Here is a 223,527-nt window from a genome sequence, read left to right as displayed (position 1 = left end):
CATCCTGCGATGCCGCCCACGATAAGTGCGATAATCCAACCCATTAGCGTCCTCCTGCTATTATGCGTTTCCGCCTGATAACGGCCTTGGAACAGGCTCGTTCCCGGCAATCACATCGGCGGATGGAGAAAGGCTAAAACAAAAAGCGCGCAAGAGCGAATTTGCCCTCGCGCGCTACCTGTAAGATTGAAAGATTGCGGCTCAGTACTTGAGCTGGCGCTCGTAGAGATCGCGGTAGTGCTGGATGCGCGTGACGCGCAGACCCTGCATGCCCGAACGGTCGACCGCGCGCTGCCACGAAGCAAACTCTTCAAGAGTGAGGCCGTAGCGCTCGAGCACTTCGTCAATGGTCAGGAGCCCGCCGTTTACGGCAGCGACCACTTCCGCCTTGCGACGCACGACCCAGCGCTTCGTCTTGGGCGAAGGCAAGTCGTCAAGCGTCAGCGGCTCGCCGAGCGGGCCGATAACCTGTGCAGGACGGATGTCTTGGTTTTCGATCATCTAAAACTCTCGGTCGCCTTTAGCAGCTTCACTCTCTTCGCCGCCGGTGGTGCACTCGGCTGGTTTGCCATGCTCTAAAGCATCAGAGTTAACAGGAGGTTTGCCATCGTCCTCCGCACAGAAGTAACCTGCGGCAGCGTCGGTGAAGCTTGCCATCATGCAGGCGCTGTCACGGCGCAGGACGCTCCGCAAGTCGCGTGCGGCATTGATTCGTGCCGTGAGCTCGGGCCAGGCTATCGCCTTGAGCGCCGTGCCCTCGTTCGCCGGAATCGCAGCTGCAGTGATGGCTTTGTTTTCGAACATGACCTCCCTTTAAACCCAAGTCGGTCAAGATTGCGTAAAGCCGTAATTTACCGAAGATTAGGGAAAAAACGGGGCTGTCACGCGTGGCTGGATTCATGGCGCAAGGGCGTGTATGAGGCGCGCCATCCATGTCAGATGCGACAACCTCCTACGCCGGGATTGATCCCGAGGCGCTGTTCGACCTGCCCAAACCGGCGGGCGAGAGCCGCATCGTGGTCGCCATGTCGGGCGGAGTCGATTCGTCGGTCGTGGCAGCGCTGGCACACGCCAGCGGAGCCGAAGTCATCGGGATCACGCTCCAGCTGTATGATTATGGCGCAGCCACAGGCCGCAAGGGCGCGTGCTGCGCGGGTGACGACATCGCCGATGCCCGTGCCGTGGCAGACCGGCTCGGCATCGCACATTACGTCTTCGATCACGAAAGCGCCTTCCGTGAAGACGTGGTCGAGCAGTTCGCCGATGAATATCTGGCCGGACGCACGCCGGTGCCCTGCATCCGCTGCAATATGGGGCCCAAGTTCACGGACTTGTTCAAGATGGCGCGCGAGCTGGGTGCCGATTGCCTTGCGACCGGGCATTATGTCCGCCGCGTGATGGGATCGGCCGGGCCGGAGCTGCATCGAGCGCTCGACCCGGCGCGCGACCAGTCCTATTTCCTGTACGCGACCACCGAAGACCAGCTGGATTATCTGCGCTTTCCGCTGGGCGGCCTGCCCAAGAGCGACGTACGGCGGCTGGCGGAGGAGGCGGGCCTGCGCAATGCAGACAAGCCCGACAGCCAGGACATCTGCTTCGTGCCCGACGGCGACTATGCCAGGATCGTCAAGAAGATGCGGCCCGAGGGCGGCATTCCGGGCGCGATTGTCCATGCCGAGAGCGGCGAAACGCTGGGCGAACACAAGGGCATCGTCCATTACACGGTGGGCCAGCGCCGCGGCCTGGAGATCGGCGGCCAGCCCGAACCGCTCTATGTCGTCGGTCTCGATGCCGAGGCAGGCGAAGTGCGCGTGGGGCCCAAGCGGATGCTGGCGGTCTCCAGCGCCCGGATAATCGAAACGAACCGGATCGGCCCCATTCCCGATGTCGAACTGACTGCAAAGGTGCGCAGTCTGGCGAAACCGGTTCCGGTTACCCTTGAGGGACCGCTCGGCGATGGAGCCGCTACGACAATCCGCTTCGAGACGCCCGAGTATGGTGTGTCGCCCGGGCAGGCGGCTGTGATCTACGCTGGCGAGCGCGTCGTCGGCGGTGGCTGGATCGATTCGACCGAAAGCGCCGCCTGAACTGCCTCAGGGGCGCTAGCTGTCCCACTTCTCCAGCACGCAGCCATAGCCCTCGCGATAGCGAGCCGTGTCGCTGGCGATCAGCGGAAAGCGTGCCGTCACGCTTTTGGCTCCCACATCGTCGCTCAACGTGACCAGTTCCATTCCTGCGAGCTTGTCCTTCTTGCAGTCATCGAGGCTGCGTCCCGCAACGAAACGGCATGAACAGGCAACGCGCGCCGAATAGGCAGCTGCGGTCTGCGCATATCCCTGCGCCGGGATGCGGAAATACCAGGCAGCGGCGGCCAGCACCGCTGCGATGACGAGCAGAATCCACAAGGCGCGAGAGCCCTTCTTCCCTGCATTACGTGATCTAGCATTTGCCATTGCCAATCGGATTTCCTTGCGCGAGTGAGGGGCCAATGATGAAACGGTCGCTCGCCCCTATAGCGCTCCTCGCCGCGCTTCCAAGCCTCACATCCTGCGGCGAAGCCGAGATCGGCGAACCGCCGCTTACAGAAGCTGCTCTGGCGGCCGTGACCGAAGAGGCCGGGGCCCCGCGCGAGGATCTGGCCCGCGCCGTCGATGAGCTTTTCACCAAGGAAGGCTTGGGCGAAACCCGTGCACTGGTGGTGATGGCCAATGGTGAAATCGCGGCCGAGCGTTATGGCGAAGGCTATGATGCCGACACCCGCTTCGTCAGCTGGTCGATGGCGAAGACCGTGACTGCCGTGATGATCGGCATGCTTGTGGCCGACGGTCGGCTGAGCATCGACGAGAGCGCGCCGGTCGAATTGTGGCAGCGCCCCGGCGATCCGCGCGGCGAGATTACCCTGCGGCAATTGCTGCAGATGCGGTCCGGCCTGCGCCATACCGAAGCGGGCGACCCGCCATACGAAAGCTCCGAAGTGCGCATGCTTTTTCTCGACGGGCGCGACGACATGGCGCGCTGGGCGAAGGAGCAACCGCTCGAGGCGGAACCGGGCGCGCAGTTCGAATATTCCTCCAACACCACTGTCATTCTCGCCGACATCGCAGCGCGTGCCCTGACCGATAGCGACGATCCCGAGATTCGCCGTCGTGCCGTGGCGGACTTCCTCGAGGCGCGGTTGTTCGGGCCTCTGGGCATGGATTCCATGGTGCCCGAGTTCGACGCATCGGGCACGCTGATCGGCGGGTCGCTGATCCACGGCACCGCGCGCGACTGGGCCAAGCTCGGCGAGTTCCTGCGCCGCAAGGGCCGCGCCCCGGGGGGCGAGCAGCTTGTCCCACGCCGCTGGGTCGAGCTGATGGTATCGCCTAGCCCGCGCAGCCCGCAATACGGCCTGCAGACCTGGCTCAACCGCGAATACCGCGAGGCTGGTGACGAGAGCGAGCATCCGCTCTTCCCCGACCGCGCACCGGGCAGCGTGTTTTCGCTGATCGGCCACATGGGCCAGTATGTCATCGTCTCGCCAGAGCAGCGCGTGACGCTTGTCAGGCTGGGCCATTCCGACCGCCCGCAGCGCATCGCGATGCTGCAGGAGCTGGCCGATATTCTCGAGCTTTATCCCGAGAGGTGATTCTATTTTTTCGCACCCCATCCGGGGCGCGATTTCCTCGCTCATGCGACCTGAAGGCCGCCTCGCTGCGGGCGGCCAGTCGGCCTTGCGGTCGCTGTGCGACCGTTTCCCCCGCGAACCTGCTAGAGGTAGAAGCTTCCCTCGACGACTGTCACGCAAGGTCCGCCAAGCCACACCCTGTGCCCGTCCAGCCGGCAGGTGAGGTCGCCGCCGCGCGCGGAGGCCTGATGCGCCGTAAAGCTCTCCCTCCCCAGACGCGCCGACCAGAAGGGCGTAAGCACCGCATGGGCCGAGCCGGTCACGCTGTCTTCATCGACCCCGCCACCCGGCACGAAAACCCGGCTGACCACATCGGTGGTGTCACCCGGAGCGGTGCAGATGAACTGGTCGTTCCCGAGCGCGCCCAGACCGCGAATGTCGGGCTCGAGCGCGCGCACCTGCGCTTCGCTTTCGAACAGGTAGATGCCGTAGCCATCGGGATTCAGCCACACCTCTTGCGGCTCGGTTCCAAGCAGCGCAACGGCCTCGGCCCATTCGCCTTGATCGGTCGATATTGCCGGCAGAGCGAGTTCATATCCGGCCTCGCTCCGGCGCACTTCGAGCACCCCCGATTTGCGCGTGCGGAAGGTGACGCTATCGCCCCCGCCCAGCCCATGGTCGAGCACCACGTGGCCGCTGGCGAGCGTCGCATGGCCGCAAAGCGCGATTTCATAGGTCGGAGTGCACCAGCGCAGCTCCCAATCGGCTTCGCCGCTCGCGTCTTTCACCAGGAAAGCCGTCTCGGCGAAGTTGTTCTCCTCGCCGATGGCAACCAGCACATCGTCTTCCGGCCATTCGTCGAACACCATGACCGCCGCCTGATTTCCGCCGAACGGCCGGTCCGAGAAGGCATCGACATGCCAATAGGGTATCTGTGTCATGCGTCCTCCGCGCGATCGGGGAGCAGCTCCTCGGCTGCCACCCCTTCTTCGTCCACCAATCCTTCAGGGTCCGGATGGATCAACACCTCGACCCCGGGAAACTCGTTCGCCAGCCGGGCCTCGACCTCGTCCATCAGGTCATGCGCTTCGACCACGGTGAGCTTGGGATCGACGGCCATGTGGAACTGGACGAAATCATGCATCCCGCTCGTCCGCGTACGCAGATCGTGCACCCCGCGAATGTCGGGATGGCGCCCAAGAACCTCGAGAAAAGCATCGCGCCGTTCCTCGGGCCATTCCTTGTCCATCAGGTGGTCGACCGCTTCGCTCGCGCCGCGCCATGCGCCCCATGCGAGCCAGGCGGCAATCGCCAGCCCGAACAGCGGATCTGCCTCGCTGAAGCCGAGATATTGGTCGATTACCAGCGCCGCGATCACCGCCATGTTGAGCAGCAGGTCCGACTGATAGTGCACATTGTCGGTCTTGATTGCGACACTGTTGGTCCGCGCAATGACGATGCGTTGCCAGGTGATGAGCGCGAGCGTCACCGCGATGGCGATAAGCGAGACTGCGATACCCTCTTCGGCAGCCTGCGTCTGCGCGCCGTTCATCAGCCGGTCGATCGCGCGATAGGCGATGCCCGTGGCCGACAGCGCGATCAGCATGACCTGGAAGATAGCTGCGAGCGCCTCCGCCTTGCCGTGGCCGAAGCGGTGGTCCTCGTCAGCCGGCATCGCCGCAATCCACACGCCGATCAGCGTGGCGAGGCTAGCGACGAGGTCGAGCGCCGAATCGGCGAGGCTGCCGAGCATCGCGGTCGAGCCGGTTCGCCACGTCGCCCAGGTCTTCAGCGCGACGAGGAATATCGCCGTCGCGATCGAGGCGAGCGCCGCCCCGCGGTTGAGCGCGCTACGATCTTCGTGATGGATGGCGCTCATGGATAGAGCAGCGTGTTGGTCCAGCCGAGCGCATCGCCCGCCCCCGACAGCGTGAAGAGACGCCGGTCGTGCAACCTGTTCTCGCGGTCGCGCCAGAACTCGATCCGCTGCGGCCTGAGAGTGAAACCGGTCCAGTGCGAAGGGCGCGGAACTTCGCCTGCTTCCTTGCAGGCATCCTCCAGCGCTTCGACCCGGTCGATGTAGGTCTGCCGGTTGTCGAGCGGGCGCGACTGGTCGCTTGCCGCAGAGCCGACCTGGCTGACGAAGGGGCGAGAGTGGAAGTAGGCGTCCGCCGCATCCTCGCTCACTTCTTCGAGCGGCCCTTCGATGCGGATCTGGCGGCGCAGGCTCTTCCAGTGGAACAGCAGCGCAGCCTGCATGTTGGCGCGAATCTCCTCGCCCTTGCGGCTTTGAGCATTGGTGAAGAAGGTGAAACCTTCTGGGCCATGTCCCTTGAGCAGCACCATACGCACCGAAGGCGCGCCCTCCGGCGTCGCGGTAGCGAGCGCCATCGCGTTCGAATCGTTCGGCTCGCTCGCGCGCGCTTCGGCGAACCACTCTTCGAACAAGGCAATCGGATCGGCGTCTGCGGGGATTGCGCTATCGGCGAGCTGTTCTGCATCGAGGCTGGAGTTTTCGCTCATATTCCGTTCGATCTCCAAGAGGTCCAAATCATACGCGATGGAACACATGGAACACGGTCCATGCGTCCGAATTTTCTCACCCCTAACAGCCCCGCAAGGATTGACCACCGACTTCATCTGTCACGCGGTGGTGCCCGGGAACAGTAGAGGCGCATTCTCAGGTAGGAAACCAGACCGCTTGCGCCAAGCTGCTGTAGCACCTAGCTAACACGGCGATGAATGATCCGTATTCCACCCTTGGCGTTGCCCGCACTGCCTCCGAGAAGGAGATCAAGAGCGCATACCGCAAGCTCGCCAAGGAACTGCACCCCGATCGCAACAAGGATAAACCCAACGCAGCGGAAAAATTCTCCGATGTTACAAAGGCTTACGACCTGCTGTCCGACAAGGAGAAGCGTGCGCAGTTCGATCGCGGCGAAATCGATGCAGAAGGCAATCCGGCCAATCCCTTCGCCGGAATGGGCGGCGGCTTTGGCGGCGGGCGCTCGGGTGGATTCGGCGGCGGCGGCCAGCGCGGCTTCCGGCCCGAGGATTTCCAGGGCGTCGGCGGCGACGATATGGACCTTTCCGACCTCTTCGACGGGCTGTTCGGTGGCGGCTCGCGTCGCCGTAGCGCCGGCGGGCCCGGCGGCATGGGCGGCGGGTTCGGCTCTCAGCGCAGGCCACCACCGCCGCCTCGCAAGGGCGCCGACATCCATTACCGGCTCGCCGTGCCCTTCGTCGACGCGGCAACGCGCAAGGACCAGCGCATCACACTAGCCGACGGCAAGACGATCGACCTCAAGCTGCCGGCAGGCACCGAAGACGGCACGCAGATGCGGCTCAAGGGCAAGGGGCAGGAAGGTGCCGGCGGCCCGGGCGATGGCCTGGTCATGGTCGAAGTCGCCAGCCACCCCTTCTACAAGCGCGACGGCGACCACATCCGCATGGACCTGCCGATCACGCTAGACGAGGCGCTGCACGGCGCGAAGGTCAAATGCCCGACGGTCGATGGCCCCGTGATGCTGACGATCAAGCCGGGCACCAACGGCGGCACGGTCATGCGGCTGAAGGGCAAGGGCTGGAGCAAGAAAACGGGTGCCCGCGGCGATCAGCTCGTCTCGCTCGAGATCCAGATGCCGGAGGACACCACCGAGCTCGCCAAACGCCTCGAGGGCTGGAAAGATGAAGGAAATCCGCGCAAGGGCCTCGGGGTTTAGCGCTTGAGCAAAACCGAGCTTCCGAATGCTCGAGACCGCGAAGTTCAATCGCTGTCCCCCGAAGCGCGTCGGCGCGAGGCGCAAACGCTGCGAACCAGGGTCATCACGCATGTCGGCCCGGGCACACGCGCCTTCAACGTGGCCAAGCGTACGGTTGTCGGCACCTATAACGACGGTTTCATCCATGCCGGTAATCTCGCCTATCTCGCGATGCTGGCGATTTTCCCCTTCTTCATTATCGGCGCGGCTCTCTTCGCCGTAATCGGAAGCAGCGGTGACGAAGCGGCGATCATCGACGTCATCGTTACCGCCATGCCGCCTACGGTGGCCAAGACGATCTCTCCGGTCGCACGCGATGTGATGGAGGCGCGCAGCGGCTGGCTGCTCTGGGCAGGTGCATTGGTCGCGCTATGGACCGTCACGAGCCTGATCGAGACGATCCGCGACATTTTGCGGCGTGCCTATGGCACCGAGCCGACCCGGGCATTCTGGATGAACCGGCTGATCTCCGCCGGCTTCACCCTTGCCGCAGTCATCCTGCTGGTCCTCTCGCTTTTCTCGCAAGTGTTGATCGTGGCAGCGCAAGAGGTGATCCAGGCCTATTTCCCTCAGCTGGTCGATCGCATAGCAGCGCTGCACCTCTCGCGGGTCGTGCCGACGGTCGGCCTGTTCGGCTCGCTCTACCTGCTGTTCTACCTCCTGACGCCATCTGCATACCGCGCGCGCCGCTATCCGAAATGGCCGGGTGTCGTGTTCATCACGCTCTGGTGGGTTCTGGTGACCAGCTTGTTGCCGCCGATCCTCGGCACGTTCTTCGCTTACAACCTCACCTACGGCAGCCTGGCCGGGATCATGATTGCCCTGTTCTTTTTCTGGCTGGTTGGTTTAGGGGTGGTCGTCGGAGCTGAACTTAACGCCGCGCTGGCCATCACCCCCGAGGAGGAAGAGGCGGAAGCGCTTGGCGAGGAAGAAAGGGAAGACAGCGAATGGGCGGTCTGATGCAAGGTAAGCGCGGTCTCATCATGGGGCTCGCCAATGACAAGTCGATTGCCTGGGGCATTGCCAAGAAGCTGGCGGCAGAAGGCGCGGAGCTTGCGTTTTCCTATCAGGGTGAAGCACTTGCGAAGCGGGTCAGGCCGCTGGCCGAACAGCTTGGCAGCGATTTCCTGATCGAATGCGATGTCTCGAAAATGGAGGCGCTCGACGCCGCCTTCGATGCGTTGAAAAGCCGCTGGGACCAGCTCGATTTCGTGGTCCATGCGATCGGTTTTTCCGACAAGAGCGAGCTGCGCGGAAAATATGTCGACACCAGCCTCGACAATTTCCTGATGACGATGAACATCTCGGCCTATTCGCTCGTCGCGGTGGCGAAGCGCGCGTCGGAGATGATGCCGGAAACCGGCGGATCGATCCTGACTCTGACCTATTACGGCGCGGAAAAGGTCATTCCACACTATAACGTCATGGGCGTGGCCAAGGCGGCGCTGGAGACGAGCGTGCAATACCTCGCGAACGACCTCGGGCCGCGCAACATCCGCGTCAACGCGATCAGCGCGGGTCCGATCAAGACGCTGGCGGCGAGCGGGATCGGGGATTTCCGCTACATTCTCAAATGGAACGAGCTCAACTCTCCGCTGCGGCGCAATGTCACAATCGACGACGTCGGCGGCTCCGGTCTCTACTTCCTGTCCGACCTGTCATCTGGCGTGACGGGCGAAGTGCACCATGTCGACGGCGGATACCACGTCGTCGGCATGAAACAGGAAGACGCCCCCGATATCGCGCTAGGGTGAGTGATGTGATGGCCAACAATTACTCCTGCTTGCGGCGCCGTTAATCACCTATTAGTGCTCTGGGAAGAGCTGCATTCGTCAGCGCAAGGGTCGACAATTGTTTACAGATATTCTCATTGATGTCCTTGAAAGGCTGTCACGACTTGCTCGCTGGCAGAAGCAGGCGCTGGTTTTTTCCGGCGACATGCTGCTTTTGCTCCTTTCAGTCTGGGTCGGCTATTCGCTCAGGGTAGGGACTTGGATTCTTTGGTCCGAGCCGATCCAGCAAATGCTGATTGGTTGCGCGACCATGTTCATCCCGGTGTTTTACTTCGCCGGGGTTTACCGGGCGATCTTCCGCTATGCCGGCCTCGGCATGATGAAGACTTTGCTAAAAGCCTTCACGGTCTATACCGCGATGACCTTCCTCGTCTTCATGCTGATAGGTATGTCGCCGGTGCCAAGGACTATGGGACTGTTGCAGCCTGCCGTCCTGTTTCTCTTCATAACTGCCGCCAGGCTCGGTTATCGCTTTCTCTTTCTCGACATACTCAAGCGGAATTCCTACTCTGGAAAAATCCGCCGCCTTCTCATTTACGGAGCGGGCGACGCCGGACAGCAATTGGCAAGCTCGGTCAGCAAAGACCCGCAACTTGCGCTCGTTGGATACCTCGACGACGATGCCAAGCTTATCGGCCATCGTCTCGACGGCCTGCCGGTCTATGATCCTGATCCCTTCGAAGAAGTTCTGAAACAAACCAGTGCGACCGACGTCCTTCTTGCCATGCCGGGATCACCGCGTCAGCGCAGGCGGGAAATCATCGCCAAGCTTTCGACCTTTGATCTTGCTGTGAAGACTCTTCCTCCCATGCGAGAATTCGTGTCCGGCGAGGTATCACTGCAAGATATCCGGCCGGTACAAATCGAAGATCTTCTCGGACGCGAGCCGGTGCAGCCCAATGAGCTGCTGCTTGGCAGAACGATCGTCGGCAAGACAGTGCTCGTAACCGGAGCCGGCGGGTCGATCGGGTCGGAGCTTTGCCGCCAGATCATAGGCATTGGCGCGACCAGCTTGGTCCTTTTCGAGCAGAATGAGTACGCCCTGTTCTCGATCGAGAACGAACTCAGGGCGACCTTGAAAGAGCAAGAAATCCCATGCTCTCTTCACGCATTCCTTGGGTCGGTTTGTGACGGACGAAGGCTGGATACGGTTTTCTCGAGATTCCAGGTCGACACCGTATTTCATGCAGCAGCCTACAAGCATGTTCCGCTGATTGAGGACAATCCGGTCGAAGGAGCTCGCAACAACGTACTGGGCACTCAGGCGATGGTCCAGGCAAGCCACAAGGCCGGAGTGAACGATTTTGTTCTGGTGAGCACGGACAAGGCGGTAAGGCCGACCAATGTGATGGGTGCCACGAAACGAGCTGCAGAACAAGTCGTTCAGGGGTTTGCCGCACTCCAGTGCGAAATGCGATGCTCGATGGTCCGCTTCGGCAACGTGCTGGGTTCCAGCGGATCGGTCGTCCCGCACTTCCGCAAGCAGATAGAGAATGGCGGTCCGATCACGCTCACCCATAGGGATGTCGTGCGTTATTTCATGACTATTCCCGAAGCGGCGAACCTAGTCATACAGGCGGCGGGTCTTGCCCGTGGCGGCGAAGTCTTCGTGCTCGATATGGGGGAGCCGATCCGCATTCACGATCTGGCCGTAACAATGATCAGGCTGTCAGGCCTCAAGGTCCTCGACGCAAACAACCCAGACGGGGACATCGAAATCGTGGAGATTGGCTTGCGCCCGGGAGAAAAACTCTATGAAGAGTTGCTGATCGGCGAGAATGCCAGCCCTACCAAACACCAGCGCATCATGATGGCTCAGGAAGGTTTCATGCCACATGACGAACTGTCGAAGAGCATCTCCCGGCTAGCTGAGACCAATGCAAGTTCAGAAATTGTGTCTTTGCTGCAAACAATCGTGCCGGAGTTTCAACATCGCAGAGACGATCTTGTCGAGGCGGAATGCGCTTCGGAGATCCAAGGCTCAAAACTTCGGTTTGCCTCAGGTCGAATTCAGGCTAAGGGCGACACCCTGCAAGCGAAGTAGTGTAGGGGCCGTAAACCCTTGTCGCCCGATTGAAATTCCCTGCAAGTCGGAACAATGATGAAATACCTCCTTCAATGGTGGACCGCGAACCGTAAGCTCGGCCTTTTGCTTGGATTGTTGATGGTGCTTGCCATCGGCGGTGGTGGCGCACGCGCAGACATTGACTCGCTCCTGTTTGTCAGGCCTGTGTCTGCAATACTGCTGGTTATTGGCGCTGCCACACTCACGCGAAGCGACATTCAGGCACACCGCTGGCTGTTCGTCCTACTGCTGGCATTGGTCGCCCTCGCTATTATCCATCTCCTCCCGCTGCCGCCCGCGATATGGGAGGCGGCGCCGGGGAGGGAATTGATCGTCGCGGCAGGCGCGTTCTTCGGCGACTCCCAACCCTGGCGTCCGCTTGCCATGGTGCCCTGGATGGCGTGGAACAGCCTGTTCGCCATGATTATCCCCCTCGCGGCTCTCGTGCTGGCAGTCCAGCTTTCCAATCGCCAACTCGCCCAGCTGCTCCCGTTCCTGATCGTTGTGGGCGTTACATCGGCATTTCTCGGGCTTCTTCAAAGCATCGGCCCGGCAAACAGCGTTCTCTACTTCTATGACATCACGAACAAGGGCGCGCCGGTCGGCCTGTTTGCCAATCGCAATCATGCATCGGTCTTTCTCGCCATGCTCATCCCCATCGTGGTCGCCTATCTCTCGATGCCAGCGAAAACGGTCGAGCGGCTGCGCCAGCGACTGTTCTTCGCCGGGATTGCGCTCGCTATTGCGATACCGGTCATAGCAGTTTCGCGCTCGCGCTCAGGCATCGTCGTTGCACTGGTCGGATTGATCGGCAGCGCCCTCCTCTATCGCCGCCCGCAGGCCGAACGGGTCGAGCGTCGCAAACGGCAGAGCATCAATCCCCGCTGGGTGATTGCTGGCGGAGTTTTCTTTGCGCTCGTCGTCTCCTCGTTCCTGGCGGGCCGCTCAACCAGTCTGGAAAAGCTCTTCGAGGCTGACGGGCTGGACGACATGCGCTCGACTGTGTGGTCGGCTACCTGGGGATCATTGTTCGATTTTCTCCCGTGGGGATCGGGATTCGGATCATTTGTAGAGGTATACAAGATCTTCGAGCCGGAAGGCTCCTTGCAGTTGAACTACGTAAATCACGCCCACAACGACTACCTTGAGCTGCTGCTTGCGGCCGGTATACCGGGTGCCCTCATCCTGGTGGGTGCCCTCATCATTCTGACTCGCTGTGCGCGGAAAGCGTGGTCGAAAGCCGGATCAAAGGATACGGAGATCATCGTGCTCGGCAGGCTGGGGACGCTTCTGCTCGCGCAACTGGCAGTCGCCAGCGCGGTCGACTATCCTGTCCGCGTGCCGTTGATCGCGGCTGTGGCGACGATTGCTGCAGTCATGTCGTACAGAGCCGGGGAATTCAAAATACGCTCTGCGCCCTCGGTAGAGTCTTGAGTTTCAACTTTCACCGTGGCGCGATATGGCCACACGAGACCAATGGATCGAGAACAGATGACATTTAGCCTAGCCGGGAGGGGACTTTTCCTTGCGCTTCTGCCATTGATTGCGGGATGCTCCACCGCTCGCCCTCTCGAGGGCCCGACAGCCATCGAAGTCGTTCAGGCCGATGCGCTGCCTCCCCCTGCGGTCAACGACCTTGGGGTAGTTGGCAGGTCGTTCGTGATTGGCCCCTACGACAAGCTGAAAGTCAGCGTCTTCGGCATTCAAGAGCTTCAGGATTTCGAAGCCGTTGTCGACGGGGGCGGCAATATCTCATTCCCGCTCGCCGGTTCTCTTGAGGCCGGCGGAAAGACTTCGTCCGAGCTCGCTGAAGAGATCGCGAAAAGGCTTGGCGCGCGTTACATTCGCGACCCACAGGTCTCCGTCAATCTCGAAGAGAATAACAGCAAGGTGTATGCCGTCACGGGCCAGGTCGGGGAGCCGGGCCTTTATCCAGTGCGCGGCCAGCTCACGCTGATCGGGGCAGTCGCCCAGGCGAAGGGCCTGACCGAATTCGCGAAAGCTGAATATGTCGTCGTGTTCCGCAAGGTAGAGGGCAAGCAAATGGCGGCGCTTTACAATCTTGAGGCGATCCAGCGTGGGGCCTACGAAGACCCGCAGGTATTCGCCAATGATCGCATCGTCGTGAGCACCAACAGGGCACGCCGCGTCTTCCGCGATATTCTCTCGGGTGCACCGCTGCTCACCACTCCGATTATCGCCGTGCTAACGAGCAACAACAACTGATGAATTATTCCACGAACTCGCATACCGACGACGTATCGGTGCTCATACCTCAGGGCCAACGCCCGGGTGGTCACGAGGATGCTGGCCAACCGCCGCTTCTTCTACATTACTGGCAGCTGCTCAAGCGCCGCAAGTGGCTCCTGGCAGGAATCGTGGCGGCAGCCATCGCTGCAGGCCTGGTCTTGACTCTTCTTACGAGCCCGCTCTACACTGCGACAGCGCGTATCGAAATCAGTCGGCAATCTGCCAATGTGACCAATGTCGAAGGGCTGGAATCGACCGAAGCTGGCGCCGACCTGGAGTTCTATCAGACGCAGTACGCCTTGCTGCGGGCCCGTTCGCTGGCGGAGCGGGTGGCGCGCGACCTGCGTCTCGTGAACGATGCTGGTTTTTTTGCCAGCCACGGTGAGGAAATCGATATCGCCCAGGGCTCCGGTTCGCTGGGCGATTCCGGAATCGGTGCAAGCGCGCTGGAAGAGCGACAGGTAAGGGCGGTCGAACTCCTGCTCGAGAATATTTCGATTTCCCCGATACGCGGTTCAAGCCTGGTCGACATCAGCTACACGAGCCGCTCACCCGCATTGTCAGCCCGCGTGGCCAACAGCTGGAGCCAGCAGTTCATCAGCAGCGCCATGGATCGCAGGTTCGCTTCTACGGCTGAGGCACGAGACTTCCTCGAGGGAAGGCTGGGCGAACTGCGCCAGAAGCTCGAGGAATCTGAACGTAATCTGGTAACCTATGCGACGAACAAGGACATCGTGACGCTCAGCACCAGCGAGGGCGCCAATGGGCGTACGCTGGCGGAGCGGACACTTGTTGCGCAGGATCTTGAGGGCCTGAACAACGCGCTAACCGAAGCGATCGCAGATCGCGTTGCGGCAGAGAGCCGGCGAAATGCTGCCCGCACGAGCATCAGCGACGGCTCCCTCGCCAACACAACCATTGCAGAGCTGCGGCAACGCCTCGCAGGATTGCAGGCCGAGTATTCTCGCCTGATGGTCCAGTTCGAGCCCGAGTATCCGCGTGCCCAGGCGCTTCAGCAGCAAATCGCGACCCTCGAGGCCTCGATCGCGTCAGAAGAGGCGCGGGTGCGAAGCAACGTCGACAACAATTTCCAGGAAGCCTTGCGGAGGGAGCAGGACTTGCGCTCCCGCGTTCTTGCGCTGAAGGGCGACCTCCAAGTCCAGGACCGTGACCGTATCCAGTACAATATCTTCCTGCGGGAAGTGGATACGAACCGTCAGCTTTATGACAGCCTCCTGCAACGCTTCAAGGAGATCGGTGTCGCCGGTATTGCGGCGAACAACATAGCGGTGGTTGACTCGGCGAAACCTCCAGAGATCCCTTCCTCGCCCAAGCTGCTGATCAACCTGCTGCTCGCCACATTGGTCGGCTTTGTCGCAGGAGGCGGCCTGTTGCTTGTGCTTGATCAGGTGGACGAAGGCATAAGGGATCCGCAATCGGTCGAAAGGCTGCTTGGGGTTCCCCTGCTCGGCTCAATCCCGGAGATTGGCGAAGGGGACGAACTGGAGCTGCTCGAGGATCGCAAGTCCATGCTATCCGAAGCGTATTTCACGGTTCGCACGAACCTGTCGTTCTCCACGCCGCACGGCGTTCCAAAGAGCATGATGGTTACAAGCACGCGGGAGAAGGAGGGCAAATCCACTTCTTCGATCGCCCTTGCTACCGTGCTTGCTCGCTCGGCGGGCCGCACGATCCTGGTCGATGCAGATATGCGCTCGCCCTCCATCGCAGCGGCATTCGACCTTCCCAATGAGTTCGGCCTCAGCAATCTGCTGTCGGGAGAGGCGAATTACGACGCCGCCATCCAGCAACTCGGCGACAGCAACCTGTATTGCCTCGGAACCGGCCCGATGCCGCCCAGCGCGGCTGAACTGCTCAGCGATGAACGGTTCGGCCAGCTACTGGCGCACCTGAAGACGCAGTTCGACTATGTCGTGGTAGATGCTCCGCCCCTGCTTGGCCTGTCGGACGCACCTTTGATCGCCCGCCATGTCGAAGGCGCCGTGTTCGTGGTCGAGGCCGAAAGAATTCCGGTCCGGGGTGCCCGCGCTGCGATCCAGCGGATCGCCGCATCGGATGCAAGGATTCTTGGTGCAGTGCTGACCAAGTTCGACGCTGAAGGGGAAGGCTACGGCTACGGCTACGGTTACGGATATGGTTACGGGCAGGATGACAGCTAGTTTAACGAGGGAGAAGGGGTTGGCCTCGGGCTCGGGCGGCAAGCTATTGCTCGTTGCGATTGCCCTGGCCCTTGCCATAGCAGCCTTTCTCCAGGTCTTTGTGGCCCTACAACAGAAAACCGCTCCGCAACTGGTCCTGGGAATCTCCGGAGGCAATGCGGCGGCCAATGCCCGCATGGGCGACTTGCTTTTTGCCTCGATTGATCCTGCCGAGGATCCCGCCATGCTGGTCGATCAGATTGAACCTTACTCGCGTCGGTCGTTCCAAGCGCAAGGGCTCAACGTTCCGGCCCTGCGACAGATGGGCCTGCTCGCAGCACTGCGCAACGACCTCGATCGGGCGGAGGAAATTTTTGCGACCGTCAGGCGCATGAGCAAGCGCGACTTCCTCACCAGCATGTATCAGCATGAACTGGCCTATGCCTCCGGCAATCTGCCACAGGCGGCAAGCTATCTTGATGACGCTGCGCGAACTTCTCGCCTGGCCCGCGAAACACTCATGCCGCGTGCCGTGGCATTCCTTGAGGACCCCGACTGGCGGGGCGCGATCGCACAGGAGCTGTCCCAGGGTCCTGATTGGGACGATGCCTTCTGGCAAGCAGCGCTCGCGCGCCAGGAGATGAGCGCGCCCACAGCGGAGCTGCGGACGATGCTCCCAGGTGATGCCGGCCTCGTGTCAGAAAATGTGACCCGTCTCGTAATGCACAATGCCATCAGGGATGGACATGTCGATGAGGCCGTTGCCGTGTTCCGTCACGTTGCCGGCACGGAAGCTGCCAATAGGCAAATGCGCTCCAATATATCGTTTGCCAAAGGCGACTGGCCGCCCTTCCATTGGGAAACCTTCCTTGGCTCCGACACATTGGCAACTCCAGTCGATAACGGTCGCGCGCTTGAGTTCAGCATCCTCCCCTCCGCCCAGGCCGGATTGTTGGCACGCCGCCTGATACGGCTGAGGCCGGGTGTGTACACTGTCGACCTTCAGGCAGAGTTGTCCGCCCGAGTACCAGAGAACATGGCATCGCTCGCAGTGACTTGCGGCTACGACAATCGCGTTCTCGCACGCGTCGATCTGGCCGGCTCCGGCAGCAAGACCTGGCGAGAGTCCTTCTCGGTCACCGAAGACTGCCCGATGCATTGGTTGCGGGTGGAATCGGGCTCCAATCCGACGCAGCGTAATCTGGGCGGCCGCATCGACCGCCTGGAAGTTCATCAGGTCGGGTGATTGGTTTTAGCATGAAGGTCTGGTTGCTTCAGCGGGCGGAACCGACTCCGCACGACAATGACGGGGCGCAACGAAAGTTGCGCACCGGTCTGATGGCCGAGTTCTTTCAGGCGGCAGGGCATGAGGTCATCTGGTTCACCTCGACCTTCGATCACTACAATCGCCGGCAAAGATTTGACGAGACGACAAGGACAGAAGTGATGCCGGGCTTCGACATCGTCTATCTCAAGGGCCCCGGCTACCGCCGCAACATCTCCTTTCAAAGATTGCAGGACGAACGCGTGCTGGCAGAGGAGTTCGCGCGCTATGCACGGACCTTGCCAAAGCCCGATGTGATTCTCAGTTCGCTGCCCTCGGTAACGATTGCGCGCGAAGCATCCAAATATGCCGGGAAACGCGGAATCCCGCACGTCTGCGACGTCAGGGACCTTTGGCCTGATGTTTTTCTGGACGTTCTTCCATCGGCGCTAAGGCCGATCGCCGCGCCTGTCCTTCATCCGTTGCGTCGCTCGCTCGGAAAGGTGGTGGACGCCAGCACTGCCGTCACCGGATTGACCGATCAGTACATCCAATGGGCGCTGGACCAGGGAACCCGTGCAAAGACTGCCGAAGACCGTCCCTTGTTGATGGCATATATGCCGCAGGAATCGATCGAACTTTCATCCTTCGAGAAAGAGGCAATGAAGAAAAAGTTCGAGATCGTCGACGGCGAACTGAACGTGGTTTTTGTCGGCACGATCGGACCGATGATGTCGCTCGACCCGGTGCTGGATGCAGCGCGCAAGCTATCTGAGAAGAACGACCCGGTGAAAATCCGGCTTTGCGGCCATGGTTCGGATTTCGAGCGCGTCCGAACGCAGGCCGCGACGATCAAGACGATTGACTGTCCCGGCTGGATCAACGCGAGAGAGATCCGATACCTGCTTGAGGAATCCGATGTCGGATTGCTGCCGTATAAAGAAATAGACACTTTCCGCTGGAGCATCCCCAACAAGTTCGGCGAGTACCTTGCCGGATCTCTGGTTTTGGTTGGAAATCTCGCAGAAAGCGCTATGGGACAGATGATTACCGACACCCGATCCGGCTTCATCTATTCCGACGACAGTGAACGGCTGGCGGACACTCTGGAATGGCTTGAACAAGATCGGGGCGAACTTGCCCGGGTGCGGTCAAATGCCCGCCAGCTTTATGAAGAGCGGTTCCACGGTCCTCGGGTTTTTACCGATTTCGTGGCCAGAATTGAAAACGTTGTCGCCAACGCGGCTGCGTAGGAGCTTAGTGACGAAAATGAACGAAGTTGTAGCTTACAAGCCCTCAATCGCCGGCCGGGTCGCGCGGACCGTTCTCCCCGGCCTTCGCCGCATATTGCCGACTGGCGTCTACGGGTTCGTCTACGAACTCGCCTATGGCAGCTACAAGAAACTTCTCTACGTCGGTCATGGCGTGAAGGTGGCTGCGCGGCGTCCGTTCGTGAGCGGAAATCGCAAGCTTCGGGACAAGCTCACCTTCCGCCTCCTCCCCCATACGATGGGCGGCCGAAAGGCGCTTGAGAACGCCTTCGATGTTATCGAGAAGGTGGAAAACGCCAAGGTTGATGGTGCGATCGTGGAATGCGGCGTTGCCGAAGGGGGCACCGCGGCAATGATGGCGATGGCCAGCCGGGCGCTGGGCGAGAAAGAGCGGGAGAAGTGGTTCTTCGATTCCTACGAAGGCCTGCCCGAACCTACTGCGGAAGATTACAGTGACGGCCGGGTCGGCGAATTCATCCGGCCGCTGCCGAAGGGTTCTTGCCTCGGTACGATCGAACAGGTCGAAGAACTCCTTTTCGACGACCTCGGTCTCGACCGCGCTCGCACGCATCTGGTGAAGGGCTGGTTTCAGGATACGGTCCCCCCGCACAAGGCTATCATTGGCGACATTGCCGTCCTGCGTCTCGACGGGGACTGGTATGAATCGACCAAGATTCCCCTCGACAACTTTTACGACAAGATGCCGGCTGGCGGCTACGTCATCATCGACGACTACGCGACCTGCTTCGGTTCGCGCAAGGCGACCGACGAGTTCCGCGAAGAGCGCAAGATTGGCACCCCTCTTCTGGAAGACGGCCGGGGTGGCGTGTATTTCGAGAAGCCTGCAGCCTCCTGACCCAATGTCGATTGCGGCCAATACCGGAAACGGGGCGCCCTTTTACGGCACCATCAAGCGAGCTGCCGACATGTTTGTGTCCGGCATCCTGCTGGTCGTCCTTTCTCCGCTCATGATCGGATTAAGCCTGGCCGTCCTCGCGTCATCGCCCGGTCCGGTTTTCTTTCGCGGCGTTCGAACCGGCCTCAACGGCGTGCCCTTCGAGATTCTGAAATACCGCTCCATGAAGGTTGGGTCCGAACACGGCGCAGGCACAACAAGCCGCAACGACCATAGGGTTACGGCCTTTGGGCGAATTCTTAGGCGTTACAAGCTGGACGAACTGCCACAGCTGTTCAACGTCCTGGTGGGCGATATGAGCTTTGTCGGTCCGCGCCCTGAGCTTCCCAAGTATACGGACGATTATAGGGGCGAAGAGCTGATCATTCTTTCAGTGAGGCCCGGCATTACCGATCTGGCCTCGATCAGGTTCAGCGACTTGGGTTCTCTGATCGATGACAATGATCCCGACGGCAGTTTCGAGCGAAATGTCCTGCCGCAAAAGAACCGCCTTCGCGTCGAGTATGCCAAGAATAGAGGATTGCTGTTGGACTTGAAGATCTTGCTGAAAACCGTGGCGCTCGTTTTGGCGCGGCCGTTCGGGCTTACGAACAAATGACCGACCCTGCAAGGATTGTCATTGGCTGCGAACAACTCGGCGGGACCGATTGGGGCGAGCTCGACCCGGTCGAAGTGAGCGCGGCTATTTCGCACGCTTTCGACGCAGGCCTTACAATTTTCGACACGGCAGATGTTTATGGACTGGGTGAGAGCGAGCGGCGCCTCGCAAAGGCTTTGGGCCCACGCCGTCATGCCGCGACGATCATCACCAAGGCGGGGGTCCGCTGGGAACAGACCGGTGGGAGGGCCAAGACCTACAAGGACAACAGTCCGGGCTATTTGGCCGCCGCGCTTGATGCCAGCCTTGCGCGCTTGCGGGTCGAAGCGATCGACCTCTATTTCATTCACTGGCCCGACGAGAGCGCGTCAATCGAAGAAACTCTGGAGTTCTGCAATGGCGCCGTGCAATCGGGCAAGATCAAGGCCTTCGGGTTCTCCAATTTCGCCGATGCCGCAGTGCGCCATGGCGCGGAGCGCGGGATGAGCGCCATCCAGGCCAGCTTCAACCTCTTGTCGAGCGCCGAAGAGCGAGCCTCCTTCGAGAAATGGAAGGAACTTGGTCTCCATCGATTCGGCTATGGCGCTCTTGCGCAGGGCCTTCTGACCGGAAAATATGACCTGGCAAGCACATTCAACGGCGACGACAGGCGCCATCGACTTCCTCATTTTCGAGCGGAGAACTGGCCAAGGACCGTCGAGGCCCTGAAGGCCATCGAAAACCTCGCCGCAGATGCCGGATTGTCGGTGGGTCAATCGGCGATACAGGCCGCGCGACAATCTGGTTTCGTCGACCACGTGATCGTTGGCGTCAAGAATGTCCGGCAAGTAGACGAGCTCGTCCAATTGGATAGTCACCGCCTGAATATGTCGGATCTGGCACCATTGTATGAAGGTATTGGTTGGCAGAAGGCATAATGTCGGCCGAAGCGCATTGATTCCAAAAACCTGCGTGTTAGAAGCCGCGCCTCATTCCACCGTGAAGTTCCCAATGAAACCCAATTCCACGAGCGATCAACTCGCGAAGTTCATTCGAACATCGGTCGTCAAGATGACCTCGTTCGGGGGGTCGTCCCATGTGGGGTCGTGCCTCTCGATCGCTGACATTCTCGGCGTGCTCTATTCCGATGTTCTCAATGTCGACCCGAAGGATCCGCAGATGGCGGACCGCGACATGTTCGTCCTTTCCAAGGGGCATGCAGGTGCTGCTGTTTACGCGGCACTGGCCGGGCGCGGCTTCATCGAGCCTGAAATGCTCGAAAATCACTACGAGAACGGTTCGATCATGTCGGGCCACGTGTCGCACAAGGGCATTTCCGGTGTCGAAGTATCGACCGGTTCGCTTGGCCAGGGCCTGTCCCTGGGGGCCGGGATGGCGCTCGCCTCCAAGCTTGATGCGCATGGCCGGCGAGTGGTCGTGTTGATGAGCGACGGCGAATGCGACGAAGGTTCGGTCTGGGAGGCGGCAATGTTTGCCGCCCACTTCCGCCTCAGGAAACTGATGGCGGTGATCGACTACAACAAGCTGCAATCAATCGACACAACCGAGGCCACGATGGCGCTGGAGCCATTCGAGGACAAATGGCGGTCATTTGGCTGGGAGGTCCGCCGGACCCCGGGTCACGATCACGACCTGCTTCGACAGGCCATGGCCGAACCCGCGACAAAAGACCGGCCGGTCGTGGTGATCTGCGACACAACCAAAGGTAAAGGCGTGTCTTTCATGGAGAATTCGGTGCTGTGGCACTACCGCTCGCCCGACGATGACGAGCGGCAGGCCGCTCTGGAGGAGCTGAGCTCGAAATGAGGGACAGCTTCGTCAACCAGATGACCGAAACGCTCGGCAGCATTGACCATTCGGTGCTCCTGACAGGGGACCTCGGGTTCGGAATATTCAATGAAATCTCGGAACGCTTTCCCGAGCGCTTTATCAACGTAGGGGTTGCCGAGCAGAATATGATCGGCGTCGCATCGGGCATGGCCAAGCTGGGCAAGGCTGCGTTCTGCTATTCGATCGCCAACTTCGTCTTCATGCGAGGCCTTGAGCAGTTCCGCAACGGTCCGGTCTATCATGATTTCAACGTGACGCTGGTGTGTTCAGGCGGGGGCTTCACCTACGGACAGCTGGGTTTCACGCACTTCGCGATCGAGGATTACGGGATCATCTCGGCGCTCGGCGGTGTCGAGATATTGACGCCATCCACGAGCGCGCAGGTCAAGCGACACGTGACCGAATGTGCGACTATGCCGGGGCCGAAATATCTGCGGCTCGAGAAGACTGAACTCGATTTTCCCGAACTTGAAGCTTTCGGCGAAAGGTTGGGACTTGTCTGTCATCGCAGGGGCGGCAGGAAAGCCATCCTGGCCGTCGGCGGTCTGCTTTCGGTCGCTATGGAGGCAGCGGAGCAATCCGATGATGACATTGCCGTCTATAGCTTGCCCCGCTTTCGCTCACTGTCGGAAGCTGCCGTGCGAGAACAGTTGGCCAAGCATGAGCTGATTGTCTCGCTCGAAGAGCACGTTCTGCCTAACAGTGCAGGCCTGAACATGAAGGCTGCAGGGCTGAACGTCATTCAACTTGCCATAAGCGACAACGGGCCGTCCGTGGTTGGCGACCAGAATTACCTGCGCCAGCACTATGGCCTGACGGTCGAAAATGTCCTGGCGCAGCTGCGCCCATAATGAGAAACAAGATGATCACACTTATCGGCGCCGGTGCATGGGGCCGCAACCTCTTCAGAAATCTCAATGAACTGGGAGTCCTCCACTCGGTGGTCGATCCCAGCGATGCGGCACGCAAGCTGGCCGAAGATGCAGGCGTGCAACATTTTGCCGAGCCGCATAATGCTCTCGCCGATCCAGCCGTCAAAGGCGTCGTGATCGCAACCCCTGCTCCGACACATCGCGACGTAGCCTTGCAGGCAATCGAAGTGGGCAAGGACGTTTACGTCGAGAAGCCGATTGCCCTGACCCTGTCCGACGCAAGAGAGATGGCGCAGGCTGCCTCCGAGGCGGGTGTCCTGATGATGGTCGGGCACCTGCTCCAATACCATCCCTGCTATGTGGCTCTTCGCAAGATCGTTCAGGGAGGTGAGATCGGAGATCCCCGCTACATCGTTTCCACCCGCTTCAGCCTGGGCCGGATCCGCAGCAACGAAAATGTCGTGTGGAGCTTCTCTCCCCATGACATCTCGATGGTTCTCGGCCTCGTCGATTCCGAAGTGAAGGACGTCAGCTCAAACGGTTCGGACATTCTGCAGGATGGAATTGCAGACATCGGCCATGTCGATATTCTCTTTGGCAACGGCGTGCGAGCCGAAGTGCGTTCTTCATGGCTGCATCCGTTCAAGGAACAGCGTCTCATCGTGGTTGGCAGCAAAGGCATGGCTGTGTTCGACGATCAACTTCCGTGGGAACACAAGGTAGCAGTCTACGATCACGAAATTGCGCACACGAGCGATGGTTATACCGCGAAGAAGGCGGATCCGCGTTATATCGACGTTCCCAACGGCGAACCGCTCAAGGCGGAGATGCAGCACTTCATCGATCGTATCGCCGATCGTGAGCGTCCGCTGACCGATGCCGAGGAAGCGATTGCCGTCCTCGACGTATTGCAACGTTCAAACGAAGTCATGGAGACTCGCTAATCATGTCGGAAGGCAAAACGGACATCTTCGTGCACGACACCGCGATCGTAGACGGTAATGTGGAAATCGGCGAAGGCAGTGCGATCTGGCACTTCGTCCACCTGCTTTCCGGCACGCGCGTTGGGCGCAATTGTACGCTCGGCCAGAATGTGATGGCCGGGCCCGACGTCAAAATCGGCGACGGGTCGAAAATTCAGAACAACGTATCGATCTACTACGGGGTGGAACTGGAGGAGGACGTCTTCATCGGCCCGTCTGCGGTCTTCACCAATGTCATTACGCCGCGCGCCCACGTAGACCGCAAGCGCGAGTTTGCGCGAACGCTCGTCAAACGGGGGGCGACCCTCGGCGCCAACTGCACCATCGTTTGCGGCAATTCGATCGGCAGATACGCGATGGTCGGTGCCGGATCCGTTGTTACCCGCGATGTGCCCGACCATGCGCTAGTGCTCGGCAATCCGGCGCGGCAGGTCGGCTGGGTAAGCAGCGCCGGCGAACGCCTGACGGAAGATCTGGTGTGCCCGCGCACCGGTGAACGCTTCGAGCTTGACGGCTCGCATATCAAGGTCGTGAGCGAGTAGATTGGCCGGGCGGTTCGGGATACTGAACATGCATATTGTCCAGATGACTTCAGCGCATCCGCGAACGGATGTCCGGGTTTTTCACAAGCAATGCCGCTCCCTGGCCAAGGCTGGTGCTCAGGTGACCCTGGTTGTCGCAGACGACAAGGGTGATGACACTGTCGACGGTGTGACGATCGTAGATGTCGGTCGCTCGGAAGGCAGGCTGAAGCGCATGGCGGCCTCCGCCTACCGTGTGTATCGCAAGGCAAGGACTCTCAAGGCGGACGCCTATCATTGCCATGACCCGGAATTGATTCCCTGGGCCCTTAGGCTCAAGGAACAGGGCGCGCCGGTGATATTCGACGCGCACGAGGACCTCCCGGCCCAGATTGCAACCAAGCATTACATTCCCCGGTACGCGAGGCGGGGCCTTGCCGCTGTCGTTGCCATGGGAGAGCGCTGGGCATTCCCGAAGTTCGACGGGCTGGTCGGGGCCACCTCGCAGATCGCTTCTCAGTTGGCCGAGCTTAATGGCAACGTCGAACTCGTCGCGAACTATCCTTTGAAAGACGAGTTCGAACCGCCAGTCGATCGGACCCCGCGCCATGCTCTGTTCGTGGGGAGCATCAGCCGAATTCGCGGCGTCGGTGAAGTCGTGGATGCTATGAGCATGGTCAAGGAAGGGCGCCGCTTCCGTCTAGTCGGTCCTATGGCCAATGACGGAATCGAGCAGCGCGTGGAAGAATCCCCCGGCCGTAGCCGGACCGATGTTGTGGGAAGTGTCGACAGGCAGGCGGTCGCTGAAGAAATGGCATCCGCAGTTTGCGGGATCGTCACATTTCTCGAAGCGCCCAATCACGTTTGCGCGCAGCCCAATAAGCTATTCGAGTATATGAGCGCCGGGATCCCGATTGTCGCCTCGAACTTCACCTTGTGGAGAGAGATCGTTGAGGGGACCGGTTGCGGGCTTTGCGTCGACCCTTCGCGGCCCGAGGAGGTCGCCAGCGCGATTGACCGGCTGTTCGATGATCCGATAGAAGCGGCGAAAATGGGTGCTAGGGGGCGTGAGGCCGTCGCCAATCGTCTGAATTGGGAAGCCCAGGCAGACAACTTGCTCGGTTTTTACCGCAAACTCGGGATATTAGCGTGAAAGTTGCGACAATCGTCGGTGCGCGGCCGCAATTCATCAAGGCTGCAGCTGTTTCGCGCGCTTTCCTTGATCAAAGCGATATCGAGGAGCTCGTCGTCCACACCGGCCAGCACTTCGATGCCGGCATGTCTGACATTTTCTTCCGAGAGCTCGGCATTCCCAAGCCCGCTGCCTATCTCGATATCAATGGTGGCAGTCATGGCGACATGACCGGGCGGATGCTCATCGCGCTGGAAGAATACTTCTATAAGACCGCGCCCGATTGCGTGCTCGTCTACGGTGACACGAATTCGACCTTGGCGGGTGCTCTTGCGGCCGCGAAGATGCATATCCCCATTGCGCACGTCGAAGCGGGTTTGCGCAGCTTCAACATGCGGATGCCGGAGGAGGTCAATCGCCTCCTGACCGACCAGATTAGCAGCATCCTATTCTGCCCGACGCAGCAGGCCCTTTTGAACCTTGAGAAGGAAGGTTTTACAGCGGATGGCAGGGCAAAGGTCGTTTATTCGGGTGATGTGATGCTGGACGCCATACAGACTTTCAGCAGCCTCGCGCTCAAACCCTCGGTGGAGTTGCCGCAAGACTTTCTCCTGGCGACGGTTCATCGTGCCGAGAATACCGACGACCTGGTCAAACTCAGAAATCTGGTTGAAGGGCTCAACCTTATTCATTCCGAATTGGCGCCCGTCGTGCTGCCTTTGCACCCACGCACCCGTAATGCCATAAAGGACGCGAACCTTTCGCTTGAAGTCGAAACGATCGATCCTGTGGGATACCTCGAAATGATCTGGCTGCTGCAGAATAGCGGGGCCGTCCTGACAGATAGCGGCGGACTACAGAAGGAAGCCTACTTTTGCGGCAAACCCTGCATAACCGTCAGGGATGAGACAGAATGGGTCGAACTTGTCCAGGTGCGGGCGAACCGCCTTTGCCCGGTGGAGGCAGAAACCATGCTCAGCTATTGCACTGATGTCTTCGGTCAGAAGGTGAACCCCAGGCTCGACATGTTCGGCGATGGCAGATGCAGTGCGAAAGTCGTCCATGCGATTTCGCAGCTTCAATGAGACTGCAACAAGATCCTGCCGGAAGTCGCCCAGGCTCTGATGGCTTTGTCCGGCTCCTGGCCCGAATAGGGTGCGCGATCATCATTTTCACCGCACTCTCGACGCTCTATGTCGATTACGTCTCGGTCTATTACGCCTACTATGGCTTTCCCTATCTGTTCATTCCCGAAAGGCTCGGGATAGGACTCGTCGCGCTTTCCATCCTTACCTCCTTTGTAAGGCCAAACCTCGATGACGTAACCTCTCTCCTGGCGACGTTGTGTCATTTCTTCTTTTTCATCCCGACCGTGGTGATGTTCGTCTACGCGGGCTTGTTTCCGGCAATCTTCATCTGGACGATTATAATCCAGGCCTTGCTCATTCTCTTCTCACGAGTTCGTTTCGATCTCGCATTTCGAGGAGAGGTGCCGCTCAATGTGCTTCAAGTGACGCTCGTCATTCTCTCGTTGGCGGGCCTTGCCATCGCGATAAACGCGGCAGGTATCTTCTCGCTCAATTTCAATATTTTCGAAGTGTACGATCGCCGGGCAGAAGCCAACGAAGCAGATCTGGGCATTCTTGGCTATATCATGCAACTCGGGATCCAGGCTGCGCTCCTGTTGATCACGGTCGCATTCTTCAACCGCGAGCGATTCTACACTCTTGTCGGTTTCGGATTTGCAGTCCTGTATTTTGGGTACACTGGACACAAGAGCATTCTGTTCTGGGCCATCTTCCTCGTTGGCCTGCTTTACCTCGCGCGGTTCAAGAACAAGTTCATCTACTTCCTGATGGTATCGACCGTGTTTATCGGGGTGATCGCGCTCGCGATGGATACCGAACTCGGCGGGAGTATCGCCAATTTCCTCATCCGTCGCACTCTCTTCACTCCGGTCTTGCTCAACCAGTATTACGTGATGTTTGCCGAACAGTTCGGCTACCTCAACTGGAGCTACTCGAAGATCGGGCTCGGAATTTTCGAATACACTGACACTGTTTCTCCGACACAGGCGGTGGGGCACTACCTTACAGGGAGCGATTCCAACTCAGCCAACACCGGGATGATTGGCTTTGGGTACATCAATGCCGGACACTTCGGGGTGGCCTTCTACGTCGCGGTCTTCTTTGCGATCCTCGTAGGAGGCGCAGCTTTGGCGAAAGGCAAGGGAGTCGAAATGCTGGGCGCGGCCCTGATGATTAGGGCGAGCTATTTCGCGGTAACAACGGCCGATTTGCCGGCGACCTTTCTGTCCGGAGGGCTGGGATACGCCCTGATCCTGCTGCTCATCTACCCCTCTCGCAAAGCTGTCGCTCAGCCTTTAAGCAACCGCACAGGGATCACCCGGTTTGAGGGCCGTGCGCCAAACTCAGCCCTCGATCCAGCCAATTGATGATGAGGGTCTTTTGAGATGTGCGGACTGCTCGCTCGCTTCTCGCGAAAACAGAACTACTCCTTTCCTCTCGCCAAACTCGCCGGGCTTATCGAACACAGGGGTCCCGATGCGAGCGGGGCTGTCGGGTGGAATGACAGTTCCGACATCCGCGATCTTGCTGGCTTGGAAAGCACGGACATGGACCATGTTCTGTGCCACAAACGCTTGTCCATCATCGATCTGCACGACGCGTCGGACCAGCCGTTTCAGTCAGAGGACGGCCGCTTTCACCTGGTCTACAACGGCGAGATCTACAATTACGTTGAGTTACGCGACGCCCTTCAGGGCAAAGGGGTGCAATTCAGGACGTCGGGTGACACGGAGGTGCTGCTCAACTGCTGGCGCGAATGGGGGCCTGCCTGTCTCGCCCGTCTTGAAGGTATGTTCGCCTTCGTCATATACGACCGTGAAAAGGACTGCATCTTCGCTGCCCGTGATCCCTTCGGGATCAAGCCCCTGCTGGTCTACCGCTCGGACGACGAAATCATTTTCAGTTCCGAACTGGCTCCTATCGTTGAGTGGATCAAGCCGGATCGATTTGACCCGCTCAGCGCAGCCTACTCGCTGCGTTGGGGGATGAATGATGGCGATCGGAAGACGATTATCCCTGGCGTAGAACGCCTGCCGCCCGGAAGTTTCGTATCGCTCGAGCTCGAGACTTTGTCGCTGAGCGAGACCGAGAGCTACTTTGATCTCGACCGCATAGAGAAACGCGACTGGCAGTATGGCGAAGCTGTTGAAGCATTGCGTACATGCTTCCTCGAATCTGTCGAAAGGCACATGCGTTCCGACGCGCCAATCGGCTTCGCATTGTCGGGCGGGATCGACTCAAGCGCCATAGTCTGTGCCGCCCACTATCTGGGTCATCGCGACATAAAGACATTTTCCTATCTACCGCAGGATGAACGCATATCCGAGAAGCGGTGGATCGATATTGTCGCCCGGCATGTCGGTGCTGAAACGCATTTTATCCGCCCGGCAACCGGTGCTGTGCTTGAGAATCTAGAACATGTGGTAAGGCATCAGGGCGAACCCTTCGCAAGTCTAAGCATCTATGCACAATACGAAGTCTACGGTGAAGTCGCCCGCCAAGGCGTCAAGGTCCTCCTGAGTGGGCAAGGCGCCGATGAACTCCTGGCTGGGTATATCTCCTACTATCAACTAGCGATGGCCAACGCTTTGAAGCGCGGCGACGTTTCCATCTTCATGCGCTATGTGCGCCATTTCAGTGCGCGCTTTGGCATCTCGAATGGTGCAATCCTGCGCAATCTGGCGCGATCGTTATTGCCCTACGGGATTCGCCAATCGATGGGGAAGAGGCAGTTCTCCCAGATGGCGCCGTGGATCGAAGCCGATGCGATGCAAGCGTTCGGGATGGATGCCTGGGCAGATCTTGCTCTCCACGATCCTACCAGTTCAAGTATAACTGCGCTCCTCGTCCAATCGATCCGTCGCTCTCTGGTCGCGCTGCTTCGATACGACGATCGCAACTCGATGGCGCACTCGGTCGAAAGCAGGGTGCCGTTCCTCACCCCACAAATGGCCGAACTTTGCCTTTCATTCCCGGACGAATTCCTGATCGACGAGGCCGGCGTGACCAAGAAGGTCTTCCGCGATGCGATGCGAGGCATCGTACCTGATGACGTTCTCGCTCGCGCCGACAAGATCGGCTTTGCGCCCGACAATCGCGCCTGGGCGCCCGCACTGAGAACCCTGCCTCTCGGATCTGGTGACACGCGTCTGGAGGGGCTGATAATGGGCGAACCTCTGGAATCCGCGCTTGACCACGCCGAAAGCAAGGAGGGAACCCAGCTCGCGTTTCTATGGCGATCAATCAACCTCCTGGCTCTTCGCCAGAACATGATCGGCGCTACCCTATGAGTTTTGCCCGCACGTTCGTTCGACTTGGTTCGGCGAATGTCGTGATGTTGGCAGTGCACCTTGTAACCATCGGCTTGCTCGGAGCGATTTCACCGTCGCAGCAATTCGGCCTGTTCCTCCTGGCGCTCTCAATCTCGCTGCCTTTTTCTGCCTTTGCGGGTCTGCGCTTCGAGAGTGCTATGCCCTCCGTGGAATCCGCCAGACGTCTCGGCGTGCTGCTGGTGCTTGCCACGAGCAGTATTGCCCTCGTCTGTCTTCTCCAGATCGCAATAATCTTGGCCCTTTCGCAACTCGATCTCTTCGAGGTTCGAAGCCTTGGGCCGTTCGAAATCGCGATGCTCCTGGGTCTCACCATCGCCCAGACACTCGTTCAGATCGGCAGGCTTTGGGCCATTCGGCAAGGGAACGTCGCGCGAATAATGCGTGCCACCTATGTGCGCGCTGGCGCAATGTCGCTTGCTCGCGGGTGTGTCGCAGCAATACTCCTGCTCGATCGGGACATGATTGCATCGGAGGTGGGCTTTTGGCTGATCGCAGGTGAATTGCTCGTCACGATAATGATGGCAGGCCAGCTTTACCCGTTCGCGGCCCTGAGGCTCCATTGGGGCAAGGCCGGTTCGGTGATCTACCGTCGCACCATGATCAAATACTGGAAGTTTCCCATCATCGAAACGCCATCGACGATGCTCGATCACCTTGCCGCCAACGCGCCCATCCTGCTCGTCACGCAATTCTATGGCCTGGCTTCCACCGCGCTCTTCGGATTGGCTTATCGGGGATTGGCCGTTCCAGCAGCTCAGCTATCGAAAACACTGACCGAGGTCATGCAGACACGCTACTCGGTCTTCCAGAGAGCGCGGGATTGGGCCGCTCTGGAGGGCTTCTTTTGGCGTTCGACCCTGTTGGTGACCGGGGCCTCTCTCGCCGGCCTCCTGGTTTTCGCCGCGCTGATCTGGGCTCTTTACGATCACCTGCCCGAAAGTGGGAAGGAGTTCAGCCTGATCGTACTGCTGATGTCGCCCTGGATTGCGGCGAGTACCATCGTAAACATCAATTCGAGACTGCTGCTGATGCTCCAGCGCCAGGAGCTAAAGCTCATCTACGACTTCCTGGCCGTTTTTGCGATGGCCGCGCTGTGGCTTTCGCACTCGGCCTTCGGTTGGGATTTGCTGACCTTCGTCGGCTGGATCGCCCTGGTAAAGGTTGGAGTTTACGCGATCTATTGGATGCTCATCCTGATCGCCGTCAGAAGTCTACGGGACAGGAAGGCCGGATAACGACCTTCCTGTCGGCGCATCTTCATCAGGCTTGAACGATGTTGTTTTTGGAGTGATCGAACACGTTGCGCGTGTCGACAATCAGGTCCGCTCGCTCTGCGATGGCCTCGTAGTCGACGTTATCGTGATCGGTGCAGAGCAGAATTGCGTCATATTCGGAGAAATTTTCCGGGTCGAAATCTTCGCTCTTACGCCCGACCATTTCGGGGTGCTCGCGGAGATTCGGGATCACAGGCACGTAGGGATCGTAGAAGTCGACCTTCGCACCGCGACGCTCAAGCTCCTCGATCAGGACAAAGCCAGGGCTTTCCCGCGTGTCTTCAACGTTCTTCTTGTAGGCGACGCCCAACAAGAGAATGCGAGAACCGGCAACCGATTTGTGCTTGCGGTCGCTCAGGGCCTTGGCGACTTCTTCAATCACGAAATAGGGTGCCTGAAGGTTCACTTCGCCGGCGAGCTCGATGAAACGGGTCGGGACCTGGAACTCCCGAGCGCGCCAGGTCAGGTAGAACGGATCGATGGGGATGCAGTGCCCGCCGAGCCCGGGACCGGGATAGAAGGGCATGAAGCCGAATGGTTTCGTCGCTGCCGCATCGATGACATCCCAGACGTTTATGCCGAGGCGCGCGTAGATGATCTTCAGCTCGTTCACCAAAGCGATATTGACCGAACGGAAGATGTTCTCGGTCAGCTTGACGGCCTCTGCCACTTCGCAGCTCGAAACGGGGACGGCCTTCTCGACCACGGCGCCGTAGAACGCCGTCGCTGCCTGAAGGGCGTGGTCGCCGTCACCGCCCACGACCTTGGGAATGGTGCGAGTTTCGAAGTCCGGATTGCCCGGATCCTCGCGCTCTGGCGAATAAGCGATGAAGAAATCGGCTCCGGACTCTAACCCGGTAGACTCCAGAATCGGCTTGATGAGATCGCGACTGGTGCCGGGGTACGTTGTCGATTCAAGCGACACCAGCTGGCCCTTACGCAGGTTGGGCTTGATCGCCTCGACGGTCTGCACGACGTAGGAGAGATCAGGCTCGCGATGCTTGCCCAGCGGGGTGGGCACGCAAATGATCAGGAGATCGCATTCGCTCGTCCGCGAAAAATCGCTGGTGACCTCGAACAGGCCTTCTTCGCGCATTGTCGCAAGCCTGGAGTTGGCGACGCGTTCGATCGGTGACTGCGCCGCATTGAGCGAGGCGATCTTGGTTTCATCGACATCGAACCCCAGAACGGGGAAGCCGGCATCGAAAGCAGCCACCGAGAGCGGCAGCCCCACATAACCCATGCCGAGGATTCCTACCTTGGCATCGCGCGATTCGATCCTCTCGAGAAGGCGGTTGAAATTCTCACTCATGATCAGTCTTCAGATCTCGTTGTGTTGCTGGCGTCAGGCCAGAAAGGATTTAACGGCTGCAATGACCATGTCGGCCTCTTGCGTCGCCCAATAGGGATTCATGGGGAGGCTAAGCACCTCGCGAGACGCGTTCTCGCTCTGCATCAGACTACCTTCGCCGTCGCCGAATTGCGCATAGGCTTTTTGCAGATGCATCGGCAGCGGATAGTAGATCGCGGTAGGAATTCCCTCGTTATTGAGGTGCTGCTGAAGCGCATCCCTTTCGCTAGAGCGGATGGTGTATTGCGCCCATGCAGAAGTAACGCCAGCAGGCTTCTGCGGCACTTCACACACGTCGCCGAGCGCAGCCGAATAGTAGTCAGCCAGCTCGTTGCGGCGACGGATCTCTTCGCCGAAGACTTCGATCTTGCTGAGCAAGACCGCCGCTTGCAGGGTATCCAGCCGGCTGTTCATACCGACGCGCACGGTTTCGTACTTCTGCTGTCCCGATCCGTGCACCCTGATGGAGCGCATGACCGCGGCCAGATCTTCATCCTGCGAGAAGATCGCGCCGCCATCCCCGTAGCAGCCCAGCGGCTTTGCCGGGAAAAAGCTGGTCGTCGTAATCTGGGCAAGTGTGCCAACGCTGCGTCCATCCGCGAGCGCGGCCCCAAAGCTCTGGGCAGAATCCGCAATGCTGGCGAGCCCATGTTCCGCGCAGATCGCGTTGATGGCTTCCCAATCAGCAGGCAGGCCAAACAGATCGACACCGATAACGCAGAGCGCACGGTGGCCAGATGCTTTGACCTGCGAAATCTTCTCGACGAGATCGTCGGCGTCGATATTGAACGTTACAGGATCAACATCGACGAAAACGGGAACCCCGCCGAGTACCAGGATCACTTCGGCGGTTGCCGTGTAGGTAAAAGAGGGCACAAACACGCGATCGCCCGCCTCGATACCAAGTGCCATCAAGGCAATCTGCAGTGCATCGGTTCCATTGGCGACGCCGATCGAGTGCTGCGCTCCGCAAAACTTCGACAATTCGGCTTCGAATTCGCCGACTTCCGGCCCCATGATGAATTTACCATGGTCCAGAACCTTCGAAATTCTCGCGTCAATCTGGTGGCGGAGGCGATCTTTCTGCACCTCTAGGCCGGTAAACGGTACTTTCACTGGTCTTTCCTTTGATTTCAGATCCTAGCGCTGACGGGGCGCGGGCTCATCCATTGCCGACCCACGTCAGTCTTTGATCGCGTAGAGCTCTTTGTATTCTTCGAAAGCGGCGGGCAATTTCGCCTGATCTTCCGGCTTCATCCGCATTCTTGCCTTGCCGACGGTGCACTCCGCCGGCTTGAAGTTTCCTGCCCGATACTGACCAACGTGATGCTCGAAATCGAGCATCATGTCGATCTCGATCTCGTAGTGACGGGCTGCGAACTTCTCCATCGTGTCCGACGCGAACAGAGGGGTCGGAAACTGCGCGACCATGTCGCCCGCATCGGTTTCCGCGTCAATGAAATGAAGGCTGTTCTCGACCGGCTGCTTCTCCAGAATAGCCCACTTCAGGGCATCGAGACCACGCACGAGCGGGATCTTTCCCGGATGAGAATTGAGGACGCGCCCCAGCGTCTTGTTCACAAATGCAGGAGGCAGGATTCCCGCCCCGCCAATGAGATAGATTTCGATGCCCTCGATCGGGATTTCTTCGGCGCTCGCGACCTCGAGATAATCGGCCCCGATGGCCTTGGCGACGCTTCGCGAATGGCCGCCAACCATCATGTCGGGACGATGCGCAAACAAGACTTCACGAGCGGGCCGCGGCTTGAACGGAAGAGCGAAGAGCGAAATATTTTCGTAGTTGCGCTGCTTTAAACCAATAGCAATCTGCTCTGTCTTCAAGTGATTGGTGGCATATGTGATGATGCCGATACGCATCTCTTACTCCAGAACGTAAAGCTTGCTGAACGGGGGGATGCCCAGATTGAAATAGGCGCGGGTTCGCCCGATACCGTCTTATGGATGTGATGCAAGGCAAAACCTTGAATCTACCCCAACTAATGGCCGCTAGTTCGTGTGTGCGGCTTGTCGCCAGTGATGCCCGAAATCACTATCGATCCATTCCAAGAGTTCGACTGATGGTTGCGTAACGAGACCAAAGTGCCAACAGCATCCATTTCGACATGAAGTCCTCGCACGGTAAGGTCGACTGGAACCGCTGACCCGCGATTTCTCAGTTCGATCACACGGCTCGATGTGCTTTGACCGGTTGCTTCAACTTCAAGTCCTGCAATCAAGATCGAAAGCGGTGCAACGGTGTGCCTGCCGATAGCGATGCTGTTGCCGCCGAAATCGATGATCCCGCGGTAGCCCTGCGAAGCATCGGCAGAGCTGCGCAAGATGCAATCCACTATCTTGAGCGATCCTCCGAGCACCTCTGTCCCCACGACGCACACACCGTTTCGCATCGAGGAGATTGAGCATCCTGAAATGGAATTGTCTTTCCCCGCTATGGAAACCCCGCCGGTTACCACGCAGTTTGCGAAGGAAGTTCGCTCGCAATTTCCGTGCATATCTGCGGCATGCACCAAAGCGTCACGTTCATTACCTATGGCGCAAGCTTTGATCTCGACCGACCGGTTGGGAATGGCATCGCTCGCACCTCCCCCACCAACGCTAATCCCATGCCGCCTAGCCCACAGGTCGCAATCAAGGACTCGACCTTTCTCGCTGTTCCCGATTGCAAGGCCATAGTCGCTTCCCGAGCGCGAACCAGCATTTCGGATGTTGGTCCCGGTAATGACGAAATCAAGACTTCGCTCGACATAAATCCCATGTGGCGCACTTGCTTCAACCGCGATGTCGTGCAGACCGAGATACTTGGTATTCGTAAAACGCGCAGCCGACAGGCTGCCCGACTGCAGCGAAAGATTGCGCAGGGTTGGAGAGGTTGGTTCGATGTGCAGCGCTCTCCCGGCTCTACGGTCAAGCGAACAAGGTACCGGTTCGACCAAAACGATTTTGTTGTCGAAGGTCTCGCTCACAACCGCGTTGAAGCCTTGACGATACTCGCTCCTGACGGCCGAATATGACGAGGGGCGTGGATCGAAAATCCTGATCCAGTCGCCCGGCCTGAGGCCGTGTGCGGCCACAAACCGCAATGAACGGGATCCTTGACAGACGTTTTCTGCCAGTCTTGGCAGCGGACGCGATGAGCCGTTGCTCGCCAACAGGTAATGACCGGGCCCTCCAGCCGATCCGATCACCGCCCTTCCCTGCGGAGCTTCAATAATAAGGCTGCCAACCTCGGTTTCGGGCCTGATGACATAGCGCCTTGGCCCAAGGACAAGAGCCTGGCCCCCCCCAGCTTGGACGAGCGAGTTGACCAGATCAGTCAGGTCATTGCTGCCCTGCAGAGCCGCGTCCGCATCAATCGCAGCGAACGCCTTACGCGGTCCCAGAACGGCCAGCCCACCTGCCGCCAGAGCCCCTTGGAAGAATGCCCTGCGCCCGGGACGGCTGAAGGAAAAACCCATGAGGCTCAGTCAAACTCGACGCATAAACTCATTTTCAGATGAGACAGCAAGATACCTGAATGCGTAATGAAAAAGTGGGCAAGGAAATCGCGAGCATCCGAACGCTCACCTCTTGCCGAATGACAGGTCCTCCCTAAAGCTTACGAACATGAAGATTCTGGTCACAGGTGCTGCGGGCTTTATCGGTTCCGCCGTAGCGGCCCGCCTGGTCGAGGCAGGCAATGAGGTCTTGGGCATCGACAATCTCAACGCATATTATCCCGTTGAGTTGAAAAGGGATCGGCTAAGATGGGTTGAAAACACGGATGGCGGGTCGCAGTTTCGTTTTCAGGAGCTGGATTTTGCCCGCAATGATTTGCTCGTCGAGGGTCTTAGGTCGAAAGACTTCGATCGCATTGTCCATCTCGGCGCGCAGCCGGGGGTAAGATACTCGCTCGAAAACCCGCATGCCTACATCGAGAGCAACATCCTCGGCCACCTCAACATTCTTGAGCTGGCCCGGGAGAGGCAGATCGACCATTTGGTCTATGCCAGTTCCAGTTCGGTTTACGGCGGCAATGCGAAGATCCCTTTCGCGGTGGATGACCGGGTCGATCACCCTTATTCGCTTTACGCCGCGACGAAGAAGTCGGACGAGCTGATGAGCGAGACCTATGCTCACCTTTATCGCATTCCTCAGACAGGGCTACGGTTCTTCACTGTGTACGGGCCGTGGGGGAGACCCGACATGATGCCTTGGATATTCACCAGCAAAATCTTGAATGGCGAGCAGATTCCTGTCTTCAATCACGGCCGCATGCAGCGCGACTTCACTTACATTGACGACATTGTTTCCGGCATTCTCGCCTGCCTCGACTCCCCACCCGAAGACGATGGCTCCACTAAGCCCGGTGGCAGCGTGGCTCCCCATTCGATCTACAATATCGGCAACAATCGTCCCGAAGAACTTCTCAAAGTGATCGAGATCATCGAGGAAGCCTGCGGGCGAAAGGCGCGGCTTGAACTCCTCCCCATGCAACAAGGGGACGTTCCGCGTACATTTGCGGATATCGACGCGATCTTCCGTGATCTCGGCTACGCCCCTTCAACCCCCGTCGAGCAGGGACTTCCCCGCTTCGTCGAGTGGTTCAGGCGCTACCATCGCGTTTCAGACGCGTAGCGCCAGGCCTATCCCGCGAGACGCAGCCGTTCCGGTACCCGCTCGTCGGAAACTCCCGGCCAGACGCCGCGTGTGTCGTATACGAGCGCCCCGCGAAGCTCTTCCGCCGGGACGACCTTGAAGAGGTCATGATCGACCAGCAGGATGATGATGCCGCATTCTTCCAGCGCTTCATCGAGATCGATCAATTCCGCGCCCGTATCGCTGAACTCGATCGGCAATTCCGACGCATAGGGTTCTACGATCGACACGCGCGAGCCGAACTTCCGCACCAGCCGCGAGGCGACGAAGCGCGCCGGGCTCTCACGGAAATCGTCGATATTCGCCTTGAATGCGAGACCGAGACAGGCGACGCGCAGATCGGGATTGTCCTCGATCAGTGCCTCCGCCCGCGCAATGACGTGATGCATCTTGGCATCATTCACTTCGCGGCCTGTGCGGATCAGCGGCGTATGATCGGGCGCACCGTGGACGATGAACCATGGGTCGACCGCAATGCAGTGTCCGCCGACACCCGGACCCGGTGAGAGGATGTTCACGCGCGGGTGACGATTGGCGAGCCGGATGATCTCCCACACATCGAGACCGGTTTGATCTGCGATGATCGACAGTTCGTTGGCGAAGGCGATGTTGACGTCGCGGAAGGCGTTCTCCGCAAGCTTGGTCATCTCCGCGCTCTTCGCATCGGTGGTGACGCAGGTTCCCCGGACGAACTGCTTGTAAAACGCCAGCGCCTTGCGCGCACAGCGCGGCGTGATCCCGCCGATCGAGCGATCGTTATTGGTAAGCTCTTCGACGATCCGGCCCGGCAAAACACGCTCGGGGCAATAGGAAATCGAGACATCGGGCGTGTTCTCGGTCAGACCCGGCATCGCCAGATCGGGACGAAGCGCAGCGATGTGGTCGCGCAGCTTGTGCGTCGTGCCGACCGGGCAGGTCGATTCGAGAATGATGCAGTCGCCGGCCTTCAGCACGCCTGCGATTTCGGTCGCGGCCGCCATGACATAGGAGGTGTCGGGCGTATGATGCCCGTCTTTCTCGAATGGCGTTGGAACGGCGATGACGAAGACGTCGGCAGGAACGATCTGGGTCGACGCCCTGAGCAGTCCGCGATCAACCACGCCGCGAACCAGTCCGTCGAGATCGACTTCCTCGATATGGATTTCGCCCTTGTTGATCGTTTCGACGACCTTTGGCGAGACGTCGATGCCGGTAACAGGGCAATTGGCGCGGGCAATGACTGCAGCCGTCGGCAGGCCGATATAGCCCAGCCCCACTACACATACTTCCGGTTTCCGATCGCCGCGCATACCTTACCTATCGCCGTGAAAATCACGCGCGGGACTAGGACAAGAAGGTAAACTTATCGGTAACGCTGCCACCTCAGCTGGCGAGCAAATCGGCAATCCTCTGGGCCGATGCGCCGTCTCCGAAGGGATTGTGGGCGCGGGCCATGGCGCGATAGGCATCCTCGTCATCGAGAAGACGTGTGACTTCGATAACGATAGTATTCGGATCGGTCCCGACGAGCCTGGCTGTACCCGCCTCGATTCCCTCCGGTCGTTCGGTCGTCTCGCGCATGACCAGCACCGGCTTGCCGAGTGCCGGAGCTTCTTCCTGGACGCCGCCGCTATCGCTCAGCATCAGATAGGAAATATCGAGCAATCGCGCAAAATGCGGATAGTCGAGCGGTTCGATCAGCGCGACATTATCGAACCCTGCAAGCTCTGCGTTCATCACCTCGCGGACATTGGGGTTGAGATGCACGGGAAAAATGATCGCCACGTCATCGCGTGCGGCAATGCGCTTCACAGCTTCGGCAATGCCGCGCATCCCCTCGCCGAAATTCTCGCGCCGATGGCTCGTCATCCCGATGATCCGCTTACCGGCGAAGCGCTCCTCGAGCTCGGACAATCCGGCGGCAAGTTCCGGTTCGGCCTCGATCCGCTTTGTCACCCAGTGCAGCGCATCGATCACAGTATTGCCGGTGACGTGGACGGTTGCAGCGTCGGTATTCTCGGAGAGCAAGGCATCGGCCGCTGTCTGCGTCGGCGCGCAGTGGAGGGCAGCGAACGTGCCCACGACGCGGCGATTGACCTCTTCGGGCCATGGATGATGGATATCGCCGCTGCGCAGTCCCGCCTCGACATGGCAAACCGGTATCTTGCGGTAATAGGCCGCAATAGCGCCCGCCATCACCGTGGTGGTGTCACCCTGGACGACGACCCAGTCGGGCTTCTCGCTGTCGAGCACGGCTCCGATATCGACCAGAGCGCGCGCCGTCAGCGCGTCGAGCGTCTGACCCGGCGTCATGAGGTCGAGATCGTGGTCCGGCTCGATCCCCGCGATCGACAGGACCTGATCGAGCATGTCACGGTGCTGTGCGGATACACAAACCCGCGAGACGAAGCGTGGGTCGCTCTCCAGCGTGTGGACAAGCGGGAACAGCTTGATCGCTTCTGGCCGAGTGCCGAAAACGGTCATTACCTTGATGGGTTCGGTCATGGCGAAGCACTAGCATCGCCGTTTCCCGATGCAATAAGCGAGCTTTCGCCTACCGCCTTATCCGTTGTTGCTCAGGCGCCCGGCTCTTCGGCAGGCGGTGCCGCGTCGATTGGTACCTGCACTTCATCGTCATCCTCGAAGGGCACATCCTTGGACGGTTCGGCCGGAGGCTGGCGATCTTCGCTATCGATAATCGGCGGCGGCGCATCGGCGACGACTTCACCCGGCACCTCGGCTTCGCGCTCGCGCTCCAGCCGCTCCATATACTCGCGTTCGATCTGCTCGACGCGCTCCTGTTCGGCGGCGGCATCGGCATCGATGGTGGAAAGACGCTCGGCACGCGCAGCCGCGATGAGCTGGCTGAAGCGTACGTCGGAGCCATCCTCCCTGTCAGCATAGGCGGCATCGATCATTTGCTGGGTGCAACCGAGGAAACCGCCGGCACCAGCCGGATCGCAGGAAAGCGTTCCGAAATCGCCGACCATTTCGAAGCGTTCGACCCGCTCGGCCCAGGCAACGTTCTGCGGACTGTCGCTGGTGCGCAGGTTTTCCGGAATGCGGAAGCGCTCATTCTCGTCCTTGCGCGCACAAACCGTGATCTCGCCTTCCGCAGGCGGCGGACAGGCATCGTCACCATAGACGATCACCATGTTGACCTTGTCGCCTGCCTCGTCCTGAGCGGCGGCAGGCGCGGCGAAGGCGGCGCTGGCGAGAATGGCGGCGGTAAGAATACGTTTCATCGGTTTTTCCCGGTTGAAGCTGTGCCCGAAGTATAGGCGCTTATAGCACTGAACACGATATGAAGCGCGCTGTTCCGCGCCTTGAGGCCGGTCAAATACGCTCGGCGAGCTTGATTGCGGCGCGGCAGCCGAGCCGGATCGCGCCAGAAAGCAGCGGATAGGCGGGCGCGCGCTCTGCCCCTGCGGCGAGTGCTGCATCGCGATGCTCTCGCTCTTCTTCGCGAAACTCGTGAACCATCGCTGCAAGCTCGGGATCCTCGCCGCTCTCTTCGAGGCGGTCGAGTTGTTCGGAATAATGCTTGTCGATTTCCTCTTCGACCGCAGCGGTACAGGCCATCGCGGCTTCGGGGCCGAGCAGAGCGGTCCCTGCGCCCAGTGCATAGCCGGCGATCGACCAGAACGGCTGCAAAGCGGTCGGTCGCACGCCGCGTTCGGCCATCAGGGCATCGAAGCGGGCGCGGTGTCCCTCTTCCTGCTCGGCCATATGCGCGATTTCCTGCCCATGCGGACCGCGGTCGCCCATGACCGCGAGCTGGCCCTTGTAAATGCGTGTCGCGCCAAACTCGCCAGCCTGGTCGACCCGGATCATGCGGTGAATTTCGTCCTTGGTCATAGGCACCGATCTAGTACGTCTTCGCGCGCTTTAACAGGGTGAGGACTGCGAGGCCGCCGAAAGTCGAAAAGAGGAAGTTCCATCCGGCGAGCGAGATTCCGAACAGATCCCAGGGAGCGACGTCACAACGGACCAGCGGGGCGTTCATGACCGCATCCATCGGGTCGATGTTCGGATCGAGCGCGGTCGAGCATCCCGTGATGCCTTCCCACCAGCCATATTCGACACCCGCATGGAAACCGCCGATCAGGCCCGAGATGAGGATCGCGATGCCCGCCAGCGCGATCCAGAGGCGGCGTGGCGCGACGACATAGGACAGCGCGGCAAAGCCGATCGCCGCAAAGTGAGGATAGCGCTGCCACCAGCACATCTCGCACGGGAAGAGGCCAAAGCCATATTGCGAGATGTAAGCCCCGCCGAGCAGTACTGCCGGCAGGCCGATCGCCAGGGCTTGCGCCAATCGGGCCTCGGGGCCTTTCACCATGATGGCGACTCGTCCGTCAGTCGCGTAGCGCTACGGAACTGGGCGTGGTGCGCCGCAGCGTTTCAAGCGCATAATGCAGCTGGAAGTCCTCGACCCCCTGTTCCTCAAGCTCCTCCGCGGTCAGCTTGAAGCGCGGATCGGTCTGCTTGTCCGCCTCGAGCGCTTCGTCCTCAAGGCCAAGCTCGTTGACAAGGTGGCCTCGCAGGTCGCTTTCGCGCATCTGGTATTTGCTGCGCTTGGCAAGGTCAGGGTCGGATAGCTGCGGGACGGCGATATCTGGCTTGATCCCGCCCTCCTGCACCGAATGACCCGCCGGCGTGTAATAGCGCGCGGTGGTCAGCTTCAGCGCTGAATCGCGGCCGAGCGGCAGGAGCGACTGGACGCTGCCCTTGCCGAAGCTGCGTTCGCCCATGATCAGCGCGCGGCGATGATCCTGCAGCGCACCGGCGACAATTTCGGACGCCGAAGCGGAACCTGCATCGATCAGCACGATGACCGGCGTACCCTTGGCCATGTCGCCGCGGAAAACGGTCTCGGCGTCGTAGAGCAGGGTTTCGCCGCGAGCGCGTCCGCGCTGCGAGACGATCCGTCCCTTGTCGAGGAAGAGATCCGACAGCGCGACAGCCTCATCGAGCGAACCGCCCGGGTTCGAACGAAGATCGAGAACGAGGCCCGTCATCCGGCCCGCTGCCTCACGCTGGAGTTCGTTCCACGAGGAAAGCACATCGCGGCCGACATCGGCCGAGAACTCGTTGACCGTAATCACACCGACATTGCCCGCTTCAAGCTTGTGCGTGACCGGTTCGAGTTCGATCACGCCGCGCGTCACGTCGACTTCGAGCGGTTCGTCGCGGCCGGGGCGGAAGATCGTCAGCTGGATCGAAGTGCCCGCAGGACCGCGCATCTGGGCGACCGCTTCGTCGAGATCTCCGCCGTAAATCAGCTTGCCGTCGAGATGGGTGATATAGTCGCCGGCCTTGACGCCGGCCTGTTCAGCCGGGCTGCCGCGGAAGGGGGAGATCACCTTGACCGCGCCGTCATCCATGACGACCGAGAGGCCGAGACCCGAATAGTTGCCGTCGATCAAAGTGTTGAGCCGCTCGAGCGACTGTCCATCGACATAGGCGGAATGCGGATCGAGCGAGCTGAGCATCCCGTCGATGGCGCCGCGAATGAGCTGCTCGTCCTCCACCGGCTCGACATAGCTCGCCTTGATCCGCTGATAGGCGGCGAACAGCTTGGCGAATTGCGGACCGGCGCGACCATCGACCTGCGCCATCGTGGCGGTCGTGGCCGGAATGAGCGCAACCGCGGTAACGAGCGCGGCTGTGCGGAAAAATGCGGCGGGTTTCATCGGCTAAACAGCTCCTGTTTTGCGCGAGTGTATAGCGGGAGGGTGCTGAACGCCAGATGATTGCGTGAGCCGCGTCCCGCAATGGCGCGAGTCCCGCGATGATGATGCACATCGCTCGATACTCTCTTGGCAAACACGCCGGGCCAATGCCCGCGATATTCCACGAACTGCCGATATCAGCCCATGTATTCCAGCGGGTTCACCGGTTCTCCCTCTCGGCGTAGCTCGAAGGTTATCGGCGAAGCGTCTTCCGCGGCTGTCCCGAGCGGGCTTCCGCCAACCAGATCCTCACCTATCGTCACATTCGATTTTGCCAATCCGGTGATAAGACTGGTCCAGCCATTGGCATGTTCGACAATGACGATCTGCCCAAATCCGCGATAGGGTCCGGCAAATGCAACCTGGCCGCGGCCGGGTGAAACGATCTGAGCGCCACCGCGAGGCGCCAGCGTAAGTCCGCTGCTGACCGCGCCGGCGTCGCCTGCGGCACCAAAGCCGGTCAGGATCCGGCCATCGACCGGCAACTGGAAGTCGCTCGGAGGGCTGGTTGCGCTGGGCGAAGGCGACGGGCGCACGTTTTGCGCAACTTGGGATTGACCCGGCCGGGCCGGGCGAATGATGGGACCTGGCAGCGCAGCAAGCTCCTGTCGCAGACTCGCGGCTGCACCGAGTTCGTCGACGAGGTCGTCCAGATCGCGGGCCTGTTCGGACAAGGCCAAAGCGCGCTCGCTTTCACGCACGGCAATGCCGCTCGCTTCGCGCGAGGCGCGGCGCTGGCGCTGCTCCATCGCGGCAAGCGACCGGCGCCGCTGTTCAAGCGTGTCCTGCTGGGCCCGAAGATCGGCGAGAGTGCCGGCTGCGCTTTCTTCCAGCGCCCGGCTCTGCGCAAGTTCAGCGCGAAGCGATGCGGTGCGGCCGCGTATCTCGGGAACCGTCGTCTCCAGCACCGCGCGAACATAGACCGTGTCCTTGAGCGAACCGGGCCGCAGGGCCGAGAGCGCCAATGGGCGGCGCGCCATGTTCTGGAGCGCTCCTGTCAGCCGCACTATCGGCTGCTGCCGCTCGGCCAGCCGCGCGTCGAGCACGCGGCGCTGGTCGGTAATGAGTGCCAATCGCGCTTCGCTTGCCGCGATATTCGCTTCGGCCTGCTGGATGCGCGCTGCAAGCGCGGCCGCTTCTCGCGCCGAGCGATCGGCGGTCCGCTCTGCGCGATTGGCCTGCTCGGCCAATCTCTCCGCCCGCGCCGCCGCTTCGCGGGCCTGCTGCTGTGCGCGGTTCAGTTCGGCGCGAGCCTCGGCAGGTGAGGCGAAACTGCTCGCCCCTTGTGCATCGGCGCTTCCGGTCAGTGCATGCATGGCGGCCACGCACAGTCCGCTGGCGGCAATCAGGGAAAGGAAGGCTGCACGGATCGTCATGCGATCAACCTGCCCGATGATAGGGGTGTCCGGCAAGGATCGTCGTCACCCGGTAGAGCTGTTCCATCAGCATCGCGCGCGCCATCAGATGCGGCCAGGTCGCCTTGCCGAAGGCGAGCAGCAGATCGGCCTCGGCGCGTTCCTGCTCCGAATGTCCGTCCGCCGCGCCCAGCACGAAACGCGCCTCGCGCATGCCGTCATCGCGCCAGCGCCCGACAATGTCCGCGAGTTGTTCGGAGGAAAGGTTCTTGCCCTTCTCGTCGAGCAGAACCGTCTTGAGTGGTGATTGCGGCTCGGGGATGCGCCCGCCGGTCTCGGGCAATTCGGTCAGCTTGACCGGCCAGCTCAGCCGCTTTTCGTAACGTTCGACAAGCTCGGCCTCCGGAGACCGGCCGATCTTCCCGCGCGCGATGACATGAAGAAAGATAGCGCAACCCTCAGAATAAAAGCCAACCGATCCGCTCAGCGGATCGCTAGGGCGACCGCCCGTCCGATATGATGGTTCCCGCGCTCAAGTAGGCCAAAGGCCGGTAGCGCAGAAAATTACGCCGTGCCGACCGCCGCTTCGCCGCCTTCGAAGCCCCACATCCGCTCGAGATTGTAGAAGCTGCGTACTTCGGGGCGGAAGAGGTGCACCACGACGTCACCGGCATCGATCAGAACCCAGTCGGCGGCCGGGAGGCCTTCGACGCGGACCGGTCCGAAACCGGACTGCTTGATCTTCTCGGCGAGTTTTTGCGCGATCGAGGCGACCTGACGGGTCGATCGACCCGAGGCGATGACCATGTGGTCGGCGATCGAGCTCTTTCCCTCGAGCGGGATCGACACAATCTCCTGCGCCTGATCGTCATCGAGCTGCGTCATCACGAGATCGTGCAATTCGCTGGATTGATCAGATGCAGTCATGGCAGGTGCCGGGCTGGTTTTGGCGTCGGCAGCAGCCGACAGGTTTTGCGCCTGTTGCATAGGCGAAATCACGTCTCCGAATTGTGGGGATGAGGTCCATGGGATGATCAACGCACGAAATGCGCCTCATATCCCCTCCTCAGGATTTACCAGATGATGCGTGAGTGGATCCCTGACCGGTTTTCCTGCGAACTGCGCCGCCCAATCGGGTTCGGCGCGGCGAATGGCCGTTGCCGAACGTGGATCGGGATCGAAACGCAATAACACCAGTGCCGGTGCGCTCCATCTGCCCCGGGTTGCAAAGCTGGCAGCAGGCACTCGATAGCGTCTGAGCCAGGCCATGGCGGGGCTCGCCAAAGCATGCGCATCATAGCCGGGCCTTGCGATAACCGCAATCGCCATCATTCGCGCAATGCCGCGCCAGTCGCGCCAGCGGTGAAATTGCGCCAGATTGTCCGAGCCCATGAGCCATACGAACTCGTGCTTCGCGTAGCGGTTTTGCAGCGCCGCCAGCGTGTCGACCGTGTAACGCGTGCCCAACTCGCGCTCGATCGCGGTGGGCACGATCGGGGCGCGACGCGCCTGCGCCATCGCCGAGGCAAGCCGCGCTTCGAGCGGGGCCATGCCTTTCTTCGGCTTCAATGGATTACCGGGTGAAACCAGCCACCAGACCTCGTCGAGGCCGAGCGCTTTCCTTGCGAAGAGCGAAATCCGGCGATGCCCGCCGTGGGCAGGGTTGAAACTACCCCCGAGCAGACCGACGCGTTTGCCCATCTATGACGTCAGGGCCTCGCCTGTCCGGCTCCGCGCGCCTGCCACTTGTAGGTGGTCAGCCCTTCGAGCGCGACCGGACCGCGCGCATGCAAACGTCCGGTCGCGATGCCGATCTCGGCGCCAAGGCCGAACTCCGCGCCATCGGCGAACTGGGTCGAGGCATTGTGCATCACGATCGCGCTGTCGACTTCCGCGAGGAAACGCTCGGCCACCGCGTCATCCGACGTCACGATGGCATCGGTGTGGCCCGAAGAATGGGCGGCGATATGCGCCAGCGCTTCGTCGAGGCCATCGACCATGGCGACAGAAAGGATCGAATCGAGATATTCGGTGTCCCAATCTTCGGAAGATGCTGCCTGGATACGCGAATCGAGCGCCAGGATGCGCTCGTCTCCGCGGATTTCGCAGCCTTGCTCCAGCAGGGCGTCGACAACGCCCTTCGCTTCGGAAAAGTTCGAATCGATCAGCAGCGTTTCCATCGCACCGCAGATTCCGGTCCGGCGCAGCTTGGCATTGAGTGCGAGCTCCTTCGCCATCGCCGGATCGGCAGCTTCGTGAATATAGGTGTGGCAGATGCCGTCGAGGTGGGCGAGCACCGGCACGCGCGCATCCTTCTGCACGCGCTCGACCAGGCTCTTGCCGCCGCGCGGCACGATCATGTCGATGAGGCCGGCCGCTGCCAACATGGCACCGACTGCGGCGCGATCCTGCGTCGGGAGCAATTGCACCGCACCTTCGGGTACGCCTTCGCTGGCGAGGCCGCGCGCCATGGCGGCCTCGATCGCGCGATTCGAATGCACCGCCTCGCTACCGCCGCGCAGCAGCACGGCATTGCCTGCGCGCACACACAGTGCCGCGGCATCGGCGGTCACGTTCGGGCGGCTTTCGTAGATGATGCCGATCAGGCCTATCGGGATGCGAACCCGCGAAAGCTGCAGGCCATTGGGCGGGGTGGAACGATCGATGACTTCCCCGACCGGGTCGGGCAGCGATGCAACCGCCTCGACGCCCGAGGCCATCGCGTCGATCCGCTGCGAATCAAGCCGCAGGCGGTCGAGCATCGCGCCGGAGAGGCCGTTAGCCTCGCCTGCCGCCACGTCCTTCGCATTGGCCTCCAGAATGGCTGCCTCGTCTTCACGCAAGGCCGCGGCCGCGGCGCGGAGGGCGGCGGCTTTTTCGGCATCACCCATGAGGGCGAGACGGCGTTGCGCCTCGCGCCCCTCGCGGGCAAGCGATTCGATGATTTCGGTGGGGTTTTCGGTTTGTGTTTTTGCAAGTGTAGCCATGGAGAGGCGCCCTAGCATTAGCTGGAGGAACTGTCAGGCGGCGATTCTATCGCCGCTGCCCCCCCGGGTGAGGGGCGATGGGTCGTAAAGGGGGTCGTCGCGCAAACGCATGAAAAGCGGTGTTGTTCCTTAATTTCCCGGTAGGAATTTGCCGATTTAAACAACTCATCGCGAGAGTCCTTCGACTCGCCCGTTACACAGGGTCGCAGATTCGACGCATCATGGTCGCAATGGTAACGGCATCGCCGGGTCAAATAAGCAAAAACCGAAGGGGTCGTTTTGCAAAATCAAGTTTCCGCCGGCGGCTGGGGAGCCCGCTTGCGTAACTGCTTTCCGGATCGCGAGTTTTTCATGCGATCGCAGGGCCAGGTTCGCTTCATAAAAATCTCATCGCGCGTGCAGATCGCAGCTGCAGCCATCACGCTCGGCCTGCTCATGGGCTGGGCAATTTCGATGGGCGCCATGGCCTGGACGCAATATCGCGCGCAGGCTGACCGGATGTCGCTGCTCGAGCGCGAGGCAAAGGTCGCCACTGCCACCGAGCGCGTCGATGCCTATCGTGACGATATCGATGCTGTCGCTCAGGACCTGATCAAGCGTCAGGAGTTTCTCGAGCAGATGACCGAGGCGCTGCCGGCCGACGTCAAGGCAACTGGCACGGTTACCGATTCGACTTCGGAAACCACGGCTACGATCGAGCAGGTCAGCGCGTCGATCCCCGAGGCATCGGCTCTCGCCCGGATCGAAGCCCGCCAGCTCGCCTATGTCGAGCGGCTTACGCGCTACGCCGACGTTCGCTCCAAGCGCGCCGAATCGGCCATCCGCAAACTGGGCCTCGATCCCCGCACCATGCTGCGCAATGCAGAACGCGCCGCGATGGGTGGTCCGCTGGAGATCCTGGCGACGTCTTCCAATGGCGAGATTGACCCGCGCTTCGAGCGTCTCGGTCTCAGCCTGGCGCGCATGTCAGCGCTTGAGCGCGGCCTTGAAGGTATTCCGCAGGTCAGCCCCACTTCGGCGCCGATGGTTTCATCGAGCTACGGCTATCGCCGTGATCCCTTCACCGGGCGCGGTGCGATGCACAGCGGCCTCGATTTCCGCGGTCCGACCGGCTCGCCGATCTATGCCGCGGCGCAGGGCACCGTCACCTTCGTGGGTCGCAAGGCCGGTTACGGCAAGGTCGTCGAAGTCAGCCACGGCAATGGCCTGATGACCCGCTACGCCCATATGTCCAAGTTCCACTCGCGCGTGGGGCAGAAGGTCGCTTCGGGCGACCGGATCGGCGCGATTGGCAGCACCGGTCGTTCGACCGGACCGCACCTCCACTTCGAAGTGCGTATCAATGACCGCGCGGTCAATCCGCGCCCGTTCCTGGAGACCGCCCCCGATGTTCTCAAAGAAGTCCGACGAGTCCCCGAGCTCGCGCAACGCTAGACCGGAGACCCCGACCATGGCAGCCCGCAACAACGGCAATTCCACCTTCTCGGTGATCGGATCAGACGTTTCGATCAAGGGCGATATCAGCGCCTCGGCCGACCTTCACGTCGATGGCGCGATCGAAGGCGACATCAAGTGCGCCTCGCTCGTCCAGGGCGAAACCAGCGTCGTCACCGGCGGCATCGAAGCCGAGACCGCTCGCCTTGCAGGCAAGGTCGTTGGCTCGATCCGCGCACGCGAACTGGTCGTCTTGCGCAGTGCTCGCATCGAAGGCGATGTGCAGTATGACGCGCTGACCATCGAACAGGGCGCGCATGTCGAAGGCCGCTTCGCCCATGCCATGCCTAACCGCCGTACGGACGATGCGGAGGGAAACGCGCAAGCGCCGGCAGCGCCCGGCGGCGAGAAGCCCAAATCACCCGATGAGCCCAAGCTCAGCCTCGCCGGCTGACACGGCACATTCTGCCAGATTATCGAGAAGGCCGGCCTCAATCGCCGGCCTTTTTCGTTGGAGCTGGTTCGGTTGGCGCTAGGCTTTGTCCAGCACCTCGGCCTTGAGCGCCTTGCGGTCGAGCTTGCCAATCATGGTCTTGGGCAGTTCCTCGCGGATCGACAACGACGCCACCCGCTCATGCTTGCCAAGGCGCTCGTTCGCCCAGGTGCGCAGCTCGTCTGTGCTGACATCGCCCTCGCCGTTGAGCGTGACATAGGCGTTGACGCTCTCGCCCGCGTAATCGTCCGGCAGGCCAAGCACGAGGACTTCCTTGATCGCAGGATGCTTGAGAATGACTTTCTCGACCTCGCTCGGAAAAACCTTGAAACCGCCGACTGCGATCATGTCCTTGATGCGGTCGACGATCTTGATGAAACCGTCCTCGTCGATCACCGCGACGTCTCCGGTGCGTAGCCAACGCTCGCCTTCAAATTCGACGAAGGAAGTGGCGGCGGTATCGGGCCGGTTCCAGTAGCCCTGCATCACCTGCGGTCCCGCGATCACCAGTTCGCCCGGCTCCCCCGCTGCGGCAGGCTTGTTCGGGTCTTCCTTGTCCACCAGTCGCACGCGCGTCTGCGGAACAACCTGGCCGATAGTGCCGGGTTTGCGCATTCCTTCATAGGGATTCACCGAGACCACGCCGGAGCTTTCGGTCAAGCCGTAGCCCTCGACCAGCCGGGCGCCGGTGCGCTCCTCCCATTTCTCGCGCACGGGCGCGGGCAGCGGCGCGCCCCCAGAGATGCACACCTTGATCGTCGAAAGATCGGTTGCGTCGAGATCGGGATGGTCGAGCAGCGCCTGGAACATCGTGGGCACGCCGGGAAAACCTGTGGCACCGCGCTTCCCAATGGTCTCGAGCACCTGCTTCGCCTCGAAGCGCGGTACGATTGCGATGGCGCCGCCGCTCACCACCGCGTGATTGAGCAGCGCGGTGTTGGCGAAGACATGGAACATGGGGAGCGCGCCCATGAATATCTCGTCTTCCGGGTTGTCGAAGGGATTGAGCGCGGCAACCTGCTGCGCGTTGATCGAGAGATTCGAGTGCGACAGCATCGCGCCCTTGGGCCTGCCGGTGGTGCCTCCGGTATATTGCAACAGCGCGAGATCGCCGGGCGTGACTTGCGGAAAACTTGCGGAGTCCGTGTCTGCCCAATCGCCCCAGCGCAGCGTATCCGCGCCGCAATCGACCTTGGCGATCTTGCTGCGCGCAAAGACTTTCATCGCCGCGCCCTTGAGCCAGGGCAGCATCGCGGCAAGCTCGCCCACGACCAGCGTTTCGAGCGAGGATTTCTGCAACACCTCGCAGGCCGTGCCGTAAAGTTCGGGCACATCGACGGTGACGAGCAGCTTCGTGCCCGAATCCTCCACCTGCGCGGACAGCTCATCAACCGTGTAGAGCGGTGAGAAGTTCACGACCACCGCGCCCGCCATCATCGCCCCGTAATAGGCGGACACGTAAATAGGGATATTGGGGAGAAAGAGGCCGACGCGGTCGCCCTTGCCGATGCCGCTCTCGATCAGATGCGAAGCAAAACGCTGCGCATCGGTGTAGAGCTCGGTATAGGAATAGCGTCGCCCTAGGAAATAGAGCAGCGTCGCATCGCCCCGCCATTCAGTCGATCGCCCGAACATATCGGGCAGGGTCAGCGGTTCGAACGACGTGTCCCAGGGAACCGGGTGGTGATAGTGCGACCTATTTACATCCATGTCAGCAGCTTGGCCGAGCGCCCGCTGCGAGACAAGGATAAACCGCTAGGCAACCCGGCTTATTCGCCCGAGCTATCCCCGGCAGCAGCTTCCTCGGCGCGCTTGTTTTCGAGCCATGCCTCGGCCTCGGCTTCCTGCGCGGCTTCGGCAGCCGCCTTTGCATTGGCCTCGCGCTCGGCTCGCAATTCTTCGATCAGCTTTTCCTTGTCGCTGCGATTGTCTTCCGCAGGCGCGGCTTCATCGGTGATGCCGGCGCGCTTGGCTGCCTTGGCAACCACCGCGTCGAGCTCGCGCTGCGAGCACAGGCCCAGCGTTACCGGGTCCTTCGGCTGGATGTTCTGGATGTTCCAGTGCGTCCGTTCGCGAATCGCGGTGATCGTGTTGCGCGTGGTGCCGATCAGCTTGGAGATCTGCGCATCCGACATTTCCGGGTGACTACGCAGGATCCAGGCGATGCCGTCGGGCTTGTCCTGACGCTTCGAAACCGGCGTGTAGCGCGGACCCTTGGTGCGCGTGACCTCAACAGGGGCCTGCTGCATCTGCAGTGCGTAATTGGGGTCGGCCTGACCCTTCTCTATCTCTTCCTGCGTCAGTTCGCCCGAATGAAGCGGATCGCGACCAGTATACTTGCTGCCGGCCAGATCATCGGCCATCGCCTGCACTTCGAGCAGGTGGAGACCGCAGAAGGCTGCGATCTGTTCGAAGCTCAGCGAAGTGTTGTCGATCAGCCATGTTGCCGTGGCGTGAGGCATCAGCGGAGTGGACTGGGCCATGAAGTGTTCCAATTCTAAAAATAGAAGGGCCGCCCCTTGCGGAGCGGCCGTTGCACCTAGCTAGATAGGCCAGTTGAGCGGATTCGGCAAGCGTCACGCCATGGGTATGAATCCCGGCAACGCACGTATCCGGCCGAGCCACGCTTCAATTGCCGGATAATCACCGAGGCCGAAGCCGCCTTCCTCTGCCACATGGGTGTAGGCGAACAGCGCAATGTCGGCGAGCGTCGCCCCCTTGCCCACCATCCAGTTGCGGCGCGAAAGGTGATCGTCCATTATTTTCAGTGCATCGCAGCCCGCAATCCGTTTCGCCATCATCTGTGCGCGCTGCTGATCGGAAAGGTTGGCCTCTCCGACGAAGTGCAGCCAGAAACGCAAGGTCGCGATATTGGGCTCGTGGTTGTACTGTTCGAAGAACATCCAGCGCAGCATGTCGGCCTGCGCGAAGCTATCCTGCGGGATCAGCGCGTTTTCACCATTCGCCGCAGAAGCCAGATACCAGCACGCCGCATTGCTTTCGGGCAGGAAGCGTGTGGGCTGATCGCTTTCGATCTCAAGCACCGGAATACGGCCATTGGCATTCACATTGGCAAGGAAGTCCGGCGTGCGGGTTTCGCCCTGGAGGATGTCGTACTGCTTTGTCGCAAGCGGCAGGCCGAGCAGCGCTGCGGTCAGCTTGATCTTGTAGCAGTTGCCGCTGCGCGGATCCTCGTGGAGCGTGTAGGCTTCAGTCACCTGCTACCTGTAGCACGATCTTGCCGATATGATCACCTGCTTCCATGCGCGCATGCGCGGCGGCTGCCTCGGCCAGCGGGAAGGTCTGGTCCATCACCGGCTTCAATTCGCGAGACGTGAACAGCTGCCATGCGGTCTGCGCAATCTCGTCGCACAGCGCGGCCTTGAAGGCATCGCTGCGCGGCCGCAGGGTCGAGCCGGTCAGAGTGAGGCGCTTCATCATTACGAAGGCCATGTTGAGTTCCGCCTTCGGCCCGCCAAGTACCGCGATCGTCACATGACGCCCGTCTTCGGCGAGACACTGGAGGTTGCGCGCAACATAGTCGCCCGAAACCATGTCGAGCACGACATTGACGCCCTTCCCGCCGGTATGCTCCTTCACCGCCTCGACGAAATCGGTCTCGCGGTAATTGATAGCGAGATCGGCACCGAGTTCGCGCGCCGCGTCGCATTTGGCATCGTCGCCGCAGGTCACGATCACCTCGGCATCGAAGGCCTTGGCGAGCATGATCGCCATCGTCCCGATCCCGCTCGTTCCGCCATGCACCAGCAGACGCTCGCCGTCACCGAGCATTCCGCGCTCGAACACATTGTGCCACACGGTGAACAGCGTCTCGGGGAGCGCGGCGGCCTCGTCCAATGGCATGTCGTCGGGCACGGAAAGGCAATGCTGCCAGGGAGCGGTGCAATACTCCGCATAGCCGCCACCGGGCGTCAGCGCCGCGACGCGCGCGCCGAGCATTTCGCCGGGCACTTCGTCGCCCACGGCGACGACTTCGCCTGCAACTTCGAGACCGAGAATCGGCGAGGCTCCGGGCGGAGCGGGGTAATTCCCGGCGCGCTGGATACAGTCGGGTCGGTTCACCCCTGCGAAGGCGACGCGAATCAAGACATCGCCCGGCCCGCACTGCGGCACGGAGACGGTTTCGGGCCGAAGCACATCTGGCCCGCCCGGCTCGTCAAAGCCCACTGACTGCATCATTTCGGGCAAACTTGCGCTCATACCGTCCCCACGGTTGTTAAATTACCCCCACGCGGCGCAAGGCGTTGGAAAACTTGCGTCGCAGCGCGCAACTAGCCGCACGCTGCATTGACAGCAACCCGCTCTGCTTGCGATGTTTGTAACAAATGGAAGACGACGACCGCCCACGCCCTAGAGGCGATGCCGCGAGCAAGCTCGCCGCCGAGGATCTTTCGCCATACTCGCAGGATGAGCTGGAAGAGCGCGTGCGGCTGCTCGAGGTCGAAATTGCCCGCGTCGAAAGCCACCGGCTCAAGGCTGCAGCGCACCGCGACGCCGCCGATGCGCTGTTCAAGAAGTCCGATTCATGACGCGAAGAAGGCCTATCGCATCCAAAACACGTGAGGATTCGTATTTTTCACGAGGCTTCCCATATGCTTCTTAACCAAGCACCTTCATGCTCTCTCTCAAGAGCCAGGTCGCCGCTTCGGGTTATATAACCCAGACTATCGATAAAGAGACCCACGCATGCCTAGCTTCGCCCAGAACCTCGAAAGAACGCTCCACAACGCACTCGCCAATGCGTCGGAGCGCCGCCACGAATACGCAACGCTCGAACACCTGCTGCTCGCGCTGATCGATGACGAGGATGGCGCGCAGGTCATGGCCGCTTGCGGGGTCGACCTTGCCGAGCTGGGCGAGGTAGTGAAGCAGTATCTCGACCAGGAATACCAGTCGCTCAAAACGGAGGAAGGCACCGAACCGCAGCCGACCGCCGGTTTCCAGCGGGTGATCCAGCGCGCGATCCTCCATGTCCAGTCTTCGGGCAAGGATACGGTGACGGGCGCGAACGTGCTGGTCGCGCTGTTTTCGGAGCGCGACAGCTACGCGGTCTATTTCCTGCAGCAGCAGGACATGAGCCGCCTCGATGCGGTGAGCTTCATCAGCCACGGCATCGGCAAGGGCGGTCGCCAGCTCGAATCGAAATCGCCGCAAGGTGCCGACGAGGCGCAGGGCGGCGAAGGCGAGCAGGCGAAAGACGGTAACAAGAAGGAAACCGCGCTCGACCAGTTCACGGTCAACCTCAATGCCAAGGCTGAGGCGGGCAAGGTCGATCCGCTTATCGGCCGCGGACCGGAAGTCGATCGCACGATCCAGATTCTCTGCCGCCGCAGCAAGAACAACCCGCTTTACGTCGGTGACCCGGGCGTCGGTAAGACCGCGATTGCCGAAGGCCTCGCTCGCAAGATCGTCGAAGGCGAAGTGCCCGAAGTCCTCAAGGACGCGGTGATCTACTCGCTCGACATGGGCGCGCTGCTCGCCGGTACGCGTTATCGCGGCGATTTCGAGGAGCGGCTGAAGCAGGTCGTCTCCGAACTCGAGGGGATGCCCGATGCGATCCTCTTCATCGACGAGATTCACACCGTGATCGGCGCCGGCGCGACCAGCGGCGGAGCGATGGACGCGTCAAACCTCTTGAAGCCCGCGCTGTCGAGCGGTGCGATCCGCTGCGTCGGTTCGACGACTTACAAGGAGTTCCGCAACCATTTCGAGAAGGACCGCGCGCTGCTGCGTCGCTTCCAGAAGATCGATGTGAACGAGCCGACCGTGGATGAAACCATCAAGATCCTGAAAGGGCTCAAGACTGCTTTCGAGGATCATCACCAGGTTAAGTATACGCCTGATGCGATCAAGACCGCGGTGGAGCTATCGGCGCGCTACATCAACGACCGCAAGCTTCCCGACAAGGCGATCGACGTGATCGACGAGGTCGGCGCGATGCAGATGCTGGTCCCGCCGAGCCGCCGCAAGAAGAAGATCACTGCGCGCGAGATCGAAGCGGTGATCGCTACGATGGCGCGCATTCCGCCGAAATCGGTCAGCAAGGACGACAAGAAGGCGCTCGAGAACCTCGAACGCGATCTCAAGCATGTCGTCTTCGGCCAGGACGAGGCGATCCATCGCCTCTCGACCGCGATGAAGCTGAGCCGTGCAGGGCTGCGCGATCCGGACAAGCCGATCGGCTCGTTCCTGTTCTCCGGTCCGACAGGCGTCGGCAAGACCGAGGTCGCGCGCCAGCTCGCCTCGATCATGGGGATCGAACTCAAGCGCTTCGACATGTCCGAATACATGGAGCGGCACTCGGTCAGCCGGTTGATCGGCGCGCCTCCGGGCTATGTTGGTTACGATCAGGGCGGTCTTTTAACCGATGCGGTTGATCAGAACCCGCATTGCGTCCTGTTGCTCGACGAAATCGAGAAGGCTCACCCCGACTTGTTCAACATCCTGCTGCAGGTGATGGATAACGGCCGCCTCACCGATCACCACGGCAAGACGGTCGACTTCCGCAATGTCGTGCTGATCATGACGACCAATGCCGGCGCCGCGCAGATGGCGACGCAGGGTATCGGTTTCGGCGACGTGTCGAAGGAAGACGCGGGCGAAGAAGCGGTGAAGAAGATGTTCACCCCCGAGTTCCGCAACCGCCTCGATGCGATCGTGCCGTTCGCCTATCTCGGCAAGAACACCGTTGCCCGCGTGGTCGACAAGTTCATCCTGCAACTCGAACTGCAGCTGGCCGAACAGAACGTCCACATCCAGTTCGACAAGGAAGCGCGCGACTGGATGGCCGACAAGGGTTATGACAAGCTCTACGGTGCACGTCCGATGGGCCGCCTGATCCAGGAAAAGATCAAGCAGCCGCTGGCCGAGGAACTGCTGTTCGGCAAGCTCTCCGACGGAGGCGAGGTCCATGTGACGGTCAAGGATGGCAAGCCGAGCTTCGAGCTCACGCCTTCTCCGCCCAAGGCCAAGCCGAAGCGCAAGAGCACGGCCAAGAAGAAGACTGCAGCGAAGAAGACGCCTGCGAAGAAAGCCGACCCAAAGCCCGACGCGGATGCCAGCGACGGCGGCAAGGGCGAAGGCTAGCATTAGCCTCGTGAATGTGCTTGATCGGTCCCTCGCAATAAGAGGGGCCGATCATGAAATTTCTTTTCGCCGCCGGGGCATTCCTGACATTCGCTGCTCCGGCCTTTGCCCAGGATAGCGAAAACGCCGCTTCGAAAGATGCCACCTCGGAAGAAGAAGGCGCCCCCAGCCCCTATTTCAGCGGTGACGATCTATTCGGGCTAAGTGTCGCGGCCGATCCGCAAATCAGTCCGGACGGTCGGCAGATAGCCTATGTCCGGCGCACCAACGACATCATGACCGACGCGGCCGTCTCTTCGATCTGGCTGATCGACGTGTCGAGCGGGTCGCAGACCCCGCTCGTGACGGGCGAGGGATCGCACGGTAGCCCGCGCTGGTCGCCTGACGGAACGCGGCTCGCCTATGTCTCGACCGAGAGCGGCGGCGGCCCCGAATTGCATGTCCGCTGGATGGAAAGCGGCGTCAGCGCCAATATCACCGCCCTGCCAGAAGCGCCGAGCGCGATCGCCTGGTCGCCCGACGGGACGCGTATCGCCTACTCCGCGCGGGTCCCGGGCGAAGGCCTCACGCTGGGCAAGCCGCCCGCGAAGCCCGAAGGTGCCGAATGGGGAGCGCCGCTCCAGATTTTCGACCGCGTTACCTATCGCAATGACGGTGGCGGATATGTGAAACCGGGCACGATGCAGCTGTTCGTGGTCGACGCGACCGGCGGAGCGCCGCGCCAACTCACTCATGGCGAGTACAGCAATGCAGGCTCGGTCGAATGGAGCCCTGACGGGCGAACGATCCTCTATTCGGGCAATCGGCGCGAGGATTGGGAGCTGGAACCGCTTGAAGCGGAAATCTACGCACTCGATGTCGCGAGCGGGGCAATTCGCCAGCTGACCAGCCGCAAGGGACCGGACTTCGGCGCGCAATATTCGCCGGATGGCAGGCGTATCGCCTATCTCGGCTTCGACGATGTAGGCAACGCTTTCGACCAGACCAATCTCTATGTCATGGACGCGGACGGCAGCAATTCGCGCCAGCTCGATGCCGCGCTCGACCGCGGGATCGACGACCTCGAATGGACCGATGCCGGGCTTTTCGCCAGTTACGAGGATGACGGCGAACATCGCGTCGCCAAAGTCGATCTCGGTGGCGACATCCGGCCGCTCAGCCCGCGCCTCGGGAGCACCTATTATGCGCTGCCCTATACCGGCGGGGAATGGTCGGTGAGCGATGGCGGGACGATCGCCTTTGCCGATGCGAGCAGTGTCCGCCCGCCGGACATCGCGGTCACCACACGCGGAGGCACACGGCGGCTGACCTCGCTCAACGATCTCAAACTGTCGGCCAAGCGGCTCGGCCAGACTCGCGAGCTTTCGGTAACCGCGCCAGATGGAACGACGATCCCCGCCTGGATCATGTTGCCGCCCGACTATGTCCCCGGAACGCAAGTGCCGACGGTGCTCGAAATGCACGGCGGGCCCTATGCCGCCTATGGCCCCGAGTTTTCCGCAGATTACCAGCTGTATGGTGCCGCAGGATACGCCGTCGTCTTTGCCAATCCGGGCGGTTCGACCGGGTATGGCGAAGCCTTCGCCGACCGGATCGAGGACAATTATCCGATCAGCAATTTCGAAGAGCTCATGGCGGTCGTCGATGCGGCGATCGCGGGCGGTTACGCCGACCCGGACAACCTCTTCGTCACGGGCGGATCGGGCGGAGGCGCGCTCACCGCCTGGCTGGTCGGCAAGACCGACCGGTTCAAGGCCGCCGCGACGCACAAGCCGGTGATCAACTGGACCAGCCAGGCGCTGATGGCCGACGGGACCGCCTTCTTCGGGCGCTACTGGCTCGGCGCCCTGCCCTGGGAGAACCCCGAGCATTACTGGGAGCGTTCGCCCCTCAGCCTCGTCGGAAACGTGAAAACGCCCACGCTGGTTCTCGTCGGGGCAGACGATTACCGTACCCCGCGCAGCGAGGCGGAGCAGTATTATGGCGCCCTGAAACTTGCGGGTGTCGATACGGCGCTCGTCGTCACGCCCGATTCGAGCCATAACAATCTGAGCCAGACCCCCAGCCAGCAGGCTGCGCGCACTGCATCCGTGATCGCGTGGTTCGACAAATATCGCGAGGGGGCGAACGCCGAGTAACGGGAAAGGTTTTCACCTGCGTTCGTTGGTTGGCCGATGAGCGCGCCATTTTCCTGGATCAAGCCCGAGCCCTGGGGCATCCATATCGAGCCAGCCGATGTCTGGGTCGATCCCGGGCGTGCGGTCGACAGGGCGCTCGTCACCCATGGTCACGCCGATCACGCACGCGGCGGCCATGGCGAAACCGTGGCCACGCCCGAGACGCTCGCGATCATGAAGTTGCGCTACGCAACTTCCGATGGTGCAAAGCCGGTCGAGTATGGCGAGACGATCCGGCTCGGCGGCGGTGTCGATGCGACCTATATTCCGGCCGGGCATGTCCTGGGCAGCGCGCAGATCCTACTCGAGCATGCGGGCGAGCGGGTGATCGTCACCGGCGATTACAAGCGCCGCTCCGACCCGACTTGCCCGCCCTTTCAGGTCACGCCCTGCGATATCTTCATTACCGAGGCGACCTTTGGCCTGCCGGTCTTCACTCACCCGCCGATCGAGGAAGAAATGGCGAAACTGCTGAAGGCGCTCGCCGACAATCCCGATCGCTGCGTGCTGGTCGGAGCCTATGCGCTGGGCAAGGCGCAACGCGTGATCGCCGAACTCCGCCGCTCCGGCCACACAGCACCGATCTATCTGCATGGCGCGATGGAGAAGATGTGCCGTCTCTACGAGGAACACGGCATCGACCTAGGGGAACTGCGGCTTGTCGCCGATCACACCAAGGACGAGATGCGCGGCAGCATCGTGATCTGCCCGCCAAGCGCATTGAACGATCGCTGGAGCCGCCGCCTTCCCGAACCGATCACCGCGATGGCGAGTGGCTGGATGCGCGTTCGCCAGCGTGCCCGCCAGCGCAATGTTGAGCTACCTTTGGTGATTTCAGACCACGCCGACTGGGATGAGCTCACCCGTACGATCGAAGAGGTCGATGCAGAGGAGAACTGGATCACCCATGGGCGCGAGGATGCGCTGCTTCGTTGGTGCCAGCTTGGGCAACGACGCGCCCGCGCGCTGGCGCTGGTGGGTCGCGAGGACGAGGATGAGTAGCCCCGACCTCGCGCCGCAACCTGCGTTGCGAACCGATCAGCCCATTTCAGAGGGTCTTGAGATCGGCGTCGATTGCGTCGAGCGTCTCGGCTTTGATACGCCCCTGCGAATACGGCATGATGGTGCGCAGGCTGACAGCCTTCATCTGATCGTAAGAGGGGTGCTTGTCGAGGCCGGGCATGTGCTTCAGTACGACAGCCTTGGCTTGTTCATTGGCCATCAGCGACTCCAGCGGCAGTTCGGTGCTCAGCGCAGCGGGTTTTTCCGCAGCAGCAGGCGCTGCCAAGAGGGCCATGCCGGCCGCAAGCGGCGTGGCGAGGCTCGACAACGCGCCGAATATCAAACTCTTTTTCATGACCGTAATCCTTTCCCGTCTGAAGCTGCCGTATGCAACCATGCTCCGAGCCTTCCTAATCAATTGCCGTGCATTCGAAAAGCCGGTTTGGACTCCTGATGGACCAATTCGCCGCTCTTATAGATGCTTTGGTCTACACCCGTAGCCGGAATCGCAAGCTGCAGCTGATCGCGGACTATCTGCGCGACACATCGCCACAGGACCGCGGCTGGGCATTGTCGGCTCTGACTGGTGAGCTCGACTTTCCCGCAGTGAAAAGCTCGACCATCCGCAATCTGATGAAAGAGCGCGTCGATCCGGTGCTCTGGTCGCTGAGCCGCGATTTCGTCGGTGACACCGCCGAGACCGCGAGTCTGCTCTGGCCCGAAGTTGAAGGTGCTGAGCCGGACCCGCCGACCGTCAGCGAAACCGTAGAAGCGCTATCGGGCATGACCCGAGCGAGCGTGATGGCGGAACTGCCGAAACTGCTCGACCGGCTCGACGCCAATGGCCGCTATGCCCTGATCAAGCTCGCCACCGGCGGCATGCGCATCGGTGTCTCGAGCCGCCTCGCCAAGACCGCTTTCGCGCAGGCCTTCGACGTTTCGGTCGATGATGTCGAGGAATACTGGCACGGATTGCAGCCGCCTTATGACGAGCTGTTCGCCTGGGCGGCCGAAGGTGCGGACCCGCCCGATATCGAGAACATGCCGACCTTCCGCCCGTTCATGCTCGCGCACCCTCTCGAAGAGACAGTGGTCAGCCTCGAGGATTATGCCGCCGAATGGAAATGGGACGGTATCCGCGTGCAACTGGTCAATGCAGGCGGGGAGACACGCGTCTATTCGCGCAGCGGCGACGACATCAGCCACACCTTCCCTGAACTGGTCGGCGCGCTCGACATTCCCGCCGTGCTCGATGGCGAATTGCTGGTCCGCGGCGCCCATCAGGGCGGCGAAGCAGGCGGTGCAGCGAGTTTCAACGCGCTCCAGCAGAGACTTGGGCGCAAGAACGTCTCGAAGAAGATGCTGACAGAGCTGCCGGCCTTTGTGCGGCTTTACGACGCTCTGATCATCGAGGGCGAGGATCTGCGTGACAGGGTATGGGAACACCGCCGCGAGCAGTTGGAAGCCTTGCACCCGCGCCTGCCCGAAACGCATTTCGACATCTCGCAACTGGTCGAGGCGCGCGATTTCGAACATCTTGCCGAGATCCGTGAAGGCACGCGCGACGATGCGATCGAAGGGCTGATGCTGAAGCGCCGCGACAGCCCCTATGTCGCCGGGCGCAAGACCGGGCTGTGGTACAAGTGGAAGCGCGATCCGCTGCTGGTCGATTGCGTGCTGATGTATGCCCAGCGCGGCAGCGGCAAACGCTCGAGTTTCTACTCCGACTACACATTCGGCTGCTGGGACGGCGATCCGGATAAGGGCGCGGACCTGCTCCCGGTGGGCAAGGCCTATTCGGGTTTTACCGACGAGGAATTGAAGAAGCTCGATCGCCATGTCCGACAGAACACGGTCAATCGCTTCGGCCCTGTGCGCGAGACCGACAAGAGCCTCGTGTTCGAAGTCGCCTTCGACAGCGTGCACGAGAGCAAGCGCCACAAGTCCGGTCTCGCCATGCGCTTTCCGCGCATCCACCGCATTCGCTGGGACAAGCCAGTGCACGAGGCTGACCGGATCGAAAGTCTGCGCTCTCTCATCCGGGATTGAAATCCATCGCCAGCGCGTCATTGTCGCGGCGATGCATCGCTACGATATCAATCGCCAACGGCTGGCGCTGGGGCTGGCATTCCTCGCCGGTCAGACCGACGCGATCGGTTTCATCGTCGCAGGCGGGTATTTTACCTCGTTCATGTCGGGCAACACGACAAGACTGGGCGTCGACCTTGTAGAAGCCGCCTCCACCGCTCTTGTACCCCTTGGCATCATCGGATCGTTCATGGTCGGAGTTGTAGCCGGAGCAACGACGGCGAACCGCTGGGCAAACTGGCGCAAGCGCATCCTGCTGGCTGTGGTGACATTGCTCCTCGGGCTTGGCGCAATTGCGGCCCTTGGCGGAGCCAATGCCGTCTTCCTTGCGGCGGCTGCGGCGGCCATGGGTTTCGCCAACAACACGTTTATTCGCAACGGCGAAGTCACCGTGGGTGTGACTTACATGACCGGCGCGCTCGTTCGCTTCGGTCAGGGCCTGGCAGCGCGCCTTTCGGGACGCCCGGCGAGCTCCATGAGGGGATATGGCAGCTTGTGGTTGGCACTCGCCGCTGGGGCAGCTTCGGGCGCATGGCTCTACACCATCGACAGGGCACTTGCGCCCTTTGCGATCTTCGGGGTGGCGGGCCTGCTGTGTGTCTTCGCCTTCCGGATTGAAGGAAAGGACAGCTAGCGCGCCACTTGCAGCAGTTTGTCGCGAGATGTTGCACCGCGCAGCAGTTCGACACGCGACGGCGCGACCGAGAGCGCTTGCGCGACCAGCTTGATAACCGCGTCATTGGCAGCGCCATCCTGGGGCTTGGCACGCGTCTTCACATGGAGCGTGCCGTCCGAAATCGTCATGGCCTCACTGCGCGCGCCCGGCGTTACGCGGACCGCGAGCCGTCCGTCCGGTTCGATCAGTTCCTCGATAGCCTGTTGGGGAGGTAGCACCGCCCGGGGCCGGGCCATCAGCCCTTCCCGAGCGCCTCGTGAACGGCTTCCGCATGGTGCTTCGCATTCTCGGCATAGTGAGCGACGCCCATCCGCATCCCGGCGATGGCCGCATCGGTCAGCTCCTTCATCGGCTTGGCCGGGCGGCCCGCCCACAGCGTGCGCGGCTCCATCACCTTGCCCTCGGTCAGCATCGCGCCGGCCGCCAGCATGGCATCGCTACCGATCACCGCCTTGTTCATGGCGATCGCGCCGAGCCCGACAAAGCCGCGATCATGAATCACACAGCCATGAACCATGGCCATGTGGCCGATCAAAACATCATCGCCGATCACCAGAGGCGAGCCGTCTTCGTCTCCCGGACGCGGCGGATCGCAGTGAAGTACGCTGCCGTCCTGGACATTGGTACGCTCGCCGATGCGGATGGTGAAAACGTCCGCGCGCAGCACGCAATTGTACCAGATCGAGCTTCCCGCACCGATCTCGACATCGCCGATGATCGTGCAACCCGGCGCGATGAACGCGGTCTCGTGGATCTTGGGTGTCTTCCCGTGAATCGGGATGATGTTCACGCCTGAACGTGTCGTCATTGTGATTTCTCCCATTGCTCTTGTCCGAGCGAATATTGAATCGTTGGATTGTCGCGCGCTTCATAGGACGGATCGACGAAGTCCAGATCCTCGCGCCGCTCCATCCCGAGCTTTTGCATGAGCCGCCAGCTGGGCTCGTTGCGCTCGCTCGTCAGCGCGACGAGATGCGGCGCATCATGGCGGGTAAAGGCCCAGTCGATCACCGCGCGCATCGCTTCCACAGCATAGCCGCGCCGCCAGCGATCCTCGCGCACCAGCCAACCGATCTCGTAGTCGCCCTGATTGGGCGCGTTTTCATTGTCGACCCGCTTGAGTCCTGCATGGCCGACGAGCTCGCCGGTGTCCTTTTCGATCATCATCATGAAGCCGAAGCCATGCTGGGCGAACCACGCCATGCTCTTGGCATGCTTGGCCTCGATCTCGTGAAGCTCCTTCACTCCGCCAAGACATTCCATCACGGCGGGCGTGTTGAGGACCGCGAACTGGAGCGCTGCATCGCCCTCCTCGATCCTACGCAGGATCAGCCGCTCGGTCTCGATCACGATGTCAGCCAACTTGCGCGCCCCAGGCATCGCGGGTGAGCGAATAGACGATGATCACCGGGTCATCGGGATCGAAATCGGCATTGGCAAAGTCGAGGTCCTCGCGGCGCTCCATCCCGAGCCGCTCCATCAGGCCCCAGCTCGCCGTATTGCCCGCCACCGTCAGCGCGACCACTTCATCGGCGCCGAAGCGATCGAAAGCCAGATCGAGCGAGGCGGTCGCCGCTTCCTTTGCGTAGCCCTTCCCCCAGGCGTCCTCGCGCAACCTCCAGCCGACCTCCATCATGCCGAGGGGGCCGCCCGCATGGTTGCAGCGCTTCAATCCGCAGAAGCCGAGGATCGCGCCATCATCCTTCCGCTCGAGCGCCCAGAAGGTGTGGCCGTGATCGCGTGAATAGCCGAGCAGGCGCTGCTTGGCCGCGTCGCGCTTGACCTCGTCGGACACACCGCCCAGCCAGCGCATGACCGCCTTCGTATTGGTCCCCTGCCAGAAAGGCTCCCAGTCCTCTTCACGCCAATCGCGCAGGATGAGGCGCTCGGTCTCGTAGTGAAAGGCGGTGGCGGTCTCAGCCATTCAGCAGCTTGGCCGCGTGAGCTGCATGGTACGTCAACACGCCCGAGCAACCCGCGCGCTTGAACGCCAGCAGCGTTTCCAGCACCAGCGCATCGCGGTCGCCCGCGCCAGCCGCCGCAGCCGCTTCGATCATCGCGTATTCGCCGGATACCTGATAGGCGAAGACCGGCACGTCGAAGCGTTCCTTCACCCGGCGCACGATGTCGAGATAGGCGAGACCCGGCTTGACCATGATGCTGTCGGCACCCTCGGCAATGTCGAGCCCCACTTCGCGTAGCGCCTCGTCCGAATTGGCCGGATCCATCTGGTAGGTTTTCTTGTCGCCCTTGAGCAGCCCGCGGCTCCCCACCGCATCGCGGAACGGCCCGTAGAATGCGCTCGCATATTTCGCGGCGTAACTCATGATCTGGACATTGGAATGGCCGTTCATTTCGAGCGCCATGCGGATCGCATGGACGCGGCCGTCCATCATGTCCGACGGGGCGATGATATCCGCGCCCGCCTCGGCCTGGTTAAGCGCCTGGTCGACCAGGATGGCGACCGTATCGTCATTGGTGACATAACCCGCGTCATCGACGAGCCCGTCCTGCCCATGCGCGGTATAGGGGTCGAGCGCGACATCGGTCAGGATGCCGATATCGTTGCCGCAAGCATCGCGGATCGCCTTGATCGCGCGGCACATCAGATTGTCTGGGTTGAGCGCCTCTGCGCCGTCGTCGCTGCGCTTGTCGGCAGGCGTATTGGGGAAGAGCGCGATACACGGAATGCCGAGGTCCACCGCCTCCCTGGCGCGTGCCGCAATCCCGTCGGTCGACCAGCGCGAGACGCCCGGCAATGTGGAAATAGGCTCCTCGACGCCTTCGCCCTGGGTGACGAACAGCGGCCAGATCAGGTCGGCGGGCGTGAGAAGGTTTTCGCGGTGGAGCGCGCGGCTCCAGCCGGTCGCGCGGGTGCGCCGCAGGCGAAGATTTGGATAGCTCGCTGTCATGCGGCACGTGTTGCCGCAATTGCCGGTGGGAGGCAATCGCCTAACGCGGCCCCGCCCGTGTGGTTCAGCTGATCTCGCGCTTCTGGTCGAGCTTTTCGATCTCGCGCTTCGGCGCATCGATTTCGTCCGAGCGCTTCTCGAGATCGGCGAGTGCCGCGCCCGGCTCGATATCCTTCAACTGGCGCAGGCGAGCGCGGAATTCCATCAGCTCACGCCCTTCGAGCTGCGCGCGGGTAACGAACCGCACGGAGGCGGGGTTCACTGCCCGGCCACCGCGATACATTTCGTAGTGGAGGTGTGCACCAGTTGAAAGGCCGGTCGAGCCGACATAGCCGATCACCTGTCCCCGCCGCACACCCTGTCCGCGGCTGACGGCAAGGCGGCTCATATGGCAATAGCGGGTGGAAAGGCTGTTGCCGTGATCCAGCCGCACGGCGATGCCGCAGCCGCCCATGCGGCCTGCTCCGGTAACGCGCCCATCGGTCACCGCAACGATCGGCGTGCCGTACCGCGCGCGGAAATCCATGCCCGCATGCATTCGGCGATAGCCAAGAATGGGGTGGCGACGCATGCCGAAGTTCGATGAAATGCTGCCCGGAACCGGCGCGACCAGGCCGTTGCGCTGCTCGCCCACCCCGGAGGCCTCGTAAAAGCGGCCCTCTTCGCCCCAGCGCATCAGCTGGGTCTTCGGTTCACCGCCGCGATCAATACCGGCATAGAGCAGTTGGCCTGCCTGGCGCTCGCCTGTCGCCGCGCGGCGATAGGAGATGATCATGTCGAACTCGTCGGATGCGGCGATCTGCCGCTCCATGTCGATCTGTCCGTCGAGAGCCTTGATATACTCCTGCACCGCGCTGGCGGGTGCACCAGCCGCGCGGGCCGAGCGGTAGAGGCTCTGCCCGACCGTGCCGCGAATACGCAGCGGCGTATCGTCGACCCGGATCGGATTGCGTTTGAGCGCAAGCATCCCGGCATCGTCGCGGAAAAGCTCGAGCTCGAGGTCGAAACGCGCGCGGAAAGACAGTTCGTCGAGCGGGCGCGGCGCACCGGGTTGGGCGCGTCGGCCAAGGGTGATGTCCATCCGTGTGCCGGCCTCGACCTCGGCAAGGTCGATCGCACCCGAAACAAGCGCATCGACGCGTTCCGCATCGGTGCCGCTCACGCCGGCGCGCTGCAATGTGCGCATGAAACTGTCGCCGGTGGAAAGCGTGGCGACCAGCTGGATCTGCGGACGTTCGGGGGCGGCTGCCAGCGGGATGACTTGCGAACCCGGCGCGCTCTGGCGACCGGTGTCGGCGCCGAGAGCAAGCGGCGCGATCGTCTGGCTTCGGAACTCGTCGCGGACGGATTGGTCGGCCTGCATCGCGGGCATGGCCTCGAGCGCGGAGAAATCGGGCCAGAAAGCCAGCGAAAGCGCGGCGAGACCCATCATCGTGCCGAGCCCCCGGAACCACCGGCCGCTGCCGATGTCCTGGGCGAGGTCGGGCGCGAGATCGAATTGCTCAAGCCGTTCTGAAACATCCTCACGCCATGTATGGAAGCGGTCGCGCCAATCGTGGCTCCGTTCGAGCACCATGGCCGACAGGCCTGCCGATTGTTCGGAGGAAACCCATTCGTCGCGCACGGGGCCGCTTTCGAAGACGTGATCGCTCACGTCCCCGTCACTACCCGCGGCGATGTCGCGCGAATGATCCAACTCTTCCCTCCGGCGCGCCCGGCGACCCTTTCGCCGCCCGTCCATGCGCCCCCTAATGGCGGATTTTCCTGCCCAATCAAAGTAAAGACCGCGTTAACAATCGATCAACCGAGTCCTGAGAGCGACATGTTGTGCATGGCTTGCGCCGGACGATGTCGGGCGGTTGCCCGGTTCGCGTGCCGATGCCACAAGGTCAGCCGTGTTTAGCGCAAATCCCGACACCCATGTGAAGGCGGTCCTGGGGCCGACCAATACCGGCAAGACGCATCTCGCGATCGAGCGGATGTGCGGTCATTCCTCCGGCATGATGGGTTTCCCGCTCCGCCTGCTGGCTCGCGAGGTTTACGACCGGGTCCGGGCGATCAAAGACGACAATGCCGTCGCACTAATCACGGGCGAGGAAAGGATCGAGCCCAAGGACGCCCGCTATTTCTGCTGCACGGTCGAAGCGATGGACCGCCTCGGTGGAGGCAAGGCTTTCGTCGCGCTCGACGAAGCACAGATAGGTGCCGATCCGGAGCGCGGGCACATCTTCACCGACCGGTTGCTCAATGCTCGCGGTCGGGAAGAGACCATGCTGCTCGGCTCATCCACGCTTGCCCCAATGGTCGATGCGCTGGTCCCGGGCGCGGAGAAGATCGAAAGGCCGCGCTTCTCCACGCTAAGCCACGCAGGCAGTTGCAAGCTTTCGCGCCTGCCACCGCGCAGTGCCGTGGTCGCTTTCAGCACAGAGCAGGTTTACGCGATGGCCGAAATGCTGCGGCGTTTCCGCGGCGGGGCGGCGGTAGTCATGGGGGCACTTTCACCGGAAACGCGCAACAAGCAGGTCGAATTGTTCCAATCTGGCGAGGTCGACTACATCGTCGCCACCGATGCCATCGGCATGGGATTGAACCTCGACCTGCATCACGTGGCCTTTGCCGCGCTCACCAAGTTCGACGGGCGGCGCAAGCGGCGCCTCACGCCTTCGGAAATGGCACAGATCGCCGGCCGCGCCGGCAGGCACCAGCGCGACGGCACTTTCGGCACGGTATCGGGCATGCGCGGCGCAAATGGCGCTCCGCCCGAGTTCACCGAGGAAGAGATCTACGCGATCGAGGAGCACCGCTTCCAGCCGTTGACCCATCTTTACTGGCGCGAACCCGAACCGCGCTTTGATTCACTCGGAACGCTGATCGCCGATCTGGAGGCCTCACCCGACAGGCCCGAATTGCGCGCCGCGCCCGAAGCGATCGATCTCGCCGTGCTCAAACGCCTCGCCGAAGAGCCATTGGCAACGCAGATAAAGGGCGCTGGCAAGGTCCGCCGTTTCTGGGAGGCATGCTCGCTCCCAGACTTCCGCCAGATCGGCGCGGACCAGCATGCGCGTTTTGTCGCGCGGCTGTGGCAGGATCTCCAGGGCGGTTATCTCGGGGCCGATTTCGTCGCTGCGCGGATTGCCGAGCTCGACCGCGTGCAGGGCGATATCGATACGCTGCAGGGGCGCATTGCCGCAATCCGCAGCTGGGCGTATATCTGCCAGCGGCCCGACTGGGTGCTCGCCCGCGATGAAATGGCGGCGCGCGCAATAGCGGTTGAAGCAAGGCTCTCCGACGCGCTACACGCGCGCCTCACCGAAAGATTTGTGAATCGAAGGACGACGATACTGATGAAATCCCTCGGCCAGGATGCCAGCGCGCTGCCGGTCAAGCTCGAAGAGGACGGCCGGTTGACCGTCGATGACGAGCCGATCGGACGACTGGAGGGATTTCGCTTCGCCGTCGATCCCGATGCGACCGTCGCCGATCGCAAGATGCTGCTCGCGGCCGGAGAGAAGGCGCTGCCCGGCATACTCACACAGCGTGCCGACTGGCTTCTGGGCGAAGGGCTGGGTGAGCTCGAACTGGCGGACGGAACAATTCGCTGGAAAGGCAGCCGGCTTGCCACGGTCGAAATGCCCGAGGATTTCAGGGAGGGCCGGATCACGCTCGCGCGCGAACTGACCATGCTGCCCGAAGGGCCGCGGACCCGGCTCGAAGCAGGTCTCAAGACGTGGCTCGCGGCGAAACTCGAACCGCTCGAGCCACTGCGCAAACTGGCCGCCGCAGCGCGCGATCCCGAGGCCGGGTCCGAAGCGCGCGCGCTCATCCATACTCTTATCGACGGGCACGGCGTCGTCAGCCGCGAGAAGGCCGGGCTCGAGCATTTGCCCAAGGAATTGCGGCCATATCTGCGCAAGCTCGGCGTGGTGTTCGGCGCACTCGACATCTTCGCGCACGCTTTGCTCAAGCCCGCGCCGCGCCAGTTGCTGCATGCGCTCGGCATCGATCATAGGCCGCTGCAGGAAGCGATGCTGCCGGTCATTCCCGAAACGCCGCGTCTCCCCGCGGGTTATCGACCGGCAGGCAAACAGGCGATTCGCGTCGATCTCGCGGAAAAGATCCTTCGTGCCGCTTTCGAATCGCGCGCCAAGGCAGGCGGCGAACGGAATGCACGCTTCCGGCTCGACACCGCGCTCGGCATTTCGATCGGCCTGGAAGAGGAAAACCTTGTGCGCCTGGTCGGCAGTGCCGGGTTCCGGCTGCAGCGTGCGCCTGCGCTCGACGAAAAGGCCTTCGGCCCACCCGCGCCCGATCGCTGGATCTGGCAGCCCCGTCGCAAGGATACCGGCCGCAACGATGGGCATCGGGATGGGCACCGCAAGAGCGGAAAGAATCAGCCGCAGCACTCCAGGGGCAAAGGCGGGCCGCGAAGCAAATCCAGGGACAAGCAACGCGGGCCGCGCAAGCCGAAGCCGGTCGATACAGGCCCCGCCAGGAGCGGCGGCGCCTTCGATGCGCTGGCGGATCTGCTCAAGTGAGCGGCGCTGCATAATGCGCAAGACGATGCGGCTCGACCGGCTGCTCGTCTATCTCCGTTTTGCGCGAACTCGCAGCAAGGCTGCTGCGATGATCGAAGCGGGCCACATGCGCTTGAACGGCATCCACGTGTCGCGCACCAGTGCGGAAGCTGGTCCCGGCGACGTGCTGGTTTTTCCATGGGGAAGCGGTGTCCGCATCGTGGAAATTCTGGAGCTTCCCGACAGGCGCGGATCGCCTGACATTGCCCGCTCGCAATATCGTGAGCTTGACCGCGCGGGCGAAATCTCCATAGCAGCGAACAAGAACTGCGATTGAAAGGGATGATCCTCAATGACCTACGTCGTCACCGACGCCTGCATCAAATGCAAATACACCGATTGTGTCGAGGTGTGCCCGGTGGATTGCTTCTACGAAGGCGAAACGATGCTGGTCATCAACCCTTCCGAATGTATCGATTGCGGCGTGTGCGAGCCGGAATGTCCGGCCGAGGCGATCCTGCCCGATACCGAGGATGGTCTGGAAAAGTGGCTTGAGCTCAACACCAAGTATTCGGCTGAGTGGCCCAACATCACCAGCCAGAAGGATCCGCCCGCAGATGCCGACGAGCACAAGGGCGAAGAGGGGAAGTTCGAGAAGTACTTCACTCCGGAGCCCGGCGAAGGCGACTGATTTTCAGGAACCATCGGGCGATTGATTCGTCGCTCGCACCATGGGTTCCGTGATCGATAGAGCCAAGCGGGCGTGGTCCGACGCCAGCGAGGAAAACATCACACTGCTGTCTGCGGGAATCGCGTTCTACGCCTTTCTCGCCATGGTGCCCCTGCTCGCCGTCGTCGTTCTGACCTACGGTCTCGTCGCCGACGCCGAGACCGTTGCAGGTCATGCGCAGACCCTGGCGGAGACCTTGCCACCCTCTGCCGCACAATTGGTGACCGACCAGCTCGATAGCGTAATCGAGACACGGACCGGAGCCCAGGGCCTGGGATTGCTCCTCGCGCTGTCATTGGCGCTGTTCAGCGCTCGCAGCGGCGCGCTGGCGATCATCACCGGAATGAACATCGCCTTCCACGCTGATGAAAACCGCGGGATCCTCAAAGCGAATCTGATGGCGCTCGCAATCACGGCCGGCGCGGTGCTGGCGCTGGGACTGGTCGCCGGCGCAAGCGCTCTATCGGGCATGCTGCGTGCGGGATTCGCTGGTGCCGCGAGTTTCCTCGTCGTTGGCGCCGCTGGCTTTGCGGGCGCTTGCATCCTCTACAGGATCGGGCCCAACCGCCCTTCGCCGGCCTGGCACGACATCAGGCCGGGCGCAGCCCTCTTCGCCATCGGGTGGATGATCGCAAGCGCAGGGTTCGGTTTTTATGCGGCGAATCTGGGGAGTTACAATGCCACCTACGGCTCTCTGGGCGCTGTGATTGTCCTCATGACGTGGCTGTTCCTGAGCGCCTTCTTCCTTCTCTTCGGGGCGCATTTTTCGGCTGTATGTGCCCGCGCACCAGCCAAATGACGCGGGACTCGCAATTTTGTTGCGATTATGTTATATAATCAATCAAGCCCGCCGGTTTGGTCTCGGTATCGGGCGTAGAGCGAGAAGGACAAGGACCAGCAATCAACAGCTCTGAAGTCCTGTGCGGTGCCACCTCGGTTGGCCCGAATGCAGACTTCGACTGTCGTAAAAGCTGGCCGGGTCGACAAGAAAGGAAAGTGCATGGCCACCAAGGCTCCTGCTTTTACCGTCGGCGACTATGTCGTCTATCCCAAGCACGGCGTTGGCCGTGTCATCGAACTTCAGAACGAAGAGATCGCGGGCATGCAGCTCGAACTTTACGTGTTGCGTTTCGAGAAGGAGCGCATGACGCTGCGCGTTCCGACCAACAAGGTTGAATCGATCGGCATGCGTAAGCTTTCGAGCGACAAGACGCTGAAGGAAGCGATGGAAACGCTCAAGGGCAAGCCCAAGGTCAAGCGCACCATGTGGTCGCGCCGCGCCCAGGAATACGAAGCCAAGATCAACTCGGGCGAGATCGTGCTGATCGCCGAAGTAACCCGCGACCTCTTCCGTCCGGACGACCAGCCCGAGCAGAGCTATTCGGAGCGCCAGATCTTCGAAGCTGCCTCGAGCCGCCTCGCGCGCGAACTTGCTGCGATGGAGGAAACCGACGAAGCGACTGCGCTCGAGAAAATCCTCGACGTGCTGCGCGAGCACGCTCCGCAATATTACGAGAATACCGAAGACGCCTGATCGCACGATTGATCGATCAAGGTCCTTTCGGGATCGATGAAGGGCTGCCCGTCGGGCGGCCCTTTTTCGTTGGGCGCTTGCAGCTTGGGGCTTGGTGTATTATGTCGGCAATACGCCAAGGGATTGGACATAGGATTTTTGGAGGAGACCACCGCCCATGCTTCACAAGCTTATCAAGGGAATTGCCCCGATTGCGGCACTCGCGCTCGGCGCCGCCGTATCAGGGTGCGATATGGACATCAGCATCAACGGTGAGGAAGGTGTTCCGCTAGCCGAGCTCGATACATCGGGCGATGCACCAACGAAGCTGGTCCTCGCGGGCCCTGATGAGGTGGTGGTTTCCGAAGGTAGCACGCTCGACATTGCAGTCGAAGGCGACAGCAAGGCAGCGGACCTGGTTCGCTTCACGCTCAAGGACGGCACGCTCGGCGTGATGCGCGAGAAGGGCAAATGGGGCGATGTCGGTACTGCAACCGTGCGCGTTACCATGCCCGCACCCGAATCGATCACCATCGCCGGGTCGGGCAAGGTCACCGCTGCCGCCATGGAAGGCGATACGGACATCACGATTGCCGGCTCCGGTTCGCTTGACGTGGCCGATGTGCGCGCAGGCAAGGCCAGCGTTACCCTCGCCGGTTCGGGCACCATGAGCGCTGGCGGCAGGGCCGACTCGCTCGATCTGACGGTGGCAGGTTCGGGGAAGGCCGACATGCAGGGCCTCAAGGTCGATAGCGCCGATATCAATATTGCCGGTTCGGGCGATGCGGCTTTCGCTTCCGATGGCAAGGTCGATGCCAACATCATGGGCTCGGGAACGGTCCGCGTCACCGGCCGCGCAACCTGCGAGGTCAAGTCGATGGGTTCGGGCAAGGTGATCTGTGAAGCGGCATCCGAGCCGGCTGAGGCTGAAGCGACCGAGGACGTCGCCAAGGCCGAACCGAAGGCGAAGAAGAAGGCCGCGAGCAAGAAGCGCGTGGCGAAGAAGGCCTCGCCGAAGAAACCGCGCAAGGCGTGATCCAATTGCGGTAAGCGCCCGCGCCGTTCACCGCACGGGCGTTGCACAGAACAAGACCGCGTGTCAGAAGCCACTGATGCGCGGTCTTTTTCTTGCTCTTCTGCCTGCAGCCAGTCTGATGCTCTCGGGCTGCCTCGTCAAAACGGCGGCTGATGTCGTGACGGCACCGGTCAAGATTGCGAGCAAGGGCGTCGATCTCGCCACTACCAGCCAGTCCGAAGCCGACGAGAAGCGCGGGCGCGAACTACGCAAGCGCGAGGAGCGGCTTGGCGAGCTCGAGCGCGAATACTGGAAGCTCGACGAGGAATGCGAGGACGGCAATCGCCGTGCCTGTGACGAACAACGCGCGGTCTATGACGAAATCGAAGCTGTCCGCGCGACGCTTCCGGCGCGCGAACCCGAGGATTGAGCGTCAGGCGGCGGCGCGGCGCAGCCTGTCGTTAATCGCCTTACCCACCTCATCGTCTGGAATCGGCGCGACTGCGATGCGCGGCTTCTCGCTGGCTGCCCCCTGGTGGAGGCAATCGTAGAGCCGGGCCGCCGCCTCCTGCAGGTCACCCGCTTCGGACAGGCTGCAATCACCCGACATCTCGCCAAAACCGATCATGAACTCGTCGGGCTCGCTGTCCCGAGCGTTGAGCCGCACCGGCTTGCCAGGAGCATAATGTTGAGCGAGCTGGCCCGGCGCTTCGATCGATGAACTCTCGGCAGGATCGCCCAAGTCGATAGGCCCCGGGCGAAGAACATCGACGCTTCCGTCAGCACGGATCGCGGCAATAGTCGATTCTAGCCCTGCTTCGCATGGTCCGCCATCGAGCACGAGGTCGATCCGCCCGTCGAGCGAAGCGAGCACATGCCCGGCAGTGGTCGGGCTGATGTAACCGCTGCGGTTGGCCGAAGGAGCAGCAAGCGGGAAGTCTATCTGTTTGAGCAAGGCCCTCATCACAGGGTGTGCAGGCGCACGCAGAGCAACCGTGTCGAGCCCAGCCGTCACGGTAGGTGCCAATCCCGCATCCTGTCGCAAAGACAGAACCAGCGTCAGCGGACCTGGCCAGTACGCCTCCGCGAGACTTCTGGCGGCCCCGGGCAGATCCGCATAGCGCGCCGCCTGCTCCTCATCGCGCACATGCACGATCAGCGGATTGAAGCTCGGACGGCCCTTCGCTTCGTAAATCTTCGCCACCGCCTCTGCGCTGTCCGCTCTCGCTGCGAGGCCGTAGACCGTTTCTGTCGGCACGGCGACCAGCCCGCCAGCGCGCAGCACTTCGGCCGCGCGGGCGATTCCCGCGTCGTCCGCAAGCAGCAATTCCGTAGCGGGTTTGCAGGTCATGGCCGCGCGCTATAGGTGATGCTCGGAATTGCCAAGTTTTTTGCCCAAGGAAGCCTCTGAAGTGACACCCTATACCCCGCCCACCCAGGAACAGCTCCTCGCCATTCGCGTGAACGCCGGGATCGAGGAACTCGCCGAATCCGAACGTTTTGCCGCGGCAGAGCCCGATCTGGTCGAGGCCATTGTCGAAGGCGTCGGGCAATTCGCCGCCGGCGAGTTCGCCCCGCTCAACCGCGTTGGCGATCTCGAGGGGGCAAAGCTTGAAAACGGGGTGGTCCGCCTGCCTGAAGGTTTCAAGGAAGCCTATGACGCCTATGTCGAGCAGGGCTGGAACGCGATCGCGTCGCCCGAAGAGTTCGGCGGACAGGGCCTGCCCTTTACGCTCTCGTGCAACGTGCTGGAGAACCTCGGCAGTGCGAACATGGCATTCAACCTGCTGCCGATGCTGAGCGTCGGCGCGATCGAGGCGCTCGAACATCATGGCTCGGACGCGCAGAAGGCAAAATACCTGCCCGACCTCGTTAGCGGCGCATGGTCCGGGACCATGAATCTGACCGAACCGCAGGCCGGATCCGATGTCGGAGCATTGCGCGCCACCGCCACCCCGATCACCGAAGGCGAGCATGCAGGCAAATATCTGATAAAAGGTCAGAAAATCTACATCACCTGGGGTGAACACGAGCTTGCAGGCAATATCATCCACCTCGTGCTGGCACGCCTGCCCGATGCGCCCGAAGGATCGCGCGGCATCTCGCTCTTCATCGTGCCCAAGTACCACGTGAAGGACGATGGCTCGCTCGGTCCGAAGAACGACCTGCGCTGCGTCAGTATCGAGCACAAGCTCGGCATCAACGCCTCGCCCACCTGCGTCATGAGCTATGGCGACAATGACGAATGCATCGGCGAAATCGTCGGCGAGGAAAACCGCGGGTTGATGGCGATGTTCACGATGATGAACAATGCGCGCATCAACGTCGGCAACCAGGGCGTCCAGATCGGCGAACGCGCGACCCAGCAGGCGATGGCCTATGCGAAAGAGCGCATCCAGTCGGCACGCGCGGGCTCTCCCGACAAGACCCCGGTAGCGATCCTCGAACATGCCGATGTCCGCCGCATGCTGCTTCGCATGAAGGCGCTGACCGAAGGCGCCCGTGCATTGCTCTATTATTGCGCGGGTCAGGTCGATCGCGGCACGCTGGGCAATCAGGCAGCAAAGATGCGCGCCGAAGTGCTCGTGCCGCTCGTCAAGGCATGGGGTACCGACGTGGGCGTCGAAATCGCCGGGATCGGCATCCAGGTCCACGGCGGCATGGGCTTCGTCGAGGAGACCGGCGCGGCGCAACACTGGCGTGATTCGAAAATCGCCCCGATCTACGAAGGCACCAACGGCATCCAGGCCGCAGACCTCGTCACCCGCAAGCTGGGACTCGATGGAGGTGACGCCGTGATATCGCTGCTCGAAGAAATTGCGCGCGATGCGGCGGATGAACCCACCTTGTTCGCACTCGCTGGCGATTGCGCGGCGATTGCTCGGTGGATGCGCGACGAGGCGAGCCTCGATGACCGGCTTGCGGGCAGCGTTCCCTTCTGCACCATGATGGCCGTCGCCGTCGCGGGTTGGCAGCTGATGAAGCAGGCCGAGGCTGTGGCGGGCGGCGCCGCACCCTCGCTCGCCAAGAGCAAGCCGGTGACGGTGCGCTTCTTCCTCGACCGCATCGTGCCTGAGGCAAGCGGCCTGAAGGCGTCAGCAACCGCGGGTGCCGACCTGCTCTACACTCTCCCCGCCGAAGAACTGGTTGGTTGATCGGAGTTGGACGCGTGAATGACCAGGGGGATCCGCTGGCTCGGATAGCCGAGGCGCTAGAGCGGATCGCTCCGGGTGCTCCGGCGGATTTCGACTGGACAGGGCATCCGGCCTATTTCTGGCATGCCGGGCGACTGCGTTCGGTCGAACAGATCGACGCATTGCCCTTGGAGAGGCTCAAGGGCATCGATCGGCAGAAACAGGCGGTGCGCGAGAATGTCGCGCGCCATGCGTCCGGCGCAGCATCGCATGACATGCTGCTGTGGGGCGCGCGCGGTATGGGGAAGTCCGCGCTCCTGCGGGCGGCGGTGGTTGACGAGCAATGCGCCAATCCTGGCAGTCTCGCACTCATCCAGCTCGATGTCGAAAGTCTCGCGGCCTTGCCCGAGCTGTTCGAAGCGATCGGATCGGTCGACCGGCGCTTCCTTCTCTATCTCGACGATCTGGCCTTCGATTACGGCGACGATGCGGTGCTGCGCCACCTGCGCAGCGCACTCGAGGGCAGCCTCGCACCGCGTCCCGTCAATGTGCGTCTTGCCGTCACTTCGAATCACCGCGCCATCCTCGCCCGCGACGAAACTGACCAGGCAGGGCCGCTGCATGCGCGTGACCGCATGGACGACACGCTCGCGCTGGCGGACCGCTTTGGGCTGCGGCTCGGCTTTCATCCCTGCAGCCAGGATGACTATCTCGATATCGTCGCGGCACATGCTGAGCCGCTGGATCTCGCGTTTTCCGCCGAGGAAGCCTTGGAATGGTCGCGAGCACGCGGGCCGCTATCGGGACGCAGCGCCTGGCAGTTCGTGACCGAGCTCGCCGGGCGGGCTGGCAAATCGATCTAGCGGCCCGGTCCCTTCCGGAGTTGCGCGGCGCAACTATTCCGCGGGCTGGGTCCGCGCGTAATCGTCCTCACCGAATGTCGCGCGCGCATCGCCCCGCAGCTCACGCTGCGGCCTGAGCGATTCTCCCGAGAGCCGCTCGATCGCCGCGCCTGGCTCCGCGCCCGGAGCCACGACCCGCCAGATGATACCGGCCGTGTCGTCGCTCACGAGCAGCGAGCCGTCGCTGGCCCACTCGACCCAGGTCGGGCGGCCCTTGGTCGTGCCATCGCCTGTAAGGAATCCGCCGAGCACCGGGATCGGTAAGCCGGTCGGATTGCCCATGTCGTCGAACTCGACATAAACGACGTCATAGCCCGACGGCGGCTTGCGGTTCCACGAGCCGTGGCGAGCGACAAACGCGCCGCTGCCGAAGCGATCCCCCATGCGTGCACCTTCTGCGCTGAAGACGAGACCCAGCGCGGCAACATGCGGGCCCATCGCATATTCGGGCCGGCGGATATATCCCGTCATGTACCCGGGAAGCGGGGCATCGACACGCTCGTCGCGGTTGTCTTTCCAGTAATACCACGGCCAGCCGTATTGCGCGCCGACGGGCACATTGGTGAGGTAATCCGGCACGAGATCGGACCCGAGCATGTCGCGTTCGTTGACCGTGGTCCACAATTCGCCTGTCCAGGGGCTGAAGTCGAGGCCATTGGCATTACGCAGACCTGTGGCGAAGATGCGCTGGCGATCGTTCTCGAGATTGTACTCCCAGATCATCGCGCGGCCTTCCTCGGCCTCCATCCCGCGTTCGCCGATATTGGAGGCGGAGCCCACTGCGACGAACAGCCGGTCTCCATCGGGATGGACCTCGAGATTGCGCATCCAGTGGTTGCCGCCCGGGGGCAGATCCATCAGCTTGCGAGGCTCGCCTTCGACCGTGTCGCTGCCAAGCTCATAAGGAAAAGCAAGGACTTCGTCGTGATTGGCCACGAAAAGCGTGCCGTCATGCCACCCCATGCCTGACGGAGAATCGAGGCCCTCTTCAAGCAGCACCCGCTGGGTTTCGGCTACACCGTCGCCATCCGCGTCGCGCAACAGCACGATCTGGTTGGGCGAAGTGCCAGCCGATCCAGCGCGCTCGAACAGGATCCCCGCAATGAAGCCTTCGATCGCCTGCATGATACCGCCGCCGCCATCGCTCTCCACCTTCGGAGCGCGGGTCAGGGTGACCAGCACATCGCCATTGGGGAGAGCGTAAAGCACGCGCGGGTGGTCGAGCCCTTCGGCAAAGCGGCCAACCGCCAGACCTTCGGCAGGGGTAGGCGCTTCTCCGACTTCCCAGCCGATCGGCTTGGCTATCTTGACCGTCGGGAATGCCTCGGCGTTCGGCTCTTCGAGGGTCGGTTCGGTACCCGAAACCGCATCCATGCCGAGCTCTGCGGTATCCCCGCGTAACAGCCACCAGATGGCGACAGCCAGGACCAGCAGAATAAACAGGATGGCGATGAGGATTTTCTTCAGAGTGCTCATGAGATTCGGATAGGCCACGAGCGGGCGCGCGGCAATGGTGAAGCGCACGACTGGTACCGGGGCTTGCGCCAGCGCAGCCTTCGGCTAGATGCGAGCCCATGTTCGATTTTGCTCCCGATCCCGACCTTCCTCTCGACGAGCGCTATCGCCAGCTGCGCGATGCGGTTGACGCCGTGACGCAGGACGAGCCCGACGGGATTGCAAACATGGCCAATGCCGCCGCGCTGATCGCCGAGTTCTGCCCCGACCTGAACTGGGCGGGCTTCTATCGGATGGTCGACGGAGAACTTGTTCTCGGGCCGTTCATTGGCCGCCCGGCTTGCATCCGCATTCCGCTGGAGCGCGGGGTCTGCGGCGCTGCTGCGTCAACTTGCGAAACCCAGCTGGTCGAGGATGTGCATGCCTTTCCGGGCCACATCGCCTGCGACGCGGCGAGCCGCTCCGAACTCGTCGTGCCGGTGAAAAGGGATGGCGCGGTCATTGCGGTCATCGATCTCGACAGCCCGAGCCCAGGGCGGTTTTCCGAGGAAGACGCATCGGGAGTTGAAGCGCTTGCCGAATTGCTGTCGGACCGGATTTGATCGGCGTTTCATGGTAAATTCGCGAGGCTTCGCCCCGAAACGGGACATTGCCTCCGAGGCCGTGTGAGACATGGTTTCCAAATGCTAAACACCCGTCCTAAGGCGAGAATCGTCTCGCATGAAAAGTACGGGGATTTCGATGACACTTTCGCGCAAGCTAGCCTTGGCCACCAGCGCCGCGGCTCTTTTCACGGCAGGACCGGTTTTCGCGCAGGATTCGAGCTCCATCCCGGCCGATTATCAGGAAATCCCGGCAGAGTATGCGCAAACCTCGGTCGAAGCCGTTGATGATGGAGTTGAAACCATCACCCGTACCCGCTGGATCCGGCGCGGAGCGGCTCGTGACATCGAGACCGCCACCGGAGCCGAGGGGGATGTCCCTCCGCATTCACACTTCGCCCATGGCGGATATGGCAGCACACCGGTCGCCATCGATCGCGAGACCTGGCTGGCCGAATGTTACGCCCGCACCCGCGGGGTCGAGCGCCAGAAGAAGGGCGGCATCATTGGCGCCCTGCTCGGTGCAATCACCGGGGGAATCATTGGCAATCGCGTCTGGGATAGCGAGCGTCTGGCTGGTACGCTGATCGGCGGTGTCGGCGGCGGACTTGCCGGGGCGGCTATCGGCAGCGCGATCGATTCCGGGCGCGATCGCGATGAATATCTGTACGACTGCGATGCCGCGCTCGACCGCTACATGAGCGGCGCCAGCTATCCGGCCGGTCGCATGGCGAGCCGCAGCATCCCCGCCTATGGCTATGCCTACGCGCCGGTGATGGCTTACGCGCCGGTTTACGCATCAGCCTATACCTATCCTCAGCAGCAGATGACCATGATCGAAACGCGCGAGGAAATCCCGCAGCAGGTAATCGTTCGCGAGAATGTGCGCGAGGAATGGTACGAGAAAATGGGTTCCGAACGGATTATCGAGGAAGTCCCGGTGCCCGCGACCCCTTCAAAGATGGTTCCGATCAAGCGTCGTCCCGGCAAGGTTCAGTCGATCAAGGGGAATTGATCCTGCACGGATCGTATGCCCATCAAGGCGAGAGTTCATTGCCCCGGGCCGCAAGGCCAAGGGTTACCCCAAGGTCCGGAAGTTGCGCTACGCAACTTTCGGATCTTGTTTTTTCAGCAGCCGGCAGCACCACTGATGACAATCAGCTTGCAGACTTAGCTCGATAATTCAGCAGTTTAGGTCCGAGGCACCCGGCAAACAACTCAGGCCCCTAGATGTCTCCGCCCGTGAGACGCTGGCAGATCAGATCGAGCTGATCGAGTGTGCGGTAACGGATAGTTACGGCGCCCGAACGCGGGTCCGCATCGGTCTTGATCCGCACCGTGAGCCCCAAATACTCCTCGAGATGGGCCTGCACTGCCGCGATATCGGCATCCTTGGCCGGATCGCGCGAAGTCCTGGAGGGGGCCTTCGCACTTCCCTTCGGCTCAGCATCGCCGCGCGCCAGCTTCTCCACTTCGCGCACCGAAAGGTTGTCGTTCACGGCGCGCTTAGCGAGAGCGATCGCATCGTCATTGCCGATGAGCGCGCGGGCGTGACCCATGGAAAGCGAGCCGACCTCGACCAGCTTGAGCACTTGGTCGGGTAGTGCGAGCAAGCGTTGAAGGTTCGCGACATGGCTGCGCGATTTCTCCACCATCTGCGCGATTTCGGCTTGGGTCATGCCCTCTTCTTCGCTCAGCCGGTGGTAGGCACGCGCTTCCTCGACCGGATTGAGGTCTTCGCGCTGGATATTCTCGATCAGCGCAAGCGCCATCACTTCACGATCGTCGAGCTCGCGCACCAAAGCAGGAATTTCGTGCAGGCGCGCCTTTTGCGCGGCCCGCCAGCGTCGCTCGCCCGCCACGAGCTGGTAGCGACCCTGGCCACGAGCGCGAACGATTATAGGCTGGATTACACCGCGTGCAGCGATCGAAGCGGCAAGTTCGCCCAGCGCTTCATCATCGAAATGTTTGCGCGGCTGTCCCGGTAGCGGATCGATCGCTGAAACAGGCAAGGAAGCAAGGCCTTCCTTCGCATAACCGCCTGTTTCTTCGCCAGATTCTGCCGCGCCAGTGATCTCGCGCTTGACCAGAGGCTCTTCCTTGCGGCTTTCACCCAGAAGTGCGCCCAGACCCTTGCCGAGCTTTTTCTTGCGATCCGCGGCGCTACGCTGCGGAACCGAGAACTTTATAGGGTCGCTTGAATTGCTCATGCGGCTTTCCTTTCGCGCGGCAGACGGCCGATCAATTCGCGCGCCAATGCAATATAGGCCCGGCTTCCCGGGCAGTGATGATCATAGACGAGCGCCGGCATGCCGTGACTTGGCGCTTCGGAGAGTCGGACATTGCGCGGAATGACCGTTTCGAACACGAGATTGCCGAGGCATTCGCGCACGTCGTCTGCGACCTGGTCGGTCAAGCGGTTACGGCGGTCGAACATGGTCAGAGCGACACCGACGATACCCAGAGAGGGATTGAGCGCCTGCTGAACCCGTTCAACCGTCTGGAGAAGTTGGCTTAGCCCCTCGAGCGCAAAAAACTCGCACTGGAGCGGCACCAGAAGCGTGTCGGCAGCCGCAAGAGCGTTCAACGTGAGCAATCCGAGCGACGGCGGGCAATCGATAAAGCAGATGTCGTGTCCGCGATGACCCGAAAGCGCACTCGAAAGTCGCGCCGTGCGATCCTCCACCGATACCAGCTCCACCTCGGCCCCGCTGAGATCGACAGTGGCCGGGACGATATCGAGACCTGGGATCGAAGTGCCGACGATGGTTTCAGCAAGTGGGACCTCCTCGACCAGAATGTCGTAACTCGACAATCCCCGTGCCTCGCTGCCGACACCCATGCCGGTGGAAGCGTTTCCTTGCGGGTCAAGATCGATCAACAGCGTGCGCCAGCCGGTCGCAGCCATCGCCGTGGCGATGTTGATGGCGGTGGTGGTTTTTCCCACTCCGCCCTTCTGATTGGCTATCGCGATGGTGATCATGGGCGTTATTCCGCTGTTTTCGGGCACTTACCGACTGACAATGATCCCTGCATCGGATCCGGTCAATGATTGTTCCACGTGGAACATCTTTCGCTGCCGAGCCGGTAGCTCAGCAAGTTCTTGCGCTGCCGATCGCCCTTTCGGCAACAGGTAGGTAGTGCTGCTTGTGGAAAATGGTGCGGATAAACGAAGGAGTTTGGGCAGAGGAGCGAAGGCGCGTGCCGAAATGATACGGGCTTCGAACGGGGAAACCTGCTCCAATCGCTTGCCCTCGACCTGGCAGTTCTTGAGATCCATCGCCTCGATTGCTCTTTGGAGCCATTCGACGCGGCGCGCGCGCGATTCGACCAAAACCATAGGTAATTCAGGCCTGAGCGCTGCGACCACGAGCCCGGGAAAGCCCGCACCGGTTCCAAGATCGAGCCACGGACCCGATGTTTCACGTGGAACAAAGCGCAGCAGCTGCGCGCTGTCAGCCACATGCCTAAGCCAGATTTGCTCTTCGCTCGGTTTCGAAATCAGATTTTGCTCTCGGTTTTCCACCAGAAGGAGTTCGATGAGCTTATCGAGCCGCTCCATGGCCTGCGCGTCGCCCAACTCCGCGACGTATTCCCGCGCATGCGATTCGGTTTCCAGTAACTGTGTGGTCACGCCGCTTGCTGTCTCTTTCGCGCGTGAACCAGCAAGGCAGAAAGCGCTGCCGGAGTAATCCCCGGGACGCGCCCTGCTGCAGCCAGACTTTCCGGTTGGCTCGACACCAGCCGCTCGATCATCTCATTCGAGAGGCCCGGAACTTCGGCAAAGGGGAAGCCCTGCCCCAGTTCAACCGCCTCGCTGGCTCGCAAATCTCGCAATTCCGCGTCTTGGCGGGCGAGGTAAGGGGTATAGGCGGCATCTTCGGCCATCTCTGCGAGCAATGGATCGTCGGCGGACAAATTTTCGTCAAACCAGGGCGAAAGTTGCGAAAGTCCGATACCGTCATGCTGCAACCATTCGCGAATACGTTTGAGCCCACCATCGCGGCGCACCTGCATACCCGCCTCTTCAAGCTCCCGTGCATGCACTTCCCGTTCAAACGCATCGTGTAGGCTCGCCTTGCGGGTTTCACGTGTCTCAAACCATTTGGCTCTCTCAGAGCCGATGCATCCCGCTTCGATGCCGAGCGGTGTCAGCCGCGTCGAGGCGTTGTTCGCACGAAGACGCAAGCGATACTCGGCCCTTGCGGTGAGCATGCGATAGGGCTCCGAAACGCCCTGAAGGGTCAGATCGTCGACCATCACCGCGATATAAGAGTTTGCGCGGTCGAGCGCAGGCGGCGCTTTGCCGAGGACCCGCGCCGCGGCGTTCAACCCTGCCACCAGCCCTTGGGCCGCGGCCTCTTCATATCCGGTGGTCCCGTTGATCTGGCCGGCGCAATAGAGGCCCGGGATTGCACGAAGTTGCAAGTCCGCCATCAATGCTCGCGGATCGATATGGTCGTATTCCACGGCGTATCCCGGAACTTCCATCACGACCTGCTCCAGCCCCGGCATGGCGCGCAGCATCGTCAGCTGCACATCGATCGGCAGAGACGTGCTGATCCCGTTCGGATAGACCAGATGGGTGTCGAGACCTTCAGGCTCGAGAAAAACCTGGTGCCCGTTGCGATCGCCGAAGCGGTGGATCTTGTCCTCAATCGAAGGGCAATATCGCGGCCCCGTGGCGTCAATTGCGCCCGTAAACAGCGGCGAACGGTGGAGATTGGCGCGGATCGCGTCGTGCGCCACCTCGGTCGTACGAGTTATGGCGCAGAAAACCTGGGCGTTCGACCGCTTCGTGGAAAGCGCCGACATCGTCCAGCCCTCCCCGTCAGAGGGTTGTTCCTCCAACGCGCCCCAATCGATGGTGCGACCATCAAGGCGAGGCGGCGTGCCCGTCTTGAGCCGCGCCATCGGCAGATCAGCGCCCCGGAGTTGTTCAGCGAGGCGTTTCGCGGCGTTTTCACCAATACGGCCGCCCTCGAACCGCTCTTCCCCGCGAAACAGCCGCCCGCCAAGAAATGTCCCGGTGCAGAGAATGACGGCGTGCGCACCCAGACGCGTTCCATCGGCCAGATCGAGTCCTGCCACCCGGCCACCTTCTAACCACAGCGCAGCCGCCTCTCCGGCGATGGTATCGAGACCGTTTTGCTGCGCGACAGTCCGGCGAACCTCAGCACCAAACAATTTGCGGTCCGCCTGAACGCGCGGACCCCAAACCGCGCTGCCCTTCGATCGGTTGAGCATGCGGTAATGGATCGCGCCCGCGTCTGCCGCGCGTCCGATCACGCCATCGAGTGCATCGACTTCGCGGACCAGATGGCCCTTGCCCAGGCCTCCGATCGCCGGATTGCAGCTCATCGCGCCAATGGCATCGAGGTCGAAACTGACCAGACCGACACGCGCCCCCATGCGAGCGGCGCCGCAGGCCGCTTCGACGCCGGCATGTCCGCCGCCGACCACAAGGATGTCGTATTGCTGCATGGCGCGCCCAATAATGATGTCTGGAGCGGAGGTCAAAGCTGTTTCACGTGAAACAGTGATCGGAATGGCATGGCGAATGTTCCACGTGGAACACTCCGCAGCGTATCGGTTATTTCCCGATGCAAAAGCGTCCAAACAATGCGTCAAGCATGTCTTCGGTGGTCGCGCGCCCGACAAGCCGATCAAAAGCCACCCGCGCCCGCCTGAGGGACTCCCCGATAAGCAGTAGATCGCTCGTGTTCATCGCTTCCATGAGGGACTGATGCGCCTCTTCGACCCGCGCGTGCTGACGAGCATTAAGCGCAGCTTCGCCAGGTTTCGGCAATACGCCCCGCGCTCTATCGACCAGCGCCGACTTGAGGGTGGAAAGACCTTCTCCCGTCAGCGCTGAAACCCGGTAGAGCGGGTCCCGTTTGAGAACACGGTCCGCGCTATCAATCTGCGCCTCGATCTCCCAAGATCCCGCTGGACCTTCGCCTTCCGGCCCCAGCCAAAGAACCAGATCGGCACGATCCAGGGCACTGCGCGCCCGTTCGATGCCAATGCCTTCGATCGCATCGCTTCCTTCTTCACGAAGACCCGCCGTATCCGCGAAAGTGAAGGGAACTCCGCCGATGCCGATCGCGCGTTCGATCACGTCGCGCGTAGTACCTGCAATCGGAGAGGTGATCGCCGCCTCGCTTTCCACCAAAGCATTGAATAAGGTCGACTTTCCGCTGTTTGGTGGGCCAGCAAGCACGACCCGATAGCCCTCCCCCAGACGCTCGGCCCGTGGCCGTTCGAGCCAGACCGACAATTCCGCCGCGAATTCGCCAAGTTCACGTGAAAACTCGGGCGGCATTTCCTCGACATCATCCTCGTCGGAGAAATCAAGGGCCGCCTCGACCCGCGCTGAAAGCGTGAGCAAACGTGCGCGCCAACCCTCGACCTGCCCAGAGAGCGCCCCGCCCGCCATGGCCATCGCAGCGCTGCGCTGCAATTCCGTCTCGGCCGAAAGAAGGTCCGCGAGTCCTTCCGCCTCCGCCAGATCGATCCGTCCATTGGCAAAGGCGCGCCGCGTGAACTCGCCCGGCTCTGCCTTCCGCAGACCCTCAATGCGGCTCAGTTCCCTTTCGATCGCCGCGATCACGGCCCTTCCGCCGTGACAATGCAATTCGACGAGATCCTCGCCCGTTGCGGTATCCGGACCCGGAAACCAGAGCACCAGCGCTTCGTCGAGGACCGCACCCGCGGCATCACGCAGGCGCGCAAGACTTGGTCTGCGCGGCGCGAATTGCCGACCGGCAAGCTGTTCGAGCGCCTTTTCAGCCGATGAGCCGCTTATCCGGACAATTCCGATCGCCGCGGGCGGCGCACCGCTGGACAATGCGAAAATCGTGTCGGTCATGTGGCAGATTGAAGGTCTTGCCTAATCTTCGGTCTTCTTGCTCGAAGAACCGGCCTGTCCTGCCTTCATCCCGCCTTCGATGAAGCTTTGGAACATCTTCAAGCCGACCTGACCCATAGGGGCCAGTTGCTTGGCATATTCCTGCAGCTGATCGGGGTTGCTAACGCCCTTCATCGCCTTCGCCATGGTGTCGACATAGACGCTATTCGCCTTCGACACATCGGGCAGACCCATGAAGGTCCGTGCCTCTTCGGGCGTGCAATCGATTTCGATATGGACCTTCATCCTGTTTCCTCCGTTGGGGACTTGCGGGGCAGCCATATTCCCTGGCCGCATTCACATGTGCCCCTCATATTTGGGTTTGGCAAAGCCCCCCTGCAATGGATAAGCCCCCTAGGGCAAGAAACAAAGGAGCAAGAGACACGATGACCGAAACAGTGAAAGTCCCGACACTAAGCGGAGACAAGTCGTTTTCAGCCTATGTCGCGCGCCCGGAAGGCACGGCAAAAGCGGCGATCATCGTGATCCAGGAAATCTTCGGTGTGAACGCCGGTATTCGCCGCAAGTGCGACAAGCTCGCCGAGGAAGGTTATCTCGCCGTCGCTCCCGACCTGTTCTGGCAGCTGGAGCCCGGTATCGAGCTCGACCCCGACGTGGAACCCGAGTTCCAGAAGGCGCTCGACCTGATGGGCAAGTTCGACCAGGACGAGGGTATTCGCGATATCGAGGCGACTATCCACTGGATCCGTAACGAGGCAGGCGTCGCCAAGGTCGGCGCCGTGGGATATTGCCTCGGCGGTAGGCTCGCCTACATGACTGCGGCGCGCACCGATGTCGATGCGACTGTCGGCTATTACGGCGTCGGGATCGACGGCCTTCTGCGTGAGAAGCACGCCATCTCGAACCCGCTGATGCTTCACATCCCGACCGAAGACGGTTTCGTCGACAAGGATACGCAGAAGGCGATGCACGAGGGGCTGGACGACCATCCCAAGGTGACGATGCACGATTACGAGGGCCTCGACCACGGTTTCGCGACCGAGTTCGGCAAGCGCCGCGACGAAGAAGCGGCTAATCTCGCCGACAGTCGCACCGCCGACTTCTTCGCGAAGCACCTCGCTTGAGCTCCAGGGGTAAATCAGGCGCTTTTCCCGCCTGGCGATTCATCATTCCGGTGGCGGTGACGCTGGCCGCACTGGCCGGGTTACCGCTGCTGCCGGGTTTCTTCGCAAGCGCACTGTTGTTTGTTCTCGTATTGGCAACATTCACAGCATGGTGGGATTTCTTTCAGTCAGATCATACACTTAGGCGTAATTATCCGCTGATCGCACGAATCCGGTGGCTGGCCGAGGACCTGCGCCCCTTTGCCCAAAGCTATTTCGTCGAAGGCGATCTGGAGGGGCGACCCTTCAGCCACCAGGAACGTGCGCTGGTCTATGCGCGCGCAAAGGGAGATCTCGACTCCCACCCGATGGGAACCGAGCTCGACGTCTATTCGGACGAGTACGAATGGCTTAGCCACTCGATTGCGCCGCATCAGGATGTTCCCGAATACTGGCGGACGACCGTTGGCGCGGAAACCTGCGCCCAGCCCTATCAAAGCGCGCTGCTCAACATTTCCGCGATGAGTTTCGGCTCGCTTTCCGCAAAAGCCATCGAAGCGCTAAACCTTGGCGCCAAAATGGGCGGATTTGCCCACAATACCGGCGAGGGTAGCATCAGTCGCTATCACCGGGCTCATGGCGGCGACCTGATCTGGGAGCTAGGCAGCGGATATTTCGGAGCCCGCGCAGACGACGGGAGCTTCGATCCGGTAAAATTCGCCGACAACGCTGCCGATGATCAGGTCAAGATGATCGAGATCAAGCTCAGCCAAGGCGCAAAGCCGGGCCATGGCGGAGTGCTCCCCGGAGCCAAGGTAACCGAAGAAATCGCCGAGGCACGCGGTGTGCCGGTGGGTGAGACGGTCTATTCACCCGCGTCGCATTCAGCGTTCTCCACTCCCAAGGAAATGCTCGAATGGCTTTCCAGCCTGCGCGAGATGTCGGGCGGAAAACCCGTCGGCATCAAGCTGTGCGTCGGTCAACCGCATGAAATCATGGCGATTGCCAAGGCGATGCACGAAACCGGCATGCATCCCGACTTCATAACCGTCGACGGCGCGGAAGGCGGGACGGGGGCCGCCCCGCTCGAACTATCGAACGCGGTCGGCATGCCCTTGCGTGAAGGACTGATCATGGTCCGCAATGCGCTGGTCGGCACGAATATGAAAAAGAAGGTTTCGCTCGCCGCATCGGGAAAGATTCACTCGGGCGCGAAAATGGCCGTCGCCTTTGCGCTCGGCGCCGACTGGTGCAATGCCGCCCGCCCCTTCATGTTTTCGCTTGGATGCGTTCAATCGATGGAATGCCACACGGGCAATTGCCCCACAGGCGTCGCAACGCAGGTCGCCTGGCGGCAGAAGGGGTTGGTGGTCGAGGACAAGGGGCCGCGCGTGGCCCGCTACCAAAGACAGACCGTCCATTCGCTGCGCGAGATCGTTATCGCCATGGGTCTCGACAATCCCTGGGCGATCCAGCCGCAGGATATGCGCGAACGGCTTAACGGGGCCCGCTCAGATTCCATCGACAGGATCTATTCTTTCATCGAACCCGGTATCCTGCTCGAGGATCCGGAATCCACCCCGCTTGCGCGGCATTGGAATGCCGCTAGCCCAGAAACATTCAGGAGAGTTGCATGAGTGCCGAACAGGGATTGAAGAAGTGGCATGAGGTGATCGAGGGCGGCAACGATCCAGCGGCCCTCGCCGAGATCATTGCCGAGAACGCGGTTTTTCATTCGCCCGTCGTGCACACCCCGCAAGAAGGCCGCGCAATCGTCGTGGCCTATCTCTCAGCCGCGGGGCAGACACTCGCGAATGACAGTTTCACCTATGTTCGCGAGCTGGTCGACGGGAATGATGCCATGCTCGAGTTCACCACCGAAATGGAAGGTATCCACGTCAATGGAATCGATCTGATCCATTTCGATGACGATGGAATGATCAAGGATTTCAAGGTGATGGTACGGCCCTTGAAGGCGGTGAACAAGGTCTGGGAAATGATGGCTGCGCAGCTGGAGCGGCAGAAAGCCAGCTAGGCGGCAGTAGTTTCGAGAAACTCGTCGATTGCGTCCATCACGGCTTCGCCGCTTGGATTCGACGAAAGGCCCTCGCGAATTTCGTCGAGGGCCGATTGCCCGGTCGAACGCGACACGCGCTTCATCCGCCAGTTCGGAAAGCTACGTGCATCAATCTGCGTGCGCTCGAGAACCTCAAGCGAGTGGTGCCGTGGATCGCCGAGCAAATCATCGATCAGGCGGTCGAGTTCGTGGCCCGGCCCTTCGACCAGCTGCAGGAACCGGCCATCCCGAAAGATCAGGAAGCAGGTGATATCGCGCTGCGGATTGAGCCGCGAGGCTGTCTGAATGATCGTGAAGACCTCGTCGCTGCCGAGACCTTTGCGCGCGATGCTGGAATAAAGGACCTGTTCCACACTTCTCTCCTGCCCAGGCCGTCGGCCTAAGGCAGGAGCCGTGAAGAAAAACCTAACCGGCGATTCAGCCTACTGGTTCATCGTGTCGAAGAAGTCTTCGTTGGTCTTCGAATCCTTCATCTTGTCGAGCAGGAACTCCATCGCGTCGACCGTGCCCATCTGCATGAGGATACGGCGCAGGACCCACATCTTCGAAAGCTTGTCCTTCTCGACCAGCAGCTCTTCCTTGCGGGTGCCGGACTTGCCGACGTCGAGCGCCGGGAAGATACGCTTGTCGGCAACCTTGCGGTCGAGCACGATTTCGCTGTTACCAGTGCCCTTGAACTCTTCGAAAATGACCTCGTCCATGCGGCTGCCCGTGTCGATCAGCGCGGTGGCGATGATCGAGAGCGAACCGCCTTCCTCGATGTTACGCGCCGCACCGAAGAAACGCTTCGGACGCTGCAGCGCATTGGCATCGACGCCGCCGGTCAGCACCTTGCCCGAGCTCGGCACCACGGTGTTGTAGGCACGGCCAAGACGCGTGATCGAGTCGAGCAGGATGACGACATCCTTCTTGTGCTCGACCAGGCGCTTGGCCTTCTCGATCACCATTTCGGCGACCTGGACGTGACGGTTTGCAGGCTCGTCGAAGGTCGAGGAGATAACCTCGCCGTTCACGCTGCGCTGCATGTCGGTAACTTCCTCGGGACGCTCGTCGACGAGCAGAACCAGCAGGAAAACCTCGGGATGGTTGTCGGTAATCGCCTTGGCGATATTCTGCAGCAGCACGGTCTTACCGGTGCGCGGCGGCGCGACGATCAGCGCGCGCTGGCCCTTCCCCTGCGGGGCGATGATGTCGATCACCCGCGCGCTCTTGTCCTTTACCGTCGGGTCGAGCGTATCGAGCGACAGCTTGGAATCGGGATAGAGCGGCGTCAGGTTGTCGAAATTGGTCCGGTGGCGCACAGCCTCCGGATCCTCGAAATTCACGCTGGTAAGGCTTGTGAGAGCGAAATAGCGCTCGCCTTCCTTGGGGGCGCGGATCTCGCCTTCGACCGTATCACCGGTGCGCAGACCCCATTTGCGGATCTGGTTGGGGGAGACATAGATGTCGTCAGGACCGGCGAGATAGTTCGCCTCGGGCGAGCGGAGGAAGCCGAAGCCGTCCTGCAGCACCTCGATGGTGCCCACGCCCATGATCTTCTCTTCGTATTCCTCGTCTTCGGCGAGTTCGCGAAGGATGCAGAACATCAGGTCCTGCCGGCGCATGGTGGAGGCGCCTTCGACGCCCAGTTCTTCGGCCATGCTGACAAGCTCGGCCGGTGGTTTTGCTTTTAAATCTCTGAGATGCATTGCGATTGGTATTCCGTGTTGGATGGGCCGGCAGGTCAGTACCTCTGTGGACGAGGCGCCCCTTCAAACGGGGCCGGGCTTGGTGAAAGCAGACCGGGCTCGGCAGGATGCCGAAGCCTGTACCGGATAGAGTCGCGAAATAGTTTGACCGCGCAGCCGCGTCAATTGCGTTTGATGCCGCTAATCGACGAACGGCGGGATTAGAAGGGTCGGACCACCGCGAGGATCACGATCAGAACCGCGGCGAGGCCGGGCACTTCATTGAGCAGGCGCAGTTTCTTGCCTTCCATCGTCCGCTCGCCGCGCGCGAGTTTCTTGGCATAGGCGGAAAGCCAGCCGTGATAGCCTGAAAGCACGAGCACGATCAGCAGCTTGGCGTGGAACCAGCCCTGGGTGAAAGCACCAGTCGTCATCGCCAGCGCAAGTCCCAGCACCCAGACAACGACGATCGAAGGCAGCAGGATGATCTTCAGAAGGCGCCTCTCGCGATCGGTCCAAAGTGCATCGGCCTCGCTCCCCGGCTCACCATCCTCCTGGTGATAGACGAAGAAGCGCGGGAGCATGAACAACCCTGCCATCCAGAAGATGACGAACAGGATATGGCCGGCCTTGAGCCAGAGATAAGTCATCGCGATCAGATCCTGCATGCTGTCCACTTAAGAATGCCGCTCACGGATTCCACCCCCTCACAGCCTCGACGAGTTCCTCGACATGGGCAATCGGCGTGTGCTGCCCGATTCCGTGACCAAGGTTGAAGACATGCGGTCTGCCCGCAAAGGCATCGAGGATCGCGTGGATGCGCGAAATGAGACGCTCGCCGCCCGCCAATAACAGCAGCGGATCGAGATTGCCCTGCACCGGCATTCCTTCGGGAAGCGCTTCATGCGCCCAGACAGGATCCTGCGTTTCATCGAGGCCGATCGCATCGACCCCGGTCTCTCGCGCATAGGCGGGAAGCTTGGCACCTGCACCCTTCGGAAACCCGATGACCGGGATATCGGGATGCGAGGCCTTCAGGGCCGCCGTGATCCTGGCATTGGGAGCAATGACCCAGCGTTCGAACTCGTCGGGCGCAAGGCTGCCTGCCCAGCTGTCGAACAATTGCACCGCTTCTGCGCCTGCATCGATCTGGCCGCGCAGATAGATGATCGAGGTTTCGGCAATGGCGTCGATGATCGCCTGAAAGCCCGCAGGATCGCGATAGGCGAGTGCGCGAGTTTCTTGCTGGTCCTTCGACCCCTCGCCGTTCACCATGTAGGTCGCCACGGTCCAAGGACTGCCGGCAAAGCCCAACATGGTCACCGTGTCGTCGAGCTGCGCCCTGCATCTCCGCACGGTCTCGTAAACCGCTTCGAACCGCTCAGGATGTGGGCTGAAGCTTTCCAGCGAAGCATCGAGCAGCCTCGGCGAAAGCTTGGGTCCCTCGCCTGCCAGAAACTCGAGACCCTGCCCCATTGCATGCGGCACGATGAGGATATCGGAGAACAGGATCGCCCCGTCGAAGCCGAACCGCCTGAGCGGCTGGATCGTAACTTCGGCCGCAGCTTCGCTATCGTAAACGAGATCGAGAAACCCGCCTTTCTCGGCCCGCAGTTCGCGATATTCGGGTAGGTAGCGCCCTGCCTGCCGCATGAGCCACATGGGTACCCTGTCAGCGCGTTTTCCATTCAATGTGTCTAGCAAGAGGCCAGGCATGCGAGGAGTCCAATCAATAATAAAAGTATATTTATAGAAGGATTATGGAGTCTGTTGGCCCTGTGGAAATCGGGGACAAGCGTCCACTGCCCGATTTCTCCGGCGATGAACAGGGTTTTGCTGGACGCCGAATCGCCGCAACTCTTGAGTCGAGTCAAACTTTTCCCCGGTCTCCCCAGACTGTCGAAAAGCGCCCCCTTGTGTTGGCAGGTGACGGTGAGAATCGGCTGGCAGTGGGGAGCAAAACTCTTCCCGAACTTGTCGGCAGGTTTCTCCCGTGGTTTATGCCGCTAACTGTCCACAGGCCCGGCGGCGGGTCTCTGCAAGAGCAAACCATACCGCATGCACCTTCACCTTGTCTCCGATTCAACCGGCGAAACGCTCGAGATGATTGCCAAGGCGGCGCTCGCGCAGTTCGAGGATGCACAGGTGACGCGCCATTTCTGGCCGATGGTGCGCTCGCGCCAACATCTCGACCGGATCGTGCCCGACCTTGCGGATAATCCCGGCCTCGTGATGTTCACGCTGGTCAACACCGAAACGCGCGCCCGGCTGGAGGACCATTGCCGCCAGCTCGGCCTGCCGGCGGTGCCGGTGCTCGATGCGGTGACCGAGGCGCTGGAAGCGCAGCTCGGGCAGGAGGCGCATGGCCGCCCGGGCCGCCAGCACCTGATGGACGAGGCCTATTTCGACCGGGTCGAAGCGATCCAGTTCACCATCGCGCATGATGATGGGGTCGGTTGGGAGAACTGGGAGCAGGCCGATATCGTGCTCGCAGGCGTATCGCGCACCTCGAAAACGCCGACCAGCATCTATCTCGCCAACCGCGGCTACAAGACGGCGAACATCCCGATCGTGGTCGAAAGCCCGCCGCCCGATGCCCTGTTTCGCCTCCGCCGTCCGCTTGTCATCGGCCTGACCACCGCGCCGCAAAGGCTGGTTCAGATCCGTCGCAACCGGCTCCTGAGCCTGCACGAGGATACCGAAACCGCCTATGTCGATGACGATAGCGTGCAGGAAGAGGTCAAATATGCCCGCCGCATGTTCGCCGACAACGGGTGGCCGGTGATCGACGTTACGCGTCGCTCGATCGAGGAAACCGCGGCCGCCGCGATCCGCCTGCTCAACCAGCGCCGCGAAGGCGAGGATCCCTCTGCAACGGGCCTGGGGCCGGTATGAGCCTGATCCTTGCGTCCAAGTCGCAATCGCGCCGCGCGATGCTGGATGCCGCGGGGGTGCAATATGAAGCGATCCCGGCGCAAATCGACGAGCGTGCTGTCGAGGAAGGGCTCGTCGATTGCACTCCCGGCGAAGTGGCCGAAGCCTTGAGCGTCGCCAAGGCGGCAGCCGTCGCCACCGCCCATCCCGAACGGTTGGTCCTCGGCAGCGATAGCCTCGTCGTGTGCGATGGTCGCCGTTTCGACAAACCTGAAAGCCGCGAGCAGGCCGCCGAACATTTGCGCTTCTTTTCCGGCAAGGTAATGGAATTGCATAGCGCGGCGGCGCTGGTGCGCGGCAAGACTTGCGAATGGAGCGCGCCGTCCCTCGCCCGGCTCCATGTGCGCGAAATCTCTGACGATTTCATCGAGTATTACCTCGAGGCCGAGTGGCCGGAGGTTTCCTATTGCGTCGGAGTCTTCCGCATCGAGGCCATGGGCGTCCAGCTCTTCGACATGATCGAAGGCGACCAGTTCACCGTTCTCGGAATGCCGCTGTTAAGTGTTCTCGGCGCGCTACGCGAGTTGGGGGAGCTGCCCTCGTGAGCAAACCCTATGCCGAAGTGATCGGCGATCCCATCGCACAGTCGAAGTCGCCGGCGATCCATAATTTCTGGCTCGGCAAGCTGGGTATCGATGCCGAGTATCGCGCGTGCCACGTTACTCGCGACGGGCTGGCCGATTACCTTGCCGAGCGCCGCGCAGATCCCGACTGGCACGGCTCCAACGTCACCATGCCGCACAAGCAGGCGGTGATGCCGCTGCTCGAAAGGATCGAAGCACCCGCCGATGCGATCGGCGCGGTAAACACGATCTATCCTGCATCGGGCGGCGCGCTTGCCGGCACCAACACCGATGCCAATGGTTTTCTCGAGCCATTGCGCGACCAACTCAGCGGAGAGCACTATTTCCGCATGGCGCGCATCCTCGGCACTGGTGGCGCGGCGCGGGCGATCGTAACTGCCCTAGTGGGACACGGGTTCACTATTGTCCTCGCGGGCCGCAATCCAGACAAGGCGCGTGTACTTCTCGACGAACTTGCACCTGATGGCGAGCATCACGCGATCGATCTCGCGCATTTTGCCGATCCGACCGATTTCGCCTTCGACGACCGAGAAGGCTGCTGCGATCTTATCGTCAACGCATCGCCGTTGGGCATGCGCGGCCAGCCGCCGCTGCAATTCGACTGGAGCCATGCGCCCCCGGGGGCGATTGCCTATGACATCGTCACCGACCCGCTCGAAACCGAGTTTCTCAGGAATGCGCGCGATGCGGGTCACCGGACGATCGACGGGCTCTCCATGCTGATTGGGCAGGCGGCGCATGCCTTCGAATTGTTTTTCGGTGAGCGCCCACCACGCGATTGCGATGCCGAACTGCGGGAGATCATCACTCAATGAGCCATCCCCTCATTATCGGCCTCACCGGTTCGATCGGCATGGGAAAATCGACCGTGGCCGAGATGTTCGAGCGTTCAGGCGTTCCGGTCTTCGATGCCGATGCAGAGGTCCGCAAAATGCAGGGACCGGGCGGCGAACTGGTGCCCGCCATCGAGGAAGCCTTCCCCGGTTCGACTGGACCCGAAGGAGTGAAGCGCGATGAACTGGGCGCGCAAGTTTTCGGTGACAAGGATGCGCTCGCCCGGCTCGAGGCGATCGTCCATCCTGCGGTCGGGCGAAAGCGCGAGCTCTTCCTGCTCGAACATGCCGGCGCGCCGATGATCGTATTCGACATCCCGCTGCTGTTCGAAGGCGGCGGCGACAAGCGCGTCGATTCCGTCGTCGTCGTTTCGGCTCCGCCCGAGGTGCAGCGCAAGCGCGTGCTCGCCCGCGAAGGAATGACGCCCGAGAAGTTCGCGCATATCCTTTCGATTCAGGTGCCCGATGCGGAAAAGCGCGCGCGTGCGGATTACGTTATCGACACCGGCCAATCGCTTGCAGGAACAGAAGCTGACGTTATCGCGCTGATCGCGCAGCTAAAGGATCGTAATCGGGCCAAATAGCTGTGCGAAGCCTCTTGCCTCGCGGGGTTTGAAGGCCGATATGAGTTCCAATGCGCGAGATTGTTTTCGACACCGAAACCACCGGCCTTGACCCCAAGACAGGGGACCGGATGGTCGAAATCGGGTGTATCGAAATGGTCAATCGCGTCGCCACGGGCGAAAGCTTCCACGCCTATTTCAATCCCCAGCGCGATATGCCGGCCGGTGCAGAAGCCGTCCACGGCCTTTCCAGCGCCTTCCTGGCAGACAAGCCGCTGTTTGCCGACGTCGCTGCCGATTTGCTGGCTTTCATCGGCGATGCGCCGCTCGTCGCGCACAATGCGGGTTTCGATTTCGGCTTCCTCAATGCCGAACTGGAAATCGCCGCACTGGCACCGGTGTGCACCAGCCGCATGGTCGATACGGTTGCGATTGCGCGCAAGAAGCATCCGGGCGCGAAGCTGTCGCTCGACGCGCTCTGCACCCGTTACGGGGTCGATCGCAGCCACCGTGTGAAGCACGGCGCACTGCTCGACGCCGAATTGCTGGCGCAGGTCTATGTCGAACTGACCGGCGGCCGCCAGATCGGCCTCGAACTCGCTGCCGAACAGGCGGCCGAGACCGACGCACGACGTGACGGTGCCAAGGAAACCATTCTCGCCCGCGCGACCGGAAAGCGGCGGGAGCCGCGTCCGCATGCTGCGAGCGAAGCCGAACTTGCCCGGCACCAGGCTTTTATCGAGACGATCGAGAAGGCGGTCTGGGTGAGTTGATCCCACCGGTGGCGGTTTTTGGGCCACCGGCAAGATATGAAAAGGAGATAGTCCCCCATGGATATCCGCGTCTCAGGCCATCAGATGGAAACCGGCGATGCATTGCGCGAACATGTCAACGAGCGACTGGGGGGTATCGTCGACAAGTACTTCGATCGCGCGATTTCGTCGCACGTCACGTTCGGCAAGGCGCCGGCCGGAGCATTCAGTTGCGACATCGTGACCCACGTGATGCAAGGCCTGATCCTGAAGGCGCAAGGCCAGGCGCAGGATGCGCACCAGGCGCTCGATGCGGCAGCGGAGAAGATCGACAAGCAGCTGCGGCGCTACAAGCGGCGGCTCAAGGATCGGCATGAGCAGGCGCAGCACGCCATGCGTGAAGAAGAGGCTGCCTATGTGATTTTTGCGCCGACAGAGGAAAGCGAGGAGGAAAGCGAAGCGACCGATGCACCTCCGATCATCGCTGAAACCAAGACCGACATCCCCGAATATTCGGTCGCGGACGCCGTAATGATGCTTGATCTGCGCGACACGCCGGCGCTGTTTTTCAAAAATGCTGGCACTCAGCGGCATAATATGGTTTATCGCCGCGCTGATGGCTCGATCGGATGGGTCGAACCGAAATAACGCCTCGGGTCTTTGGACGGACCCGAAACGGGGGCACCACAAGGCATCGGGCTTGAAAAGCGCTGCTTTCAGCGGCTTGCCCGCCATTGCCGGTCGCACCAAGCTGGATTGAAATCGAAACAAGATAGAGATGAGCGTTAGTTTCAAATTGCTTCCCGAAGCGGTCGCGACCGCGCGTCTGGAAAACAAGCAGCAGGTTCTCGAACGGATCGCGCAGCTGTTTGCAGAGCGATACGGGCTCGACGCGAACGCCGCGCTGGACGGCCTCGAAGAGCGCGAGGCGCTTGGCTCGACTGGGTTTGGTCGCGGCGTCGCGATCCCGCATGCGCGCTCCAAGGCGGTCAATCGCCCGACCGTGGTTGTGCTGAAGCTGGATGCGCCGGTTGAATTCGATGCCGCAGACGGCATGCCGGTCGATGTCGTTTTCGGCATGTTGTCGCCCGAGAATGCCGGCGCGACGCACCTTCATGCCCTGGCCGCCTTGTCCCGGCTGGTCCGGGATGATGCTATGCACCAGGCTCTGGCCGACGCGCCGGATGGGGAGGCCCTGTTCGCCCTGCTCAGCAATCAGCTCGAACGTGATGCCGCCTGACGGCAACAATATCGCCGAGGACGCGGCGGGAGCCGAACTCCACTTCCGCGCGCTGGAGCGACTCTATGATTCCGCGCCGGTCAACAACCAGTTCGTCTCGAAACTTGCAGTACTGCGCGAGGGTCGCTCCCGCGTCACCTTCGAGGTCGACGAGAGCTGCTATCACGCCGCGGGCGCCGCGCACGGCACGATCTATTTCAAGATGCTCGACGATGCGGCCTTCTACGCCGCAAATACGCTGGTGACGGACCGTTTCCTGCTGACCACCAGCTTCAACCTCCATTTTACCAAGCCGATCAAGAGCGGCACAGTCATCGCCGAGGGGCGCTGGGTAAGCGGGCGCCGGCGCGTGTTCGTGGCGGAATCGCGGCTGGTGGATGAGGAGGGCGACGAGATCGGTCGCGGCACAGGCACCTTCATGAAATCGCGCATCCCGCTTTCAAGCCTACCGGGTTACTCGCCCGGCGAGGCGTAAGGGTGGACGATCGGCTTCCCGCGCACCTCGAAGTGGCGGGCCTAATCCGAATCGTGGACTCGCAAGGCGGCTTTGCCAGCGTCCTGCACAAGGGCGAACGCGATGCCGGGACCATTCTGATCTTAACCATCTATCGTGGTGAACCGGTTACACTTTACGAAAGAATGCCCCAGTTGGACGGGTCGCGACCGTTTATTGCTGCAAAGCGGCAAAACCCTGAAAATCCAACGGAATTATCCGAGTACGTCGCGCGACGTACGTCGCAGGACCCCGATATCTGGGTGATTGAGGCAGACATCGCGGATCCAGAACGGTTCATCGCATCTATCGCGCGTTAACTTGACCATTACGCCCGGCAGACTATTTGGCCCGCCAGCTTCCAGGTGCGCAGGCGGCACGTGCGGCAATAAGGCCCACGAGCAAGCACGCAGACGGGGGGCGGCCGGCAGGCCTTAACTTGGACCCACCTCTCAAACGCAAATAACGCGAAACAGGTCCCAGCCTGCGTCAGGGCTCGTCCACCGCACGAATGTGACGGGAATATGAGTCGTAAGACCCATAGTTTGAGTGCGGCTGCATTGATCGCAGCCACCAGTCTGACTTTTGCAAGCGCCGAGACTTCCGGCGCCTTCGCCCAGGATTCCGACGTTGAATCGATCCTGGCGGAAAATGCGGGCAATGCCGAAGCGGCAGTCTCTGAAGAGACGATGCCGGTCTTCGTCGCCGAAGAAGTCGTCCAGCAGGTGCCCGAAGAGGCCGCTGAAGAACTCCAGACCGAAATCGCCTCGGCGGCATCGCTGCACGAGCTCGTCGCAAAAACCGACAAGGGTTTTTCGCTGAGCGAGGAAATGCAGTGCCTTGCCGGAGCGGTCTATTTTGAATCACGCGGCGAACCGCTCGACGGACAGCTCGCCGTTGCGCAGGTCGTCATTAATCGCGCTGAAAGTGCGCGCTTCCCTTCGAGCTATTGCGGTGTCGTGTATCAGCGCGCGCAATTCTCGTTCGTGAAGAACGGCTCGATGCCGCGGATCCGGACCGGCTCCAACGCATGGAAGCGCGCCAAGGCCATCGCGCGCATCGCGCACGAAGGCCAGTGGGACAGCGAGGCCGGGGATTCGCTCTATTTCCATGCGAAATACGTGCGCCCGAGCTGGAGCCGCAAGAAGGTCGCCCGCGCGACCATCAACACGCACATTTTCTATAGGTGACCTCAAGCGCCGGCGCGGCCCATCCGGGCCGCTTGGCTTTCGGCCTAACCGGCCGGCGCGCGGTCGCGCTTGTGGGCGGGGGTAGAACCCCGCCCGTTTTCCGTTCAGATAAGACCTAGTCGCGTAGACGCGCCCAGACGGGTGTGTGGTCGCTCGCCTTCTCACGTCCGCGGTGTTCGCGGTCGACGCCGACGGCCTCCAGCCGGTCGGCCAGTTCCGGCGTGAGCAGGATATGATCGATGCGGAAGCCATGATCGCGCTGCCACGCGCCCGCCTGGTAATCCCAATAGGTCCAGACGCCGCCGCGCGGGTTGAGCGTGCGCACCGCATCGGTCCAGCCATCGGCGAGTAGCCGGAAATAGGCATCGCGGCTTTCGGGCTGCATCAGGGCGTCCTTCGCCATCGCCTTGGGTGACCAGACGTCGTCATCGTGCGGAATGACGTTGAAATCGCCGAGGACCGCAGCGGGTACTTCGCTCGACCAGATTTCGCCCATTCGCGCGCGCAGTTTCTCCATCCAGGCGAGCTTGTAATCGAACTTGGGCCCGGGATGCGGATTACCATTGGGAAGGTAGATGCACACGATCCGGGTCGGCCTCTCGCCCTCTTTGGCGACATCGATTTCGAGATAGCGCGCCTGCTCGCCCTCGCCATCCTTGGGACCATCAATGCCCAGCCCCCGCTGGACCTCGACCGGCGCCGAGTATCCGGCGTTCTTGTCGACAAGGATCGCGACGCCGTTGAAGGCCTTCTGACCGTGCGTCAGCACGTGGTAGCCGAGATCTTCGAGCTCGCTACCGGGAAAGCCATCATCCTGGCTCTTGATTTCCTGAAGGCAGGCGACGGTCGGGCGCGTTTCCTCGAGCCATTCCTTGAGCCGAGGGAGGCGGGCCTTGATCCCGTTGATGTTGAAAGTGGCGATTTTCATGGGTGGTGTAATGGCGGATGATTTTCTCGTCGTCCATCCGTGCCACCCGCGCCCTCCACCCTTCCGCCCGGAGCCTACCGGGATACAATCCGGGCGGAAGGGTGGAGGGTGTGGGTGGCGTGGCCGCTCAGGAACGCAGTGCCTGAGCGCCTCTCAACCCAAAGCCCTAAATCCCGAAGCTCGATCCGCAGCCGCAACCGGCAGCGGCCTGAGGGTTCTCGACGCGAAAGGCCGCTCCTCCAAGCGATTCCACGAAATCGACAACGCTGCCCGAAACGAGGTCGAAGCTGACCGGATCGACGACCAGCCGAACACCATCGGTCTCGCTCACCGCATCGTCACCATCGGGCGCTTCGGCGAGGTCGAACTTGTACTGGAAGCCCGAACACCCCCCGCCTTCGACCGAAAGCCGCAAGATAGCGGGCTTGGCCTGCTTTTCGGCAATCCATGCCACGCGCTTGGCTGCGGCGGGCGTCAGGGTCAGTGTGTCTGCCATATGAGTCAGATTTAGGAAGCGAGTGCGCCAGTCACAAGTCGGAAGTCAGCCGTGGGTGATATATTCGCGCATCGCCTCAGCCTCGTGCTGCACTTCGTCGAGCCGGCTTTTCACAAGGTCGCCGATCGAGACGAAGCCACGCATGTCCCCGTTCTCGACGACGGGGAGGTGGCGGAACCGGCGGCTGGTCATCAGGCTGAGCGCTTCGACGACGCTGGTGGAGGGAGTGACGGTGATCGCAGGGGCGGTCATGACCTGGCCGACCTGACGGCCGAGGCAAGCGTCGCCCTCCTCCCGCAAGCGATAGATGACGTCGCGTTCGGAGAAAATTCCGGCGACTCTCCCCCCTTCCATCACGGGCAGCGCGCCGATCCTCTTCTCGGCAAGAATGGCCACCGCATCGCGTACCAATGTCGAGACTTCGCAGGATATTACCTCGCTCGCGCTACGATTGGCGATGATCTGGGCAATATCCATGGGCGAGCCTCCTCCGCTATGAAGTTGGAAGAATGCCACCAAGCCGGGAAAAAAGCGAATCTATATGCCAGTCCGCAAGCATCGCGTGGGAATTTCCCATTGCCGCGGGCTGCCGCAACGCCCATCTGGGGCCCCATGACCGGCAAGTCCCCTCTCGACGATCCCGAAATGGCCGCACACGCATGGGCGCGGTATCGCCGCCTAATGCGCTTTATGTTCAGCGTGACGGTGGGCGTTGTCGTGATTGCGCTCGCCCTCCTTTACAAATTTCAGGGTGCGGTCTCGATTCACTTCTATATCGCGGTCGCGCTTGGCATCGGCTTCTCGATGTTGCTGACCAGCGCCCTGATGGGTCTCGTGTTCCTGTCGAACGGGACCGGGCATGACGCATCGGTCGATAACAACCTGCCACGCAGCGAGGAAGACCTCGACTAGGGTTCCGAAGTCTCAGGGGGCGCCGTCAGCCGGTAATCTTCGACGACCTGTCCGCCGATCACGTGTTCTTGCAGGATGCGCTCGAGCACGTCCTCATTGCAGGAATGATACCAGACGCGGTCCGGCCAGACGACCGCGATCGGACCGAACGCGCAGACCTGCAGGCAATCGGCCTTGGTGCGCTGGACGCCGCCGCTGCCGTCGCTGCGTTTCGGCCCGGCCAGCCCAAGCTGCTTCATCCGCTTCTTGAGATATTTCCACGCGGCTTCGCCTTCCTTGCGCGAGCAGCATTTCTGCTTCTCGCTTATCGCGCACAGGAAGATATGGCGCTCGATCGTCTCGCCGCCGATCTTGGCGAGCGCACGCTGCGCTTCGACGAGGCCCTTCTTCTTGCTCACTCGCTACCGGCTTCCGATGAATCTTCCTCGCCCAGCCAGCGATTGAGCCATGCGAACACGGTCTGGTGCCATTGCAGCGAGTTCTTCGCGCCCAGCACCCAGTGATTTTCTTCCGGAAAGACCAGAAGCTGCGAAGGAATGCCGCGCTCCTGCAGTGCGGTGAAGCTCTGGATGCCCTGCGTGTAGGGGACGCGGAAATCCTTCTCGCCCGTCACCACCAGCATTGGCGTCTGCCACTTGTCGACGTGGTTGACCGGGTTCCACTTTTCGTAAAGCTCGGGGTTTTCGGCATAGGATCCGCCGAAATCCCAGCGCGGGAACCACAATTCCTCCGTAGAGAAATAGAAGCTGCGCATGTCGAACAGCCCGTCATGCTGGACGAGGCATTTGAACCGATCGGGCCAGTTGCCTGCAATCCAGTTGACCATGTAGCCGCCATAGCTCGCGCCCATGGCGCAGGCGCGGTCTCCGTCGATCTGCGGATCCTTTGCGAGGGCTGCGGCGAGGCCGAGCTTCAGGTCCTCGAGCGGCTTGCCGCCCCAGTCCTGGTTGATCGCATCGGTGAACTCCTGCCCGTATCCGGTGCTCCCGTGGAAATCGACCGAGATGACCGCATAGCCCTGGCTCGCCAGTACGCGCGGGTTCCAGCGGCTGGACCAGCCATCGTTGAACGAACCCTGTGGTCCGCCGTGGATGTAGAGGATCGCGGGAATCGGCCCCTGCTGATTTTCGAGCTTGGTGATCTGGCCATAGACCGTGTCCCCGCCCGCGCCGGCAAAGCTGAAACGGGTGGTCTTGGTCGATGCCATTTCGCCCATCCGGCTCATCGCTACGTCAGTCAGCGGCTTTGCCTGTTTCCAGCCCTTCGAGAGATAAAGCTCGCTCGGCGTGCCAATCGAATCGCGAGTGAAGATCAGACGGTTTCCAGCCAAAGTGGAAATATTGCCGATATGCGCTTCATTCCCTGCCATCAGGTCGAGCTTCTCGACCGCGCCCGACTGCACGTCGATGCGGAAGGCAGGCGTGTCGAGCACGTCCTGTGCGGTCGCGACGATGAATCGCGAATCGGGCGTCCATGCGAGCGAGCCGAAGCTCCGATCGATGTCCTGCGTCAGCGCGCGGGTTTCGCCGGTGGCGAGATCGCGCAGCTGAACCACCAGCCGGTCCGCCTCGTATCCCGGGCGCGCCATCGCGACATAGGCGAGGTATTTCCCGTCGGGGGACGGGGAGGGAAGCGAATCATAGGCGGTGTTGGCCGCCGTCAGTTCGATCGGCGCGCGGCCTGAAAGGTCCGACCGGTAGATGTCGAGATCGGTCGAGGTGGGCTCGCTGGCGTCGGCGACACGCGCGGTAAAGAACACGCTCTGGCCATCGGCGGCCCATGCAATGTCCTCACCCCCGCCGAAGGGCATGGTTGGCGTATTGGCGGTGAGGCCCGTTTCCGGATCCTGACCGTCGAGCGGCACGCCGTCGCCAACCAGTTCGCCGTTTTCCATATCGAAGACGAAAACGCGGTTGGTCGTGCCGGGCGAAGTCCAGTGATCCCAGTGCCGAATGAAGCCGTCACTGCCGTCATAAAGACGGCCGTCACCCGGGCCGGGCAGGTGCTTCTTGCCATCGTCCTCGCAACCGAAGCGCGGGCAGTCGCGCGCGATAGCGGCCCAGACGGCGATCTTGTCGCCAGTCGGAGCGATATGAAAGCCGTCGATGCCCTCGCCATGGAAGTCTGCGAAGGGAAGCGCGCCGCGAATGACCCCATCGGCCGCCACTTCACCCCGCCAGACGCGAGAGTATCCTTCGACCTTTTCGATATCGTCTTCGGCAGGTGTGCGGCGGTCGGTCAGCCAGTAAATTGCGCCGTCCGGCCCGTAGGTGACCGAGCCCGCGCCTTCGCCCAGATTGAGGCGGATGGCAGGCATTTCGAGATCGTCGAGGCTGCGCAGGTAGAACGCTGGCGTGCGTTCGAGCGTCGTCGGATCGGTCTCCGTAACCTGATAGATGACATGGTGGCCGTCGGGGCTGACGCTTGGTGCACCGAGCCGCGGCATCGTCACGAGGTCACGTGCGCTCATCGGCGCATTCACCGCACCAGGGGCGTCGCGCTGTGCGCCGTGATTGTCGGCAATGGCTGGGTGTGCGTAAAGCGTGGCGCAAAACGCGGCGGCGAAGGCTAGGCCTGGGGCGAACCCGATATTTTTTATCATGGGAAGAGCGATTAGCGTGCCTCGCGTCGCTAATCCAGAGTCCGCAGACAGGGAAAGCGCAAGTTGGCGTGAATGCGAGAACGCCAGCGCGTCTAGACGCCGTTAGCTGAAATTAGGCGCTGTTAGCCCGGGTTAGCCGCGCTTGCCCGCGATCCGCGCGATTTCCGCCTGAACCATCTTTTCGACCATCCCGGGCAGGTTCTTGTCGAGCCATTCGGAGAGCATCGGGCGCAGCATGTCGCGCACCAAACCTTCGAGCGATGTTTCGCCGGAACGGACGATCTGCGGCTGCGCACCGGGTTCGGCCAGCAAGGCCAATGCAGCGAAATTCTCGCGCATCGAACTGGCGACCGCCTCGTTCGTCAGCGGGCTGTCGTCACCCTCGTCGCCATCACCGTCGTTGTCATCCTCGTCGTCTTCCGAGGAGGTTGGCGGGTCGAGATCCTCGGCAAACTCCATTTCGGCGAGATCGAGCACTTCCTCGGCCTCGCTCTCGTCCGCATCTTCGTCGGAACTCATGTGAGCAGCGGTCTGCGAACGGATCATGTCGGCGTGACGGCCATCGCTGCGACCATCCACCACACCTTCCGTTTCGCGGCGGCGGCGCAGCTCCATCGCGTCCTCGCGATTGTCGCGCGCGATCACCTTCTTGATCGATTCAAGAATCTCTTCGACCGACGCTTCGTTACCCTGGCCCATGCCAACTTGTTCCCCGTTTCGCGCCGTACCGGTTAGCCCGGTTAGTCGCCTTCCGATTGATCGACGGGTGATTCATCGATCGGGCCAATTGTCGCGTCAGGGGCGGGGATGTCAACGGTGCTGGTCGAAACCGCTTCCGGTTCGGGGTCGCGATCCCAGTCCCAGAACTTGCCGCTCACCCGATCGTAATTGATCTGCGGGTCGTAAAGCGGCCCGCCCGTATCGAGGTTGAGGTCGCGCGCTTCGGCGCGGCCCATCGCGGCAAGCAGGCTGAAACCGGCGACATAGGCATTGCGCCGCGCCGTCACGAGCTGAACACGCGCGCCCAGTAATTCCTGCTCGGCATTCAGCACATCGAGGATCGAGCGATTCCCGATCGAGTTTTCCGCGCGAACGCCTTCGAGGCTGAGCTCGGCTGCGGAAACCGCCGCCTGGCTTGATTCGATGATCGCATTGGCCGCCTGCCATGCCTCCCAGGCGGAGCGAACCTGAGCGATGACATTGCGCTCGGCAGCTACCGCCTGTTCGAGCGCCGCCGTTTCGCGCGCATAGGCCTGGCGCTGCTGCGCGGCTGGCCGTCCGCCCTGAAAGATCGGGATGGTCAGCTGCAAACCGAAGTTTGCCGTGGTCTCGTTCTGGTTGAAGTCCGCAGATACCGGTCCGCCGAGGGTGCCGAAATAATTCGTGTAGTCGAGGCCTGCGAAGGCTCCGAGCGTCGGAAGGCGGCCCGAACCCGCAACTTCGCTGTCGAAGCCGGCGGCAGCGGCGCGCTCCTTCGCAGCGATGAGGTCGGGATTGTTTTCGAGCGCGGTGACCACTGCGGTCCCGACGGTATCCGGCAGGCCGGGCAGCGGGGGCGGAGCCTGAAGATTGGTCGGCGCCTCGCCGACAAGCTGAATGTACGTCTCGCGCGCAGAAATCAGATTCGCCTGAGCGCTCCTCAGGTCGCTCTGTGCGACGGCGAGGCGCGATTGCGATTGCGCGACATCGGTACGGGTCAGATCGCCGATCTCGAAACGATCGCTTGTCGCCTGCAGGTTGACGCCCAGAACCTCAACCTGGTTTTCCGAGAGCGCGACAACGGCCTCGTTGCGAAGGACGTCCATATAGGCTGCCACGACCTGACTGAAGATCGCGCTTTCGGTGCCGCGCAGATCGGCTTGGCCCGCGGCGACTCGCTCCTTGGCCGCCTTGATCGAGTTCTTGATTGCACCCCCCGAATAGATCGGAACCTGGAGATCGGGGCCGATCTGCAGGCGGCGCTCGGGCGTCGTGAAGCTGTTGGGCGAAGTCTTGACGAACTCGATGTGATTACCCGTCACGGACACATCGGGGAGGGCGCGCGATTTCTGAATCGGCACCTCTTCGTCGGTTGCACGCTGCTGTGCGCGGGCGGCCTGCAGCGTCGGATTGGTTGTGTATGCACCGGCCAGCGCTTCGCGTAGCGTGTCAGCCTGGGCCGAAGTCGCGAGCGCCGTGCTGCCCAGCAACAGGGTGGCGGCCATCCGCCGACCAAGAATGGCCGCTTTACTCATGCGTCAGAAGCTCCAGCCCTTGGGCTTGTCGAATTGATGAAGGACAGGGATACCGATTTCAGCCTGTGGTTGCAGGGCAACCGATCCTGCGACCTTGCGACCGGTCGCGAGCCGGGTGACCCCGCGCGCGACGACGCCGGTCACGATCCGTCCGTTCTCGTCGAGCCGCTTGGCGAGGCCCGCAGGAACTTCTTCGATCGCGCCGTCGACCAGGATCAGCGAATAGGTCTTGCGCGGACTGCCCTTGCCCGCAGCCTTGTCGGCAGCAATGGTGTCGACTTCGGCGACGAGCGGACGGATCAGCTCGGCGAGATAGGAAGAGCCGTTCTCGACCACCAGCACGCGGTCATCGCTCTTCGGTGCCGCTTCGGCGAGCATCTTGCCATGAACCAGTGGCGAGCTGAGATAGCGCCCTTCGCCCAGCGGAATCGCGCGGTCCATATAGGCGACAGCTTTGGCGCTTTCGGGCACGAACTCTTCGCGCGCCACGGCGTTCATCCGGGCGAGCACGAATTCATCGTTCACGCCGCTCGTGCGCAACTGGCTGTCGATCATCGCCTTGCGGGCGGAAGTCATGTCGAATTGAGTCATCATCGTCTCGGATAAGCTGTATTACACTGACAACACAGTGCGTCAATCCTCCCTAGACAATGCACCGCCTCGCGCCAAGCGCTTTGACGCTAGGCATCACGAGTGCTTTAGGGGTTTGCGATTCGACCGACAGGAGCACAGCCTCGATGAGCGACATGACAATTATTCGCGAAGACGATCTGATCGAAACCGTCGCGGATGCGCTGCAATACATCTCCTACTATCACCCGATGGATTATATCCAGGCGCTGGGAGACGCCTATGAGGCGGAGCAGGGCCCGGCGGCGAAGGATGCGATCGCGCAGATCCTGACCAACAGCCGGATGTGCGCCGAAGGGCACCGCCCGATCTGCCAGGACACCGGCATCGTCAACGTCTTCATCAAATGGGGCCAGGATTGCCGGCTCGAATCATCGAGAAGCCTGCAGGAAGTCGTCGATGAAGGCGTGCGCCGCGCTTACAACCATCCCGACAACAAGCTGCGCGCCTCGATCCTCGCAGACCCGGCCTTCACGCGCCGTAACACCCGCGACAACACGCCGTGCGTGCTTTCGGTCGAGATGGTGCCGGGTAACACTATCGACATCGACGTGGCTGCAAAGGGCGGCGGCAGCGAGAACAAGTCCAAGTTCAAGATGATGAACCCGTCAGACAATATCGTCGAATGGGTGGTCGAACAGCTCCCCTCGATGGGCGCGGGCTGGTGTCCGCCCGGAATGCTCGGCATCGGTATCGGCGGAACTGCAGAGCATTGCATGAGCCTCGCCAAGAAAAGTCTGATGGATCCGATCGACATGGCGCAGCTGAAGGCTCGCGGGGCCGAGACGGATATCGAGCAGCTGCGGATCGACATCTTCGATGCGGTCAACGCCCAGGGTGTAGGCGCGCAGGGGCTCGGCGGTCTGTCGACTGTCCTTGACGTCAAGATTCTCGACTGGCCATGCCATGCGGCGGGCAAGCCTGTCGCCATGATCCCCAATTGCGCGGCCACCCGCCACGCTCATGTGACGATGGACGGTTCGGGCCCGGCCTATATTCCGCAGCCCGATCTCGACAAATGGCCCAAGGTTGAATGGCAGCCCGATGCCGAGGCGAAGCGGGTCGACCTCGACAATCTCACGCCCGAAGAAGTGGCCAGCTGGAAGGCGGGCGACCGCCTGCTTCTCAATGGCGCGATGCTCACCGGGCGCGACGCGGCCCACAAGCGCATCCAGGAGATGATCGATAGCGGCGAAGAGCTGCCGGTCGAGTTCAAGGGCCGTGCGATCTACTACGTCGGTCCGGTCGATCCGGTGATGGGTGAAGTCGTCGGGCCGGCCGGTCCGACCACCGCCACCCGCATGGACAAGTTCACCGAAATGATGCTCGACCTTGGCCTGCTGGCCATGATCGGCAAGGCAGAGCGTGGGCACGATGCTGTCGAAGTCATCAGCCGCTTCAAGGTCGCCTATCTGATGGCGGTAGGCGGCGCTGCGTACCTCGTCAGTCGCGCCATCAAGGAAGCCAGGGTCGTCGGATTCGAGGATCTCGGGATGGAGGCGATTTACGAGTTCACGGTCAAGGATATGCCTGTCACCGTCGCTGTCGACAGCGAAGGCACAAACGTCCATACGCTTGCCCCTGCGCAGTGGAAGGAGCGGATTTCAAAGGAGAATTTGCTCCAAAACGGCTGATGCCTCGCCCTTCGTCGGTCGATGAACTTTCGATGAACGACAATTCACGACCGACGACGGATTCGCCTTCGCTGCCGCCCGGCGCTAGATCGCAAGTCTGATGGATACAATTGCAACTAAAACGGGTCCGTCCGTCTCTTTCCGCACCGTGATCGTCTCGATCGTGGTGTTGTGGGCGGTCTATTTCATTCTCGCTTCGATCCGCTGGGAGATCATCGGGCTCGGTCATTCGGGCGAGATGATGCGCCTGCGCTCGATCGTCACGATCGGCGGGATCGCAGTCACCCTCGTCCTGTGGTCTCTGCTGAGACTTTTCGATGGCAAGGCGATCTGGGTTCAGGCGACAGCAGCCCTGTTGCTGGCAATGCCGGCAGCGCTCCTGTCGGCGCAGATCAACAACTACATCTTCTATGAAATGAACACGAAGTTCGCGACGATGTTCGAAGAGGATGCCCGCGGAGACGACGGATCGCAAATGGCCAATCCAGTTGACGGTGAGCGGGGCACCGAGCGGACCGAACGCGCATCGACCGACATGGACCTGATCGGCGAACCCGAACGAGATGGCAGGGGCGAAGGGGCAGTTGACCGCGAGTTCGGCGTGGTCGGCTTCATCGGACCGCTCGCGGAAATCGCGTTCAGCCGGTATTTCATGATGCTCGCCTGGTGTGCCATTTATTATGCGATGGTCGCGATCTCGAAAGCGCGCATTGCCGAACGGCGTGAACAGGAGTTTCGCAGCGCGGCCAAGGCGGCGGAGCTCAGGAGCCTGCGCTATCAGGTCAATCCGCATTTTCTCTTCAACACGCTCAATTCGCTCTCCGCTCTGGTGATGACCGGCAAGGCCGAGCGGGCCGAGCGCATGATCCAGACGATCTCGCGCTTCTATCGTCACAGCTTGGCGGACGATCCGACGACCGATGTGCGGCTGGACGACGAGTTCGACCTGCAAAAGCTCTACCTCGACATCGAGTCGGTGCGCTTCCCGGAACGATTGCGCTGCGAGTTCGATCTTCCCGAAGACCTCGCCGACGCGCGCGTCCCGGGCATGATCTTGCAGCCCCTGGTCGAAAACTCGGTCAAATATGCCGTCTCGCCGGTCAATCGCACGGTCACGATCACGCTTTCCGCACGTGAGGAGTTCGACCGGCTGGTCGTTACCGTCAGCGATGACGGACCGGGTGTTCCCGAAGGCTCCGCCCACGGTTTCGGCATCGGGCTCGCCAACGTCCGTGACCGGCTGGAGGCGCGCTTCGGACAGGACATCACGCTTGATTCCGGCCCTATTCCGGGTGGATACAAGACTGAAATGCGGATACCCTTGACCCGCAATGGCTGACGAACCCGACACGAACAGATCGCTTCGCACGCTGATCGTCGATGACGAGCCGCTCGCGGTCGAGCGCATTCAGGTGCTCTGCGCCGATATCGACGCGATCAGGGTCGTCGGCACGGCGAGCGACGGTGCTGCCGCACTGCGACTGGTCGAGGCTCTCAAACCCGATCTGGTGCTGCTCGATATGACCATGCCGGAAATGGACGGCTTGGCCGTGGCGGCGAAGCTCAGCAAGCTGGAGGTCAAGCCCGCCGTGATCTTCGTCACCGCGCATGAGAACTTCGCGGTGGAAGCGTTCGATCTTGAGGCGATCGACTACGTGCTGAAACCGGTCGCCGCCGACCGACTGTCTCGCGCGATCGAGCGTGCGCTTGCACGCAGCGGCGAGCCCAAGGAAGGCTCGAGCGCCTGGCTTGACGAGCTGTGGGTGCCGCATCGTAGCGAATTGCTGCGCATTGCGGTGAGTGAAGTCAGCCGGATCGATGCAGAGCGCGACTATGTCAGGCTCCATGTCGGGCTCCCCGGAGAGGGAGGGCGCTCCTATCTCTTGCTACAGACGATCGCGGGTCTCGAGGAAAAGCTCGATCCGTCCGAGTTCATTCGCATCCACCGATCGACGATCCTTCGCAAGGACCGGATCAGGGGACTTCGTCACGACGGCCTGGGTGTATGGTCGGCCGAGCTTGAGGACGGGGAAGCCATGCGTATCGGACGTACTTATCTTCCCAAAGTAAAGGCGATGGCCGGTCGCTAACCGGTGCAGTCGCCAGCCGGGGTCGGCTGCTGACAGCGTCGTGGCGCCTACGCCCCACCGGCGATCAGTGCGTTTGCATCCACGCAAAACAAAAAGCGGCCCGGACCCCGGGACTGGTATTGGGTCCGGACCGCTAACTGCACCGAAGTGCAATTGTCGTGTTGGGCTCAGCCGCCGAGCCGTTGCTCCTCGATAAGGGCTGCAACCTGTTTATGTGCAGCGGCGCGAACTTGCGCGACGCATGCCTTTGCCTTGCTCGACGGGATGCGCGTGCCGGTCTGTTCGGTGCCTGCACCGCAGAACTTGTTGGCGGCAGCGTCGATACGGCGGTCGAGAGCTTCCTGGCCTTGCGACGTTGCGAGGTTGAGGTCGCGATATTCGATCTGCAAGGTCTGATCGTCGTTCGATCCGGCCACGGCGGGGGCAGCGACCATTGCGAGGCCGAGGGCGGCCGATGCGATAGTTGTCTTCAACATATATTCCTCCATCTGCGGCGCTCTCTTCGGGGGGGGGTGAGGCGTTGTCCGCAGACAAAGAGTTAGGCGAATCAGCATATTGGCGCAGCACATGGTCGACCATCGCTAGCGCCCAGTCGATCGACGGTATGCCGTTCGGACCGGTGCCAGAAACTGCCCGACGAACGACTGTTTCCAACCGACGGGCGTTTACGCAATAATGAAACAATGATGATCGTCCTGGTTTTTATGCTCGGAGTTGCCAATTTCGCCCTGCACAAGGCGGTGCTGGAAAGCGGCCATCCGCTGCTGAGGCGCCTGCCCTGGTACGTTCACATGCTGGGTGGAAAGCTCACGCTCCTGACCGAGTTTATCGTCTTGCTAGCGGCGATGCTGCTGACTTCGACCGGTTGGGCAGGGGCTAGCTGGATCTATCTCGGCTATACCGCGCTCAACGGTGTCTCCGCCTGGCTGATATTCAGCGGCAAGGTGTGATTGCGCGCCGCCCCGCGGATGAATTAGCCCTTGCCAACCTGCGCCGATCAGGCTTGTCAGCCAACCATGACGACAACCATCTTCCATATGAGCGATCCGCATTTCGGGACCGAGAACCGCGATGCACTCGAAGCATTTGCTGCGGAGGCGAAGGATGCGCAGGCCGATCTCATATTGTGCACCGGCGATCTGACCCAACGTGCGACCCATGCCCAATATGACGCAGCGGCCGCGTATTTCGATCAGTTCGATGCACCGGTCGTGCTGTGCCCCGGCAATCATGACATGGCCTATTACAATCTGTGGGAGCGGTTCACAGACCCCTACCGCCGGTTCCGCAAGTTCTACGAGGGCATAGATAGCGACTTTGAATCGGAGGATTGCGTCCTTGTGCCGCTCAAGACGACTGTTCGCGCCCAGCCGCGCTTCCCCTGGTCGGACGGTTATGTGCGGGAGGAAGCGCTCGAGAAAACCCGCCAGCACCTGCACCGCCTGGCGGGCGACACGAGATTGAAGCTGGTCACCTGTCACCACCCCCTCCAGCCTGCGAGAGAGGGCGAAACCAATCCGACGATAGGCGGGGACGAGGCTTTTGCCGCGATCGCTGCGGGTGGCGCCGACGCGGTGATCTCGGGCCACGTCCACATTCCCTTCGATATCGAACGAGCCAGCGCGGGGACCAAAGTCCGCATGATCGGCAGCGGGACACTCTCGACACGCCTGCGCGGCGAACCGGCGAGCTACAGCATCCTGACCTGTTCGCGGGTGGATGGCATCGCGCTCGAACGACGCGTGGTCGATTTCGGATAAGATGGTTAGGATTGCCTTAACTCACTCTCCTGTATGTTCCGAAAGAATTGGGCCGCAGAAGCACAGGCAACGTGCCGCGGAGCAACGGGGAAGTAAGATGGAATTTATCAAGGCCGCCGGTCTTGGTGGCATTCTGACAGGCGTCGTGTCGCTGGTGATCGGCTCGCAAGGGTCGAGGGGCGGCCAATTGGCGATTCATCTCATGCAGGCCGGCGATTACGAGATCTACTGGTCGTGGCCGCTGTTCCTCGCCGGCACCGGTCTCGCCTGGGGCCTGATGATCATGCAGCGCTGAGCGCACCGCTGACACCGCAAGGCGATTACCAAAGAAAAAGGGCGGCCCCGAGAGGCCGCCCTTTTCGTATTGGCAGAAGAGCCGAAGATCAGCGCTTCGAGAACTGGAAGCTACGGCGTGCCTTGGCGCGGCCATACTTCTTACGCTCGACCACGCGGCTGTCGCGGGTGAGGAAGCCGGCTGCCTTGACCGTCGCGCGCAGCGCCGGCTCGTACTTGGTCAGAGCCTGGCTGATGCCGTGCTTGACCGCACCGGCCTGGCCCGAAAGACCACCGCCGCGAACGGTAGCGATCACGTCGTACTGGCCTTCACGCTCGGTGATGCCGAACGGCTGGTTGATGATCAGACGCAGGGTCGGACGCGCGAAATAGGTTTCCTGGTCCTTGCCATTGATCGTGATCACACCCTTGCCCGGCTTTACCCAGACGCGGGCGACCGCGTCCTTGCGGCGACCGGTTGCATAGGCGCGGCCGTGCTGGTCGAGCTCCTGCTCGCGCAGCGGCATGGTGCTTTCCGCGATGGTTGCCGCATCACCCTGGGGCGCGTCACCGGCGATGTCCTTCAGATCTGCGAGATCCGAAACGGTTTCGTTGTTCTGTTCGTCAGCCATTACGCGGTGACCTTGTTCTTGCGATTCATGGAAGCAACGTCGAGCACCTCGGGCTTCTGCCCTTCGTGCGGATGCTCGGTGCCGGCATAGAGGTGCAGAGCGCGCATCTGGTCACGGCCCAGCGGACCGCGCGGGATCATGCGCTCGATAGCCTTTTCGAGCACACGCTCGGGGAAGCGACCTTCGAGAACCTTCTCGGGAGTCGTTTCCTTGATGCCGCCCGGGTGGCCGGTGTGCTTGTAATATACCTTGTCGTTCATCTTCTTGCCGGTGAACTTCACCTTGCCGGCATTGATGATGATGACATGGTCGCCGCAATCGACATGCGGGGTGTAGCTCGGCTTGTGCTTGCCGCGCAGGATGTTGGCGACGATCGCGGCGAGACGGCCGACGACGAGGCCTTCCGCATCGATCAGGTGCCATTTCTTTTCGACTTCGGTCGGTTTGATCGACCGCGTCTGCTTGCTGAGCGCCTTCATTGGTCCAAAGTCCTAAATTAAACTGCCGCGACGGTAGGCCGCGGCATCGAATCGCGCCTTCGACATCATGCCGGAGCGCTGAAGCGAGGCGCATTTGTGCGGTCAGAGCCCGCAAGTCAAGCGAAACTGCGGTTCCCGGCGGAGGTAAAATAATACCGCGACATCTCGATGGGTAGAAATTGGCGCGTCAGGCGGGGGACAAGGTCCACGTTTCTCGCGAAATCCGTGTGGTATCGGCAACTGCCGTCGTCACGGTCCGATTGGCTCGCGCAAGCCATGGAGCTCCCACGCATCTTTCCGCTTCGTAACGAACCGCAATGACACCTGTCTTGCCGCCCGGAAGCGCTAGCGTACGCCTGTCGGTCCACGCGGTATCCCGGGGAAAAAACAGATCGCGCGGCATGGTGTCCAGCAATTGCGTACCCGCAGCCTCGATTGCGGCGAGATGTCGGCGATGATCGGAAACGTCCAGACCGGCGTGCGCAATCATCGACTGCGCCAACTGCACCGCCGCGGCCATTTCGTCGGAATCGTCGACATCACCGGCATCGACGATCTGACCGTCTGCCGACAATTCGATCGGAAACATTGCCGAAGTGTCGCGCTGCTCTTCGATTTGGGCAATCCGGGCGAGCGGCGCGGGCGCTTCGACCTCTACCGATATCTGGTTGCCCCGTATCAGGATGCCCGGGCCTCGACCGTTGAAATCGACGGCCCAATGGCGATCGACGATGATCGCCTCTCCATCCGAGAGACCGCGTTCGAGCCTGCGCCCAAGCTGCATTGGCCCGGCAGGATAAGCCGTGGAGCCCGCCGCCCAGGCCGGCCCCGCGGCAACAAAAATTCCGGCCAATCCGCATCGCAGCGCCATGCGACGTGAGAAATTCATGGTGTGCGCCCTTAAGCTTGCAAACCTGCAAGCCAGTTCATTGTAGCCGGTGCTGCAAAACTGCAATCCCAGCCGAGGACTGCGGGCGTATCATAAGGATGCAACTCGCCCAACCTTTTGGTTGCGCGGTCGAGTATGGTTTTGTCGGTTTTGAACAGGACGCCGACCTCGACAGCGCTGTCCAGCTCGCCTTCCCATGAAAAGAGCGACTCGACCTCGCCGAGAATATTTGCACAGGCGATCAGCTTCTCCTCGAGGAGTACGGCCGCAATTTCGCGCGCGCTGTCCCGGTCGGGGAAGGGGGCATACATCATGGCCGTCATGCAAGACGCTCTGTCGTACTTCCGGCGACATGCATCGCCCATGCCGTCGCGGCGACCAGCAGGGCGCCGACTAGCTGGTGGGCAACGGCTACCCAGAGCGATACGCCCGTCATCACCGTCGCGATGCCCAGAATGATCTGGATACCGAAGGCGGTGTGGACCGCCTTCGACGCGCGCCGGTCGAGCTGGCGAACGCGTCTGGCGAGCCAGATCAGCATGCCGACAGCGACCCATGCCCACCAGCGATGCAGGAAATGCAGCAGGAACGGATCGTGCGTCAGCGCCCAAACGGCTCCGCGGGAGGTGTCGAACTCGGGCACGAGCATGCCATTCATTAGCGGCCAATCGTATGCCGCATGACCGGCATTGAGCCCGGCGACCCAGGCACCCAGCAAGAGCTGGATGAACAGGACAAACGCGGTTGCTGTCGCCAGTCCTGTCAATCGCGCGGGCCGGGCGGCCGGATTTCGCGCCAGCGCCCTCAGGTCGAGCGCGGTCCACACAAGCCCCCCGAGCGTGAAGAGGGCGGTGAGCAAGTGGACCGATAGCCAGAAATGGCTCACATCCGTCATTTGCCCCGAAAGACCGGACCTCACCATCAGCCAACCGAACGCGCCTTGCAGTCCGCCCAGGGCCAGCAGGGCGACGAGACGCGGCTTGTAGCCTTTCGGAATAGCGCCTTTGAGCCAGAACCACGCGAGCGGCAGCGCAAATGCAAGCCCGATCAAGCGGCCTATGACGCGGTGGAACCACTCCCAGAAGAAGATGAACTTGAAGTCCGACAGCGTCATGCCGGCAGGGCCCGCTTCGTAAATGAACTCGGGTGTCTGGCGATACTCGGCAAACTCCGCCTGCCAGGCTTTTTCACTGAGTGGTGGCAGGATCCCGCTGACCGGATCCCACTGCGTGATCGAAAGCCCGCTTTCCGTCAGGCGGGTGATGCCGCCCACCATGACGATCAGCACCACCATGCCGGCGACGACCGACAACCAGTTCGCCAGCGCCGCTGGTCGGCTGGGCGATATTTCACTCGCGATGACCATGGCTGCGGCTGATGCGCACCACCTGTCCAAAGTGCAAGCCGTTTCGGCGCAAGCGGTGATGCGAAAATGTAAATCGGAACAGAGCCGGAGCGCTCCCGTTGGTAAGGGAAGGACGGGCCAATGGAGACACTAAAATGAAGAAGTTCCTCACCATAGTGGCCGCCAGCGGCACCATGCTGCTCGCCTCGGCCTGCAATACCGTTGATGGCGTGGGCGAAGATGTCGAATCCGTGGGCGACTGCGTCGATGGCGTCGAAGGCAACTGCTAGGGCGCATATTTTCGTCATTTCGACCGCGATTGGCCGCGAGCGCGCTTACATGGCGGCTTGCGGCTGATCCCGGGCCGAGCACCGATTAACGAACGCGCGGCTTGCAAGATGTTACACCGTTACATATCTAGGCATCGCGATGAGCAGCGCTTCTTCCCTGATTCGCCGTACGCTTGACCGTGCCGGCATCTGGCTTTCGAGCCTGTGCCTGCTGCATTGCCTGCTCAGCATTATCATCGTTTCAGCGCTCGGTATCGGAGGACAGTTCTTCTTCGCGCCAGAGATTCATCGTTATGGGCTCGCACTGGCGCTGATCATTGCCGCCGTGGCGATCGGCTGGGGAGCGCTGCGTCATCGCAAGGCCGCCCCTTTTGTTACTGCGATGATGGGCCTCACCTTCATGGGCGGTGCTCTGGCGGTTCCGCACGGGATCTATGAAGCCGTACTTACCATCATCGGCGTAACGCTGGTTTCGATCGGTCACTTCCTCAACCTGCGCTCGCACTTGTCTGAAGCGCATTGAGCGCTATGTCGCGCCGCATGAGCGCTTCAGTAGAAATCATCGTCAACGGCGAAAGCCGCCGGACCTCCGCCCCGACCATCGCTGCGCTGGCAGAAGAGCTAGAGCTCGATCCGGCCAAGCTTGCAGTCGAACGCAATGGCGAGATCGTGCCCCGCTCGACCCTCGGTGAGGCAAAGCTGGCTGACGGCGACAGGCTCGAAATCGTCCATTTCGTTGGCGGCGGCAGCGGAGCCGCTGATGACAGCTGGACCGTTGCGGGGCGGACCTTCGAGAGCCGCCTGATCGTCGGAACCGGTAAATACAAGGATTTCGAACAGAACGCCGCTGCCCTCGAGGCTTCGGGCGCTGAAATCGTCACCGTCGCCGTGCGCCGCGTCAACGTCAGCGATCCCAAGGCGCCGATGCTGACCGATTACATCGACCCCAAGAAAGTTACGTACCTGCCGAATACGGCGGGATGCTTCACGGCCGACGAGGCCATTCGTACGCTGCGCCTTGCGCGCGAAGCGGGCGGCTGGGACCTGGTCAAGCTGGAGGTGCTGGGCGAGGCACGCACACTCTATCCCGACATGCGCGAAACGCTGAAAGCGACCGAGGTGCTGGCCAAAGAGGGCTTCCTCCCAATGGTCTACTGCGTCGACGACCCGATCGCGGCGAAGCAGCTGGAAGAGGCGGGCGCCGTTGCGGTGATGCCGCTGGGCGCGCCGATCGGTTCGGGGCTCGGCATCCAGAACCAGGTGACGATCCGGCTGATCGTGGAGGGCGCGAGCGTTCCGGTGCTGGTCGATGCGGGCGTTGGCACGGCGAGCGATGCTGCGGTCGGCATGGAACTGGGCTGCGACGGAATCCTCATGAATACCGCCATCGCCGAGGCGAAAGACCCGATCCGTATGGCGCGTGCCATGAAGCTTGCGGTGGAGGCGGGACGCGAGGCCTACCTCGCCGGCCGGATGGGGCGGCGAAAATATGCCGATCCATCGAGCCCGCTTGCGGGATTGATCTGATATATCGCTGGAAGAGCCCCACCAGCGCCCATCACCAAGATCATGGCAACCAAGGCGTGAACGGCGCCCCCGCCGAAAATTCACATCATCGCTTACGGCCCGTTAACCAAGTTTAGCGACACTGCCCTCACAACAGGGGGCATTACCATGGCAGTTACCAACGCCGCATCGATGACCATCAGCGAAATGCGCGAGTTCGCGGGTTTCGAACCGTGTGAGCAGCGCTACATCAAGCGTAGCCTCGATATCGGGCTCGGCCGTCAGGACGCATTCAAGCTCTGGGCCCGCAACGAGGGTGAGAGCGCGGGCATCCGCAGCCAGTATGTCGCCTATCAGGAACTGAAGACCCTGCGCGCAACGATCCCTTGCGAAACATCGCTGAGCCAGGTGGAGCATTTCATTGGCAAGCTCACCCGCGTCGCGGCCTTCGACCTCGCGCAGGAACGCATCGCCTGTTTCTCGTCATTCCGCTTCCTTTACGAGCGCCTGCTCGGTGCCGAGGCGCGTCCGTGGCTGCCGAGCGCCTTTTGCGCCGCCGCCGCGCTGCCGCACATCCGGCCCGAACGCCGCAAGATGCTGCTGCAGAGCCTCTCGGAAGCCGCCGCGACCGCACCCGGCTGGTCCGACCGCGCGCCCTGCTTCTATCCTGAATATGTCGAGGCTGCGGAAGCCGCCTAAAGCTCTTCGATGATGAGGTAGGTGACTGTCGTATCGCCGACGTTCACCACCTCATGCCATTCGACCCCATCGCTCGAATAGCTTGAGCCCGTTGCGATCGTGGCGGTGCGGGTCTGCTCGCCATCGGTTAGCTGCATCATGCCGCCCGACAGCGCATATCCCCAATGCGCGGGGTGATAATGCCGTTCATGGCCCACGCCCGGCGGAAAAGTGCAACGCAACACGCGGTGGGTTTCAGCCTGGTGCTGGAGTTCGCACACACGCTTGCCATCCCAGCCTGCTTCAAGCGCCGAGGGCAGAGGATCCTCGCTCGCGGAAAGGGTGGTGCAACCGGCAGCAAACAGCAAAACCGCGCCGAAAGGCGCGAATTTCCGGGTCATATCATTGATCACGAGCGATAGAGTCCGTCGATCCGTTCCTGATAGCGGTCGCGGATCTTGTGCCGGCGGATCTTCATGCTCGGCGTCATTTCTTCGTTCTCGATCGTGAAGGCTTCGTCGGCAAAGGCGAACTGGCGGACCTTCTCGATTACCGACAGGTCCTTGTTCACCCGATCGATCGCTGCGCGCACCGCGCTCTTGAACGCGGGCAGGTCCTGCAGCGCGGTCATGTCGAACTTCTCGTCATTGGCGCGCGCCCATTCCAGCGCCCATTCGGCATCGGGCACGATCAGACCGACGATATAAGGGCGCTTGTCGCCGCTCACCATCGCCTGCGCGATCTCGGGCTGGAGCGTCAGCATTCCCTCGATCTTCTGCGGTGCGACATTGTCGCCCTTGTCGTTGACGATCATGTCCTTCTTGCGATCGGTGATGACGATCCGGCCCGCTTCGTCGAGATGGCCGATGTCTCCAGTATGGAGCCAGCCGTCCTGGATCGTGCGCTCGGTCTCGGCCTTGTTCTGCCAGTAACCATGCATGACCAGTTCGCCGCGGACCAGGATTTCACCGTCTTCGGCAATCGACACCTCTACCCCGCGCATCGGCGGGCCGACCGTATCCATCTTGAGTCCGGCGCGGGGGCGGTTGCAGCTGATCACCGGCCCCGCCTCGGTCTGGCCATAGCCTTGCAGCATGGTAAGACCCATCGCCTCGAAGAAATTGCCGACATCGGGGTTGAGTGGCGCGCCGCCCGAAACCATCGCCTTCATCCGTCCGCCGAAACGCTGGCGAATCTTCGGACGCAGCGTGCGCTCAATCACCGCATCCATCGGCGCATCGCGGCGGCGCTTCTTGCCGCCGACCGATTTCTCGCTGATCGTCAACGCGCGATCCATCAGGAAGTTGGCGAGCTTCCCCTGCTTCTCGACCTGCTTCATGATGCGCGTGCGCAGCACTTCGAACAGGCGCGGCACGACGACCATGATTGTCGGGCGGGTTTCCTCGATATTGCTGGCGAGCTTTTCCAGCCCCTCGGCATAGAAGATTTCCGCGCCAACGCTGATCGGCAGATATTGCCCGCCGGTATGTTCGTATGCGTGGCTAAGCGGGAGGAAGGAGAGAAAACGTTCGTCCTGGATCCCGAAATCCTCGATCAGGATCTCGGCCGCACCAGCGATATTGCAAAGGATCGATCCATGGTGCTGCAGCACGCCGCGCGGCGCGCCGCCCGTGCCCGAAGTGTAGATGATGCAGGCGGTCGTGTCGCGCCCGATGGCGGCCATACGTTCATCGACTGCCTTGTGCGCTGCTGCCGCATCGCCCGACGTCACCGCATCCCAGCCGTGGTAGCCGAAACTGCCTGACTGCTGCCGGTGCAGGTCTTCGATCCCGATGACGTGCTCGACGATCCCGGTCGAATGGATTGCGCCGTGAAGCGGGCCGAGCAGCTTTTCGGTCGAGACGATCACGGCACGCGCGCCCGAATTGTCGAGAATGTGGGCGTGGTCGCGTTCGGTATTGGTGATGTAGGTGGGGACCGTGATGCAGCCAGCCGCCATGATGGCGAGGTCGGAGATGCACCATTCAGGGCGGTTTTCCGATACGATCGCGACACGGTCGCCGCTTTCGAGGCCGAGGCCGCGCAGGTTTTCCGCGAGCAGGCAGACGAGGTCGGCAACCTCGCGCCAGCTCTGGGTTACCCATTGTCCATTCTCTTTACGGCCGAGGAAGGGCGCATCGCCCTTCTCGTCGGCGCGCTTGAGGAAAAGCTCGACCAGATTATTGGCGGCGTCGATATCGTCCAGCGTCAAGGCACGGCTCCTGCTCTCCCGGGGAGGGGCTTGTCTTCAATACGTAGGAAATGGCTCTAGGCTCCCCCCGCCCTTGCGGCAAGATTGGCTCTCGCAATCAGGGAACCTGTAGCCCCACTTCGATCCGCGGATCGCGCGCTGCGACCCACCTTCCATTCTCGCGCAGCACCGCATTGCCCTTGATCGGAGCTTCTCGCACCACCAACCGCGTATGGCCGAGGGTTTCAAAAGCGGATTGCGAATCCGCGAGCCAGGTGCCCTCTTCGAGGAAGACCGCCTCCCCGAAACTCATGATGAATGGCAGCGCCAGGGCTTCCTCGGCGGACAGGTCGAAGTCGATCACGCCGATGATGGCGCGCGCGGTCGTTACCGGGATGGTCGTGCCGCCCGCCGCACCGACCGCCATGAAGGGCCGTCCATCGGGATCCCAGATCACCATTGGCGCCATCGAGCTGCGCGGCCGTTTGCCGCCCTCTACCCGATTGGCGACAAGCCTGCCGTCGACTTCCGGCGAGCGGCTGAAGTCGGTCAGCTCGTTGTTGAGGTAGAAGCCGTGGGCCATGAGCCCCGAACCGAATGGTCCCTCGATGGTCGAGGTGTAGCTCACCATCGTGCCGGCATCGTCGACCACGGCGAAATGCGAGGTGCCTTTCTCTTCCGGCTCATCGCCATCGGCGATCGCGATCGGCGCACCCTCCGGGCGCCCGGGTCCGACATTGGCGGCGCGCAGATCGGGATCGATCAGCGCGCTACGCTGCGCGAGATAGCCCTTGTCGATGAGGCCCGCGACCGGGACGGAAACAAAGTCGCTGTCGGCAAGATAGAGCTCGCGGTCGGCATAGGCGAGCCGCTGCGCCTCTACGAAGAGGTGCCATGTGACGGGGCTATCCTGGCCCAGCGCGCCGAGGTCGAAGCGTTCCAGCTGGCCGAGGATTTGCAGCACCGCCACTCCGCCGGAAGTCGGCGGACCCATCCCGCAGATGCGGTATTCGCGATAGGTAGAACAGATACCGTCGCGGCTCTTTGCGGCATAGCCTTCGATATCGGCCAGCGTCATCGCGCCTTCTCGCGGTGTCGCCTGTGCCACGGTCTGAACGATTTCGCCGGCAAAATCGGGATCGTAGAAAGCATCCGCCCCCTCGCTCGCAATCCGCTCGAGACTCTGGGCCAGCTTCTCGTTTGTCACGATGGAGCCAGCCGCAAGTGGCTCTCCTCCAGGGTAATAGATCGCGCGCGATTGCGCGTTTCCGCCAGCGCGCTCCGGCAACCGCTCGAGATAGCCTGCCAACCTGTTGTTCACCGCAAAGCCTTCGCGGGCGAGCGCGATGGCAGGCTCGAACAATTTCGCCCAGGGGAGGCTGCCATGCTCGGCATGTGCTTTTTCGGCGAGGCGGAGATTACCAGGCACGCCTACACTGAGGCCGCTCAGCACAGATTCCGAGAAGGGCGGCACGCTGCCATCCTCGGCAAGAAACCATTCGGGCGTCGCGCCGGCCGGGGCCGTTTCGCGCCCGTCATAGGTTATGAGCGACCCATCGGCGGCGCCTCGCACCATGAAGCCCCCTCCCCCGATACCGGAGCTTTGCGGTTCGACCACGGTGAGCGCGAGCATGACGGCGATCGCGGCGTCGGTTGCATTGCCGCCGGCGGCCAGCATGGCGCGTCCCGCCTCTTCGGCGCGCGGATCGGCTGCGCTGACGGCGCTGCCGGTAACCGGCTTCGTAGCGGGCGCAGTATCGGCGCTTCGGACGGAGAGGGTGTCGGTCTGAGGTGTGGCGCAGGCTGTGAGCGCCAGCGCGGCGAACGAAGTAGCGAAACGAAAGTTCATGGGCGCCTCGCTATTCGCTTCCGACCGCTTCGGCAATCGAAGCGAAACCATCGCGCTGCATCAGCCGCTCGATACCGCGCGCGATCTTTGCGCCAAGTCCGGGCCCTTCGTAGACCATCGCGCTGTAGAGCTGGACGAGGCTGGCCCCGGCGCGAATGCGCTCCCACGCGTCCTCCGCACTGGCAATACCGCCAACGCCCACCAGCGGGATGGCTCCGCCTGTAGCCTTGCGAAAATCGCGTAGTCTTTCGAGCGCCAGCTGCTTGAGCGGTGCCCCCGACAGGCCGCCGGTCTCGCCCGCATGGCGCGAGGTAAGGGGCGGGCGCGAGATGGTGGTGTTCGAAACGATCAGCGCGCCGAGTTTCGTGTCGAGCGCAATCCGCGCAATCGCGTCAACGTCCGCCGGTTCCAGATCGGGGGCGACCTTGAGGAAGACGGGCGGGGGGCTATCGGGTGTTGCTTCTGCGCGCGCTTGGAGCACAGCCTCCAGCAGGCCGGTGAGCGCGCCTTCGTCCTGCAGCGCGCGCAAGCCAGGTGTGTTGGGACTGGAGATATTGACCGTCAGATAAGACGCGTGCGGGGCCATGAGGCGCGTCATCGTCGCATAGTCGGCAACACGGTCTTCGGAATCCTTGTTGGCACCTACGTTGATGCCAAGGATACCGCAGCGACCGGATCGCGCCTCCAGCCGCCGCAGCGCAGCCTCCGCGCCGCTATTGTTGAACCCCATGCGGTTGATGACCGCCTTATCTTCGACCAGGCGGAACAGGCGCGGCTTCGGATTGCCTGCTTGCGGGCGCGGTGTGATCGAGCCCACTTCCACGAATCCGAAGCCGAGGCCCAGCAGGGCGTCGGGCACCTCGGCATCCTTGTCGAAACCGGCGGCAACACCGACCGGGTTAGGGAAAGTTAGCCCGGCAATCTCGATTGCCGTCTTCCCCGCGCGAGGCGGATTTTTCCTCGGCAGCAGCTTGAGGCCATCCACCGCGAGTCGATGCGCCCGCTCCGAGTCGAGCACGAAAATGGCGGGTTTCAAAAGTTGGAAGATCATTTCGCACGGCTATGGCAAGCGCTGCCGCGCCTGTCGAGCGCGCTCCGTAGAACTTTGAAAACGGGTGAAAATTTGGATGAGAACGACATTGTCGCCGAACTATGCCGCGCAATTGTCGTTTGCATACAATTATCCGCGCAACGAATCAGCTAACACACTCCTGCGACCCGAAGGGCTCGGAGCAGCGATGCGAAGAGTTCCTCAACTTCAGAGGGCGGTCTCCCACAAGGGGGCCGCCCCTTTTTTTTCGACTCGCAATCAGGCGCAGCTTCAGGCAGGACATCCCGAGAATTCGGGAAGCCTTGGAGAAACAACGCGATGAAACTCGCACGCCTGATAACCGCCAGCACCGCAGCCATGACCATCGCAGCCTGCGCGCCCTACGCGCAAGAGCCGGCGGCAGGGGTGCCGGTTGCCGTCGAGGCGCCCGACGAATCGCAAGATCTCTCGGCGCTGTTCGAGGAATATGACCAAGCGCAGCTCGCGCTTTCGCCCCTGTCGAAATCGTACCGCGGTATTCGCGACGAGGATTACGCGCGCTGGGGCGATTTCAGCGACGCCGCCGAGATCGCGTCGCAAGAGCTGACCCAATCGACCGCCGCGAGGATGCGTGAAAACTTCGCGCTGGCCGAACTGCCGGAGGAAGACCAGCTCTCCTATCGCCTGTTCGATGCGATGGCAGAGCGTAGCGCCGCACGCTTCGCCTATCGCCGGAACGGTTACATCTTCGACCAGATGAACGGTTCGCAAAGCGGACTGCCTGCCTTCCTCATCAACATCCACCGCGTATCGAATACGCAGCAGGCTGCCGCCTATGTCAGCCGGATCGAGGGGTTGGGCGATGTTCTCGACACGCTCATTGCGGAATCCCGCTCGCGGGCAAACGCGGGCGTAATGCCGCCGGACTGGGTCTATCCCTACGTCATTTCCGACATCGAGAACCTGCTTGCGGCGGGTGACGATAACGCGGTGCTCGAGGATTTTCGCGAGAAGGTGACCGTGCTCGAGATCGATGACGAGACCAAGACCGACCTCGTCGAATCGGCGGAGGCGGCGTGGCAGCAGTCCGCGCGTCCCGCTTACGAACGACTGCTTGCCGAGATGAAGCGCCAACAGCAGATCGCGCCGACCGATGACGGCGTGTGGCGCCTCGACGACGGCGCAGCCTACTACCAGACGCTCCTCAAGAGCTATACGACGACCGATCTGACCGCAGACGAGATACACAATATCGGCCTGCGCGAAGTCGAGCGCATTCACGGCGAGATGCGCGAGATCATGGACGAAGTCGGCTTCGAAGGTTCCCTTCAGGACTTCTTCCAGTACACACGGACGAACGATCGTTTCTTCTATGAGACGCGCGAGGCCTATCTCGCCGATGCAGAGGCCAAGCTCGAGGCGATGGAAGAGAAGCTACCGCAGTTCTTTGCCACCCTTCCGACCGACCCACTTGTGATCAAGCCTGTCGAAGCCTTCCGCGAGAAAAGCGCTGGCAAGGCTTTCTACCAGCGGCCGGCACCCGACGGCTCGCGTCCGGGGACCTATTATGTGAACCTCTACAATCTTCGCGATATGTCGAAGAACGAGCTCGAGGCGCTCGCCTATCACGAGGGGTTGCCGGGCCATCACCTGCAGCTCTCGATCCAGACGCAGCTTGGCGAGGTTCCCCCGTTCCGCCGGTTCGGTGGCATCACGGCCTATTCGGAGGGTTGGGGCCTTTATTCCGAGGAACTGGGCAAGGACATGGGCTTCTACACCGATCCCTATTCCGATTTCGGCCGCCTCGGCATGGAGTTGTGGCGGGCATGTCGACTGGTTGTCGACACCGGCATCCACCACAAGCGCTGGAGCCGCGAGGAAGCGATCCAGTACCTGACCGACAACACGCCCAACCCCGATGGCGATATTCGCAAGGCGATCGAGCGCTACATCGTCTATCCGGGCCAGGCGACGGCCTACATGATCGGCAAACTCAAGATCATGGAACTGCGCGATCGGGCGCGCCAGGAGCTGGGTGAAGACTTCGATATTCGCGGGTTCCACGATGCGATCCTCACCTCCGGGCCCGTCCCTCTCGACATCATGGAGGAGAATGTCGAAAAGTGGATCGCAGGGGCAAAGCAGGGCTGAAGCGAAACGATGGATTTCGACGGCGATTTTTCGGCGCTCGATAGCGTCTTTGATGACGGCGACAGCTTTGCGCTGACGCCGCAATCGCTGTTCGAGATCGATTACATCGCGCCGCCTGCCGACCTTAGCGACTACGTCACGACCTTCTACCATTTCCGTTGTGACGAGAGCGAGGTGCGCGATATCCAGCCCGCCTCGATCGGCTGGCTCGCGCTGTTTCCTCTGGGCAAGGGTACAATGCGGTTCGCCGACGGGCGCGAGGATCCCAATTACGAGACCAATTTGCTGACTCCCTTTTCGGTTGCCGCGCCTTTCGCGATGAAGGGTCCGGTGCACTCGATCGGAGCTGCGCTGTCGCCGCTGGGCTGGGCCGCGCTGACGGGGCTTCATGCGGCCGAATACGGCAATCGGCTGGTTCGCGCGGGGAAGCTGCTGGGTGAGGAGATCGATACGCTCGGCGCCAGACTCTGCGAGCGCTATCGAAACGGGGATATGAGCGGGTCGGAATGTGCCGCGGCGCTGGGAGATTACATTCGCGACAAGGTCAGTCCGGTTAGTGGGCGGCACCGCCGCTTGATCCGCGCGACCAACGACTGGCTTGGTAGTTCGCTCAATCCGCAGCTCGACGATCTGCTTGAGCGGGCGAACTATTCGGAGCGGCAGGTCCAGCGCCTCGTCGAGCGTTATTTCGGACTCGCTCCGACTGCGCTGGCGCGCAAGTATCGGGCCCTGCGAACGGCCGCACTGCTATCCTTCCCGAGCCTTACGCCCGAATACGAGGCGCAGATAGGTGACGCCTTTTACGACCAGTCGCATATGATCCGCGAGCTTCGCTTGTTCGTGGGTCGCACGCCTGCGAGGCTGACGGACGACGACAGCCCGTTCCTGAGCGAAATGATCGATCCAAAGAACTTCCGTGAGCTTCGCCCCGCTCATTCAGGGGGTTCCGCCTGACGGCATCCGTCATGAACAAGCCAGAGCGTCACGCATTCGAGTTTGTCCCGGCTCCCGAAGCTCTCGGGCCCTATCTCAATTCGCTCTACGTGCTGCGGATCGAGCGTGGCCTTAGTGAAATGCTGCCGGCGTACTCGGGCCAGCTGCTGCTGGTACAGGGCGGCAAAGGGCGGATCGATTTCGGAAATGGTCCGGTCGAAGCGCCCGAGCGTGGCTTCGTCATCGGACCTATGAGCAGCGCTCGCCGGTTCGAGATCGAAGGGCCCATGCTTGCCCTCGGCGCAAGCTTCAACTTCCACGGCTGGGCCGCTCTCACACGCTTGCCGGTTGCAAAACATGGCGATCGTTTCGTTGATCTGTCGACAGCCTTCGGGCCAGAGGCTGCCGATCGCCTGTTTTCGCTGTCTAGATCGATCGACGGCGATGCGGATTCCTACGAGGAACCACTGGCCGGGTTGGCCGACATCCTCCAACAATGCCTCAGTCCGCTGGCGGCAGGTCATGCGCAGGTGATCGAGGCGACCTATGCCTGGCTCAATTCGGGCTTCAATCCCGAAACTTGCGACCTGAGCGCCAGCCTCCCTCTGTCCGAGCGGCAGATTCAGCGTCTCGTCAAACGTTTCTTCGGGCTTTCGCCGTCCCGGCTGAAACGACGCTACCGCGCTATCCGTGCAGCGACGTTGCTGGCCGATCCCAACCTCGACTTCGCGAAACGACAGGAGGTTCTAGATGCCTTCTACGACCAGGCGCACATGATCAGGGAAATCCGCGAGTTTACGGGGCGCACGCCGCGAATTCTCACCTCAAGTTCGAACGGAATAATGGCCGATACATTGGGCCGGCAGGGGTACAGCGTGGCGACACTTTTCGCCGGAGAGCAAGAAAGCCAGCTATCCTCGGATAAAACCCGCAAATAACGCGCAGATTGCGCGAAGCCGCCTGGTGAAAGCGCGCAGCCCCGGCAGCTCTGTTCAGCGCTCAGCTGCTAACGACTCGCAACAGTCGGTTTTGCGTTGAATTCGCCGGTTTCGCGCACTAGCTGACTAATCGGAACGAATTGGTCCGATTAACGCTGGAATAGTATGCGCCTCTCCAATCTTGCAGATTACGCCGTCGTCACGATGAGCGCTGCGGCCCGCCATTGCGGCGGGGCGAGGACGAGCGCTGCGGAGCTTGCCGCCGAAACCGGCCTGCCTGCACCGACGGTGCAGAAGCTCGTGAGCAAGCTCAGCAAGGCAGGCCTGCTACGCTCGGTTCGCGGCGCGGGCGGAGGGCTCCAGCTTGCACGTCCGGCAGCGGCGATCACGGTCGCCGATATCGTCGAGGCGGTCGAAGGACCAATTGCGCTCACCCAATGCGTCGAGGCGGCGGAGTGCGATTACGAGCGCAGCTGCACGGTCAAGCCGCATTGGCCGATAATCAATCAGGCGCTGCGCGGCGCGCTGGCGGAGATCCCGCTGACGCAGCTCGCAGCCGAAGCGAGGCCTCAGGATAGGCCCGAAGAAAGGGAAGTCGCGTGAGCGAAGACCTCGATATCCAGGATCGGGAAGCCAAGGAAGCCGCTGCCAGGGCGGCCGAGTATGAACACGGCTGGTCCTCCGACATTGAAACCGAATATGCCGAGAAGGGTCTTTCGGAAGATACCGTGCGGTTCATTTCGGCCAAGAAGGGCGAGCCCGAGTGGATGCTCGAATGGCGGCTCAAGGCTTTCCGCCTGTGGCAGGACATGGAAGAGCCCGATTGGGCGAAGCTCGGCTATCCGGCGATCGACTATCAGAACGCCTATTATTACGCCGCGCCCAAGCCCAAGGAAAAGCTGAAGTCGCTCGACGAGCTCGATCCCGACATCAAGGCGGTGTACGACAAGCTCGGCATTCCCGTGGCGGAGCAGGAAGTGCTCGCCGGGGTCGAAGGTGCGCGCAAGGTTGCGGTCGATGCGGTCTTCGACAGCGTTTCGGTCGCCACCACCTTCCGGGAAGAATTAAAGAAGGCGGGCGTCATCTTCCTCTCGATCTCCGAAGCGATCAAGGAACACCCTGAGCTGGTGAAGAAATGGCTCGGCAAGGTAGTGCCGCAGCGCGACAATTTCTTCGCGACGCTCAACAGCGCGGTCTTTTCCGACGGAACCTTCGTCTACATCCCCGAAGGCGTGCGCTGCCCGATGGAACTCAGCACCTATTTCCGCATCAATGCGGAGAACACGGGCCAGTTCGAACGCACGCTGATCGTCGCCGAAAAAGGTTCCTACGTCAGCTATCTCGAAGGCTGCACCGCGCCGATGCGCGACGAGAACCAGCTCCACGCCGCCGTGGTCGAGCTGGTCGCGCTCGAAGATGCCGAGATCAAATATTCGACCGTGCAGAACTGGTATCCCGGCGATGCCGAGGGCAAGGGCGGGATCTACAACTTCGTCACAAAGCGCGGGCTGTGCCAGGGCGCGCGGTCGAAGATCAGCTGGACCCAGGTCGAAACCGGTAGTGCAGTGACGTGGAAATACCCGTCATGTGTCCTGAACGGCGAGGACAGCGTCGGCGAGTTCTACTCGGTAGCGGTTACAAATAACCACCAGCAGGCGGATACAGGAACCAAAATGGTTCACAACGCCAAGGGTTCGCGCTCCACCATCATCTCCAAGGGCATTTCGGCGGGCAAGTCGAACAACACCTATCGCGGTCTGGTTCGGGTCGGGCCTAATGCCGAGGGTGTGCGCAATCGCACCGAGTGCGATTCGCTCCTGATCGGCGATGAATGCGGCGCGCACACCGTACCCTATATCGAGGTGAAGAACCCCTCCGCGCAGATCGAGCATGAGGCGACCACCAGCAAGATCTCCGACGACCAGCTGTTCTATGCCATGCAGCGCGGGCTCGATGAGGAAGAGGCGATGGCGCTGATCGTCAACGGCTTTGCCAAGGAAGTGCTGAAGGAACTGCCGATGGAATTTGCCGTCGAGGCGCAGAAGCTGCTTGCGATCTCGCTCGAAGGGAGCGTGGGGTGACCGACCGCAAGACCCTCAACCTGCGCGAACCCTCCGGCGAAGCGCCCGCGATCAAGAAGCGCGGGCGCGGCTGGGAAATTTCGGACAAGCGCCTCGATGCGCTGCATGATCGTGCACGCGACATGAAGCGTCACGCGTCCCCTGCGCACAAGGCGCTCGCCGAGCGTTTCGCCAAGGCCGATTTCGGGCGCTATTCCTTCAAGCGCTTTGCCGTGGTCGGCAGCGCGATCGTCGACTTCAACTGCCACCAGCTCGGCATGGCGATCGTGATCGACGAGGAAGACACGCCCGCAGCGCTCGCCAAGCGTCGCGACAAGAGTCTCGAGGCGGTCGGCATCAAGGTGATGCATATTCCCGCCGCCGATATCCTCGAAAAGATGGAAGACGTGCTTCAGCGCATCACGCTCGGCATGCGGCAGCGTATCGCCGACAAGCAGCAGGCGCGCCGCGAACACCGCGAAAACTCGAAACCCAAACCAAGAACGTCAGGTCGCACCTTCCAAAGCCACGGAGACGACCCGACATGATCCCTGGAATGAATGACCTGCTCGCGCCGGACATGCAGAAAATTCTGGCCTTCCTCATCCCGGCGCTGATCGCGCTCAGCATCCTCGTGATGAACATGAGCCGCGGTTTTTCGACAGAGGGCACCGTTGCGATGGTCTTTTTCGCCGCCATCGCGATCTATTTCGTCCCGACCTTGCTGGAGGTCTTCTGACCAGTCCGGCACCCAGACAGATACGACCATTCGAAAGACAGCAATGCTAGAAATCAACAACCTCCACGCCGAGATCGACGGCAAGCAGATCCTTAACGGCCTGACGCTGACCGTCGCCGCGGGTGAAGTGCATGCCATCATGGGCCCCAACGGCGCGGGCAAATCGACGCTCGCCTATGTGCTGGGCGGACGGCCCGGCTACGAAATGACCGAGGGCAGCGTGACCTTCATGGGCGAAGACCTCCTCGACATGGAGCCGCATGAACGCGCCGCCGCCGGCATCTTCCTGGGCTTCCAGTATCCGGTCGAGATTCCGGGCGTATCGAACATCCAGTTCCTGCGCGAAGCCCTGAATTCGCAGCGCAAGGCACGCGGTGACGAACCGCTGTCAGGCGGCGATTTCCTCAAGCTCGCCAAGGAAAAGGCCGGCCTGCTCAAGCTCGACATGGACATGCTCAAGCGGCAGGTGAACGTCGGCTTTTCGGGCGGCGAGAAGAAGCGCGCCGAAATGGTGCAGATGGGCATTCTCGACCCGAAGTTCGCCGTGCTGGACGAAACCGACAGCGGGCTCGACATCGATGCGCTGCGCGTGGTGGGCGAGGGGATCAACGCGATCATGCGCGACCCTGCCAAGGGCGTGCTGCTGATTACCCACTATCAGCGCCTTCTCGACGTGGTGAAACCCGACAAGGTTTCCATCCTGGCCGCGGGCCGCATCGTTCAGACCGGTGGTCCCGAGCTTGCGCAGCAGCTCGAGGAAGAAGGTTACGACGCAATCATGGCAAGCGCATGAGCGAAGCAGAAACTCTTCCGACACGGCGCGACGAAGCCTGGCGCTATTCCGACACCGACACGGCGGCGAAGCTGTGGCCGGTTGAGGCCGAACGCATCGAGGTCGCCGCTGGCGAAAACCTCGACTGGCAGATTCTCATGGCGCCCGGCGCCGATGACGAAGGTGCCCAGCGCGTCGACCAGGAATTCGGCGGCGAGAGCAAGGCCAGCCATCGGTTCGAATCGGGCGACATCGCCGACGATGAAGCGATTGTGCGGCGGCTCGAAGTCACTGTGGGCGAAGGCGGGCGGTTCGCGCTCCATGCCTTGCTGGCAGGCGGCAAGCTCAACCGGCTGGCGATCGATGTGACGCTGGCGAAGGGCGCGCATTTCGAACTCGGCGGGATCACGCTCGGCGGCGGCAATTCGCTGCGCGAAATCGTCACCCATGTGACCCATGCCGAGCCTGACGGGACCAGCAACCAGGTGATCCGCAGCGTTCACTGGGGGCAGGGCACCGGCAATTTCCTCGGCCAGATCGACGTCGTGCGCCACGCGCAGAAGACCGACGCGGCGCAAGACTTCAAGGGCCTGCTGCTCGAAAAGGGCGCGAGCGTGAACGCTGTGCCGCAGCTCGAGATTTTCGCCGACGACGTGCAATGCGCTCATGGCGCGGCGATTGGCCAGCTTGACGAGAACGCGGCCTATTACATGGCGGCGCGCGGTATTCCGCCCAAGCTCGCACGCAAATTGCTGGTTCAGGCCTTTGTCGGAGATGCTTTCGTGGCGATCGAGGACGAGGAACTGCACGACCGCATGCTACAGGCTGCGCTCGACGCGCTGGAGGAGCGGGCACCGTGAACGCACCCGCCTCCATCCTGACAGACGTACGCACAGACTTCCCCGGCATGCTGACCGGTGAGGGCCAGCCGTGGCACTATCTCGATACCGCCGCGACCTCGCAGAAGCCGCAAGCGGTGATCGATGCGATGGCGCGCGCCTTGGGCGAGGATTACGCCACGGTGCATCGCGGGGTCTATGCGCGCTCGGCCGACATGACGCGGGCATACGAAGCGGCGCGGCGACGCGTGGCGGATTTCATCGGCGGGCATGAAGAGGAAGTGGTCTTCACCCGCGGCGCGACCGAGGCGATCAATCTCGTCGCGAGCACCTGGGGCGTGGCGAACCTCAAGGCCGGTGACCGCATTCTGCTTTCCACGCTGGAGCATCATTCGAACATCGTGCCGTGGCAAATGGTTGCCGAGCGCACGGGCGCGGAAATTGATGTCTGCCCGCTGACGCATGACGGGCAGATCGACCTAGATGCGGCGGCTGAGATTCTGACGGAAAAGCACAAGCTGGTCGCGCTGGCGCATGTCTCAAACGTGCTCGGATCGGTGCTCGATGCGAAGCGCGCAGCAGACCTCGCGCATGGCGTGGGCGCGAAGTTGCTGCTCGACGGGTGTCAGGCGGCACCGCGCCTCACGCTGGATGTGGCGGCGCTCGATTGCGATTTCTACGTCTTCAGCGCGCACAAGCTCTACGGACCGACGGCAATCGGAGCGCTCTGGGCGCGTTCGGAGATTCTCGACGGAATGCCTCCCTACCAGGGTGGCGGCGCGATGATAGACCGCGTGAGTTTCGAGAAAACGACCTATGCCCCGCCGCCGCAGCGCTTCGAAGCGGGCACGCCTGCGATTACCGAGGCGGTCGGGCTTCATGCCGCGATCGATTATGTCGAGAGCATCGGCCTCGACCGAATCCATGCGCGCGAGATGGCGCTGGTTGCCCAGCTGCGCGAAGCGCTCGGCGCGATGAACGATGTGACGCTGTACGGGCCGGCGGATACCGCCGGAATCCTCAGTTTCATGCTCGACGGGGTTCACCCGCACGATCTCGGCACCATATTGGATGAAGAGAATGTGGCGATCCGCGCCGGGCATCACTGCGCGCAGCCGCTGATGGAGCACCTCGGCGTTCCCGCGACGGCACGTGCGAGCTTCGGTCTCTATTCTGATGAAAGCGATGTCGAGGCGCTGCTGGAAGGCATCGCCCGCACGAGAAGGATTTTCGGCTAGGAACGACTATGAACAAGCCATCCGACGAGAAAGATTTCGTGGCGGCCCCGTCGCCAACCGAGCAGGTGGTCGAGAAAGCGCCCGAGAAGCCGCCGCGCGCGCGCGTCGAAGATGCGGTCGATCCGGATGCAGAAACCGCGCCAGAGAGCATGGGCGCGAAACTCGAGCGCAAGCGCGACTACCTCGAAGGCTTCCTCGCGAAGAAGCCGGAGAATGTCGCACCCGGTGAGCCGGGCGGCGATCTCCACGAGGCGGTCATTTCCGCGCTCAAGGAAATCTACGACCCCGAAATCCCGGTCAACATCTACGACCTCGGCCTGATCTACGGCGTCGAGATTACCGAAGAGAAGGACGCGCTCGTCACCATGACGCTGACGACGCCGCACTGCCCGGTGGCCGAAAGCATGCCGGGTGAAGTCGAACTGCGCGCCGCCAGCGTGCCGGGCGTGCGCGATGCGGAAGTCAGCCTCGTCTGGGACCCGCCGTGGGGCCCGGACAAGATGACCGATGAGGCACGCCTCGAACTGGGAATGCTGTGATGAATGACAAGACAACCCTTCGCGAACGTCCTGCGGCTGTCAGCCTGACGAAGAACGCCGAAGCGCGCGTCGCCGAACTCATGAGCAAGGCGCCCGACGATGCGATTGGCGTAAAGCTATCGACCCCGCGCCGGGGCTGTTCCGGCCTCGCCTATTCGGTCGACTATGTCACCGAAGAGCAGGGCTTCGACGAGAAGATCGAAACGCCAGGTGGCACCTTCTATATCGACGGAGCCTCGGTGCTTTACCTGATCGGATCGACCATGGACTGGGTCGAGGACGACTTCACCGCCGGCTTCGTGTTCGAAAACCCCAATGCCAAGGGCGCCTGTGGCTGCGGCGAAAGCTTCATGGTCTGAACCAGCCAATTTCGGCTGCAAATGTGCGGCCGACCGGTTTCAGCCCTCTTCGGTGATCCGGGCGAGCAGCGCGCGCTCGAGATCGTCGATCTCGCCATCGGCGTTGATCATGTCTTCGAGCCAGTCCGCTTCGTAATCGGTCACTTCTGCGCCGGCGGCTTCGAGCGCGGCGTAATCTTGCCCGCCCGATTTCTTGCCGAAAACCTTGCCGAAGTGGTTCCTCACCTCCGGCATTTCCTTCGCCATCGCGCCCATGAACCGCCCGACGCTCGCCTTGTTGTCGGCGATGAAGCTTTCGAGTTCTGTCATGCGTTCGTGGCTGACTTGCGCGTTCTGCAGCTGGAAGCCCTTGAGGAAATTGGCCACGCCGTCGACGAAAAGCTCGTCCCACTGGGGTGCGTTCTCTTCCTGCACGGTTTCGTCCTTGAGACGGAACAGGAACTCCGCGTCATAGCGCGTGACGGCAGCAGGGCCGTGGCCACCGCTGGCGAATATCAGGCGGCGCACGATGCGGCATTCCGCTGCGCTGATATGCGTAGCCGAAAGGTCGCCGCCATGGCGCGTCGGGCCGGTGCCGGTCAGCACCGCCTGTTCGACCTGGTGGAGCGCGTAATTCTTGAGCAGGACGGGGACGTTCTGCGCCTTCTCGACCACGCGGACGAGCAATTCCAGCTCGGTCATCGAATCGAGCTTGCCGTCATGGTCGAGCGACTGGATCAGCCAGCGCGCCTCGTCCTCGTCGCAATGGCCGCGCGGTTCGGTCCCGTTGAGAACGAACTCGCCGATCGCCTCGACGAAGAAATCGGTCCATTCCGGCGTGGGGTGGGTGACCGCATTGTTGATCGCAAAGATCGCATCCGCCTCGTTACGGAATATCTTGCCGTCGCCCCAGCCGAGTTGGCGCAGCGACTGAAGCTCGGACGGGCTGACGACCCCGTCGGTGGCGACCTGTTTGGCCAGTTCGGTAAAATCCATGGACATGGCGCACAATTCCCCTTCCGAATGCGGGGAAACTCGTCGCAGAATAGGCTTAAGTTCGGGTTACCGAGGCCTATCGGCTGAGGGCGCGAACGCAACTAGCGCGGTCGACGGCAGCCCCGTCGCTTGCTCTCCGCGCCTCGACGTGGGTGGCGCTGGGCGCTGCACCGGGCTGCATCGGGTAGAGATAGATATCGAGGACGCAGGGCTCGCCCGCGAATTGCAGCTTGCGCGCATCGCCCTCCCACACGTCTAGCTGCGCTGTGCCAAACTCCCGTTCGAGCTGTGCGGCGCTCCTGCCGATCACCCGCTCGAGGCCGGGCAGGCGCATGACCTGAGGCGCTCGAAAGCCGGATGCGGGTCGGGTCGGGGCGGGGGCCGGTCGCTGGGGCGGCGGTGTCGCGGCGGTCGTGGTCGAAGGGGCCTGCGCGCGCGGGACGCTGCCGGGCAGCGGAACGCCGCTGGTGCAACCGGCGAGCAGTGCGCCAAGCGACAGGATGAAAATGCTACGCATCAGTCGAGACCCTACGTTGAGAACTTTGATAGAGATGTGTGCCGGCGGCTGCTCCGATGATCGGTGCCAGCAGGTTGGCGAAGGGGACCAGCATCAGCCCGGCAATCCCCGCGCCGAGAAGGAAACGGCTCGCCGCACCGACTGGCGATTGCTCCTCCCCGGCCTCACGCTGGCGAAACCAGGCCATGTCGGTCAGCTCGCGGCCCAGCAGCACCGCGTTGACGAGCAGGAACACGATCGCGGGGCCCACTGCCGTGAACAGCAGCACCAGCGCAACCGGCGCCGCCAGCGCGTTGAACAGCAGTGCCCGCCCGACGCCCTTCAGCGAATTGGAGAGATCTTCGCGAAACGGGAGCTTGCGCGCCCGCTCGGCAGCTAGGGGGTAATGCTTGCGCTCGACCGCCAGCACCACCTCGTCCGCGAAGAACTGCAGTACGGCGAGTGCGACGATGCGAAAGAGCAACCAGGCCGCGAGCAGGAATATCAGCAGCGAGATGACGAGATAGGTATCCTCACCCAGATCGAGATAGGAGCCGACCAGCCAGGGCAGCGCCTCGTTCAGAGCGAAAGCGAAAGCGACGAAAATCACGAGCGTGATCGCCAGGCTCTTCATGAGAACACGCAGGATCGCGCCGTCACCGAGCTGGCCTATGGCAAGGGCGAAGGATTTGACGACAGCGCTCATTACGCTCGGCGTTTCGTGCCCGCACCCGGTGAAGTCAACGCTTTCTCACTCCTGCACTTGGCCTGCGGCCCGGGACCGGCTAGGCGCTGCGCAAGTTTTTCCCAGACATATTTCAAACGAGATATCCAGTGACCGAGAACACGCACGAACCGCGCTATGACGTCATCGCCATCGGCAATGCGATTGTCGATGTGATGGCGCCCGCTTCGGATGAATTGATCGACGAACTGCAGCTCAATCGCGGCGGCATGACGCTGGTCGATGCCGAAAGGGCGAAGGAGCTTTATGCGGCTATGGGCCCGGCACGGGAAATCTCCGGCGGTTCGGCAGCCAACACGCTGGCGGGTCTCTCGGCGCTCGGCGCGCAATGCGCTTTCATCGGGCAGGTCGCCGACGACCAGCTGGGCGAGGTCTTCGCGCATGACATCCGCGCTGTCGGCATCGATTTCGACGTCGCGCCGCGTCCGATCGACGGGTCGGAAACCAATCCGCCGACGGCGCGCTGCCTGATCTTCGTCACGCCCGACGCGCAGCGCACGATGAACACCTTCCTCGGCGCTTCGCAGTTCCTTCCCGCAGCAGCGCTGGACGAGGAAGCGATCGGCGGCGCGAAGGTGCTCTATCTCGAAGGCTATCTGTGGGATCCGGAAGAGCCGCGTGCCGCCATGCGACGCGCGATCGAAACCGCGAAAAAGGCGGGGCGCGAAGTTGCCTTTACCTTGTCCGAAGTCTTCGTGATCGACCGCCATGGTGATGATTTCCGCGCGCTGATCGACGATGGTCTGATTGATATCCTCTTTGCCAACCATCTCGAACTCGCGGCGCTGACCGGCACCGACGATATCGAGGAAGGTATTGCTGCGCTCAAGGACAAGGTTCCGACACTGGTCGTGACGCGCAGCGCGGAAGGCGCACTGGCGACCCGCAATGGCGAGCGGGCGGAAGTTCCTGCCGAACCGATCGACGAAGTCGTCGATACAACCGGTGCAGGCGATCTTTTCGCCGCCGGCTTCCTCTACGGCCATGTCCGCGGCGAGCCGCTCGAGACATGTCTGCGTCGCGGGGCGATCGCGGCGCGCGAGATCATCTCGCATTACGGCGCACGGACCGAGGCCGATCTCAAGGCACTGATGGCGCAGAAGCTGGGCTGAGTCAGAAGTGCCCGGTCAGTCCGGCAACCGCTGATAGTCCTCGCTGCGCAGGGTGAGCATATAGCCCGCAACGGCATCGACCTGCTCGGGGGCGAGGTCGACGTTCATCATCTCCGGATAGTTGTGCGCGTCGGCCAGCCAGGCCGCGAGCGATTTGCGCGTGAGCCAATCGCGATTGGCGATGTCGACGAAGCGAGGCGCCTGCGGATTGCTCGACAGACTGCCTCCCTCGATTGCGTGACAGCTCGCGCAATTGGCCTGGACGAAGGCAAAAGCCTCGGCTTGTTCCGCGTCCGCCGTTGTCGCAGACGAAGCCTCCGACTGGCCATGCACACAGGCCGCGCTCGCCAACAGCGCTGGAACTACCAGTAAGGTGGAAACGACAGTCCGGCGCATGAATCAGCCCTCCTCAGCAATTCATGCGTAGAGCCATGCCCTGCCACTGAGGCCCGGGGCAATGAGCCCGGTCAATTTTCGACGCCTTTTTGCCCTGGGCCTCCAGCCGTCAAAGCCGGCTGAACAGTCCGAAGATTCCGGACCTGGGGCTTTCTCCCATGGGGAGGATCGGGCCGAAGCGCGCGCGGCGCTGTGTCGGGTCGAGCGGTCGGCGGTCGGGAGACCAGGCGTTGGAGCCGGTGCTGTGGTATCTCAGCGAAGACATCATACCATCCTCTGGTTTGCCAGTTCTGGCGGTTGTTCTCATGCGACCGTATGATTGTCAGGCGCGCATCCTAGCCCTGCCCGCCGCGCCACGGGTAGGATCAATGCGACAAACCGCGCGGCCCTTTGTGGATAACTCAACGCTTCGTCGGAGCGCCCTGCGCTGGAGCGTTGGCGGATGCCGCGATCAGTCTCGCGTTGCCGCTTCGCGCGCTATCTCGCGGTGCCCGATGTCACTCCGATAGAAACCGCTCGGGAAGTCGATCGCCTCTACCGCGGTATAGGCGGCCGCAGCGGCCTCGGTCACATTCGCGCCGGTCGCGGTGACGTTGAGGACGCGCCCGCCATTGGCGACGAGCGTGCCGTCCTTGATCGCAGTTCCGGCGTGGAAGACCTTGGCGCCGCCCGCTTCGGATGCGCCCAAGTCGATCGGGCCACCTTTCTCGGGCGTGCCGGGATAGCCCTCGGCCGCCATGACCACAGTGATCGCGGTCTTGTCGCTGAACTTTGCCTCCTGCCCCGAAAGCTCACCCGTTGCGCAGGCGAGCATGATCTCAGTCAGATCGCTTTCGAGCCGCGTTATCAGCACCTGGCATTCGGGATCGCCGAAACGGCAGTTGTATTCGATCAGCTGCGGGCCCTTCGCGGTCAGCATCAGCCCTGCATAGAGCACGCCCGAATAGGGATTACCCTCGGCACGCATGGTCGCGACGGTCGGCTCGATGATCTCGCGCAGGACTTGCGCTTCGAGGTCTGGTGTCAGCACCGGCGCGGGCGAATAGGCACCCATTCCCCCGGTATTGGGGCCGGTATCGCCTTCGCCCACGCGCTTGTGATCCTGCGCGCTGCCGAAAGGGAGGATGGCGGTGCCGTCGGTCAGGGCGAAGAAGCTTGCTTCCTCGCCTTCGAGAAACTCCTCGATGACCACCTCGGCACCCGCCTCACCAAACTTGCCGCCGAACATGTCGATCAGCGCGGCCTCTGCTTCCTCGCGCGTTTCGGCGATGACTACGCCCTTGCCCGCGGCCAATCCGTCCGCCTTCAAGACATAAGGTGCTGCGAATGCCAGCAGCGCTTTCTTCGCTTCATCGAGCGTCGTCGCGCGGACATAACCCGCGGTCGGGATACTGGCGCGCTGGCACAGGTCCTTGGTGAAGCCCTTGCTCCCTTCGAGCTGGGCCGCTTCTTTCGAAGGGCCGAAAACCGGGATGCCAGCGGCGCGCAAGGTATCGGCGAGACCGTCCACCAGCGGCGCCTCCGGGCCGATCACCACCAGCCCGACAGCATGCTCGGTGCAGAAACTTGCGACCGCGCCATGATCGCCCGCATCGAGCGAAACGAGTTCGGCTTCTTCACCTATCCCCGGATTGCCGGGTGCGGCATAGAGCTTGGTGCAGCTCGGGGATTGCGCCAGCTTCCAGGCCAGCGCATGTTCGCGCCCGCCCGAGCCCAGAAGAAGGATATTCATGGCTGCTCCCGATGAGAATGACAGTGCAGGTGGGCTGGTAGCGCGCTCGGCCAAGGGCGACAACGCCGAGCCGCTGACAATTAGCGAGATTTCTTCCGCGCTCAAACGGACGGTGGAGGACCGCTTCGGCTACGTCCGCGTGCGCGGCGAGCTGTCGGGCGTGAAGCGCGCGGCATCGGGGCACCTCTATTGTGCGCTGAAGGATGACAAGGCGGTGCTCGACGGGGTGATGTGGCGCGGCAATGCAGGTCGTCTGCCCTTCGCTCCGGAAGATGGGCTCGAGGTCGTCGCGAGCGGCAAACTCACCACCTATCCCGGGCGCTCCAAATACCAGATCGTGATCGAAAGCCTGGAGATTGCGGGCGAGGGCGCGCTGCTGGCCCTGCTCGAAAAAACCAAGGCCAAACTGCAGGCGGAAGGGCTGTTTGCCCGCGAACGCAAGCAGCCCTTGCCCTTCCTGCCGCGCGTGATCGGCGTCGTCACGTCACCAACCGGATCGGTTATTCGCGATATCCTCCACCGGCTGGCCGATCGCTTCCCGTCCCATGTGCTGGTCTGGCCGGTGCTGGTGCAGGGTCGCGGAGCCGCAGAGCAGGTGGCGGGCGCAATCCGCGGATTTTCCGAGCTGAAGGCGGGTGGCGCCGTGCCGCGACCCGATCTAGTCATCGTTGCACGTGGCGGCGGCTCGATCGAGGACTTGTGGAGCTTCAACGAGGAGATCGTGGTCCGCGCCATTGCGAACTGTACCATTCCGGTTATTTCAGCGGTGGGTCACGAGACCGATACGACGCTTGCGGACTATGCCGCCGATCGCCGCGCGCCAACACCCACGGCAGCTGCCGAGATGGCAGTGCCGGTGCGCGCCGATCTCGCTGCAACCATCGCCGATTTTGCCAATCGTCAGCAGCGGGCGATCTATCGTCCGGTCGAATTGGGCCGCGAAAGGCTTGAGGCGCGCGTCCGGCGCATGCCGAAGCCCGAGGCACTGCTTCAACCGCAGGCCCAGCGGCTCGACGAGCTCTCGGAACGTCTGCGCCGCGCATTGATGGATCGTGCGGGAGCAGGACGCGAGCGGCTTACCGGTCTCTCCGCCCGGCTTTCACCTCGCGTCCTGTCGCGCGGGCTCGAGGATGCCAGGCGTCGGCTCGATAGCGCGCGATTGAGGCCCGAGCTTGTAATGAGGCCAGTCGCTCAGCAGCGCGAGCGGCTCGATGCGCTGTGGCGATTGGCCAGCCAATTCCACCCGGAAAAGCCGCTCGAACGCGGCTATGCGATCGTGCGCGATGCCGGGGGGCAGGCGCTGACGCGCAAGGCGGCGGCGGAGAAGCACACCGCGCTCAGCCTTCAGTTCGCTGACGGCACCCTTGATGTGCGGCAGGGGGATGGTTCTGAGCCAGCAGCTCTACCCAGATCCAGGCCCAGGAAGCGCAAGTCCGATGATGGAACCGCACCCCGCCAGGATGATTTATTCGGTTAATTGCCGGTTCGACTGGCGCTTGCTAGAAAGCTTTCCATGTTGATGTCTTCGAGCGACGACGGGGCCAAGCTCCATTACGGGCCCAATTCCTTCCGCGTGCTGCGCGCCGGACAGCATGTCTATTGCGCGGTCACGGGCGAAGCTATCCCGCTCGAGGAGCTGCGCTACTGGAGCGCGGCGCTGCAGGAACCCTACGCCTCCGCCGAAGCTGCGACCAAGCGCCTCGCCGGGGAGGCATGAGAGCACACATTACGCGAATGGGCGGGATGGCTGGTGCGCTTGCGCTGACTGTCGGCTGTACTGCTGCGGCGAGTGAAGAACCCTCTTCGGTTGCGGACGCCCCGCCCGAGCCGGCAGTCGCCAGTGCTCCGCAGCCGCGACCTCCCGCAACCGCACCCGCTTCGGCACCTGAACCTGCGCCGCATTTCTCATATGCCGGGGAACTGACGCAGGGTGGCTGGATACGAGGGCAGGTCCCGCGTGGGACAGTGACGGCCAAGCTCAATTCCGAGCCGATAGATTTCGACACGTACGGCAATTTCTTCGCCGCTTTCGATCGCGATGCCGAGGTGCAGCACGTTCTCGCGGCCGAACTGCAGGATGGCCGCACGATCGATCAGACGATCCGGATCACCCCGCGCGACTGGGATATCGAGCACGTGAACGTCGCGCGCCGCACCGGCGGCCCGAGCGCCAGCTTCATGCAGCGTCGCCGCCCCGAGCTCGAACAGATCTGGGCAGCACGTGCGAAGAAAACAGGCGCGAAGGGCTGGCAGCAGGATTTCATCTGGCCGGTCAAGGGACGCCTGTCGGGCCGCTTCGGATCGCAGCGCATCTATCGCGGCGAACCCGGCAGCTATCATTCCGGAGCGGACATCGCGACCGGCGAGAGCGGCACGCCCTTCGTCGCCCCGGCGGACGGCGTCGTGACGCTCGCGGCGCAGGATTTCTCGCTTGAGGGCAAACTGCTGATCATCGACCATGGCAATGGCCTCAACAGCGCGTTCCTGCACGCCTCGCGGCTCACCGTCGCGGAGGGCGATATGGTGAAGCAGGGCCAGCAGATCGGCAATATCGGCTCGTCCGGGCGCGCCACCGGGCCGCATCTCCACTGGAGCATCAAGTGGAAGGATGCCCGGCTCGACCCACTGCTATTCGTCGGACCGATGAACTGATCCGTCTTCAAGGCATGAGCGTGCGGAAATGAGACGGCGGCTGGCACTCCTTGCCGTGGTGGCAATAGGCCTCGCGCCGGGCACCTTCGTGCGTACGCCCGCGCCTGTCCATGACGATCGGCAAGTCCTGGCGCTCGAGCGGATTGAGGTCGAGCCGGCGACGCGTGGCGAAGTGACGATCGAGGGACTGTGGGAGCTGAGCAGCCCCAACTCCAATTTCGGGAGCTATTCGGGCCTCGTCGCGCTGTCGCCTAACGAACTGCTGGCGGTGGGCGATGCTGGCGGGTGGCTGCGATTCTCCCCTCCGGACGGCCCTGCGTCCGAACCGCGTTTCGGCGCGCTGCGCAAAGCGGACCTGCGGAGCAAGAGTGCGGTCGATGCCGAGGCCGTCGACTATGACCCGGCTACAGACACGGTGTGGGTCGCGTATGAAGTCACCAATCTCATCGAAAGCTCCGGTCTGGACTTCACCGACGTCAAATCGGTTCAACCCGCATCGATGTCGCGATGGCCGATCACCAGCGGACCCGAAAGCATGGCACGTCTGTCCGATGGCCGCTTCATCGTGATCGGCGAAGGCTCGCCCGACTGGCTGGGTGATGGCTATCCCGGATTGCTGTTTGCGGGAGATCCGGTCGAGGGGGCTGATGTCCTCCGCTTCGGCTTCGTCCCGCCGGAGGGGTTTCGCGCGACCGATATGGCGACGCTTCCGGACGGGCGCGTCCTCATCCTGATGCGCAAGATCGAAGGCATCTTCCCGCCCGCCTTCGCGACGATGATCGCGGTGGCCGACCCTTCGACGATCGCGAAGGGAGAGGTCTGGCAAGCGCGTGAGATCGCCACGCTCGGCACCGATCTGCCGCATGACAATTTCGAGGGGATCGCGGCGATCCCGCGCGATGACGGCAGTTTCACCCTGTGGCTCATCTCCGACGACAACGGCGCAGCCTTGCAGGAATCCCTGCTCTACAAGCTGCACTGGATACCCGCAGCATCCTGAATCCAGGTCCTGCGAACGCGAAAAGGGCGTCCGGATCGCTCCGCACGCCTTTTCAAGCCGAAATGCAGCGCCCCGAAGGGCGCGTGCGAATCAGGCGGCTTCCTTGGCAGCCTTCTTGAGCTCGCGCTTCACCTTGAGCGCGCGCGAGGACAGCTTCTCGTCCTTGGTCTTGAGCAGCCAGTTGTCGAGGCCGCCGTTGTGCTCGACCGAACGCAGGCCCGCGGTCGAAACGCGGAACTTGAAGCCACGACCGAGCTTTTCGCTCAGCAGCGTGACGTTCTGCAGGTTCGGCAGGAACACCCGCTTGGTCTTGTTGTTGGCGTGGCTCACATTGTTGCCGACCAGACGGCCCTTGCCGGTGAGTTCGCAGATGCGCGACATGATATCTCTCGTTCGTTCAGTGTTGCGGGCCGCCAAGCGAATCGGTGGCCGCTCAATTACGGTGCTGAAACCAGTGGTTTCCCGGAAAGCGGCGCGCATAGCGGTGGGGACACTTTGCGTCAAGCAAAGTTGCGCCTCGCGGGCCAGCAGTCTAGCCGCGCTGTCATGAACCGCTGGCCGATTCCCGATCCCATGGCAAGAGCGCTCGACGCAGCGCGCACTGCTGCCGACCAGGGCGAGGTGCCAATCGGCGCGGTGGTCATGCGCGGGGACGAAGTGATCGCGGTCGCCGCGAACCGGACCCGGCAGCCGCCCGATCCGACCGGCCATGCAGAGATCATCGCGCTGCGCGCCGCGGCGGAAAAACTCGGCAGCGAGCGGCTCACCGGGTGCGATCTCCATGTCACGCTCGAACCATGCGCCATGTGCGCCGGTGCGATAAGCCATGCGCGGATCGCGCGCCTCTATTATGCCGCTCCCGATCCCAAGGGCGGGGCGGTCGAGCATGGCGCGCGCGTTTTCGAGCAGGCGCAATGCCTGCACGCGCCGGAAGTCTATTCGGGTATGGGCGAGGATGAGGCGAGCGAAATGCTTCGCGCCTTCTTTCGGGAGCGCCGCTAGAGGCCACGCCAGATCTTTGCGCGGGCTGTGTTTCCTGCGCCGAAAGTCGGTTTGTCGCAGCGGATCGGCCTGAAACGGCGCGAATAGCAGAGTCGCAGCTCCTCCAGCCAACCGCGATCGTTCAGCCGCACACCCACGGCGTCTTCGCGCCAGCCGGGGTTGGCATCGACGAAGGCCTTGCGAATATCGCCCGCGGTAAGCCCATCCTCGCGCGAAATGCGATCATAATCCGGCCAGCGCAGCGAGTTCCACAATATCCGCGTGACCTTGAAATAGGTTTCGGGTCGCCGGGTCATGCAGCTGCCGTGCTTGGCCCATTGCCGAGCCACCAGCCGTGCAGACGGGCTGAGACAGAGCTGCCGTGCGATCTCTGTTCCGGTTGGGTTTTGCCGCGTCGGGCACCATTGCGGCCATGTCCTGCCACTATCGGGCCACAGGCCGTGTACGACGAAGCCGAAGCGCCCATTCTTCCCCGAGCACTGCAGCGCGTCGCGCCGCCGGTTCTCGCGCCCCTTGCAATATTCGGGCGCCCAGCTGAGCGCGAGCGTATAGCCGGTGACCGGCATTTCCCGCACCGGACCATTTCGCTCGACGAAAGGCGCATCGAGCGCGCGCGGCATGCGACATTGATATGCTTGGGCATGCGCAGTGAAGGGGGTCGCCAGTGCAGCGATGATCGAAATTGAGGCGGCGCTTCCCAGGCGCAATCGTGGGGAGAACACAAAGCGGCCTCGATAGGGCAATTGGCGAAGCCAGCTGGCCGCGAGAATTCTCACAGCGGCGTAAAATCCAGTCCGATATCTGCTGCTGGCGCGCTTTGGGTAAGTCGCCCGACAGAGACGTAATCGACCCCAGTCGCCGCCTTCGCCTTGATCGTTCGAAGGTTGATTCCCCCGCTTGCTTCGGTTGGAACGCGCCCGTTCACCAGCGCTACCGCTTCGCGAAGCGTATCGGGCTCCATATTGTCGAGCAGGAGCCGCGTTGCGCCTGCGGCAAGCGCGGGTTCGATCTGGTCGATCCGGTCGACTTCGCAAATGATCTCTTGCACGCCTGCCTCGACAGCACGACGCACTGCTTCGCCCACGCTTCCGGCGACGAGGACGTGGTTGTCCTTGATCATCGCCGCGTCCCACAACCCCATGCGGTGATTGCTGCCGCCGCCCATGCGCACGGCGTATTTTTCCAAGTGGCGCAGGCCGGGAATGGTCTTGCGCGTATCGAGTAGGGTGCAATCGGGATTGTCCATCGCCGCAACGTAATCGGCGACCATGGTCGCGATACCGGAGAGGTGCTGGACCGTGTTGAGCGCAGCGCGTTCCGCCGTCAGCATCGCGCGGGCATTGCCGGTGAGCCGCATCAGGTCCGTACCCGGATCGACAGCATCGCCTTCCGAAACCAGCAATTCGATTTCCATCGCGGGATCGAGCGCACGAAAGAAGGCCTCGGCCACCGGCAATCCCGCGACGCGAATCGCGTCCCGGCTGTCCATCACGCCGGAAAAGCGCGCATCTTCAGGAATTACGCTCTCACTGGTGACGTCGTGACCGCCGCCCGGCAGCCCCTCGCCCAGATCCTCCGCCAGCGTGTCACGGACGAATGCGTCGAGGTCGAAGCCGGGAAGCGAGAATGAGGTCATGGGAACTCCTTATACGGACCCTTGCGGTTTGCTAGTCGCAAACCGGTCGGTACCAGCCAACAGCAGTCAGGGCGCGACTGCGCGTCGGCCGGTCAGGCCGCCCCATCCGAGGCGGTTGCACAAGCAACCAGCCGCGAGCGAAAATCAGTGCACGAAGCGCGCCACGACGTCCCTGTAGGACCGGCTCACCTTCACTTCGGCGCCTGAATCGAGCACCAGGAAGCATTCGCCATTGGTGTGGGGCCGCACCTGGCGGACCTGGTCGAGATTGACGATGGTCGAACGGTGCACACGCTGGAACTTGCGCGGATCGAGCCGCCGCTCGAGATCCTTCATCGTCTCGCGCAGGATCAGCGAATTGTCGCCGGTATAGATGCACATGTAGTCGCCGGCCGCCTCGATATGCTCGATCGTGTCGGTTTCGACGCGGAAGATCTGGCCGCGGTCCTTGACGTTGATGAGCTTCTCGTAGCGGTCGGAAGTCTCGCCGTCGCCATCGCCCATCTCTTCGGCCATATCCGGGGCAACCTCGGCCAGCACGTTCTTGAGTTTGTCCGCTTCCTCGGCGCTTTTCTTTTCGGCGAGGCGCTGGCGCACACGCTCGATCGTGTCGGCGAGCTTGTCCTCGTCGACCGGCTTCATAAGGTAATTGACGGCATTGGCCTCGAAGGCGCGAATGGCGTGCTCTTCGAAGGCGGTGACGAAGACGATCAGCGGGGGTTCGATCTCCATCACACCCTTCACGACGGAAAAGCCGTCGAAACCGGGCATCTGGATATCGAGAAAGACGAGATCGGGTTTCTCGGTCTTGATCTTGCGGATCGCCTCGCGCCCGTTGGCGCAGGTGTCGATCACCTCCACGTCTTCATAGGGTTCCAGCCTTAGCTGCAGGCCCTGAATGGCGAGCTTCTCGTCATCGACGAGGATAGTCCTGATAGTCATGCGTTACTTCCAATAATGCGGCCGCGAGCGAGGGGGGCAGGGGCCGCTGTTTCGGGGGTGGTATTGCCTGCGCCGGCGTTGCCCGGCGTCTTTTGTGTTTCGATCTGTCTGGGAGGTTCGGGGCTCTCCTCGGGAGCATCCTGCGATGCCGATTCGAACGGAATCTCGATAAGAACCGCGAAGCCGCCGCCTGGATCCGACCGTGTCTCGAACCGGTGATCCTCGCCATAGGCTTGCGCCAGGCGGTTGCGGATATTCGGCAGGCCAACACCGGTAGAGCTGGTGATGTTCGTGGACTGCGCGCCCAAGGCAAGGAGATCGCCCTGTTCGGGCCCTTCCAGCCCGGGTCCGGTATCCTCGACCGAGATTCGCAATCTTTCGCCCACGACCCGCGCGGTGAGGGTGATCTTGGCCCCCTCTTCCTGCGGCGAGACGGCGTATTTGATCGCATTCTCGATCAGCGGCTGAAGCAGCATGGAGGGAAGGGTGGCGTCCATGGCGGCATCGTCAATGGCGAATTCGGTCCGGAGCCGGTCTTCGAATCGCATGCGTTCGATCTCGAGATAGAGCTGCAGGGTCTCGACTTCCTGCGCCAGCGTCACCTGGCTACCGGGTTGGGTGACGAGGGTGTGCCGCAGGAAGGACGAGAGCCGCGTCAGCATCGCATTGGCGGGCTCGGTCTGCTTGAGAAGCACGAGCGTGCTGATCGAATTGAGCGTGTTGAACAGGAAATGCGGGTTGAGCTGGTAGCGCAGCATGGCGAGCTGGGCGCTTGTCGCCTGCGCCTCCAGCCGCTCGAGCCGGTCGGCCTGCTCTTCCAGCGTCAGAAAGTAATTGATCGCGAAATAAAGCGCGCTCCAGCCCCCCAGCAAGGTCAGCGGGATGTAGGACAAGCCGATGAATCTCTGGGCGAAAGTCGTCTCGCGCGTACCGGCATAATAGATCCCCTGCACCCAGGCATCGATCGAGGCGTGCAGGATGACGGCCCCGATCAGAACCAGGAAGGCCGAGGTCCACATCACCAGCGGCCGCTGGTTGATCAGCTGGCGGTAGATGACCGAGAGGACCAGCGTGATGGAGAAGCCGGTGATGGTGGTGACGAGGATCACCGCCAGGAGGTCGAACGACTGGCTGTTGGCGAGCGCGGACATCGCGCGCAGCAGGAACGCGCCTCCCCAGCCGGCGAACTGGAGATTCCAGAATGCCCGATTCTTGTTCGCGAAGAACGGCGTCGGTTGAAACGGCAGAACGGCCATAAACGCTCTCGTTAGCCGATTTCTGCGGGTTTTGGCAGATTGTTTTGCATGACGCCCGCCGTGTGCGCTACACTGCCTGCCGACGAGGAGAGAGACATGGACGTTACCGAAGAGACGCTGCACGGAGCGCGCGAGCACGCCAAGTTCACTGCCATGACCGAAGGGACGGCGGAAGACTGGGCGATCATCGGCAAGGAATACCGCACTTTTGCAAAGGGCGTGGCGGATCGCGTGCTGGACCACCTCAAGCTGCTCGAAGGCGATTTCGGCGGTTTTCCCGTGTGCCGGCTCGAACATTCGCTGCAGACCGCTACCCGCGCCCATCGCGACGGGCGGGACGAGCGCTATGTCGTGATGGCCCTGATGCACGATATCGGCGACACGCTCGGCACCTTTAACCACCCCGACGTCGCCGCCGCGATTATCAAGCCCTTCGTTTCCGAAGAGGCCCACTGGATCTGCGAGAAGCACGGTGCCTTCCAGGGCTATTATTATTTCCACCACGTCGGCATGGACCGCGACGTGCGCGAGCAATGGCGTGGCCATCCCTATTTCGAAGCTTGCGCGCATTTCTGCGAAAAATACGATCAGGCGGCCTTCGATCCCAATTACGACAGCGCACCGCTCAGCTTCTTCGAGCCGATGGTGCGCCGGGTGATGGAGAAGCCGATCAACTCGATGTACGCCAAGGTGATTGACGACTAATCGAGCGGGGTGAGTTCCCCGTTTTCGCCCAGTTCGCGGCGGAAGTGGGTTTTCCAGTCGGCCGAACCGTCCGGTGCGCGGTGTGTTTTGACGCGCTCGATTTCGGCCGCGATATGCACGGCGCGCTCGTCCCAGCCCTCGTGCGTGCGGGCGCGGAAGATCCCTGCCGAATGGTTCGGCCCCCAGCGCTCCATGAAGCGCAATGCCGCCTCGGGTTCGTAGCCCGCATTGGTGAGCAGCCAGGGCATAAGCCGGTCCGCCTCGCGCTCCGACGCGCGGACATTCTTGCGCTTGCGGCCATGCGTGTCGAGCCAGACGCGGTGTGCCAGAAGGTTATGCGACAGTTCGTGCGCGATGACGGCGGCAAGTTCTTCTTCGGGGAAGGTGAAGCCGACGAAATCCTCGCCGAAAATTACGCGCTTTCCTTCGGCGAGTGCGCGCTTGTGGCCTGAGCCAAGCTCAAAACGCGATGCACATGCCGGAACGCCGCTGAGGGTGATCGCTGCGCCCGCCAATGGCGTGATCGTAACGCCGCCATCCTGCGCCAGACTCGCATCGATCGCATCATGCGCGCGCGCCAGCCGTTGCCAATGGTTGCGTTCTTCGGCGGGCCATGCGCCGAACGCGTCGCCATCAAGCGCGATCACTTCCTCATTGGCGTGAAAATGCTCGGCGGCAGGAGAGCCCTCGGCCACGGTCTGGACTGCGAAATCACCTTTCAGGCCAAGCGCCGAACGGATCGCGGCGGGCTCGCTGAAAACCGCCATGTCCTGAAGCTGCAGGCCCACGGCCAGCTGTGTTCGTTCGCAAAAGGGAGCATTACCGGTGACGAGTTGCCAGCCGATGTCCTGCAGCCGCTGGTCCTTCGCATGAAAGGACGCAAGCTCGGCGGGCATGGCTGGGACGGGTGCTTCGGCTTCGTTCGCCAACGCGCCGACCATAGGCGTGCTCAGCGCCGCGCCTGCCAGCGCCAGCAGCCCGGCGCGGACGCGCCAACCCATCAGCTTTCGTCCGCCTCCAGCGCGGCTTTCAGTCCGGCATAACCGATTGCGCCTTCGAAGGCATCGTCTGCCGTGACCCAGCTTGGTGTGCCACTGAAACCGAGCTGCTGGGCGAGCATCTGATTGCGCTGGAGTTCCGTCTCGACCTGCTCGGACATCCCGTCTTCGCGCGCCTGGTCCATATCGAGCCCGGCTTCGCGCGCGGCAGCAGCGACCGACTCTGCAGTGACGGGGCCAAGCCGGAACATCGCATCGTGGAAGGCTTCGTACTTGCCCTGCATCGCGGCGGCGAGCGCCATGCGCGAGGCCACATCGCTGCCCTGGAAGATCGGCCACTCGCGGATCACCACCTTGACCTCGGGGTCGTCGGCAACGAGGCGCTTCACGTCCTCCATGCTCTGGCGGCAATAGGGGCAATTGTAATCGGTGAACTCGACCAGGACCTTGGAGCCTTCGGGATTGCCGATCACGGCACCCGGGAAGGCCTCGCGGACGTCCTGTGAAACGCTCGCCAGCCGCTCCTGCGCCTGCTTCTGCTGATAGGCGTCTGCCATTTGCTGAAGCAATTCGGGGTTCTCGAGCAAATATTCCTTGGTGCGCGTATCGGCGAGGCCGCTCCACGACCAGATCCCGGCTCCGAGAAAACCAAAAGCCAGCGCAACTACCGCGCTGACCAGCGCCGTCTTGAAACCGTTACCCATGAACTGCCCCACCTATCGTTCGTCGCGTATCCGTTCGAGCGCGGCACGCGCTTGCAGCGATATGTCCTGCGCGCGGATCCAGTCCGGCGTGCCCGGTTCCAGCCCCGCTTCTGCTGCCTGAGCGCTGCGCAATGCCTCGGGATAGCGCCGCGTCATAACCTGTTGTTCCGCGCTCGCAAGCCGCGCGCGCGGCATGTCACCCTTGGCCGCATAGACCACGCCCAGCTGATACCAGGCGAAGGGATTGAGGCGGTCGCGGGCGACAGCGGCGCGTAGCACGCGCTCTGCCTCTTCATGATTGGCTTCATCTTCGGTCGCGATCAGGGCGTGTCCGAACATCGAGGCGATCAGGGGCTCGTTGAGCGTCAGTTCGGTCGCATTTCGCAGCGCCGGAAGGGCCTCGTCGGGCTTGCCCGATTCGAGCAGAACCTGGCCCTTGAGTTCGAGGAAATAGGGATTGTCCGGATCGAGCGCGAGCAGCGCGTCAGTCTCGGCAATAGCCTGATCGACCAGCGCGCTCTTGTGGTAGGCATAGGCGCGGGCATAGCGCGCGGGAATACCGGTCTGCGTCTCGGGATAGGTGTTAAAGGTGCGCTCCGGCTCCTTGAGATAGCCGAAAAGCTTCGCCTTTACGCGCTCGAACCGCTGCTGCAGCACGGGATCGTCAGGCGCGTCCCAGGCGGCGTCGCGCGTGTAGCTTTCGCGCAGCGTTGCGATGCGATCGCCGGACAAAGGGTGGGTGCGGGTGAAGGCCGCATCGTCATCCTGGCTGTAGCCGTAGCGGAACTCCTGGTTGCGCAGCTTGCCGAAGAAGGCGAGCGATCCGCGTCCCGAAATACCGGCTTCGGAAAGATATTCGGCGCCTGCCGCGTCGGCTGCCGATTCCTGCACACGGCTGAAGGCAAGGAACTTGCCCATGGCCGCGCGCTGGCCCGCCATCATGACGCCCATCGCCGCGTCGCCTGCCCCGGCGAGCGCAGCGCCGACGCCGAGTAGCAGGCTGAGCAGCGAGATATTGGTCGCGGCGCTTGCGCCCTCGTTGAAGCGTACGACATGCCCGCCGGTGATGTGACCGAGTTCGTGCGCGATCACGCCCTGCACTTCGTTCGCCGTATCTGCGGCATCGATCAACCCGCTATGGATATAGACCGCCTGCCCGCCCGCGACGAAGGCGTTGATCGACGGATCGTTGATCAAAACGATATCGACATTGCCGGGCTCGAGCCCCGATGCCTCGACCAGCGGCGCGGCCATATCGCGAAGCAGCGCTTCGGTCTCTGCATCACGCAGGATCGATTGCGCCATGACCGGCTGCGCGGTGAGGGCGAACGCGAGCACAAAAGCGAGAAGCTGGCTGATCAGGCGCATCGGCTGTTGTGCTAGCGGGTTTGCGGCTGAACGGGAACTGAAGCTTTACCCCCCAGCACGAAATCGGTGACCGTATCGGCAACATCGCGGCGCGACAGCCAAGGCGTTGCCAGCGCGAGCAGCGGCGCATTGTGATCCATGCCGGGATAGAAGCGCGCCGTGACCGTGCCGCCCGCCTGTTCGAGCGCGCTTGCGAGAGCGCGGGTGTTGCGCGGCTTTACCAGCGTATCCTGCTCGCCGTGGATCAGCAGCAGTGGCGGCGCATCGCCGCGGACGTGGCTGATGGGCTGGGTCGCTTCGGGCTGCGGCGCGTCGCCGAACGCGTCCCTGGTCGAATCGCGGGCGAAAGGATAGAAATCGTATGGCCCGGAAAGTCCAATCACGCCTTTCACCGCGTCATCGCCGAGCCCTTCGCGTTCGAGCCACTGCCGGTCGAGCGCGAGCATCGCGACGTTGTAGGCGCCCGCCGAATGACCCATCAGGTAAACCCTGTCGGGGTCGCCGCCATAGTCGGCGATGTTCTCGCGAACCCAGGCGACGGCTGCGGCGCTGTCTTCCATCATGGCAGGCCAGCGTCCGTCCTCGCCGAGCCGGTACCCGGCATTGACCACGATCATTCCGCGCGATGCGAAATTGCGTCCGACGAAATTGTAATCTTCCGGATCGCCGCTGCGCCAGCTGCCGCCATGGAAGAACACCAGGACAGGCCGCGTCTCGTCCGCCTCGAAATATCTGAAGCGGTGGATGGTGAGTTTCTGCGCGGGATGCTCGCCATAGCGGACCAGCGGAAGGCGTTCGATCTCATCCGCCTCACCCGCAATCCGGTCGACCGTGTCGAGAACCGCCGGGCCATTCCGCGCAATAGCGACTTGCAAAGCGCCCGCCGCGCCAAGCAGCAGAGCGACGATAATCACTACCGTCAGGATCAATGTCCGCCTCCCCCGCTTGACCTTGCCGCCCATCGCTAATCCGCTTGTTTTTCGACCGTTTCGACGATCTGGCGCGCATCGCCATCGCCTGCAAGCCCTGCCTCGGCCAGAAACGCTTCACCGGTGTGATAGTCCTCGCCCATCCACAGCGGCACGCCCGCACCCTCGATGGCCGATTTCGCGGCTAGCTCTCCTTCGGTAAAAGCTTCTCCGGCCGCCTTGCGGATGAAGACAGCTGCGATGCGATCGGGGTTTTCTTCGACCACCGCACCATAGGCAGTGAGATCGCCCTGCGTATCGTCTCCGATAAGCGCAAAGCGCATTTGGGGGTAATCGCGCAGGATGCGGGCGATGGCCTCGCTCTTGTGGGTGCCGTGGCTCGAATGGCCGAAGGTCGTGCGATTGAGGCCCCAGTCGCGCAGCGCGATCGGACCCAGCGGCAAGCCGCGCATCCTCTTGAAAGCGACGAGATAGGAATAGAGGTTCCACGGGCTCGAAGAGACGTAGAAGAACGGCCGCGCAGGTGCGGGCAGTGCCACACCCACGGCGCCATCTTCGCCCGCATCCTCGTTCGCCCCGCCGAGCGCATTGTAGAACAGGTCGACGCCCGGCACGGCGATGCGCTCTTCGGGGAATTGCGCGAGTACGCGCCGCCAGTTGCGCCAGACCGCGCGGACACTGCCGGTGATACCGGTTTCGACGATGGTGTCGTCGATATCGGAGATTACTCCGAGGTCGGCTGAAAGCCCGGGGCTGAGGATATGGCCGGGCGCGCTTTGCCCGCCCTTGCGGTTTCGCCAGCCGAGCGAGACGACCTCCCAGCGCGTGTCCCCGGTGTGTGCCCAGTCCCCTTCCAGCGCCACGTCGAAATGGACGAAGCCTTCCTTGTCGGTCACCGCCTCATGACTGAAGCGCTTGCCGTCGGGCCGTTCGAGGTCAAGCGTCACGGCGAGATCGGGCACTTCGCGCGAGGCGAATTGCGACACCATGGTGCGCATGGCCTGGATTCGCCCGCTGCGCGAGAAATCCGGCGTGCCTGCACGAAGCGCCCGCGCGGACAGGCGCAGGCGTTGATGAGTGCGATAGCCGAAATAGGGCTGCACGCGGATGGGCTTGCCGTGGATGAAATCCATGGCGGGGAGCCCTAGCGGCGAAATTGCGCCGGGGCAAAAGCTGCCGGAAAAATCTGCGGTTTCAGCAGGTTTCGGTAACTTTTTCGGCCTTGGAGCGCTTATGCGACCAGTTTGCGTGCGACCTTCTCGATCAGCGCGATGTCGTCATCGACCTCGCCCAGCACGACGACTTCGCCGTCCTCGGTGCGGTAAAGCATGACGACCGAGAACTCGGCGCCTTCCGGATCGATCTGGCCAAGCGTCATCGCTTCGAGTTCGCGAAGTTTCTTGGCTAGTTCCTTGCGGACGGCGTCGATGGGATCGATCGTCTTGCCTGCCTCTTCGCGGCGGATCTGGCGTTCGGCCTTGACCACGCCCTTGAGCCCGCCCTCGGCTTCGCTGAGGAAGCTCGACAGCGCGCCGCGCTCGACGCCGACGCGGTGTGCGTGGCTGAGTACGGCGGCATATTCGGTGAGGCGCGTCTTGTCGTAGTCGGCGCCGAAGACCAGCTTGACCACCGGCGTCATCGGCGCGCGATCCTGCACGACGAGACCGTTTTCGGCGATCAGTTCTTCGTACTCCGCCGGCGATTCCTGCGCGGCAAGCGAGAAGTCGTAGGCGCGGCCGACGGCAGCATAGAGCGCCTGGCGGCTGCGGTCTTCCTTGGAGCGCGCGGTCTGGGCAAGCTCGCGGGCCGAAGCGAGATAATCATAAAGCCCCGCGTCTTCGTCGAGTTCGACGCTGGCGATTTCCGCAGACTGCTCGACTTCGGTAATTTCTTCGGCCGTCTCGTCATCCACGACATCGAACAGGTCGAGCGGCTCGACAGGTTCTTCGGCCGCCACCGGCTCGCTTCCGGAAGCAAATCCTGCGAGGTCGAGCGGTTCTTCACCCGCATCGTCATCGAGCGAAGTTTCGGCTTCGTCGGTCAGGTGGAGAGGATCGGTCGGCTCGTCAATCGACCCGGCGAATGCGCCTTCAGGCGCGATTTCGGGCACAATGTCTTCGTAAGAGGTTTCTTCGTGCGAAGTGTTGTCCACCTGCTCGGGCTCGTAGGCCATCGGAACTGCGGGCTGACCGCCATTCGGACCCTCGACGCCCGCGCCGAAGCTTTCGTCTTCATAGCCGATGTCATAGCCCACCGGCGGTTCTTCGTCCTCGTCGCCCAAGTCGAGCGAAAGCGCTTTCTTGATAGGTGCCTTGATGTGGTCGGTCAGCGAGGCGAAATCGTAATTTGCCTCGTCTTCCTCCTCGTCTTCCTCGTCGCCGAAGTCGTAGTCGCCGAAAGCAGGCGTCGGCAGACCCGAGGATGGGTCGATATCGACGTCGTCGCCAAAGCCGATCGGCTCGACGTTCTCGTCTTCGTCCTCATCGCCAAAGCCGAGATCGTCTGCGCTGGATGCGAACACGTCAGCTTCGAATACGGGTTCTTCCAGAGGTGCAATTGCCTCGTCTTCGCTGCCGGGACCATCGGCGTGCGGAGCGTCGATGATCGGAGCGGGCTCGACGGCGAGGATGTCTTCCGCATCGTCCTCTGCGGCATCACTCGCTTCGAGTGCCTGGTCGATTTCGAGCAGCAGTTCGTCCGCCTGCGCGGCCTCGGCCATCTCCTTCCAGTTGATGACGCCGTAGATGAAATCGATCGTCTCGTCGTCGCTGGAAAAGGGCAGCAGGATGCCGCGATAGAGCACGGTGTTGCCGCGCTGGTTGACGAACTCGGCCTCGAACCCGATCGGGGCCTGGTTCGCCAGGATCTGCATGTAATGGTCGGTGATGCGGCTCAACAAGGAGCGCGGCGGGACATCCGACAGCTTGCGGATTTCATCGTCGGTCCCGCATTCCTTAGCGAGTTCGGTGCCGAGAAATTGCACGGCCGGGTCTTCGATTCCGACCGAAAAATCGAGCAGGACGCCATACGGACCGAAGTCCTCATCGCTTGCCGGATCGAGCTCTTCGATGGAGGGGTAGTTGCGGTCGTCCAGCATGCCCGCCCAGAAGTTGTACGCGCGCACCTGCATGCGGCGCTCGTCCTGGCCGATCGAGGGCGGCGGGACGTCGCGACCGCTGTCTTCGTCACTGACGTCATAATCGCGCGAGTCGTCCGAAATGTCGGAGGAATCGAAATTGCCGCGCAGCGTGTCCATGACCCTGTTTGCCCCTTGCAGAATAACTTATGGGACGGGTTCTGGCGCACCATGGTAAACATACTGTTAAGTCATGGAGAAAAGTATCGAGGTCGCGGTGCAATGCGGCTTTGACGTCACTCTATCGGTGCGCCGCTTTGCGTGGCGGCAACCGTTCCTCAGAGCATGTAGCGCATTTTTATCCTGAGCACGCGCGCGTCTCCGCTGTAATCGAACGCGGCAGAATCGAAGCTCGGCGGACCCATGCGTACCTTGGCGTCGCGAGAAAAGCCGAAGCCCTCCTTGGGCATCATGCCAAGTGCGCGATCGGCCTTTCCGTTACCGTTCTCGTCATGCAGCAGCGCCACGGCATAGCGCCCGGGCTTTACGCCCGAAAACACCAGCTCGACCTTTTCGCCTGCAGGGACGACGGTGCGGTGCGAGGCAGGATCTTGGCGGCAGCGCGGGAAGATATCGGGATTGGTCGTCATGCAGGCCCGCACGACGCCCTCGCTCGAACGCAGATTGGTGACGGTGATCGCGACCTCGCCGGGCTTGGGCGGAGTGGCCGCGCCCAGCGGCAGAGCGGCAAGGGCAGCGATCAGGGCGAACTTGGCTTTCATGCGGTTTCCTCAAGCGGGCCCTTTCGGGGGCCTTGACGCTGCGCAAGCTTCTCCGACAAACCGCGATCAGTCCCGCAAAGCCGGTCCCAGAAGCGGAAGTACAGCCCGTAATTGCAGCGATATTCCTCGTGATGACGTTCGTGATGGCTCGCTGTTATCAGCCAGTTTCCTGCGCGGGAATGAACGAGCCAACGCGGGAACATCTCCCAACCCATATGGTTCGTAACGCCCATGAGCGTCATAATCGCCAGGACCAGGCCGAGTGCGCCGATGTGGATGGGGACAACAAACACCAGCGCAGGGATCACGACGGCGCCGGTGAGCGCCTCGATCGGGTGAAAACTCATTGCCGTCCAGGCGGTTGGTGGCTTGCTTGCATGGTGGACGGCATGGGCGATGCGGAACCACTTGGGACGATGCATCCAGCGGTGGGTCCAGTAGAACCACGTATCGTGCGCGAAGAGATAGATGAATAGCGAGAGCGGAATGTACCAGATTGGATGGCTGGCAATATCCGTATAGATCTTGGTCCAGCCAAGTTCCTGCCATGCCCATAGCGCGATACCCGCCGGAATGCCGTAGATCGCGGCAGAGGCTAGCGACCAGCCGATCTCGCTGCGGATCTGCGCGGAGAGACCTTCATAGAGGCCGGGGCGTAGTTTTTGCGTCGCCCAGGCGAACAGGCCGCTGGTCGCCAGATAGCGCAGCGCGACGATTACCGTCATGGCAAGGGCAGTGAGGAGCAATCCCGACATCGCGATGCCTTATGCCGCATGAGAGCGAGCGGCGACACCCCTTTAAGCGCTCATTCTCCGCGGAAAAGCCCTGCGCATTCGGGATCGATGACGCCGGCATGGCGCCGCATGGCCGCCCTCGCGAGCCGCTCGACCTCGGTCTTGCGCCGCGCCGCATTGAGCGGTTGCAGCGGAGCTGGGCGCAAGATCTCCGCGTCGTAGCCATCTGCCACGATCACGCCGCAGCAATCCGGCTTGAAATCGTTGCCTTCCAGCGGGCTGCGGTCGAGGTGCGGCGCGAGGCCCCAGTAAAAACGGTCGCAGAAATCGAGATAGTCGGGCCATTTACCGTCGCCCAGCAGGTCGGCACGCGCTACCTTGATCTCGACGATGATGATATGCCCCTTGGCATCGATCCCCATCAGGTCGGCACGGCGCCCGTTCCTCAATGGCATTTCCGGGATGCACCAGATGTCGTTGCGGGCAAACAACCGCCCGATCCCGCGCGCCACGGCAGCAGCGCCATCAGGCATCGTTTCGGATGCGCTGTCCGAATCGCGTGTAGCTATTATCCCGTCAGTCATTCGCACATGAATGGAACATAGCGCGAACGCGGTCAAGCGCCGGGACGGGTGAAAAATCGGTTATCGGGCCTGGCAGAGTGCGAGAAGGCTGGCGCGCGATGCGTGAACCTCTCGCCACAGCGCCAGTGCGGGCGCGGTGGTGTCCTGACCGCGCGCCTGGATCGCCAGCAGGGCGGTGAGGCCAGGCTGCATGATCGCGTCAATGTCCTCGAGTGTCAGTTCAGCCCAGGCAAGGCGCTCGTCGCCCGCTTCGCAGATCCGCTCCGGAAACTCGGCGATTTCGCCGTCATAGCTTTCGGTAGCGAGCGCGGCCATCGAGGCGATGATTTGCGCGTTCTCGTGCAGCGATTGCCAGCGTTCGGCGAGTGTGCCTTGCGCAGTTTGAGGCTGGGCGGATGCGAAAAGCTGATCGGGATGGTTGAGCGCTGACATGGTGAAGGCAGTGGTAATCCCCGATTGCTTGCCAAATTGCTAAGCCTCGGCTGCGCTAGTGCCCGCAGCGACCACCTGACCTCCGAGATTTTCCTGTGGCAGAGGCGAATACGCTTTGCTAAGCGCCGCGCTCGCCCGCTTGCGGGCCCGGCCACAGGCACCCGTAGCTCAGCTGGATAGAGCGCTGCCCTCCGAAGGCAGAGGTCACAGGTTCGAATCCTGTCGGGTGCGCCAGAAATTCAATAACTTAAGAGAAGACGACGCGGGTGGTACGTAATCCGTACGGAAAAGTGCGGTTCAAATTTCGGTGTCCAAAACCGCGTTTCTGGCTTTCCTCATCTGCATTCGCATTTGCCCTCAGAGCCTCTATACACTCGATAATCTAAGGAAAATTGTGAGGTAGTTATGAGCCGCAGATTGGGGCTGGCGTTTCTGTTCGGTGGAGCAGTGCTGATTCTCGGTTGTAGCGATCAGCCCAAGCTGTGGAAACGAAGTGAGATTGAAACGATTGCAGAGGATTTTGCAGATGCTTCGACTATCGGCGGCGCGTTAGAAGCTTCATATCAGGCGCGAATTTCAAGATTGGAGGAGGAGAACCAAGCACTTCGGGCGCAACTCGCACAGCAGCAACGCGAAATTGACCGACTGTTTGAGAATGACGAGGCAATACGCCAGAATTTCAATTACCTTGGGCGCCATCACGGAATTGCGCCAATGCCCAAAAGTGAATGAAATGAAATTATATTAGCATTGTGCATTTGGGCTGTCTTGCTTTTCTCCCCCGCGGTGCGAGATTGACTTGATTGGAGAAACAGTCGCTATGAAGTCTCTCATAAATATCGTTGCTGTGATTGCGATCCTTTGGCCATCTGCGGTTTGGGCTCAGACTAAATCTGAGGACCAAATCTCAATAAGAGAGATGTATGTTGCCTGCTATTTATTGGCGAACGATGTCGATCTCCCGATTGCCGCCGACCAAAGTACGCAGCGATACAATCCCCTTCACTGTTTGTTGGGGGCAGCTCGCACCCGATCAGTCGTTAGTGAGGGAAAGGCAACCAATATCTGTTTCCCTCGCGACGCTCGATTTGCGACGAACCCGACCCACGAATTAGCTCTAGCGTATATCGAGTTTTTTGAAGGCGCCCTCAATACTCTGTCGAAGGTGGGCGGCGCTTCAGCTGGCGATCCAAAGGGATACGACGCAATGATTCTCGCCGCATCAATAAAATGGCGCTGCTAGCCGCTTCACCCTCGGCTGATGGTCAGCCCGGCAAAGGCGGCAAGATGAAACAAATACACTTTGGAAGACCCATTGTTGGCCCATCGGGCGTCATCGCTTCAAACGTATAGATCGAAGCAACTCATGCACTTCGCGCCTAAGGGCAACTGCTTCCGCAGTGAAGCCGCCATGCCGCCACATACCGTTCCTCTTGCCCTTGGGCGCTCCTGAGCCTCTAGCGCCCCCGTGCATGCGGCATCTTGTCTTGCCCTTCACCGCCGGACACCTGCATGGCTTGCCCGCCCGGTTTTGTGCTTGGCAGAGCGGTGCATTGGTCAACAATCGTGGCGGGCGGTTCATGGGGTTGTCCTTCACTTTCGTCCTCCCCCCGGTGGTAATGCACATGCTGGTGCAGTTCCTTCCTTACCGTGATCGACTGGTGAGCGGTGCTCTTCTTGCCCCGCAGTGATTGCAGGGCATCCATTTGCAGCGTGAAGGTTCGCGCCAGTTTCGCAGCCGCAGAGGCGGTGCGCGTGTCGTATTCATGTTTGATCGCGAAAGCTGTCACCTTCATGGTGAGCAAGTGGATTGCCACCATTTGCGCGGCAAGCGCCGCTTCCATTTCGTTCCGGGGCTTCACGTTGTTGACCAAGGCAAGCGCCGCATTGAATTGGTTTTCGTCCAGCCGCCATTGCTTTGCTTCATCGTCCCAATGGCTCTGACCGCACAGGGCCTCCAGTTGGCTTAGAAACGTGGAAATGACGGAGCGGGATCGGGTGCCGAATGCATCGGCAAGTTGGAGCGTCCAAAGCGAATCGTCATTGTGGGGCGAGGTCCAATGCTCATCATCGAAACCCGCCGGTTCCAGCATTATGCCGGGCGGGTATGAACGGGCATGAGCGCGCTTGTCGGCTTCCGTTTCCCATTCGCGTAATTCGGCGGCTGGTTCAGGACGGTTGCGCTTGCGCCGTTTGCGTCGGGGCTTTGCGGCAGCGTCCAACTTGGCGGGATCAATGCGCCCGTCCTGCATATCATTCCGTTTGCTCATTGCGTTTGCCATGTTTTGCGCGCCTTCGCGCCGATATTCTGGGAGGTGCCGCAACGCTTTCCGATGATGCATCCGCCCGGCTCAAGTCGCTCCAGGCCGAATTGTGACGCGGCCTCAGGGCTTGCGCCTTTCAGGACATAGGCAAGCGCGGCCTCCAGATTGACGGCGTGGAGATCGGGATTGCCTGCCTCCAACCCTAGTCGCCCGCCAATCGGTTTGCTGTGGATTACACCGCGTCGATAGGGTTTGCCGCTTATCCGGCGCAACCAGCCCTTTTGAAGCTTACCAAGGCGCTGCACTTGTGCGGCTGGCACATGGGCTAGCAGGTGGCAGTGCGCGCCCTTTCCAACGCCGTTCTCGTGCACCCAAAGCCATGACGTCATGCTGCCGTGACGCCAGAGCATTTTGCTCATCAGATCGACAAAGCGACCGGTTGCGTTGGTCATGGCCTCTAGGGGCACACCAGCGGCCTCCCAGTGAATTGTGATCATCCGGGTAAATGGCAGGCCAATTGCGGCTGCATGGCGCTCAGCGGCCTTCATATTGGCAATCTGGGCAGCGGTAAGTGCATGGCTTTCACGGTCGGCACGGTTCCGCGCCCCGCCCCTGCCGGTTGTGCAAGCAGAATTGGCTGCAACACCTAGATTAGAGTATCTAATTGCATGCGGCGTGCCAGTTCGCGGCGATGGCTGTTTTCCGCCATTCTCAGCCGGTGGCTGTGCCAATGAAACTTCACCGAATCCGCGACCCGGTGAAGTTTCAAAGGTGCCACCATGCCGTTCGCAGGCACCTTGCTTGGGCATGGTGACAAACATCAGACTGCCACCCAGACGATGGCCATCTTGCCACTTGAGTTGGGGCGGCGCTGCCCGCAATCGCGGATCATGCCTTTCCGTTTCAACTCACTTGTGCGCGGCTGGATCGAATAGCGATCCATATCGAGCCGCACCGCCAATTCATCGGCGGTTAGGCCAATGAAGCCAGCATCGCGAATGGCCGCATGCGCCATGCGCTGGAGCCGCCCCAGCTTGGGGGTTAGCGCCTCGGCAGCGGCGATTGACGTTTCCACATTCCGGTGGCCCGGTGCATCGGGATAGGTGCTCATTGCTCCTCTCCTTCCGCCAAGCCGGGCAAACCGGCGCGATCCAGCAGCTTTGTTAGCCATTCAGCCTGCGCATCGCTCAGCGGCATTGTATCGACCGCTAGCTGGCCTAGAAACTGACCAGCCTTCCGAGTTAGGCGATTGTCGCTGTGTAAGAGCGCTAAAGCTGCGTCACGGTGTGTTGGGAATCTTGGGCTAGTCATCCCGCGCCTCCCCATAGCAGTGCCAGCAAACCTCGCGCGCCATCGAAGATGGCAGGCGATAGCGAGAGGCAAGAAGTTGCCAGCGCCAGCCCGGTGCGGTAAGACGATGTCGCGACCAGCCGCCAAGTTGATCGCGCGAAGCCCCGGCCTGCACGCCGGGGTTTTGCATATGTAGGCTCACAGTTCATTCTCCCGCGCCGAAGGTCGGAAGACTGGCTAGATATGCGTCCAATTCAGCGGCGGGTATTAAGGTACGCCTGCCCGCCTTACGGGCTGTCAGGGCACCCTGTTTCAAAGCCACATAAAGGGCGCTCCGCGATAGGCCGGAATATTCCACGGCCTCTGGCAATTTTAAGTAAGATTTGGTCATTTATCTTCGCTCCGTATCCACCGCGCTGCGTGCGGCTGGAGCGGGGTCTGACAGTATTTACTTGGACACTGTTACGGACACTCCCGGATTTTCTGAATGATGAATGTCCGGATCAAAGACCGGGAATGTGTTCAGCGGTAAACTGGACCGGCGTCGCGAGATGGCGTTGCCGCACCTCAGTGATAACGGCTTCAAAATCAGGAAGGTCATCCGGCTCTCTTGGAAACGCGAGAGCGATCATTCGCTGATAGAAGTCGCCAAATGCCTTGTGAGCTAATTCATTTGCGCCGAATGCGGCCAAATAAACTGGAGCGAGGCATTGACCGCGCTGTATCCGAATTTCGCGCCATTCGGCCTTCGTCCATTTTGGCGCTTGGGAAGGAATATTCCGCGCCACTTGATGTAGGTAACCAGACAACCAATCGAGTTGGCTCACTGCTTCATTGAAACGGTTCCAGCCGTCCGGAGTGCCAGACGCTAGATGGGGGGCTATTTCCTCGCCTCCTTTCCCATCCCAATGCCACCAGGAATAGGCCCAAACGGCATCTTCCGCTTCAGCACTCCGGCCTTCAAACAGCGCAGCCCAGAGCTTGCCAGTACGTTTGGCCAGTGCCTGTATTTCCTTGCGTGTGTCAGCGTTGCTTTGTCTTTCAGGCCCATCGCTTACGTTTCTCATTGTCATGGCCAGTGAGCGTCTAACTGCCATAGCAAGCCATTCCCAATCCCTGTCTCCTTTCAACCGTAAGAGAAAATGCCCTAACGCCTCTTTTGTGCTCTCGGCGGTCACGTGGGGCAAATACGCATCGCGATAGACAAAGGCATTAAATTCGTTTTCGTCGGCAAAACTCACAGCGCCAACTCTCCCAGCGCCTTTACTGCCGCGTCACTGGCGAGGTGACCATAATGGCGCTCGATCATCTCCGCGCTCGTGCCAGAGATTTGTGCAATGGTGAGAAGCGGCAGGCCAGCGCTCACAAGATCAGTGATGGTGCTATGCCGCAGCGTGTACGCAGTTGCTCCGGTTGGCAGGCCAGCTGCCTTGACCGCCGCAGCGATTGGAACCTTCCAGCTATTCTTGTCCCACGGCTTGCCGTTCTTGCGGTGAAATAGAGGCGCGGCTGGCAGCTTGTCCTTCAACTGCTTTGTCAGCAGTTTCGCGGCTTCAGCTGGCAACTGGATGCGCCGCGGCTTACCCGTCTTGTCCTTGCCAATGGTCAATTCAGCAGTTCGCTTGTCGAAGTCTCCAGCGGTAAGCCCCGCCAATGCGCCGGGTCGCAACGGCAGCAGACAGAGCGCGCGGACGAAAGGTGCGGCTTCCGCATCAGTCCTTGCCACCAGCTTACTGCGCTGGCTGCGATCAAGGTATAGGGTGCGCCGCCCATTGGCATTGGGAATGACTTTTAGCGCCTCTTGCCAAGCCGCCTCGCTGTTCGGAGCGCCGGGTGAAAGTACCTTGGCCAGCGCCGCGCGCAGTACGGCCATATCGCGGTTTACGGTGGAAGCCGCGCGTTTGCGATGGATCGGCTCGCCTTCTTTGCGACGGCTAACTAAGGCCGGTTGTGCCTCCAGCCGTTTGCGCCATTCCTTCACATGGCGACGGCGCAGCTTGTCCAGCTTCACTTTGGCGATTGCATCTTCGTATACGTAGCGTTTGAAGCGTTGCCCTGCCTCAGGACGGTCCTTTGCGTACTCACGGCAGGCATCGGCAACGGTTTCCATCTTGGCGCGTACTTCGCCACCCGATTCCACCAACTCCGCGAATGTCTCAGCCTCTGCCTTAGCGGCTGCAAACATTGCATTGCCAGCCAGTTTCCCGAAGTCGCCCAGAGCCTTGAGCCGATACTTCCCCGTATCCTCATCATAGGCACGGGCAATCCACGTTCCCTTTCCGCCACGTTTGGAAGGACGAAAGCCAAGAAAGCACCCTGCGCGCAGCCGTTGCCAGTGCGGCTCTCGCTTTGCCTTGAGCCGTTCTCGCTCGCCAACCTTGCTCAAATCCAGTGCCATCGCCAGCCGCCCTTTTCATTTCGTACGGAATGCGTACGGAATACATAAGAGGATGGCCTTGGACAAGATCGGACGGATACTCCCTGTTTTACAGGGGTTTCAATGTCCGGCTGGGTCCATGGCTGCCAGTAATCCCTGCACTCCGAAGGCAGAGGTCACAGGTTCGAATCCTGTCGGGTGCGCCAAGGGCGAGGTCTGCTCCAGCTGTTCGTGGCGCCAACGCTTCAATCCTAGAGCGCGCGAGCTACTCCCAGCCCCTCTCCAGAAACTCCAGCGCGCAGCCGGCCAACATTGCCGTGCCCTTGGGCAGCGCATTCTCGTCGACATGCATGCGCGGGCTATGGATCGCGCAGCACGAGCGCCAGTCCTCGCCTTCGTTGGCGACGCCGAGGAAGAACATCGCGCCCGGCACTTTCTCGAGCAGGTAGGAGAAATCCTCCGCCCCCATGATCGGGTCGGGGAGATCGCGCCAGCCTGCCTCGCCTCCGAGGCCAGTTGCAACGTGCTTGCCCAGCGCGACCGCGCGTTCGTCGCAGATCGTGACCGGAAAGCCCGCTTCGATTTCGCAGTCCGCTTCGACGCCATGCGCTTTCGCGACATGCGAGACAGTCTCGGAAACCAGCCTATGCACTTTCTCCCGGTGTTCGGGCGACAGCGTGCGAATGGTCCCCGCGAGCATCGCATCGTCCGGTATGATATTGTGCGCAGTGCCGGCGTGCATCTGCGTGACGGTCACCACCACCGCGCTCGCGGCGTTGAAGCGGCGGGTTACCATTGCCTGAATGGCCGAGACGATTGCGGCGGCAGCGGGTACGGGGTCCGCGCAGTCGTGCGGCATGGAGGCGTGACCGCCCCGGCCCTTGACCGTGATGGTGAACTGGTCGGCCGCGGCCATCAAAGGTCCGGCGCGCCCGGCGAGCACGCCGAATGCGGCATTGGGCATGATATGCAGCGCAAAGGCCGCGTCGGGCAGCGGGTCGATCAGCCCGTCATCGAGCATGAAGCGCGCGCCGTGATAGCCTTCTTCCCCCGGCTGGAACATGAAGTCGACCGTGCCGGCAAACTCCTCACGCTTTGCACTTAGCAGTCGTGCCGCACCCGCCAGCATGGCGGTGTGGGTGTCATGCCCGCAGGCGTGCATGGTGTTCGGAATCCTCGAGGCGAAGTCGAGTCCGGTCTTCTCCTCCATCGGCAGCGCGTCCATGTCGCCGCGCAGCAGCACGCGGCGGCCGGGTTTTGCGCCCTCCAGAGTCGCGACCTGGCCGGTGGTCGAGCTTCCCTCGCGCCATGTAAGCGGCCGATCGGCCAGCGCCTCGCGCACCTTGGCCATGGTCTTGGGTGTGTGCAGGCCAAGCTCTGGCTCGGCATGGATGGCGCGGCGGAGCGCGACGATGCCGTCCGAGAGGCCGCGCGCGCTTTCGAGGATGTCGGGTGTCAGCATGAAGGCAGGATAGCGCAATGCGCGGCGGACTCCATCGCTATTCGCATTGGCTGCGAGTTTCCGACAACCCCCTAGTGCAGCTACGTCTTTTCCCGCTAAAGGCGCTGGCGATGAGCGATACGCCGACCCCGACTGCCCGAGCGAGCGGCCTGCCTACGGTTGGCGTGATCTACAATCCGCGCAGCCACCGCAATAAGGGGCAGGACCTTGCTTCGGACCCCGCACCGCATGTCTTTGTGGCGCAGCCGGGCGCGCGCGACCAATTGCCGGTGGCGCTCGAACGGTTCAAGCAGCGCGGCATCGACCTTCTCGTCATCAACGGCGGCGACGGCACGGTGCGCGATGCGCTGACGGCGGGCCACGCAATATTCGGCGAGGACTGGCCCGCTGTCGCCGTCTTGCCGAAGGGCAAGACCAATGCGCTTACGGTCGATCTCGATGCGCCGAGCGAGTGGTCGCTGCAGGGCGCGATCGATGCCTTTCGCGACGGCCGCAGAATCCCGCGCAGGCCGCTTTCGATCACTCCGATCGCAGGCGAGGCACCGCCGATGCTCGGCTTCATTCTCGGCGCAGGTGCTTTCACGCTGGGCATCAGCAAGGGGCAGGATGCCCACAGGCTCGGCGCGTTCAACAGCCTCGCCGTTGGAGTGACGACCGTTTGGGGCGTGCTTACCGCGTTGATGGGCAGGGCGGACAATCCGTGGCGGCGCGGTTCGAAAATGGACATCCGCGTAGGCGAAGCGGGCGAACCGTTTCCGCGAAGTCAGATCGGGGATAGTGCGTATCGCCAACTTCTGCTTGCTTCCACGCTGGAGCGCTTTCCGGCCGGGATCATGCCATTCGGTAAGCTCACCCAGGGCCTGAAGATCGCCGTGATCGATCACGCGACGCGGAGCATTCTCCTGCGTCTCCCTCTGATTCTGCGCGGCAAACTGCCCGAGGAGATGGAGGCGAAAGGCATGCATCAGCGTGCCGTGGAGAGTTTCACGTTAAATATCGACGACTCCTTCATTCTCGACGGCGAGGCTTATCCAGGCGGCAAGTACGGAATCGCGCCGGGCCCCGAGATCGAGTTCGTTGCGCCAAAATGAGCGCGCTCGAAACACGGATCGCCGCGCAGCTCGACGCTACGGTCGATCCTGCTGTCGAGCACTTCGCCGAGCGGCTGGCGGAGGAAAGCGGCGCACTGGCGGTGCTTTTTTACGGTTCGAACCTGCGCACCGGCTCGCTCGAAGGCGTCCTCGATTATTACGTGCTGCTGCCGGGGCCGCAGAAGGAGAAGATCTGGCCGCGGGTAAGCTACCGCGAATGGGAGCATGATGGGGATATCCTACGCGCGAAGATCGCGACAATGTCGCTGGCGACCTTTGCTGAGGCTGCGCGCGGCGAATTGCTCGACACGACGATCTGGGCGCGTTTCGTTCAGCCGAGCGCACTGATCTGGCAGCGAAACGAGGCTGCGCGTTCCGAGGTGGTCGCCGCCATTGCCGATGCCGCCAAAACCGCGGCGCGGCTGGCGGTCGCGCTTGGCCCTCAAAGCGGCCAAGCCGAGGAATACTGGCGGGCGTTGTTCCGCGCTACGTATCAGGCAGAGTTCCGAGTCGAGAAGGCGGGGCGTGAGGACTCGATCCTCTCGGTCAACGCCGCGCATTTCGACGGCCTGTTGCCGCTAGCGATGGATGCAGGGGGGATCGCCTATCACCGCGACGGAGCCGTACTCACTCCGACGATGGAGCCGAGCGAGAAGCGCAGGATCATCAACTGGTGGAAGCGCCGCCGCCGTATGGGCAAACCGCTCAATGTCACGCGGCTGGTCAAGGCGAGCACGACCTTCGAAGGCGCAGCGCGCTATGCTGCATGGAAGATCGAGCGCCATACCGGCGTGCCGGTCGAGGTGACGCCCTTTCGCGAAAAACACCCGGTCCTCGCGGCACCGGGTGTCCTGTTTTCGCTCTGGCGAGAGAAGCGCAAAAGAGCCGGCTAGTGCCGCTCGCCCGCCACCTCAGATGCCTCACATATATTTCATCTGGATCGCGATCGACTTGACCCCGCCGTTCACGGCGAAGGCGGTCTTCTTGTAGCTCGGCTTGCCGAGGTTGAAGATGTTGATCGAGGGATTGTTCGACATGCCCCCGCCATCTTCCGAAATCTCGGTCTTGCCATTGCCGTTGACGTCGTGACGCACCGCGATGCCATAGGTCCCGCTCGACGGGACGGGCATGCAGAACGTCATCCGCCCGGCGCGTGCCGGCGCTTCGATGCGGTAGATCCACTTGCCCTTTTCAAGCCAGTCGGAGGCGGTTCCGCGGTAGCTTTGTACGCGGATCCTGCCCGAGGAGTTCTTTACCCCGTTGATCGTCACGCGAACGGCAGGCCCGGCGCCGGGGGCGCATTTGCTCATGTCGTTGCCGATCTGCTCTCGATAGGTCTGCGCGGCGGTCGGAACCGAAAAAGCCATTGTGCCCGCGGCAAGCGCGGCTCCGGCCCATCCAAGGTTCTTCCATCCGAGGGTCGCATTCGGTGTCATATGATCAATCCAAAAATCAGCTTGATGCCCTGTGCAGATCTTCACCGCAAACGTCTTCGGGCAAGTTGGCCTCCATCTGCCGTAACAGGTCTGAATTACGGCTGAATTGCACTCTTTGCCGGTGTTCAGCCGGGAAATTTACAAGCTTGCTGTGCATAAGCGCGCAACGCCGCGTACCGCTTGGGGAAAAGGGCGCCAAGACCGCTTGTGGCAAGCCCCGCGCATACCTAGGCCGTTAGCTAGCGCAACATAAGTATTTTCCGTCGGGCCCCACCATGGCGACACCTCTTATCTCTCCCTCGATCCTTTCGGCCGATTTTGCCAGGCTGGGCGAGGAAGTGCGCGCGGTGGACGAGGCGGGTGCCGACTGGATCCACGTCGATGTCATGGACGGCCACTATGTGCCCAACCTCACCATCGGGCCGATGGTGGTGAAGGCCCTGAGGCCGCATAGCCAGAAGACGTTCGACGTCCATCTGATGATTTCGCCGGTCGACCGCTATCTTGAAGAGTTTGCCGAGGCGGGCGCCGACATCATCACCATTCACCCCGAGGCCGGACCGCATGCCCACCGCACGGTGCAGGCGATCAAGGCCTTGGGCAAGAAGGCGGGTGTCTCGCTCAATCCCGGAACACCGGTCGAAGCGCTCGATTACCTGATCGACGATATCGACCTGGTTCTGGTGATGAGCGTGAACCCCGGCTTTGGCGGGCAGAGTTTTATTCACTCGCAACTCGACAAGATCCGCACGATTCGAGACATGATCGACGCTAACGGGCGCGACATCCATCTCGAGGTCGACGGCGGAGTAAACCCCGAAACCGCGAAGCTATGCGTCGAAGCGGGCGCCGACGTACTTGTCGCGGGATCGGCCACATTCAAAGGCGGGCCAGAACAATACGCCGCCAATATTTCCGCTTTGAAAGGAGCCGGATGATGGACGCCCTGTTCTCCGACGACGCGACCCTGAAGGAGAACGCCGACAACCAGACCGATCACGACAGCGGCGCGAGTGCATTTCCGCTCGATCGCGGAGGCGAACAGCCGGTCGTGCAGGTGGCCGTCGGCCCCAATGGTGCTGACGCTGACGGTTCCGAACCGCTCGACGCATCGCGCGCGCTCGTTCTCAGTGATTTCGTGCCGCCCTCCGCGGGCGCAGGCGAACGGCTCATCCGCCTCGCCTACCGCATGGGCATTCCGGGTTCTGCCCTCGCCGCACCATTCCGCAAGCCTGCCAAGACGCGGCTTCTGGCGACTGTCGACAGCCCGCTGATCGGCGACCGTACGGCGGGGGTCGCCCTTCGCGCCGGACATTTCCTGATCCACGGCGCAAAGGCCCCCATCGGTCAAGTCGAATTCGAAAGCTCCTCGCGCATGAGCCCGCCATTCGAACGGGTCATTCACGGCTTTTCGTGGCTGCGCGATCTCGCAGCTTCTGCTCCGCGCGAGCAGTGCGTCGCGACGGCGGAGCGGATTTCGAAGGCATGGCTCGACGCCAATCCGGAGCCGGGCAAATGCGCGGCATGGAAGGTCGAATATGTCGGTCAGCGCCTGCTTGCATGGCTGACCCATGCGCCTTTGGTTCTTTCGGGACTGGACCCGAAGCTGCGCACGCGCATGCTCACGGCGATCGAGGACACCGCGCGCTGGCTCGACCGCAAGGCCGGGCGTGCCGAGGACCAGTTCGGTGCAGTCGCTGGCTGGGTCGCCGTTACCGCTGCCGGTCTGCTGCTGCCCGATGGCAAGCCGCGCCGCCTGCATGGCGAGGCGGGGCTGGTGAAGGCGCTGGGCGAGTTCGTTGCCGAGGATGGCGGCGTGCTGTCGCGCAGTCCGCTGGCGCAGATGGATGCGATTGCGCTGCTGACCGATCTGCGCGCCTGTTATCAGGCGGTCGATCGCGATTTCCCCGATGCGCTGCAAGTGATGCTCGAGCTCCTGGTGCCGCCGCTGCTGGCGCTGCGCCATGGCGATGGCGGGCTGGGCAGCTGGCAGGGCGGCGGTGCGACCCGCGCCGATCGCGTTGCCGCGCTGATCGAAGCAAGCGGTGTGCGGACGCGGCCCTTGAAGGATATTCGCCACTGGGGCTTCCAGCGGCTCACCGGCGGCAACACCGTCGTTCAGATGGATGCCGCGCCACCGCCCAAGCCGCGCCAGGCGCGTTTCGGCTGCGCTTCGACGCTCGCCATCGAGGTGTCGGATGGCGCGCACCGGCTGATAGTCAATTGCGGCGGCGCAGCACTTGCCGGCGGACAGGTTCCGGCCCGGATCGAGCAAGGCCTGCGCGCAACCGCAGCGCACTCGACGCTGATCCTCGACAATGCCAACTCGACCGCCGTGCTGATCAACGGCGCGCTGGGCAAGGGTGCCGAGCAGGTCGAGGTCGAACGCCGCGTGATGCGCCAGAAGGGCGGCGAAGCTACCCGGATCGAAGCGAGTCACGATGGCTATGCAGCACGCTATGGCCTGACCCACCGCCGCATCCTTATGCTGCGCGGCGACGGCGAGGAATTGCGCGGCGAGGACATTCTCCTCCCCCGCAACAGCAAGGGCAAACGCGGCAAGATCGACTTTGCCATCCGCTTCCACCTAGGTCCGCATGTCGAGGCGCGGCTCGCCGAGGACAAGCGCGGCGCGAGCCTGTTGCTTCCCGACGGGTCGCTCTGGCAATTCCGAATTGGAGGCGATGACAGCGGGGCCACGCTTGGTCTAGAGGAGAGCCTCTGGGTCAGCGGCGGAGGCCGCCCACGCCCGATCGAGCAACTGGTGATCCAGGGCATGACATCTCGCAGCGGGGGACAATTCTCCTGGCTGCTCAAGAAAATGGGATAATTTCCGACGTGACGGATGTGGTAATCAAGCGGGCGCTGCTCTCGGTGTCCGACAAGAGCGGTTTGGTGGATCTGGGCAAGGCGCTGGCTGCGCGCGATGTCGAGCTGGTTTCGACCGGCGGGACGGCCAAGGCGCTGCGCGATGCGGGTCTGACGGTAAAGGACATTTCCGAACTGACCGGCTTTCCCGAAATGATGGACGGGCGGGTCAAGACGCTCCACCCCAAGGTGCACGGCGGACTGCTCGCGGTGCGGGACAATGCCGAACATGCTGCGGCCATGTCCGAACACGAAATCGGCGCGATCGACCTCGTCGTAGTCAATCTCTATCCCTTCGAAGCGACCGTGGCGAAGGGCGCCGAACGCGACGAGATCATCGAGAATATCGACATCGGCGGTCCGTCGATGGTGCGCAGCTCGGCCAAGAACCACGCCTATGTGACGATCGTCACCGACCCTGCGGATTACGACACGCTGATCGGTGAGCTGGAAGAGAAGAACGGCGCGACCGGCATCGATTTTCGCAAGAAATGCGCGGCCAAGGCTTTTGCCGCCACCGCCGCCTATGATTCGATGATCAGCCAATGGTTTGCTTTTGCCGACCAGCAGCAGATGTTCCCCGACATGCTGGCGGTGAACGGCAAGAACCCGGTGCCGCTGCGCTATGGCGAGAATCCGCACCAGATGGCCGCGCTCTATACGCCGGTCGGTCCGCATGCGCGCGGCATTGCGCAGGCCGAGCAATTGCAAGGCAAGGAGCTCAGTTACAACAATTATAACGACGCCGACGCCGCTCTCGAACTCTGTGCCGAGTTCAAGGACGGCGAGCCAGCGGTCGTGATCGTCAAGCACGCCAACCCTTGCGGTGTGGCGCAGGCAGGCTCGCTGGTCGATGCCTGGGAAGCTGCGCTGCAGTGCGACAGCGTGTCGGCCTTCGGCGGGATCGTCGCGGTCAATACCGAGCTCGACGGCGCGACGGCGGAAGAGATTGCCAAGATCTTCAGCGAGGTCGTGATTGCGCCAAGCGTCACCGACGAAGCGCGCGAGATCTTCGCGAAGAAGAAGAACCTGCGGTTGCTGACCGTGGGCGAACTGCCCGAACCGCGTCGCGGCGGCCTCGCGATCAAGCCGATCACCGGCGGACTGCTGGTGCAGACGCGCGACAATGGCGCGATCACCGAATCCGATCTCAAGGTAGTGACCGAACGCGAGCCGACAGAGCGGGAACTCAAGGATTGCCTGTTCGCCTGGACGGTTGCGCGCCACGTCAAATCGAACGCGATCGTTTATGCCAATGGCGGCGCGACCGCCGGCATCGGTGCGGGCCAGATGAACCGCCGCGACAGCTCGCGCATTGCCGCGATGAAGGCTGCCGAAGCGGCCGAGAAATACGGCTGGGCCGAAAGCAAGGCGATCGGCAGCGCAGTCGCTTCCGATGCTTTCTTTCCCTTTGCCGATGGCCTGCTCGCGGCGGCGGAAGCGGGCGCGACGGCGGTGATCCAGCCGGGCGGTTCGATCCGCGACGATGAAGTGATCGAAGCGGCCAACAAGGCAGGCCTCGCGATGGTCTTCACCGGGATGCGGCATTTCCGGCATTGATTCATCATGCTCACCCATCCGCGTGAGCGTCCTCGCCGCAATTCCTTTCGCTACGCTTCAGGGCGGCTGCGTGCACCCGGTCGGGCTTGCGGCGCGCTGATCGCGGCCCGGATCACATCCGCTAGCTAGGCCAACAAGAACGCATCTATTCTGTTGGCACTCGCGTAACTTCTGGTGACGACGCACCGAATGAATACATGACAACCGGCGCGTTCACCAATCGCTAAGCGGTGGCCCTTATACAGGGCTCAACACAGAAAGATTGTATCGAGAGTTTCGCCATGGGCATTTTCAAACCCGACCTTTATCGCAATTTCGGCATCGGCTTCGCGCTGGGCGCACTTGCGGTGGGTGCGATGACGGCGCAGGATTGGCGCGCCGAGTTCTCGAGCGAAGCCTATGCCGCTACCGATCAGGCTGAACGCGTCTCCGACTGAGGAGACAATATGAAACCCCTTTTCCCTATTGCTGCTGCCCTCGGGCTGGCGCTCGCCGGGTGCCAGCAGCCTGCCGCTGCTGCCGAAAGCTATTTCGAAGCGCCCGCTCCTGCGCGCATTGCCAAGGAAACGGGAGGCCTCAAGGTCGCCGTCTTTGCGGGGGGCTGTTTCTGGGGTGTTGAGGGCGTATTCAGTCACACCAAGGGCGTGAAGCGCGCCGTATCTGGCTATCATGGCGGCAATGCCGCGACCGCCAATTACAAGGCGACCAACTCCGGCGTCACCGGCCATGCCGAAGCGGTCAGGGTCGTCTACGACCCCAAGATCGTGCGCTATGACGAACTGCTGCAGATCTTCTTCTCGGTCGTCGCCGACCCCACGCTGAAGAACCGGCAGGGCCCCGATGTCGGCTCGCAATATCGCGCCGCGCTCGTCCCGATGAGCGCAGAACAGCGCGCGGTCGCCAGCGCCTATCTCGACCAGATGCAGAAGAGTGGAAAGTGGGACCGTCCGATCGTCACGGAGATAGAGAAGTACCGCAAGTTCTACCCGGCAGAGGGCTATCATCAGGACTTCATGGCGAAGAACCCGCGTCACGGATATATCCAGCGGTGGGACAAGCCGAAGGTCGCTGCTCTCCAGCGCTTCTTCCCCGAACATTACCGCGCCAGCTACCTGCGCGACCATAAGTAGCGCTCCAGGCGGTTCCGCCCTATATGGGTCCGATGGCCAAGCACGCAGAAGCACACCACGATCATTCGCACCACGAGCATTCGGGCAAGAATCTCGTCGAGGCGGCGCAGGAATCGCTGACCGAAGCGGGTGAGCAATGGACCGACATGCGCGAAAGCGTATTCACCGAACTCGCTAGGCATGATCGCCCGGTGTCTGCCTACGACATTGCCGACAATCTATCGGCGGCTCGCGGCAAGCGGGTTGCGCCCAACAGCGTCTACCGCATCCTCGACCTGTTCGTGGCGAACAATCTCGCCATGCGGGTCGAGAGCGCCAATGCATTCCTCGCCAACACCCACCCGGGCTGCGAGCATGACTGCATCTTTCTGGTCTGCGACCTGTGCGGAGAAGCGACCCATGTCGACAATGACGATGTCAGCCGAAAGGTGCGTGCAATCGCCAAGGAGCGCGACTTCAAGCCGGAACGCCCGGTGATAGAGATTCGCGGCCTTTGCAAGGCTTGCGCATGACGCTCGACCAGCGTTTTTTGGCGGCCAGCCGTGTATTTTCATCGATGGCTGGTTCATCGACAGTCTCTCAATTCGCGTGTAAGGGCCTGATCCCATGAGTCAGTCTCCTCCCAAGACCCCGCTGCTGGACACAGTCGGCACACCCGACGATCTGCGCGGGCTTGATAAATCACAGCTGCGCCAGCTTTCCGACGAATTGCGCGCCGAAATGATCGACGCGGTCAGCACCTCTGGCGGACATCTCGGTTCCGGCCTTGGCGTGGTCGAACTCACGGTTGCAATCCACTATGTCTTCAACACGCCGGACGACAAGCTGGTGTGGGACGTCGGGCACCAGTGCTATCCGCACAAGATCCTTACCGGCCGCCGCGACCGCATCCGCACCCTGCGCCAGGGTGGCGGGCTATCTGGCTTTACCAAGCGCAGCGAGAGCGAATACGATCCCTTTGGTGCGGCCCATAGCTCGACCTCAATCTCCGCCGCGCTTGGATTTGCCGTCGCCAACAAGCTCAACGACAAGCCGGGTCGCGGTATCGCGGTGATCGGCGACGGCGCGATGAGTGCGGGCATGGCCTACGAGGCAATGAACAATGCCGAACAGGCAGGCAATCGGCTTGTCGTGATCCTCAACGATAACGACATGTCGATCGCGCCGCCTGTGGGCGGGCTTTCGGCCTATCTCGCGCGCACCGTCTCCTCGAGCGAATATCTCGGCCTCAGGAGCCTTGCCTCGAAGGTGACCTCCAAGCTGTCGCGCCGGGTGCACAAGGCGCTCGACAAGGCCGAGGAATACACCCGCGGTATGGTGACCGGCGGGACGCTGTTCGAAGAGCTGGGCTTCTATTATGTCGGCCCGATCGACGGCCACAACCTCGACCACCTCATCCCGGTCCTCGAGAATGTTCGCGACGCCGAGGAAGGCCCGGTCCTGATCCATGTCGTGACGACCAAGGGCAAGGGTTATGCCCCAGCCGAAAACAGCGCCGACAAATACCATGGCGTGCCCAAGTTCGATGTGGTGACCGGAGAGAAAGCGAAAAGCGCGAGCGGTCCCCCCGCGTATCAGAATGTTTTCGGCGACACGCTCGCCAAGCTGGCCGACACGGACAGGCGCATTTGCGCGATCACGGCAGCAATGCCGAGCGGCACGGGCGTTGACCGCTTTGCCAAGGCCCATCCCGAGCGCGCCTTCGATGTCGGTATCGCCGAACAGCACGGCGTCACTTTTGCAGCCGGGCTCGCTGCGCAGGGCATGCGGCCCTTTGCCGCAATCTATTCCACCTTCCTGCAGCGCGCCTACGACCAGGTCGTTCACGATGTCGCGATCCAGAATCTGCCGGTTCGCTTTGCGATCGACCGCGCCGGGCTGGTCGGGGCCGACGGCTCGACGCATGCCGGCAGTTTCGACATCACCTATCTCGCGACGCTGCCCAATTTCGTCGTGATGGCCGCCGCCGACGAGGCGGAACTGGTCCACATGACCTATACCGCCGCAGAACATGACGAGGGACCGATCGCGTTCCGCTATCCGCGCGGCAACGGCGTCGGCGTGGAACTGCCCGAAACCCCGCAGAAACTCGAAATCGGCAAGGGGCGCGTGGTTCGCGAAGGCAGCAAGGTCGCGATCCTCTCGCTGGGTGCGCGTCTCGCCGAAGCATTGAAGGCAGCCGACCAGCTTGAGGCCAAGGGGCTATCGACGACAGTGGCCGACATGCGCTTCGCCAAGCCGCTCGACACCGATCTGATCGAACGCCTGATGAAGACTCACGAGGTTGTGGTGACGGTGGAAGAAGGCGCGGTTGGCGGCCTCGGCGCCCATGTCCTTACCTTCGCTTCGGACGAGGGCCTGACCGACAACGGTCTGAAAATTCGCACCATGCGCCTGCCCGATGTTTTCCAGGATCAGGACTCGCCGGACAAGCAGTATGACGAGGCGGGCCTCAACGCCCCGCACATCGTCGATACGGTGCTCAAGGCGCTGCGGCATAATTCGGCAGGTGTCGAAGAGGCGCGGGCCTGAAAACAGGCGGTAAGGTTTATTGGCCTGAGTCGCTATCATCCTTGGTCGCGTGCGCGTCGGGGTCCCATTTCGACGTAAAGGGCCCGCTGGCAATCAGCAGGATGAGCACGATCAGCGATATCGCGATGCCCAGCCAGATTTCGCCCATGCCGCAGGTCAGCCCGATCGCTCCTGCCACCCAGATCGAGGCGGCCGAGCCTGCACCCTGGACAAAGTTACCCTGACGGAACATCGCCCCTGCACCGAGGAAGCCAATGCCGGTAATGACCCCTTCGATGACGCGCGTCGGGTCGATATTCGAGTTGGAGTCGGTGACGGATTGCAGCATCTCGATCGATGCCATGACCAGTCCGCATGCGCCGACGGAGATGATGACGAAGGGGCGGAAATCGATCGGCTTGCGGCGCAGAAAGCGCTCCAGCCCGATCATTAGTGGAAGAAGAGTTGCGAAAAACAGCCGCATTCCTGCGACTTCCCAACTCATCGTTTCCGGCGTGAATGCATCCATGTAGATATCTACGCTGTCCTCCCCCTAATGTTTCCCCATATCTGGAGTATCGCTTGGAAGCCGTCATCACCTCTACAGCAGTCGTTGCCTTGGCCGAGATTGGCGACAAGACGATGCTACTGGCGATTGTCCTGGCCGCGCGTTTCCGCAAGCCTGTGCCGATCATACTCGGCATCCTGGTGGCAACGCTGGCCAATCACGGCATCGCGGCCCTGGTTGGGCAGTCTGTCGCCAACCTGCTCGAAGGTGAGTGGTTTCGCTACGCGGTCGGCTTAAGCTTTATCGCGATGGCGGCATGGACGCTCGTGCCCGACAAGCTCGACGACGAGGAGCAGAAAACTCCGCGTTTCGGCGCGTTCCTGACCACGACGATTGCGTTCTTCCTCGTCGAAATTGGCGACAAGACGCAAGTGGCGACCATCGCTCTCGCCGCGCAATTTCAGGATGTCGTGCTCGTCACCATCGGCACCACGCTTGGCATGATGATCGCCAATGTCCCTGCCGTATTTCTCGGCCACCGGCTGGTGGAGCGCCTGTCGCTCGGCCTGATGCGCACCATCGCTGCACTGCTCTTCCTCGCCATCGGGATCTGGGTCATCGTCGAAACCGCCGGATTGGGGTGACGTGCCGCTGCAAGGCTGGCATGGGCAGCGGAGAGAGGAGACAACGCCATGTCCTTGCTGAAGATCGAAGCCGCTGAACACGTCACCACGCTGACGCTCGACCGTCCCGACACGATGAATCCTTTGGGAGCGAAAGGCGACGGCGACGCCTTTGCCGAGGCGTGCGATGCGATCAATGCCGACTTGGGCGTGCGCTGCGTCATCCTGACCGGCGCCGGGCGCGCGTTCAGCGCCGGCGGTGACATTAAGGCGATGAAGGAGCGGACCGGCACCTTCGGCGGTACCGCGCCCGAGATTTCCGACGGCTATCGCAACAACATCCACAAGGTGCTGCGCGCGCTATACGGCTTGCGCGTTCCGCTGATCGCCGCAGTGAATGGCCCGGCCATAGGGCTCGGCTGCGACCTCGCCTGCCTCGGCGATATCCGCATTTCCAGCGACCGAGCGAAGTTCGGCGTCACTTTCCTCAAGCTCGGCATCATCCCCGGCGACGGCGGCACATGGATCCTCCCGCGGATCATCGGCGAGGCGCGCGCGGCGGAGCTGTTCTATACCGGCGATGTGATCGATGCGCAGACGGCGCTCGACTGGGGCCTCGTTAGCCGCGTGGTCGATGGCGATAGCCTGATGGACGAAGCGCAGAGTCTAGCGAAGAAGATCGCCGCCATGCCGCCGCATGCCCTTCGCCATGCCAAGAACCTGATGCGGCAGGGCCGCTCGGTCACCTACGATACGGCGCTGGAAATGGCGGCGAACACACAGGCGCTGATGCACCTGACCGACGATCACATGGAAGGGATCGACGCGCTGCTCGAAAAACGCGCCGCCGATTTCAAAGGCGTTTAGTCCGGGTTAGCCGATCCAGCGGAAGACACCTGCCGGTATGCCGTCGGCCGGGATATGCGCCCAACTCAAGGCGAGCCACAGGGCGATACCGATCGCCCACCACAGCCAGCCAATCGAAAAGATCGCTCCAAGCCGCGGCCAGTAACTCGTTTTCGATTCCCAGGCGTACCACGCGTCGCCCATCAGCACGCGCTTCTTGAGGTCCTGCATATGCGCACCGACCAGGGCGAGAAAGCCCATCGATCCGGCGGTGATCATGGTGCGCGTGCTCCAGAACAGCAGCATATGCGATAGCGCCCAGAGGCCGAAGGCCCACATCATCGGATGGCGCGTCACCTTGAACACGCCCTTGGGTTCGGCATGAGCCTGCTTTTCGGCGCCGGGGTGGGGCAGAGCCGGGTTGCCTGCAAAGGACCCCGCGAGAAGGATCATGGCAGGGATCATCAGCAGTGTCGCGAGCACCCAACCGATGGTCCCGCTTCCGCCGAGATCGGCGGAGGGCATGGCCTTGAAGGCGAAGTAAATCCAGGCGAGCGCAGCCGCACTCACGATCGAATAAATCGCGGGGAACAGCTTTTCGCCGAACAACCGCACCATCGGCGCCCGTAGCGGATGCGACATGGCAAAATGGGTGCCGACGAAAGTCACATTCGCCGCGATAAGTTCTGCAAGTACATCCGGCATGGCCTTCTCCCTTGGTCGGAGAAAACCACACTAAGTTGCAGATTGCAACCCAAAATCGCAGAGAGCCTGTTTTACCAGTCGTAGGCCTTGGGCAAATCACCTTCATCGAGATCGCGATAGCGCTCCCGCAGGCGGCTCTGATGGCTGTCGAGCGGCTGTTCGATTCCATCGATGAAAACCCTCACGGGTGTCGAGGAGAGCTCGAGCGGATCGCCATTCCAAAGGACTAGATCACCTGCAGCGCCCGACTTCAGCACTCCGATCCTGCCGCCCATCCCGATCGCTTCCGCAGGGCGCGACGTGATCGACGCCAGCGCCTCGCCCCAGCTCAGACCGGTAGCGCGCGGCACACGCGAAAGCGCAACGAGGTTGCCGGCATGCTGCGTGAGGTGATGCACGTTCTCGATCGTGGAGGCATCGACCGAGACATTCACGCCAGCTGCGCGCATCCGTCCGATGTTGTTCTGGGTGGCGGCCAATTGCTCGAAGCGGTCGGGCAGGTCCTGCAGACTCTCGGCAATCACCGGTACGCCTGCTGCGGCGATCTCCTCAGCCACGCGCCACCCCTCGGTTGCGCCGACCAGCACGATGTCGAGCCGCGGAAATTCCCGGGTGAGCCCGAGCACTGCACGCAAGTCCGAGGTCCGGTGGGCATGGACGAAAAGCTTTTGCTCGCCGGCCACGACCGGGGCAAGCGCCTCGGCATCGGCACGGGTCAGAAGGTTGTCCTCGCCGCTCCAGCGACCGGCTGCGAAGTCGCTCGCCTCCCGCAGGGCGTTGCGCAGCTCGGCATGACTAGCCGTGCGGCTGCCCCCTGCAATGCGCGCTCCGCGTTCGGACAGCGTGACGGACTGAAAGGCGCGGGCGCGCGTTATCGCGTCGCCGTCTGCCCCGAGGTCGATCACGGCTCCCTGACCGCTGAAGATCGCGCCCGAGGGGTTGCCGGTGACTGCAGCGCGGGTAATCCCGTTCGCGCGCCCGAGCTTGATATGCTGGCTCTCGGGATTGATCGCGGGAGCGACATCGAGCGCAGCGCTGAAGCGCGCATCGCTTGCGGAGATGTCATTGCTCTCGCTGACAGCGCCGACGTCCCACAGGCCCAGATCGGTGACCGCCGCGACGAGGCCGGGGGTGACCCAGAGGCCGCTGCCGTCGATTGTCTGCATACCCGCCGGAACGGTCACACCGGTGCCGGCTGCGACAACCTTGCCGCCTCGCACGACGACCGTCGCACCTTCGATCGGCTCGCTTCCGTCACCGGTCGCGACGGTGGCGTTGGTGATGGCGACATTCTGCGCCGCCGCAGGCACAGCCATGAGGGCGAAAGCGGAGACTGCAAGTTTCAGCGCGCGCTTCATTTCACATCTCCTTCACCGGGCTGGCCAAGCTCGAAATCGCTCACCGGACGCCGCTTGGGATCGGCGGAATCGAACATCAACGCGCCATCGATCCAGACCTTCTCGGGGCGTGAATAGACTGACAGCGGATCGCCGTTCCACAAGACGACATCGGCCATCTTGCCCGGCTCCAGGCTGCCGGTCATCGCATCGATGCCCATTGCCTTGGCGGCGTTCAGCGTGAACCAGCGGACGACTTCACCATCGGGAATGTCGATGCCCATGCGGCGGCCCGCCGCCTGTGCCTTTGCCGCTTCCTGATTGAGCCGCTGGATGCCCTGGTCGCTGTCGGAATGGATCACGACGCATGCACCAGCCTGCTGCAGCAGTGCGCCATTTTCCGGAATGCCGTCATAGCTTTCCATCTTGAAGCCGTACCAGTCGGCCCAGATTGCGCTACACACGTCATTCTCGCGCAGCAGGTCGCCGATCTTGTAGCTTTCGACCGCGTGGTGGAAGGCGGAGACGCGGTATCCCATCTCCTTGGCCATATCCATGACGAGCGCCATCTCGTCGGCGCGGTAGCAGTGGTTGTGGACGAGGATTTCGCCTGCGAGCACGCCCTGCAGCGTTTCCTTGCCAAGGTCGCGCTTCTCGCCGTCATAGGCTTTCGCATCGAGCCAGGTCTGGCGGTTGACCGCGAAATTGCCCATCCGTGTCGAAGGCGTGCGGTTGCGATTGCCGTAAACGCGCTTGGGATTTTCCCCGCAAGCCATCTTGAAACCATATGGCGCGCCGGGGAACTTCATTCCCTGCACGGTGCGCGCCGGCACGTTCTTGAGCGTGACCGAGCGGCCGCCCATCAGGTTGGCAGAGCCCGGCAGGATCTGGAGAGCGGTGACACCGCCATTGGCGAGCGCGCGGCTGAATCCGGGGTCCTGCGGCCAGACCGAATGCTCGGCCCAGACATCGGGCGTGGTCGGATCGGTCGCCTCATTGCCATCCGAATGCGCATCGACGCTGGGCGATGGGTAATCGCCAAGGTGCGAATGGATATCGATCACGCCAGGTGTCACGAACTTGCCCGATCCGTCGATCACCGTGTAGCCCGCGGTATCTAGGCCCGTTCCCACCGCTTCAACCCGTCCGTCCCTGAACAGCACCGTGGTATTCTCGAACTGCCGCCCGGTGCCGTCGAAGACGGTCGCGCCGACGAGCGCCGTCGGAGTGCCCGGATAGGCTTCGTAGGTGGAGGGGTAAGGCGCTGAGGCCGACCCGGCTCCAGCAGGCGCAACAGAAGCGCTTTCGACGGAAGAACCGCCGTCACCTGTGGCCGTGCAGGCGGACATCGCGAGGGCCGTCCCTGCGAATAGAATCGATCGGATCATCGTGTTCCTCAAGACTTGGCAAGAAATGTAGGTCGCAAATGAAAAGGGCGCGGTGTGTGCCGCGCCCCTTCCTTTCGGTTTCGCTCAGTTCGGGCGAGTTGCCGGGTGGATGCCCGCGCCCTGCGGTTCGCCCGGACCTTCGGACTGGCCGAGCAGATCGTCGCCCACATCGTCGTCCTGGAGCGTGTCGAGGTGCATCAGCTTCTTGATCAGCGGACTGACCACCATGACCGCAACGCCGATGCCGACCGCGTACCAGCCGACGGTCGAGTAAACGTCGAGCACGATTTCCCTGCCCGCTTCCTCGCCGACGCCTTCTGCACCCGTAGCCGAGGCAATCAGGCCGGCAGCAAAGTTACCGGTCGCCGAAGCGAAGAACCATGTGCCCATGATGAGCGATGCCATATGAGCCGGCGCAAGGCGGTTCATCGCCGAAAGGCCAACCGGCGACAGACACAGCTCGCCAGTGGTGTGGAGCAGGTAGATCAGGAAAATGAAGATCACCGGCACGGCAGCATTGATGCCGACCGACTGTGCACCCCAGACCAGCACGAGGAAACCAAGGCCGACCTGGACCACGCCGAGGCCGAACTTGAGCGGTGCGCTCGGCTCCATGCCCTTACGACCCAGCGTCTGCCATACGACAGCGAAGACCGGTGCCAGCAGGATGATGTAGATCGCATTGATCGACTGGAAGACCGATGCCGGAACGCCGCCGCGATCGACGTGGCGATCGGTGAAGAGGTTGAGCGAGGAGCCCGCCTGCTCGAACAGCGCCCAGAAGACGATCGAGGTCAGGATCAGGAACATCGCGGCAAAAATGCGGTCACGCTCTTCACTCGGCAGTTTTACCACCGCCGTGAAGAGAACGTACAGGACCAGCGCGCCGCCGAATCCGCCGAGGACGTAGCCGACCAGATCCTGGAACTGGATCGCGAGCCAGCAGATGCCGACCATTGCAACGCCAGCGCCATACATGGTCCATTCGCGGCCCTTGGCGAGCGGCTTGGGCGGTTCGCCGCGGCCGAGCAGCAGCGGCTTGCCCCAGACGAAGACGACGAGGCCGGCAAGCATGCCGATACCGGCAAGGCCGAAGCCATAAGCCCAGCCATAGGTTTCGCCGATGTAACCGCACAGCAACGAACCGATCGCCGCGCCGAGGTTAATCCCCATGTAGAAGATGGTGTAGGCGGCATCGCGACGGGTGTCCGTGCGCGGGTAAAGCTGGCCGACGATCACCGAAATGTTCGCCTTCAGGAAGCCCGAACCGACGATGATCAGCGCCAGCGCCAGCCAGAAGACATAGACGATCGGATTGTTCTCCGTGCCCGCGCCCGGTTCACCCTCGAACGCCATGAAGAAGTGGCCGAGGGTCAGCAGCACGGCGCCGAACAACACCGCCTTTCTCTGTCCAAGGTATTTGTCGGCAAGGTAACCGCCGACCACCGGAGTGATGTAGACCAGCGCGGTATAGGCGCCGTAGATGATGCCTGCATCGCTGTCAGAGAACAGCCAGTGCTTGGTCAGATAGAAGATAAGGAGCGCGCGCATCCCGTAATAGGAAAAACGCTCCCACATTTCGGCGAAGAAAAGGACGAACAGCCCTTTCGGATGGCCGAGGAATGTCCCGGCGGAATCGCCATGCGGCACGGATTGGCTTTCCATTAAATAGAGCCCTCTTGGATATTGTCATGCAGGGCCCTGTTTGCATGGGCCCTCCCCGAAGCGGCGCACCCTAACGGTTCGCGCGCGCATGTGAAGCTTTAGTTGCAGCCGAAACCGCCTCGCGGCGTGTCTTGCCATGATGTCTCTACACACTCTTGCGCCTGTCAGAGGGATGGGGCGGGAACTTGACGCGCATCGCTGTATTATGGCACTATAGCGCCTTCTCGGGGAAGATGAGCAATGAGCCAGAACAGACCGGTTTACCTGAAGCTGCGCGACCAGATCGCGGCGGCCATTATCGAAGGATCCTATGCCGAGGGGGAGATGTTGCCCTCGGTCCGGGCGCTTGCCAGCGAGCAGGGTGCCAACCCGCTGACCGTGGCCAAGGCCTACCAGCAATTCCAGAACGATGGGCTGGTCGAAGTCCAGCGCGGGGTCGGCATGTATGTCGTCGAAGGCGCCGCGGAGCGCCTGCGGGAGCGCGAGCGCGAGGTTTTTCTGCGGGAAGAATGGCCGGAAATTCGTTCCAGAATGAAACGACTGGGCCTCAGCCCAGGGCAACTTCTTGAAAAGGCTGAATAAGTCCGTATTTTGCAAGGCCGGCCGCTGACGCAATTATTTTACCGGACTCAGCTTGCGATGTAATTCGCGCTCTGGCACCATCGCATCTGCGACATTGGCTGCCCGCGGGTCGGGGCGGTTCTGCCAACAAGGCCGGCGGTGGGCCGGTATTAACGGTTGCGCTTGGGATCGAGGCGACCGGGAGGTGGTGATGATAAGATCCGAACTTCTGCAATCCTTGCACAAGGATAATCCGGAATTGCGCGCCGAAGAAATCGAGCAGGTGGTCGATATCTTCTTCGACGAGATCGCCGAGCGGCTCGCCGAAGGGGGTCGGGTGGAGCTGCGCGGCTTCGGTGCGTTCTCGACGCGCGAGCGCGAGGCACGTCAGGGGCGCAATCCCCGGACCGGCGAAACGGTCGACGTTCCGGCCAAGCGCGTGCCCTATTTCAAGGCCGGCAAGGAAATGCGCCGTCGTCTCAACGACGATTGAGGCGCTCCGCGACGGCGTTCGCTCCGAACGTTTTTCAGCCTATCGACATTTGACCGTCCTCGCGGCGGATTGCCGCCTGGCGCTCCGGCAGCTAGGGAGCGCGCCATTGCGGGTGTGGCGGAATGGTAGACGCCGGGGACTTAAAATCCCCTGTCCTTTGGACGTGCGGGTTCGAGTCCCGCCACCCGCACCATAATCCATCCGCACGGCAGGCGGACCTCGCTGCCAGTCCGGAAGAGTGCAGCAATGGCTCAGGCACACGAACACCGCTGGTCTGGTCAGCTGTCTGCTTAACTCCGTTCTAACACTTATTTGGCTACTCGCACTCCGTTAGGCACGGCCGGGTATGGACTTAGAGAACCTGGGAACGAACCATGCCAGCGGGGGCAAGCAGGATGATGGAAGACGCGGCGAGTTTTCCGCCAGTAGTGAGTGGCGAAGCCGACAGTCCGGAACAACGGGCTGCTCCGCGGATGGCTTTGCTCATTCGCACCGCCAAGCTGGTAAGCGCACAGGGCGAGTTTGTCTGCGTCCTTCGCGACGTTTCGGCGACGGGGATCAGCGTGCGTCTGTTCCACCGGCTGCCCTCATGCGACGCGTTTACGCTCGAACTTCAGTCGGGAATGGCTTTTGAGGTCAAGAAGGTCAGGGAGAATGACCACGAGGCCGGCTTCCAGTTCGCAGCCCCGGTCGAGCTCGAAACCATCATCAAGGAGACAGGTCGTTTCCCCAAGCGCGGACTGAGGATGCACATCTGCTTCCCTGTAGTTCTGGCAACCAGACAGGATCGAAAGACCGGCACGATCCTCAACCTTTCGCAGCAGGGCGCGCGGCTCGAAAGCGATGCGCTCCTCTCGATCGACCAGACCATCGCGCTCGAAGGGCCCGATCTAGGCGAAATCCGCGCCAAGGTTCGCTGGCGCAAGGGCCGCGAATATGGCCTGGTGTTCGACGATACCTTCTCGCTGCAGAACTTCGCGTCGCTCGCCGCACGCCTGCAATGCCCGGCTCTCCTGCGCGCATGACTGCGCGATTCCCCTCCGATTATGGGGGGATCTTTACCATCCGCTAACCATTTTCGTTCAGTCCCGTTCAAGCGAAAGCAAACGGGGGTTTGAATGGTACAACACGCTGCCCAAATGCGTGAAAAGCCGCATGGCACGCTCGAGGTCGACGTTGCGATCATCGGAGCGGGTCCGGCGGGCCTGACGGCTGGATATCTGCTCAGCAAGCAGGGCAAGACGGTCGCGATTATCGAAAAGGATCCGACCTATGTCGGCGGCATCAGCCGCACGGTCGAACACGAAGGCTACCGCTTCGACATCGGCGGCCACCGTTTCTTTTCGAAAAGCGCGGCTGTCGTCGACCTGTGGAACGAGATCCTGCCCGACGATTTCATCCAGCGTCCGCGGATGAGCCGCATCTATTACGAGGGCAAGTTCTATTCCTACCCGCTGCGCGCCTTCGAAGCGCTCGGCAATCTCGGCGTGCTGCGCTCGACCGCCTGCATGCTGAGCTACCTGCGCTACAAGCTGTTTCCGATCAGGGACGTGAAGAGCTTCGAGGACTGGACCACCAACCAGTTCGGCCACAAGCTCTATTCGATCTTCTTCAAGACCTATACCGAGAAGGTGTGGGGCATGCCGTGCGACGAAATGAGCGCGGACTGGGCGGCGCAGCGCATCAAGGGCCTTTCGCTCTGGAATGCGGTGACCGACGGCCTGAAGCGCAGCCTCGGCCTCAACAGGAAACCGAACGACGGGCAGGAAGTGAAAACCCTGCTGGAAACCTTCCGCTATCCGCGGCTCGGCCCCGGCATGATGTGGGACGCAGCGCGCGACAAGATCGTCGCCAGCGGCAAGGGCACGGTGCTGATGGGTCACGCGCTCGACCGGCTCGCCGCCGATGGCGAGGGCTGGCGCATGAGCGCGAACGGTCCCGATGGCCGTGTCGAGATCCGCGCCGATCACGTGATCAGCTCCGCGCCGATGCGCGAACTTTCCCGCAGGCTGCACCCGCTGCCGCAGTCGACGCTGCAGGCGAATGAACTCAAGTATCGCGACTTCCTAACCGTCGCGCTGATGGTGAAATCGGAAGACCTCTTCCCTGACAACTGGATCTACATCCATGACGACCGGGTCCAGGTCGGCCGCGTGCAGAACTTCCGCAGCTGGTCGCCCGAAATGGTGCCGGACGAGGATATGGCCTGCGTCGGCCTCGAATATTTCTGCTTCGAAGGGGACGGCCTGTGGTCTTCCTCCGACGAGGATCTGGTGGCGCAGGCGACGCGCGAGATGGAAATCCTCGGCCTGTGCGATCCGGCGCGGGTCGTGAGCGGTGCGGTGGTTCGTCAGGAAAAGGCCTATCCGGTCTATGACGACACCTACGAGGCGAATGTCGATGCCATGCGGCGCGAACTGGACGAGAAGCATCCTTCGCTCCATTTGGTCGGGCGCAACGGGATGCACCGCTACAACAACCAGGATCACGCGATGATGACCGCCATGCTGACGGTCGAGAACATCCTCGCGGGCGAGCGTCTCTACGACACATGGTGCGTCAACGAGGATGCCGAATATCACGAAGCGGGCGACGAGGGGGCCGAGAAGGCTATCCCGACCCGCGAGGTAACTGCCGATCAGGCTGCCGCGCTCAATTCCGTGCGCGACGTACCGGGCCGCATCCGCGAGGACGAGGCTGCCTCCGACGACGAGCGCAAGGTCGCCTGACATGGCGAGCGTCGCCACATTCGGGGACGAGCTCTCCGGGACCGAGCCGCAGATGCCGACACCGGGGGCAAGGGCGCCCGGAGAATGGCACGCCTTTCGCAACTGGGCGCTGGTCTGGCTGGTGCTCGCCAATGCGGGCTTCGCGGTCATGTGGCTGGTTGGCGCACCGCCGCGTGCGGGCGAAATCGTCGGCATCGGAGCGATCGGGCTGTTCGTGCGAGACAAGCCGCTTTCGGTGCAGGTCTCGGCCTTCGTGCTGGCTCTGGCCTATTCGTTGCTCAGCTTCATCGCCGGACTGTTCAATCTCGGCGTGACCTCGCTGATCAGCTCGATGAAGTTCTTCGTCGAGATCGATCCGCTGCAGTCGGTCGAATATATCGCAGGCGGCATTGCCGTGACGCTGCTGATGGGTGCGGCAATCTGGCGCATGCGCCATCCGCAGGGCTTTACTTCGAACAGGATGCTGCTGCTGGCCGTCGGCGCGATCCTTTCGCTGGCGGCAATCGACACTGCGCTCGGCATGGGGATGCGCGGCCATTACAAACGCGCCGCGACGGCTGGCACGCCATTCGAATCCGCGACCGCCAAAAGCGGGTTTGCAGATGCCACCGCCGTGGCACAGCGCCGCCACCTGATGCTCATCATGGTCGAATCGCTCGGTGATCCGGTCGACAATCCGGAAATGAGCCGCCTGTTGTTCACTCGCTACAAATCCGGCGCACTCGCCGACCGCTTCGACATGAGTCAGGGCACCACGACCTATTACAATTCGACCACCGCGGGCGAAGTGCGCGAGATGTGCGGCCGCTGGGGCGATTATTATGAATTGCTCGACGGCGCCGATGACAGCTGCCTCCCCGCGCAGCTCGCAAGGCAGGGCTACGAAACCCGCGCCTTCCACTCCTTCACCGGCGATTTTTTCGAGCGCGAGAGCTGGTATCCCAATATCGGCTTCGCAGAGCAGACCTTCGCCGACGGGCTGGTCGAGCGCGGCGCGCGCCCTTGCGGCGGGGTCTTCCCCGGCGCGTGCGACCGGGACGTCCCTGCGATGCTGGCCGACACGCTCAAGCAAGCGGACACACCGCAATTCCTCTATTGGCTGACGCTCAACTCGCACCTTCCTGTCCCGCCGGGACTCAATCTCGAGGTCGACAATTGCGAGCGCGTTTCGCCCGCCCTTGCCGCCGATTTCCCGATGATCTGCCGTCAGTTCGCGATCTGGGATGCGGTCGACGCTGCCATCATTGAGCAGATCACCCAGCCAGACTTCCCGCCGACCGACATCCTGATCGTCGGCGATCACATGCCGCCCTATTTCGATCGTCACCACCGCAGCCAGTTCGCGCCCGACCGCGTGCCGTGGCTGATGCTGCGCTGGAAGGGCGACGAGACGCCCGCCGCAGAGGTGGCGCCATGAATATGCAGGAAGCGTTTCGGCGCCTGCTGGCGCTTTCGGCCTCGCGCTACATCGCGGTCAGTGCTGCCGCGCTGGTGACCGACATCGGCGTGTTCCTGACCGCGCTCTATGGCGGGATGGACGAAGTGCTCGCCGCCGTGCTCGGCTATTGCTGCGGTATCCAGCTGCACTGGCTGCTCTCGACACGCTTTGTCTTCGCGCATGGCGTTCGCGCGAAACGCGCAGCGCGCTTCGGGCAACAGGCGATGTTCATCGCCAGCGGCCTCCTCGGCCTGATGGTCACCGGTGCCGTGGTCGCACTGGGACGCGAGATCGGCTTTGCGCCGGAACTTTCCAAGCTGATCGCTGTCGGTGCGAGCTTCAGCCTGACCTGGGCGCTGCGCGCGCTGGTGATCTTCCGCCCGGTCGAGGCGAACGGGTAATGAGCGGCGCGGCGATCATCGAACGGCGTCGTCCGGCCTTCTCGGGCGATATGGTGGTTCGCGCCTCGCTTGCCTTCGTGCTTGTCGCGGCTCTTCTGATCGCGACCGGCTTCCCGTTCATCAGGGACCAGCTGTTTCCGGGGCCCGACGATGCGCTCCGGTTGGTGCAGGTGCGCGACCTGCTGGCGGGACAGAGCTGGTTCGACCTGACCCAGCACCGCGTCGATGCGCCTGCTGGCGGCGTGCCGATGCACTGGTCGCGCCTCGTCGATATTCCCCTGCTGCTTGTGATCGCCGCGCTTACGCCCCTGTTCGGCTCGGGTGTGGCAGAGAGCATTGCGCTGGTCGTCGTACCCTTGCTGACGCTCTATTGCGCGCTTCTTCTGGCCGCACGGATCGCCTGGCGGCTGTTCGGGATCGAGCTGGTCACGCTGACGTGCCTTGCGATGGCGCTCTCGGTGCCGGTGCTGAGCCAGCTGCGACCGATGCGGATCGACCACCACGGCTGGCAGATCGTGCTCGCGCTCGCTGCACTCAACGGACTGCTGGCGCGCAAGCCCAAGGTCGGCGGTTTCGTCACCGGTCTTGCGCTTGCCGCATGGCTGGCGATCTCGGTCGAGGGCCTGCCGATGGCAATCGCCTTCATGGCGGTATTTGCTGTCCGCTGGCTCTGCAATCGGCGCGATAGCGAGGGCTTCGCCGTGGCGATGGTCACACTCGCGCTGGGTAGCCTTGCGCTGTTTGTCACGACACGCGGCTGGTCTGAGCTTGCTCCCTATTGCGACGCGATTTCCCCCTGGCATATCGGCGTGTTCTGCTGGGGCGCTCTCGGCGCGCTCGTCCTGCAGCGGCTGGAGCCGATGCCGCGGGTGACGCTCATGGGTGGTTTCGGCGTGCTCGCAGCGGGCGGGGCGGGGATGCTGTTGTGGGCCGCACCGCAATGCGCCGCCGGTGGCTTCGCCGCGACCGATCCGCTTGTCGCTGAGGTCTGGCTCGCCAACGTCGCCGAAGGTCAGCCGCTGTGGACCCGCAGCTGGAGCGATATCATCGGCGTGGCGCTTCCCGGCCTGCTGGGACTGTTCGCGGCTGGCCGCCTGGCATCGCGCCACACGGCCTGGCTGGGCCGTTTCTGGTTCGAATATGCCGCATTGCTCGCCTGCGCGCTGACCGTGGCGCTGTTCGTTTCGCGTGCCGGAGCCGTGGCAGGCGCGCTCGCTGCGCCGCCGCTCGCCTGGCAGATCGACCAGTGGTTGCGCGCTGCTCGCAATTCTCGCCGAGAGAAGCGCGGATCACCCGCGCTCGCAGTAGTGGCGGCGACTGTACTGGTCCCTCTCGGCGTCGGCCTGCTTGTGAACGGGTACCGCGCCGAGGCTGGTTCGCCCCCTCCGGCGCGAACGCTGCAATTGCAGCGCGTGTCCGATTGCCGCATCGCGAGTGCCGGTGAAGCGCTTTCGCAATTGCCGCGCGGCGAGATCTTCGCGCCGCTCGACGCCGGCCCATCGCTCTTGCTGGCGTCGCCGCACAGCGTAGTCGCAACGGGGCACCACCGCGCGGATCGCACCATTCGCATGACGATCGAAGTCCTCGCGGGTTCACCGGACAACGCGCGCGCTCAGCTATCCGAGCGTGGGACGTCCTATGTCGCGCATTGCCCGGGGCTCGCAGAGACCGCGCTATTGGCAGCGAACAAGCCGGACAGCTTTGCCGCGTCGCTCGAAAGCGGGAACGCCCCCGACTGGCTCGAGCCGGTCGACATGCCCGGCGACACGGGCCTCAAGGTCTGGACAATCAAGCCCGGCGTTTAAGCGGGCACGAAGTCCATGGCGACGCCGTTGATGCAGTGGCGCTTGCCGGTCGGCTCGGGGCCGTCACCGAAGATATGCCCCAAGTGCCCGCCGCAATCGGCGCAGTGCACTTCGGTGCGCGGAACGCCGATCTTGTAATCGGTCGAGGTGCCGACCGCGCCCTTGTCGATCGGTGCCCAGAAGCTCGGCCAGCCCGTCTTGCTGTCGTATTTGGTCTTCGAGGAATAGAGCCGGTTGCCGCAACCCGCACAGACGAAAGTGCCGGCGCGCTTCTCGTCATTGAGCGGCGAGGAATAGGGCCGTTCGGTGCCCGCTTCGCGCAGGATGCGAAACTCTTCTTTCGTCAGCTTCTTGCGCCATTGCGCTTCGCTCATGGAGACGGGATAGTTCTTCGCCTCCGCTGGCGAGGAACCGCAGGCGGTCAGCACCACCAGCGAGGCACCAGCGCCAAGCGTACCCAGCATGGCGCGCCGGTCGAACGAGTTCGCGTTGAATCTACGCATGGAAAAGTCCTTTCACCCCTAGATACGGAGGGAACCGGCGAAAGGTTTCACGTTTGGGGAGAAATCCGCGCGTTCAGAACTCGTCGATTTCGACTTCCAGCTTGCGGAACCCATGCACGAAATTGGCACGGACGCGCTCGATCTCGCCAACGACGTTCACCCGCATCCGGCGCTTGTGCATTTCCTCGAGCAGCACGCGCAGCTGCAATTCGGCAAGCCGCGCACCGACACAGCGGTGGATGCCATAACCGAACGCGATGTGGCGGCGTGCATTCTCGCGTGCGAGGTCGAGCTTGTCCGGATTTTCGAACACTTCCTCGTCGCGATTGGCCGAGATATACCACAGCACGACCTTGTCGCCTGCCTTGATCTGCTGGCCGAACACCTCGGTATCCTCGACGCAGGTGCGGCGCATGTGTGCCAGCGGCGTCTGCATGCGGAGCATTTCCTGCACCGCATTGGGGATGATGTCGGGGTTCTGTTCGAACAGTTCGCGCTGATCGGGGTTCTTGTCGAGCTGGTAGACAAAGCCGCTCATCGAATTGCGCGTCGTGTCGTTACCGCCGACGATCAGGAGGATGAGATTGCCCATGAACTCCTGCGGGCTCATCTGGTTCATCGCATCCGAATGGATCATCATGCTGATGAGATCGTCGCCCGGCTCCTTGTCCTGCGTACGCTCAACCCACAGCGACTGGAAATAGGCCGCCATTTCCTGGAGGATTTCCCAGCGCACTTCGTCGAGGTCGCGCACGGTGGCGAGCTCGGTATCGCCCGACCAGTCCGACCAGAAGGTCAGCAGGCGGCGGTCTTCCCAGGGGAATCCGAACAGGATCGCAAGCATGCCGGTGGTCAGTTCGATCGAGACCTTGTCGACCCAGTCGAACTTTTCGCCGCGCGGCAGCGAATCGAGCAGTTCGCCGGTGCGCTGGCGGATTTCGCCCTCCATCTCGGCCATGCCGCTGGGGGTGAACTTGGGCGCGACGGTCCGGCGCTGGCCGGTGTGTTCGGGCCGGTCCATCGCGATGAACATCGGCAGCTCGCGGCGTTCCTCGATCCCGCGCTCGGCCAGTTCTTCTTCGGTCAGGCGGTTGAGAATGGTGATCCCGCCATGCTCCCAGCTCGACGAGAAGATGTCGGGCAGCGCCTCGATATGCTGGATCGCCTTGTGCCCGACCACAGCCCAATATGGGCCGAACGGACTTTCGGGGATGTAGTGAAGGGGCCCCGCTTCACGCATTTCGCGGAAGATCGCATGCCAGTTGTTGTTGGCGTAAATGTCGCTGCGGCTCACGTCCCACTTGTGCGGGTGGTTTAGCTTGTCCTCGGGATGCTGATCGTAGTGATCCTTGAGCGCCTGGTAGGCGGTAGGGGATGTGCGGACTTTGGGACGCTCGATTGCGGCGGTAGCCATATTTCTCTCCGTGCGACGCGACTCTTGGGGTGGCCACGTTCTTTCATCCCGCATCCTGCCCTTATTGACAGCGATGTCAATAGTGGGTTGCGAAAAGGGACTTATTCAGCCGGCTGGGGCGGAGGACGCCCGAAGAAGCGCCTGATCGAGAGGCGGCGTTTCCTCGCGCCCGCATCGCCCGACTTCATCACCCGCTTGCGGAACAGGTTGGAGCCCCAGCGGATGAACAGCGCCACCCACAGCAGCTGGTAGATGAAGGCGACGAGGTGCGGCCAAATCGCTTCGTACTGGGCTGCCTGTGCGGTCATCGCGAAGGGGGAGCTCAGCGGGAAGAGGATCGCAGCGGTCACCAGCACGGTCGCGCCACCGACCAGCGTGAAACTGGCGAAGAAGAAGATGAACAGCTGCAACATGGTAACCGGCATGGACAGCGTCTGCACCTCGCGCACCGTGCTCGCCAACGCGCCGATGGAAAGGAAGATCGATCCGATCAGCAGATAGCCCATCGAGAAATTGAGCACGAAAAGGAAGCAGAACAGCGGCCATCCGACGCCGGGTTCGGGCATGCCCCTGAGCATGGCGCCGACGCCGCCGAAGTCGCCCGCGAACAGGATGACGAGGCCTACGAGGCTTCCCCATACGGCGATACCCACCAGCGATATCGCGAGCATGGCGAACAGCTTGCCGAGGAAGACAGCATCCATCGGCAGCGCTGCGGCGAGGATTTCGATGATCTTGTTGGCTTTCTCCTCGACCAGGTTGGAGAGCACCATGCCGGCGAGCAGCATCATCAGCAGGAACAGCAGCGTCATGGAGATTTGCGCTGTATCCTGCCGCTCGTTCTTGGTTTTCGCGCCGCTCGTTTCAGCCACGACCGTTTCGAGCGGGGGATAGGAAATATCGGTGCCGTCACGGGCGAGGGCGAGATGCATGGTGATGAGGCCGTGCCATTGCCCCAGCCGTTCGCGCGTACCGGTAAGCACCGGCTGTTCCAGCGTGCCGGTCAGCGCCGCACCATAACGACCGCTCTTGTCGGCCAGCAACGCCTCGGGGTCGATCGGTCCGACTTCGTCGGTCGGCTCGAAATATTTGAAATGCGGAATGCGGCCATAGCCGAGTTCGGCCTCGATCCGCTCATGTGCCGACTGGAAAGCCTCGGTATCGGCCGCGGGCATCTGCATGGCGACGACGACTTCGGTCTTGCGCTCGTTCGCAGCCGCACCGAGCCCGCCCGACATCATGAAGACGACGGCGGGGAACAGCGGCCCCAAAAGGAAGAAGAGGAAGCTGCGGCTGAACAGGATCGCGAGGAAATCGCGCCGGGCGACCACGAACGCAGCTTGCAAGCGCGAGAGGCGGGCATTCTCGATCATCGGCGGCTCTCCCCTGCGGCATCGGCTTCGAGCGCGCGCGCCGCCGCCTCGCCGGCAATATGGACGAAGGCATCGTGCAGACCTGCGCGCTCGATTGAAAGCGAGAGGATCCCCGCGTCGCCTTCGATCAGCTGGCGCAGCAGCGGCTCGATCCCGCTTTCGGGCAGCGGGAAGGAGAAGAAGTCGCCCTCGCGCTTGGTGTCGCTTGGCAGCGCCTCCATCCATGCGCCTGTGCGGGCACGGGTCTCGAGGCGGACCTGCGCGGGGATGCGGTCACGCGCCGCCTCGACCGAGCCTGCATAGGGCACCTTGCCCCCGGCGATGATCGCCACGCCTTCGCACAAACGCTCGGCATGGTGGATCACGTGGGTCGAGAAGATCACCGTCGTGCCATCCTCGGCAAGCTGGCGAATCATCCGCTCGAGCTTGCCCTGGTTGATCGCGTCCAGGCCGCTGAAGGGTTCGTCGAGCACGACCAGTTTCGGTTCGTGAACCAGCGTGCCGAGCAGCTGGACGGTTTGCGCCATGCCTTTCGACAGCTGGCGGATGGTGCGCTCTGCCGCGTGGCCGAGATCGTGGCGTTCGAGCATTTCGCGCCCGCGGCGCCGCCCTTCGTCGAGCGACAGTCCGCGTAGCGCGCCCATGAAAGCGATCGCGTCGACCGCCTTCATCGCGGGATAGAGCCCGCGCTCCTCGGGCAGATAGCCGATCAGCCGCGCGATATCGTGCGGATTGTCATGGCCGAAGACGCGGCGCACGCCTTCGTCCGGGTCGATAATGCCGAGCAGCATACGCAAGGTCGTGGTCTTGCCCGCCCCATTGGGGCCGAGCACGCCATAGATCGCGCCCTCGGGCACGGAGATGTCCACGCCATCGACGGCGAGTGTCCCGTCGAAGCGTTTGACGAGGCCGCGCGCCTCGATTGCGAGTGCCCGTCCGCCGTCGCTTGCGGAATTGCCCGTGTGGCTCTGATCGCCTACCGCCATGTCCATGTCGCCCTGTTAACTTTGAGGGCTAAACGGGAGCAACCCCAAGAGTGGTTAATGCCGCCGCAACGAATGAATTGCGCACAGCCCTGCTTGCGGAGGCGAAGCGGCTCGGGTTCGTCGCGGTCGGCTTTGCTCCGGCGGCAGAAGATCCGCTGCGCGCCGAGCGGCTGGAGCAATGGCTGGCAGAGGGTAACCACGGCACGATGGAATGGATGGAGGCGCGCGCCGACGTGCGCCGCTCTCCCCATGCCATGTGGCCCGAGGCGCAGAGCGTCATCGCACTCGGCATGAGCTACGCGCCCGCGGACGATCCGCTCGCGCTGGAAGCGCATCCCGACCGGGCGCGCATTTCGGTCTATGCGCGCGGCAAGGATTACCATGACACGGTGAAGAAGCGCCTCAAGGCGCTCGCCCGCTGGTTGGTGGAACGTGCGCCCGACAGCGAGCTCAAGGTTTTCGTCGATACCGCGCCTGTGATGGAAAAGCCGCTGGGAGAGGCGGCGGGAATCGGCTGGCAAGGCAAGCATACCAACCTGGTTAGCAGGGATCATGGCAGCTGGCTCTTTTTGGGCGCGATCTACACGACCATTCGCTTTGCGCCCGACGAGCCGCATGACGATCGCTGCGGATCCTGCAATGCCTGCCAGATGGCCTGCCCGACCGATGCTTTCCCCGCGCCCTACCGGCTCGATGCGCGGCGCTGCATCTCCTACCTCACGATCGAGCACAAGGGACCGATCGCGGAGGAGTTTCGCGCGGCGCTGGGCAACCGCATCTACGGCTGCGACGATTGCCTGGCGGTATGCCCCTGGAACAAGTTTGCGCAAACGGCGCAGGCGCATCGCGACTTTCTGCCGCGCGGCGAGCTGACAGCCCCGCGCCTCGCTGACTTGCTCACGCTGGATGATGCGGGCTTCAGGCAGTTCTTCTCCGGCTCTCCGATCAAGCGGATCGGGCGGGACCGATTCGTGCGAAACTGCCTCTATGCGGCTGGCAATAGCGGCGACCGGTCACTGCTTGGACAAGTCGAACCGCTGCTTGGCGATCCCGATCCGGTCGTGGCCGAGGCCGCCCGATGGGCGCTCTCGCAGCTTAGAGCAGTTCCTTGAGCGGAACTTCGGGATTGGCAAGCGCTTCGAGATCGACTTGCTCGACGCCGCTTTCGAGCAGCTTGCGGCCCTGAACGTAATCCTTGACCGTATTGACGCAGTCGAAGGCGATCGGGCGCCCTTCCTTCAGATATACCACGGTGAACTTGCGGGTTTCCGGATCGCCACGAACCACCGTCTGGTCATAGTCGAGCGAGAGCCCGGCGGTCTGCAGCTTGAGATCGTACTGGTTCGACCAGAACCACGGCAGCGCGTGATAGGGCTGTTTGTCGCCCATGATCGCGCGCGCGACCGTGTTCGCCATGTCATTGGCGTTCTGGACCGATTCGAGCCGGATCACCGCCTTGTCGGCAAAATCATTGGCGTGCGCGGCACAGTCGCCGATGGCGTAAATGTCGTCGAGCGTCGTGCGGCAGAAGACGTCGACATCGACGCCGTTCGAACCTGCCGCCCCTGCCGCGATCAGCGGGCCGACGGCGGGCACGATGCCGATCCCGACGACGACCATGTCGCAAGGGATTACTTCACCGTCGGCGAGGCGCACCGCGGAGGCGATACGGTCTTCGCCCTCGATCGCCTCGACCTGGGTTTCGAGCCTGAGGTCGACTCCCTGGCGCCGGTGCTCGTCCTGATAGAAAGCGCTCAATTCCTCGCCCGCGACGCGCGCCAGCACGCGCGGCAAGGCTTCGAGTAAGGTGACCTCGCAGCCGAGCTTGCGCAGGACCGCCGCCGCTTCGAGCCCGATGTAGCCGCCGCCGATCACGACGGCGCGTTTCGCGCCCGCTTCGAGCGCTTCCATCATGGCGTCGGCATCGCGCTTGTCGCGTACCGAGAACACGTTCCTGAAATTGCCGCCGGGGCAGGAAAGCCGACGCGGATCGCCGCCGCCGGCCCAGATCAGCTTGCGATAGCCGATCCGCGTGCCATCGGTCAGCTCGACCTGATGGGCTGCCCAGTCGACTTCGGCCACGGCGCAGCCGAGGCGCAGATCGACATCCTTGTCCTGCCAGAATTTCTCCGGACGGATCATGATCCGCTCGAACGGCTTTTCGCCAGCGAGATACTCCTTGGAAAGCGGCGGGCGTTCGTAAGGCGGCACCTTGTCCCGCCCAAGCATGATGATCGAGCCCTCATGCCCCTGCTGCCTCAACGCGATGGCGGCTTGTGCGCCCCCATGCCCCGTTCCCACGATCACGACATCTGCTGCGTCCATGGGCGGGGTGCGTTGACCGAAAACGGCGCGAGGTCAAGCCTAGCGATCACCCCGGACCATGCGGTCCGGGACTGCGCAGCCAGTTTTCTACCGCTCCAGCAGGTTGCGCGCCTGGCTGGCGATCTGCGCCAGCATGGCGGGCGCCACGGGAGTATGCGCCTGCGCACGCCCGATGATCGCGCGGAACTGCTTCACCGCTGCGGCCTGCGTTCCGGCCCAGCGTTCGACCGCGGCCTGCGGACCCGTCTTGCCGCCCCCGCGCCTGCGGAGGAAGTCGAGCCGCATTTGCTGGAAATCGCGCGCCAGCCCGTTGACGAGCAGGCGTTCCCACGGATCGGAGGGGGCCATGCCCTCTGCGGTCTGCTGCGCCCAGTCGAGACCCAGGCGTTCGCCGAGTTCGATGAAGGCCCGGGTCAGCGTTTCGGTCGGTGTGCCGCTGCTGCGAGCGAGGCCGGCAAGGCCGATCGAACCGTCGATTTCGAACAGGTGCACGACCTTCGCCGCGATATCGGCGGGGGCGCCAGCCTCCACGAACTGCGTGGTCAAACGCTGAGATTGCTTGCGCGCCGCTTCTGACAGCAGCTTCTCGGTAGAACCCGAGAGCTTTTCGACGCCCTTTGCGAGATCGGCGATCGGCTTGCTCGGTTCGAGCACCGCGCCGCTTTCCCGCAGGAGGTCGGCGATATGCGAGCTCATCGCAGCCGCCGCCCGGTCGAGCATCAGGATGCGTGCTTCCTCGGGCATCTCCGCGGTTTCGATCGCGTGCCAGATCTCGCGCATGCCGAGCAGATGTTCGACCGCGACATAGGCAGAGGCGATCTGGTCGAGCGATGCGCCCTCTTCCTCGGCCAGCTCGAACGGGTAGATCAGCCCGAGCCGGTTGACGATGCGATTGGCGAGCTTGGTCGCAATCAGCTCATCGCGCAGGCGGTGCGTCGCGATCTGCTTGCGGAACTTCTTCTGGAGCGGCTGCGGGAAGCTGCCGACCAGCAGCGGTTCGAGCGCCTCGTCCTTGACCAGCGCGCTCTGCTCGATCGCGTCCTGCAGCACGAGCTTGGTCGATGACAGCAGCACGGCAAGTTCAGGCCGGGTCAGGCCATGCCCGTCGCTGGCGCGGCGCATCAGCGTTTCGTTATCCGCCAGCCCCTCGGTCCGGCGGTCGAGCGCGTTCATGTCCTCGAGCGTTTCGATGAGCCGCATGTGCGAGGCCGCAGAGCGTGCGCCGCCGCGCTCGGCGATCGAAAGCGCCAGTGCCTGAAGCCGGTTGTTCTCCAGCACGATCGCCGCGACTTCCTCGGTCATGTCCTCGAGCAAGGCGTTGCGTTTCTTCTCGGAAATCTTCCCCGCGCGCCGGGCAGCCGCCAGCGCGATCTTGATGTTCACTTCGTTGTCGGAGCAATCGACGCCAGCCGAATTGTCGATGAAGTCGGTGTTGATCCGACCGCCCTTCGTGGCGAAGGCGATGCGCCCGGCCTGGGTTACGCCCAGATTGGCGCCTTCGCCGATCGCCTTGGCGCGAACGTCCTGCGCATTCACCCGCAGGGCGTCATTGGCAGGGTCACCGACCTGGACGTTATTCTCGGCATCGGCCTTGATGTAGGTGCCGATGCCGCCGAACCAGATGAGGTCGACCGGCGCGCACAAAATAGCGCTGATGAGGGCTTCGGGTTCGAGTTCCGCCTCCTCGATGCCGAGCGCCTCGCGCGCAGCCTTGGACAGCTTGATCAGCTTCGATTCGCGCGAAAACACGCCGCCGCCCCTGGAGATCAGCTCGGGATCGTAATCCTCCCAGCTCGACCGCGGCAGGTCGTAGAGGCGCTGGCGTTCCTTCCAGCTTTTCGCCGGATCGGGGTCGGGATCGATGAAGATGTGGCGGTGGTCGAAAGCGGCGACCAGCTTGATCGCTTTCGACAGCAGCATGCCGTTGCCGAAGACGTCGCCCGACATGTCGCCGCAACCGACGACTTCGATCGAATCCGTCTGCACGTCCACGCCCATTTCGAGGAAGTGGCGCTGCACCGAGACCCAGGCCCCGCGCGCGGTGATGCCCATCGCCTTGTGGTCGTACCCGTTCGAACCGCCGCTGGCGAAAGCATCGTCGAGCCAGAAGCCCTTTTCCTCGGCAATCGCGTTCGCGACGTCGGAAAAGCGCGCCGTCCCCTTGTCGGCGGCGACGACGAAATAGGGATCCTCGCCATCGTGGATCACTACGCTGTCGGGATGCACCACCGTGTCATCGACGATGTTGTCGGTGACCGAGAGCAGCGTGCGAATGAAGAGTTCGTAGCTTGCCTGCCCCTCGGCGGCCCAGGCATCGCGATCCTTCGCCGGATTGGGGAGCAGCTTGGGATAGAAGCCGCCCTTCGCGCCGGTCGGCACGATGACCGCGTTCTTGACCCGCTGCGCCTTCATCAGGCCGAGAATCTCGGTGCGGAAATCGTCACGCCGGTCGGACCACCTGAGGCCCCCGCGCGCGATCGGTCCGGCGCGCAGGTGAATGCCTTCTACGCGGCGCGAATAGACGAAGATTTCCCGCCAGGGGATCGGCTTGGGCAGGTTCGGCACCAGGCTCGAATCGATCTTGAAGGCGAGCGCCTCTTCTGCCGCCGGAGCGAAGACGTTGGTGCGCAGGATGGCGCCGATCAGCGCATGATAGAGCCGCAGCAGGCGGTCGTCGTTGATCGCGGCAACCTTGGCCAGCCCGCGCTTGATCGCATCTTCGGCGGATCTGGCGGCAGCGGCGCGATCACCCTCGAATGCCGGATCGTGACGAGCGGTGAACAGCTCGATGATCGGGCGGGTCACCTGCGGCGCGGCGGCGAGCGCATCGACCACGGTGTAGATGGTGAAGCCCATGCCTGCCTGCCGCAGGTAGCGGTAGAATGCGCGCAACCAGTCGGCCTGCAATGCTGACAGGCCGGTCTGCACGACGAGGCGGTTGAACGGATCGTTCTCGGCGCGGCCGACCAGGACGGCAGCGATGGCCCGTTCGATCGCGTCGGCCCGTTCGAGCAACGGCGCTGCATTCTCGCCGTCGGGCAGGGCGAGCATGAAATCGTGGATCGTGCCGAGCTCGCCCTCGTCGAGGCTGGTGGGTATCTCGGAGAGGACCTTGAAGCCGAAATTCTCCAGCGCAGGCACCGCGTCCGACAGCGGCAGTGCCCCTTTGTGCTGGTAGACCTTGAGCCGCAGATGATCTGCCGGGTCGGTGTCGATCCGATAGAGACGCGCGTCGCGGCCGCTCGTTTCGTCACCATGCAGCGCCCGCAGACGGTGGAGGTCGAGCGCGGCTTCGGCAGCCCCGTAGTTGGAGCGGTAGCCGGCAGGGAATGCGGCGGCATAGCGCGCGGCGATGGCAGCGGCGCGAGAGGGTTCCTCGGTCTGGGCGAGATGCTTCTCGACCGCCTCTCCCCAGCCAAGCAGCATGTCCTGCAAGCGCTCGTCGAGAGCGGCTTCGTCATGCGGCTTCTTTGTCTCGCGAATGTCGAGGACGAAGCGGATCATGGCGAGATTGCCGCCTTCGACCTCGAGGCTCCAGTCGAGCAGTTCGGTGCCTTCGGGCTCGGTCAGAAGGTCCTGGATCTGCAGGCGAACCTGCGTCGAGAGCGTGTCGCGCGGCAGCCAGACGAAGGCGAACAGGTGGCGGGCAAGCGGCGCTTCGACCAGCGCAAGGCGGGGACGCGGGCGATCGACGAGACCCATCATCGTGGTCGCGACCCGCGCGATATCTTCCGAAGGGAACCCGACCATCAGATCGTGCGGCAGGACGGTCAGCGCGTGAACCAGCGCCTTGCCCGCGTGGCCGGCCCGGTCGAAACCGAGCTTTTCGGTCAGCTGGTCCAATGCATTGCGCAGCCGCGGAACCTTCTGCGGCGGACTGGCGAGCGCAGCGGAGGTCCAGACACCGGCATGGATGGAGAGCGCAGTGACCTTCTCCTTGCCGCGCGTCTCGTCACGGATCGGCACGATGAAGAGATCGAGCGGCACGCGGCGATGAACATTGGCGACCCGGTTCGCCTTGACGATGAGAAGCTCTCGCGGGCTGCCGTCGGGCTGGTCCTGCTCGAACCAGTCGAAGGCGCGTTCGTAGGAACTTTCGGCGAGCAACTGGCGCGCGCTCTTGCGGCACACGCCGTGCAGGCTGTTGTGGCTGCCGTCGCGGTTGCGGGTGAGATGGCCAAGCTGGGTGAGCATGCCCGAATTGAGCCATTCGAGCAGCGCGATATTCTCGGGCTTTTCGAGGCGCGTGATGTCCTCGCTCATCGCCGTCTGCATCTTGTGCCAGTCGTTCACCGCTGCGCGGACATCGCCAAGCGTCTGGCGCAGCTTGTCCTCGAGCGTCTTGCGCTGCCGCGCATCGACCCGCTCGGCCTCGACGAAGATCATCGACTCGCGGCAATCGGCCTTTGAATCGGCAGCGCCGAGATGGGTCAGCTCGCCATCGGAGTTGCGGCGCACAGGCACGATCGGGTGAACCAGCCGATTGATCGTGAGGCCTTCTGCGGCGATCGTCGAGGCGATCGAGTCGACCAGGAACGGCATGTCGTCATTGACGATGGCGATGCGCAGATAACGGTGTTCGTCGCTGATCGAGGCCATCGCAAGAGCGGAGCGGTCGGCTTCCCGATGCATCGCCGTTTCGAGCACGAAGCGGGCCGCTTCGGTCAGCGGTTTGCCGGAAAGTCCGGTGTCGCCGGGCAGGATCGATTCGCGCATGTGCTTGGCGAGGCGTTTCTGCATGTTGCTGAGGTCGGCGTCGTTCATCGTCGTCCTGCCAGACATCCCGGTCGTTTTGCCATTGGATTTGCGGGATTTGCCCGCCGCTTTGGAAACCATCGTCCTGCTCCAGTCGCCCGCTCTCTCCCGGGCATTGCGCAATATTCTTTTCCTGCCGCGCAGTAATATTCGCCGCCGATACGCTCGCTCTTACCCTACGGCAAGGCAGGAAATGCAACGAGCCGCCCGCTGGGGCTTCCAACCCTCTATAACCCTTGTGTGGCTGCCGAAATGCCCTTCCCTTCCGGCGCAGCGGCCGCCACTCGGTCCCTGGGTACCCAAGCCCGACCACCCGTGTTCGCAAGCTCAGCCGCCGATCACCTCCATGGTCAGTTCGAGCGAGCGGACGCGGGCATCGGGATCATAGGTCGCCCCCGCAAGGATAATCTCATCCGCCCTGGTTCGTTCCAGAAAGGCCGCGATGCTTTCGCGCACTTGCGCCGGCGTCCCGACAGCGGCCGCCTGGCCGACATGGTCGAGCATCGCTTTCGCCTGTGCCGGGAGCGTATCGGTATAGTTCTCGATCGGTGGCGGCAGCTTGCCCGGATTGCCGGTGCGCAATCGGACGAAACTTTGCTGCTGGCTTGATGCGAGCAGGCGCGCTTCTGCTTCGCTTTCCGCCGCAAAGGCATTCATCGCCACCATGACGTGCGGCGCGGGGCAGGCCTCCGAAGGCTGGAAATCGCGGCGGTAGGTCTCGAGCGCTGCATCGAGGTGATCGGGCGCGAAATGCGCGGCGAAAGCGTAGGGCATGCCCAGCCTGGCAGCGAGCTGCGCGCCGAACAGGCTCGATCCCAGCATCCAGAACTCGATTTTCGCGCCCAGTCCCGGTGTCGCCTTGATCGGCAGATCGACATCGCCGGTTATCAGTGCGCGCAGCTCGACCACGTCCTGCGGAAAATACTCGGCGGCCTGATGCAGATCCTTGCGCAGTGCGCGCTGCAATTCCGGCCCGGCCCCGGGTGCACGGCCCAGCCCGAGATCGACTCGTCCGGGGAAGAGCGCATCGAGCGTGCCGAACTGTTCGGCAATCTGGAATGGGGTGTGGTTGGGTAGCATGATCCCGCCCGATCCGATGCGGATGGTCGAGGTGGCATTGCCGATATGCGCCAGCACGACAGATGTCGCACCGCCCGCGATCCCCTCCATCGCGTGATGTTCGGCAACCCAGAAGCGCTTGCAACCAGCGCGTTCCGCCGCCTGTGCGAGCGTTGTCGCCGCATCGAATGCTTCGCTCAGCGTGCCGCCTTCGCGCACCGGGACGAGATCGAGGACAGAGAACTTTGTCATACGACGGTTTACTCCGCTCCGATCTGGGCAAGATAGCCACGCGCGGTACCGGCCTCCGCGCTGTCGGGTGCTAGCGCGGTCACCTGCTGCCATTGCGCGCGCGCATCCGCTTCACGTCCTGACAGCACCGCGATGACGCCTGCTTCGAGCGGTATCGCGGGGTTCTGGCTATCTCGCGCCAGTGCGACATCGATTGCGGCCTGCGCTTCGGCGAGCATGTCCTGTCGCCGGTACAGCGTTGCGAGGAGCAGCGGCGCTTCGCCCGATGTGGGGCGTAGCGCAGTCGCCTCCTCCAGCAGGGGAACGGCTTCTTCGGCGCGTTCGAGCGCGACCAGTACGCGCGCCTTGTCGACCGCAACCAGTCCGATCATGTCGCGCGCGGTGCTGGCCCGCGCATCGCTTTCGGCCTGGTCGAGCAGTGCCAGCGCGCCGGTCATGTCGCCTGTTGGCATGGCGGCATTGCCCGCCATCGCGCCGACCCTTGCGCGGAAGGCGCGGTCTTCCGCAGGGGAACCGTCGCGCGCCGCGACGAAGGCCGCGCGCGCTTCGTCCCAGCGTTCGAGCTGCGTTGCCGCAAGACCGAAGCAATGGTTGGCGAGCACGCGCTCGTTACCCTCACTCGCATCGCGGCGGATTTGCGCCTGCGAATGGGCGCGCGCAGGGTCGCTGTCGACCAGTTCGAAACATTCTTCGAGCCAGGTCGGAGTGACGCGATCGCCGACCGGCTCGCTCGGCGTTTGCTGGACTTCGCGGGCAGGGCGGTCCTGCACTTCCGCGGAATAATCGGGAATGGCTCCCGAAGAGGGATCGGGTCCGACCTGCATGAGCAGAGGGAGGATGAGGGCCATAGAATTCATGGGTTCGTCTCGTGTTGGAGGCAGAGGCTTTCCACCGTTTGCAGGAGCAGCGCGATGTCGCCGTCGCGCGAAAGCCGGTGGTCGCCGTCCTTGACAAGCGTCACCTTTACCGCGTCCGAACGCAGCGCTTCGGCAAGCTTCAGGCTGATCTCCCACGGCACGTCGGCGTCGCGCTGGCCGTGGAGCAGATGGACAGGGCAATTGATCGCGATGGTGCCGCTGAGCTTGCGGTTCTGCTCGGCATCATTCCAGAACAACGCATGGGTCGGCGTGGGTTCGGGGCCGTAAGGATTGTCCTCGTAAATGGTCTCGCCCGCGCTGAGTTTCGTCTTCTGCTCCTCGCTGAAGCCCCAGTCCGAAAAATCGGGTGCGGCGGCGATGCCGACCATGCCCGCAAGCTGATCGCCCAAGGCCTCGCCCACAAGCAGCATCAGCCAGCCCCCCATCGAGGAGCCGATGACGATGACTTCACCTTCGACCTGCGCGTCGATGAGTGCGAGCACCTCGTCGCGCCAGCGCCCTAGCGAGCCGTCGGCAAAGTCTCCGTCGCTCCGTCCGCAGCCCGAATAGTCGAGCAGCAGGCAGGCGCGGCCCGTTTCGCCCGCCCGGTCGAACAGCGCGGTCGCCTTGCCGCCGTCCATGTCGGACATGTAGCCGGGCAGGAAGACCAGCGTCGGCCCCGCGCCTTCGGAGTGGCGATAGGCGATGCGGGCGCCATCTGGCATTTCATGGAATCGGACATCGGATGCGCACTCGTTCATGCCGGCTCCATGCCCGTGAGCGGTGGGCGCTGGCAAGGGGTGCTGGTGACGATGAGACACGATCCCGCTTGTCATTTTTCCGACATGGGCGCAGCCTAACCCACAGTCATGATCGGATCCGAACCTCCTTTTCGCCCCTCTGCCCCGCTGACGCGCCGCGGCTTGTTCCAGCTTGGCGGGATTACCGCAGCGCTCGCCGCCAGCCCGGCGATCGCACGAACTTTCGGCAGTGGCTTCACGCACGGTGTCGCGAGCGGCGAACCCGGACAGAACCGCGTGCTGCTGTGGACGCGTTTTGTCGCAGAGCAGGAAACCCCGCTCTCCTGGCAAGTCAGTGAAAAGCAGGACTTTGGCGCGATCACGGCAGAAGGCAGCGCAGTGGCTGCGCCGACAAGCGACTGGTGCGTGAAGAGCTGGGCCGATGGTCTCGAACCGAACCGGTGGTATTATTATCGCTTCACCGCTCCCGATGGGTCGCGCTCGGAAATTGGCCGAACGCGTACCTTGCCCGCGGGCGGAACCGACCCGTTCCGCATGGCCGTGTTCTCATGCTCCAACTACGCCTTCGGCTATTTCAACGCCTATGCGCACGCGGCAGAGGCGAATGACGCCGATCTCGCGGTGCATCTCGGCGATTATATCTACGAGTACAGGCGCGGCACCTATCCTTCGGCAGACGAAGCACAGCCCGGGCGCCTGCTCTGGCCCGAGCACGAAATCGTCGCGCTGGCGGATTATCGCCTGCGCTATGCAACCTATCGCAGCGATCCGGACCTCAGGCGCATTCACCAGACGCTGCCGATGATTGCGATCTGGGACGATCACGAGAGCGCGAATGACAGCTGGACCGGCGGGGCGCAAAACCATCAGCCGGAAACCGAAGGCGACTGGGAGGTGCGCAAGGCGGCGGCCAAGCGTGCCTATCGCGAGTGGATGCCCGTCTCGGACGAAACCTATGCCGCCTACGAGATTGGCGACCTTGCCACGCTGATCCGGCTCGATACGCGACTGGAAGGGCGCGAGGAGCCATACAATCTGGCGAGCGTTCTGTCTGGCGCAGGCAGCGCCGCAGACGCTGTGGCAGCGCTCACGGCCTTTCGTGACGGTGCCTGGGCCGATCCCGACCGGACATTGCTCGGCATGAAACAGGAGGCATGGCTAGCCGATGCGCTCAAGGCGTCGCGCGGGAGCGGCAAGGTCTGGCAGGTTCTCGCCCAGCAGGTGGTGATGGGCAATCTTATGACGCCGCCCGATATCGTCGAAGCGCTGGCGGCAAATGCGCCGGATTTCATCCGCCAGCGGGTCACCGCAGCAGCGATGGCGGGGCGCGCTGGGCTGCCTTCGAACATGGACGCGTGGGACGGCTACCCCTCGGCGCGCGAGCGGTTGCTCGCCGCCGCGCGAGAGGCGGATGCGAACCTTGTCGTCCTCGCCGGAGATTCGCACAATGCCTGGACTTTCGAGCTTGCGCATGCAGGCGAGAAGGCGGGGGTCGAGTTCGCGGTGCAATCGGTCAGTTCGCCCGGGCTCGAAGCTTATCTGGGCGCGGCCGACCCCAGGCGACTGGCGGTCTCGCTTGCGACGCATAACGAGCGGCTGAAGTTCAGCGATACGTCGCACCGCGGCTATGGCTTGCTTGAACTGACGGGGGAGCGGGTGACGAACGAGTACCGGTTCCTCGATACCGTCCGCACGCGCTCGACCCGGCTGGCGGCGAAGGCCAGCTTCACCAGCGAGGCGTCGACGAACGTGCTCGCCGGATAGGCTGGTCTAGTCGCGCTCGAATATTTCCTCGATGGCGAGTTCGAACACGTCGGCGATCTTGAACGCGAGCGGCAGCGAGGGGTCGTAGCGCCCCGTCTCGATCGCATTGACGCTCTGGCGGCTGACGCCGAGCTGTTCGGCGAGGTGCTGCTGGCTCCAGTCGCGCTCGGCGCGGAGCACCTTGAGGCGGTTCTTCATTTCGCAATGCCTCGCAGCCGGAACCAGTAATAACTGATCACCCAGCCCAGGGTCAGAATGCCGACGATGTTGTCGCTGTCGAGTTCGGGCAGGCCAAGAGTCTTCTTCGCGATTATCCAGGCGAGGTGAACCAGCATGGTGGTCGCCATGCTGACGAGCGCTGCATTGGCGAGGATCTGGAACAGGTATTCCTCCGTGCATCGCCGATCGATGGCCGATCCAGCAGCCACCAGCAAGCTGAACAAGGCGGTCAGTCCCACGAGCACCGCGCCCTTGAGCCATGGGCCGACCTCCACCAGCACCTCGCGCGGGGGATCGATTTCCGCGATCATCAATATTCCCGCACTGGCTGGCAGGAGGAGAAACCAGTCAAGTCTCTGAATGGTCATTTTCATCATCTGATCTCTCCATAGGTGCCGTATTTCAGCTTGTTTGAAATTGCCCCGATGCCGATGCCGAAGCACCAGATCGTCGGCCACCAGAACGCGGCGACGGGTTCGACGATGTTATAGGTTTCGAGAAAGCCCCAGACGGCCGCGAGCGTGAAGGATATGCCGGTCGCGATCAGCCCCTGGCGAACGTAGAGCATGCGAAAGAACTCGTCCTGCTCCTCGACGATCAAGCCTCCGAATATCCAGATGATACCGGCGAAGGACAATCCCGGGAGGAAAGCAAGGAATGCCGCCAGCCAGCCTACCACCCCGCGATCCTCGATGAAGTGTTCGGCGAGGAAGAGCGTGATCAGGTAGAACGCCATGGTCAGCGCCATGCGCACCAGATAGCGATGCGACGCGCGCGAATTGTCCCTTGTCAGGCTCAGGCCCTTGACGAAGGCAAAGGCCATAAGACCGATGGGTATCGTCGCGAGAATGTAGGCAGTCGTCGCGTTTATCGCGTCGGATTTGAACAGGAACAGCAGCCCCAATCCGCTGAGCACGGACGAGATCGCCGCTCCGAGGCATGGTTTGGGGGTTGCCGTCGCGGTTTTGCTGCTCATTGCAGGCATCCCATTCCGCACGAACTACGCGAATTGATCGATCCCCATGCCGCGCCGGTAAGGCCGGTGACGAGAGCGAAAGACGCGCCGTCGCTCAGCCCCTGGCTGTTCGCGAGGAAAGCGGCCCCGAGGATTATGGCGGCCCACATCAGGGCCTTTGCACGAATGTCCATTGGTCAAGTCTCCTTTCAATTACGTAAAGCGTACTTGTCATTGATTCGTGCATTTGTCAAGCACACTTTCCAAAATGACGTGCGAGCTTTCCGGCTGCGGTCCAAGGCATGCCGGTAATGACATCGCAACGGACCATCGCTATATGTCCCCCCATGGCCAAGCTGCTGACTACCACCACGACCACTACGACCTCGGATATCCGGGGGCGGTCGGTCGCGGCTTAGTCGCACGATCCGCCACCCGATTTCGGGTGGCATCGGTGTCAGCCCCTCGAAATCGGCAAAGAATGACCGACACCGCTCTTCCGGTGCGCGCCGCTATGTGCAAAAGGCGCGCGCAAAGACGCGAAAGATTGAACGATGACCGAATTGCTCAAGATCAGCCTGCCCGATGGATCGGTGCGCGAGATGGAACCGGGATCGACCCCGGGAGACGTTGCGGCCGCGATCGGTCCGGGTCTTGCCAAGGCGGCTCTCGCCGCGCGCGTGGATGGGGAGGTGCGCGATCTCAACCGGCCTTTCGAAGGCGACGCCGAGCTTGCCCTGATCACTGCGCGCGACGAGGCGGATGCGCTCGAACTGGCGCGGCACGACTATGCCCACGTCCTCGCCGAGGCGGTGCAGGCGCTCTGGCCCGGCACGCAGATCACTTTCGGTCCGGCGACCGACGATGGCTTCTACTATGATGTGAAGGCCCCCGACACGCGCGAGCCGTTTTCGTCAGAGGATCTGCCCGCGATCGAGGAAAAGATGCGCGAGATCATCAAGGCGGACAAGCCGCTGGTGCGCGAAGTCTGGAGCCGCGAGCAGCTGATCGAGAAGTGGCAGGCCGAAGGCGAAACCTTCAAGGCCGAATGGGCCAGGGAACTGCCCGAGGACGAGGAGCTGACGGTCTACTGGTCGGGCGAACCGGGCAGCGAAGGCGCGTGGCTCGACATGTGCCGCGGGCCCCATCTGGCCTCGACCGGCAAGCTCGACCCGCAGGCGTTCAAGCTGATGCGCGTCGCCGGGGCATACTGGCGCGGCGATCAGAACAATGCGCAGCTGACGCGTATCTACGGCACCGGCTGGCTCAACAAGAAACAGCTGAATGCCCACCTCACGCGGCTGGAGGAAGCGGCCAAGCGCGACCACCGCAAGCTGGGGCGCGAGATGGACCTGTTCCACCTGCAGGAAGAAGCGCATGGCAGCGTGTTCTGGCATCCCAACGGCTATCGCATCTGGCGCGAGCTGGAGGCCTATATGCGCCGCAAGATGGACGCCGCCGGCTATCGGGAAATCAAGACGCCTCAGCTAATGGACGTGCGCCAGTGGGAGCAGTCCGGCCACTGGGGCAAATATGCTGAGAACATGTTCGCCGTGCCCGACATCGTGCCCGAAGTCGAAGGGCTGGGCGACGACAATGATGGCAAGGGCGCCAATCCGCATGTCGCCTCGGACGCCAACTGGATGGCGATCAAGCCGATGAACTGCCCGGCCCACGTGCTGGTCTTCAAGCAGGGCATCACCTCCTATCGCGACCTGCCGATCCGGCTGGGCGAGATGGGCTGCTGCCACCGCAACGAACCGCATGGCGCGCTCCACGGGCTGATGCGCGTGCGGCAGTTCACGCAGGACGATGCGCATATCTTCTGCACCGAGGCGCAGGTGGTCGAGGAAGTCCGCGCTTTCTGTCGCCTCGCCGCTGACGTCTACAAGGATTTCGGCTTCAATTTCGCGATCAAGCTCGCGCTGCGGCCCGAAAAGCGGCTCGGCTCCGATGCGGACTGGGACAAGGCGGAGCAGGAACTGCGCGATGCCGTCCGGGAAGCGGGCATGATGAACGACGAGTTCGGTTGGGAGGAACTTCCGGGCGAAGGCGCGTTCTATGCGCCCAAGCTCGAATGGCACCTGACCGACGCGATCGGACGGACGTGGCAGGTCGGCACGATCCAGGGCGACCGCGTGCTGCCCGACCGTCTCGATGCGACCTACATCGGCGAGGATGGCGAAAAGCACCGTCCAGTCATGCTGCACCGCGCGATCTTCGGCTCGTATGAGCGCTTCATCGGCATTCTGATCGAGCATTTCGCAGGGCGCTTGCCGGTATGGCTCGCGCCGACGCAGGCGGTGGTCGCGACGATCGTTTCGGATGCGGACGGCTATGCGAAGGAAGCGGTGGCCAAGCTGGAAGCTGCGGGCATTCGCGTCGAGAGCGATCTTCGCAACGAGAAGATCAACTACAAGGTGCGCGAACACTCGCTGGCGAAGGTTCCGCAGCTGCTGGTGGTCGGCAAGCGTGAAGCCGAGGAAGGCACCGTCGCGGTGCGCACGCTGGGCGAAAAGGACCAGCGCGTCATGACGCTCGACGAGGCGATTGCGATGCTGAAGGATGAAGCGACGCCGCCCGATCTTCGCTGATCGGGTTGGCGGTCAGCCAGGTTTCAAGTCAGTCTGCGCTCAAAAAGGGAGCGCGCGGCCGGCGGCAATGAGTGCGACAGCGCAAGATGTGACCAGCGTGAACCGGATCATCTCGGCCTGTGCCTCAGCGACTTTATCCGCCAACCGGACCGCGCGCGAAAGAGCAATGACCTTGGACATGGCGCCCATTTTCGCGGGCAATTACTAAGCAAGCGTTAAACGCGGTCTAATCCTTGGAAAGGCTCGGCATTTGCTGGCTGGCGCAGTGGAATCCGCCGCCGCCCGCCAGCACGGCATCGCCCGGGAGGCCGATCGTAGCGCGATCGGGGAAGAGCGCACCGATGGCAGCGACTCCGATCTCGTCATGGGGCGAGCCGAAGGTCGGGACCACGACCAGATTGCTGGTGATCGCGAAGTTGGCATAGCTTGCAGGCTCGACTCTCCCGTCGCGCTCGATCCGTCCGGGGGAAGGGATTTCGTGCAACGTCAGCCCGGCATCGAGAATGCGCGCCTTGGCATCGGCATAGATCGCCGCGTTGGGATCATCAGCGCCCGTCGCGCGCGGCAACACGAGTTCGCCGGGCGCCACGAAGCGCGCGAGATTGTCGACATGGCCGTCGGTGTGATCATTGATCAGGCCATCGCCCAGCCAGACCACGCGGGTGAAGCCGAGATCGCGCGCCAGTCGCGCCTCGATTTCCTCGCGTGACAGTTCTGGGTTGCGATTGGGGTTGAGCAGGCACTGCTCGGTCGTCAGCACCGTTCCGGTGCCGTCACCGTCAACCGCACCGCCTTCGAGTATCCAGTCGCTGGTGACGACGGGCAGGGCCGCATCGCGCGCAAGCTCTGCGCCGATCGTCTCGTCGCCGGGCATCTCATACTTCTCGCCCCACCCGTTGAAGCGGCAGCGCAGCGCGCTGCCATCGGCGCGCACGAGCGGGCCGGTATCGCGCAGCCAGACGTCACCGAAGACCCGGCGTTCGAGCTGGACTGCTCCGGACACAAGTTCGCGCGCGCGCGCCTCGTTCGCTTCGTCGCGCACCAGCAGGCGGACTTCCTGCCCGCTTTCTGCAACGGCATTGGCGAAACCGGCGATCTGTTCCTGAGCGCGTTCGAGATAGCCCGGCCATTCCTCGGCCAGATGCGGAAAGCCGATCCACAGCCAATCCTGCGGCGCCCATTCGGGAGGCATCACGATATTGGCCATGGACCGGTTTTCCGTTCTTGAGTTCGCGCGTCGATCAGCAGCCGGATTCGCTCGCGGCGCAGTCCTCGTCGCGGATGCCGCGGAACTCGTCGCCCTCGACCCAGTTCGGCCAGCTGCCGCTTTCCGCCAGCGAGCGGCCGATCCGGTAGAACAGCTGGAGGTCGGCCATCACGCCCGACCAGTCCCAGTTCTCGTCATACTCGTCCTTCGGACCGTGATAGCGGTTCTCGCGGTAGTCGGCTGCGACCGCCGCGCCCGCTTCCTTGCCGCCTTCGACGAGGTCTTCGCCGCCATCGACGTAGAGCATCGGCACGCCGCGCTTGGCGAAGGCGAAGTGGTCGGAGCGGTAGTAATAGCCCGCTTCGGGGTTGGGGTTGGGCGTGGCGGTACGACCATCGGCGGTCAGGGCACTATCGAGGAACTGGTCGAGCTGCGACTTGCCCGGGCCGACCACGACCACATCCTTCGATGGACCTGCGATCAGGAAAGCGTCCATGTTGATCCCGCCGACCGTCTGGGAGAGCGGGAAAACCGGGTTCTCGGCGTAATAATGCGCGCCGAGCAGGCCTGATTCCTCGGCCGTCACGGCGAGGAAGACCAGCGTACGCTTGGGCGCTCCGGCCTTGGCATGCGCTTCGGCCAGCGCGACCAGCGCCGCGGTGCCGGTGGCATTGTCGACCGCACCGTTGCAGATGTCGTCACCGTCAGGCGCAGCGGTGCAGCGGCCGAGGTGATCCCAGTGCGCTGTGTGGATGACATATTCGTCAGGACGTTCGCTGCCCGGCAGGATGCCGATCACGTTTTTCGAGGCGAAGGTGCGAATGTCGTTCTCGAATTCGGTGGAGGCGCTGAGGCCGAGCGGAACCGCTTCGAAGCCCTTCTTCTTCGCGGCTGCACTGAGCGCGTCGAGGTCCTGGCCTGCAGCCTTGAGAATTTCGCGCGCGACTTCCTTCTGCACCCAGCCGTTCATGGTGGTGAGCGGGGGCGCGTCCTCACCGCGCTGGGCATAGGCCTGCGGGCCCGACCAGCTGCTTTCGACGACGTTCCAGCCATAGCTTGCCGGCTCGGTGTCATGGACGATCAGGACACCGGCGGCACCCTGGCGCGCGGCTTCCTCGTATTTGTAGCTCCAGCGGCCGTAATAGGTCATGGCGCGGCCATTGAACGGACCTTCGAGGCCCTGGGTCTCGTAATCGGGGTCATTGACGAGGACGACCACCGTCTTGCCCTTCACGTCGACGCCTTCGTAATCGTTCCAGCCGCGTTCGGGGGCGTTGATGCCGTAACCGACAAAGACCATCTCGCTGTTCGCCAGCGTCGTCGCCGCGTCCTCGCGATAGGTCACGCCGACCCAGTCCTCGCCGAAATCATAGCTGAGATCGACACCGTCGCCCTTGATCGTGAGCGGGGCGAAGTCCCTGCCGGTGATCTCGACCAGCGGCACGTCCTGCACCCATGACCCATTGTTGCCGGGCTCGAGCCCCGCCGCTTCGAAACGTTCGGTCAACAGCGCGACGGTTTTCTCCTCGCCTGCCGAGCCGGGCATGCGCCCTTCGAACTCGTCGGAGGAAAGTATTCTCGTCACGTCCTTCATCGTGTCTTCGGAAATGTCGCCTTCCGCGACCTCGGGAATGTCGAGCGACGTGTCTGTTTCGCTTGCAGGTGCATCTCCGCAGGCGGAGAGCGACAGCGCGGCTGCTGCGAGCAGGGCAGTCCGGATCATGATTGTGTGGTTCCTCTCGTGGATCTGATCGCGCCTCCATCGCAGAGCATGGCAGGCGGGGCAAGGCGGCAGCGCTTGCGTGCGCCCGCTGCTGCGGGCAGGGAGCGGATATGGCGAGCGAATGGAGAGACGCACTGGAGCGCGCGAAGGCGGAGGCGCCTTTTCTCGCACGCGCGCTGTCCCGTCAGCCCGAACTCGAAAGCTTGCTGGCGAGCGGTGAAGGCGATGCGGCGCTCGAATGGGCGCGGCAGGCCGGAGCGGACGCACCATCGGTGGGCGCAGCCCTGCGGCGCGAACGGCTCGGCTATGCGACCGCGCTGGCGGTGGGCGATCTGGCCGGGGCATTTTCGCTCGACACCGTGATGGTCGAATTGTCCGACCTCGCCGACCGCGCGCTCGGCTTCGCCATCAGCGAGGCGATCACCCGGCGGGTGGAGAGCGGCGATCCCAATGGCATGATTGCCCTCGCCCTGGGCAAGCACGGCGCGCATGAGCTCAACTATTCATCCGACATCGACCCGATCCTGCTGTACGATCCCCAAACCCTGCCCCGCCGGGTGCGGGACGAGCCCGGCGAAGCGGCACAACGCTATGCGCGCGAGGTGGTCAAACTGCTCGGCGAGACGACGGACGAAGGCTATGTCTTCCGCGTCGACCTGCGCCTGCGCCCGGCGAGCGAAGTCAGCCCGCTTGCGATTTCGTGCAATGCGGCGCTCACGCACTATGAAAGCATGGCGCTCGCCTGGGAGCGGGCGGCTTACATTCGCGCGCGCGCGGCGGCCGGCGATATCGAGGCGGGCGAGCAGTTCCTTCGCCAGATCCAGCCCTTCGTCTGGCGATCGAGCCTCGACTTCGGTGCAATCGAAGAGATCCGCAGGCTCACCCAGCGGATTCGCGCCAATTACAAGGGGCCGAAGGATGTCGGGCCGGGCTTCAATTTGAAGCACGGGCGCGGCGGAATTCGCGAGATCGAATTCTTCGCCCAGACACATCAGCTGATCCACGGGGGGCGCAATCGCTCCCTGAGGGTGCGCGGTACGCGGGAGGCGCTCGATGCGCTGGCGGGCGCCGGGCTGATCGCGGCCGAGGAAGCGCAGATGCTGGGCGAATCCTATGACCGGCTGCGCGTCGTCGAGCACCGGCTGCAAATGGTTCATGACCGCCAGACCCATGCTCTGCCCGAAGGCGACGCGCTCGACAGCGTGGCGCGGCTCGACGGGCTGGCGGATGGTGCGGCGCTGGTGGAGGAACTGCGCGCAATTACAGAGGCCGTCGCCCGGTCCTACGATACGCTTATCACCGAGGGCGAGGACGCGACCATCGCCGCCGAGATCGATGCGGGCACGGAGGGCCATCTCGACAAACTCGGCTTTGCCGAGCCTGCGCGATTGGCAGATCGCATCGCTGGCTGGCGCGACGGGCGCTACCGCGCGCTTCGATCCCCGGCCGCACTCGAAGCCTTCGATGCGATGCTGCCTGCGCTGCTCGATGCGCTGGCCGGGGCTGACGATCCCGAACGGGCGTTGGTCAGGTGGGAGAACCTCCTCTCCAATGCCTCCTCGGCGATCAATCTCTTCCGCCTGCTGGAAGCGCGACCCGGCCTGCTCGACCAATTGCTGGCGATGCTTACCCTTGCTCCGACCCTTGCCGATGAACTCGGACGGCATCCCGAACTGCTCGACACGCTGATCGACAAGAGCGCGCTCGATCTGCCCGGCAGCGTCGACGCGCTGGCAAAGCGCATGCGCGCTCGCGATGCGGATGCCGACTACGAACGCCGCCTCGACCGGATCCGCGTGGTCACCGGCGAGCAGCGCTTCACGCTCGGCCTGCAATTGATCCAGGCGGTGCACGACCCGCTCGACATTGCAGAGGCGCTGTCACGCACCGCAGAAGCGGGCCTGAAAGTCGCCCATGAAGCGGCGAGCGAGGAATATGCGCGGAGGCACGGCCATATCGAGGGCAGCGAGCTGATCGTGCTGGGGCTTGGGAGGTTCGGCGGAGGCGCGCTGACCCATGCCTCTGACCTCGACATCATCTATCTCTTCACCGGAGAATCGGGCGCGGAATCGGACGGCGAACGCCCGCTGGGTGCAACGCACTATTTCAATCGCCTCGCCCAGCGGGTGAGCGCGGCACTTTCGGTCCCGACTGCTCAGGGCGCGCTTTACGAAGTCGATACGCGGCTGAGGCCGCAGGGCACGCAAGGGCCGCTTGCAGCGACGCTCGAAAGTTTCGCCAAGTACCAGCGCGAAGCGGCGTGGACCTGGGAGCATATGGCGCTGACCCGGGCTCGCGTCCTGATCGCATCCGATGTGGCGAAGGCGGAGCTCGAGGAGGTGATAGAGAGCGTCCTGTGCCAACCGCGAGACGTAGCCAGGCTGCGCGAGGACGTGCTGACGATGCGGGGTGAGATGGCGGCGCACAAGCCAGCGAAAGGGCCGCTCGATGCCAAGCTGCTGCGCGGCGGACTGGTCGACCTCGAGTTCCTCATCCATTTCCTGCAACTGCGCGATCATACGGCGCTCACCCCCGATCTCGCGGGGGCCTGCGCGCAGCTGGCGGTCGACGGACTGGTGCCGACAGAACTGGTGGAGGCTCATGCCCTGATGACGCGAATTCTCGTCGCCGGGCGCCTGCTTGCGCCCGATCTCGTCAAGCCGGCAAAGGTAGCGGCACAGGCATTGGCGCAGGCCTGTGGGCAGGAAGACTTTGCGCGGCTGATGGATCGCTTTAGAGCGGCCCGGCAAGAGGTCGCAGCCGCGTGGGAGGCGACCTTCGACGAGAAACTGGAGATCGAGATATGAGCGAGAATCCCGGCGTCGGTGACGTCATGCCCGACATCGCGATGGAAACGCCCGATGGCGGCACGGTGAAGGTGTCCGACTTCAAGGGGCAGAAGCTGGTGCTGTTCTTCTATCCCAAGGACAATACGCCCGGCTGCACGACCGAGGCGAAGGACTTCACGGCGCTCAAACCCGAGTTCGACAAGACAGGGGTTGCGCTTCTCGGCGTGAGCAAGGATTCGCCCAAGAAGCATCAGAATTTCATCGCCAAGCACGAACTGACGACGCCGCTCGCCACCGATGCCGAGGAAGGCGGGCTGTCCGATGCAATCGGGATCTGGACCGAGAAGAAGAATTACGGCCGCACCTATATGGGCATGGTCCGTACGACCTATCTGATCGATGACGATGGCAAGATCGCGCAGGTCTGGAACAAGGTGCGCGTAAAGGGCCACGCCGAAGAGGTGCTCGAAGCGGCGAAAGCGCTCTGATTCCGTCGTGACGTCAAACGACCCGACCATCGCGCGCGCCATTCGCGCGGCATTGTTGACGCCGGACCCGCGCGCGAAATGTTTCGCGACGCGCAAGCTGGTGCGCGACTGGCGGCAGGGCAAGCTCGCCTTCGATTTCGACGTCGCGATGCCCGATCGGCCGGCCTGGCCTGATTCGCCGCAGCTGCTCGCGCCCAAGGAAATGCCGAGGCGCTCCAAAGGCGGATCGGAGCGCGGGCGAATCGCATTGTGGCACGCGCTGGCGCATATCGAGTTCGTCGCGATCGACCTCGCGCTCGACATGGCAGGGCGCTTCGGCGCCGATCAGGGACGCGAGTTCGTCGACGATTTTCTCTCTGTCGCCGCCGACGAGGCGATGCATTTCGCGCTGCTCGCGCGCAAACTCGAATCGATGGGGAGCCACTACGGCGCATTACCCGCGCATGACGGCTTGTGGCAGGCGGCGGAGGACACCGCGCACGACGTCCGGGCGCGGCTGGCAGTCGTGCCGATGGTGCTGGAGGCGCGCGGGCTTGACGTCACGCCTTCGACGCTGGAGCGGGTGCGGGCGCAGGGAGATGTAAACGGCGCGAAAATCCTGAGTCGCATCCTTGACGATGAAATCCGTCATGTGGCTGCGGGCACCAAGCACTTTGAGCGGCTTGCCGGTGAAACAGGCGAATCCCCCCAAAACCTTTGGAAAATCCTTCTCGAAAAGCATTTTCACGGGGCAGTTAAGCCACCGTTCAACGACTCAGCGCGTCTCGCAGCCGGTTTATCGCGGGACTATTACGCGGGTATTGCTTCGTAAACTTTTCGCTCGATAACTCGGCAACACACAAGGCGTCGATAAGTTCCGGCGCTTAACGAGTGGCCCGATATTCGACCGTTGGGGAGTGTCGAAACGGGTCGATAAACGGATCGCACGGCGCGGGGGCGCGCTGATAAAAGGACGGGTCATTGACGAAAGTCGCAACATTTTTTCGTAGTTCGAAGGCATGCCTGGCGCTGATCGCCGGCATCGCATCGATTGCCGCCACACCGGCACTAGCCAATTCTTCCGCCGCAGCCGCCGCCGATGTGACCGAACCGGTCCGTCAGGCACAGGGCGAAACGCTCACTTCGGGTGACACGCGTTTCCGCCAGCTCTTCGCCAGCTGGGAAGCGCTGGACACGGCAGGCCCGACCGGCCCGACCGCACAGCCGGCTGTTTCGATACCGTCGCGCATGCCGCTTGCCGGTTCGCGCCTTTCGAGCGGTTATGGCATGCGTGATCACCCGGTCATTGGCGGTCGTCGCAATCACAAGGGCGTCGATCTGGCCGCGCCGACCGGTACGCCGATCTACGCCACCGCTGACGGGATCGTTGGCCGGGCCGACTGGTTCTCCAGCTACGGTCTGTTCGTGCGTATCGAGCACGGCGCGGATCTCGAAACCCGTTATGCCCACATGTCGAAGCTGGCAGTCGCTGCCGGAGAGCAAGTGAAGAAGGGCGACATCATCGGCTATGTCGGCTCGACCGGTCGCTCGACCGGCCCGCACCTTCACTACGAAGTCCGCATCGACGGTGTTGCTGTCAACCCGATTCCCTATATGGTGGAGTCCGAAGCGCAGCAGGCCTTTGCCCTTGCGCAGAGCGGCGGCCAGGGCGGCCAGTAACGCTCTTTACAGGTTTCCCGCCTGGAAGCGGGTTCGGGCATAGGAGAGGATGTCCGATTATGGCGGCGGGTTTTCCCGCCGCCTTTTTTATTGTCGCCCCCTTTTTGCTTGTTGTGATGTCTCGATTGGTTAGGTTTCTTCCTGAAACGTGACGGCTATGAATGGCCGCAAGGGAGAGACTTCACGATGCATCCGATTCAGCACGCAGCTTCGCGACCCGATCACCCGGCGGTGATCATGGCCGGCAGCGGCGAGACCATTACCTTTGGCGAGATGGACGCCCGGTCGAACCAGTTCGCCCATCTTCTGAGAGCACGCGGCCTGGCGGCGAATGATGCCTTTGCCGTGCTGCTGGAAAACCGGATCGACTTCTACACCCTGATCTGGGGATCGCAGCGCGCCGGGACCATGCTGGTGCCGATCTCTACCCGCCTCACCGCGCCCGAGATCGCCTATATCTTGGAGGACAGCGAAGCGAAGCTGCTCATCACCTCCACCGCTTTCCAAGATGTGCTCGGCGATATCCGCAAGGCTGCGCCTGATGTCGAGGTGCTGGTCATGGACAGCGGCGATGACGAAGACTTCGCTGCGGCGCTAGGCGCTCAGCCGACCGATCCGATCGAGGACCAGACCGCGGGCATGGTCATGCTCTATAGCTCGGGCACGACCGGGCGGCCCAAGGGGATCCGCCCCAAGCCGCCGGAGGATCCCGATCCCCAAGCCGTCAATCCCCTGATGGGCCTCGCCACCATGGGTGCAGGCATGCCCGCCGATGGCAGCATGGTCTATCTTTCGCCCGCTCCGCTCTATCACGCCGCACCGATCGGCTGGAGCTCGACCGCGCACCGGCTCGGCGGAACGGTCGTGATGATGGAAAAATTCGATCCCGAAAGCGCGCTCGCCGCGATCGAGAAATACAAGGTCACCGACAGCCAGTGGGTGCCGACCCATTTCGTCCGCTTCCTGAAGCTCGATCCGGAGGCGCGCGAGAAATACGACCTTTCGACCCACCAGCGCGCGCTGCACGCGGCGGCGCCTTGCCCGGTCCCGATCAAGCAGGCGATGATCGAATGGTGGGGCCCGATCGTGAACGAATATTACGCCGGCTCGGAAGGTATCGGCATGACGCTGGTGAAATCCGAGCAATGGCTCACCCATCCCGGGACGGTCGGCATCCCGATCCACGGGAAACTGCACATCTGCGGCCCCGATGGCGAAGAAGTGCCGGCCGGCCAGGACGGCCTGATCTATTTCGAGAACGATATCCTGCCGACATATCACAAGGATCCGGCCAAGACGGCAGAGGCGATGCATCCCAAAGGCTGGATGACGCTGGGCGACATCGGCCATGTCGACGAGGACGGCTTTCTCTATCTGACCGACCGCAAGAGCCACATGATCATCTCGGGCGGGGTCAATATCTACCCGCAGGAGATCGAGAACCTGCTCGTCAGCCATGACAAGGTGATGGACGCCGCCGTGATCGGCGCGCCCGATTCCGACCTCGGCGAAAAGGTTGTCGCGGTGGTCCAGCCGACCGACATGGCACTCGTCGAAAGCGATGGCGGTGCCTCGCTCGAACAGGAACTGCGCGATTACCTCGCGCCGCAACTCGCCCGCATCAAGATGCCCAAGCTGTTCGATTTCCGTCCCGATCTGCCGCGGGAGGCGAATGGCAAGCTCTACAAACGCGAGCTGCGCGACGAATATGCGGCCAAGGCCACGGAAGGGGCCGCGTAATGGCCGGGGAAGCCGTTCTTCCGCCCGACGTTGCGCGCGAAGTGATCGACCCGCATTCCTATGCCCAATGGGACGGGTTGCTCGACACTTTCGACCGGCTTCGCGAGGAAACTCCGGTGGCGAAGGTCGTGCCGGAGGATGGCAAGCTGTTCGACCCGTTCTGGCTCGTCACCCGCTACGACGACGTCATGCGGATATCGAAGGACAACAAGACCTTCCTCAACAATCCGCGCCCCGTCGTCTTCAGCTTCCGCGATGCGATAGAGTTCAGCCGCAAGGCGACCGGCAGCAACATGCTGGTGGATTCGCTGGTCGTTTTCGATGCGCCGATCCATCCCAAGTACCGGCGGCTGACGCAGGACTGGTTCATGCCGCGCAACCTCGCCAGGATGGAGGAGGAGATCCGCGGCATCGCCAACGCGACGGTCGATCGTCTGATGGCGGAGGGGCCAGAGGCCGATTTCGTCAAGCTCGTGTCCGGCCCTTATCCGCTCCATGTGGTGATGCAGATCCTCGGCGTACCGGAAGAGGATGAGCCGCGCATGCAGATGCTCACCCAGCAATTGTTCGGCGGACAGGATGCCGACCTTTCGGGAACCGGAATGGACAGCATGACGCCCGAACAGGTCGTCCAGCTGGTCGCCGGCGCGGTGAAGAACTTCGAGGAATATTTCGCCGGGATCACCGCCGATCGCCGGGCCAATCCGACCGAAGATGTCGCCAGCGTTATCGCCAATGCGACCGTAGATGGAGAGCCGCTGCCCGAGCGCGACATGGCGGGCTATTACATCATCGTCGCAACGGCCGGGCACGACACCACCTCGGCCTCGACTGCAGGCGCCATGCAGGCGTTGGCGCAGGACCCCGAACAATGGGCGCGTGTGCGCGCAGATCGCTCGCTGCTACCGGGCATCGTCGAAGAAGCGATCCGCTGGACCACACCGGTGCAGCATTTCATGCGGACCGCCGCCGAAGACGTCGAGCTGGGCGGACAACAGGTAAAGAAGGGCGACTGGCTGATGATCAACTATGTCGCGGCCAATCACGATCCTTCGCAATTCGACGATCCGCGCAAGTTCGATGCGGCGCGCTCGCCCAATCGCCATCTCGCCTTCGGGGCCGGCGCGCACCAGTGCCTCGGCCTGCATCTCGCCCGGATGGAGATGAAGATCCTGTTCGAAACGCTGCTCGACCGGATCGAGACGATCGAGCTGGCTGGCGAGCCGAAACGGGCCACATCGACCTTCGTCGGCGGGCTCAAGTCGCTGCCGGTTCGGTTCACGGGGGCCTGACGCATGGGCGCCTGGGGGGCAGGAAGTTTCGAGAATGACGCCGCGCTCGACTTCGCTGGCGAGATCGAAAGCCTCGACGATGTGAAGGCCGAGTTCGCGGCGGAGGGTCAGGAAAAGATCGAGGCCGATCTGGCCTCACGCGTGATTGTAGCGGCGGAATGTGTCGCCGCGATGCGCGGGCATCACAATCCGGATATGCCCGCCGGTCTGGCCGAGCGAGTGCATGGCTTTGGCAAGCCCTCGATCGAGCTGTTCGACACGGCGCGCAACAATCTGTCGGCAGTGATGAGCCGTAGTGAGCTGGTCGATCTATGGACGGAGGAAGGTTCGGGCGAATGGAATCGGGCGGTGACCGAGCTGATGGAACGGCTCAACAAGCCGCAGGGCCGTCGCTCGAAGCCCAAGAAGAAGGCCGCACCCACACCCAATCTCTCGCCCTGCATGTTCTGCGACGAACCGATGGGCGAGGGTGCCTTTCACATGATCGACATCACCATCGCGGAAGACGACATCTCGACGATGAAGAAGGGCGGATGGGTGCATCTGCAGTGCCTCAACGCCGCGCTTCACCCCCGGCACATGATGCAGACCTGGCAGTTCGATGACGAGCTCCTCGACTGGGTCATGAAAAAGCTCGATCTGGAGCGGGACGGCGAATAAGCGACGTCGCCCGAGCGATTACTTCAGCAGACGTTCCGCCATGGCGCGCACTTGCGCGCCCATGTCATCGCGTTCGAGCGCCAGCGCGAGCGTCGCCTCGACGAAGCCCAGCTTGCTTCCGCAATCATAGCGTCGGCCATCGAAGGTGACCGCATGGAACGGCTGGTCGCCGATCATCTTCGCCATTGCATCTGTCAGCTGGATCTCTCCGCCCGCGCCCTTGCCCTGCGTTTCGAGCGTGCGCATGACTTCGGGCTGGAGGATGTAGCGGCCCGACACGATCTTGTTCGAGGGGGCTTCCTCCACCGGCGGCTTTTCGACCAGACCTTTCACCTCGGTCAGCGCGCCATCGGTGGCGCCCGGATCGATCACTCCGTAGCTCGACACCTCATCGTGCGGCACTTCGAGCACGCTGATCAGATTGCCGCCGACCTTCTCGTATGCATCGACCATCTGCTTCATGCAGCCGGTCCCGCCCTCCTTGTGGGCGACCATCAGCTCGTCGGGCAGGAAGATGGCGAAAGGTTCATCGCCGACGATGGCGCGGGCGCACCAGATCGCGTGACCCAGGCCCATCGGCACCTGCTGGCGAACGGTGATGATGTCGCCCGGTGTGAACCGCGTCGGCTCGAGAATGTCGAGGCTCTTGCCGCGCTCGCTCATGGTGTCTTCAAGCTCGTAGGCGACATCGAAATGTTCGACGATGGCGGTCTTGCCGCGCCCGGTAACGAAGATCATCTGCTCGATCCCCGCTTCGCGCGCCTCGTCGACCGCATACTGGATCAGCGGCCGGTCGACGATCGGCAGCAATTCCTTGGGGATCGCCTTGGTCGCGGGGAGGAAGCGCGTGCCCAGCCCAGCAACGGGAAAGACGGCTTTCTTGATCGGTTTGCGTGTGGTCATGGTGCAGGGGTTAGGGTTTGCCCGCTGGCAAGGTCAACCGTTTCCCCGTGCAGGGCCGCCAAAGGGGATAAGGGAAGTAAGCTTGCGGGATGGGGCCAATCGGCTAAAGCCGCTGGCATGGACAAACTGCTTATCCGCGGCGGCAATCGCCTCGAAGGGACTATCCCGATTTCGGGCGCCAAGAACGCCGCCCTCACGCTCATTCCCTGCGCGCTGCTCACCGAAGAGCCGCTGACGCTCAGAAATCTGCCGCGGCTGGCTGATATTGACGGCTTCCAGCACCTGATGACGCAGTTCGGAGTTTCCGTCGGGATCCAGGGCAAGCGGCCCGAAGATTTCGGCCGTGTCGTGACCTTCGAAGCGCCGCGCCTGACCTCTACCGTCGCGCCCTACGACCTGGTGCGCAAGATGCGCGCCTCGATCCTCGTACTCGGCCCGATGCTGGCGCGTGCCGGCGAAGCGACCGTCTCGATGCCCGGCGGCTGCGCCATCGGAAACCGGCCGATCGACCTCCACTTGAAGGCTTTGGAAGCGCTCGGCGGCGAGATCGAGCTCGCGCAAGGCTATGTGAGGGCGACCGCGCCTGCGGGCGGGCTGCCCGGCGGCGAATTCGACTTCCCCGTCGTTTCTGTCGGCGCGACCGAGAACG

The 223,527-nt window shown here is 62.3% G+C and carries 229 protein-coding genes, 2 tRNA genes and 1 pseudogene (2 of these 232 cut by a window edge); 118 read left to right on the top strand and 114 right to left on the bottom strand.

Going from position 1 to position 223,527, the window contains the following annotated elements; translation table 11 throughout:
* The 3 genes from CCE89_RS06640 to CCE89_RS06630 all read right to left on the bottom strand — a co-directional run.
* A protein-coding gene (locus CCE89_RS06640; protein ID WP_086437272.1) for a GlsB/YeaQ/YmgE family stress response membrane protein crosses the window boundary here: on the bottom strand, positions 1-44 show its 5' portion. 220 nt of this gene lie to the left of the window's left edge; only the first 44 of its 264 coding nucleotides appear in the window; it begins with the start codon at positions 42-44; its stop codon lies off the left edge, out of view.
* Positions 45-201: 157 nt separating this feature from the next.
* On the bottom strand, positions 202-501 hold the full coding sequence (gene sciP / locus CCE89_RS06635) for a CtrA inhibitor SciP (RefSeq protein ID WP_086437271.1): 300 nt from the start codon (positions 499-501) through the stop codon (positions 202-204).
* Entirely contained in the window at positions 502-804 is a 303-nt protein-coding gene (locus tag CCE89_RS06630) for a hypothetical protein (RefSeq protein WP_086437270.1), read from the bottom strand.
* A gap of 128 nt (positions 805-932) precedes the next feature.
* Here CCE89_RS06630 and mnmA point away from each other — a divergent pair, with 128 nt between their 5' ends.
* Positions 933-2,087: a tRNA 2-thiouridine(34) synthase MnmA gene (gene mnmA / locus CCE89_RS06625; RefSeq protein ID WP_086437269.1), complete on the top strand. Its 1,155-nt coding sequence runs from the start codon at positions 933-935 to the stop codon at positions 2,085-2,087.
* A gap of 15 nt (positions 2,088-2,102) precedes the next feature.
* On the opposite strand, the gene CCE89_RS06620 is transcribed toward mnmA, so the two are convergent.
* Entirely contained in the window at positions 2,103-2,453 is a 351-nt protein-coding gene (locus CCE89_RS06620) for a hypothetical protein (RefSeq protein ID WP_200810304.1), read from the bottom strand.
* Positions 2,454-2,488: 35 nt separating this feature from the next.
* On the opposite strand from CCE89_RS06620, the gene CCE89_RS06615 reads away from it, so the two are divergent.
* Positions 2,489-3,628, top strand: coding sequence for a serine hydrolase domain-containing protein (locus tag CCE89_RS06615; protein ID WP_086437268.1), 1,140 nt, complete (start codon positions 2,489-2,491; stop codon positions 3,626-3,628).
* Between the two features lie 122 nt (positions 3,629-3,750).
* On the opposite strand, the gene CCE89_RS06610 is transcribed toward CCE89_RS06615, so the two are convergent.
* From CCE89_RS06610 to pdxH, 3 genes are read right to left on the bottom strand one after another with little or no spacing between them, the layout of a single operon-like run.
* A complete protein-coding gene (locus CCE89_RS06610; RefSeq protein ID WP_086437267.1) occupies positions 3,751-4,548 on the bottom strand; it encodes a PhzF family phenazine biosynthesis protein in 798 nt (265 codons plus the stop codon).
* Entirely contained in the window at positions 4,545-5,486 is a 942-nt protein-coding gene (locus tag CCE89_RS06605; protein WP_086437266.1) for a cation diffusion facilitator family transporter, read from the bottom strand. Before CCE89_RS06605 ends, CCE89_RS06610 begins: the two co-directional genes overlap by 4 nt.
* A complete protein-coding gene (pdxH, locus tag CCE89_RS06600) occupies positions 5,483-6,130 on the bottom strand; it encodes a pyridoxamine 5'-phosphate oxidase (RefSeq protein ID WP_086438006.1) in 648 nt (215 codons plus the stop codon). The genes CCE89_RS06605 and pdxH overlap by 4 nt, the downstream gene beginning before the upstream one ends.
* 215 nt (positions 6,131-6,345) lie before the next feature.
* On the opposite strand from pdxH, the gene CCE89_RS06595 reads away from it, so the two are divergent.
* The 21 genes from CCE89_RS06595 (at position 6,346) to CCE89_RS06495 (ending at position 30,677) form a co-directional block, all read left to right on the top strand.
* Positions 6,346-7,329, top strand: coding sequence for a DnaJ C-terminal domain-containing protein (locus tag CCE89_RS06595; RefSeq protein WP_086437265.1), 984 nt, complete (start codon positions 6,346-6,348; stop codon positions 7,327-7,329).
* A 3-nt stretch (positions 7,330-7,332) separates the two neighbouring features.
* A complete protein-coding gene (locus tag CCE89_RS06590; protein ID WP_200810303.1) occupies positions 7,333-8,328 on the top strand; it encodes a YihY/virulence factor BrkB family protein in 996 nt (331 codons plus the stop codon).
* Positions 8,316-9,122 carry an enoyl-ACP reductase FabI gene (gene fabI, locus CCE89_RS06585; protein ID WP_086437264.1) on the top strand — a complete coding sequence of 269 codons (807 nt, stop codon included), beginning with the start codon at positions 8,316-8,318 and terminating at the stop codon, positions 9,120-9,122. Before CCE89_RS06590 ends, fabI begins: the two co-directional genes overlap by 13 nt.
* 97 nt (positions 9,123-9,219) lie before the next feature.
* Positions 9,220-11,205 (top strand): polysaccharide biosynthesis protein, encoded by a 1,986-nt coding sequence (locus tag CCE89_RS06580; RefSeq protein ID WP_086437263.1) that lies wholly within the window; start codon positions 9,220-9,222, stop codon positions 11,203-11,205.
* A gap of 54 nt (positions 11,206-11,259) precedes the next feature.
* Positions 11,260-12,660 carry an O-antigen ligase family protein gene (locus CCE89_RS06575; protein WP_086437262.1) on the top strand — a complete coding sequence of 467 codons (1,401 nt, stop codon included), beginning with the start codon at positions 11,260-11,262 and terminating at the stop codon, positions 12,658-12,660.
* Between the two features lie 57 nt (positions 12,661-12,717).
* Positions 12,718-13,452 (top strand): polysaccharide biosynthesis/export family protein, encoded by a 735-nt coding sequence (locus CCE89_RS06570; protein ID WP_143255980.1) that lies wholly within the window; start codon positions 12,718-12,720, stop codon positions 13,450-13,452.
* Positions 13,452-15,656, top strand: a complete 2,205-nt coding sequence (locus CCE89_RS06565; protein ID WP_086437261.1) for a GumC family protein — start codon at positions 13,452-13,454, stop codon at positions 15,654-15,656. Before CCE89_RS06570 ends, CCE89_RS06565 begins: the two co-directional genes overlap by 1 nt.
* Positions 15,657-15,879: 223 nt before the next feature.
* The gene (locus CCE89_RS06560; RefSeq protein ID WP_143255979.1) at positions 15,880-16,881 is read left to right on the top strand and encodes a tetratricopeptide repeat protein; all 1,002 of its coding nucleotides are present in this window, start codon (positions 15,880-15,882) and stop codon (positions 16,879-16,881) included.
* A gap of 11 nt (positions 16,882-16,892) precedes the next feature.
* Positions 16,893-18,152, top strand: a complete 1,260-nt coding sequence (locus CCE89_RS06555; RefSeq protein ID WP_086437259.1) for a glycosyltransferase — start codon at positions 16,893-16,895, stop codon at positions 18,150-18,152.
* Positions 18,153-18,168: 16 nt separating this feature from the next.
* Positions 18,169-19,026 carry a TylF/MycF/NovP-related O-methyltransferase gene (locus tag CCE89_RS06550; protein WP_159456599.1) on the top strand — a complete coding sequence of 286 codons (858 nt, stop codon included), beginning with the start codon at positions 18,169-18,171 and terminating at the stop codon, positions 19,024-19,026.
* Between the two features lie 4 nt (positions 19,027-19,030).
* Entirely contained in the window at positions 19,031-19,684 is a 654-nt protein-coding gene (locus CCE89_RS06545; RefSeq protein ID WP_200810302.1) for a sugar transferase, read from the top strand.
* Positions 19,681-20,601, top strand: a complete 921-nt coding sequence (locus CCE89_RS06540) for an aldo/keto reductase (protein WP_086437257.1) — start codon at positions 19,681-19,683, stop codon at positions 20,599-20,601. Before CCE89_RS06545 ends, CCE89_RS06540 begins: the two co-directional genes overlap by 4 nt.
* A gap of 73 nt (positions 20,602-20,674) precedes the next feature.
* A complete protein-coding gene (locus CCE89_RS06535; RefSeq protein WP_086437256.1) occupies positions 20,675-21,490 on the top strand; it encodes a transketolase in 816 nt (271 codons plus the stop codon).
* The gene (locus CCE89_RS06530) at positions 21,487-22,365 is read left to right on the top strand and encodes a transketolase family protein (RefSeq protein WP_086437255.1); all 879 of its coding nucleotides are present in this window, start codon (positions 21,487-21,489) and stop codon (positions 22,363-22,365) included. Before CCE89_RS06535 ends, CCE89_RS06530 begins: the two co-directional genes overlap by 4 nt.
* A gap of 11 nt (positions 22,366-22,376) precedes the next feature.
* Positions 22,377-23,330, top strand: coding sequence for a Gfo/Idh/MocA family protein (locus CCE89_RS06525; protein WP_159456598.1), 954 nt, complete (start codon positions 22,377-22,379; stop codon positions 23,328-23,330).
* 2 nt (positions 23,331-23,332) lie between these two features.
* Entirely contained in the window at positions 23,333-23,911 is a 579-nt protein-coding gene (locus CCE89_RS06520) for an acyltransferase (protein ID WP_086437253.1), read from the top strand.
* 28 nt (positions 23,912-23,939) lie between these two features.
* Positions 23,940-25,043: a glycosyltransferase family 4 protein gene (locus tag CCE89_RS06515; protein WP_143255978.1), complete on the top strand. Its 1,104-nt coding sequence runs from the start codon at positions 23,940-23,942 to the stop codon at positions 25,041-25,043.
* Positions 24,983-26,107: a non-hydrolyzing UDP-N-acetylglucosamine 2-epimerase gene (gene wecB, locus CCE89_RS06510; protein ID WP_234989982.1), complete on the top strand. Its 1,125-nt coding sequence runs from the start codon at positions 24,983-24,985 to the stop codon at positions 26,105-26,107. Before CCE89_RS06515 ends, wecB (CCE89_RS06510) begins: the two co-directional genes overlap by 61 nt.
* Positions 26,104-27,477: a hypothetical protein gene (locus tag CCE89_RS06505; RefSeq protein WP_086437250.1), complete on the top strand. Its 1,374-nt coding sequence runs from the start codon at positions 26,104-26,106 to the stop codon at positions 27,475-27,477. The genes wecB (CCE89_RS06510) and CCE89_RS06505 overlap by 4 nt, the downstream gene beginning before the upstream one ends.
* Before the next feature lie 18 nt (positions 27,478-27,495).
* Positions 27,496-29,400 (top strand): asparagine synthase (glutamine-hydrolyzing), encoded by a 1,905-nt coding sequence (gene asnB, locus CCE89_RS06500; RefSeq protein WP_086437249.1) that lies wholly within the window; start codon positions 27,496-27,498, stop codon positions 29,398-29,400.
* Positions 29,343-30,677, top strand: coding sequence for a polysaccharide biosynthesis protein (locus CCE89_RS06495; RefSeq protein WP_159456597.1), 1,335 nt, complete (start codon positions 29,343-29,345; stop codon positions 30,675-30,677). The genes asnB and CCE89_RS06495 overlap by 58 nt, the downstream gene beginning before the upstream one ends.
* A 25-nt stretch (positions 30,678-30,702) precedes the next feature.
* Here the strand turns inward: CCE89_RS06495 and CCE89_RS06490 are convergent, their stop codons facing one another.
* The 4 genes from CCE89_RS06490 to CCE89_RS15100 all read right to left on the bottom strand — a co-directional run bounded on the left by CCE89_RS06490 (position 30,703) and on the right by CCE89_RS15100 (position 35,543).
* Positions 30,703-32,028 (bottom strand): nucleotide sugar dehydrogenase, encoded by a 1,326-nt coding sequence (locus CCE89_RS06490; protein WP_200810301.1) that lies wholly within the window; start codon positions 32,026-32,028, stop codon positions 30,703-30,705.
* A gap of 33 nt (positions 32,029-32,061) precedes the next feature.
* Positions 32,062-33,183, bottom strand: a complete 1,122-nt coding sequence (locus CCE89_RS06485) for a DegT/DnrJ/EryC1/StrS family aminotransferase (RefSeq protein WP_086437246.1) — start codon at positions 33,181-33,183, stop codon at positions 32,062-32,064.
* Between the two features lie 66 nt (positions 33,184-33,249).
* Positions 33,250-33,945: a formyltransferase family protein gene (locus tag CCE89_RS06480; protein WP_086437245.1), complete on the bottom strand. Its 696-nt coding sequence runs from the start codon at positions 33,943-33,945 to the stop codon at positions 33,250-33,252.
* A 119-nt stretch (positions 33,946-34,064) separates the two neighbouring features.
* Positions 34,065-35,543, bottom strand: a complete 1,479-nt coding sequence (locus CCE89_RS15100; protein ID WP_143255976.1) for a right-handed parallel beta-helix repeat-containing protein — start codon at positions 35,541-35,543, stop codon at positions 34,065-34,067.
* Between the two features lie 148 nt (positions 35,544-35,691).
* Here CCE89_RS15100 and CCE89_RS06465 point away from each other — a divergent pair, with 148 nt between their 5' ends.
* Positions 35,692-36,702 (top strand): NAD-dependent epimerase/dehydratase family protein, encoded by a 1,011-nt coding sequence (locus tag CCE89_RS06465; protein WP_086437242.1) that lies wholly within the window; start codon positions 35,692-35,694, stop codon positions 36,700-36,702.
* 8 nt (positions 36,703-36,710) lie between these two features.
* On the opposite strand, the gene wecC is transcribed toward CCE89_RS06465, so the two are convergent.
* The 11 genes from wecC to CCE89_RS06410 form a co-directional block, all read right to left on the bottom strand.
* Positions 36,711-38,012 (bottom strand): UDP-N-acetyl-D-mannosamine dehydrogenase, encoded by a 1,302-nt coding sequence (gene wecC / locus CCE89_RS06460; RefSeq protein ID WP_086437241.1) that lies wholly within the window; start codon positions 38,010-38,012, stop codon positions 36,711-36,713.
* Between the two features lie 73 nt (positions 38,013-38,085).
* Positions 38,086-39,207, bottom strand: coding sequence for a non-hydrolyzing UDP-N-acetylglucosamine 2-epimerase (gene wecB, locus CCE89_RS06455; protein ID WP_086437240.1), 1,122 nt, complete (start codon positions 39,205-39,207; stop codon positions 38,086-38,088).
* A gap of 71 nt (positions 39,208-39,278) precedes the next feature.
* Entirely contained in the window at positions 39,279-39,947 is a 669-nt protein-coding gene (locus CCE89_RS06450; RefSeq protein WP_234989981.1) for a hypothetical protein, read from the bottom strand.
* A gap of 91 nt (positions 39,948-40,038) precedes the next feature.
* Positions 40,039-40,560 carry a demethoxyubiquinone hydroxylase family protein gene (locus CCE89_RS06445; protein WP_086437239.1) on the bottom strand — a complete coding sequence of 174 codons (522 nt, stop codon included), beginning with the start codon at positions 40,558-40,560 and terminating at the stop codon, positions 40,039-40,041.
* A gap of 10 nt (positions 40,561-40,570) precedes the next feature.
* Positions 40,571-41,044, bottom strand: a complete 474-nt coding sequence (locus CCE89_RS06440; protein WP_086437238.1) for a disulfide bond formation protein B — start codon at positions 41,042-41,044, stop codon at positions 40,571-40,573.
* Between the two features lie 16 nt (positions 41,045-41,060).
* The gene (locus CCE89_RS06435; RefSeq protein ID WP_086437237.1) at positions 41,061-42,398 is read right to left on the bottom strand and encodes a S41 family peptidase; all 1,338 of its coding nucleotides are present in this window, start codon (positions 42,396-42,398) and stop codon (positions 41,061-41,063) included.
* A 176-nt stretch (positions 42,399-42,574) separates the two neighbouring features.
* Complete coding sequence (locus CCE89_RS06430) at positions 42,575-43,813, bottom strand: murein hydrolase activator EnvC family protein (protein WP_086437236.1); 1,239 nt, start codon at positions 43,811-43,813, stop codon at positions 42,575-42,577.
* Between the two features lie 4 nt (positions 43,814-43,817).
* Positions 43,818-44,240, bottom strand: coding sequence for a 23S rRNA (pseudouridine(1915)-N(3))-methyltransferase RlmH (locus CCE89_RS06425; protein ID WP_086437235.1), 423 nt, complete (start codon positions 44,238-44,240; stop codon positions 43,818-43,820).
* 116 nt (positions 44,241-44,356) lie between these two features.
* Entirely contained in the window at positions 44,357-44,719 is a 363-nt protein-coding gene (gene rsfS / locus CCE89_RS06420; RefSeq protein ID WP_086438002.1) for a ribosome silencing factor, read from the bottom strand.
* A gap of 126 nt (positions 44,720-44,845) precedes the next feature.
* Entirely contained in the window at positions 44,846-45,493 is a 648-nt protein-coding gene (locus tag CCE89_RS06415; protein WP_086437234.1) for a nicotinate-nucleotide adenylyltransferase, read from the bottom strand.
* A gap of 8 nt (positions 45,494-45,501) precedes the next feature.
* On the bottom strand, positions 45,502-46,779 hold the full coding sequence (locus CCE89_RS06410; RefSeq protein ID WP_086437233.1) for a glutamate-5-semialdehyde dehydrogenase: 1,278 nt from the start codon (positions 46,777-46,779) through the stop codon (positions 45,502-45,504).
* A gap of 351 nt (positions 46,780-47,130) precedes the next feature.
* Between CCE89_RS06410 and CCE89_RS06405 the strand changes: the two genes are divergently transcribed.
* A complete protein-coding gene (locus tag CCE89_RS06405) occupies positions 47,131-48,213 on the top strand; it encodes a M23 family metallopeptidase (protein ID WP_086437232.1) in 1,083 nt (360 codons plus the stop codon).
* Between the two features lie 16 nt (positions 48,214-48,229).
* Entirely contained in the window at positions 48,230-48,667 is a 438-nt protein-coding gene (locus tag CCE89_RS06400) for a bactofilin family protein (RefSeq protein ID WP_086437231.1), read from the top strand.
* Positions 48,668-48,745: 78 nt separating this feature from the next.
* Here CCE89_RS06400 and CCE89_RS06395 read toward each other — a convergent pair whose 3' ends face one another.
* From CCE89_RS06395 to CCE89_RS06380, 4 genes are all read right to left on the bottom strand, one after another.
* A complete protein-coding gene (locus CCE89_RS06395) occupies positions 48,746-50,416 on the bottom strand; it encodes a long-chain-fatty-acid--CoA ligase (RefSeq protein WP_086437230.1) in 1,671 nt (556 codons plus the stop codon).
* A gap of 59 nt (positions 50,417-50,475) precedes the next feature.
* The gene (locus tag CCE89_RS06390; protein WP_086437229.1) at positions 50,476-51,189 is read right to left on the bottom strand and encodes a DUF1013 domain-containing protein; all 714 of its coding nucleotides are present in this window, start codon (positions 51,187-51,189) and stop codon (positions 50,476-50,478) included.
* 93 nt (positions 51,190-51,282) lie between these two features.
* The gene (locus CCE89_RS06385; RefSeq protein WP_086437228.1) at positions 51,283-51,924 is read right to left on the bottom strand and encodes a glutathione S-transferase family protein; all 642 of its coding nucleotides are present in this window, start codon (positions 51,922-51,924) and stop codon (positions 51,283-51,285) included.
* Entirely contained in the window at positions 51,917-52,927 is a 1,011-nt protein-coding gene (locus tag CCE89_RS06380) for an NAD(P)H-quinone oxidoreductase (RefSeq protein ID WP_234989980.1), read from the bottom strand. The genes CCE89_RS06385 and CCE89_RS06380 overlap by 8 nt, the downstream gene beginning before the upstream one ends.
* Positions 52,928-53,052: 125 nt before the next feature.
* Between CCE89_RS06380 and CCE89_RS06375 the strand changes: the two genes are divergently transcribed.
* The 4 genes from CCE89_RS06375 (at position 53,053) to CCE89_RS06360 (ending at position 58,992) form a co-directional block, all read left to right on the top strand.
* Positions 53,053-53,256 carry a DUF1192 domain-containing protein gene (locus CCE89_RS06375; RefSeq protein ID WP_086437227.1) on the top strand — a complete coding sequence of 68 codons (204 nt, stop codon included), beginning with the start codon at positions 53,053-53,055 and terminating at the stop codon, positions 53,254-53,256.
* A 157-nt stretch (positions 53,257-53,413) separates the two neighbouring features.
* A complete protein-coding gene (gene clpA, locus CCE89_RS06370) occupies positions 53,414-55,813 on the top strand; it encodes an ATP-dependent Clp protease ATP-binding subunit ClpA (protein WP_086437226.1) in 2,400 nt (799 codons plus the stop codon).
* A 53-nt stretch (positions 55,814-55,866) separates the two neighbouring features.
* Positions 55,867-57,951 (top strand): S9 family peptidase, encoded by a 2,085-nt coding sequence (locus CCE89_RS06365; protein ID WP_086437225.1) that lies wholly within the window; start codon positions 55,867-55,869, stop codon positions 57,949-57,951.
* A gap of 36 nt (positions 57,952-57,987) precedes the next feature.
* Positions 57,988-58,992, top strand: coding sequence for a ligase-associated DNA damage response exonuclease (locus CCE89_RS06360; RefSeq protein WP_086437224.1), 1,005 nt, complete (start codon positions 57,988-57,990; stop codon positions 58,990-58,992).
* A gap of 46 nt (positions 58,993-59,038) precedes the next feature.
* On the opposite strand, the gene CCE89_RS06355 is transcribed toward CCE89_RS06360, so the two are convergent.
* Positions 59,039-59,347, bottom strand: a complete 309-nt coding sequence (locus CCE89_RS06355; RefSeq protein WP_086437223.1) for a hypothetical protein — start codon at positions 59,345-59,347, stop codon at positions 59,039-59,041.
* A gap of 98 nt (positions 59,348-59,445) precedes the next feature.
* On the opposite strand from CCE89_RS06355, the gene CCE89_RS06350 reads away from it, so the two are divergent.
* Positions 59,446-61,041: a cisplatin damage response ATP-dependent DNA ligase gene (locus tag CCE89_RS06350; RefSeq protein ID WP_086437222.1), complete on the top strand. Its 1,596-nt coding sequence runs from the start codon at positions 59,446-59,448 to the stop codon at positions 61,039-61,041.
* Between the two features lie 31 nt (positions 61,042-61,072).
* Entirely contained in the window at positions 61,073-61,714 is a 642-nt protein-coding gene (locus CCE89_RS06345; RefSeq protein ID WP_086437221.1) for a YoaK family protein, read from the top strand.
* On the opposite strand, the gene CCE89_RS06340 is transcribed toward CCE89_RS06345, so the two are convergent.
* The 6 genes from CCE89_RS06340 to CCE89_RS06315 all read right to left on the bottom strand — a co-directional run bounded on the left by CCE89_RS06340 (position 61,711) and on the right by CCE89_RS06315 (position 66,364).
* On the bottom strand, positions 61,711-61,992 hold the full coding sequence (locus tag CCE89_RS06340; RefSeq protein ID WP_086437220.1) for a DUF167 domain-containing protein: 282 nt from the start codon (positions 61,990-61,992) through the stop codon (positions 61,711-61,713). The genes CCE89_RS06345 and CCE89_RS06340 overlap by 4 nt on opposite strands.
* A complete protein-coding gene (locus CCE89_RS06335; protein WP_086437219.1) occupies positions 61,992-62,564 on the bottom strand; it encodes a gamma carbonic anhydrase family protein in 573 nt (190 codons plus the stop codon). Before CCE89_RS06335 ends, CCE89_RS06340 begins: the two co-directional genes overlap by 1 nt.
* The gene (locus tag CCE89_RS06330; protein ID WP_086438000.1) at positions 62,561-63,118 is read right to left on the bottom strand and encodes a GNAT family N-acetyltransferase; all 558 of its coding nucleotides are present in this window, start codon (positions 63,116-63,118) and stop codon (positions 62,561-62,563) included. Before CCE89_RS06330 ends, CCE89_RS06335 begins: the two co-directional genes overlap by 4 nt.
* Complete coding sequence (locus tag CCE89_RS06325; RefSeq protein ID WP_086437218.1) at positions 63,111-63,680, bottom strand: GNAT family N-acetyltransferase; 570 nt, start codon at positions 63,678-63,680, stop codon at positions 63,111-63,113. The genes CCE89_RS06330 and CCE89_RS06325 overlap by 8 nt, the downstream gene beginning before the upstream one ends.
* Positions 63,673-64,668: a porphobilinogen synthase gene (gene hemB / locus CCE89_RS06320; RefSeq protein WP_086437217.1), complete on the bottom strand. Its 996-nt coding sequence runs from the start codon at positions 64,666-64,668 to the stop codon at positions 63,673-63,675. The genes CCE89_RS06325 and hemB overlap by 8 nt, the downstream gene beginning before the upstream one ends.
* A gap of 64 nt (positions 64,669-64,732) precedes the next feature.
* Positions 64,733-66,364: a peptidoglycan DD-metalloendopeptidase family protein gene (locus CCE89_RS06315; protein ID WP_234989979.1), complete on the bottom strand. Its 1,632-nt coding sequence runs from the start codon at positions 66,362-66,364 to the stop codon at positions 64,733-64,735.
* Positions 66,365-66,647: 283 nt separating this feature from the next.
* Here CCE89_RS06315 and CCE89_RS06310 point away from each other — a divergent pair, with 283 nt between their 5' ends.
* From CCE89_RS06310 to CCE89_RS06280, 7 genes are all read left to right on the top strand, one after another.
* Complete coding sequence (locus tag CCE89_RS06310) at positions 66,648-69,203, top strand: helicase-related protein (protein WP_086437999.1); 2,556 nt, start codon at positions 66,648-66,650, stop codon at positions 69,201-69,203.
* 13 nt (positions 69,204-69,216) lie between these two features.
* The gene (locus tag CCE89_RS06305) at positions 69,217-69,519 is read left to right on the top strand and encodes a S4 domain-containing protein (RefSeq protein WP_234989977.1); all 303 of its coding nucleotides are present in this window, start codon (positions 69,217-69,219) and stop codon (positions 69,517-69,519) included.
* 15 nt (positions 69,520-69,534) lie between these two features.
* Entirely contained in the window at positions 69,535-69,873 is a 339-nt protein-coding gene (gene fdxA / locus CCE89_RS06300; RefSeq protein WP_086437215.1) for a ferredoxin FdxA, read from the top strand.
* Positions 69,874-69,913: 40 nt separating this feature from the next.
* Complete coding sequence (locus CCE89_RS06295; RefSeq protein ID WP_234989976.1) at positions 69,914-70,711, top strand: YihY/virulence factor BrkB family protein; 798 nt, start codon at positions 69,914-69,916, stop codon at positions 70,709-70,711.
* Positions 70,712-70,912: 201 nt separating this feature from the next.
* Entirely contained in the window at positions 70,913-71,446 is a 534-nt protein-coding gene (locus CCE89_RS06290; protein ID WP_086437214.1) for a CarD family transcriptional regulator, read from the top strand.
* A gap of 157 nt (positions 71,447-71,603) precedes the next feature.
* Entirely contained in the window at positions 71,604-72,461 is an 858-nt protein-coding gene (locus CCE89_RS06285) for a head GIN domain-containing protein (RefSeq protein ID WP_086437213.1), read from the top strand.
* Between the two features lie 76 nt (positions 72,462-72,537).
* A complete protein-coding gene (locus CCE89_RS06280; protein ID WP_234989975.1) occupies positions 72,538-72,870 on the top strand; it encodes a hypothetical protein in 333 nt (110 codons plus the stop codon).
* A 3-nt stretch (positions 72,871-72,873) separates the two neighbouring features.
* Here the strand turns inward: CCE89_RS06280 and CCE89_RS06275 are convergent, their stop codons facing one another.
* Positions 72,874-73,791, bottom strand: a complete 918-nt coding sequence (locus CCE89_RS06275; RefSeq protein WP_086437212.1) for an L-threonylcarbamoyladenylate synthase — start codon at positions 73,789-73,791, stop codon at positions 72,874-72,876.
* A 61-nt stretch (positions 73,792-73,852) separates the two neighbouring features.
* Between CCE89_RS06275 and CCE89_RS06270 the strand changes: the two genes are divergently transcribed.
* Together CCE89_RS06270 and CCE89_RS06265 are read left to right on the top strand one after the other, a co-directional pair.
* The gene (locus CCE89_RS06270; protein WP_086437995.1) at positions 73,853-75,595 is read left to right on the top strand and encodes an acyl-CoA dehydrogenase; all 1,743 of its coding nucleotides are present in this window, start codon (positions 73,853-73,855) and stop codon (positions 75,593-75,595) included.
* Positions 75,596-75,609: 14 nt separating this feature from the next.
* Positions 75,610-76,437, top strand: coding sequence for a DUF815 domain-containing protein (locus CCE89_RS06265; protein WP_086437211.1), 828 nt, complete (start codon positions 75,610-75,612; stop codon positions 76,435-76,437).
* Between the two features lie 33 nt (positions 76,438-76,470).
* On the opposite strand, the gene CCE89_RS06260 is transcribed toward CCE89_RS06265, so the two are convergent.
* On the bottom strand, positions 76,471-77,952 hold the full coding sequence (locus CCE89_RS06260; RefSeq protein ID WP_086437994.1) for a PQQ-dependent sugar dehydrogenase: 1,482 nt from the start codon (positions 77,950-77,952) through the stop codon (positions 76,471-76,473).
* Positions 77,953-78,050: 98 nt separating this feature from the next.
* On the opposite strand from CCE89_RS06260, the gene CCE89_RS06255 reads away from it, so the two are divergent.
* The gene (locus CCE89_RS06255; RefSeq protein ID WP_086437210.1) at positions 78,051-78,533 is read left to right on the top strand and encodes a GAF domain-containing protein; all 483 of its coding nucleotides are present in this window, start codon (positions 78,051-78,053) and stop codon (positions 78,531-78,533) included.
* A gap of 139 nt (positions 78,534-78,672) precedes the next feature.
* Positions 78,673-79,548, top strand: coding sequence for a YMGG-like glycine zipper-containing protein (locus tag CCE89_RS06250; RefSeq protein ID WP_234989974.1), 876 nt, complete (start codon positions 78,673-78,675; stop codon positions 79,546-79,548).
* A 211-nt stretch (positions 79,549-79,759) separates the two neighbouring features.
* Here CCE89_RS06250 and CCE89_RS06245 read toward each other — a convergent pair whose 3' ends face one another.
* The 6 genes from CCE89_RS06245 to CCE89_RS06220 all read right to left on the bottom strand — a co-directional run bounded on the left by CCE89_RS06245 (position 79,760) and on the right by CCE89_RS06220 (position 85,689).
* Positions 79,760-80,743 (bottom strand): ParB/RepB/Spo0J family partition protein, encoded by a 984-nt coding sequence (locus CCE89_RS06245; RefSeq protein ID WP_086437208.1) that lies wholly within the window; start codon positions 80,741-80,743, stop codon positions 79,760-79,762.
* Positions 80,740-81,516 (bottom strand): ParA family protein, encoded by a 777-nt coding sequence (locus tag CCE89_RS06240; protein WP_086437207.1) that lies wholly within the window; start codon positions 81,514-81,516, stop codon positions 80,740-80,742. Before CCE89_RS06240 ends, CCE89_RS06245 begins: the two co-directional genes overlap by 4 nt.
* A 27-nt stretch (positions 81,517-81,543) precedes the next feature.
* Positions 81,544-82,095, bottom strand: a complete 552-nt coding sequence (rsmG, locus tag CCE89_RS06235; RefSeq protein ID WP_086437993.1) for a 16S rRNA (guanine(527)-N(7))-methyltransferase RsmG — start codon at positions 82,093-82,095, stop codon at positions 81,544-81,546.
* Between the two features lie 68 nt (positions 82,096-82,163).
* The gene (gene mnmG, locus CCE89_RS06230) at positions 82,164-84,017 is read right to left on the bottom strand and encodes a tRNA uridine-5-carboxymethylaminomethyl(34) synthesis enzyme MnmG (protein ID WP_086437206.1); all 1,854 of its coding nucleotides are present in this window, start codon (positions 84,015-84,017) and stop codon (positions 82,164-82,166) included.
* A 109-nt stretch (positions 84,018-84,126) separates the two neighbouring features.
* Entirely contained in the window at positions 84,127-85,404 is a 1,278-nt protein-coding gene (gene mnmE, locus CCE89_RS06225) for a tRNA uridine-5-carboxymethylaminomethyl(34) synthesis GTPase MnmE (protein WP_086437205.1), read from the bottom strand.
* Between the two features lie 21 nt (positions 85,405-85,425).
* Entirely contained in the window at positions 85,426-85,689 is a 264-nt protein-coding gene (locus CCE89_RS06220; RefSeq protein WP_086437204.1) for a DUF6489 family protein, read from the bottom strand.
* A 140-nt stretch (positions 85,690-85,829) separates the two neighbouring features.
* On the opposite strand from CCE89_RS06220, the gene CCE89_RS06215 reads away from it, so the two are divergent.
* Genes CCE89_RS06215 through CCE89_RS06205 form a run of 3 tightly spaced genes read left to right on the top strand, consistent with a single transcriptional unit; the run spans position 85,830 to position 88,542 of the window.
* Positions 85,830-86,528 carry a dienelactone hydrolase family protein gene (locus tag CCE89_RS06215; RefSeq protein ID WP_086437203.1) on the top strand — a complete coding sequence of 233 codons (699 nt, stop codon included), beginning with the start codon at positions 85,830-85,832 and terminating at the stop codon, positions 86,526-86,528.
* The gene (locus CCE89_RS06210) at positions 86,525-88,144 is read left to right on the top strand and encodes an FMN-binding glutamate synthase family protein (protein WP_086437202.1); all 1,620 of its coding nucleotides are present in this window, start codon (positions 86,525-86,527) and stop codon (positions 88,142-88,144) included. The genes CCE89_RS06215 and CCE89_RS06210 overlap by 4 nt, the downstream gene beginning before the upstream one ends.
* On the top strand, positions 88,141-88,542 hold the full coding sequence (locus CCE89_RS06205) for a nuclear transport factor 2 family protein (protein WP_086437201.1): 402 nt from the start codon (positions 88,141-88,143) through the stop codon (positions 88,540-88,542). The genes CCE89_RS06210 and CCE89_RS06205 overlap by 4 nt, the downstream gene beginning before the upstream one ends.
* Here the strand turns inward: CCE89_RS06205 and CCE89_RS06200 are convergent.
* The 4 genes from CCE89_RS06200 to hemE all read right to left on the bottom strand — a co-directional run bounded on the left by CCE89_RS06200 (position 88,539) and on the right by hemE (position 91,967).
* Entirely contained in the window at positions 88,539-88,937 is a 399-nt protein-coding gene (locus tag CCE89_RS06200; RefSeq protein ID WP_086437200.1) for a BLUF domain-containing protein, read from the bottom strand. The two genes, CCE89_RS06205 and CCE89_RS06200, sit on opposite strands and share 4 nt — an antisense overlap.
* A gap of 69 nt (positions 88,938-89,006) precedes the next feature.
* On the bottom strand, positions 89,007-90,272 hold the full coding sequence (gene rho / locus CCE89_RS06195) for a transcription termination factor Rho (RefSeq protein WP_086437199.1): 1,266 nt from the start codon (positions 90,270-90,272) through the stop codon (positions 89,007-89,009).
* 200 nt (positions 90,273-90,472) lie between these two features.
* Positions 90,473-90,901 (bottom strand): CopD family protein, encoded by a 429-nt coding sequence (locus CCE89_RS06190; protein WP_407640392.1) that lies wholly within the window; start codon positions 90,899-90,901, stop codon positions 90,473-90,475.
* Positions 90,902-90,941: 40 nt separating this feature from the next.
* Entirely contained in the window at positions 90,942-91,967 is a 1,026-nt protein-coding gene (gene hemE / locus CCE89_RS06185) for a uroporphyrinogen decarboxylase (RefSeq protein ID WP_086437197.1), read from the bottom strand.
* A 342-nt stretch (positions 91,968-92,309) separates the two neighbouring features.
* On the opposite strand from hemE, the gene CCE89_RS06180 reads away from it, so the two are divergent.
* The 10 genes from CCE89_RS06180 (at position 92,310) to CCE89_RS06135 (ending at position 98,840) form a co-directional block, all read left to right on the top strand.
* Positions 92,310-93,146 (top strand): pyruvate, water dikinase regulatory protein, encoded by an 837-nt coding sequence (locus CCE89_RS06180; protein WP_086437196.1) that lies wholly within the window; start codon positions 92,310-92,312, stop codon positions 93,144-93,146.
* On the top strand, positions 93,143-93,730 hold the full coding sequence (locus CCE89_RS06175; protein WP_086437195.1) for a Maf family protein: 588 nt from the start codon (positions 93,143-93,145) through the stop codon (positions 93,728-93,730). The genes CCE89_RS06180 and CCE89_RS06175 overlap by 4 nt, the downstream gene beginning before the upstream one ends.
* On the top strand, positions 93,727-94,584 hold the full coding sequence (locus tag CCE89_RS06170; RefSeq protein WP_086437194.1) for a shikimate dehydrogenase family protein: 858 nt from the start codon (positions 93,727-93,729) through the stop codon (positions 94,582-94,584). The genes CCE89_RS06175 and CCE89_RS06170 overlap by 4 nt, the downstream gene beginning before the upstream one ends.
* Positions 94,581-95,186, top strand: coding sequence for a dephospho-CoA kinase (gene coaE, locus CCE89_RS06165; RefSeq protein ID WP_086437193.1), 606 nt, complete (start codon positions 94,581-94,583; stop codon positions 95,184-95,186). The genes CCE89_RS06170 and coaE overlap by 4 nt, the downstream gene beginning before the upstream one ends.
* Positions 95,187-95,236: 50 nt before the next feature.
* Positions 95,237-95,938, top strand: coding sequence for a DNA polymerase III subunit epsilon (gene dnaQ, locus CCE89_RS06160; protein ID WP_086437192.1), 702 nt, complete (start codon positions 95,237-95,239; stop codon positions 95,936-95,938).
* A gap of 57 nt (positions 95,939-95,995) precedes the next feature.
* Complete coding sequence (gene hpf, locus CCE89_RS06155) at positions 95,996-96,565, top strand: ribosome hibernation-promoting factor, HPF/YfiA family (protein ID WP_086437191.1); 570 nt, start codon at positions 95,996-95,998, stop codon at positions 96,563-96,565.
* A gap of 130 nt (positions 96,566-96,695) precedes the next feature.
* Positions 96,696-97,157: a PTS sugar transporter subunit IIA gene (locus CCE89_RS06150; RefSeq protein ID WP_086437190.1), complete on the top strand. Its 462-nt coding sequence runs from the start codon at positions 96,696-96,698 to the stop codon at positions 97,155-97,157.
* On the top strand, positions 97,147-97,632 hold the full coding sequence (locus CCE89_RS06145; protein WP_086437189.1) for a PaaI family thioesterase: 486 nt from the start codon (positions 97,147-97,149) through the stop codon (positions 97,630-97,632). Before CCE89_RS06150 ends, CCE89_RS06145 begins: the two co-directional genes overlap by 11 nt.
* A gap of 2 nt (positions 97,633-97,634) precedes the next feature.
* Positions 97,635-97,970: a DUF1491 family protein gene (locus CCE89_RS06140; RefSeq protein ID WP_086437188.1), complete on the top strand. Its 336-nt coding sequence runs from the start codon at positions 97,635-97,637 to the stop codon at positions 97,968-97,970.
* A 204-nt stretch (positions 97,971-98,174) separates the two neighbouring features.
* Positions 98,175-98,840: a cell wall hydrolase gene (locus CCE89_RS06135; RefSeq protein ID WP_086437187.1), complete on the top strand. Its 666-nt coding sequence runs from the start codon at positions 98,175-98,177 to the stop codon at positions 98,838-98,840.
* A 115-nt stretch (positions 98,841-98,955) separates the two neighbouring features.
* Here CCE89_RS06135 and xth read toward each other — a convergent pair whose 3' ends face one another.
* The 3 genes from xth to CCE89_RS06120 form a co-directional block, all read right to left on the bottom strand.
* Positions 98,956-99,768 (bottom strand): exodeoxyribonuclease III, encoded by an 813-nt coding sequence (xth, locus tag CCE89_RS06130; protein ID WP_086437186.1) that lies wholly within the window; start codon positions 99,766-99,768, stop codon positions 98,956-98,958.
* Between the two features lie 166 nt (positions 99,769-99,934).
* On the bottom strand, positions 99,935-100,264 hold the full coding sequence (locus CCE89_RS06125) for a HesB/IscA family protein (RefSeq protein WP_086437185.1): 330 nt from the start codon (positions 100,262-100,264) through the stop codon (positions 99,935-99,937).
* Positions 100,265-100,309: 45 nt separating this feature from the next.
* Complete coding sequence (locus CCE89_RS06120; RefSeq protein WP_086437184.1) at positions 100,310-100,741, bottom strand: CBS domain-containing protein; 432 nt, start codon at positions 100,739-100,741, stop codon at positions 100,310-100,312.
* Between the two features lie 135 nt (positions 100,742-100,876).
* Here CCE89_RS06120 and CCE89_RS06115 point away from each other — a divergent pair, with 135 nt between their 5' ends.
* Positions 100,877-101,176 (top strand): hypothetical protein, encoded by a 300-nt coding sequence (locus CCE89_RS06115; protein WP_086437183.1) that lies wholly within the window; start codon positions 100,877-100,879, stop codon positions 101,174-101,176.
* Here the strand turns inward: CCE89_RS06115 and CCE89_RS06110 are convergent.
* From CCE89_RS06110 to CCE89_RS06090, 5 genes are all read right to left on the bottom strand, one after another.
* On the bottom strand, positions 101,173-101,574 hold the full coding sequence (locus tag CCE89_RS06110; RefSeq protein ID WP_086437182.1) for a (2Fe-2S) ferredoxin domain-containing protein: 402 nt from the start codon (positions 101,572-101,574) through the stop codon (positions 101,173-101,175). The genes CCE89_RS06115 and CCE89_RS06110 overlap by 4 nt on opposite strands.
* The gene (locus CCE89_RS06105) at positions 101,571-103,778 is read right to left on the bottom strand and encodes a dipeptidyl-peptidase 5 (protein WP_327078639.1); all 2,208 of its coding nucleotides are present in this window, start codon (positions 103,776-103,778) and stop codon (positions 101,571-101,573) included. Before CCE89_RS06105 ends, CCE89_RS06110 begins: the two co-directional genes overlap by 4 nt.
* 132 nt (positions 103,779-103,910) lie before the next feature.
* Positions 103,911-104,477, bottom strand: coding sequence for a DUF2497 domain-containing protein (locus CCE89_RS06100; protein ID WP_086437181.1), 567 nt, complete (start codon positions 104,475-104,477; stop codon positions 103,911-103,913).
* Between the two features lie 41 nt (positions 104,478-104,518).
* Complete coding sequence (locus tag CCE89_RS06095; protein WP_086437180.1) at positions 104,519-106,012, bottom strand: TolC family outer membrane protein; 1,494 nt, start codon at positions 106,010-106,012, stop codon at positions 104,519-104,521.
* Positions 106,013-106,015: 3 nt separating this feature from the next.
* On the bottom strand, positions 106,016-106,606 hold the full coding sequence (locus tag CCE89_RS06090) for a protein-L-isoaspartate O-methyltransferase family protein (RefSeq protein WP_234989973.1): 591 nt from the start codon (positions 106,604-106,606) through the stop codon (positions 106,016-106,018).
* A 143-nt stretch (positions 106,607-106,749) separates the two neighbouring features.
* Between CCE89_RS06090 and CCE89_RS06085 the strand changes: the two genes are divergently transcribed.
* The 3 genes from CCE89_RS06085 (at position 106,750) to CCE89_RS06075 (ending at position 110,366) form a co-directional block, all read left to right on the top strand.
* Positions 106,750-108,276: a fumarate hydratase gene (locus CCE89_RS06085; RefSeq protein ID WP_086437179.1), complete on the top strand. Its 1,527-nt coding sequence runs from the start codon at positions 106,750-106,752 to the stop codon at positions 108,274-108,276.
* A gap of 100 nt (positions 108,277-108,376) precedes the next feature.
* The gene (locus CCE89_RS06080) at positions 108,377-109,615 is read left to right on the top strand and encodes a sensor histidine kinase (RefSeq protein WP_086437178.1); all 1,239 of its coding nucleotides are present in this window, start codon (positions 108,377-108,379) and stop codon (positions 109,613-109,615) included.
* The gene (locus CCE89_RS06075; RefSeq protein ID WP_086437177.1) at positions 109,608-110,366 is read left to right on the top strand and encodes a LytR/AlgR family response regulator transcription factor; all 759 of its coding nucleotides are present in this window, start codon (positions 109,608-109,610) and stop codon (positions 110,364-110,366) included. The genes CCE89_RS06080 and CCE89_RS06075 overlap by 8 nt, the downstream gene beginning before the upstream one ends.
* 167 nt (positions 110,367-110,533) lie before the next feature.
* Here the strand turns inward: CCE89_RS06075 and CCE89_RS06070 are convergent, their stop codons facing one another.
* Entirely contained in the window at positions 110,534-110,842 is a 309-nt protein-coding gene (locus CCE89_RS06070) for a UrcA family protein (protein WP_159456596.1), read from the bottom strand.
* A gap of 207 nt (positions 110,843-111,049) precedes the next feature.
* Between CCE89_RS06070 and CCE89_RS06065 the strand changes: the two genes are divergently transcribed.
* The 3 genes from CCE89_RS06065 to CCE89_RS06055 all read left to right on the top strand — a co-directional run bounded on the left by CCE89_RS06065 (position 111,050) and on the right by CCE89_RS06055 (position 112,421).
* Entirely contained in the window at positions 111,050-111,316 is a 267-nt protein-coding gene (locus tag CCE89_RS06065; RefSeq protein ID WP_086437175.1) for a hypothetical protein, read from the top strand.
* Between the two features lie 66 nt (positions 111,317-111,382).
* A complete protein-coding gene (locus tag CCE89_RS06060; protein ID WP_086437174.1) occupies positions 111,383-112,126 on the top strand; it encodes a metallophosphoesterase family protein in 744 nt (247 codons plus the stop codon).
* 97 nt (positions 112,127-112,223) lie between these two features.
* Complete coding sequence (locus CCE89_RS06055) at positions 112,224-112,421, top strand: hypothetical protein (protein ID WP_086437173.1); 198 nt, start codon at positions 112,224-112,226, stop codon at positions 112,419-112,421.
* Between the two features lie 88 nt (positions 112,422-112,509).
* On the opposite strand, the gene rpsI is transcribed toward CCE89_RS06055, so the two are convergent.
* From rpsI to CCE89_RS06030, 5 genes are all read right to left on the bottom strand, one after another.
* Positions 112,510-113,031, bottom strand: coding sequence for a 30S ribosomal protein S9 (gene rpsI / locus CCE89_RS06050; protein WP_086437172.1), 522 nt, complete (start codon positions 113,029-113,031; stop codon positions 112,510-112,512).
* Entirely contained in the window at positions 113,031-113,510 is a 480-nt protein-coding gene (gene rplM / locus CCE89_RS06045; protein ID WP_086437171.1) for a 50S ribosomal protein L13, read from the bottom strand. Before rplM ends, rpsI begins: the two co-directional genes overlap by 1 nt.
* 187 nt (positions 113,511-113,697) lie before the next feature.
* Positions 113,698-114,399, bottom strand: a complete 702-nt coding sequence (locus CCE89_RS06040) for a hypothetical protein (protein WP_143255975.1) — start codon at positions 114,397-114,399, stop codon at positions 113,698-113,700.
* An 11-nt stretch (positions 114,400-114,410) separates the two neighbouring features.
* Complete coding sequence (gene cutA, locus CCE89_RS06035; RefSeq protein ID WP_086437169.1) at positions 114,411-114,722, bottom strand: divalent-cation tolerance protein CutA; 312 nt, start codon at positions 114,720-114,722, stop codon at positions 114,411-114,413.
* A complete protein-coding gene (locus tag CCE89_RS06030) occupies positions 114,719-115,765 on the bottom strand; it encodes a COX15/CtaA family protein (protein ID WP_086437168.1) in 1,047 nt (348 codons plus the stop codon). Before CCE89_RS06030 ends, cutA begins: the two co-directional genes overlap by 4 nt.
* Positions 115,766-115,899: 134 nt before the next feature.
* Between CCE89_RS06030 and CCE89_RS15095 the strand changes: the two genes are divergently transcribed.
* The 4 genes from CCE89_RS15095 to CCE89_RS06015 all read left to right on the top strand — a co-directional run bounded on the left by CCE89_RS15095 (position 115,900) and on the right by CCE89_RS06015 (position 118,239).
* On the top strand, positions 115,900-116,034 hold the full coding sequence (locus tag CCE89_RS15095; protein ID WP_143255974.1) for an entericidin A/B family lipoprotein: 135 nt from the start codon (positions 115,900-115,902) through the stop codon (positions 116,032-116,034).
* 139 nt (positions 116,035-116,173) lie between these two features.
* Complete coding sequence (locus CCE89_RS06025; RefSeq protein ID WP_086437167.1) at positions 116,174-116,557, top strand: MerC domain-containing protein; 384 nt, start codon at positions 116,174-116,176, stop codon at positions 116,555-116,557.
* Positions 116,558-116,574: 17 nt separating this feature from the next.
* Positions 116,575-117,561 (top strand): sulfur carrier protein ThiS, encoded by a 987-nt coding sequence (thiS, locus tag CCE89_RS06020; RefSeq protein WP_086437990.1) that lies wholly within the window; start codon positions 116,575-116,577, stop codon positions 117,559-117,561.
* Positions 117,562-117,708: 147 nt separating this feature from the next.
* Positions 117,709-118,239 carry a hypothetical protein gene (locus CCE89_RS06015; RefSeq protein ID WP_086437166.1) on the top strand — a complete coding sequence of 177 codons (531 nt, stop codon included), beginning with the start codon at positions 117,709-117,711 and terminating at the stop codon, positions 118,237-118,239.
* Here CCE89_RS06015 and CCE89_RS06010 read toward each other — a convergent pair.
* The 4 genes from CCE89_RS06010 to CCE89_RS05995 form a co-directional block, all read right to left on the bottom strand.
* A complete protein-coding gene (locus CCE89_RS06010) occupies positions 118,236-118,619 on the bottom strand; it encodes a cupin domain-containing protein (RefSeq protein ID WP_086437989.1) in 384 nt (127 codons plus the stop codon). The genes CCE89_RS06015 and CCE89_RS06010 overlap by 4 nt on opposite strands.
* A gap of 8 nt (positions 118,620-118,627) precedes the next feature.
* Positions 118,628-120,430 (bottom strand): AMP-dependent synthetase/ligase, encoded by a 1,803-nt coding sequence (locus CCE89_RS06005; protein WP_086437165.1) that lies wholly within the window; start codon positions 120,428-120,430, stop codon positions 118,628-118,630.
* A gap of 97 nt (positions 120,431-120,527) precedes the next feature.
* Positions 120,528-122,258 carry a gamma-glutamyltransferase gene (gene ggt, locus CCE89_RS06000; RefSeq protein ID WP_086437164.1) on the bottom strand — a complete coding sequence of 577 codons (1,731 nt, stop codon included), beginning with the start codon at positions 122,256-122,258 and terminating at the stop codon, positions 120,528-120,530.
* Positions 122,259-122,268: 10 nt separating this feature from the next.
* Entirely contained in the window at positions 122,269-123,309 is a 1,041-nt protein-coding gene (locus tag CCE89_RS05995) for a quinone-dependent dihydroorotate dehydrogenase (RefSeq protein WP_086437163.1), read from the bottom strand.
* Between the two features lie 318 nt (positions 123,310-123,627).
* On the opposite strand from CCE89_RS05995, the gene CCE89_RS05990 reads away from it, so the two are divergent.
* The 12 genes from CCE89_RS05990 (at position 123,628) to CCE89_RS05935 (ending at position 133,856) form a co-directional block, all read left to right on the top strand.
* Entirely contained in the window at positions 123,628-125,439 is a 1,812-nt protein-coding gene (locus tag CCE89_RS05990; protein ID WP_086437162.1) for a DUF885 domain-containing protein, read from the top strand.
* Positions 125,440-125,448: 9 nt separating this feature from the next.
* Positions 125,449-126,393, top strand: a complete 945-nt coding sequence (locus CCE89_RS05985) for a helix-turn-helix domain-containing protein (RefSeq protein ID WP_086437161.1) — start codon at positions 125,449-125,451, stop codon at positions 126,391-126,393.
* An 11-nt stretch (positions 126,394-126,404) separates the two neighbouring features.
* The gene (locus CCE89_RS05980) at positions 126,405-127,310 is read left to right on the top strand and encodes a helix-turn-helix domain-containing protein (RefSeq protein WP_086437160.1); all 906 of its coding nucleotides are present in this window, start codon (positions 126,405-126,407) and stop codon (positions 127,308-127,310) included.
* A 165-nt stretch (positions 127,311-127,475) separates the two neighbouring features.
* On the top strand, positions 127,476-127,913 hold the full coding sequence (locus CCE89_RS05975; RefSeq protein WP_086437159.1) for an SUF system Fe-S cluster assembly regulator: 438 nt from the start codon (positions 127,476-127,478) through the stop codon (positions 127,911-127,913).
* Positions 127,910-129,391, top strand: coding sequence for a Fe-S cluster assembly protein SufB (gene sufB, locus CCE89_RS05970; RefSeq protein ID WP_086437158.1), 1,482 nt, complete (start codon positions 127,910-127,912; stop codon positions 129,389-129,391). The genes CCE89_RS05975 and sufB overlap by 4 nt, the downstream gene beginning before the upstream one ends.
* Positions 129,388-129,918 (top strand): DUF559 domain-containing protein, encoded by a 531-nt coding sequence (locus tag CCE89_RS05965; protein WP_086437157.1) that lies wholly within the window; start codon positions 129,388-129,390, stop codon positions 129,916-129,918. Before sufB ends, CCE89_RS05965 begins: the two co-directional genes overlap by 4 nt.
* A complete protein-coding gene (locus tag CCE89_RS05960) occupies positions 129,915-130,109 on the top strand; it encodes a hypothetical protein (protein ID WP_086437156.1) in 195 nt (64 codons plus the stop codon). Before CCE89_RS05965 ends, CCE89_RS05960 begins: the two co-directional genes overlap by 4 nt.
* A gap of 43 nt (positions 130,110-130,152) precedes the next feature.
* Positions 130,153-130,902 (top strand): Fe-S cluster assembly ATPase SufC, encoded by a 750-nt coding sequence (gene sufC / locus CCE89_RS05955; protein WP_086437155.1) that lies wholly within the window; start codon positions 130,153-130,155, stop codon positions 130,900-130,902.
* Positions 130,899-131,741, top strand: coding sequence for a SufD family Fe-S cluster assembly protein (locus tag CCE89_RS05950; RefSeq protein ID WP_086437154.1), 843 nt, complete (start codon positions 130,899-130,901; stop codon positions 131,739-131,741). Before sufC ends, CCE89_RS05950 begins: the two co-directional genes overlap by 4 nt.
* Positions 131,738-132,958: an aminotransferase class V-fold PLP-dependent enzyme gene (locus CCE89_RS05945; RefSeq protein ID WP_086437153.1), complete on the top strand. Its 1,221-nt coding sequence runs from the start codon at positions 131,738-131,740 to the stop codon at positions 132,956-132,958. Before CCE89_RS05950 ends, CCE89_RS05945 begins: the two co-directional genes overlap by 4 nt.
* Before the next feature lie 8 nt (positions 132,959-132,966).
* Entirely contained in the window at positions 132,967-133,497 is a 531-nt protein-coding gene (locus tag CCE89_RS05940) for an SUF system Fe-S cluster assembly protein (RefSeq protein ID WP_086437152.1), read from the top strand.
* Positions 133,497-133,856 carry a HesB/IscA family protein gene (locus tag CCE89_RS05935; protein ID WP_086437151.1) on the top strand — a complete coding sequence of 120 codons (360 nt, stop codon included), beginning with the start codon at positions 133,497-133,499 and terminating at the stop codon, positions 133,854-133,856. Before CCE89_RS05940 ends, CCE89_RS05935 begins: the two co-directional genes overlap by 1 nt.
* A gap of 39 nt (positions 133,857-133,895) precedes the next feature.
* Here CCE89_RS05935 and CCE89_RS05930 read toward each other — a convergent pair whose 3' ends face one another.
* The 3 genes from CCE89_RS05930 to CCE89_RS05920 all read right to left on the bottom strand — a co-directional run bounded on the left by CCE89_RS05930 (position 133,896) and on the right by CCE89_RS05920 (position 136,033).
* A complete protein-coding gene (locus CCE89_RS05930) occupies positions 133,896-134,837 on the bottom strand; it encodes a hypothetical protein (protein WP_086437150.1) in 942 nt (313 codons plus the stop codon).
* Between the two features lie 70 nt (positions 134,838-134,907).
* Positions 134,908-135,348: a hypothetical protein gene (locus tag CCE89_RS05925; RefSeq protein WP_086437149.1), complete on the bottom strand. Its 441-nt coding sequence runs from the start codon at positions 135,346-135,348 to the stop codon at positions 134,908-134,910.
* A complete protein-coding gene (locus CCE89_RS05920) occupies positions 135,341-136,033 on the bottom strand; it encodes an EI24 domain-containing protein (protein ID WP_086437148.1) in 693 nt (230 codons plus the stop codon). Before CCE89_RS05920 ends, CCE89_RS05925 begins: the two co-directional genes overlap by 8 nt.
* Positions 136,034-136,227: 194 nt before the next feature.
* Here CCE89_RS05920 and CCE89_RS05915 point away from each other — a divergent pair, with 194 nt between their 5' ends.
* Positions 136,228-137,184, top strand: a complete 957-nt coding sequence (locus CCE89_RS05915; protein WP_086437988.1) for an adenosine kinase — start codon at positions 136,228-136,230, stop codon at positions 137,182-137,184.
* Between the two features lie 15 nt (positions 137,185-137,199).
* Here the strand turns inward: CCE89_RS05915 and CCE89_RS05910 are convergent, their stop codons facing one another.
* The 3 genes from CCE89_RS05910 to purD form a co-directional block, all read right to left on the bottom strand.
* Positions 137,200-137,580 (bottom strand): c-type cytochrome, encoded by a 381-nt coding sequence (locus tag CCE89_RS05910; RefSeq protein ID WP_086437147.1) that lies wholly within the window; start codon positions 137,578-137,580, stop codon positions 137,200-137,202.
* Positions 137,581-137,689: 109 nt separating this feature from the next.
* Positions 137,690-137,845: a hypothetical protein gene (locus CCE89_RS15255; RefSeq protein WP_159456594.1), complete on the bottom strand. Its 156-nt coding sequence runs from the start codon at positions 137,843-137,845 to the stop codon at positions 137,690-137,692.
* A 186-nt stretch (positions 137,846-138,031) separates the two neighbouring features.
* Positions 138,032-139,312 (bottom strand): phosphoribosylamine--glycine ligase, encoded by a 1,281-nt coding sequence (gene purD / locus CCE89_RS05905; RefSeq protein ID WP_086437146.1) that lies wholly within the window; start codon positions 139,310-139,312, stop codon positions 138,032-138,034.
* Here purD and xseA point away from each other — a divergent pair.
* The 4 genes from xseA to CCE89_RS05885 are packed head-to-tail and all read left to right on the top strand — an operon-like array spanning position 139,311 to position 142,964.
* Positions 139,311-140,789, top strand: coding sequence for an exodeoxyribonuclease VII large subunit (gene xseA, locus CCE89_RS05900; RefSeq protein ID WP_086437145.1), 1,479 nt, complete (start codon positions 139,311-139,313; stop codon positions 140,787-140,789). The two genes, purD and xseA, sit on opposite strands and share 2 nt — an antisense overlap.
* A 36-nt stretch (positions 140,790-140,825) precedes the next feature.
* A complete protein-coding gene (locus tag CCE89_RS05895; RefSeq protein WP_086437144.1) occupies positions 140,826-141,029 on the top strand; it encodes a DUF2093 domain-containing protein in 204 nt (67 codons plus the stop codon).
* Positions 141,026-141,964 (top strand): M23 family metallopeptidase, encoded by a 939-nt coding sequence (locus CCE89_RS05890; RefSeq protein ID WP_234989972.1) that lies wholly within the window; start codon positions 141,026-141,028, stop codon positions 141,962-141,964. The genes CCE89_RS05895 and CCE89_RS05890 overlap by 4 nt, the downstream gene beginning before the upstream one ends.
* 28 nt (positions 141,965-141,992) lie before the next feature.
* Positions 141,993-142,964: an esterase-like activity of phytase family protein gene (locus tag CCE89_RS05885; RefSeq protein ID WP_086437143.1), complete on the top strand. Its 972-nt coding sequence runs from the start codon at positions 141,993-141,995 to the stop codon at positions 142,962-142,964.
* A 90-nt stretch (positions 142,965-143,054) separates the two neighbouring features.
* On the opposite strand, the gene rpmB is transcribed toward CCE89_RS05885, so the two are convergent.
* Positions 143,055-143,345 (bottom strand): 50S ribosomal protein L28, encoded by a 291-nt coding sequence (gene rpmB, locus CCE89_RS05880; RefSeq protein WP_086437142.1) that lies wholly within the window; start codon positions 143,343-143,345, stop codon positions 143,055-143,057.
* Positions 143,346-143,510: 165 nt separating this feature from the next.
* Here rpmB and CCE89_RS05875 point away from each other — a divergent pair, with 165 nt between their 5' ends.
* Positions 143,511-143,966: a nucleoside deaminase gene (locus CCE89_RS05875; protein ID WP_086437141.1), complete on the top strand. Its 456-nt coding sequence runs from the start codon at positions 143,511-143,513 to the stop codon at positions 143,964-143,966.
* Here the strand turns inward: CCE89_RS05875 and CCE89_RS05870 are convergent.
* The 4 genes from CCE89_RS05870 to CCE89_RS05855 all read right to left on the bottom strand — a co-directional run bounded on the left by CCE89_RS05870 (position 143,963) and on the right by CCE89_RS05855 (position 147,800).
* The gene (locus CCE89_RS05870; RefSeq protein ID WP_086437986.1) at positions 143,963-144,586 is read right to left on the bottom strand and encodes a ribonuclease T2 family protein; all 624 of its coding nucleotides are present in this window, start codon (positions 144,584-144,586) and stop codon (positions 143,963-143,965) included. The two genes, CCE89_RS05875 and CCE89_RS05870, sit on opposite strands and share 4 nt — an antisense overlap.
* 152 nt (positions 144,587-144,738) lie before the next feature.
* Positions 144,739-145,602 carry a carboxylating nicotinate-nucleotide diphosphorylase gene (gene nadC, locus CCE89_RS05865; protein ID WP_086437140.1) on the bottom strand — a complete coding sequence of 288 codons (864 nt, stop codon included), beginning with the start codon at positions 145,600-145,602 and terminating at the stop codon, positions 144,739-144,741.
* A gap of 144 nt (positions 145,603-145,746) precedes the next feature.
* Complete coding sequence (locus CCE89_RS05860) at positions 145,747-146,544, bottom strand: LytR/AlgR family response regulator transcription factor (RefSeq protein WP_086437139.1); 798 nt, start codon at positions 146,542-146,544, stop codon at positions 145,747-145,749.
* Positions 146,541-147,800 carry a sensor histidine kinase gene (locus CCE89_RS05855; RefSeq protein ID WP_086437138.1) on the bottom strand — a complete coding sequence of 420 codons (1,260 nt, stop codon included), beginning with the start codon at positions 147,798-147,800 and terminating at the stop codon, positions 146,541-146,543. The genes CCE89_RS05860 and CCE89_RS05855 overlap by 4 nt, the downstream gene beginning before the upstream one ends.
* A gap of 96 nt (positions 147,801-147,896) precedes the next feature.
* Between CCE89_RS05855 and CCE89_RS05850 the strand changes: the two genes are divergently transcribed.
* Complete coding sequence (locus CCE89_RS05850; protein WP_086437985.1) at positions 147,897-148,505, top strand: HD domain-containing protein; 609 nt, start codon at positions 147,897-147,899, stop codon at positions 148,503-148,505.
* Here CCE89_RS05850 and CCE89_RS05845 read toward each other — a convergent pair.
* The 10 genes and pseudogenes from CCE89_RS05845 to CCE89_RS05800 form a co-directional block, all read right to left on the bottom strand.
* Positions 148,502-149,506: a M48 family metalloprotease gene (locus tag CCE89_RS05845; RefSeq protein ID WP_086437137.1), complete on the bottom strand. Its 1,005-nt coding sequence runs from the start codon at positions 149,504-149,506 to the stop codon at positions 148,502-148,504. The two genes, CCE89_RS05850 and CCE89_RS05845, sit on opposite strands and share 4 nt — an antisense overlap.
* On the bottom strand, positions 149,506-150,207 hold the full coding sequence (locus tag CCE89_RS05840) for a DsbA family protein (protein ID WP_086437136.1): 702 nt from the start codon (positions 150,205-150,207) through the stop codon (positions 149,506-149,508). Before CCE89_RS05840 ends, CCE89_RS05845 begins: the two co-directional genes overlap by 1 nt.
* A gap of 12 nt (positions 150,208-150,219) precedes the next feature.
* Complete coding sequence (locus tag CCE89_RS05835; RefSeq protein ID WP_086437135.1) at positions 150,220-151,575, bottom strand: M48 family metalloprotease; 1,356 nt, start codon at positions 151,573-151,575, stop codon at positions 150,220-150,222.
* An 11-nt stretch (positions 151,576-151,586) separates the two neighbouring features.
* Entirely contained in the window at positions 151,587-152,504 is a 918-nt protein-coding gene (locus tag CCE89_RS05830; protein WP_159456593.1) for an alpha/beta hydrolase, read from the bottom strand.
* Between the two features lie 35 nt (positions 152,505-152,539).
* Positions 152,540-153,637 carry an App1 family protein gene (locus tag CCE89_RS05825; RefSeq protein ID WP_086437133.1) on the bottom strand — a complete coding sequence of 366 codons (1,098 nt, stop codon included), beginning with the start codon at positions 153,635-153,637 and terminating at the stop codon, positions 152,540-152,542.
* 1,529 nt (positions 153,638-155,166) lie between these two features.
* Positions 155,167-155,760: pseudogene (locus tag CCE89_RS15610) on the bottom strand (PAS domain-containing protein); the annotation flags it as partial.
* Between the two features lie 158 nt (positions 155,761-155,918).
* Complete coding sequence (locus tag CCE89_RS05815; RefSeq protein WP_086437131.1) at positions 155,919-156,362, bottom strand: DUF2141 domain-containing protein; 444 nt, start codon at positions 156,360-156,362, stop codon at positions 155,919-155,921.
* Positions 156,359-157,117, bottom strand: a complete 759-nt coding sequence (locus CCE89_RS05810; protein ID WP_086437130.1) for a sterol desaturase family protein — start codon at positions 157,115-157,117, stop codon at positions 156,359-156,361. The genes CCE89_RS05815 and CCE89_RS05810 overlap by 4 nt, the downstream gene beginning before the upstream one ends.
* Before the next feature lie 50 nt (positions 157,118-157,167).
* Positions 157,168-157,629 carry an MmcB family DNA repair protein gene (locus CCE89_RS05805; protein ID WP_086437984.1) on the bottom strand — a complete coding sequence of 154 codons (462 nt, stop codon included), beginning with the start codon at positions 157,627-157,629 and terminating at the stop codon, positions 157,168-157,170.
* Positions 157,630-157,740: 111 nt separating this feature from the next.
* Positions 157,741-158,112 carry a hypothetical protein gene (locus CCE89_RS05800; RefSeq protein WP_086437129.1) on the bottom strand — a complete coding sequence of 124 codons (372 nt, stop codon included), beginning with the start codon at positions 158,110-158,112 and terminating at the stop codon, positions 157,741-157,743.
* Positions 158,113-158,269: 157 nt separating this feature from the next.
* On the opposite strand from CCE89_RS05800, the gene CCE89_RS05795 reads away from it, so the two are divergent.
* Together CCE89_RS05795 and CCE89_RS15090 are read left to right on the top strand one after the other, a co-directional pair.
* A tRNA-Arg gene (locus tag CCE89_RS05795) sits at positions 158,270-158,346 on the top strand.
* A gap of 171 nt (positions 158,347-158,517) precedes the next feature.
* Complete coding sequence (locus CCE89_RS15090; RefSeq protein ID WP_143255973.1) at positions 158,518-158,844, top strand: hypothetical protein; 327 nt, start codon at positions 158,518-158,520, stop codon at positions 158,842-158,844.
* A 601-nt stretch (positions 158,845-159,445) separates the two neighbouring features.
* On the opposite strand, the gene CCE89_RS15565 is transcribed toward CCE89_RS15090, so the two are convergent.
* The 8 genes from CCE89_RS15565 to CCE89_RS05745 form a co-directional block, all read right to left on the bottom strand.
* Positions 159,446-159,610: a hypothetical protein gene (locus tag CCE89_RS15565; RefSeq protein ID WP_407640391.1), complete on the bottom strand. Its 165-nt coding sequence runs from the start codon at positions 159,608-159,610 to the stop codon at positions 159,446-159,448.
* Positions 159,570-160,394, bottom strand: coding sequence for a hypothetical protein (locus CCE89_RS15250; protein ID WP_159456592.1), 825 nt, complete (start codon positions 160,392-160,394; stop codon positions 159,570-159,572). The genes CCE89_RS15565 and CCE89_RS15250 overlap by 41 nt, the downstream gene beginning before the upstream one ends.
* A complete protein-coding gene (locus CCE89_RS05775; RefSeq protein ID WP_143255972.1) occupies positions 160,379-161,197 on the bottom strand; it encodes a hypothetical protein in 819 nt (272 codons plus the stop codon). The genes CCE89_RS15250 and CCE89_RS05775 overlap by 16 nt, the downstream gene beginning before the upstream one ends.
* Positions 161,197-161,487, bottom strand: a complete 291-nt coding sequence (locus CCE89_RS05770; protein WP_086437124.1) for a hypothetical protein — start codon at positions 161,485-161,487, stop codon at positions 161,197-161,199. The genes CCE89_RS05775 and CCE89_RS05770 overlap by 1 nt, the downstream gene beginning before the upstream one ends.
* Before the next feature lie 384 nt (positions 161,488-161,871).
* Positions 161,872-162,057, bottom strand: a complete 186-nt coding sequence (locus tag CCE89_RS05760) for a helix-turn-helix domain-containing protein (RefSeq protein WP_086437122.1) — start codon at positions 162,055-162,057, stop codon at positions 161,872-161,874.
* 112 nt (positions 162,058-162,169) lie between these two features.
* A complete protein-coding gene (locus CCE89_RS05755; protein ID WP_086437121.1) occupies positions 162,170-162,907 on the bottom strand; it encodes a hypothetical protein in 738 nt (245 codons plus the stop codon).
* Positions 162,904-164,064: a tyrosine-type recombinase/integrase gene (locus tag CCE89_RS05750; RefSeq protein ID WP_086437120.1), complete on the bottom strand. Its 1,161-nt coding sequence runs from the start codon at positions 164,062-164,064 to the stop codon at positions 162,904-162,906. Before CCE89_RS05750 ends, CCE89_RS05755 begins: the two co-directional genes overlap by 4 nt.
* A 244-nt stretch (positions 164,065-164,308) precedes the next feature.
* A complete protein-coding gene (locus tag CCE89_RS05745; protein ID WP_086437983.1) occupies positions 164,309-165,505 on the bottom strand; it encodes a M20 metallopeptidase family protein in 1,197 nt (398 codons plus the stop codon).
* Positions 165,506-165,615: 110 nt separating this feature from the next.
* On the opposite strand from CCE89_RS05745, the gene CCE89_RS05740 reads away from it, so the two are divergent.
* Positions 165,616-166,596: a diacylglycerol kinase family protein gene (locus tag CCE89_RS05740; RefSeq protein WP_159456591.1), complete on the top strand. Its 981-nt coding sequence runs from the start codon at positions 165,616-165,618 to the stop codon at positions 166,594-166,596.
* Entirely contained in the window at positions 166,593-167,489 is an 897-nt protein-coding gene (locus tag CCE89_RS05735; protein ID WP_086437118.1) for a hypothetical protein, read from the top strand. Before CCE89_RS05740 ends, CCE89_RS05735 begins: the two co-directional genes overlap by 4 nt.
* A gap of 27 nt (positions 167,490-167,516) precedes the next feature.
* Here the strand turns inward: CCE89_RS05735 and CCE89_RS05730 are convergent, their stop codons facing one another.
* Positions 167,517-167,963 (bottom strand): DUF2141 domain-containing protein, encoded by a 447-nt coding sequence (locus tag CCE89_RS05730; RefSeq protein WP_234989971.1) that lies wholly within the window; start codon positions 167,961-167,963, stop codon positions 167,517-167,519.
* Between the two features lie 344 nt (positions 167,964-168,307).
* Between CCE89_RS05730 and rpe the strand changes: the two genes are divergently transcribed.
* From rpe to dxs, 7 genes are all read left to right on the top strand, one after another.
* Positions 168,308-168,970 (top strand): ribulose-phosphate 3-epimerase, encoded by a 663-nt coding sequence (gene rpe, locus CCE89_RS05725; protein ID WP_086437116.1) that lies wholly within the window; start codon positions 168,308-168,310, stop codon positions 168,968-168,970.
* Entirely contained in the window at positions 168,970-170,862 is a 1,893-nt protein-coding gene (locus CCE89_RS05720; RefSeq protein ID WP_086437115.1) for a heparinase II/III family protein, read from the top strand. The genes rpe and CCE89_RS05720 overlap by 1 nt, the downstream gene beginning before the upstream one ends.
* Before the next feature lie 8 nt (positions 170,863-170,870).
* Entirely contained in the window at positions 170,871-172,460 is a 1,590-nt protein-coding gene (gene purH, locus CCE89_RS05715; RefSeq protein WP_086437114.1) for a bifunctional phosphoribosylaminoimidazolecarboxamide formyltransferase/IMP cyclohydrolase, read from the top strand.
* 281 nt (positions 172,461-172,741) lie between these two features.
* Positions 172,742-172,897 carry a hypothetical protein gene (locus CCE89_RS15245; protein ID WP_159456590.1) on the top strand — a complete coding sequence of 52 codons (156 nt, stop codon included), beginning with the start codon at positions 172,742-172,744 and terminating at the stop codon, positions 172,895-172,897.
* A gap of 9 nt (positions 172,898-172,906) precedes the next feature.
* A complete protein-coding gene (gene msrA / locus CCE89_RS05710) occupies positions 172,907-173,590 on the top strand; it encodes a peptide-methionine (S)-S-oxide reductase MsrA (protein WP_086437113.1) in 684 nt (227 codons plus the stop codon).
* A 32-nt stretch (positions 173,591-173,622) separates the two neighbouring features.
* Positions 173,623-174,102, top strand: coding sequence for a Fur family transcriptional regulator (locus CCE89_RS05705; RefSeq protein ID WP_086437112.1), 480 nt, complete (start codon positions 173,623-173,625; stop codon positions 174,100-174,102).
* 94 nt (positions 174,103-174,196) lie between these two features.
* Entirely contained in the window at positions 174,197-176,122 is a 1,926-nt protein-coding gene (gene dxs / locus CCE89_RS05700) for a 1-deoxy-D-xylulose-5-phosphate synthase (RefSeq protein ID WP_086437111.1), read from the top strand.
* Positions 176,123-176,138: 16 nt separating this feature from the next.
* Here dxs and CCE89_RS05695 read toward each other — a convergent pair whose 3' ends face one another.
* Positions 176,139-176,630, bottom strand: a complete 492-nt coding sequence (locus CCE89_RS05695) for an MgtC/SapB family protein (protein WP_086437110.1) — start codon at positions 176,628-176,630, stop codon at positions 176,139-176,141.
* A 53-nt stretch (positions 176,631-176,683) separates the two neighbouring features.
* Here CCE89_RS05695 and CCE89_RS05690 point away from each other — a divergent pair, with 53 nt between their 5' ends.
* Complete coding sequence (locus CCE89_RS05690; protein ID WP_086437109.1) at positions 176,684-177,253, top strand: TMEM165/GDT1 family protein; 570 nt, start codon at positions 176,684-176,686, stop codon at positions 177,251-177,253.
* A gap of 48 nt (positions 177,254-177,301) precedes the next feature.
* The gene (locus tag CCE89_RS05685; protein ID WP_086437108.1) at positions 177,302-178,099 is read left to right on the top strand and encodes a crotonase/enoyl-CoA hydratase family protein; all 798 of its coding nucleotides are present in this window, start codon (positions 177,302-177,304) and stop codon (positions 178,097-178,099) included.
* Between the two features lie 6 nt (positions 178,100-178,105).
* Here CCE89_RS05685 and CCE89_RS05680 read toward each other — a convergent pair whose 3' ends face one another.
* The 4 genes from CCE89_RS05680 to CCE89_RS05665 form a co-directional block, all read right to left on the bottom strand.
* On the bottom strand, positions 178,106-178,783 hold the full coding sequence (locus CCE89_RS05680) for an NnrU family protein (protein WP_086437107.1): 678 nt from the start codon (positions 178,781-178,783) through the stop codon (positions 178,106-178,108).
* 71 nt (positions 178,784-178,854) lie between these two features.
* The gene (locus CCE89_RS05675) at positions 178,855-180,141 is read right to left on the bottom strand and encodes an amidohydrolase family protein (RefSeq protein WP_086437106.1); all 1,287 of its coding nucleotides are present in this window, start codon (positions 180,139-180,141) and stop codon (positions 178,855-178,857) included.
* Complete coding sequence (locus tag CCE89_RS05670) at positions 180,138-181,508, bottom strand: amidohydrolase (RefSeq protein WP_200810300.1); 1,371 nt, start codon at positions 181,506-181,508, stop codon at positions 180,138-180,140. Before CCE89_RS05670 ends, CCE89_RS05675 begins: the two co-directional genes overlap by 4 nt.
* Positions 181,509-181,592: 84 nt before the next feature.
* Positions 181,593-183,173: a peptide MFS transporter gene (locus tag CCE89_RS05665; RefSeq protein ID WP_086437105.1), complete on the bottom strand. Its 1,581-nt coding sequence runs from the start codon at positions 183,171-183,173 to the stop codon at positions 181,593-181,595.
* Between the two features lie 240 nt (positions 183,174-183,413).
* Here CCE89_RS05665 and CCE89_RS05660 point away from each other — a divergent pair, with 240 nt between their 5' ends.
* From CCE89_RS05660 to CCE89_RS05625, 8 genes are all read left to right on the top strand, one after another.
* Positions 183,414-183,755: a GntR family transcriptional regulator gene (locus tag CCE89_RS05660; RefSeq protein ID WP_086437104.1), complete on the top strand. Its 342-nt coding sequence runs from the start codon at positions 183,414-183,416 to the stop codon at positions 183,753-183,755.
* Between the two features lie 190 nt (positions 183,756-183,945).
* Entirely contained in the window at positions 183,946-184,227 is a 282-nt protein-coding gene (locus tag CCE89_RS05655) for an integration host factor subunit beta (RefSeq protein WP_086437103.1), read from the top strand.
* Between the two features lie 108 nt (positions 184,228-184,335).
* Positions 184,336-184,420 (top strand) — tRNA-Leu (locus CCE89_RS05650).
* 181 nt (positions 184,421-184,601) lie between these two features.
* Positions 184,602-185,252: a PilZ domain-containing protein gene (locus CCE89_RS05645; protein ID WP_234989970.1), complete on the top strand. Its 651-nt coding sequence runs from the start codon at positions 184,602-184,604 to the stop codon at positions 185,250-185,252.
* 114 nt (positions 185,253-185,366) lie between these two features.
* Positions 185,367-186,956 (top strand): NAD(P)/FAD-dependent oxidoreductase, encoded by a 1,590-nt coding sequence (locus CCE89_RS05640; protein ID WP_086437101.1) that lies wholly within the window; start codon positions 185,367-185,369, stop codon positions 186,954-186,956.
* Position 186,957: 1 nt separating this feature from the next.
* Complete coding sequence (locus CCE89_RS05635; protein ID WP_086437100.1) at positions 186,958-188,373, top strand: sulfatase-like hydrolase/transferase; 1,416 nt, start codon at positions 186,958-186,960, stop codon at positions 188,371-188,373.
* Entirely contained in the window at positions 188,370-188,795 is a 426-nt protein-coding gene (locus tag CCE89_RS05630) for a GtrA family protein (protein WP_086437099.1), read from the top strand. Before CCE89_RS05635 ends, CCE89_RS05630 begins: the two co-directional genes overlap by 4 nt.
* On the top strand, positions 188,795-190,600 hold the full coding sequence (locus CCE89_RS05625; RefSeq protein ID WP_086437098.1) for a hypothetical protein: 1,806 nt from the start codon (positions 188,795-188,797) through the stop codon (positions 190,598-190,600). Before CCE89_RS05630 ends, CCE89_RS05625 begins: the two co-directional genes overlap by 1 nt.
* On the opposite strand, the gene msrB is transcribed toward CCE89_RS05625, so the two are convergent.
* The 4 genes from msrB to CCE89_RS05605 form a co-directional block, all read right to left on the bottom strand.
* Positions 190,597-191,103, bottom strand: coding sequence for a peptide-methionine (R)-S-oxide reductase MsrB (msrB, locus tag CCE89_RS05620; protein WP_086437097.1), 507 nt, complete (start codon positions 191,101-191,103; stop codon positions 190,597-190,599). The two genes, CCE89_RS05625 and msrB, sit on opposite strands and share 4 nt — an antisense overlap.
* Before the next feature lie 73 nt (positions 191,104-191,176).
* Positions 191,177-192,517 (bottom strand): cytochrome P450, encoded by a 1,341-nt coding sequence (locus tag CCE89_RS05615; RefSeq protein WP_086437096.1) that lies wholly within the window; start codon positions 192,515-192,517, stop codon positions 191,177-191,179.
* A 101-nt stretch (positions 192,518-192,618) separates the two neighbouring features.
* Positions 192,619-193,890, bottom strand: coding sequence for an ABC transporter permease (locus CCE89_RS05610; RefSeq protein ID WP_086437095.1), 1,272 nt, complete (start codon positions 193,888-193,890; stop codon positions 192,619-192,621).
* Positions 193,887-194,882: an ABC transporter ATP-binding protein gene (locus tag CCE89_RS05605; protein ID WP_086437094.1), complete on the bottom strand. Its 996-nt coding sequence runs from the start codon at positions 194,880-194,882 to the stop codon at positions 193,887-193,889. The genes CCE89_RS05610 and CCE89_RS05605 overlap by 4 nt, the downstream gene beginning before the upstream one ends.
* Positions 194,883-194,926: 44 nt before the next feature.
* On the opposite strand from CCE89_RS05605, the gene queG reads away from it, so the two are divergent.
* Positions 194,927-195,988: a tRNA epoxyqueuosine(34) reductase QueG gene (gene queG, locus CCE89_RS05600; RefSeq protein WP_086437093.1), complete on the top strand. Its 1,062-nt coding sequence runs from the start codon at positions 194,927-194,929 to the stop codon at positions 195,986-195,988.
* Here the strand turns inward: queG and CCE89_RS05595 are convergent.
* The 5 genes from CCE89_RS05595 to CCE89_RS05575 form a co-directional block, all read right to left on the bottom strand.
* On the bottom strand, positions 195,972-197,201 hold the full coding sequence (locus CCE89_RS05595; RefSeq protein ID WP_086437092.1) for an NAD(P)/FAD-dependent oxidoreductase: 1,230 nt from the start codon (positions 197,199-197,201) through the stop codon (positions 195,972-195,974). The genes queG and CCE89_RS05595 overlap by 17 nt on opposite strands.
* Positions 197,202-197,288: 87 nt before the next feature.
* A complete protein-coding gene (locus CCE89_RS05590) occupies positions 197,289-201,965 on the bottom strand; it encodes an NAD-glutamate dehydrogenase domain-containing protein (RefSeq protein WP_234989969.1) in 4,677 nt (1,558 codons plus the stop codon).
* 318 nt (positions 201,966-202,283) lie between these two features.
* A complete protein-coding gene (locus CCE89_RS05585; RefSeq protein WP_086437091.1) occupies positions 202,284-203,267 on the bottom strand; it encodes an LLM class flavin-dependent oxidoreductase in 984 nt (327 codons plus the stop codon).
* 8 nt (positions 203,268-203,275) lie between these two features.
* Positions 203,276-204,124 carry a tetratricopeptide repeat protein gene (locus CCE89_RS05580; protein ID WP_234989968.1) on the bottom strand — a complete coding sequence of 283 codons (849 nt, stop codon included), beginning with the start codon at positions 204,122-204,124 and terminating at the stop codon, positions 203,276-203,278.
* A complete protein-coding gene (locus tag CCE89_RS05575) occupies positions 204,121-204,885 on the bottom strand; it encodes an alpha/beta fold hydrolase (RefSeq protein WP_086437090.1) in 765 nt (254 codons plus the stop codon). The genes CCE89_RS05580 and CCE89_RS05575 overlap by 4 nt, the downstream gene beginning before the upstream one ends.
* Before the next feature lie 108 nt (positions 204,886-204,993).
* On the opposite strand from CCE89_RS05575, the gene CCE89_RS05570 reads away from it, so the two are divergent.
* Entirely contained in the window at positions 204,994-206,649 is a 1,656-nt protein-coding gene (locus CCE89_RS05570) for an alkaline phosphatase D family protein (RefSeq protein WP_086437089.1), read from the top strand.
* A gap of 6 nt (positions 206,650-206,655) precedes the next feature.
* Here CCE89_RS05570 and CCE89_RS05565 read toward each other — a convergent pair whose 3' ends face one another.
* Genes CCE89_RS05565 through CCE89_RS15240 form a run of 4 tightly spaced genes read right to left on the bottom strand, consistent with a single transcriptional unit; the run spans position 206,656 to position 208,017 of the window.
* The gene (locus CCE89_RS05565) at positions 206,656-206,847 is read right to left on the bottom strand and encodes a helix-turn-helix transcriptional regulator (RefSeq protein WP_086437088.1); all 192 of its coding nucleotides are present in this window, start codon (positions 206,845-206,847) and stop codon (positions 206,656-206,658) included.
* On the bottom strand, positions 206,844-207,236 hold the full coding sequence (locus tag CCE89_RS05560; protein WP_234989967.1) for a hypothetical protein: 393 nt from the start codon (positions 207,234-207,236) through the stop codon (positions 206,844-206,846). Before CCE89_RS05560 ends, CCE89_RS05565 begins: the two co-directional genes overlap by 4 nt.
* 5 nt (positions 207,237-207,241) lie before the next feature.
* Positions 207,242-207,844, bottom strand: a complete 603-nt coding sequence (locus CCE89_RS05555; RefSeq protein ID WP_086437086.1) for a hypothetical protein — start codon at positions 207,842-207,844, stop codon at positions 207,242-207,244.
* Positions 207,841-208,017 (bottom strand): hypothetical protein, encoded by a 177-nt coding sequence (locus CCE89_RS15240; protein WP_159456589.1) that lies wholly within the window; start codon positions 208,015-208,017, stop codon positions 207,841-207,843. The genes CCE89_RS05555 and CCE89_RS15240 overlap by 4 nt, the downstream gene beginning before the upstream one ends.
* 360 nt (positions 208,018-208,377) lie before the next feature.
* On the opposite strand from CCE89_RS15240, the gene thrS reads away from it, so the two are divergent.
* Positions 208,378-210,417, top strand: a complete 2,040-nt coding sequence (gene thrS, locus CCE89_RS05550) for a threonine--tRNA ligase (RefSeq protein WP_086437085.1) — start codon at positions 208,378-208,380, stop codon at positions 210,415-210,417.
* Between the two features lie 226 nt (positions 210,418-210,643).
* Here thrS and CCE89_RS05545 read toward each other — a convergent pair whose 3' ends face one another.
* On the bottom strand, positions 210,644-211,624 hold the full coding sequence (locus CCE89_RS05545; RefSeq protein WP_234989966.1) for an agmatine deiminase family protein: 981 nt from the start codon (positions 211,622-211,624) through the stop codon (positions 210,644-210,646).
* Between the two features lie 34 nt (positions 211,625-211,658).
* Complete coding sequence (locus CCE89_RS05540; protein WP_200810299.1) at positions 211,659-213,347, bottom strand: M28 family metallopeptidase; 1,689 nt, start codon at positions 213,345-213,347, stop codon at positions 211,659-211,661.
* 110 nt (positions 213,348-213,457) lie between these two features.
* On the opposite strand from CCE89_RS05540, the gene CCE89_RS05535 reads away from it, so the two are divergent.
* The 7 genes from CCE89_RS05535 (at position 213,458) to CCE89_RS05505 (ending at position 221,975) form a co-directional block, all read left to right on the top strand.
* Positions 213,458-216,154, top strand: a complete 2,697-nt coding sequence (locus tag CCE89_RS05535; protein WP_086437084.1) for a bifunctional [glutamine synthetase] adenylyltransferase/[glutamine synthetase]-adenylyl-L-tyrosine phosphorylase — start codon at positions 213,458-213,460, stop codon at positions 216,152-216,154.
* Positions 216,151-216,624: a peroxiredoxin gene (locus CCE89_RS05530; protein ID WP_086437083.1), complete on the top strand. Its 474-nt coding sequence runs from the start codon at positions 216,151-216,153 to the stop codon at positions 216,622-216,624. The genes CCE89_RS05535 and CCE89_RS05530 overlap by 4 nt, the downstream gene beginning before the upstream one ends.
* Before the next feature lie 7 nt (positions 216,625-216,631).
* Complete coding sequence (locus CCE89_RS05525; protein WP_086437082.1) at positions 216,632-217,435, top strand: ferritin-like domain-containing protein; 804 nt, start codon at positions 216,632-216,634, stop codon at positions 217,433-217,435.
* A gap of 149 nt (positions 217,436-217,584) precedes the next feature.
* A complete protein-coding gene (locus CCE89_RS05520; RefSeq protein ID WP_200810298.1) occupies positions 217,585-218,283 on the top strand; it encodes a M23 family metallopeptidase in 699 nt (232 codons plus the stop codon).
* A gap of 186 nt (positions 218,284-218,469) precedes the next feature.
* Positions 218,470-220,023 (top strand): acyl-CoA synthetase, encoded by a 1,554-nt coding sequence (locus CCE89_RS05515; protein ID WP_086437081.1) that lies wholly within the window; start codon positions 218,470-218,472, stop codon positions 220,021-220,023.
* Positions 220,023-221,315 (top strand): cytochrome P450, encoded by a 1,293-nt coding sequence (locus CCE89_RS05510; protein WP_086437080.1) that lies wholly within the window; start codon positions 220,023-220,025, stop codon positions 221,313-221,315. Before CCE89_RS05515 ends, CCE89_RS05510 begins: the two co-directional genes overlap by 1 nt.
* A gap of 3 nt (positions 221,316-221,318) precedes the next feature.
* Positions 221,319-221,975, top strand: a complete 657-nt coding sequence (locus CCE89_RS05505) for a DUF4259 domain-containing protein (RefSeq protein ID WP_086437079.1) — start codon at positions 221,319-221,321, stop codon at positions 221,973-221,975.
* An 18-nt stretch (positions 221,976-221,993) separates the two neighbouring features.
* Here the strand turns inward: CCE89_RS05505 and galU are convergent, their stop codons facing one another.
* The gene (gene galU, locus CCE89_RS05500) at positions 221,994-222,878 is read right to left on the bottom strand and encodes a UTP--glucose-1-phosphate uridylyltransferase GalU (RefSeq protein ID WP_086437078.1); all 885 of its coding nucleotides are present in this window, start codon (positions 222,876-222,878) and stop codon (positions 221,994-221,996) included.
* 117 nt (positions 222,879-222,995) lie between these two features.
* Between galU and murA the strand changes: the two genes are divergently transcribed.
* Positions 222,996-223,527, top strand: the 5' end (the start) of a protein-coding gene (murA, locus tag CCE89_RS05495; protein WP_086437077.1) for a UDP-N-acetylglucosamine 1-carboxyvinyltransferase. It continues 752 nt past the right edge of the window; 532 of the gene's 1,284 nt are visible here — the first part of the coding sequence; the start codon lies at positions 222,996-222,998; the stop codon falls past the right edge of the window.

Origin of the sequence: Altererythrobacter xiamenensis, assembly GCF_900177715.1 — a bacterium.
In the GTDB taxonomy this organism is placed as follows: domain Bacteria; phylum Pseudomonadota; class Alphaproteobacteria; order Sphingomonadales; family Sphingomonadaceae; genus Erythrobacter; species Erythrobacter xiamenensis.
This window is presented reverse-complemented; position numbering and strand designations above follow the sequence as displayed.

Excerpts from the sequence above, each read along its gene's own strand:
- CCE89_RS05585 (WP_086437091.1), bottom strand. The coding sequence starts at position 203,267 with ATGACAAAGTTCTCTGTCCTCGATCTCGTCCCGGTGCGCGAAGGCGGC.
- CCE89_RS06135 (WP_086437187.1), top strand. The coding sequence starts at position 98,175 with ATGAGTCGTAAGACCCATAGTTTGAGTGCGGCTGCATTGATCGCAGCC.
- CCE89_RS15255 (WP_159456594.1), bottom strand. The coding sequence starts at position 137,845 with ATGTCTTCGCTGAGATACCACAGCACCGGCTCCAACGCCTGGTCTCCC.
- CCE89_RS05695 (WP_086437110.1), bottom strand. The coding sequence starts at position 176,630 with ATGGATGCATTCACGCCGGAAACGATGAGTTGGGAAGTCGCAGGAATG.
- hemE (WP_086437197.1), bottom strand. The coding sequence starts at position 91,967 with ATGCCTGGCCTCTTGCTAGACACATTGAATGGAAAACGCGCTGACAGG.
- CCE89_RS06440 (WP_086437238.1), bottom strand. The coding sequence starts at position 41,044 with ATGGTGAAAGGCCCCGAGGCCCGATTGGCGCAAGCCCTGGCGATCGGC.
- msrA (WP_086437113.1), top strand. The coding sequence starts at position 172,907 with ATGAAACCCCTTTTCCCTATTGCTGCTGCCCTCGGGCTGGCGCTCGCC.
- CCE89_RS05545 (WP_234989966.1), bottom strand. The coding sequence starts at position 211,624 with ATGGCCAATATCGTGATGCCTCCCGAATGGGCGCCGCAGGATTGGCTG.
- CCE89_RS06595 (WP_086437265.1), top strand. The coding sequence starts at position 6,346 with ATGAATGATCCGTATTCCACCCTTGGCGTTGCCCGCACTGCCTCCGAG.
- xseA (WP_086437145.1), top strand. The coding sequence starts at position 139,311 with ATGGCTGCTCCCGATGAGAATGACAGTGCAGGTGGGCTGGTAGCGCGC.
- CCE89_RS06380 (WP_234989980.1), bottom strand. The coding sequence starts at position 52,927 with ATGAGCGCAAGTTTGCCCGAAATGATGCAGTCAGTGGGCTTTGACGAG.
- cutA (WP_086437169.1), bottom strand. The coding sequence starts at position 114,722 with ATGACGGCCATGATGTATGCCCCCTTCCCCGACCGGGACAGCGCGCGC.
- CCE89_RS05740 (WP_159456591.1), top strand. The coding sequence starts at position 165,616 with ATGAGCGATACGCCGACCCCGACTGCCCGAGCGAGCGGCCTGCCTACG.
- dxs (WP_086437111.1), top strand. The coding sequence starts at position 174,197 with ATGAGTCAGTCTCCTCCCAAGACCCCGCTGCTGGACACAGTCGGCACA.
- CCE89_RS05750 (WP_086437120.1), bottom strand. The coding sequence starts at position 164,064 with ATGGCACTGGATTTGAGCAAGGTTGGCGAGCGAGAACGGCTCAAGGCA.
- CCE89_RS06575 (WP_086437262.1), top strand. The coding sequence starts at position 11,260 with ATGATGAAATACCTCCTTCAATGGTGGACCGCGAACCGTAAGCTCGGC.
- CCE89_RS05605 (WP_086437094.1), bottom strand. The coding sequence starts at position 194,882 with ATGGACATGGCGGTAGGCGATCAGAGCCACACGGGCAATTCCGCAAGC.
- CCE89_RS06450 (WP_234989981.1), bottom strand. The coding sequence starts at position 39,947 with ATGAAACGTATTCTTACCGCCGCCATTCTCGCCAGCGCCGCCTTCGCC.
- mnmG (WP_086437206.1), bottom strand. The coding sequence starts at position 84,017 with ATGCAGCAATACGACATCCTTGTGGTCGGCGGCGGACATGCCGGCGTC.
- CCE89_RS06255 (WP_086437210.1), top strand. The coding sequence starts at position 78,051 with ATGTTCGATTTTGCTCCCGATCCCGACCTTCCTCTCGACGAGCGCTAT.
- CCE89_RS06295 (WP_234989976.1), top strand. The coding sequence starts at position 69,914 with ATGGGTTCCGTGATCGATAGAGCCAAGCGGGCGTGGTCCGACGCCAGC.
- CCE89_RS05800 (WP_086437129.1), bottom strand. The coding sequence starts at position 158,112 with ATGTCAGCGCTCAACCATCCCGATCAGCTTTTCGCATCCGCCCAGCCT.
- CCE89_RS06615 (WP_086437268.1), top strand. The coding sequence starts at position 2,489 with ATGATGAAACGGTCGCTCGCCCCTATAGCGCTCCTCGCCGCGCTTCCA.
- CCE89_RS06550 (WP_159456599.1), top strand. The coding sequence starts at position 18,169 with ATGAACGAAGTTGTAGCTTACAAGCCCTCAATCGCCGGCCGGGTCGCG.
- CCE89_RS05825 (WP_086437133.1), bottom strand. The coding sequence starts at position 153,637 with ATGGATTTCATCCACGGCAAGCCCATCCGCGTGCAGCCCTATTTCGGC.
- CCE89_RS15100 (WP_143255976.1), bottom strand. The coding sequence starts at position 35,543 with ATGGGTTTTTCCTTCAGCCGTCCCGGGCGCAGGGCATTCTTCCAAGGG.
- CCE89_RS06180 (WP_086437196.1), top strand. The coding sequence starts at position 92,310 with ATGCACCTTCACCTTGTCTCCGATTCAACCGGCGAAACGCTCGAGATG.
- rsfS (WP_086438002.1), bottom strand. The coding sequence starts at position 44,719 with ATGACTGCATCTGATCAATCCAGCGAATTGCACGATCTCGTGATGACG.
- CCE89_RS05730 (WP_234989971.1), bottom strand. The coding sequence starts at position 167,963 with ATGGCTTTTTCGGTTCCGACCGCCGCGCAGACCTATCGAGAGCAGATC.
- CCE89_RS06465 (WP_086437242.1), top strand. The coding sequence starts at position 35,692 with ATGAAGATTCTGGTCACAGGTGCTGCGGGCTTTATCGGTTCCGCCGTA.
- CCE89_RS06105 (WP_327078639.1), bottom strand. The coding sequence starts at position 103,778 with ATGATAAAAAATATCGGGTTCGCCCCAGGCCTAGCCTTCGCCGCCGCG.
- CCE89_RS05910 (WP_086437147.1), bottom strand. The coding sequence starts at position 137,580 with ATGCGCCGGACTGTCGTTTCCACCTTACTGGTAGTTCCAGCGCTGTTG.
- CCE89_RS05640 (WP_086437101.1), top strand. The coding sequence starts at position 185,367 with ATGCGTGAAAAGCCGCATGGCACGCTCGAGGTCGACGTTGCGATCATC.
- CCE89_RS05805 (WP_086437984.1), bottom strand. The coding sequence starts at position 157,629 with ATGCCTGATGGCGCTGCTGCCGTGGCGCGCGGGATCGGGCGGTTGTTT.
- CCE89_RS06060 (WP_086437174.1), top strand. The coding sequence starts at position 111,383 with ATGACGACAACCATCTTCCATATGAGCGATCCGCATTTCGGGACCGAG.
- CCE89_RS06280 (WP_234989975.1), top strand. The coding sequence starts at position 72,538 with ATGCGCGGTCTTTTTCTTGCTCTTCTGCCTGCAGCCAGTCTGATGCTC.
- CCE89_RS05685 (WP_086437108.1), top strand. The coding sequence starts at position 177,302 with ATGTCCTTGCTGAAGATCGAAGCCGCTGAACACGTCACCACGCTGACG.
- galU (WP_086437078.1), bottom strand. The coding sequence starts at position 222,878 with ATGACCACACGCAAACCGATCAAGAAAGCCGTCTTTCCCGTTGCTGGG.
- CCE89_RS06120 (WP_086437184.1), bottom strand. The coding sequence starts at position 100,741 with ATGGATATTGCCCAGATCATCGCCAATCGTAGCGCGAGCGAGGTAATA.
- CCE89_RS06065 (WP_086437175.1), top strand. The coding sequence starts at position 111,050 with ATGATGATCGTCCTGGTTTTTATGCTCGGAGTTGCCAATTTCGCCCTG.
- CCE89_RS06070 (WP_159456596.1), bottom strand. The coding sequence starts at position 110,842 with ATGTTGAAGACAACTATCGCATCGGCCGCCCTCGGCCTCGCAATGGTC.
- CCE89_RS05630 (WP_086437099.1), top strand. The coding sequence starts at position 188,370 with ATGAATATGCAGGAAGCGTTTCGGCGCCTGCTGGCGCTTTCGGCCTCG.
- CCE89_RS05595 (WP_086437092.1), bottom strand. The coding sequence starts at position 197,201 with ATGGACGCAGCAGATGTCGTGATCGTGGGAACGGGGCATGGGGGCGCA.
- fabI (WP_086437264.1), top strand. The coding sequence starts at position 8,316 with ATGGGCGGTCTGATGCAAGGTAAGCGCGGTCTCATCATGGGGCTCGCC.
- CCE89_RS06545 (WP_200810302.1), top strand. The coding sequence starts at position 19,031 with ATGTCGATTGCGGCCAATACCGGAAACGGGGCGCCCTTTTACGGCACC.
- CCE89_RS05895 (WP_086437144.1), top strand. The coding sequence starts at position 140,826 with ATGTTGATGTCTTCGAGCGACGACGGGGCCAAGCTCCATTACGGGCCC.
- CCE89_RS06365 (WP_086437225.1), top strand. The coding sequence starts at position 55,867 with ATGAAATTTCTTTTCGCCGCCGGGGCATTCCTGACATTCGCTGCTCCG.
- CCE89_RS06605 (WP_086437266.1), bottom strand. The coding sequence starts at position 5,486 with ATGAGCGCCATCCATCACGAAGATCGTAGCGCGCTCAACCGCGGGGCG.
- CCE89_RS06395 (WP_086437230.1), bottom strand. The coding sequence starts at position 50,416 with ATGGATGTAAATAGGTCGCACTATCACCACCCGGTTCCCTGGGACACG.
- CCE89_RS06015 (WP_086437166.1), top strand. The coding sequence starts at position 117,709 with ATGGCAGTTACCAACGCCGCATCGATGACCATCAGCGAAATGCGCGAG.
- CCE89_RS05815 (WP_086437131.1), bottom strand. The coding sequence starts at position 156,362 with ATGAAAGCCAAGTTCGCCCTGATCGCTGCCCTTGCCGCTCTGCCGCTG.
- CCE89_RS05995 (WP_086437163.1), bottom strand. The coding sequence starts at position 123,309 with ATGATCTTCCAACTTTTGAAACCCGCCATTTTCGTGCTCGACTCGGAG.
- CCE89_RS06100 (WP_086437181.1), bottom strand. The coding sequence starts at position 104,477 with ATGGGCCAGGGTAACGAAGCGTCGGTCGAAGAGATTCTTGAATCGATC.
- CCE89_RS15245 (WP_159456590.1), top strand. The coding sequence starts at position 172,742 with ATGGGCATTTTCAAACCCGACCTTTATCGCAATTTCGGCATCGGCTTC.
- CCE89_RS05540 (WP_200810299.1), bottom strand. The coding sequence starts at position 213,347 with ATGATCCGGACTGCCCTGCTCGCAGCAGCCGCGCTGTCGCTCTCCGCC.
- CCE89_RS06410 (WP_086437233.1), bottom strand. The coding sequence starts at position 46,779 with ATGGCTACACTTGCAAAAACACAAACCGAAAACCCCACCGAAATCATC.
- CCE89_RS05860 (WP_086437139.1), bottom strand. The coding sequence starts at position 146,544 with ATGACTATCAGGACTATCCTCGTCGATGACGAGAAGCTCGCCATTCAG.
- CCE89_RS06630 (WP_086437270.1), bottom strand. The coding sequence starts at position 804 with ATGTTCGAAAACAAAGCCATCACTGCAGCTGCGATTCCGGCGAACGAG.
- CCE89_RS06390 (WP_086437229.1), bottom strand. The coding sequence starts at position 51,189 with ATGGCCCAGTCCACTCCGCTGATGCCTCACGCCACGGCAACATGGCTG.
- CCE89_RS06350 (WP_086437222.1), top strand. The coding sequence starts at position 59,446 with ATGGACCAATTCGCCGCTCTTATAGATGCTTTGGTCTACACCCGTAGC.
- sufC (WP_086437155.1), top strand. The coding sequence starts at position 130,153 with ATGCTAGAAATCAACAACCTCCACGCCGAGATCGACGGCAAGCAGATC.
- CCE89_RS05565 (WP_086437088.1), bottom strand. The coding sequence starts at position 206,847 with ATGAAGAACCGCCTCAAGGTGCTCCGCGCCGAGCGCGACTGGAGCCAG.
- CCE89_RS06520 (WP_086437253.1), top strand. The coding sequence starts at position 23,333 with ATGTCGGAAGGCAAAACGGACATCTTCGTGCACGACACCGCGATCGTA.
- CCE89_RS06025 (WP_086437167.1), top strand. The coding sequence starts at position 116,174 with ATGAGCAGCGCTTCTTCCCTGATTCGCCGTACGCTTGACCGTGCCGGC.
- CCE89_RS06075 (WP_086437177.1), top strand. The coding sequence starts at position 109,608 with ATGGCTGACGAACCCGACACGAACAGATCGCTTCGCACGCTGATCGTC.
- CCE89_RS05950 (WP_086437154.1), top strand. The coding sequence starts at position 130,899 with ATGAGCGAAGCAGAAACTCTTCCGACACGGCGCGACGAAGCCTGGCGC.
- CCE89_RS06400 (WP_086437231.1), top strand. The coding sequence starts at position 48,230 with ATGGCAGCCCGCAACAACGGCAATTCCACCTTCTCGGTGATCGGATCA.
- CCE89_RS05940 (WP_086437152.1), top strand. The coding sequence starts at position 132,967 with ATGAACAAGCCATCCGACGAGAAAGATTTCGTGGCGGCCCCGTCGCCA.
- rho (WP_086437199.1), bottom strand. The coding sequence starts at position 90,272 with ATGCATCTCAGAGATTTAAAAGCAAAACCACCGGCCGAGCTTGTCAGC.
- CCE89_RS06220 (WP_086437204.1), bottom strand. The coding sequence starts at position 85,689 with ATGAAGGTCCATATCGAAATCGATTGCACGCCCGAAGAGGCACGGACC.
- CCE89_RS06290 (WP_086437214.1), top strand. The coding sequence starts at position 70,913 with ATGGCCACCAAGGCTCCTGCTTTTACCGTCGGCGACTATGTCGTCTAT.
- CCE89_RS06030 (WP_086437168.1), bottom strand. The coding sequence starts at position 115,765 with ATGGTCATCGCGAGTGAAATATCGCCCAGCCGACCAGCGGCGCTGGCG.
- CCE89_RS06525 (WP_159456598.1), top strand. The coding sequence starts at position 22,377 with ATGATCACACTTATCGGCGCCGGTGCATGGGGCCGCAACCTCTTCAGA.
- CCE89_RS05845 (WP_086437137.1), bottom strand. The coding sequence starts at position 149,506 with ATGGGTTGGCGCGTCCGCGCCGGGCTGCTGGCGCTGGCAGGCGCGGCG.
- CCE89_RS05705 (WP_086437112.1), top strand. The coding sequence starts at position 173,623 with ATGGCCAAGCACGCAGAAGCACACCACGATCATTCGCACCACGAGCAT.
- CCE89_RS06335 (WP_086437219.1), bottom strand. The coding sequence starts at position 62,564 with ATGACGACACGTTCAGGCGTGAACATCATCCCGATTCACGGGAAGACA.
- CCE89_RS05670 (WP_200810300.1), bottom strand. The coding sequence starts at position 181,508 with ATGATCCGATCGATTCTATTCGCAGGGACGGCCCTCGCGATGTCCGCC.
- CCE89_RS05720 (WP_086437115.1), top strand. The coding sequence starts at position 168,970 with ATGGACGCCCTGTTCTCCGACGACGCGACCCTGAAGGAGAACGCCGAC.
- pdxH (WP_086438006.1), bottom strand. The coding sequence starts at position 6,130 with ATGAGCGAAAACTCCAGCCTCGATGCAGAACAGCTCGCCGATAGCGCA.
- CCE89_RS05610 (WP_086437095.1), bottom strand. The coding sequence starts at position 193,890 with ATGATCGAGAATGCCCGCCTCTCGCGCTTGCAAGCTGCGTTCGTGGTC.
- CCE89_RS06405 (WP_086437232.1), top strand. The coding sequence starts at position 47,131 with ATGCGATCGCAGGGCCAGGTTCGCTTCATAAAAATCTCATCGCGCGTG.
- CCE89_RS05840 (WP_086437136.1), bottom strand. The coding sequence starts at position 150,207 with ATGGGTAACGGTTTCAAGACGGCGCTGGTCAGCGCGGTAGTTGCGCTG.
- CCE89_RS05930 (WP_086437150.1), bottom strand. The coding sequence starts at position 134,837 with ATGTCCATGGATTTTACCGAACTGGCCAAACAGGTCGCCACCGACGGG.
- dnaQ (WP_086437192.1), top strand. The coding sequence starts at position 95,237 with ATGCGCGAGATTGTTTTCGACACCGAAACCACCGGCCTTGACCCCAAG.
- CCE89_RS06505 (WP_086437250.1), top strand. The coding sequence starts at position 26,104 with ATGAGACTGCAACAAGATCCTGCCGGAAGTCGCCCAGGCTCTGATGGC.
- CCE89_RS05515 (WP_086437081.1), top strand. The coding sequence starts at position 218,470 with ATGCATCCGATTCAGCACGCAGCTTCGCGACCCGATCACCCGGCGGTG.
- CCE89_RS05850 (WP_086437985.1), top strand. The coding sequence starts at position 147,897 with ATGGACGTTACCGAAGAGACGCTGCACGGAGCGCGCGAGCACGCCAAG.
- CCE89_RS05625 (WP_086437098.1), top strand. The coding sequence starts at position 188,795 with ATGAGCGGCGCGGCGATCATCGAACGGCGTCGTCCGGCCTTCTCGGGC.
- CCE89_RS05510 (WP_086437080.1), top strand. The coding sequence starts at position 220,023 with ATGGCCGGGGAAGCCGTTCTTCCGCCCGACGTTGCGCGCGAAGTGATC.
- mnmE (WP_086437205.1), bottom strand. The coding sequence starts at position 85,404 with ATGACCGACACGATTTTCGCATTGTCCAGCGGTGCGCCGCCCGCGGCG.
- CCE89_RS05775 (WP_143255972.1), bottom strand. The coding sequence starts at position 161,197 with ATGTTTGTCACCATGCCCAAGCAAGGTGCCTGCGAACGGCATGGTGGC.
- CCE89_RS06055 (WP_086437173.1), top strand. The coding sequence starts at position 112,224 with ATGGAATTTATCAAGGCCGCCGGTCTTGGTGGCATTCTGACAGGCGTC.
- CCE89_RS06375 (WP_086437227.1), top strand. The coding sequence starts at position 53,053 with ATGGAAGACGACGACCGCCCACGCCCTAGAGGCGATGCCGCGAGCAAG.
- CCE89_RS15240 (WP_159456589.1), bottom strand. The coding sequence starts at position 208,017 with ATGGACATTCGTGCAAAGGCCCTGATGTGGGCCGCCATAATCCTCGGG.
- rpe (WP_086437116.1), top strand. The coding sequence starts at position 168,308 with ATGGCGACACCTCTTATCTCTCCCTCGATCCTTTCGGCCGATTTTGCC.
- msrB (WP_086437097.1), bottom strand. The coding sequence starts at position 191,103 with ATGCGTAGATTCAACGCGAACTCGTTCGACCGGCGCGCCATGCTGGGT.
- CCE89_RS06620 (WP_200810304.1), bottom strand. The coding sequence starts at position 2,453 with ATGGCAAATGCTAGATCACGTAATGCAGGGAAGAAGGGCTCTCGCGCC.
- CCE89_RS05560 (WP_234989967.1), bottom strand. The coding sequence starts at position 207,236 with ATGACCATTCAGAGACTTGACTGGTTTCTCCTCCTGCCAGCCAGTGCG.
- CCE89_RS06040 (WP_143255975.1), bottom strand. The coding sequence starts at position 114,399 with ATGAATTTCTCACGTCGCATGGCGCTGCGATGCGGATTGGCCGGAATT.
- CCE89_RS05935 (WP_086437151.1), top strand. The coding sequence starts at position 133,497 with ATGAATGACAAGACAACCCTTCGCGAACGTCCTGCGGCTGTCAGCCTG.
- CCE89_RS06305 (WP_234989977.1), top strand. The coding sequence starts at position 69,217 with ATGCGCAAGACGATGCGGCTCGACCGGCTGCTCGTCTATCTCCGTTTT.
- CCE89_RS05990 (WP_086437162.1), top strand. The coding sequence starts at position 123,628 with ATGAAACTCGCACGCCTGATAACCGCCAGCACCGCAGCCATGACCATC.
- coaE (WP_086437193.1), top strand. The coding sequence starts at position 94,581 with ATGAGCCATCCCCTCATTATCGGCCTCACCGGTTCGATCGGCATGGGA.
- thiS (WP_086437990.1), top strand. The coding sequence starts at position 116,575 with ATGAGCGCTTCAGTAGAAATCATCGTCAACGGCGAAAGCCGCCGGACC.
- CCE89_RS06530 (WP_086437255.1), top strand. The coding sequence starts at position 21,487 with ATGAGGGACAGCTTCGTCAACCAGATGACCGAAACGCTCGGCAGCATT.
- fdxA (WP_086437215.1), top strand. The coding sequence starts at position 69,535 with ATGACCTACGTCGTCACCGACGCCTGCATCAAATGCAAATACACCGAT.
- CCE89_RS05615 (WP_086437096.1), bottom strand. The coding sequence starts at position 192,517 with ATGGCTACCGCCGCAATCGAGCGTCCCAAAGTCCGCACATCCCCTACC.
- CCE89_RS06310 (WP_086437999.1), top strand. The coding sequence starts at position 66,648 with ATGTGCGGTCATTCCTCCGGCATGATGGGTTTCCCGCTCCGCCTGCTG.
- CCE89_RS06355 (WP_086437223.1), bottom strand. The coding sequence starts at position 59,347 with ATGAAAAAGAGTTTGATATTCGGCGCGTTGTCGAGCCTCGCCACGCCG.
- CCE89_RS06445 (WP_086437239.1), bottom strand. The coding sequence starts at position 40,560 with ATGACCAAGGACGAAATTCACCGCATGATCCGGGTCGACCAGGCTGGC.
- CCE89_RS06495 (WP_159456597.1), top strand. The coding sequence starts at position 29,343 with ATGGCGATCAATCAACCTCCTGGCTCTTCGCCAGAACATGATCGGCGC.
- CCE89_RS06540 (WP_086437257.1), top strand. The coding sequence starts at position 19,681 with ATGACCGACCCTGCAAGGATTGTCATTGGCTGCGAACAACTCGGCGGG.
- CCE89_RS05675 (WP_086437106.1), bottom strand. The coding sequence starts at position 180,141 with ATGAAGCGCGCGCTGAAACTTGCAGTCTCCGCTTTCGCCCTCATGGCT.
- CCE89_RS05925 (WP_086437149.1), bottom strand. The coding sequence starts at position 135,348 with ATGCGTAGCATTTTCATCCTGTCGCTTGGCGCACTGCTCGCCGGTTGC.
- CCE89_RS05810 (WP_086437130.1), bottom strand. The coding sequence starts at position 157,117 with ATGTCGGGATTGCTCCTCACTGCCCTTGCCATGACGGTAATCGTCGCG.
- CCE89_RS05835 (WP_086437135.1), bottom strand. The coding sequence starts at position 151,575 with ATGCGCCTGATCAGCCAGCTTCTCGCTTTTGTGCTCGCGTTCGCCCTC.
- CCE89_RS05655 (WP_086437103.1), top strand. The coding sequence starts at position 183,946 with ATGATAAGATCCGAACTTCTGCAATCCTTGCACAAGGATAATCCGGAA.
- CCE89_RS06205 (WP_086437201.1), top strand. The coding sequence starts at position 88,141 with ATGAGTGCCGAACAGGGATTGAAGAAGTGGCATGAGGTGATCGAGGGC.
- clpA (WP_086437226.1), top strand. The coding sequence starts at position 53,414 with ATGCCTAGCTTCGCCCAGAACCTCGAAAGAACGCTCCACAACGCACTC.
- CCE89_RS06150 (WP_086437190.1), top strand. The coding sequence starts at position 96,696 with ATGAGCGTTAGTTTCAAATTGCTTCCCGAAGCGGTCGCGACCGCGCGT.
- CCE89_RS06480 (WP_086437245.1), bottom strand. The coding sequence starts at position 33,945 with ATGCGTATCGGCATCATCACATATGCCACCAATCACTTGAAGACAGAG.
- CCE89_RS15095 (WP_143255974.1), top strand. The coding sequence starts at position 115,900 with ATGAAGAAGTTCCTCACCATAGTGGCCGCCAGCGGCACCATGCTGCTC.
- thrS (WP_086437085.1), top strand. The coding sequence starts at position 208,378 with ATGACCGAATTGCTCAAGATCAGCCTGCCCGATGGATCGGTGCGCGAG.
- purD (WP_086437146.1), bottom strand. The coding sequence starts at position 139,312 with ATGAATATCCTTCTTCTGGGCTCGGGCGGGCGCGAACATGCGCTGGCC.
- CCE89_RS05855 (WP_086437138.1), bottom strand. The coding sequence starts at position 147,800 with ATGGCCGTTCTGCCGTTTCAACCGACGCCGTTCTTCGCGAACAAGAAT.
- CCE89_RS05660 (WP_086437104.1), top strand. The coding sequence starts at position 183,414 with ATGAGCCAGAACAGACCGGTTTACCTGAAGCTGCGCGACCAGATCGCG.
- CCE89_RS06190 (WP_407640392.1), bottom strand. The coding sequence starts at position 90,901 with ATGACTTATCTCTGGCTCAAGGCCGGCCATATCCTGTTCGTCATCTTC.
- CCE89_RS06325 (WP_086437218.1), bottom strand. The coding sequence starts at position 63,680 with ATGGCTGAGACCGCCACCGCCTTTCACTACGAGACCGAGCGCCTCATC.
- CCE89_RS15090 (WP_143255973.1), top strand. The coding sequence starts at position 158,518 with ATGAGCCGCAGATTGGGGCTGGCGTTTCTGTTCGGTGGAGCAGTGCTG.
- CCE89_RS06430 (WP_086437236.1), bottom strand. The coding sequence starts at position 43,813 with ATGACGATCCGTGCAGCCTTCCTTTCCCTGATTGCCGCCAGCGGACTG.
- CCE89_RS06610 (WP_086437267.1), bottom strand. The coding sequence starts at position 4,548 with ATGACACAGATACCCTATTGGCATGTCGATGCCTTCTCGGACCGGCCG.
- CCE89_RS05770 (WP_086437124.1), bottom strand. The coding sequence starts at position 161,487 with ATGAGCACCTATCCCGATGCACCGGGCCACCGGAATGTGGAAACGTCA.
- CCE89_RS06245 (WP_086437208.1), bottom strand. The coding sequence starts at position 80,743 with ATGAGCAATTCAAGCGACCCTATAAAGTTCTCGGTTCCGCAGCGTAGC.
- CCE89_RS05575 (WP_086437090.1), bottom strand. The coding sequence starts at position 204,885 with ATGAACGAGTGCGCATCCGATGTCCGATTCCATGAAATGCCAGATGGC.
- CCE89_RS05745 (WP_086437983.1), bottom strand. The coding sequence starts at position 165,505 with ATGCTGACACCCGACATCCTCGAAAGCGCGCGCGGCCTCTCGGACGGC.
- sciP (WP_086437271.1), bottom strand. The coding sequence starts at position 501 with ATGATCGAAAACCAAGACATCCGTCCTGCACAGGTTATCGGCCCGCTC.
- CCE89_RS06360 (WP_086437224.1), top strand. The coding sequence starts at position 57,988 with ATGAGCGCGCCATTTTCCTGGATCAAGCCCGAGCCCTGGGGCATCCAT.
- CCE89_RS05985 (WP_086437161.1), top strand. The coding sequence starts at position 125,449 with ATGGATTTCGACGGCGATTTTTCGGCGCTCGATAGCGTCTTTGATGAC.
- CCE89_RS06090 (WP_234989973.1), bottom strand. The coding sequence starts at position 106,606 with ATGATGACTCAATTCGACATGACTTCCGCCCGCAAGGCGATGATCGAC.
- CCE89_RS05980 (WP_086437160.1), top strand. The coding sequence starts at position 126,405 with ATGAACAAGCCAGAGCGTCACGCATTCGAGTTTGTCCCGGCTCCCGAA.
- CCE89_RS06080 (WP_086437178.1), top strand. The coding sequence starts at position 108,377 with ATGGATACAATTGCAACTAAAACGGGTCCGTCCGTCTCTTTCCGCACC.
- CCE89_RS05535 (WP_086437084.1), top strand. The coding sequence starts at position 213,458 with ATGGCGAGCGAATGGAGAGACGCACTGGAGCGCGCGAAGGCGGAGGCG.
- rplM (WP_086437171.1), bottom strand. The coding sequence starts at position 113,510 with ATGAAGGCGCTCAGCAAGCAGACGCGGTCGATCAAACCGACCGAAGTC.
- hpf (WP_086437191.1), top strand. The coding sequence starts at position 95,996 with ATGGATATCCGCGTCTCAGGCCATCAGATGGAAACCGGCGATGCATTG.
- CCE89_RS06085 (WP_086437179.1), top strand. The coding sequence starts at position 106,750 with ATGAGCGACATGACAATTATTCGCGAAGACGATCTGATCGAAACCGTC.
- CCE89_RS05645 (WP_234989970.1), top strand. The coding sequence starts at position 184,602 with ATGCCAGCGGGGGCAAGCAGGATGATGGAAGACGCGGCGAGTTTTCCG.
- CCE89_RS06240 (WP_086437207.1), bottom strand. The coding sequence starts at position 81,516 with ATGATCACCATCGCGATAGCCAATCAGAAGGGCGGAGTGGGAAAAACC.
- wecB (WP_086437240.1), bottom strand. The coding sequence starts at position 39,207 with ATGACCGAACCCATCAAGGTAATGACCGTTTTCGGCACTCGGCCAGAA.
- CCE89_RS06560 (WP_143255979.1), top strand. The coding sequence starts at position 15,880 with ATGCTGGTCGATCAGATTGAACCTTACTCGCGTCGGTCGTTCCAAGCG.
- CCE89_RS06250 (WP_234989974.1), top strand. The coding sequence starts at position 78,673 with ATGACACTTTCGCGCAAGCTAGCCTTGGCCACCAGCGCCGCGGCTCTT.
- CCE89_RS05885 (WP_086437143.1), top strand. The coding sequence starts at position 141,993 with ATGAGACGGCGGCTGGCACTCCTTGCCGTGGTGGCAATAGGCCTCGCG.
- rpmB (WP_086437142.1), bottom strand. The coding sequence starts at position 143,345 with ATGTCGCGCATCTGCGAACTCACCGGCAAGGGCCGTCTGGTCGGCAAC.
- CCE89_RS06260 (WP_086437994.1), bottom strand. The coding sequence starts at position 77,952 with ATGAGCACTCTGAAGAAAATCCTCATCGCCATCCTGTTTATTCTGCTG.
- wecC (WP_086437241.1), bottom strand. The coding sequence starts at position 38,012 with ATGCGCGGCGATCGGAAACCGGAAGTATGTGTAGTGGGGCTGGGCTAT.
- CCE89_RS05530 (WP_086437083.1), top strand. The coding sequence starts at position 216,151 with ATGAGCGAGAATCCCGGCGTCGGTGACGTCATGCCCGACATCGCGATG.
- CCE89_RS05760 (WP_086437122.1), bottom strand. The coding sequence starts at position 162,057 with ATGACCAAATCTTACTTAAAATTGCCAGAGGCCGTGGAATATTCCGGC.
- CCE89_RS06490 (WP_200810301.1), bottom strand. The coding sequence starts at position 32,028 with ATGAGTGAGAATTTCAACCGCCTTCTCGAGAGGATCGAATCGCGCGAT.
- CCE89_RS06535 (WP_086437256.1), top strand. The coding sequence starts at position 20,675 with ATGAAACCCAATTCCACGAGCGATCAACTCGCGAAGTTCATTCGAACA.
- CCE89_RS15250 (WP_159456592.1), bottom strand. The coding sequence starts at position 160,394 with ATGGCAAACGCAATGAGCAAACGGAATGATATGCAGGACGGGCGCATT.
- CCE89_RS06095 (WP_086437180.1), bottom strand. The coding sequence starts at position 106,012 with ATGAGTAAAGCGGCCATTCTTGGTCGGCGGATGGCCGCCACCCTGTTG.
- CCE89_RS06555 (WP_086437259.1), top strand. The coding sequence starts at position 16,893 with ATGAAGGTCTGGTTGCTTCAGCGGGCGGAACCGACTCCGCACGACAAT.
- asnB (WP_086437249.1), top strand. The coding sequence starts at position 27,496 with ATGTGCGGACTGCTCGCTCGCTTCTCGCGAAAACAGAACTACTCCTTT.
- CCE89_RS05915 (WP_086437988.1), top strand. The coding sequence starts at position 136,228 with ATGGCGCCCGCTTCGGATGAATTGATCGACGAACTGCAGCTCAATCGC.
- CCE89_RS06340 (WP_086437220.1), bottom strand. The coding sequence starts at position 61,992 with ATGGCCCGGCCCCGGGCGGTGCTACCTCCCCAACAGGCTATCGAGGAA.
- CCE89_RS06145 (WP_086437189.1), top strand. The coding sequence starts at position 97,147 with ATGCCGCCTGACGGCAACAATATCGCCGAGGACGCGGCGGGAGCCGAA.
- CCE89_RS06010 (WP_086437989.1), bottom strand. The coding sequence starts at position 118,619 with ATGACCCGGAAATTCGCGCCTTTCGGCGCGGTTTTGCTGTTTGCTGCC.
- CCE89_RS06565 (WP_086437261.1), top strand. The coding sequence starts at position 13,452 with ATGAATTATTCCACGAACTCGCATACCGACGACGTATCGGTGCTCATA.
- CCE89_RS05635 (WP_086437100.1), top strand. The coding sequence starts at position 186,958 with ATGGCGAGCGTCGCCACATTCGGGGACGAGCTCTCCGGGACCGAGCCG.
- CCE89_RS06285 (WP_086437213.1), top strand. The coding sequence starts at position 71,604 with ATGCTTCACAAGCTTATCAAGGGAATTGCCCCGATTGCGGCACTCGCG.
- CCE89_RS06415 (WP_086437234.1), bottom strand. The coding sequence starts at position 45,493 with ATGGGCAAACGCGTCGGTCTGCTCGGGGGTAGTTTCAACCCTGCCCAC.
- CCE89_RS06515 (WP_143255978.1), top strand. The coding sequence starts at position 23,940 with ATGCATATTGTCCAGATGACTTCAGCGCATCCGCGAACGGATGTCCGG.
- CCE89_RS05875 (WP_086437141.1), top strand. The coding sequence starts at position 143,511 with ATGAACCGCTGGCCGATTCCCGATCCCATGGCAAGAGCGCTCGACGCA.
- rpsI (WP_086437172.1), bottom strand. The coding sequence starts at position 113,031 with ATGGCTGACGAACAGAACAACGAAACCGTTTCGGATCTCGCAGATCTG.
- CCE89_RS05890 (WP_234989972.1), top strand. The coding sequence starts at position 141,026 with ATGAGAGCACACATTACGCGAATGGGCGGGATGGCTGGTGCGCTTGCG.
- CCE89_RS05680 (WP_086437107.1), bottom strand. The coding sequence starts at position 178,783 with ATGCCGGATGTACTTGCAGAACTTATCGCGGCGAATGTGACTTTCGTC.
- xth (WP_086437186.1), bottom strand. The coding sequence starts at position 99,768 with ATGAAAATCGCCACTTTCAACATCAACGGGATCAAGGCCCGCCTCCCT.
- CCE89_RS06275 (WP_086437212.1), bottom strand. The coding sequence starts at position 73,791 with ATGACCTGCAAACCCGCTACGGAATTGCTGCTTGCGGACGACGCGGGA.
- CCE89_RS05870 (WP_086437986.1), bottom strand. The coding sequence starts at position 144,586 with ATGCCGCGCGCGCTCGATGCGCCTTTCGTCGAGCGAAATGGTCCGGTG.
- CCE89_RS05665 (WP_086437105.1), bottom strand. The coding sequence starts at position 183,173 with ATGGAAAGCCAATCCGTGCCGCATGGCGATTCCGCCGGGACATTCCTC.
- CCE89_RS05580 (WP_234989968.1), bottom strand. The coding sequence starts at position 204,124 with ATGAATTCTATGGCCCTCATCCTCCCTCTGCTCATGCAGGTCGGACCC.
- hemB (WP_086437217.1), bottom strand. The coding sequence starts at position 64,668 with ATGACAGCGAGCTATCCAAATCTTCGCCTGCGGCGCACCCGCGCGACC.
- CCE89_RS06125 (WP_086437185.1), bottom strand. The coding sequence starts at position 100,264 with ATGGCAGACACACTGACCCTGACGCCCGCCGCAGCCAAGCGCGTGGCA.
- CCE89_RS05590 (WP_234989969.1), bottom strand. The coding sequence starts at position 201,965 with ATGAACGACGCCGACCTCAGCAACATGCAGAAACGCCTCGCCAAGCAC.
- CCE89_RS06435 (WP_086437237.1), bottom strand. The coding sequence starts at position 42,398 with ATGAAACCCGCCGCATTTTTCCGCACAGCCGCGCTCGTTACCGCGGTT.
- CCE89_RS06215 (WP_086437203.1), top strand. The coding sequence starts at position 85,830 with ATGACCGAAACAGTGAAAGTCCCGACACTAAGCGGAGACAAGTCGTTT.
- CCE89_RS06175 (WP_086437195.1), top strand. The coding sequence starts at position 93,143 with ATGAGCCTGATCCTTGCGTCCAAGTCGCAATCGCGCCGCGCGATGCTG.
- CCE89_RS05920 (WP_086437148.1), bottom strand. The coding sequence starts at position 136,033 with ATGAGCGCTGTCGTCAAATCCTTCGCCCTTGCCATAGGCCAGCTCGGT.
- CCE89_RS05735 (WP_086437118.1), top strand. The coding sequence starts at position 166,593 with ATGAGCGCGCTCGAAACACGGATCGCCGCGCAGCTCGACGCTACGGTC.
- mnmA (WP_086437269.1), top strand. The coding sequence starts at position 933 with ATGTCAGATGCGACAACCTCCTACGCCGGGATTGATCCCGAGGCGCTG.
- CCE89_RS05975 (WP_086437159.1), top strand. The coding sequence starts at position 127,476 with ATGCGCCTCTCCAATCTTGCAGATTACGCCGTCGTCACGATGAGCGCT.
- CCE89_RS05960 (WP_086437156.1), top strand. The coding sequence starts at position 129,915 with ATGATCCCTGGAATGAATGACCTGCTCGCGCCGGACATGCAGAAAATT.
- CCE89_RS05555 (WP_086437086.1), bottom strand. The coding sequence starts at position 207,844 with ATGAGCAGCAAAACCGCGACGGCAACCCCCAAACCATGCCTCGGAGCG.
- nadC (WP_086437140.1), bottom strand. The coding sequence starts at position 145,602 with ATGACCTCATTCTCGCTTCCCGGCTTCGACCTCGACGCATTCGTCCGT.
- ggt (WP_086437164.1), bottom strand. The coding sequence starts at position 122,258 with ATGAACTTTCGTTTCGCTACTTCGTTCGCCGCGCTGGCGCTCACAGCC.
- CCE89_RS06345 (WP_086437221.1), top strand. The coding sequence starts at position 61,073 with ATGCATCGCTACGATATCAATCGCCAACGGCTGGCGCTGGGGCTGGCA.
- CCE89_RS06115 (WP_086437183.1), top strand. The coding sequence starts at position 100,877 with ATGACCGGCAAGTCCCCTCTCGACGATCCCGAAATGGCCGCACACGCA.
- CCE89_RS06570 (WP_143255980.1), top strand. The coding sequence starts at position 12,718 with ATGACATTTAGCCTAGCCGGGAGGGGACTTTTCCTTGCGCTTCTGCCA.
- CCE89_RS05505 (WP_086437079.1), top strand. The coding sequence starts at position 221,319 with ATGGGCGCCTGGGGGGCAGGAAGTTTCGAGAATGACGCCGCGCTCGAC.
- rsmG (WP_086437993.1), bottom strand. The coding sequence starts at position 82,095 with ATGGAGCGGCTCGATAAGCTCATCGAACTCCTTCTGGTGGAAAACCGA.
- CCE89_RS05570 (WP_086437089.1), top strand. The coding sequence starts at position 204,994 with ATGATCGGATCCGAACCTCCTTTTCGCCCCTCTGCCCCGCTGACGCGC.